This is a genomic window from Aureisphaera galaxeae, from assembly GCF_028561275.1.
Classification (GTDB): Bacteria; Bacteroidota; Bacteroidia; order Flavobacteriales; family Flavobacteriaceae; genus Aureisphaera; species Aureisphaera galaxeae.
In genome coordinates, this window is sequence record NZ_JAQQTF010000010.1 from 1 (window position 1) to 230686 (window position 230686).

Below are 230686 nucleotides of genomic sequence, written 5' to 3' on the forward strand. Positions count from 1 at the left end.
AAACCGTCCTGCGTGCCGTCCTCGTCGCACAATCGCAAAGGCTCCGAAGGAACCGTCGCAACAGGACTGTCGCGAACCTCTAAAAATAGCTCTACCACCTGATAGCAACTTGTGGTCATACTTTCAACCCTTGCCCATACGCTATCGTTATAGGCTGTATCGTTTGTATATGGGTCTGGCAAGGGCAGTTGGTTCAAATCCGCATCGATCATTGTACCATGGTAAGAAACAATAAGATCAGGATCTCCGCCCGTAATATCTAAATCGGCGTCCGTCAATGTAAAATCCGTGAATCCATCATTATCGGGATCACACTTCACTAATGGCTGTGTTGGGCCAGGAAATGTTGGTGGATCTGCCACAAAAACAGTTACCGTATCTGAAATGGTAGTCGTGGTACCATTCGGCAATTCGAAAGTAAATTCAACCAAATAGGTCGTATCTACCGTAGGAGAAACTGTAGCCGGAATGGCCGTAGCCACTACCAACCCTGTATTTTGATCGGTAACGGTAAAGGTTGAATTTGTATTGGAAAGACCATCTGGAATGAAGTACCAAGTTTCTGCGGTATCTACACTCCATACCCCTGTGTTTCTTCCGGGAGGAACCGCGAATTCCGTAACGTCATTTCCTTGGATCCCTAGGGTCGCTAAACCTCCATTCCAAGTATCGCATACAGGCTTATTGAAAATATTCACCTGGATCATGTTCGTAGATTCGTACAGGATAATTTGCTGGTTCGTGATAAGATCGTTACAGCTAAACTGCGGGATCATATTGTAATTTACAACTAGGGCCCTTTCTGGTGCTGTTCCTGAAATGAAAAAGTTGATATCTCCTCCAACACCGGGGTCAATATCATGATAGGCTCCAAAAATGGTATTGGCTGGAAATCCTGTTCCATCAATTATGGGAAGCAACTCCCCTGCCGCTATGGTCCAATCATCCGGACCATTAGCTAAACTAGTATCAAATGAAATTTTACCATTGGCCCCAACCACAAACTGAGTATAATTCACACCAAAAAAACTGAATTCGAACAATAAGTTTTGCACATCCGAATACATATCATCCGCAGACAAATCGATCGGCGTACCCGTTAATGGAGGTAGCGGGCATGGTGGTACCGCAATTCTATAACTATCGGTTCCCGTTTGCGGAATAATCAATTCTGGGATTCCGTTAATGAGAATATCCAGTGTCACCGGATCTGGTGGACTGGAACAAATAAACTTATCGTCACCTGCCTCAAGCAAAGGACATTGCCCATAAGAAGTAGTAAATACAGACAATAGGAATAGCAGGCTAAGTAGCGATTTAGGGTATAACTTTTTCATATTCAATTAGGGTATAATTCGCGAAAATTAAGAAATTTTTATGAAAACAGGCGGTCTTGAAAGCTTCAAAAAGCATTTGTTAGTTTTTTATGAGTTATTGCAATCATGTATCTTTGCACTCTGTATTAAAAATACGTCCTAAAAAAATCGCATGGATTTAGAAAAACAGCTAAAGGAAATTGAAGCACTTGGAAATGATCATGTAGGCACTTCTTCGGACACCCCGTTACGTCCGGATGCCTTCGAAATGAGCGATATAGAGAAAATTGCTGCCATTAAGAAAGATGTGGAGAATATCCTCAATACTTTAGGTATGGACCTTTCCGATGACAGCCTCAAAGGAACGCCCAGCAGGGTCGCCAAAATGTTCGTTCAGGAACTTTTTGGAGGGTTACACCCAGACCGCAAACCGAAAGCTTCAACTTTTGAGAATAAATACAAGTATGGGGAAATGTTGGTAGAAAAAAATATCACCCTTTATTCTACCTGCGAACATCACCTTCTCCCTATCGTAGGAAAGGCTCATATTGCCTATATCTCCAATGGAACGGTGGTTGGCTTGTCTAAAATGAATCGTATTGTTGACTATTACGCAAAACGCCCACAGGTTCAGGAGCGACTTACCATGCAAATCGTAAAGGAACTTCAAGAAATACTGAACACTGAAGATGTGGCCTGCGTTATCGACGCCAAACACTTATGTGTGAATTCTAGAGGAATTCGGGACATAGATAGCAGTACCGTAACCAGTGAATTTGGTGGGGTTTTCAAAAATCCGGATACCAAACGTGAATTTTTGGATTACATCAAGCTGGAAACCGAATTTTAAAATACCTTTACATTTCGTTTAAAACATCACTAATCTTAAGCTCGAAGTGTCATCCATGAAACTATTCGAACAACAGGAATTGTCGCTATACAATTCCCTTAGCAAGAAGAAAGAAAAGTTCCAACCCATCCATGAAGGAGCTGTAGGAATGTATGTCTGTGGACCTACCGTATACAGCAACGTTCACTTGGGGAATTGTCGTACTTTCTTATCGTTCGATTTGGTTTTCAGATATCTAAAACACCTAGGGTACAAAGTACGCTATGTTCGAAACATTACCGATGCGGGACACTTGGAAAACGATGGTGAAAGTGGTGACGATCCTATCCTTAAAAAGGCAAGGATTGAGCAATTGGAGCCTATGGAAGTGGTTCAGAAATACTCTGTGGACTTTCATAACGTCATGGCCCAATTCAATGCATTACCACCCAGCATTGAACCTACGGCGACGGGTCATATTATTGAGCAGATCAAGATTGTTGAAGATATTATTGAAAAAAGCTATGCTTACGAAAAGAACGGTTCGGTCTATTTCGATGTGGTAAAATTCAACGAAGATCACGAATATGGAAAGTTGAGTGGACGACAGTTGGAAGATATGATCGCCAACACCCGTGAACTCGCAGCACAATCTGAGAAGAAAAACCCACAGGACTTTGCCCTATGGAAAAAGGCAGAACCACAACACATCATGCGTTGGCCTTCTCCTTGGAGTGATGGATTCCCAGGCTGGCATTTGGAGTGTACTGCAATGAGTACCAAATATTTGGGAAATCACTTCGATATTCACGGTGGTGGAATGGATCTCAAATTTCCGCACCACGAATGTGAAATTGCTCAAGCAGAGGCTTGCAATAATGAATCACCGGTAAATTATTGGATGCATGCCAATATGCTTACCCTGAACGGTAAGAAAATGGCGAAGTCTACAGGAAACAATATTCTTCCGCATGAATTGTTCAGTGGTGAGAATGATATCCTTAGCAAAGCTTTTGCTCCTACAGTAGCTAAGTTTTTCATGTATCAAGCACACTACCGAAGTATTTTAGACTTCTCTAAAGACGCATTGGAAGCCAGTGAAAAAGGATATTTCCGACTTATGGATGCCTATCGTGTTTTGGGAGATATAGAAGGTGGTTCTGATAGCAGTTTTAATGTAGCCGAATGGCGACAGTCCTGCTACGATGCCATGAATGATGACTTTAACAGTCCCATTTTAATCGCTCAGCTTTTCGAAGCCGCCAAGTTCATAAATGGCCTTAAGGAAGGGAACGCCTCTATTACCGAAGAGGATTTGAACTTGCTTAAGAAAACTATGCACGATTTCCTATTCGATGTGTTGGGATTGATCGATGCGGCTGCCGAAGGAAATGCAGACTCCAATAAATTATCTGGAGTTATCGATTTATTGATTTCGTTGCGAAATGAAGCACGTGCCAATAGGGATTTTGCTACAAGTGATAAAATTCGGGATCAATTACTGGAAATGGGCATACAACTTAAGGACGGGAAGGACGGAACGACCTATTCCTTAAGCTAAGCCGTTAACGTAACGTCATGAAGAAGATCCTTATTTTCCCTTTTATAGTGCTCATAAGGTTCTACCAAAAGGTCATCTCCCCTATTTTCCCATCTACCTGTAGGTATCAACCTACCTGCTCCCATTATGCTGTAGAAGCCTTAGAAACACATGGGTTATGGAAAGGAATGCGGCTGGCAACCAAACGCATTTTCAGTTGCCATCCTTGGGGAGGATCGGGTTACGATCCAGTTCCGCCCAAAGGCGAAAAAGAAGGGAATAATTGATCAATTATCTTTAGTCCTTTCCTATCTTTACATGAGAAAAAACACCCAATGATGCACTTCTTAAGTTTTACGTGGAATCCTTCAACAGGACTCGATCTTGGATTTTATACCATTCAATACTACAGCCTCATGTTCGTCATTTCCTTTATTGTGGGCTGGTTCCTTATGAAGCGCATTTACAAAAAGGAAGGGGAAGCTTTAGAAAAACTGGACAGCCTTTTCATTTATATGGTGTTAGCCATTTTAATTGGAGCGCGACTAGGGCATGTTATTTTCTATCAACCCGAACTATTCGAACAGGATTTCTGGTCGGTTTTCCTTCCCTTCGAAACCAAACCCGAATTCAGGTTTACCGGTTTTAGGGGATTGGCCAGTCATGGAGCAGGGATAGGAGTGGTTATAGCGCTGTTCATGTATAACAGAAAGGTATTGAAGAAACCTATTCTTTGGATTTTTGACCGCATCGTGATACCCGTATCCTTTGGGGCCATATTGGTTCGCTTAGGAAATTTTATCAACTCAGAGATTATTGGAAAAGAAACCAACGAGTCTTTTCCGTTTGCTGTACGATTCATTAGAAATTATTATAACGAAGGTAAGGCCATGAGCATCACAAACACCAAAAGTCCCGATGCTGCCTACAACGCTATTGAAAACAATCCGCAATTCGCGCAATATTTACAGGAAGTCCCCTGGACGCACCCCGCCCAATTGTATGAGGCATTTGGGTACATTTTTGTCTTTCTGATCCTTTGGTATATTTATGAAAAAACCGAGAAGAAAAAGCACTTGGGGTTTCTGTTCGGGCTATTCCTTATTCTACTTTGGACCGTTCGTTTTATTGCCGAAATCTTCAAAAAGAGCCAAGATGGGTTTGCCGATGGCGCCAACGCGCTCCTATCTACAGGACAATGGCTAAGTATCCCATTCATCATAGCAGGAATTTATTTGATGTTAAGATCTAAAAAGAAAACAGAAACCACATGAAACGAAGATGGATTGCCGCAATACTAGTGGGCATGTTACTTCAGTCTTACAGCTGTAAAGACAATAAGGAGAAGAAAGTACTCACACGGGAAGTGACCTTCAAAAAAGAGGGTGCACTAACCTTAATGAAAAAGGAGACGGATTCTGTATTGGCCCAATTGGATATTGAAATTGCCGAATCGGATTACGAAACGCAAATAGGGCTTATGTACCGTAAAAGTATGCAAGACGACCGCGGTATGCTTTTTATCTTCAAAAAAGAGGAACCCAAGTACTTCTACATGAAGAATACCGAATTCTCTATAGATATCATCTATTTGAACAGTAAGAAGGAAGTGGTAAGCATTGCCAAGAACGCAAAACCTTTCGACAACACTTCTTTGCCTTCAGAAGGACCCGCACAATATGTATTGGAAGTGAACGCAGGCCTTAGCGATCGATGGGGCTTGGAGGCTGGAGACAAATTTGACTATACCCGAGATCCCAACTAAAAGCAAAAAATTAATCACTTCATAAAAAAAGCCCTGTTCGTTGAACAGGGCTTTTTTCAGTATCTATCAGAGAAATATTAGGCAGCAGCAGCTTCCTCTTCTTCCTCATCTTTCTTATCGCTTAAATCGATTCCTCGCTTCTTAACAGTATCGTAGAATACTGGAGTTGCGATGAACAACGATGAATAGGTACCTACCAACACCCCAATGATCAAGGCGAAAATCAATCCTCGGATGGATTCTGCCCCTAGGGTAAAGATGGTAAGAAGTACGATCAACGTGGTCATGGACGTATTCAACGTACGGCTCAATGTACTGTTCAAAGCAGAGTTGATGATTCGGTTCATCTTCCAACTTTGATGCTCATTGAAGAACTCACGAATACGGTCGAACACAACCACCGTATCGTTCAGCGAGTATCCAATTACCGTTAGGATTGCCGCAATGAACGATTGGTCGATCTCCATGTTAAATGGCATGATCCTATAGGTAAGGGAGAAGATCCCCAATACGATCAATACATCGTGGAATACCGCAGCAACAGCACCTAAACTGAACTGCCATCTTCTAAATCGTAAAAGGATGTATAAGAACACCACTACCAACGATCCCAGTACAGCCCAGAACGATGATTTCTTGATATCATCTGCAATGGTCGGACTTACTTTATAATATTCCATACGACCGGCAACTTTATTATCATCATCTGCCACGAATTGATCATACGTCATTCCAGCAGGCAAATATGAAGTAAGTGAGTTGAATAAGGTAGTTTCGATTTCCTTGTCTACTTCCGTTCCTGTTTCGTCTACTTTAAATTTCGTAGTAATCTTTAACTGGTTGTCCCCTCCATAGGTTTTTGCTTCCGCACTTCCGAAAGCAGCGACCAAATCATCCTGCACATCAATCGCATTTACATCCTTATCGAAACGAACGGTATAGGTGCGCCCTCCTACGAAGTCGATCCCTTGGTTAAGCCCTACAGTGAATAGAGAACCTAGACTCACCAAAATCAAAATACCAGAAATCACGTAGGCAATCTTTCTCTTTCCAAGGAAGTCTACATTTACGTTCTTCAAGAAATTCTTGGTCATTGGTGTAGAACAGGTCAACGACTTTCCGTTCTTCGTATAACCGTCGATAAACAAACGCGTGATGAAGATCGCAGTAAACAATGAAGTCGCAATACCAATTAACAAGGTAGTGGCGAAACCTTTAATAGGTCCTGTACCAAATACCAAAAGGATTAGACCCGTAAGTCCTGTTGTAATGTTCGCATCCAAAATGGAAGACAATGCATTGCTGAAACCATCGTTAATGGAATCCCTTTGCGATTTCCCCTTGGCTAGCTCTTCACGAATACGTTCGAATATAAGTACGTTCGCATCTACCGAGATACCAATCGTTAATACAATACCCGCAATACCAGGTAAGGTAAGTACCGCCCCAGGAATACCTGCCAGCATACCGAAGATGAACAGGATGTTTACCAACAAAGCAACGTCGGCAAAAGCTCCCGCTTTTCCATAGTAGAAAATCATCCAAAGCAATACAATAACCAAGGCAATAATGAAGGAAATAAGACCACTACTAATGGCTTCCTGTCCTAACGTAGGACCTACTACTTCTGCCTGAATAATGTCTGCAGACGCAGGAAGTTTACCTGCACGTAATACGTTTGCCAAGTCTTGCCCTTCGTTGATGGTGAAATCTCCTGTGATCTCACTTCTACCACCAGAAATTTTACCACTGCTTACACCTGGCGCAGAGTATACTACATCATCAAGAACCACCGCGATTTGGGTTCCATCTGTATAAGCAGTCTCTGTCATACTCTCCCATATCTTAGCTCCAGCACCGTTCATCTGCATGTTTACAGATACATTACCCGCAGGGGTATACGATTGCTGTGCATCGGTAATTACACCTCCACTTAGAGGAGCTGTATCATTTCTATCGGCTTTAATGGCATATAGACTTACTAAGTCCTCACCCAGATCCTCATCGTATTCTGGTTTGCTCCAGAAGAATTTTGTGAATTTAAGGTCGTTGCTTAAAAGTGCACGAACCTCAGGCATATTTAGATATTCGTTAATTACACCTGTATCGGATTTTTTGAAGGTATAAATTCCAGGGTTTCCAATTCTAACGGGAACAATTCTGGAAAGGATAGGATTGGTTACCGCTTCGTCTGCAGTGGCATCCTCTACCTCTTCTCCACCCAATAGGTCTTCAATAGATTCTTCCTCGGCAGTTTGTGTAGTATCTGTGGAAGCTTCAGCCTCTTCCTTCTCTTCCTTAGGCTTAATGATTTGAGCCACTTTAGTATCGGCTTGCTCTAGGAAAGGAATGATTTGCTGGGCATTGATCACTTCCCAAAACTCAAGCTGCGCTTTTCTAGATACCAATTCGGTAACACGCTCTACGTCTTTAGCTCCAGGTAATTCTACTAAAATCCTTCCTGAGTTTCCTAAACGCTGAAGGTTAGGTTGGGTTACTCCAAACTGGTCGGTACGCTTACGCAATACTTCGAAAGCGGAAGCAATCCCCTCTTCTACCTTACGCTCGATAACAGGCTTCACATCATCATTGCTCCATTCGCTACTCTTAATATCGTCTTGAAGATCTCTATTGAAGAATATTTCTGGGGATGCCAATCTGTTTTCTCCCGGAAGTGCATCGAACGCACGGAAGAAAGATTCTACATACGTTTCCTGGGCATCTTTCTGAAGCTCATCAGCATCGGTCAAAGCTTGCAAGAAAGCTCCGTTCTTACTGTTGTTGGCAAGGTCAATTAAAATGTCCTTTACCGAAATTTGAAGGATTACGTTTACCCCTCCTTTAAGATCGAGCCCCTTCTTAAGTTGCTTTTCGTTGGCTGTCTTATAATCGATTCCCAACATTTGGGTCTCCGTTGAAACGGAATCCAAATAATTGGCTTCCGCAGCGCTACGCTCATCGGGTTGATCCGCACCAAATAGGCTTTGGGCGTATTCTTTTGCATTGTTTTCCGTATTGCTTGCAATGAAGGTATAGGAAAGCTGGTACAAACTCACCAATCCAAACACAATAGCAAATACAGTAACTAGTCCTTTATTTTGCATTTTTCTGTTTTTTATGTCAGACTTTTTAAAATGGGCATACTTAAATTACCCACGAATCCGACAATGATAATTATAGATTAATAATGATTATGGCCTTGGTATCCCTACCAAAAACCTGGGTTGTATAATGTTGATTTAAGAATGGGAAGGATATTTTGGCAAGGTATTCTCGTTCTGAAAACGCCTCATTCATACGTTCCAAATGTATCCATAAAAATGGTCCCTTACGCTATAGGGCCTGCTCTCACTTCGGGAATATTGTGAGAAGAATTATCTATGAGGAGTGCATTATTGCTATGCACCTCATAAGCAGTTTTGTATACCCGATTTTTAGATCGGAAGTCTATCTCTTCCTTCGAGAAATAGATATCTATATGATAGTATCGGGTCTTACTGGATTTGAACTCTACCAAATACCCTTCATAATCCGAATCGAAATTCGAGCTTTTCTGAATCTCGCTTACATTGAGCTGATAGCTTTGTATATCATATCCGAAAGGCACATTAGAATCGCTCTCGTGATCGGAATACGAAACATAGCCTAGTTCGAGATTATTATCGGAAGAAAGTATATTCTGAATACTGGCAACATCGACTTCACTGTAGTAGGTAATTTTTAATTTACCGTTTGCCGATGTACTTACTTGAATATTCTCGACCCCAATGTTCTGCAATTGGGCCTTTACAACAGCGATTGCCTTCTGGGCTTCGTCGAAAGTAACTTCGTCGCTATTAAACTGAACCAGAATTTCCTGATTAGGGGAAGTCGTCCTATCCAGACTTATCCCTAATACCGTAAGGATTATAAATAAAGTACTTAAGTACCATTTCGAGTTCATCCGCCAAAGATAAAAAATTAAGACTGTTTTTCAACAGTCTTAACAAATACATATTTTATCATTTCAAATTTCTAAAACACACATAATGAAAGCACAAAACTTCCATCGATCATACTCCCCAACTGACCTTCGGCTATGACGGTACCTCGAAGCTCTCCTGCTGTTGCATCATAAGAGGTAATTTCCAGCACACCACATTCTGCCAATTCAACACTTGTTGTGCCATCGGCAATACGATTAAAATTCAAGGTATCCGACCCTGCCAACTCAGACAATATTAGCGTTTGAGGCTCAAGCGCATCGATTGAAAAAAGGATGGTATCTTGGGTACCTTCAAAGGTTGGGAACACACAATCGGTATTGGTAGGAGACTTCACATAGATGGTACAAATGAATCCCGTGCCACTACCAGGCGCTTCAATATATTTCCCACCAGTAGCAACAAAAGCAGTCTCCCTAAAATTACCCTGCGCGGTCTGGCTCGAAGCTTCCGCGCAAGTCGCTGCCTCTTCTCCTCCACCGCCATCGCCGTCATCGGATTTACAGGAAATTAAGGATACACTAACGATGAATGCAAGGGCTATGTACTTAGTTATTTTCATAGTTTTTTATTAATTGATAGACTTCATTTTTCAATATAGGGCGTAAATATATACCTATTATTCCTAGCAAACTACCCAAAATCACGGTTCCACTCTGCTTTCGTGAAAATGGGTACAAAAAAGTCCCGCACAAAGCGGGACCAATCTTATACTTTTTCAAATTGTCTGGATTATAGTTCCAGCAATCCGTTAGTTTTGCTTACACCAGCAGCACTTTCTTCCATGTGCTGTTTTTCGGCATCGCTAAGTTCTAACTCAACGATTTCCTCGATTCCGTTTCTTCCCAATACAACAGGTACTCCTATACAAAGATCGTTTAGTCCGTACTGTCCGTCTAAATATGTAGAACAAGGGAATATCTTTTTCTGATCACAGGCAATGGCTTGCACCAATCCGGATACCGCTGCTCCAGGAGCATACCAAGCAGAAGTACCTAACAATTTGGTAAGAGTAGCTCCTCCCACTTTGGTATCTTCTTTTACCTGATTTAGGCGCTCTTCAGAAATAAAGGCAGATACAGGTACACTGTTACGGGTTGCCAAACGGGTTAGTGGGACCATTCCTTTATCACTATGACCTCCAATTACCATTCCGTCTACATCGCTAATAGGAGCTCCCAAAGCTTCCGCCAATCGGTACTTGAAACGTGCACTATCCAATGCTCCTCCCATTCCGATGATACGGTTTTTAGGAAGGTCTGTAGTCTTATGTACCAAGTAGGTCATGGTGTCCATAGGGTTACTTACAACGATCATAATAGTGTTAGGTGAGTGCTCGATCAAACTTGAAGATACGGATTTTACGATGCCCGCATTGATTCCGATAAGTTCTTCCCTAGTCATTCCTGGCTTTCTAGGAATTCCTGAAGTAATTACACAAATATCACTTCCAGCAGTTTTTGTGTAGTCGTTGGTCGTACCGGTTATTTTGGTATCGAAACCATTCAGGGAAGCAGTTTGCATAAGGTCCATGGCCTTACCTTCGGCATACCCTTCTTTAATGTCCAACAACACAACTTCGCTAGCGAAATTTTTAATGGCAATGTACTCGGCACAACTGGCTCCTACGGCTCCTGCACCTACTACTGTTACTTTCATATGATCAATTTTGTAAGGATTATTTTAAAGCGGTACAAAAGTACCATTTTCTAAAGTATTTTTAGCATGGATGTTAGAAAAAGAAAAGCCCGATTCGTTAGGAATCGGGCTTTCTTACTATAACGATAAATGATTACGCATCGATATTGGCGTAAACGGCATTTTTTTCGATAAACTCTCTACGCGGAGGCACCTCATCTCCCATCAACATAGAGAAGATTCGGTCTGCTTCGGTGCCATTGTCTATGGTCACTTGACGAAGGGTACGGAACTCAGGGTTCATGGTAGTTTCCCACAATTGTTCTGCGTTCATTTCCCCAAGACCCTTATAACGCTGGATGCCGGCAGATCCTCCAAATTTCTGGTTGATCATATCACGCTGGTCATCGTCCCAAGCGTATTCTTTCTTAGCTCCTTTCTTCACCAAGTATAATGGCGGAGTTGCAATATACACGTGACCTGCTTCAATGAGATCTTTCATATAACGGAAAAAGAAAGTTAGGATCAAGGTTGAGATGTGACTACCATCTACATCCGCATCACACATGATCACAATTTTATGGTAACGCAGCTTTTCCAAGTTGAGTGCTTTACTATCTTCCTCGGTACCAATAGTCACTCCCAATGCGGTAAAGATGTTTCTAATCTCTTCGTTTTCGAATACCTTATGCTGCATGGCTTTCTCTACATTCAAAATCTTACCACGCAATGGAAGGATGGCTTGGAAATTACGGTCACGCCCTTGTTTGGCGGTTCCCCCTGCCGAATCTCCCTCCACAAGGAATACTTCACATTTTTCGGGATCTTGTTCGGAACAATCACTCAATTTTCCGGGCAGCCCTCCTCCGCTCATCACGGTTTTACGCTGCACCATTTCACGGGCTTTACGCGCCGCATGACGCGCCTGTGCTGCCAAAATCACCTTCTGAACAATGGTCTTTGCATCGTTAGGGTGCTCTTCCAAGTAGTTTTCCAACATTTCCGATACAGCTTGACTCACCGCAGACGTAACATCTCGGTTCCCCAATTTGGTCTTGGTTTGACCTTCGAACTGAGGCTCGGCCACTTTCACCGACACAATTGCCGTAAGTCCTTCACGGAAGTCATCCCCGGAAATATCGAACTTCAATTTGTCCAACATTCCAGAAGCATCCGCATATTTCTTCAAGGTAGTGGTTAACCCTCTTCTAAATCCACTTAGGTGGGTTCCTCCTTCGTGCGTATTAATGTTGTTAACGTAGCTATGAAGGTTTTCGTTGAAGGAAGTATTGTACACCATAGCAACTTCTACCGGAGTACCGTTCTTCTCCCCTTCCATAGAAATAACATCCGCGATAAGGGGTTCGCGATTGCCGTCCAAGAAGCGGATAAATTCCTTCAACCCTTCTTCACTGTGGAAGGTTTCGTTTACGTACTCTCCTTCTTCCTTGTGCCTTTTATCGGTAAGCGTAATGGTAATTCCTTTATTAAGGTAAGCCAATTCGCGTAAACGACTTGCTAATGTATCGTAGTTGTACTCTAGGGTAATTTTGAAGATTTCATGATCTGGTTTAAAGGTCACGATGGTTCCTCTGTAATCGGTAGTTCCAGTAGATTTTACTGGATATAGGGTTTTTCCACGTTCGTACTCCTGCTCCCAAACTTTACCATCGCGATGAACGGTGGCCTTTAGGTGTTCGGAAAGGGCGTTTACACAACTTACCCCTACCCCGTGGAGTCCTCCAGATACCTTGTATGAATCTTTATCGAATTTACCCCCGGCACCGATTTTGGTCATTACCACTTCCAGTGCGGAAACACCTTCTTTTTTATGAATATCGACCGGGATTCCCCGCCCGTTATCTTTTACTGAAATGGAATTGTCTTCGTTGATGATTACATCGATGGTATCACAATGTCCAGCGAGGGCTTCATCGATGGAATTATCCACAACTTCGTATACCAAATGGTGCAATCCGCGTACCCCAACATCACCGATATACATGGAAGGTCGCATGCGCACATGCTCCATTCCTTCTAACGCCTGAATATTATCGGCACCATAATTGGTCTTCTTCTGTTCTTCACTCATATAAATAAGGTTGTTTATATCGAATTTTCAATAACAAACAAATATAACGATATCCCCAATAAAATCAGTAGTTTTGGCCATTTTCCACTCTTAAGTTATTAACAATTTTTGTGAAAAAATACTTTCACAAAAAATGTAAGTATCCATCCCCCAAAACGTACCAATAATGGCCACAAAAAAACAGGCCAATTTTTTCATTTATGCAACAAAAATTTCACATAACATTATCATTTAGCCATAAGGAAAACAACTACTTTTAATCCATAAACAAAATCTCATGAAAAAATCAACAATCATCACTACTCTTTTACTTGCGCTTATGTTCGTTTTTAGCAACGATGCACAGGCTCAAAAATTCAGCAAATTGGATGTAAGTCCTATGGATGCCGCTGCGTATCCCAGTGACTATAGAAACTCCGATAAGCTTATTAAAATTGTGTACAGCCGTCCGCAATTGAAAGGACGTTCCCTGGACAAATTGGCTCCCAATGGAAAAGTATGGCGTACCGGAGCTAATGAAGCTGCCGAAATTACCCTGTACACCGACATGAAATTAGGAGGCACTACTGTGAAGGCTGGAACCTATACGTTCTATACTATTCCTGGAGACAACGAATGGACTGCCATTATTAGCAAAGACCTCAACACTTGGGGATCTTATTTCTACGATGAGTCCAAGGATGTGGCACGATTAAGCGTACCTACCACCAACGCAGACGATTCTGTAGAGGCATTTTCTATTGCTTTTAGCGAAGGTGATAACGGAGTAGACATGCACTTGGCATGGGGGAACTGTCGTGTAACGGTTCCTTTTACAAAATAATCGGTTTTTAGTTAAACACGGCCCAAGTTTTATTGAACAATAAGAGTTGGGTATTGCGCCGGACCTGCGACACATTTCCTTATGGAAGTCGATCCAAGGTCCGGCGTGATTTATTTGTGAACTAAGGGCTTTATTAAACCACAGGAATGCAAAAGTCTACAATGCATTTCTTCTCCGGATGCTCTTCAAAATTATTATGGTAGATCTCAAATGGGTTACGATCCGCTTTTTCATACCCATTTTCATTCATCCAAACGAATAAACCACTCCACGACTTTTCAAACTCGCACAAACCTATCTCAAAACGCCCTACGATACACTTTCCCGCCTTTACGGTAGTTATCCCTACCTCACCCTCGGCTTGCACATTTTCGTTCAATATAAGACCCGCACTCATGCGAACCTTGTTCGGCGCGGTTACCTTAAAGCTATCGTGATAGACCGTGATCATTTGGGCATCCTTCAACAATCCCAAAGGTTCTGCCCATTGCATGAGCCTTCCGTAAGCACTGGTTATATTCTGCACCCCAATACTGGTAACATAGGCCAGTTGCATCTTGGGCATTTCCTTAATTTCAATAGTTCCATTCATAACAATCCAATGTTTTAATTCGGTGAGGCTACAAATGTAATTTTCGAATTTGGGAAACACTTGACCATTCTTGCTATCTTTTTGAATGATCTTACCTATTTTCTGTGCATTGCTTTTTCGGAATTCTGAGGGGCTTAACCCGTATTCTTTTTTGAAAGCCCTTGCAAACGAAGTATTACTAGCAAAACCCACTTCCCATGCTATTTCCCCAATTCGGAAATCCAGTTTATGCATAAGCAATGAAGCCGCCTTTTCTACCCGACGGCGAACAATATACGCATTGAGGGCTTCTCCGGTAATGGTTTTAAAAACCCTATGAAAATGGAAGGGTGAAAAATGTCCTACTTCAGAAATTTCCTCCAGCGACAAGGGAGCCTTAAGATGATCATCTATGTACTGAAATACCTTGTTTACCCGTTTTACATAGTCCGTTTTCGTTGGGGAATCCTGCATTAAGGAATGTTCAGGTATTTATGGGTTTGTAAAGATACCACCCATTTGGGGTTCTCCATGACGTAGTCTACAATCTGGGGAACCATCTTGTCCCGCTTACTCCATTCTGGCTGTAAATACAGCTTGCATTCCGAGGATACCTTTGCAGCTTGTTCTTCGGCAAAACGGAAATCATCTTTATTATAAACAATCACTTTTAGTTCATCTGCTGCCTGATATACTTCTGGGGTAGGTAATTTCAATTTCTTGGGCGATAGGCAAATCCAATCCCAAGTTCCAGTCAACGGATAAGCCCCTGAGGTTTCTATATGGGTATCCAACCCCTTCTCCTTTAAAAGTTGTGTAAGCGGACCCATATCCCACGTTAAGGGTTCTCCTCCTGTGACCACAATGGTTTTGGAATATCTTGCGGCATTTTCTGCAATGGATTCGATTTCCGTAGGTGGGTGCACATTGGGATTCCAGCTCTCCTTCACATCGCACCAATGACAACCTACATCGCATCCACCCACACGAATGAAGTAGGCAGCGGTACCTTTGTGATATCCCTCTCCCTGTATGGTATAAAACTCCTCCATTAGAGGCAAAAGTTGCCCCTTATCGACCAATGTCTGAATTTCTCCTTGCATAGGCTGCAAAGGTAGAAATATATTGTTTAGCCCGCTAAAAACAGATGCTTTAAACCCATGCCCATTGCGGCAAAACCACAATTGCTCGTTAATAGGCCTAAAATACCTTCCATTAACCGAAAACACATATTTCAGGGTTTTCTTTTCGTAGGGCGCGAGGTATCTTCAACAAAAAGTTCGCAAGATGATGAAGCTAGTATTATTCTTTTTATTTATCTCCCTAACCAGTTTCGCCCAGGTAGGAATTGGCACCACGAGCCCGGATCCTTCCTCAATTTTAGATATCACAGCTACGGACAAAGGAGTGCTTATCCCAAGAATGACCACCGCCCAGAGGGACGCCATTACCAATCCTGTGAATGGACTAATGGTCTACAATACGGATTCTGATGAAATTCAATTGAATTCCAACAGCCCATCAACCCCAATTTGGAGAGCATTGAGCCTAACTTCTACGGGAACCGCACCGGGAGCTTCCGTGAAATATTCGAATACCGATACGACCACGGACGTAAATGTGACCCCAGCCATTTCTTTACCCGTTTTTGGAACCCAAGAATGGAACGACAATGCCACGCTATACAATGTGTCTGGAAACCAAGTAACCATCACAGAAACTGGCCGCTACGAAGTAATTGTGAATGTTTCCCTTATCAATGTAGGCGGAAACGACAGGAACGCACCAGAAATTAGGATTGCACTAGACGGCACAGAAATAGGCTCCTATGGTTCCACAGGATACATAAGAAGTAACAATGGGCACGAAGAATCCTCCCTACATATTCGGGAAGTGGTTGAAGTCGCAGCCAATCAAGTTTTAACCGTGAACATTGTGCGATCGGCCAATAGCAATACCGTGAATTTACGATCTGCAGGATCCTCGAATATCTATATTGAAAAAATCATGTGATGAAAAAGATACTCGCCTTATTATTGGTAGTGACTCCTATTTTGGCGTTCGCACAGGTCGGGATGGGCACCTTGGTAGTTGATGAAAGTGCCCAACTGGAAATCTTTTCGGAAGATCAAGGAATACTTTTACCACGACTCACCAATGCGGATCGAAATGCCCTCGTAAATCCTGCTTATGGATTACTCATTTACAACAGTGACACCAACACCTGGGAACATAACAGGGGTACAGCTGCAGCACCTGTTTGGAATACCATAAACACGGAAAGTGCTTCTACCTCCTATGTTTCGCAGTCGGCCAAATTTTCGAATACCGATACAAGCACCAACGTAAATAATGCTACTGCCATCGATCTTCCCGTCTTTGGAACGGAAGAATGGAACGACAATTCGTCCCTATTTGTAGTTTCCAGCAATTCCTTACAGGTAACCGAAGCAGGAAGATTCAAAATCAACATCAATGTTTCTTTGCTTAGCAATTCGAGCAGTTCGAGAAAGGCTCCGGAAATCTACATAACGGTGAACGATGTGCAAGTGGGTAGCTACGCTTCTTCTTCCTACATAAGAAGAAACAGCGGTCATGAAGAAGGTTCCCTTCACTTAAATGAGGTGTTGAATTTGAATGCCAATGATATGGTTAAAGTACAAATTGTACGGGCTGCGAATGGCAATACAGCTGTACTACGATCTGCCGGTTCCACCAACCTCTACATAGAAAAGGTGAACTAGGTTATTCTGAACGTTGTTTATACGCTACCACCTCTATTTCGATCTTAGCTCCTGCCGCTAAAGCTTCTGCCGCATAAGTTGTACGTGCCGGCTTCTGCGGAAAATACTGTGTATAGATTTTATTGAAGGCTCCAAAGTCTGAAATATCGTCCAACACCACCATCGCCTTGACCACATCTTTCATTTCCAGATCGTGTTGTGCCAAAACAGCTTTGATATTTTCCAGAGTCTGACGGGTTTCTGCTTCGATACCTCCTTCAACCAATGTACGAACGGAATGATCCATCCCAATTTGTCCGGCCAAATAATACGTATCCCCTACCTGAACCACATCGCTAAAAGGGGCATTTTGCTTTTTGGGTTCATGGGAAGCATGAAAAATAGGGGTGATTTTTTCAGGGGTTGTTTGTGCTGGTGCGGGTTCTTCTTTGGCTCTATCGGAACAGCCCAAAAGCACTGCAAATAGGGCGCTGAGCAACAGGTATCTGGATTTCATATTTTAGTTTTATGGAAAAGTAAATTACGGAATATTTCAGTAGCAACGGCACAATTGCTATTTTTATCAAAATTTTTTAGGATGTCCGACCAAAATGTTTTTTTCGATTACATCAATGAAGGTTACAAGACCAAAGGCGATGCCTTAACCATGGGTGCTGCCATGTTAGATGGTACCACCGTAACCAATGCCCTAGTAAGGGTACCTCTTAAAACCATGAACCGTCATGGGCTTATCGCGGGTGCTACGGGAACCGGAAAAACGAAGACACTTCAAGTATTGGCCGAGAATCTATCAGATGCAGGAGTCCCTGTACTTCTTATGGATATGAAAGGGGATTTGAGTGGAATTGCACAACCCAGTCCGGGCCACCCTAAAATCGATGAACGCCACGAGGCTATCGGAATACCCTTCGAACCCAAGAAATTTCCAGTAGAAATCCTTTCCCTTTCGGAACAGGATGGGGTACGGCTACGAGCCACCGTAAGTGAATTCGGCCCTGTTTTAATTTCGCGAATCTTAGGAGTTTCTGAAACTCAGGCGGGTATTATTTCCATCCTTTTTAAATATTGCGACGATAATAAATTACCACTATTGGATCTTAAGGATTTCAAGAAGATCCTTCAATATGCCATGGAAGAAGGTAAAGCGGAAATTGCTAAAGAATACGGACGTATTTCGCCAGCATCGGCAGGAGCCATTCTTCGAAAAATAGTGGAATTGGAACAGCAAGGAGGAGACCTTTTCTTTGGTGAAAAATCCTTCGACACAGACGATTTACTTCGCGTGGATGAGAATGGACGTGGATATATTAATATTGTTCGTCTTACCGACATACAGGATAAACCAAAACTATTCTCAACCTTCATGCTTTGCTTGTTAGCAGAAATATATTCCACCTTCCCAGAACAAGGAGATAGTGGCCGCCCAGAACTGATTATATTTATAGACGAGGCCCACTTAATTTTTAAAGAAGCCAGTGATGCGCTGTTGGATCAGATTGAGGCTATTGTAAAGCTCATTCGTTCCAAAGGTGTTGGACTCTATTTTGTAACCCAAAACCCAACCGATGTACCGGATGCGGTTTTGAGTCAATTGGGACTTAAAGTACAACACGCCCTTCGTGCATTTACGGCCAAAGACAGAAAGGCTATTAAATTGACCGCAGAAAACTATCCGCTTTCCGATTATTACAAAACCGACGAAGTACTTACATCGCTCGGAATTGGAGAGGCTTTGATTTCTGCCCTGAACGAAAAGGGGATTCCTACTCCGTTGGCGGCAACATTGCTAAGAGCTCCTATGAGCCGAATGGATGTTTTGGAAGATCATGAATTGGAAGACCTCATCGGTGCCTCCAAACTCATTAAAAAATACAATAAAGAGGTAGACAGAGAGAGTGCCTACGAATTGTTGAATGAAAAAATAGAAAAGGCTAATGCAGAAGAGGCCAAGGAGAAGGCCCGAAAGGAGCGAGAGGAAACAAAGCGTTCTTCTTCACGGAGAAGATCCTCGTCCCGCAGTAGAAGATCGAGTCGAAGTCCTATAGAAAAAGTATTGACCAGCCCTACTGTAATACGCAGTGTATTGGGCATCCTTACCAAACTCATAAAATAACCTATATTATACTACTGAACGAAAACGAATGAAAAAGACTTTGTTATTAAGCGCCTTAGCGGCCCTGTTATTTATACAATGTGGACAAGAAAAGGATCCTTATCTCATTAAGAAAGGTGAGGTGGGCCATTTAACTACTACCGTTACCATGAAGCAAGTGGATTCTATATTCGCCCAAGACTCATTGGTATGGCTTAACCCTGTACAGGATGCTTTGGGAACCCAAGGCGAAGTGGAAATCTATGAAAAAGGCGGGAAGAAACTTTTGATGCTTTCCCCACATTCTGAAACAGATCCCGATTCTAACATTGGTAATGTACAGGTGTTCGACGAGCGTTTCATTACCGAAACTGGCTTGAACATAAACAGCACCTTTGGAGATCTTAAGGCAAACTACGAAATTGAAAGTGTAGAAACCACTTTGAATGCCGTAGTAATATTTATTAAGGATAGTGATATTTTCATCACCATAGATAAGCGGGAACTACCGGAGAACGTTCGGTATACCCTGGACAAGAAAGTAGAGCTGACCCAAATCCCAGACAGCGCCAAGTTTAAGTACTTTATGATTGGCTGGGACGAAGAAGTCGAAAAAGAAGAGACAGAAACAGAAACCGAAGAATAAACAAAGGCCTCCCACTGGGAGGCTTTTTTCTTTATAAAAAATTGTGACCGTTATGAGCATTTCCAATTCTAAAAAGATCATTTTAATCATTATTTCACTTTTAATTGTTGCGATCACTTTCGAAACTTTCCAACAATTATATTTCATTAGACGTTACGACATTGTTCCGAACATCACCTTTCTCGATGTGCTGCAAGGCCAATCCTTTGAATGGATTATATGGATGCTGTCCGCGATTGTACTTTTCTGGTTTTCGAAAAGGAATTTTTCCGAAACACCCTTACAACTCTCCTATTTGGCCCGTTTCACTTTTTGGATTTTATCGCTAACATTTGTCACTATTGTTACCATTTCTATTGTCTCACTTCTTCGGAATGACATGACCATTTCCTTCACTCCGCTTGTTGAAGAATTCATGCCATTTTACACCTATCGAAAAGGACCCATTTTCGTCTTGGGGTATAGTGCATTGGCCATAATCTTCCATTTGTTCTTTTTGAATGAACAACTTCAGATACAGGTACAGGAACTTTCGGAATTGAAAGAGGTAAATCTTCAATTATACAATTCGTTGAAAAATGAAATTAATGACCAAACCACCATTTTGAATATAAAAATTGGAAATAAAAGAAAAATCATTCCTATTGAAGACATCCTATGGATTGAAGCCGATGACTACTGTGTAAAAGTGCATTTACAAGATGGTTCCAATTATACGATGCGAAGTAGTTTGAAAACTTTGGAAACCAAATTGCCCACCAACTATTTGCGGGTACATAGAAAGGCAATCGTAAATATGAAAATGGCCAAAGAACTAAATACTGCCGCTGCAGCCAAACTCATCTTGAACAACCAAGCCGAGGTCCCGGTTTCCAAAAGCAACCTGAAAACAGTGATGGATTTCATTTCCTAATTCCCTTTTTCCCGTTTACTGCAAAAATTTGACCGTTTACTGCAGCCTACACTGCTGCCGATCGGTATTTATCTTTCCTACTGCAAAAGAATTCTGGCTCTCTGCAATACTTTCGGAATTCATTTAGGCAATGCCGTGCTTTATGTTGTTAATCATTAAAAAATTGACTTATGAGAACAACTAAAACACTTCTAGCATTCTGTTTCATTCTTCTATCGGTACACCTGTACGCACAAGACGTTAGATACTTTGCTCCTAACAGAGTATTTAACGCCATAAACGAGTATCAGGAAGACGGCACCTATATAGAAGAATTCATTGCAGCAGATTCTGGCGGGTTGAGCAATCCGCAAGACATGGTCCTCCACCCGAATGGATTTCTATTGGTAACAGGCACCAATAACCCCCAAATTAAAAGTTACGACGCACTTACTGGGGATTATATTGGGGATTGGAGTGACAGTACTTTCGACCTAAGTGTCCCTTCCAAAATGGAATGGGGCCCCGACGGCAATCTGTACGTAACCCAATGGGGAACTACGCAGGAAACCTCCAAAATCGTAAGCTTTGCGCCCGATGGGACTTTTTTAGGCCCCTTTACGCCCTCAGCACCACAAGGATTAGGATTAACTTGGGATGAGAACGATTTCCTCTATATTTCCTTATTCGGTATTACCCCCGGGTCTGGTACCGTAAGAAGATACGATACCGACGGTAACTTTGCGGGGATTTTTGTTGATAGCGTCATTTTAGAAAGCCCTGCTTCCATTTGGTTCGATAGCAATGGCGATTTCTTCGTTCAGGATTTTTCCTTAGGAAAGGTAATGCGCTTTGATAGCAATGGCGATTACATCGACGACTTCATTATCGATCTTATGAATCCAGAAGGGCATGCCTTTCTACCCAATGGCAATATCTTGATTTGTGAACGTGGAGCCAATAAAATCACTGAATTCAATCCCGATGGAAGCGTTATTGGTCGTTGGGACGATGGCGGTCTTTTAGGAGCCCCCAGTTTTGTTAGAGCCATCGATTTTTCTACAGCTAGTGTGAACGATCATACTACTAGCGCTGTGTTGGTAACCCCAACCCTAGGAACAAAATTCAATTTAAACCCTATCTTGTTATCACAATACAGTACTATCGAGGTATTTGACACTTTAGGACGATTGGTCGCTTCCTTGCAAATGGACGAAACCACAGTCTTGGATTTAAGCGCTCATGCAACCGGAACTTATTACATCCAGGCCCGAGGAAATGATGGGCAAAAGGCTACTCAAAAAATAATGATCGAGAAATAAATATACACCACAATCCTGTTCAAGTGGCTTTGGGCAGGATTTTATTTTTATTATTATGAAATCAACTTTTTTAACCACCCTACTCTTATTCATTGCCCTTGCCATAAGCGCACAGGATGAATACAATGCGTCTGCAAAATATCCTTACGGGCGACTGAATCCGGAAGCGTCGAAACAAACGGGCGACTATGCGCATTTAATCGGCACGAACACTTGTAAATCGACCCAACGCAACCCAGATGGTTCTTGGCAAAAAACGCAGGACATGAAATGGATCTTTAAATATATCCTAAACGGTTATGCGGTGCAGGACGAAGCCATTAAGGCCGATGGAAATATTGGGGGCAGCATTAGACAGTTCATTGCCGATAGCAGCAAGTGGTATGTACACTATTACAACAATCAGTTCCCAACACCCACCTTACCTGCTTGGGCAGGAGAAAAGAAAGGGGACAGCATGGTATTGTACAATAAGCAGAAGGCCCCGAATGGCATGGATGGCTATTATCGCATTACTTTCGGAAAAATATCCAAAGAAGGATTTGAATGGAAAGGCGAATGGGTAGACCTCACCGAAAAGATTGTGTATCCTACATGGAATATCTCCTGTACCCGGGAAGAATCTGATGAATAATATCGGACAAACGACTTCGAAATAAATAGTATCTTAGGGGGAAACATACAAACTATGCTTTCCCCCTTTCATTTGGCCATTCCCGTAGATGATATTCCTGCTAACCGCACCTTCTACCGAGAGGTGTTAGGTTGTGAAGAAGGAAGAAGTAGCGACCACTGGGTCGACTTTAATTTTTATGGGCACCAATTGGTTATTCACTACAAAGAACCTGCCACTGAAAAGGCCCACCATAATCCTGTGGATGGAAAGGAAGTTCCCGTACCTCATTTTGGAGTCGTACTGCCCATGGACACCTTTTGGGAATTGGCCAAAAAATTGGAAGAACGTAACATTTCCTTCATTATAGAGCCTTATATACGGTTCGAGGGTCAAACAGGAGAGCAAGCCACTATGTTTTTTAGAGATCCTTCGGGCAATGCCTTGGAATTTAAGGCTTTCAAAAACATAGATCAACTATTCGCCAAATAATATGAAAACCATCCCACAGAACATTATCCGCCAAATTTTTATCCTCATCATTATGCTCATTATGGGAGGACTCATCTTTAGGGAGCTTCTACCCTACTTCTCCGGGGTTTTGGGAGCCATTACCATATATGTGTTGATGCGTGGATGGATGATCCGTCTGGTGAGAAAGGGATGGAATCCTAATCTAGCCGCAACCTTGCTCTGCGTACTATCCTTTGTAGGGATACTCCTCCCCGTTTCGGGGGTAATCCTAATGTTGGGGAACAAGATTGGGAATGCCGTTCAGAATTCGGAAAAGGTAATAACCGCCTTGAAAACACAACTCGGCGAATGGGAAGCAGAATTGGGTTACGACCTTGCCTCAGAAATTGACGTAGGTGCTATTTCGACCTGGCTATCTAATAATCTACAAAGCTTTGCGGGAAGTACCTTTAATGTCTTCATTGCCGTCGGACTCATGTATTTCATATTGTTCTACATGTTCACGGATCGAAGAATGATTACTGATTCCGTAGGGGACTATGTTCCTGTTCGCAGAGAAAATCTAAAGGTAATTGGCAAGGAAATCCTGGCTATGGTACGCTCTAATGCACTCGGTATTCCATTGGTAGCTATTGTACAGGGTATTGTGGCCCTTATCGGTTTCCTCATTTTTGGAGTACAGGATCCTTTCTTTTGGTTTGTTATCGTCGCTGTAGGTTCTATGATTCCGTTCGTTGGAACTTTGATTGGAATTGTCCCTGTATTCATCTTGGAACTCTCTACGGGAAATACCTTTCAGGCATGGGGAATCCTTATCTATGGGTTGGTCGTTGTAGGTTCGGCAGATAATATTATTCGACTCTATGTTCTGAAGAAACTGGACAACGTGCATCCATTAATCACTTTGGTGGGTGTTATCGTTGGGGTGCCTCTCTTCGGATTTATAGGCTTGATCTTCGGACCGCTCCTTATTAGTCTGTTTTTGGTGCTGCTAAGCATTTATCGAAAGGAATACCAAAGCCCACAGGGGTAGCTACCCTAGTTACAACCCTTTCAATTTCTCCATGACTTCTTCCCTGTAGCTTCTACTAATGGGCACAGCCACTCGGTTTATGGTAATTACTTCGGGAGTGTAACTATCTATTTTGGACAAGGAAACCACATAAGAGCGATGTACCCGAATAAAGGAATGATTGGGTAATTTCTGAAGCACATGACTCATGGTTTCGCGGGTGACCAAGGTTTCTTCTGGCATGTGCAATTTCACGTAATCGCCATAACTTTCAATATGGGTAATATCGTTGAAGGCAACCTTCTTCATTTGTCGGTCGCACCGAAAGAAGGTAAAATCGTTTTGTGGTGTTTCGACCGTGTTAGATTTTGAATCGATAAACTTCTGAACCCCTTTCATTAATCGCTCTAAAGAAATAGGCTTCAACAGATAGTCTACAGCACTTAGGTTAAAGCCTTCTACCGCATACTCACGATAGGCAGTGGTAAAAATGACATCCATCTTGCCTTGTATGGCATTGGCAAACATAAGACCATCGATTTCGGGCATATTAATATCTAAGAAAATCAAATCGATCGATTCCTGATTAATCGCCGAAAACGCCTCTGCCGCACTTTTACAACTGGCTACCATCTCAATCTGATCCAATTTGGAAAGATGGGTTTCCAGTATTTCCCGGGCTACAGGTTCATCGTCTACGATAATTGCCTTATACGTCTCCTTCATAGTTTTCAAAATTTATCGATAATGTCACTTGGTGCCATTGGGTGTCTTTTTCAATCTCCAACGTATATCCATCTGGATAGAGGGCTTCCAATCGTTCTTTGCTATTCTTTATCCCCAAGCCATGTCCTTTTTCTGAAATACGCTCGGCAGAAATGGTATTATTTATCTGAAAGGTTAAGCGTTCTTCATTGGCCTTAACGGAAAGCATTACCGTTAACATCCCATCAACTGCCATACCATGTTTGAAAGCATTTTCTACAAAGGGCATTAATAGCATGGGCGGAATCTCGGCTTGCCCCTTTATGTCTTTTTCAAAAATCACATTCAAGGTATCCTGAAACCGTACTTCTTCCAATCCTAAGTACGATTCTATATGCTTCACCTCCTCTTCGATCGGCACTAAGGGTTTGTCTATCTGATTTAAAATATAATCCAACAAATTGGACAGTTTCAGGATAATATCGGGAGTTTCCTTAGAACCTTTTAGAGCGAATCCATAGACCGTATTCAGGGTATTGAAAAGGAAATGTGGATGAATTTGTTGTTTCAGATATAAGAGTTCTTTTTGTTTCAACATCAACTTTCCTTCCAATAATTTTGTGGCCAGTTCACTGTTTAATTGAGCCGTTCTATTACTATGACGGATCAATGTCCATAGGGAGACGAAAGTGACGACCAAATAGATCAAGATGAAAATGAAGGACACATTTCGTGTGGGTATGGGCATTTTATTAATATCGAAGTCGAAAAGGAATACGAAATTGATGAACGTTAACAACAATACCGCGAACACTGAGCATATCACCACATAGATTGCATACAGGGTAAATGTCCCGTATCTTCTTGGAAAGAGATACCTCGGGATTAAATAATAGGCAAACACATAGGAAACCACCGCAGTAATGGGAAGCATGGTGGTAGCAAAGCGAAATACAAATTCCCAGTTCTCGGTTCCATAACTGAAGAAATAAACGAAAAACAGCCACACCAAAAACCAAAAAAGTAAATGAAGCGGAAGTGCTTTCAGAAAATCGAGCATCATTTTTCGCATAGCACAAAAGTGCATAATTTTTGACTGTTCTACCCAGTTTTGAGATGGATAACCTCTTTTTAAAGACGAATTACTTTTCTCTCGCACTTTTTGTCATACACCTATCCCATTTTGCTATAGTGGGTGAAATTTGGGTCGTTAGTCTCATTCTTTAATTTTGAATGGTCGCCAAGGTTAGTTTTGACCTCAATAATTATTAATTTTAAACACTATGTCACAACTATTTGATCGTATTTCTGAAGGAGGACCGGTTTTTATGATTCCCTTGGTTCTTATTATCCTATTCATTGTTGGATTGCTTATTTACACCCTAGTTCTTAAGCGAAACAAAGAAAAAGTCTCCCGACTCATTGGACATATAAGTCTATTCGGTATGATGTGGGGATTTTTGGGTTCTTCCATAGGACTCATCTCGGCCTTCGATGCCATTGATGCTTCGGGGACTGTTTCCCAACCCATGATGGCTGGAGGTCTTAAGGTTGCCCTATTGGCCACAGTCTTTGGCCTAGTCACCTTTTTGATCGGAAGGTTATCCATGATCGTGCTTCATATTACTTCGGAATAAAGCCCATAAAAAATCCCTTTCTTCATTCGAGGAAAGGGACTTTTCTTTTATAATATCTTTTCTTAGTTCGCTTGGCGCTGTTCTCTTGCCAACAAGGTATTTTTAAGTAGCATCGCGATAGTCATAGGTCCTACTCCACCGGGAACCGGAGTAATGAAAGAGGCTTTCTTACTTACATTCTCAAAATCTACATCTCCCTTAATTACATATCCCTTAGGATGGGACTCGTCCGGCACACGTGTAATCCCAACATCGATCACTACAACACCTTCCTTTACCATATCTGCTTTCAAAAATTCTGGAACTCCCAATGCCGAAATAATAATATCTGCTTCGCGCGTAATTTCCTCAATATTTTTGGTTCGACTATGCGTAAGCGTCACCGTACTGTTTCCCGGATTTCCTTTGCGACTCATTAAAATACTCATAGGACGCCCAACAATATGGCTTCTGCCAATAACCACAGTATGTTTTCCTTGGGTTTCCACTTGGTAACGATCCAGTAGCTCCATAATTCCGTAAGGTGTAGCGGGAATGAATGCAGGCATATCCAAGGCCATTTTCCCGAAGTTTTCCGGATGGAAGCCATCCACATCTTTTAGGGAATCGACCGCCAATAATACTTTTTGCTCATCGATGTGCTTTGGCAATGGCAATTGAACAATATAACCATCGATATCGTCATTTTCATTCAGTTCCTTTACTTTGGCCAATAATTCCTCTTCTGTAGTGCTTTCTGGCATTTTGACCAGTGTAGAATCGAAACCAATACGTTCGCAAGCTCTCACTTTACTACCCACATAGGTTAGACTGGCACCATCTTCCCCGACAAGAACCGCAGCCAAATGCGGAACTTTTTCTCCGCGTTCTTTCATTGCGCTTACTTCTACAGCAATTTCGTCTTTAATGTCGTTTGAGGTTTTTTTGCCGTCTAATAATGTCATAGTGTGTGGTTTTCAGTTTACAGTTTCAGTACGCAGTCTCAGTTTGCAGTTGACAGTCTCAACGCACATTGCTTACTCCGAACTTGTACGGATTATTAATCATGTAATTAATTAACTTTCCTACTTCTCGACTCTCTTCTGATAATCGTTCTTCCTCTTCTTTCGAAATATAATCGCAAGCTCTTGCAAAACTTAACCAAGTTTGTGTTTCCGCATTTTCTGCATCACTATCCGTTAACTTGCTTATAAAATGTTTTTCATACCTCCTTTTGCGATAGGCTTCGGAAATATTTGCACAAACCGAACGTGAACTCCTTCTTATTTGATCTGTTAGCGAATACCTTTCTTCCTTAGGAAAAGATTTTGATATCTCGAAAACTCGCATGGCCAAACCAAACGACTTCTGATAAGCCAACAATTCCTTAAACCCCATACTGCTAACTGCTACTGCCTACCGCCAACTAAAAAAGGTATTTTATCTCATTTTGCCCATCATCTGCATCATCTGTCTTCCACGGCCACCTTGCATCATCTTCATCATCTTGCTCATTTGGTCAAATTGTTTCAGCAATTGGTTTACTTGCTGTACCGAAGTTCCGCTTCCCTTGGCTATGCGCTTCTTTCTGCTTGCATTGATTATAGCTGGTTTGCTTCGCTCCCCAGGAGTCATGGAGTGTATAATGGCTTCAATATGTTTAAAGGCATCATCGTCAATATCCATTCCTTTCAAGGCCTTTCCAGCACCGGGAATCATTCCAATGAGATCTTTCATGCTTCCCATTTTCTTTACCTGCTGAATCTGTTTTAGGAAATCGTCGAAACCAAACTGGTTTTTCGCAATCTTTTTCTGAAGTTTTCTTGCCTCCTCTTCATCGAACTGCTCTTGGGCCCTCTCTACAAGGGAAACCACATCTCCCATCCCCAAAATACGATCGGCCATACGGGAAGGGTGGAATACATCAATGGCATCCATCTTTTCACCCGTACCGATGAATTTAATAGGCTTGTTTACGACACTTTTAATGGAAATGGCGGCACCCCCTCGGGTATCACCATCCAACTTGGTCAAAACAACCCCTTCGAAATTAAGTCGGTCGTTGAAAGCTTTGGCCGTGTTCACCGCATCCTGACCCGTCATGGAATCTACCACAAACAGGGTTTCTTGAGGAGAGATCGCTTTGTGGATATTGGCAATCTCGGTCATCATCTCCTCGTCTACAGCTAGACGACCTGCTGTATCGACGATCACTACATTATGTCCGTTTTGCTTGGCATGGGCAATCGCATTCTTGGCGATCGCTACCGGATCCATATTGCCTTCTTCGCTATATACGTCTACTTTGATCTGCTCTCCGACTACATGCAACTGATTAATCGCAGCAGGGCGGTACACATCACAAGCTACCAATAAAGGTTTCTTGGTTTTTTTGGTTTTGAGGAAGTTCGCAAGCTTACCGGAGAAAGTAGTTTTACCACTACCCTGTAAACCTGACATAAGGATAATTGTTGGCGTGCCACTTAAATTGATGCCCTCGGTCTCTCCACCCATGAGTTCGGTAAGTTCGTCCTTTACGATCTTCACCATTAACTGCCCCGGTTGAAGGGTAGTCAATACATTCTCCCCAATGGCCTTCTCCTTCACACGATTGGTGAATTCTTTGGCAATTTTAAAGTTAACATCCGCATCTAAAAGGGCACGACGTACCTCTTTAAGGGTCTCGGCTACGTTAACTTCGGTAATACTTCCATGTCCTTTGAGGACGTGGAGGGCTTTATCCAGCTTATCGCTTAAATTATCGAACATATGCTTACTTCCATTTTTAAGAACCGCAAAGATACAAATTGAGCAGGGAGTGGCAAAGGGTAACAATTTATTAGTTTCTTAGACCCATAATTTACTATGAGCTCTTTCGGATCTATAAATCATATGATAATTACCCTGCGCAATAATGCCAAATTATTGTACAAAAAGAACGTCTTTAAGAAAGGTGCCGACTTTTTCAAACCAAATAGCGCTGATTATCGATCTAGTGAGACGGGAATTGCTTCAGAGCCTATTTCGAAAGCAAAACTTCAGGAAATTCGTGAGAAAATACAGGAACAAAACCGCAGGCGAAGAAAGCGCTTGGCGCTATTCCTCTTGATTGCCTTTCCCATTTCGGTGGCATTGATCTATTACACTTTCAAAGATTTTGAATTTGGTTTCGCAGGAATCTCGAATACAAAGATGGAAAGTGCCAACCTAGAAAAGCTGAAAGAGGACAAATTTCTTTTTTATCTGAAAGACGGCGATGCATGGTTGAAGAAAGGTAGTTATCACAACGCCATTTTTCAGTATACCCGAGCTACAGAATTATTCCCATCGGAATACAGTGGGCATTATCGCTTGGTGCTGGCCTATAGCTATCAATGCCAATATGAATTTGAAGGTTGTGAAGAAGGGAAAAGACTTCTCGAAAAGTTAGAAAAACAGTATCCAAATGACGAGGGATTGCAAAAAACAAAAGCTGTATTCGATCATTGGGGTACTCCATAAAAAAACCGCCTCGGTTCCCAAGGGTTCCAAGGCGGCCTAACAACTAACTAAACAACCAAACTATCTATAGCCAGTTTGCTATAAAGTAGGTAAAATCACTTTGTGGATGGCGTGTATTACTCCATTGATCGATTGTACGTCTGTAACAATTATATTGCTTACGCGCCCATTTGTATCTGTAATGGTAGCGTTTGTGGCATCTATGGTAATCTCACCTCCCAAGGTCGTCACGGGACCATCGGTAAGATCGGCGGCTCGTACATTATTTTCGGCAATAACATGCGTATTTAATGTGGCCGTTAAGGTAGCCGTGTCTATATCATCTAGACTACCTACACCCAATTCGGTTAATAGGTCTCCAAAAGCATCATTGGTGGGTGCAAATACTGTGAATGGTGCTGGAGAAGTTCCGTCTGGCGTACTTAATACACTTACAAAATCCGGCTGATCCGAACGGGTAAGTGCAGCTACCAAAGTAGAGAAGGTAGGATCGGCCGTAGCGAAGGTCACTACATTCGGCAATCCAATTACCGCATCTACTGCATGGATAACACCATTATCTACTTCTACGTCTGCAGTGGCCACGGAAGCCTCTCCGTTTAGGGTAACCCCAGAAGAGGTATCCACATACATACTAAGATTAAATCCGTTTATGGCAACTCCTAGTGTATTTATATAGCCAGTATTTAGCTGTGTAGAAAGTACGGAACCGCTTACAACGTGATTTAACAACACATTGGTGAGTACATCGGTAGGAACATCGTCTAAGGATGTAAAATTATTAGCCGTTAAGAAAGCATCGAAAGCGGCATTGTTTGGGGCGAAAACTGTAAATTCTATGGTTCCATCTAAGGTAGTTACCAATCCTGCTCTATCCAGGGCAGCCAAAAGGGTCGAGTAATCCGCATTATCCGATACAAAATCGGCAATGGTTTGACTACCAGGATCCATTACATTACCGTTGTCGTCATCATCGCTACATGATACTATGGACAACGCTAAAAAAAGTGTCAAAGTTAATTTTAAGAGGTTTTTCATTTCAATTTTTTGTTTAAGATTTGTTTGTATAGATAAAACAATTTCATTTTGAAAATTACTACCCCTTTGTAGTGTTTTTATTACTTTTTTAACGTTTTCAGAAAAGGCAGAAAAGCAAAAAACCCGCTATAGAAGCGGGCCTTATATATTATTGGTAAGCAGCTAAAATACTGACTATTGAGGAAGCAAAACGATATCTATGAAATGAAGAACCCCATTGGAAGCTTGAATATTCACCTCTTGAATATTGCTTGTTCTTCCATTGCCATCAGTAAGGGTTGCATTGTCGGCATCGACGGTAATTTCATCCCCTAAAGTGGCGAGCGGTCCACTTACCAAATCCTCTGCTCTTAGATTGGATTGAGCTACTACATGCGTATTCAAAGTGGCAGTTAACGTTGCTCCATCAATTTCGGAAAGATCTCCTAGTCCTAATTCCAAAAGCAATGCATCGAATGCGGCATTGTTTGGTGCCCATAACGTAAAAGGAGTATCTCCAGATCCCATTTCGGTGCTTAATGTACTTACGTAATCGGGTTGATCGTCCCGCGTCAATGCTGCTGTCAATGTGGATAAATTCGGATCGGCCGTAACAAAAGTGACCAAAGTGGGATGTGTAATAACAGCATCTACTACATGGATCACTCCATTGGCTAGGCTTACATCTGCTTGGGATACTGTAGACATCCCATTAAACTGTACCCCATTGGTTGTATCCACATACATGCTTAGCAAATCGGAACCTCCATTAAACGTAGCCTGGGTATTCACATATCCATTAGATAAGTCTCCGGACATCACACCACCGGCAATAACATGATTCAGTAATAGAGAAGTGAGTTCATCTACGGGCAAATCATCCACATCTTCCCCTTGCAAAAAGCTTGAAAAAGCTGCGTTGTTCGGTGCCAAAAGCGTATATTCAGAATTCCTATCATCCAGCACGGCATCAAGTCCAGTTACCTGCAGTGCAGTTTCCAAAATGGAAAAATCCGGGTCTACCTGAACCCATCTTGTAATGGTTGGGTCTAGGGTTTCTAATGTAGACTGCGACCACAATACTCTGTCTATCTTATGCATCACACCATTAAGAGTCTGTACATCGGCCGTAACAACTCCAGCAGGGTTCCCTGTGGCGTCTACAAAACCAATGGATTCCCCAATAGTTACCACAAGGTCTTCGCCAGTATTCGTTGTGATTGCCTGATTTTGCTCTAAACCATCGCTGCGTAAATTCTCACCTACTATAATATGATGATCTAGGATATCGCGAAGTACTTTGGCAGGGATTTCATCGAACCCAGACACTCCCATTAAAGAGAACAGGTCCTGAAATGCTTGATTGGATGGCACCATTACGGTGTAGGTAATCTTTTCGAAAGATAACAATTCAATATAATCGGTTCCGTTTTGGGAAGCTGCATTCAGCAACTCCTCGAATCGACTGAATTCTGAACTTGCCTGGGCCATTCCACTGGTAGTTAGAACGTCTATTAACGCATTCACTTCATGAATTACCCCATTACTTCGAGTGATATCCGCATTTACTACAGTGGCATTTCCATTGACAGTAATTCCATTATTATTGGAAGCGAACAAGGATAAAGGATAATCCAATGCCTCTGAAAATGTATTTCGGAATCCTTGAAGGTTCGACGCCTGAAGGTTCCCAGCCAACAAATGGTTCAATAGAACTTGTTGCAGCGTCTCGATAGGAATTTCAGAAACGCTTTCATATTCATTAGCTGTCAGAAAGTTCTCGAAAGCTGCATTATTGGGAGCGAACAGGGTATAATCATCGGTGCCGTCCAACGAAGTGTCCAGACCTACACGAAGTATAGCTTCGTTTAAAAGTGACAATTCTGCAGTGTTGGCAATATAATCGGCAATGGTTTCCGGATTATCGGGGGTTTGTCCATTAGAGGTGTCATCCTCGCTACAACCAGCGATAAAGAACAATGAAACGATACTAAGGACAAGGAGTAGGTTATTATTTCTCATAACGTATTTCAAAGTAGCGCAATTTAAAAAAATGAAATCACTACGCTAGGACAAATCCGAAATAAGTTTGAGAGAATGAAACAACCTTAGTCGCAAATGGAAATGTAGGCTAGAATATGGAACTTCAACTCTTCATTGGAAGTTATCTGAACCTCTCCTCCATTTTCCAGTCGGATGATAATAGGGTAACTGATATTGGCAATCCAATCTTCATTCAACAATTCAATGCCCGTAAACGTATCCCTATCGTGGTTAAATGTGCGGGTTTCAAAATTTGTGGTTACCGGATCGTAAATTGAAAGTTGTACGGGATATTGTAGGTCAACGCAGGTAATACGCTCATCGAAAATGTCGCCATTGGCACACTGAGCGATTAAGTTCTTGAAAGCAGCATAGGTAGGCACTTCCAACTCTAAGTAATTCGCAAAGGTAACGGTTACCGGAAAGGTGGGGACTAATTTGTCATACATATCGAAGGGCTCTAAATCCTCTGCCTTGGTCACCACATATTCTTTACCGTTGGCGGTACATTCGTAAGGGAAATTTATACTAAAACATGATGACTCGTCAACGACGTCATCGAAGGTTCCGTCATGGGTAGCTACCGTTTTCACCAAATTGAGCAATTCATCGTCTTGGGACAACTGTTGCTCCTCATCCTGACTCTCCACTACTTGAAACTCTTCTTGTTGGCATGCAACCAATAATAAAAGCGCCAATACCCAGTAATAATTTTTCATATCAACATTTTTCAACTGTTAATATAACAACTTAACCATAAAAATTCCTACTTTCGAAACCATAATATTATATACCTCCAATTTCTATGGCCAAACCGCTCTTCCAAAATGTATGCAACGAGCAGGTCTTTTCGCAATTATACAAAAAATGGTCGAAGGACCTGTATAATTTTATCTATTATCGTTATGGTGAGAAGATTGGACCGGAGGATAAAGTACAAGAAGCCTTTGTAAAATTATGGAAGCATTGTAAGGAGACTCCACCGGAAAAGGCCAAGAGTTTTTTGTTTACAATTGCGAATAATTTGAGCCTTAACGACCTGAAGCATCAAAAAGTAGTATTGAAGTACCAGGAGCGAAAACCCAGGGAGCATACCAACGAAAGTCCACATTTTCTTTTGGAGGAAAAGGAATACATGCAAAAATTTGAGAAAGCACTGGCCAATTTATCCGATGGACAACGCGAAGCTTTCCTTTTAAACCGTGTTGAAGGGAAGCGACATAAAGAAATTGCAGAACTTTTAGGTATTAGCAGAAAGGCCGTTGAGAAGCGTATTTACGCGGCTTTAGACAATTTGAGAAAAGAAATTGAAGGAATTTAGTAAAATCTAGGTAGGAATTTTTTCAGTTCGATTGTTATATAAGTGAATTGACATGAAAAAGGAAGATTTAATTATTAAGTGGTTGGATAACAACCTCAATGAAGAAGAGCTAAGGGCGTTCAAGAAATTGGACGCCTCTAGTGCTTTTATGAAAATAGACGAGGCTGCCCATCGTTTTGGAGCTCCTTCCTTTGATGAAGCGCGAGTTTTTGAGCAAATTCAACAAGAAAAAGGAAAGGCCGAAACCAAGACTCCATGGACGCGTTATGTAAGTGGAATCGCCGCGGCCATTGTTGTTTCTTTAGGACTTTATTTCGCATTTTTTAATACTACAGATGTAACGTACATCGCAGAAAATGCAACCCGTACCGAATTTACCTTACCCGATCAATCTGAAGTAATTTTGAATGCAGGATCCAGAATCGTCGTCGATGAGGATGATTGGTCATCGCAACGGGAATTACAATTAAACGGAGAGGCCTATTTTAAAGTGGCTACTGGAACTACATTCAATGTAATCACAGATCACGGAATCGTTTCTGTTCTCGGCACAGAGTTTACGGTGAATGCGCGTGACAACTATTTTGAAGTGACCTGTTTTGAAGGGGTTGTACAAGTACGAACCGATGACACTACAGTACGCTTGCCCGCCGGTAAAAACTTTAAAATATTTAATGGCCAGGTGTTCGATGGGTCTGTAACCATAAGCCAACCCTCTTGGGTCAATGCTAAAACTACTTTTAAAAGTGTGCCTTATTACGAGGCCATTAGCGAATTAGAAAGGCAATATGATATTGAGATCACCTTCGATCCCGTTTTAAATAATACTCTCTACACGGGAAGTTTTACTCATGAAAATTTGGAGACAGCTTTGGAAGCTATCACAATTCCCCTTAACTTGTCATACGATATGAAAGGAAAGAATGTGGTGCTAAAATCCAACTAGCTGTGACCCAACCCAAAAGGTTAACCTTACTTTTTACCCTTTTTATTTCTTGTTTTGCTATGGCGCAAAACACTGTGGGGCTTCGAGACTATCTAGAAAATCTAGAAAGCAGCTACCCCTATACCTTTTCTTTTAAGGACGAAGATATTTCCAGTCATTATGTTACCAATCCCAATGCCAGTTCTTTTGAAAATGCATTGGATTTTTTAGGTAAAAACACCTTATTTCAATACAGAGTTTTACCCGACAATACCATTACCATTAGCCGGAAGGAAAACCTAGTTAGCATCTGCGGAAAGGTATTTAATGATGTTGATGGACTTCCCTTTACCAGTGTAGCGGTGATGTCTCCCTACCAGCAAGTACTTACCGATGCCGAAGGGTTATTCTCTATGGACATACTCAATCTTGGCGATGCCATTAACTTCCAGTATACCGGATATGAAAAAGTGACGCGTTCGGCTTCCGATTTTACGGGCCCAAGCTGTGGTCAAATCACATTGTCACCACGGATTGAAGTACTTAATCCTGTAAACTTGACCAATTATTTTGCCAAGGGTATTTCTAAAAACAATGACGGGACCCTCACGGTAAATTATGACGAGTTCGATATTCTACCAGGGCTCATTGAACCCGACGTATTGCTCACCATACAGGCACTTCCGGGGATACAAAGTGTAAATGAGTCGGTTTCCTTCCTCAATATCCGTGGAGGAACCAATGACCAAAACCTTATTCTATGGGATGGCATTAAAATGTACCAAAACGGTCATTTCTTCGGTCTGATCTCGGCCTTCAATCCTTTCCTGACCGAAAACGTAACCGTTACCAAAAACGGAACCTCAGCTTTGTTTGGCGATGGTGTTTCTGGTGTAATTTCGATGGAAGGTGATGACGAAATTACTTCAAAAGTGAAAGGAAGCCTAGGGCTTAATCTTATTAGTGCAGATGCCTTTGTAGACGTTCCTTTGGGTAAAATAGGCTCGGTACAGGTTTCGGGACGTAAGAGCATTAACAATATTGTAGAAACACCAACCTATACGTCCTATTTTGAAAGGGCTTTTCAGAATACAGAGGTAACCTCTATGGGGGGTGACGTATTACCCAATAGTGATGATGATTTCAGTTTTCTCGATACAAGCTTTAGGGTGTTACTGAAACCTACCGAAAAAGATTTGTTCCGTTTCAATTTTATGGTACTGGCCAATGAATTGGAATTTTTGGAAAATGCCCGTATCGATGGCGAATTTCAATCCTTACGAAGCGATTTGTTGCAGAACAATGTTTCTGGTGGATTCTACTACCAAAGACAATGGAACGATCGGTGGAATACCGACTTCCAATTTTACGGAACCGCTTATGAATTACAGGCTTCCAACCAGGATGTGGTGAACAATCAGCGATTGTTTCAGGAAAATGATGTGCTGGAATCTGGTGCGCGATTGACCACCGATCATCGATTTTCGGATAAAATCATGGGACGGTTGGGATATCAGTTCAATGAAACAGGGATCACCAATTTCGAGCAAATTAATAATCCGTTCTTCGAACGCACCGATAAGCAAGTAATAAGAACCCATAGTTTCTTTGCAGAATCGAACATACAAGCACTTAAGAATACCGCTATTAATGCTGGGCTACGACTGAATCATGTAGGGAAATTCAATGAGCTCCTATGGGAACCGCGATTGAGCTTAACCCATAGATTCCTCAATTATTTCACTTTTGAATTATTGGGAGAATTGAAAAGCCAAACCACTTCCCAAATTATTGACTTTCAGAATGATTTCCTAGGGGTCGAAAATCGCCGTTGGGTATTGTCGCGACCCAATGATATTCCTATTATTAAAAGCCAACAAGTGTCGGCCGGTCTTACCTTCAGCAGAAAAGGTTGGCTCGTTAATGTAGAACCTTATCTGAAAAAAGTGGAGGGTATTACCTCCCAAAGCCAAGGATTTCAGAACCAATTTGTGAACGAGCGATCGCACGGGAGTTATATTGCCAAGGGAATTGATGTCCTTCTGAATAAAAATTTCAAAAGCATTACCACTTGGTTGAGCTATTCCTATGCCAAGAATGACTATGAATTCGAGGATTTTATCCCCTCTGAATTCCCCAACAACCTAGACATTAGACATACCCTTTCCTACGGTATCAATTATTCTTTTAAAAACTTCAATCTTTCTGGCGGTTTCAACTGGCATACAGGAAAACCCACTACCCTTTTGGCCCGTGGCGAAGAGATTGTAGACGGGGCACTAAATTTTGCACGGCCCAATGGAGAAAATATCAAGGATTATTTCCGAGTCGATATTTCGGGTACCTACGAATTCAAATTGAGCAATAGCTTCGATGCCTTCGTGGGTGCTTCTATTTGGAATCTACTGGATACGGATAATGTGGTGAATCATTTCTTTAGACTTAGTGACGATATGGAAGTGGAAGAAATTGACGAATTTGCCCTGGGCTTTACGCCCAACTTCTCTTTTAGGATTATTTTCTGATTCTTCCATCCTAAAAAAGGTATCTTTAGTCATGTCAATCATAAACTAATAAAACAATGAAATTAAGATTACTCTTTCTTTTAGCATGTATGCTATGCTCATTTTCTAGCTTTTCCCAATCGGAAAAGGAAAAGGTCATAGAGACCGTGAACAAAAGTGAAATAGAAGGCCATATCTACTTCTTGGCCGATGATTTATTAAAAGGAAGGGAAACTGGCACCCCCGAAAACAAAATTGCGGCCTCTTATTTGGCCAATATGTTTCGCACCTACGGTGTAAAACCCAATCCAAAAACTGGGGATTATTATCAGAAGGTTCCATTAGAAAAGACTTCGCCGCCTTCTACATTAGAGTTGGAGATAGATGGTAATGAAATAAAGAACAAGGTGGCGCTCAATGCACAAGCCATGGAATCGAATGCTGATGCCATTTATTTGGGATATGGGTTGGAAGAAGACTACAAAGGCAAGGATGTTCACGGAAAAGTAATCCTTATTAAAGCGGGAAGTTCGGAAACCAATGATGCAAGAGGGGCTTTCGGATTGAGAGGAACAAAAATGGAGTTGGCTCAAAAGGCTGGAGTAAAGGCTATCGTAGAATTTTTACAAGCCAAAAACAATATGTGGGGATTCATAGAACACAATTTTAATGAACCCAGCTTACGATTGGCCTCAGGCGAAGGTGATGAAAAAAGTGGACCTGCTTATATTTGGGTTCAGGATGCCAATGGAAGCCTTAGCGATAAAATAGCCACTGGAAAGCATGGAGTTTCCTTAAGCATGAGCGCACAGAAGAAAGAAAAGGTAATAAGTCAGAATGTAGTAGGTGTTATAGAAGGAACCGATCCGAAATTGAAAAACGAATATATTATTTACTCTGCTCATTACGATCACGTAGGTGTTGGTAAACCTGATGAAACGGGCGATACTATTTACAATGGTGCTCGAGACAATGCCGTTGGGGTAACGACGGTATTGAGCATGGCAGAAAATCTGGCCAAATACCCTACCAAACGATCGGCCCTTTTTATTCTATTTACTGCAGAAGAGAAAGGACTATTGGGTAGCCAGTACTATGTTGAAAACCCTGTATTGCCTTTAAATCAGATGGTATACTGCTTTAACAGCGATAATGGAGGATACAATGATACTTCTTTGGCCACCATTATCGGTTTGCCTAGAACCACCGCCGAACAGCATATTAAAGATGCGGCCAAAACCTTTGGTCTTACTGCTATAGATGACCCGGCTCCAGAGCAAGGTCTTTTCGATAGAAGTGACAATGTTCATTTTGCGGCCAAGGGAATTCCTGCACCTACTTTTTCCATGGGATTCACTTCCTTTAGTGGTGACGTAACAAAATACTACCACCAACCCAGAGATCATGCCGATAGTATCGACTATGATTATATGGAAAAGTTCTTCAAGGCTTATGTAATGGCAGGAAGGAATATTGCCAACGATCCCCTTACTCCCTTTTGGACAGCTGGCGATAAATACGAAGCAGCAGGTAAAGCACTATATAAACGGACCGACATTAAGGACTAATCATAACGCCTCGGGAAACCGGGGCTTTTTTTTGGAAATTATGGAGTGATTTTAAAGTCATGCCAACCCCTTTTTCACCTCCCTCTATGAATTCATAGATTTTTTCTCGCTACAGGAATTCTTTGATAGCAATTCACTGGTTTACAGGTACTTTTGACCTGTAACCAAATTTAATTCTTGCATTATGAGAAAATCAATTCTTGTCATTCTAGTGGCACTATTCGCTTTCGGATTCCAAGCCGAAGCACAAAACTGTAATCAGGGGGAAAAACTAGCTCAGGACACTTGGGCAGAATGGGGTCCCTGGAAACCAAGTATTTCCTTAATTCCTTGGAAAAACAAAGTACAACGTATTAAAAACGTATGGAACGCTATTGCTTCCAATGGTAGTGCTACCATCGGTCCACGATTTTTAGAATTGGACGGAGGTAACGAAACCGGAACTATTTTGGGCAAGACCAAGCGAACCTTTGTTACACCGCCTTCATTCGATAACCGTGTAGAAGTTACCATCAACAAATACGATGGAAAAGCCAAAACAGGGGTCGTTATCTGTACCATGGGTCGCAATGGAGTACTTCAACAAAAAGCAACTTATGAATTCCCAAATGACAGGAATGGAAAGGTAAAGAAGTTTACACTCAACAACGTGAAAGGGAAGATCATCATCATCGCAATGAGAAATAAGTCGGTAGGAAATAAATTCAAGTACCGCATCAACGCAAAGAAGAAGTAAGTTAATTTTCAATCGTACCAGATACCCGTCCCAAGTATCTGGTCTTTATCTCAATTTTAGTTATGAAAACACTACTTTACGTCATTGTCTTTTTGCCACTAATCGCAATCGCACAACCCAAAGTATACTCTGTAGAACCTGTCCCCAATAAAGAAGTGCTCTACGAAGGAAATCTCATTGAAGGAACCTTTTTACAAGACCTATCTTGGGCATGGAACAGCAGCAATGCCTGTTTTCCCGAAACCCAAAAAACAAAATTCACAGGGAAGCATTTGTTCTTTACCGGAATCATTCCTAGATATAGCGAAATGACGGTTACAGTCATCCCTAAAGATCCAAGTAAAAACTTCAGCATCTATGCTTATGAAATGGGTACAGGTAGTGATTACTTGGTTCCCAACTTACCCAGATGCATACGCTGTGAGGCCGATCATAAAAGAGACCGTGCTTTTGCTGGGAAAGCGCCGCAGGATCATACACGAACGGTAGAAAACTTGGTTGCCATAAACAATCCTTACAGAGTAGTTATAGGTGTTACAGGGGCCGACGGATTGGAAGAAGGTGAATTTATATTAAAAATCAGCATGAAAACTAAGTGATTAATTCTTCGAGAAGGACTGGTTTTGGGAATAAATAACTAACTTGAAGACATATAACCTCGCAAGTTATATGAACACTATCCTCCAAAAAACAACGTAATGGTTTTTCTAAAATCGAAAAAAGCCTATTTATTTTTAATCTTAATTTTTATACCTCTGGGAACATTAAATTCCCAATCCAAAGGTTCGCCACCTTCTTTGGATGCTGATTCTATTATCGCTATTACGGACACCCTCAAAACTGGACTGCAGAAGATAAAAATACTTACCTCCAATGCGGGTGCGAATAGATATGTTCCGGAAACTCGTAGGCTCATAAACAAAGCGTTGGAAATCTCCATTCGGGAAGAGAATCCGGAATTGCTCGCGAATGCGTATTATTCTTTGGGCAATTATTACTATTACAACGCTAAAACGGACTCCTGCCTATCCTCATTGAACAAGGCTCTTACATACCTTGAAGAGTATGACGACCCCTTATTGAATGCCTCTGTGCTCTCCTCTCAAGGAGGCGCCTATTCCAAATTGGGGGCTGTTATTCTGGCCATTTCTACTAATATAGAAGCTAAGAAAATATTGGATGGTATCGACAGCCTTACGTTGGATGAAGAACAAATTCACAAACTAAAAGGGCGCACCTTAGTATTGAACAACAGTCTCGCCAACCTATATAGCCAAACAGAAGATTATGAAGCAGCCCTAAGCTACTATGAACAGGCTTATGAAGCCGCATTGATTCTGGGATCTAAGCCTAATGCTGCTATCATTCTTAGTAACAAAGGAGACCTGCTCTTAAAAATGGACCGTTTGGAAGAAGGGTTGAAAGTATTGGAAGAATCTAAAGCAAAGAAAATGGCAGCTGGGCTTCCAAGTCGTTTTATTGCCGGTTCGGACCTCAATATAGGTATCGCTCATTTCAAAATGGGTAATTTCGAACTGTCCTTACAAAGTTACAATAGCGCCCTGGAAAATAACCGGGCCAAAGGGAATACTACACAGCTAATGCAAGCGATTACCGAACGGGGTATTCTGTACAATGCACTAGGTCGCTACGCGGAAGCGAAAGCAGATTGTGAAGAAGGAAAGGGCATCGCCAAGGAGATCAATAATTCAGAATACATCATCAAATCCTGTGAGTGCCTGCACAAATCATATCTGGAGCTTGGCGATTTTGAAAGGTCCTTAGACAATCATATACGCTACACGAAAACGAAAGATTCTGTTTTTAATGAGAAAAACATACGTAAAATTACCCAAGTTGGGATGCAATATGAATTTGATAAGAAAGAGGCCGAACAGCAGTTGCTACTCGCGAAAAAAAACCGTCAAAAAAATCAAATTCTCGCTGGGCTCATTACGCTTGGGATCTTTGCTCTTATGTTATTCATTTTTTTCAGAAAACGATTGAAATACCAAAGAACAATTGCCTCCCAAAAAGATAGTATTCAACAACAAAAAATTGTTGAATTACAACAACATAATAAACTCACCGCCATGAGCAGCATGATCGAAGGGCAAGAAGCGGAACGTCTGCGTATTGCCAAAGACCTTCACGATAGCTTAGGAGGGTTACTGAGCACGGTAAAGGCGCATTTCACAAGTATTCAAAAGGAAATTACGCAATTGGCAAAGCTCAATATTACCGAAAAAACGAATGAACTCATAGATGAGGCCTGTATAGAAGTACGACGTATTTCCCACAATATGATGCCGCATGCCCTGAGTATCTCCGGACTCCCAGGAGCCGTAGAAGACATGGTAGAAAACCTCAAGGATCAAGGCTATGAAGTTACCCTAGAAATAAATAATATGCCCGAAGAAATGGACAATACCCGAAAGGTAATGCTGTACCGACTGTTACAGGAAATCATTTCCAATGTGCGCAAGCATGCAGAAGCTAAGTCCATTTTAATTCAATTGCTGGGATATAAGAACGAAATCCATCTCATTGTAGAAGACGATGGGAAAGGTTTCGATCTGGATCAAGCCACAGGAAATGGCGGCTTAGGATTAAAGAGCATTAACAGCAGGGTAGAATTCTTGGACGGGAAGATACATTGGGATACCCAACCCGGACAAGGGACCACCCTTTCTATAAATATACCCTCAGGTTCATGATACGTGTTTTCATTGTAGACGACCATAAAATGGTTATTGAAGGACTGGAACTACTGCTTCAAAACGAAGCGGAAATTGAAGTAGTAGGAACCGCTTTGAATGGTGAAGATGCCATACAACGCATTCCTGAAACACAGGCAGATGTTGTCTTGCTAGATATCAATATGCCCGGGCTGAATGGCATTGATACCTGCAAAAAATTACTGAAACAGCATCCTGAACTCAAGGTAATTGCTATTTCCATGCACAAAGAAAGCAGCCTTATAAAATTGATGCTGAGTAATGGGGCCAAAGGATATGTCTTAAAGAATGCTGGACAAGAAGACGTTGTTAAAGCCATTACTAAGGTTTATGAAGGGAAAAGTTATTTGGATGCCGATGTGAACGAAATAGTCATGAACAGCATCCTTCAACAACCCAGCAAGCAAAACTCTAACAACTTCCCGACCCTTTCCCGCAGGGAGAAGGAAGTGTTGATCTGTATTTTGGATGAATTCACTACTCAGGAAATCGCTGATAAGCTGAATATCAGTTTCGGAACGGTAGAAACCCACCGAAGAAATATGCTTATTAAAACAGGGGCTAGAAATACTGCTGGTTTGGTACGTATTGCTCTAGAATACGAGCTCCACAAATAATTACATACGCTCTGGCACCTGAATCCCAAGTAAAGCAAAAGCGGATTGAATGACCTTACCTGTGGCCTTGGAAAGCTGCACCCTAAAGCTTTTCTGTTGCTCTGTATCTGCTCCTAAAATACTCACGTTCTGATAAAATGAATTAAAGTTCTTTACCAGATCGTAGGTATAATTTGCAATGATCGCTGGACTGTACTGACTCGCCGCCAATTGCAGGGTTTCTGGGAACATCTGAATTTGCTTAAGGACTTCTTTTTCCTTGGCGTGCAATTCCATGCCTGCAAAATCACTTACTTCTGCCAACCCTTCGGATTGACGTAAGATTGCTTGAATCCTAGCATAGGTATATTGAATGAAAGGTCCCGTATTGCCCTGGAAATCTACACTCTCTTCTGGGTCGAAAAGAATTCTTTTTTTAGGATCCACCTTCAAAATATAATATTTCAACGCTCCTAATCCAATGGTCTGGTATAGTTGATCCTTTTCTTCTTCCGAAAAATCATCGATCTTTCCTAAGTCTTCAGAAATATCCCTTGCGGTATTGGCCATCTCAACAATAAGGTCGTCGGCATCTACTACCGTACCTTCCCTACTCTTCATTTTTCCTGTTGGTAGGTCGACCATACCATAACTTAAATGGTGCAGATTCTCGGCCCATTGATTGCCCAATTTCTTCAGAATAAGGAACAGCACTTTAAAGTGATAATCCTGCTCATTCCCCACGGTATAGATCATCCCGTTAATATCCGGTTTATCTTTTACACGTTGTATGGCTGTCCCAATGTCCTGGGTCATATATACAGCTGTACCATCACTCCTAAGGACCAATTTCTCGTCCAATCCTTCATCGGAAAGGTCGCACCACACCGAGCCGTCTTCTTTCTTAAAGAATACCCCACTCTCAAGGCCTTCCATAATATTATCCTTTCCTAACAAATAGGTATTGCTTTCATAGTAGTAACTGTCGAAATCGACTCCAATATCCTTATAGGTCACTTCAAAACCATCGTACACCCAGCCGTTCATCATCTTCCATAAAGCCACCGTTTCTTCGTCACCTGCCTCCCACTTTCTCAACATTTCCTGGGCTTGACCTCCTATTTCACTTAACTCTGTGAAGTACTCATTTTTGAAATGCTTTCTAAATTCTGAAAAAAGTTCACTGCTTAAATCTTCATTATTCAATACTTTTTCTTCATACTTCTCTTTGAGCAATTTTTGAGTTTCCGGTTTCTGACCAAATTCTTCACATTTTTGTAAAGCTTCTTTAGATGTACTCAACCATTGGGAGTATTCTTCCTGAAAAACCTGTTCGAACTTCACATAATACTTACCAACTAAATGGTCACCTTTCAACCCCGTACTTTCCGGAGTCTCTCCATTTCCGAAGGTCTTCCAAGCCAGCATGCTTTTACAGATGTGGATTCCCCTGTCGTTAATGATCTGGGTTTTGTAGACCTTCTTACCTGCGGCCTTCAAAATTTCAGCCACGGAATACCCCAACAATACATTTCTAATATGTCCTAAGTGAAGCGGTTTGTTAGTGTTGGGCGAAGCATATTCTACCATCATGGCATCCTCCCCTTGCGCTACTTTTCCATAGTTGGAAAAATCGGAAACGGAAGTGAAGAAATTCAAAAAGAAAGCATCGCTCAAGACCAAATTTAAAAATCCTTTTACCACATTAAACCTGGAAACCTCCTCCACATGCTCCACCAAATAATTACCAATGCTTTCCCCAATCTGAACGGGATTTCCCTTCACAACTTTCAACATAGGAAAGACCACTACTGTAATATCGCCTTCGAACTCCTTGCGTGTGGCCTGAAATTCCACGCGCTCCAAAGATGCGCCGTAAAGGGATTGCACCGCTGCTTTGATTTTTTCTGAAAGGATATCTTGTAATGCCATGATAACTATTGAAATGGTATTATAAATTAAAAAAGAACACCTACGCTACTTTCTTCACCAAAGTAGCTTCTGCTACAAAGACTTAAAAGCTTCGATGTTCAGGGGGCAAAGATAAAGTTTTTATTTCATTACTTTTGAGCAGAAACCAACAACAATTACAACCTATCACATGAAGAAAATCGTATTATTCTTGTCTTTCATTACCGTTATTGCCTGTAAGAACAAAGAATCCCAACACGAAGAAACGGTGGCTCCAGAGGCGCATCTAGAAGAATTGTATGCTTTGATGCAAGGCTCCTTCAATTCTGAAAAACAATCGGTTGCCGACTCTAGCTTTTACAATATTTCTTTGCATATGTATCCCATTTGGTCAGACAAAGGGCACTATTTATATGTAGAACAGGCGTTGAATAGCATGCAGGATAAACCGTACCGTCAACGCGTGTACCAACTTACCCAATTGAATGATTCGATATATAGTTCTGCCGTTTATACGCTGCCCAATGATTCGCTTTGGATTGGAAAATGGAAAAATCCGACGGCCTTCGACAGTATTTCACCTACTGAATTGATTACCCGCGAAGGATGTGCTGTTTTGTTGAAGCGTTTGGGAGAAAACCACTATAAAGGTGCCACCGATACCGATAAATGCAAAAGCTCGTTACGCGGAGCCAGTTATGCCACCTCCAAAGTTGAAATCACTCCTACAAAAATTGAATCTTGGGATCAAGGGTTCAATGCCGAGGGTGAGCAAGTTTGGGGTGCAGAGAAAGCTGGATATGTGTTCGATAAATTGGAATGATAGGTGCTAAAAATCGGCATCTAAATAAATGCAATGGTCAACTCAAAAATACACAAAGCCCTTTCGCATTTGCATCCCGATTTGGTTTCGGAAATCGAGGCTAAAGCACTGGTAAAGGAAATCCCTAAGAATACCGAGATCCTCCGTGAAGGGCAATATGTAAAGGTAATTCCCATAGTCATAGAGGGCCTTGTAAAGGTATTTACACGCCATGAGGACAGAGAGCTGCTATTGTATTATATCCGGCCCAATGAAAGCTGTATCATGTCTTTTGCGGCAAGTCTAAAGAATGACCCGAGTAAAGTATTTGCCATCACCGAAGAGGACACCAGTGCTTTGTTACTTCCAGTGGATAAGGTTTCCGATTGGATCAAGCAGTTCCCAGACATCAATACCCTATTCTTTCAACAATACAATTTGCGCTACAGTGAATTGCTCGAGACCATTCACCATGTTCTTTTTGACCGAATGGACAAACGCCTGCTCTCTTATTTACAGGAAAAAGTGAGCCTTACACATCAAAATCCGTTGCGCTTATCCCACAAACAAATTGCCCAGGAGCTGGGAACCGCCCGTGAAGTGATAAGCCGAACCATGAAGAAATTGGAACGGGAACAACTTGTAAAGCAACATTCCAATAGTATAGAATTATTGTAATGGTGACCAAAGTCACTGCATAGCTAAAATTCCATCGATACTTTTACGGAAAGAATCATGAAGAACAAAGTCATGAAATTCCTGCTTGTATGTGTAAGCTGCATTGCTTTGATTGTGATGATGGTTCTTTTAATTCAATATTTGTCGAACTAAAAATGTACGATCATGAAAAAGAATATGGGAACCACAGACCGTGTTGTAAGGATCATTATTGCCGCGGTTATTGCACTGCTTTACTTTACCAATGTAATTACAGGAACCTTAGGGATAGTGCTACTTGTACTAGCAGGCGTATTCTTGCTTACTAGTTTTGTTAGCTTCTGCCCACTGTACGCACCCTTTGGACTAAGCACCTGTGCCGTGAAAAAACAGCCATAGCATAACTTTACCTTATCGTTAGGAAAAGGGTTGAGAAAATCGAATATGTATTCGATACGTTAAACTAGGGTATCCAACTGAATGCTCCTTCTTTATTGTCGAAGCGATAATCAATTTCCAAGAATTCAATTTTTTTCTTTTTCATTCTAGTAATCAACTTGGGAGCTGAGACAATTCCCTGAAGTATCGTAAAGCCGTTGAAATCGATCACTTTGTATTCCGATTCCCATCCAGAATCCTCTTTTATGGGTTTTATCTTGGACATTCCGTTCTCTTGGTAGGTGTATTGATATTCCTCTACACCCTCTACCGATACGGTTACCGGGGCTTCCATCAATGCCGTCTTAAATTTTTCGACGTCAACCTTATTGCGTTTGGTAGACAATTTCACATAGGGAAAGACGTACTCATTAAACTGAATGGTGATGGAGTCTTTAGAATGGACTGTAAGTACCTCTTTCTCGCTTATTTTGAATGATTTTTCTTCGATCAGTTCGAGGTTTAGGGTATCACGGTACACAAAAATCTTGGTTTCCCCGGTTTCGTTGTTCAACTTATCCTGGGTCCTAAGTCTATAAATTTGATCTGATTTCGAAGCACATAGAAAACTTTGAATTTTGGCTCGCTCTATGAAGTTTCCAGAAGTATCATAAACTCCTTTTGTTCTCCATAGTGATCCTTTTTCAATTTTCTGTCCGTAAGTAAGTGCAAAAGCGAAGATTGCAAGCAGCAGGCATGTGTTTTTCATAAGTTTGGTGGGGCAATTTAGTTGTTAGATTCATTGTAAATTCGGAATACATTATTGCGAATTCGAGGTTGTTAATTTACTATATTTTATTTTAAATAACGAATCCCGTTCTCCCTTATAGTCTTCCTTCCATCCTTCTCCATTAATTCGATTCAAATGTTTTTCTATCTCAGCATTATAAGCATCGATTAATTCCATTTCTACCGGATTTCCAACGACACAGCCGTAGAAGGAATGTTGAAATCCATACTTCTTGGTAAGGGTATGGGAATCCTCACCCGCTAGTATGGGAAGGCCTACCACAACTAACTTTGGGCTGTTTCTAAGGATGTCGAATTTTGCCGTGTAGTAGTTGTATCGTCCAAAGATTCCAAGGTTTAGAAGCATGAAAACAAGAAATAAAATGGTCCATCCAATTACTTTCACTTTTGTCATAATCACCTTGGTTCTAAAACCAAATATAAAATATTTACAGCAACCTAAATCCCTTAGGCAGATATCTCCAATTGCTTATTCCGTATTAAGAGATTATCGACGAGTGTTTTGTGAAAATCTGATACGTTATAAGGCTTTAGTACGATATCGTTCATGCCTGAATTTAGGATCTGACCGGTCATTTCTTTTAGGTCTACTGCGGTAAGGGCTATGATGGGAATGAACTTGTCGAATTCCCTAATTTCGCGCGTTGCTTGTATACCATCCTTTACCGGCATGTTTACATCCATTAAAACCAAGTCGTAGTAGCGCTTGCTCACTTTTTGTACCGCTTCCTCACCATTTACGGCCTGATCGCAGACCGTGTTTTCCTTTTCTAAGATCTTTTGGGTAACCACGCGATTAATCGCATTGTCATCTACGATAAGAATACTTTTATCCTTTAACACGGAAGTATCGGTAAAGGAGATAGGAGCTTCGAAGGCTTCGGTCACTTTTTGTTGAATTAACACAAAGGGAAGTACAAAACTAAAACTGGAGCCCTTGCCCAATTCACTTTCTACCACCACTTCGGCATTCGATTTTTCCAGTAGTTTTTTCACTATGGAAAGTCCTAAACCTGTACCTTGACTATTGATCTCCGCTTCGGATACCTGAGCAAACTCATCGAATATAAGCGCTAATTTGTCTTTGGCAATCCCGATTCCGGTATCTTCAACCGTGAACTGAACATCTAGGCTATGCGCCATCTTATTCAATGGTTTTACGCGAACGAATATATCTCCATCCTTAGTAAACTTATACGCATTCCCAAGAATATTCATGAGCACTTGCGACAATTGGGCATCATTCCCCGCAACGAGATCTGGAGTATCTTCATGAATCTCCAAATGGACTTTATTCCCATTCTGTATCCTCTTGTATTCAAAAGAAGAGATCATGGTTTCCAGTAATTGCCGAACACAGAAAGTGGTTCTCACATCTTGATCTACGGTATCTATCTTATTAATATTCAGCACATCATTAATGAGCGCCATGAGATAATCGGCCGAAAACTTCAGGGACTTAAGATTTTCCCTCTGATGCGTTAAGGCTTTGTCTTCCATAAGAATGGAACTAATCCCAACAACCCCATAGAGTGGCGTTCGCAATTCGTGACTTACCGTAGACAGGAACTTACTTTTGGCTTTAGACAACAACTCGGCATTCTTCCTAGCTTCTGCGTATTTAACGTTCTTCTCTTTTAGTCGTAATACCAATTGCTTCCGTTTTCGCAATACTTTCAGCAAGTAAATAAATACTCCTACTAAAGCTACAGTCAAAACCATGAGCCACATATTTCGTTGACTTTCGCTTCGGGCTATCTGATTTAAATACTCTTTTTCGCTTTTGGCATCCAAAGCTTCCTTCTTGTATTTCTCTAATTCGAATCGGGCCGCAAGTGCTTTATTCTCCTCCGATCTAAGCAATTCTTCATTTTTCTTGAAATAGACTATGTACTCCTGTTGGGCCTTGTAAGCCTCCCTTAATCTACCTTGTTCGTAGAGACTCTTACTGTAATTGGCATAGGTATCCTCTAATTGCTTCCAAAATTCATTCTTCTTGGAATCCTCTATGACCATAGCATAGCATTTATCTGCCATAGCGTAGTTGCCCTTTCGGGTATAGTAATCGGCCATCTGACTGTGCACACTTATCTGACAGAAGCTATTGTCTTCTATATGCCCCATATAATCACTTATCTTCATGATATGGTGATAGGCTTTGTTGTAGTTTTCGGCTTTCATAGCAGCTACAATGGTGTAGTAGTGGGCCATCGCCAGACTTGTAGAATCCTGCACCTTATCAAAAAGCATAATGGCTTTGTCAAAGTATTTAAAACTGCCATTTAGGTATGCCGAATGTGCGGCATAGAAATTGGCGATATCCAAATAGGTTCTTCCTGTAGCGGTATCGTTTTTGGACAACGCGGCATATTCTTCTGATTTCTTGAAACTCTCTTTTGCCTTAAGGGTATCCCGTTGGGTAAGGTAGTTATATCCCAGAATGCTGTACCCTTTGTGCAAATAATACATATTATTGAATTCCTTGGCTAGTTTGAGCAGGGCAAGGTTGCTCCTTACCGCCCGATCGTAATCACCGTTGAAATTGGCAACAAAAGAAGAATCTGCCAGTTTCTTTAAGGCGCGTTCCTGTTTCGCTTTAACAGGATCATTTTTTTCCTGACCATAACCAAAAAGGAAAAAGGACAGGCAGATAGTGAAGAGTAGGTTTGTTCTCACAGTATGTTTTTTGGGTAGCGGAATATACCCAATTGCCTATACAACCTCACAATTAGCCACTTACTGTTTTCTTAACGTTCCATAAATTTAACAATAGGAAAATATGACGCAAACGCAATGAATTAAGGCAAGGAGACCCATTTAAAGTTTTTTCTTTCGCTTAGCTATTAGCCCCTTTTACAAGGCAATAAACTTGACACTTTCACAACCCTTTCCTAATTCCTGAGTTGTAGTAGTTGTTAATTTTTGAAGTTGCAACTACCTTCTGGACTTTGCCAAAAAAGCCATGACAAATGCAGAAGCTCCCAGTAAAATCTTAGCCAGGGCCTGCGAATTCTCGGGATCATCGTCTACATAATCAACGATACCCCAAGCAACTAGGGCAAGACCTCCTAACATAAGTACGAAACGAAGTATTTTCATAGTTCGAAAATACAAAAGGTTTTAAAAAGTACGCACACCGAAACGACTTTCCCTTTTCGGAAATTTTAAATTGCTCAACAACATAAGAGCCGCAATAGTGTAGACCCACCATGTCTGACTCAAATTCAGATAGTAGGTGGTCATGAGCAGGACAATTCCTAAGGTGTAGATGGTAATATTAATCCAGGACTTGTTCTTATAGTGCTTCCAGAGCAAAACCGCACTTCCCAAAATGAAAATACCAAGAATCACATATTTCCATTCCGAGCGATAGGAAACATTTTCCAATCCCAGAAAACTGAAAAAAGAAGCATAGGCCGCCCAGCAAATGGGACATTTGGGAAACAAAAAGAACAATACCCCTGTTACGATATTCAGGAGGTTTGTCTTTCTCGTCTTCTTGGGCTTCGATTCATTTTCGGAACCGCACCCACAATCGCACGCTATGCCTTTTTTCTGTGTGTTCATACTATTATTTAAAAGGATGTTTAACTCGTCAAACTGAGCATGTCGAAGTTTGTGCTCGACTTTTCTAAACCATCCTTCGACAAGCTCAGGATGACACTCGACAAGCTCAGTTTTACAAATAGTCTAGGTGTTAAACATCCCCTTTTCTTTCATACTTAGTTATTATTCGGAATGGAATCCTGGTTCCATTGTGCTTTCTGAAGCAGCCAACTAAAGTCTCCAGACAACTGTCCCGAAGTCTGTGGCCCTTTATCGTTTACATAGCTATAAATTCCAGCACTGGAGTGACATCCCATACAGCTTTCTGTTCCGTAAATGGTTCTCGGCTCCCCTTTAGCACTCCCATTTTCAATAAGATTACCCGCTGCTTGGTTTCCTTTTTGGAAAAAGGTTTCCATCGTCATATTCGTCATTAAAGGAATATTAGGGTCCCCTCCTGGTTTGTTGGTCACCGATTCTGGCAGGATATAATTGCTGGATAAATTAGGTGCTGGAGGCACGTCCTGATTCAATGGATATTGTGTGTCAATCAATTCATAATACTGCCAAACACTTCCTACCGACTTAAAGTACTCTTGCATGGTCTTGTTTATTTGCTCCACGCGAACAGGAATCGGTAGCATACGCATGGCCTGTGTTTTCATCACATTGCTACTTGCGTAGTACTTTGCATCCGTACTATCGGTTGTATTTGGAATTTGTGTACGTACCAACCAGTAAGGCCCATGCTCATCTTCTTTGTAGTAGTAGCGCGAATTATGAGTTACGTCCACATTGGCAGGGCAAATATCACAGTTGGGATCTCGTAAGGTCGGTGGAATAAGCATCGTCTTTCCGTCTTTTTCAATTACATTTTGGTCCAGATTATCAACGTGTTCGAAAGTAGACCATACCCATTGCTTTCCGGTTGGGGTTTTCTGGCTGATGTGCATCCCAATCATTCCCAAGGTCTTTGGAACCAATGTACTATCTGGCCCAATGATGTATCCTTGATCTGTGAAATAACGCTCTTTGAAATCGGTATCTTCCAAAATCTTCCAAGCGAATTTAATCTCCACTGCTCCTAAAGAATCCTTTTCGTAGTTCCCCTTTGGGAAATTGGCCAAAGAATCGTTCTTTTTCGAATAATTAAGCTGTCCGTTAATGTTGTACAAGGACTTGCCCATGATGTAATCGAATTCTACTTCGTTCATCAAAACCTCATACACGACCACATTTCCATTCTGATCGAATAATTGCCCAGCAAACGCCTGATCTACCTCATCGGCAATATTGAAATTACCCGGGTGTGTAGGCGTGTTAGAAGACAAAATAACTCGTGAATCCGAATCGGAAAGGACATTAGTAGGTAAGTTTAATCCCGAAGCCGTTCTTGGACTTCCCCAAGGCGCGGGTTTCCTTCCATCGGCACGATATACCTGAAAGGCTTCTTTCCATCCCAACCATGTTGGGGTTCCGTCGTCCGTGAAGTTAGGCATAGGATTTCCTTCCCCATTTCTAGGCCATTGTATGGCCACAAAAGCTTCCCAACTGTATTTGTTGAACACTTGATTTAATTGATAGATATCTCCCTGCGACTTCAGTTTCTGCTGAATGGCAGGATCTACATCCACAGGAATGTTATACGTAAAATGAATAGGCTCTGGAACTTTGTCATAGCCTCCATTAGATGCCGTACCCCCTTTGTCTTCGCAAGCCGCAAAGAGAAATACCGCGAGGGCCGTGCATAAAGCAAAGGCTCCTAGTTTTTTCAATAAAGTAATGCCGCTAGATGGCAATAGATGTTTCATGATGGTTTGGTTTATGTAGTTGATTATTTATGGTATCATCTTGCAATACAGAAGCCCTTCTTTGCCAAAAGGGACTTTCTGGAAATCTTGTTTCTTCGTTGTAGTAGGACGTTCGCTTTTCTGAATAGGACGTCCATTGGGAATGCATAAGTCTTTCGTATTTCTGAATACCTCCGGATACACCTTTCAATACATCCATGACCGCATACGCACCAAAAAGACCAGAAGAAAGCCCTTTGAACATCCCAAGAGATGACAAAGGATCATAGCTCATTACGGCATCCCCAACGGCCAACCAATTACGGCTTGCCATAGGTTCTAGATATTGACTGTGTGCTGCGCCCAAAGCCACACTGCCCAAAGGCTTGGCTCCAAAGAGGCGCAGACAGGTATGGCGGGTCACGTTTATATGCTCTTCGAATACGATATCTTCTTTCAAATTGTGATTTCTGGCCATATCTGCATCTGTCATATACGCTACCAAAAACCGCCCTTTAGAAAGATGGGTACTGTACCACCAGCCCTTCTCATCCGATTCAATCAAAATCCCTTGACTGGTTTTTGCATGACCTAACGGGAATTCATAAAAGCGAAAGACACCAACCAGATTATCAACCTTGTGTTTCGTCGCTCCCTGAGCGCTCGCAAAGGCTGCTTTTTTCCCGGTAGCATCAATGATAAATTTTGTTTGAAGGGTCTCTCTATGATCTCCTTTTTGAAGCTGCACTTCCCATCCTTCATCCACTTCCTTAGAACTTTTCAAATACGTCTTGAAGGTTATGTCCACCTCTCGTTCTATGGCCTCACGGATCATAAAGTCATCGAAAGCTGCACGATCCAAATTCCAACCGTATCCAAAAGGAGAGAAAAGGAATTCATTGTGATGCATTTGCGAATTTCCCCAAGCCGCCGAAGTACCGAAGGAATGATCGAAACCTTCTTTTTGGAAGGCGTCCCATACTCCCAATTCCTGAAGGTATCGGAACGAATGGGCCGAAAGGGATTCCCCAATACGAAGCGCATCCTTGCCGCGCTTAACCCTGGGTTTTCGCTCTACAAGCAATACCTTAAGATCTGGCGCATTGTTCTTAAGGGCGATGGCGGCCGAACAGGCTGCAATACCGCCCCCAAGAATCAGGACATCGTATGTGTTATGCTTCAAATTCATTCTGGGCTATCTTGTTTCACTGCGATCCATTGGGCCACCACTCCAGCCGGAGCGGTAGATTTTCCATTGGGTCCCGTAGGGTGGGGTATCGCGCGTACGATACTACCTACTAGGGCGGGACGTTGATCCAATCCATTCATCCATTCGGGCACATAGTACCCCAGATAATTGTAGATCCATTCGGCACCGCCTACCAATCCTTTTCCTTGAAACTGAAGAGTAAATGGATTTCCATACCCAATGGAACCTTTCAATTCCAATTCCCATCCCGGGCCATAGATTTTACCATCTAGGGTTTGCATGGGTGCTTCATTGATTTGAATGTTCCCACGACCGAATTCCAACGAGTCGAAATCAGCATTGACATCGGGATTGCTTAAAAAACTTCTATAGGTCCATGTGCCGGTTAATATAGGAGGCACGCCTGTTTGTATATTTTCCATAATGATTAGTTGTTATTGGTTTCTTGGGTCGACTTTCCAATAGACTGTCCCAATACTCTATCGCCCGGAGTTACAGGATCCCCTAGGGCGTCATTATTACGCTCTTGTTGATAGAAGGCTTTGTGAATTCCTTCGCCTGTAGCCAGTAGAAAGCCTAAATCCTTCCAAGCTTCAACCATCTGCAAGTCTCCCGCATTATTTGCCGGAATTCCAGAGGCCCAATACACTTGAGGAGAATTAGGCCCTTCGCTCACAACAATAGGTCTATGAGCAGGCCACCAAGGAATGTCATAGGCAATATCTTGTTGTGCCGGATCGCCATCGGAATCCAAATAAATGTTGTTCCAACCTCTGTAGGTTACATCCAAATCCTGAGTAGTACACTCATGGAAATCGGCTTGCCATGGAATCCCAATAAACTTGGTCATATCTCCCGGTTCCATTCCTTCGGCCAGATTAGGCGCATTAGATCCGTCAATGTCGGCTATGGGTTTCGGGATGCTTAAGGCACCCGCTAAATAGGTCGCATGCTTTATACGATACGGTTCCGAATATATGGCCGGATTGTTTACGATCCAGGAGATTTCCCCTCCTGGGCAGAATGCTCCACCCAAGATATTGCTCAGAACCCCACGGTCAATTCCAACACCCGTTGTCGGGGGATTCGCCCAAGGGTTTTTACAATTCTTATCACCGTCATTCCATTCCTCACATTCGTTCACAAATTTTCCTTTCATCCATTGTTTCAGGAAAAACAATTGGGTTTCGGTCATGGAAAGGAACTTGTCTGGCGAAACATTGCTCAAAGGATTGTTCCCGCACAACATAGGCATGAGTCGTGGCTTGGCATTGGTAGGCCAGTCGTCATTTGTAACTACATAGTCATTCCTCTCATCGGTTTGACGCATAATCATATAAATGAACTGTCGCATTCTGAAATACGGATCTTCCCCGTTCTTCGGAACTTGAGACAGGGCATTCTCGTCTAAATTCCCTCCCGTACCGCGATTGTGCGGATCGGAACCAGCGAAATAGTCGAAATCATAACTATATCGGTACGAATCGGGTCGGTGCAGCATGGTCCAGATTTCCTTATAGAATTTTGGATAGTAATCTGGGTTATAATCCGCATCATTGCGCCAAGTTTCCCACTCGGCCTCCGTTTGAGGGCTATTGCTTGCTTTATCGTAAGGCGCTACCCCAAATACCTGCGGATCGTAGGCGAACTTCCGTACAAATAGGTCGTACATCTTTTCATCCATGGTAATCATATCTTGCATTTGTGGTGCATACCGTGGATAGCCCACGACCACCCACGCAGGTACTTGCACGTCCATGGAAGAGTTAATCGTAACCATTTTCTCTTTCTTCCCGTCGTACTGCTTTTGCTTAAAACTAAATTGTATGGTCGCCGTTACTGGACCATCAGAAATATCGTCGAACCAACCATTGTTGTTCACGAAATTGGAGATCACCGGAGTTTTTGTAGATCCTGAGTTTCCATTTCCGCCGAGCACAATCAGACGACAGTGCTTGTCTTGCTCATTTACGATGAGGCTTCCCAAGGTATCTATGGGATTCGGTTTTATGTCCGATGGTGGAAAGGTCTGCGGATAGGAAACCTTTTGAAATTTACTAGTATCCCGCTTTTTGGAATCGGTACCGAACTTGGCGAATTCACCGCGACTGTGCTTCAAACTAACGGTAAGCGGGCCTGGATCTATGATCAATTGCCTGCGTAAATCGGGTTGGGTCACCTCCGGATTCCGAAGGGGATGACTGGGCTCGTACCCGTGCATTCCATTGGTTTCCTGAAACTCGTACCAAGAGGCCTTCTTATTGGCCAAATGTACCGTCCAATCGATATCGGTTACTTTCCCTTTTACAATGGTGGGTGCCGTTACCGCGGTTTCATAAATGAAATCATAGGTTCCCCCGATTTTGATCTCTTCACCTACTTCGTCCTCTTTATCAGAGTACGCAAATATCTTAAAGCGTGCTGCTTGTTTCTTTATTTTAGAAAGGTCATTACTGTCCTTAAATTGGGAAACCCGTACCAGATTTCCGTTGGCGTCTACTTTTTCCTGTCCCAATTCGTTACATGCAATGGGTAGCTCACCCAATTGCTCAGGACATAGATAAAAGTCATCCTCGGTATTTCCCAATCGGGCAAATCCGATACCCGGATGTATTTTGAATGTTGTATATGCTTTGCTCATTGTCTTGGTCGTTGAAATGGTTAGTCTAAAAAGTTGAGTGAAACGCCTTCTATGAATACCGCGTTGTCTATTGGTTTCCCGTGTATTCCCACGGTCACCAATTGAACCGTTAAGTCTTTGGCTCCATCGTTCAGTAGTTTCTGAGCCGTTTTCGTGGCATCTATGATGTAGTTACGCGGTTCGTGGTGGTGAATATTTCTGTGATCGTTCAATCGGGTTTTATCCAAAGGCAGATTACAATGCCCAGGGCCTCCATAACAGGATCCGTGGAATAAGGAAACTTCTTCCACAAAGTGCTCGTTGCCTTGCGTAGGCGTATCGATATTGGCATTCGGATCGTTCAAAAATACCCGAATGGACGCATTAGGCAGATTGCCCCGCTGTACACGGTGAATCTTAATTTCCAGTTTTTTGTGATGCTCAAGGGTGCTTTTGGACACCTTGATCTTTTCACTGTTAAATTTCACCAGTCCGAAATCGGTCGATACTTGATGGTGTACATAGTGACGTACGTATTTGTATCCCAATTTTTTGATGCTCATGGCATCCCCTACTGTCATACTCCATGGAGCAAGTACTCCATTCAGTTCTTCTGGCTGTCCGTTGTGCAATTCCTGCCATTTAGCCCATATTCGATCTACGTTAGAATGGTGCGACCAGAACAAAGGATCGAAAGCCGTTACCCGGTTATCGGTCATCCAACCGTACTGCGGATTTTCTTGACTTTGCATATCGGGCGTTAGACCCAAATCGGCATAAATCTTTTCCCATTTCTTATTGTTCGCTGGGTAGTTAGGATTGGTCCCTCCAGAGAAGTTATGCATTCCGTTATGCACTTTTTCCAAAGAACCAAAATGGTGATCGTAGGAAGGTCCTCCCCCGAAGTCACTCCAAGTTTCGAGCGATAACAGGTTTTTAATATCCGCTTTGGTGGGATAGGTCGTTGGGTTCCCCATGGCACCTGGCCATCGATTAGGGAACCACAGGGCATTGTCCTTGCGAAGCACGTTGTAGACCGTACGCACTTTTTCTGCCCATGCAGCCTCCCCATTATTATTTATGATTTCGTAAGGTATGCCAGCAGCTTTCAGGAAACGCAATCCACTGTTATAGATGGTTCCCTTTTTCTGAATGCTCTCCAATTTGGAAATTTGAGAAGCACTGTACAGACTTTTTCCATTGGCTCCTTTCGCTTCTTTTAGCGTGATCAATCCCTCTGCAGTTAAAAAACAGCCTACGGCGTCGGGCAATACCCCTAAATCGTATTGGGTATTGTTGAATGTCGTTTTGTTGGCATCGGCATACTCCGACCATGACCAATACGGTATGGTAATGCTATCGTCATAATCCTGAAGCTTCTGCTCGAAGAAATACAGGTACAGTCTGTGCCAAGGGCCAAACTGTTCCCAACCGTGCTGACAGGAATTCGTGTGAATCCTTGCCCAGAAATCGAAACTGCGTTCGTCTTGCCAAAAGTCGTTGTAGGTGTACATACAACTTAGGGCATCGCGATAGGTTTTCAACTCCTCGGGAGTGAGGTTACTTATCTCTTTCCGAATATGAAGTGCTTTGCTTTTTTTGGTGGTATGATTGGTCTTGGCATCGGATGCTTTATGCAATTTTTCACCATGGGCCAGGGCCAGCATGTCGTTTCTTACTTCGACCAAGCTTTTGGCTCCTGAATGAGCATCGTCCTCTTCGGCTATAGTAAGTGGGCATCCCGCATCGATCCAACCTGCAATCAGTTCTATTTGCTGGGTCGTGGCTTTCTTATCGGTATCCCAAAGAAGGGGTGGAAATATACTTCCATCGAAAGGGTATTGCCCTTTCAATCCGATAATAATGGCCGATGCAGCACTTCGTTGATTAGTGGAACCTCCACCACCGCTTCCGCCACCACTTCCACCGGAAGGCCAGCAATCGCCAATAAAGGTTTCGGTAGGGGGTTGCATAACCGCTGCTACGGCAGGGTTGGTTACTGGGTTTTCATCGTTAGCGGAATCCGCAGCGGGTTTGGCACCGCCTCCACAGCAACTACCGCCGTTGGACGTAGCACCGTGGGAACCGCTTCCAGAACTTTCGTTCGGATCGGGAGCTATGAGTCGCTGTCCGTATAGGGACGCATTTAGAAACACCTCGGGATCCAACCAAAAAGCATGCAATCCCTGATAACTGGGAACGGTACTTCCTTGAATCTCATTAAGGGTGTTTTTTACCTGATCGTAGAGGGAAACTCTCTTTTTTCTGGCAGACATAATTGGTTAGTTTGAATTTGCCTACCAAAGCTACCGACAAACGCTTGCTAACTCAATACGTAGAAATACTTAATATGTGTATGGAAAGACCGTAATGACCTTAAGAAGAGCGTCCTATTTTGGGGTAAAATTAGGTCTCACGGTGTTCGAGTGATTATAGATTTTTGAGTTCCTCAAAATCTAAAATTGTATCGAGAACCCTATCATCAGAGGAATCGAAAAACAGAATTAGTGGTTCGAATTCAAAACCACGGGACCTCGATACAATTTTCGTTTGGTGCCAAACGAAAATCACTCGGCCGCCTACTTCCTTATGCCTTCGGAAGAAACACCTCAGCCATCATGCAACGGGCACTTCCACCACCACAGGTTTCGATGGTTTCGAGGTCGCTGCTCAAGATTTCGCAGTGCTTTTCTATTTGGGCAACTTGTTCTGGGGTAAGACTTTTATGAGCGGCCAAACTCATAACCATGTACTTCTTGCCTTCGGCACCACGGACTTGTAGCATATTCCCTGCAAATTGGTGCATTTGAGCTTCGGTAATGTTTACTACTTCTTTGCCATTCTCCTTTAAATGTTTCAGTACATTTTTCCTTTCGTGTTTGTCATCGATCGTGTCCAAACAGATCACCGCGAAGTTTTCGGCCAAGGCCATCATTACGTTGGTATGATAGATAGGCAAACGTTGTCCTTTCACCGTTTGGTTGGCAGTAAAAACGACAGGATCGCATTCAAAATCTTCGCAAAATTCTATGAATAGGGATTCATGGGCACGTGGGGATAGGGCACAATAGGCCTTTTGGTTCACACGGTCCATTAAAATACTCCCTGTTCCTTCTAGGAAGACATCTTCTTCCTCTGCAGCTGTATAATCAACAATATTCTCGATCTTGAAGCCTTCTGCCTCCAGTCGGTTAATGGTGCTTTCGCGACGCTCACGACGGCGATTTTCAGCAAACATGGGATATAATCCAACAGTTCCATTTCGGTGAAAACTTACCCAGTTATTAGGAAAGATGGAATCGGGGGTATCGTCTTCCAATACATCATTTTCTACGATCACGTTTACGCCTACATCACGAAGTTTTCGTACAAAGACATCGAACTCATTCTGTGCCTGGGTATTGACCTCTCCATTTTTAAGGTCGAGTTCTTCCTGAAAGTAGTTGTTCACAGCGGTTTCTTCGTTCATACGGAAGGCCACCGGACGGATCATAAGGATGGTATTGGTGATTTGTCGCATATATGGGGTATTAAAGCGGTACAAAAGTAATAGAAATGCGGCATAAAAAAATAAAGATGATACTCAATATTATCCTATTCTATGAATCCGTAAAAACACTCAACATCTTGACAATTATTTTACCAATGAAGGCTTTTTGAAAATAATTTTGTCGTTGGGTGAGATTGCGGGAAAACCGCAATGAAACATAGAGAATTTGGTCGTAATTTGTGATAGCAAATATGGATAAGTAAACGAACTTTCTTTAATAGATAAAATGTTTGCTCCAGTTAAAGCATTTAACTTCATACCAATTAAAGAGATTGTTAAACCAAATATATAATTGTTTATTATGTCAAATGAACATTTAGAATTAGATGAAGAATTAGAGAAGCTTGAGGAAATACAAGAAGAAACGGATGATTTCAATGAAGTACCTCCTAACGATATAGTGGCGTTTAATGAATTAAGGTCTTGTGCGGACCTATTAAGGATGTACAATGACAATCAGTTAGATATTCAGCCAGATTTCCAAAGGGAAATTGTATGGTCAAACACAATGCAAACAAGACTAATAGACTCATTAGTAAAACAACTACCAATACCGAGTCTGTGTATCAGTTTAGACTACAAAACACAGGAAAGATTTGTAATAGATGGTTTGCAGAGAATAGCAAGTATTATTAAGTTTCTTGATGTTGAACCAACGAATGAATGGAAGCTATCACGCTTATCCGATATTGACACTCGAATATCGGGTAAAACTAATATAACAATAAAGTCAAAGTATAAAGATCTATTTGATAAAGTGCAAAATACCGTATTACCTATTACAGTTCTTCGATGCGACTATTCAAAGAAAAGTCATATGCACTACCTTTTTACAATATTTCATAGGCTAAATACGGGTGGTAGTAAACTCTCAAATCAGGAAATTCGAAATTGTATTTTCAATGGTACATTTAACACTTTGCTAAAAATGTCCGTTGAATATGAAAACTATATTAAATTGTTCAATGTTAATCCTGAAAAAATTGATCGTTTCTCGAATGAAGAAATGGTATTAAGATTCCTGTCATTTACTTTTAACAAGGAAAATTATTCAGGTCAACTTGCTAGATTTCTTAATGAATTCATGGACAAATTCCAAAATGCAAGTGAAGAAAATTTAGCGAAATTTGATAATATTTTTAAAAGGACTATCGACCTTATTTACAGAAAAATTCTGAATTCTTCACCCCTCCCTAAATTAAGTAAGGCGACTACAGAAGCTTTGTTCGTTGGTGTTGCATACAATATCGATGATTTAGAGAAAAAGGAGCATAATGATTTGCATAGTTACTATACGGCACTTAGAAATCATGAACTATTCTCGGTTGAAAATCTTAAGGAGGGACTTGCTCAAAAGGAAAGGGTTCTTAATCGCTTGGATAAATCAATTGAGATATTTGGATAATTATGATAGCTAAATCATATATCAGGAATACTCTAGAAGAGTTGAATAAGCTATATAATAATTCACAAAGTCAAAAGAAGGCAATTTATTTCTCAAAATTAGCACTTATTGAGTTATGCGGTTGGATAGAAGAAACCGTGGATGATATTGTAATTAAGCACGCAAATCGGAAATTAAATGATTCTTCTAATAAGGATTACTGTAGAAAGAATATTGTCAAACCCAATTATGGCTTTCAATACAATAGAAATATAAGGCCTATGTTAATAAGTACAATTGGCTTAATTGAAGTTGAGAAATTAGAGAGGGAACTGGAAAGAACCGGGAAAATCACACTACTTAAAGGATATCTAGCAAACATAAAGGATAGCAGGAATTCAGCTGCTCACACTCACCTTAAAGGAACTACAAGAACTTATAATGCACCTTCCAGAACAATTGGAGATTTTAATAAAATTGGTCCAATTTTAGAAAAAATCGATCAAAAGCTAAGGAGTTTCTAGTCAGCTTTGAAGAAACTTGACAAAAAAACGGTAATTCTCGTAATCTTATAATTTTCATATTGTGATGAAATCTATCCAAAACAATTTAATTCAAAAGGATATTTCAGTTATACCGAGAACTCAACACTAATTGTTGAAAAACCATTTCAATCAGCTTCAAAAATTAAGCACTAAATCGGTAACTTCGCTTAATTGATCTTATACCCCCAGAACCAAGGTTATTTAAATAAATTATTGATTGACTTAATGGCGACAGAAATTACCCACATTGATTGTTTTTCAGGTCCAGGAGGAATTTGTACAGGATTTAAGGCCGCCGGAATTTCGACCAAAATTGCAATAGAGAAAGTAGAAAGTTGTGTAGATACATATAGTTTTAATCATCCGGAAGTGGAAATTATCCACAAGGACATTCGTCAGGTTACTAAAGAAGATATAAAATCGAAATATGCGGATAAAATTGATGTACTTACCTCAGGAATGCCATGTGAGACCTTTAGTACGGCTGGAGCTACTTCAAGAAGTTCATATGATTTTCGTCAACAACTGTATTCAGAAGCTATTCGGATTGCAAAAATTGTCGATGCTAAAATTATATTATTTGAAAATGTACCTGGGATACTAAGCAAAAAAGTGGAAAAAGGTGGAGATAGGTTAATAATTGAAGATTTATTGGATGAACTCTCTACAAACGGTTATAAATATTACATTCAAACGACGTTAAAAGCTAACGACTTTCTGGTCCCTCAAAAAAGAGAAAGATATTTTATTATAGCTACAAATGAAGAGGGGTTAGAATTATCAATTCCCATTGCTAAACATAATGGCATTACAACTGTTAAGGATGCCTTTCAGGGACTACCTAAAATATTAGCTAATGATAAAGTAGAAAAACATAGGTATAACGGCGGTGAGAATATATATACCAAATTATTAAAGAATAATAATTTCTGGAAATTAGGAGAAGGAACTAACACGAAATTAACCTATCATGTTGCTCCTAAGCACAGAGAACCTACAATTAAAAGGTTTGAATTGTTGGAACCTGGAGAAAACCTAAGAGACCTATTCTTCAAATATCCGGAGGAGTATATTAAGGAACTACAACAAAAGAAAATACTTCCTAAGAAATGGTATATACAAAGAAATAAGAGGCTTAAATTTAATGAAGTGAGCAAAACTGTCACCTCTCATTGTCTAGATGAGTTAGTTCACCCTAAATTGAATAGGGCATTAACCGTTAGGGAGGTTGCTCGTCTTCAAAGTTTCCCTGATAATTATCAATTCGTAGGCGGTCCATTCATATGCCCCCACATGTATGAAACCCAAGATAAATATGAACAAATAGGAGATGCAGTCCCTCCTTTATTAGCCTATCATTGGGGTTTAGTAATTAAAAAATTACTCAATTAATCACCATGCTAAACTTTAAGAAATATTGTGTTAATGAATATAAAAGGATTTTTAATCTAGAGTATGAAAGTTCCGAACTGAAAAAATCTGAGGATAAACGGAAATTTGCACAGAAAAAAGCAATAAAAACAGCTTCAATTAATGCAATGAAATCGTTTCCAAAGGTGGAACCTTCAGATATCTGGAAAACCATTTATCTTTCTCATGTTAATAATTTCTCAGGTATTATTGATCAGGAAATAATTAAGAAGGTAATATCAGCTGATAACAGTTGGAAAAAATCTAGTGGACATGCATTTGAAGAAATGATTAGAGATATTGGGAATTTGCATTTAAGCAACCATGGTATTAAGATTTTACTGCAAAAAGAACTAAGTTATGAGTTACATAACGACAACATTATTAATGAGGTTCGCGATATAAGTTGGTTAAATGAACAAATTAGTACAAGTATTTTTGATCTTTATCTTGCAATAGAAAGAGAAGAAGGATTCCTAATTTTTGGATGCATTCAATCAAAAACTTCTATTAGGGACAGGGTTACAAGGGACAGAGAGCCCTCTATCAATGCAATGAAAGCATTTTTTGTTTCTTTTGCAATTGTCTTGGATGGCGACTTCATGAGATTACCAAAATTTAAAAATATGGTGAATGGTAATAGCCCCGAATTTAAAATAAATGGTTGGCATGGAATGTACATATTGACAAATTCTGATATTGAAAACGATCGCATTAAAGCCATTGATATAAATATGGAATCTTTTGTTAAAGATTGTGTAACTAGTTCAGAATATTGGATTAACCACAGACAATGGTTAGATTACAGCTGGAGACCTTAACTAGATTAGATTTACAAATTTTCTCTTTGTCAAATTAGACTCCGTGGAGCTTTATTAATTTCTTCAATCTAGCACCTACCTCTCCAAATCACCAGGGCCCTTGTAAAGTACTCAGTTAAGCTAAAACTATGTTATGCAAAGTTCTTTAAATAAGAACTGGATTGCTCATCAAAATAATTACCAACTTCAAAAAAATGGCTTTTCTCCTACACAAAACCGAAAACAAAATCGTCTTTTTCCATTAATTCTTGAGTATTGATCGATTTCGTTGAAATAACCATGACCAAAACCGTTTATTAAATTAAGAGGGTAAACGAATATACTACCTACCATCGTTTATAGTAAAAACTCTCATTATGGAAGCGATAATTGGCGAAAGGCAATTATGATGACATTCCCCACTTCTATCGATGTATAGGAAACTATAACCAATAGAACTTATGAAATCAACCTTTTTTATTGCAATCGCTTTTCTATGTACTACCGTGGCCTTTTCGCAAGGGGGCTTCCGTATTGGACTCAATGGGGGATTTCCCGCTGGGGATGAGGGCGAATTTGCTTCCTTCGTGGCCAATCTGGAAGTAGACCATGACTGGGCCGTTACCGATAACATTAATGTAGGAGCCAGTGCCGGTATTACCGTATTCTCGGGTAAGGAAGAATTCAACGACTTTAAGTATGCGCCCCTTGTTGTTTCTGGTGATATTACCGTAGTCGATGCCTTATCACTAGGTGCCGACGTAGGCTATGGTATTTCCTTGGAAGAAAATATAGACGGTGCCCTCATATATCGATTCGTGGGTCGCTACGGAATTACCGATTCTTTAGATGCCTCGGCACGCTTTGCCTCCTTCGATGGGGATTTTGGAACACTTTCCAACTTCACCTTCGGGATAGGTTACCGATTCTAATAATGCTTTTGTTTGATTAAGGCCCGAAATGTGCTCCCTCATTGGATGACCGTTCTTACTAAATCCATAAGGGGGTTTCAGCTTTAGGAATGGTGTATTCTATGTTCATTTCGGGTCTTTTTTATCCATATCTTTAGGTATCAAAAAAAGATGCCTTGTACCAGATTACTTCAGAAATTTCACTTCGGCCAATAACACTTGAGGATCATTCAAAACTGGCAGACCTCATGCAGGAAATCTATCCTCCGGCTTACCACCACCTTTGGGAAGACGACGGGAAATGGTACCTCGACAATCAATATTCAAAAGAAAATCTTCAAAAGGAACTGAAAGAAGCTCATACGCACTACTTTTTTGTGGATTTTAATGACGCTACCTCAGGGATTCTGCGATACATAACCCATTCTTCTTGGCCCGGAGAGGGCGCGGAAGATTCGGTAAAATTACATCGTATCTACCTACATCCGAATACGCATGGTAAAGGCGTGGGAAAAACGGTTTTTATATGGGTAGAAGAACAGGCCAAAACCATACAAGCTGCTTCCATCCGCTTGGAAGTCATGGACACTCAAACCCAAGCCATTCGCTTCTATGAAAAAATGGGATACGAAGTATTTGGCACCCGAAAATTGGTACTCCCCGGACTTCACGAACACCTTCAAGGAATGCTCTATATGGAAAAGGAACTAGTCTCGAATTAACGGTAAGGTAGAACAACGCAACAGCCCTTCTTGCTTGGCAATTTCAGCATAGGGAACTTCTTCTACGGTAAATCCTTGCTCACGTAACCATGTATTTAACCGGGTGAAATTTTGTTCGGAAATCACTACATCTTCAGCAATAGAAAACACATTGCTGTTCATATCGAACATCTCTTCCTTCGAAATGTGAAAACAGTTCTCTTCCCCAAAATAATCGACCAACCACTGGTATTCGTCCTCTTCTAAAAAGCCTTCTTTGTGAATGATGCATTTTCCTTTCCCTAAGGGTTGAAAACAACAATCCAAATGCAAGGCATTGTCATGTGCCACAGTGTTGGATTTACGAAGGTTAAAGGGTTTTACGGTTTTGTTCGGAAAAGCCTCCTTAAGACATTCCACCGCCTTTATATTGGTGCGGGCAGTAATATAATCCGGATAGTCATCTCCGTAGTAGGTCCCCACAAAAATGTATTCGTTCCAAGGCATAACATCTCCGCCTTCCACATGGGCTTCTTCGGGGAATTGAATTACCTTTTCAGGATCCATTTGATCGATCACAAACTGAATCGCATTGATCTCCTCTTCCCTATCGGGTAAAATATTGGCCCGAACGAACTTGTCCTCGATTACAAACCCAATATCGCGTGCAAAAATCTGATTACAATCGTCTATAATTTCTGGGCGGAATACCTTTACGTCGTATTTGGCAAATACAGTAGCGACAGCTTCCATTTCGGAGATCATATCTTTTTCTTGGGGGTACGTCCCTGATTGTATGTGCATTGCACTTTTGGGGTCGTACGCATCTTCTAGTTTGGGGGTTGGACCACTGCTTACAGCCGTACCAAGTACTACGGCACGTAGGCGGGATACCTCATCGTTGACGTTAAGTTGTAGCATGCGCAAATATAAAAAAGAATGTTGGGTAGTTAGCCCTTAAATTGACAACCATTCAGTTCTAAAAAGAGGGAATACCATAATTTGGAAAGAGATCATATTGGGGCCAATCATTAACGTTCATCTTCCCAATCAATTTTTTTAGCTCATTGTGGATGGACCCTATACCTGATTTCGCTCTGTTTAACAGTATAACATACGAAATATCATCGGTTCTTCTATGGTATACCATCGCATTGGTGGTGGAAGAAGAACCATCCTTGCGATAGGCATCATTGTATATTCTAAGACCAGAATTCTTTAGAAATATCTCGACTTCGGTAGCATTGAGCACAGGGTTTATCACATTAGAATGCAAACTCGCCAACACTTTGGCCATATCGGGAGCGGAAAACACCCAACCGCCACTAGATAGAGTGAGATAGTAATTCCTGCCATCATACGCCCGAGATGTTATTCTATCGTCCCAGCTAAAGGCACTTTGCACAATTTCTATATTGCCGGGTTGATATTGTACTTCGCCTTCATGATCGCCCCCTGCTCTTCCAATATCGGGACGAGTGACGCCTAAAGGTTCCAGAATTTTGCTTTTCACAAAATCCTCATAGGGCATTCCGCTTTCCTGTTCTATCAACTGTCCTAATAAAGTGTATCCCAGATTGCTGTAACTACGTTTCGATCCTGGGACATGATTCTTTAACATACGCCGCATACGGCACCATTTTCTTTTTTCGGCCAAGGAAATGGGTAGCTTAACCTTTAGACTCCTTGCGATTTTTTCGCTAATTCCATGATCCCAATGAAACCCTGAAGTTTGATTGATTACGTGGGAGATCTTAATATCGTCATATCCTCTATTCAGATTTTCCGAATTCTCGGTGGGAATATAGTTTTTCAGGAAATCGTCGGTATCCAAACCTTCTTTTTCCATCACCCGCATTGCCATGGCGGTAATGAATTTGGACACGCTTGCAGTTCGGTATTGACTGGTAGGCTGGGTAACGGGATAGTCTTCTGAAGCATTGGTGTACCCCCTACAATGCACCAACCTTCCTTTGTACACTACCGCCAAACTGCCCGCATGTACATTGTTAGCCTCCATGGTTTTCTTCATAGCATCATCCCATTTTTTAAAGGAAGGATACTCAGTTCCCATCATAGTAAACTTTCGGGGTAATTCGTCAAAATGCTTTCGTAGAATCAGAGCGTATTGTACTGTATTTCCATCGTCGTATGCCTGTATTCTGAAAGGATACAATCCTCTACTAGCGGCATCATTAATTTTTGCTTGTAAAGTATCCTTATCAGGGCACATCCAAGTTTCTGAAGGTCCCATAAATGCATTGGTATATACAGCGGAAAATTTATCCCCTATGCTTCTGCAAACAATGGATGGGTACGCCTTGTGAATGTTATGGGCCTCTTGGCGATTTCTGAAATTGTCATAGTTTTCGGTTAAGCCATACTCCCAAAACAAGGATTGGGTATTAGGTGCCATAATATAGGCATATACAGGCGCCTTTTCGGAACCGTACTGACAAATATCTATAGGAATATACTTGTTTTTTCGAGCGGTCTTTATCACTTCCTCGATGGAAGGATACTGACTTTGCACCCCAGGACGTACTGCCACATACTCCGCATAACTGGACGGGGCACCTGGTTTCTTTTTCCGGAAAGTGCCAGAAAAAATGGCATTTTTAGGATCTGAACCTGAGACACTGATGCTAAAAGGTTCGTATCCTTTGCCATCATATGAAGTTGCAGTTTTTATATAGGCATCTACTCCCTTTCTTGTTACAGAAAGGAATTTAATCTTACTATTTTGTACCCATACACCCGCATATCGCAATCGGTTTCCTTCTCCATAGACCGATTTACAAACCATTGCATATCCTTTGGCCTTGAGCTCCTTGTATTTCCCGGATTGATACTGTTTTTCCTTATCGTAATAATAGATGATATGTTGCCCATCTACGGCACCTTCACCATAGTCAATTTCTCTATATGCTGAATCTCCCTTCTTAAAAAAGATGGGTTCCGCCTTAAATTTTCTCCCCATGACGACAGATTTAAAATACTGATATACAATTTACTAAAAACATTTCAATGAAAATAAGGCATAAAAAAGAGGCGGATAAAATCCGCCTCCAGTGTCAGCCTGTCTTTTTGTAAAGAGCTAAAACAGTGGGGATGTTTTAACAGGCCTTACATACTATATGCCTAATTGCATTTCGGTTCAGGAAACATATCAGCATTTTGTATGTACGTTGTCTACCAAATGCTCCTCAATTCCCCACTGTAATCATCGGTATCGTATGCTGTTTTAATACCATCGCTACATCCTACAATACACCCCTAGGATGATTCGACTGGTGTTTTACTTTGGCGCCGATCATCTTTTCCACATGTATCAAAAACAGTTTAGACGATCTAAAAAGAAATGCGGGGGTAACGATTTCATAGATCTATTATTAGATTAGTGATTTGGCTTGATAAAAGTAGGTAGTGAAAATAGGAAATGAGTGCTGAGACTTACAAATTGTAAGAATCAGGACTCATGGTGTTTCTCACATTGCGATCGATATGAACCCGGTGTTTGGCCTGTAAGCTTCTTAAAAGCCGCATAAAATGCCGATTTGGAGTTGAAACCGGCCTCCAAGGCAATGGAAAGCATATCGTACTGTCGAAAAGCTTCCGTTTCCAACATTTCCTTGGCATGGGCCACTCGATAACTATTCAAATAATCATTAAAGTGCATATGCGCATGCGAATTAATTACTTTGGAAAGGTAATTTGGACTTATGGAAATCTCTTCGGCCAGTAGTGGAAGATCCAAATGTGGATTCAAATACTTTTTCTCTACACGCATCAACACCTCAATCTTCTGAAAGTGCTTTAAGGTGCTTGGATCTTCTTTTTCCATAGGAGCAAATTCCGGATCGAAGGTTTTACTCTTACTGAATTGGTTCAAAGCATGGCGCTCTTTTAAAATATCGGTTTGTCGGAATCCCGTGTAGCCTATGTAGATAATCAAAGTTGAAAAACCAAACCAAGTGGGCAGGTAGGCGTAATTTCCCCAATTGTAGATGCTCACTGCATCGAAGAGAAAGGAAATGAGCCAAAGAATGCAAAGACCCAGCCCCATTCCTAATACTCGTTTTATCCATCCCGTATGCGAAACCACCTGATCGTATTTTTTATCTCTGTTTTGCCGTTCGAAACTGCGAACGATCCCATAACACCATAATGCCAAGATGAACGCATACGACAGTGTAATGACTTCCTCTACCTTAAAAACCGAAAAATACTTATGATACGCCACTTTGTAGGGAATCTCATTGATGACCACGTCCAATTTCATCCACAGGTACACCACCATAAAGATCCAAAAGGGTACGAATAGCCAAAACTTTCTTTTTTGAATTTTCCCTTCCCATCCCAAAAAGTGCATCGCAAAAAGCAGGAATAAAGGGCCCGGTAACAATTGATACGGCAAGAAGGTAAGTAGGAGATAAGGATAAAAATAAGTAGGCTTAATAAACACCATCCATAGTTGTAAAATAACCATGCTGACAAAAATCATGTACCAAGCCAAATACCGTATAGAAGTATGCATTTGCTTGGATTGAAGCAAAGCGCGTACACCCCATACGAGTGATACAACTACAAGTAGTAGTAACGTAAGGCTTAAAAATTGGTTAGGCACGCCCAAATATAGCAGAAAAAAGAAAAGAAACGCACAAAAAAACGCCCAACAATGTGGGCGTCTTATTTATTGATATACAGCGTATTATCTAAAATCGATATCCTTGAATGGGCGAAGGTTTTCGCCAATGTAAATTTGTCGAGGACGACCAATGGGTTCTTTGCGCAAACGCATCTCTCTCCATTGGGCAATCCAACCCGGTAAACGGCCCAATGCAAACATGGCAGTAAACATCTCTACCGGAATTCCCATTGCTCGATAGATGATCCCCGAATAGAAATCTACATTTGGGTATAATCTTCTGTCTACGAAGTACTGATCTTCCAAGGCTTCTTTTTCCAATCCCTTAGCAATATCCAATACAGGATCTTCAACCCCTAAATCCTTTAATACGTCATCGGCGGCTACCTTAATGATCTTTGCCCTAGGATCAAAGTTTTTATACACTCTGTGCCCAAAACCCATTAATCGGAATGGATCGCTCTTATCTTTGGCCTTGGCCATATACTTTTTGGTATCTCCCCCATCTTCCTTAATACCTTCCAACATTTCAATTACTGCTTGGTTGGCCCCACCGTGTAATGGCCCCCAAAGTGCATTGATCCCTGCAGAAATAGAAGCAAACAACCCTGCATGCGAAGATCCTACGATACGTACGGTAGAAGTAGAACAGTTTTGCTCATGATCGGCATGAAGAATCAATAATTTGTCCAACGCATCCACCACCACTTTGTTAGGAGAATATTCTCCATCGGGTTTTTTGAACATCATTTTCAAGAAATTATCTACATACCCAAGTGTGTTATCTCCATAGTCCAACGGCAATCCCACTCTTTTTCTATACGCCCATGCAGTTAACACTGGGAATTTACCCATAATTCGCACAATGGCATTGTACATTTCCTCTTCGCTGTCTACATTGACGGAAGAAGGGTTAAAAGCGATTAGAGCACTCGTAAGGGAGGACAATACTCCCATTGGGTGGGCGGCTTTTGGAAAGCCATCCAAAATCTTTTTTACATCCTCGTCTACATGTGATTGCTCACGAATATCCGAATGGAATTTCTGTAACTGCTCTTGGTTGGGCAGTTCACCAAAAATCAAAAGATAGGCCACTTCCAAAAAGTCGGCCTTTTCGGCTAAGTCTTCAATAGCATACCCGCGGTAACGAAGAATTCCTTCTTCCCCATTCAAAAAGGTAATGGCGCTCTCACACGAACCCGTATTCTTATAACCAGGGTCTATGGTCACCACACCTCCCGTGCCCCCCCTAAGGGTTTTGATATCGATGGCCAGTTCATTTTCTGTACCTTCGATGATAGGGAATTCATACTTCTCACCGTTGATTTCAAGGGTCGCGTTCTTCGACATAGTTTAATTTGATTTTTTGTTGAATTTTAAAAGATTAGCACAAACTTGCAGTAGCTCTTTGCGCTTACTGCGAAATTACGAAAAATTGGACGATTTTTTTAACATTTCATTACTCAACTTGGGTTAAAAAAACCTTAATTAATGAATAAAGGAAAATGAACCGCTTCCCTAGATTTTACGGCATGAAAAAATGCCTGCCCCAAAGCTAGGAACAGGCATTTCACTTTCACGTATATTCCCTTATATTTTGAATGCGCTTCTACCCGGATAATAGGCCGTTTCGTGCAATTCTTCTTCAATTCTTAATAACTGATTGTATTTTGCCATACGATCACTTCGAGACGCAGAACCTGTCTTAATCTGTCCTGTGTTCAATGCCACGGCAAGATCGGCAATGGTATTGTCTTCGGTTTCTCCACTTCGGTGGGACATAACGGATGTATACCCTGCATTGTGCGCCATATTTACGGCGGCAATGGTTTCAGACAAGGTTCCAATTTGGTTCACCTTGATTAGAATGGAATTGGCAATTCCCTCATTAATACCACGGGACAAACGCTCTACATTGGTTACAAACAAATCGTCTCCTACTAATTGTACTTTATCCCCTACCTTATCGGTTAGGTATTTCCAGCCTTCCCAGTCGTTTTCGTCCATACCGTCTTCAATAGAGATAATTGGGTATTTTTCAGACAATTCGGCCAAGTAATCGGCTTGCTCTTGGGAGGTACGTACCATTCCCTTGTCGCCTTCGAATTTTGTGTAATCGTATTTCCCGTCTACGTAGAATTCGGCAGCAGCACAATCCAACGCGATCATTACTTCATCTCCCAACTTATAACCCGCTTTTTCGGTAGCCAAGGCAATAGTATCCAATGCATCTTCGGTACCTTCCAATTCGGGAGCGAATCCACCTTCATCTCCTACAGCGGTACTCAAACCGCGATCGTGCAATACTTTCTTCAGGTTGTGGAAAATCTCGGATCCCATTTTCATTGCATGGGTAAAACTTTCCGCTTTAACAGGCATCACCATGAATTCCTGAAAAGCAATGGGTGCATCACTATGCGAGCCTCCATTAATAATGTTCATCATAGGAACGGGTAAGGTCTTAGCACTCACACCACCTACATAACGGAACAAGGAGATTCCCAATTCATTAGCTGCAGCTTTGGCCACTGCCAAAGACACTCCTAAAATGGCATTGGCTCCTAATTTCGATTTGTTGGGGGTACCGTCCAAATCGATCATGATCTTATCGATTCCTTCCTGTTCAAAAACAGAAACGCCCAAAAGGGTTCCGGCAATCTTTCCATTCACGTTTTCTACGGCTTGCAATACACCTTTGCCCATATAATCGTCTCCACCATCGCGTAATTCTACGGCTTCGTGTTCACCCGTAGAGGCTCCTGAAGGAACAGCGGCTCTTCCTACCACTCCGCTTTCGGTAATGACGTCTACTTCTACAGTAGGGTTACCTCGTGAATCGAATATTTGCCTCGCATGGATGTCGATAATAATGCTCATAATTTGTGTTTTATTTGGTTGGGTGAAGATACAAATTGTACTTTTTAAAACGGGTCGAAAACAGGAACAAACGCCCTGTTTTCACACTAAATCGTTTTCGAAAGCTCCATTAAAAAAAGCCCAACTTAATGGGCCTTTTCCAATTTTGCATTTTTTATGTTTTCCAAGAACTGATCGAACAAATAGGTCGCATCGTGTGGTCCTGGACTTGCTTCTGGGTGATATTGCACCGAGAAGACAGGTTTTCCTTTTAATCGGATTCCCGCTACCGTATGGTCATTTAAATGAACATGGGTAATTTCTACGTCGCCATGCGCTTCGGTTTCCTCTCGGTTAATGGCAAATCCGTGGTTCTGGGAAGTGATTTCCCCTTTCCCCGTTAATAAATTCTTGATCGGGTGATTAATCCCACGGTGTCCGTTGTGCATTTTATAGGTAGAAATGCCATTGGCCAAAGCCAATACCTGATGCCCAAGACAAATTCCGAATAGGGGTGCTCCCGTTTGCAAGATGTCCTTTGCTGTTGCAATGGATTGTGTTAACGGTTCTGGATCCCCAGGACCATTGCTCAAGAAATATCCATCAGGATTAAAAGTGGCCATTTCCTCATAGGTAGTATCGTATGGGAATACCTTGATGTAACAATCCCTTTCTGCCAGATGGCGAAGGATATTTTTCTTAATCCCAATATCCAGAGCAGAAATCTTGTAGGTGGCGTTTTCGTCCCCAAAGAAATAAGGTTCTTTGGTAGACACCTTGCTCGCCAACTCCAATCCGTTCATATCGGGCACTTCCGCCAATTGCTTCTTTAAACCGTCTATGTTATCCACATCGGTAGAAATAACAGCGTTCATGGCACCATGATCTCGGATATAACTCACTAGGGCGCGAGTATCCACATCGCTAATGGCCAGTAGATTGTTCTTATCCAAAAAGGATTCTAACGAATCGTCTGCCGAATAGCGCGAATGGTGATAACTGAAGTTTCTACAGATAAGACCAGCGATTTTAACGCTATCGGACTCTACTTCGTCAACATTGGTCCCGTAGTTCCCGATGTGGGCATTGGTGGTGACCATTAACTGACCAAAGTAAGAGGGGTCGGTAAAGATTTCCTGATAACCGGTCATTCCGGTGTTGAAACAAACTTCTCCAAAAGCGGAGCCTTCTTTTCCCCCAACGGCTTTCCCATAGAAGATGGTACCGTCTGCCAAAAGTATGAGGGCTTTTTTACGTGTTTGGTATTTCATATTCAGAACAAAAGTTTTGCAAAAATAGTTCAAAAAAAGGGATAAACTTTAAAAGCTTATCCCTTTGTTATTCACATTAGAAAAATTCAATTTATTCTTCTTCTTTTTTGACTTCCGTTGTCGCTGCTGGAGCGGCCGGTTTAGCACCTCCACGACGGCTACGACGTGTTGATTTCTTTTTAGCCGGCTTACCTGCATTGTACAACTCATTATAGTCTACCAATTCGATCATCGCCATTTCTGCATTATCCCCAAGACGATTCCCTAACTTAATGATTCGGGTGTATCCTCCTGGACGATCTCCTACCTTTACAGCCACATCCCTGAACAATTCGGTTACAGCTTGCTTTTGGCGTAATCTACTGAAAACGATACGACGGTTGTGCGTAGTGTCTTCTTTGGACTTAGTTACTAAAGGCTCAACGAATTTCTTAAGGGCCTTCGCTTTTGCCACAGTGGTATTGATTCTTTTGTGCTCGATCAATGAGCAAGCCATATTGGCTAGCATCGCCTTTCTGTGGGCTGCCTTTCTTCCTAAGTGGTTGAATTTTTTTCCGTGTCTCATGACATTTGTGTTTAATCATCATCTTGCTACGACCCGCTCTGGGGAGCAAAATATGATGTATTACTTAATCTTTATCTAATTTATATTTTGAAAGATCCATACCGAAGTTCAATCCTTTCACGTTTACTAGCTCTTCTAGCTCGGTCAAGGACTTCTTACCGAAGTTTCTGAACTTCATAAGATCATTCTTATTGTAAGATACAAGGTCACCCAAAGTATCTACCTCGGCAGCTTTAAGACAATTCAAGGCACGAACGGAAAGGTCCATGTCTACCAACTTGGTCTTAAGTAGCTGACGCATGTGCAATGACTCCTCATCATACGTTTCGGTCTGAGCGATTTCGTCTGCCTCAAGGGTAATACGCTCGTCACTGAACAACATAAAGTGGTGGATCAAGGTCTTAGCAGCCTCGGTCAACGCATCTTTTGGGTGAATGGAACCATCGGTGATGATTTCGAAAACCAATTTCTCGTAGTCGGTCTTTTGCTCTACACGATAGTTCTCTATGCTATACTTCACATTTTTGATAGGAGTATAGATAGAATCGGTAAAGATGGTTCCTAGAGGGGCATTCGCCTTTTTGTTCTCTTCCGCAGGAACGTATCCACGACCTTTTTCGATAGTGATCTCGAAGTTAAGGTTCACCTTAGAGTCCATATTACAAATAACCAAATCTGGGTTCAATACTTGGAAACCGGAGATGAATTTTTGGAAATCACCAGCGGTAAGTACTTCCTGTCCGGAAACAGAAATGGTTACAGTCTCGTTATCTATTTCATCAATTTGACGCTTAAAACGAACTTGTTTTAGGTTCAAAATGATTTCAGTTACATCTTCCACTACGCCTGCAATCGTAGAAAACTCGTGGTCTACACCTTCGATACGTACCGAAGTGATTGCAAAACCTTCCAAAGAGGAAAGTAAAACACGTCGTAAAGCATTACCAATGGTCAATCCATATCCGGGTTCCAAAGGGCGAAATTCGAATTTCCCTTCGAAATCCGTCGAATTGATCATGATAACCTTATCAGGCTTCTGAAAACTAAATACTGCCATATTGTTTGTTCTTCGTTTTAATTGTTATTTGGTTGCGCAGTTTAAGAGTTTGAAGAGGACTCATAAACCCTTTGGCCAAATACCAATATGATTAACTTATTATTTAGAATATAATTCCACGATTAACTGCTCAGTAATGTTTTCTGGGATCTGAAGACGCTGAGGCACAGAAACGAAAGTTCCTTCTTTAGTCTCAGAGTTCCAAGTGATCCACTCGTATACATGACTGGCATTCGCCAAAGAATTTTGAATAGCTTCTAGGGATTTAGATTTTTCCCTAACACCAATAACATCTCCAGCCTTTAACTGGTATGATGGAATGTTAACTTTTTCACCGTTAACGGTAATATGACGGTGAGACACCAATTGTCTTGCAGCGCTACGCGTAGGAGCAATTCCCATACGGTACACTACGTTGTCCAAACGTGACTCACACAATTGAAGCAATACCTCACCTGTAATTCCAGGTGCTGCAGTTGCTTTTTTAAACATGTTTCGGAACTGACGCTCCAAGATCCCGTACGTGTACTTAGCCTTTTGCTTCTCGGCCAACTGAATAGCGTACTCGGATTTTTTACCTCTCCTACGGTTGTTACCGTGTTGTCCTGGAGGGTAATTTCTTTTTTCGAAAGATTTGTCTTCTCCAAAAATAGCCTCTCCAAACTTACGGGCGATTTTTGTTTTTGGACCAGTATATCTTGCCATTTTAAAATTTGATTTTGAAGGGGAACGCTAAATTAAGGTCATCCTCTAGTTTCCTTGTTCCTTCGGTTTATACTTAAATTAATTATACTCTACGTCTTTTTGGTGGACGACATCCGTTGTGCGGCATTGGAGTTACATCGATGATTTCGGTAACTTCAATTCCTGAATTGTGAATTGTACGGATGGCAGATTCTCTACCATTACCAGGTCCTTTTACGTAAACTTTTACTTTACGAAGACCTGCTTCTTGTGCAACTTTGGCACAATCTTCTGCTGCCAACTGAGCAGCGTAAGGAGTGTTTTTCTTAGATCCTCTAAAGCCCATTTTCCCGGCAGAAGACCAAGAGATTACATCTCCATTTTTATTGGTCAACGAAATGATAATATTGTTGAAGGAAGCAGTGATGTGAGCTTCACCCACGGCCTCGATATTAACCTTACGTTTTTTTGTACTTTTTGAGCTAGACTTTGCCATATCTCTAGGTATTATTTAGTTGCCTTCTTCTTGTTAGCAACTGTTTTACGTTTTCCTTTTCTCGTTCTTGAGTTATTCTTCGTACGCTGTCCTCTTAAAGGAAGACCTGCTCTGTGACGAATACCTCTGTAACAACCGATGTCCATTAAGCGCTTAATGCTCAATTGAACCTCACTACGTAGCTCACCTTCGATTTTGTAAGACCCTACAGCTTCACGAATTTTCCCGATCTCATCATCGTTCCACTCGTTTACTTTTTTGTCTTCGCTAACTCCGGCTTTTTCCAGTATACTTTGGGCACGGCTCTTACCTACCCCAAAGATATACGTTAACGCGATTACACCCCTTTTCTGCTTCGGGATATCTACACCTGCGATTCTTGCCATAACTTATCCTTGTCTTTGTTTGAACCTTGGGTTCTTTTTGTTAATTACATATAATCGGCCTTTTCTGCGTACGATCTTGCAGTCGGCACTTCTTTTCTTAACGGATGCTCTTACTTTCATCTCTTTAGTATCTGTATGTTATACGAGCCTTGGTTAAATCGTAAGGGCTCATCTCTAATTTTACCTTATCTCCGGGTAATAATTTGATATAGTGCATGCGCATCTTACCCGAAATGTGCGCTGTAACAATATGACCGTTTTCCAATTCTACACGGAACATTGCATTAGACAATGCCTCTACGATTGTTCCGTCTTGTTCTATTGCTGGTTGTTTTGCCATTCTTTAGTTTTAAGTTGTTGGTCGTTAGAGTTAGATTGTTGTTTCCTTTTTGTAGTCTTCAACGCCTTCTAACGTCTAACTACTAACTACTATATTCTAATTATGCTACTGCCTTTCTGTTTTTACCACTTTTCATTAAGCCATCGTAATGACGGTTCAATAAGTAGGAGTTAATTTGTTGCATCGTATCGATTGCAACCCCTACCATAATTAAAAGTGATGTACCTCCAAAGAACAATGCCCATCCTTGCTGCACTCCCATCAACTTCACGATGAATGCTGGAAAGATTGCAATCAATGCCAAGAAAATAGATCCTGGTAATGTAATCTGAGACATAATTCTATCTAAGTACTCCGCGGTGTCGGTTCCAGGCTTAATACCAGGAATAAATCCTCCACTACGTTTCAGGTCGTCTGCCATTTTATTGGTCGGTACAGTAATCGCAGTATAGAAATACGTAAAGATGATGATCAATAACGCGAATACTACATTGTACCATAATCCGAAAATATCGCTAAAGGTGGCCAACATACTCTGACCAAACTCTGTATCCCTCAATCTTGGCAAATTGGCCAAGGCTGTTGGTACGAACATCAATGCTTGGGCAAAGATAATAGGCATTACCCCAGAAGCGTTCAGCTTCAAAGGAATGAACTGTCTTGCTCCAAAAATATTCTTCTCGTACCCTCCGCTTGCCGTTCTACGCGCGTATTGTACAGGAATCTTACGAACCGCCAATACCAATAAAACAGAAAGTAGAATAATTACGAACCAGATTACCAATTCGATCAATACCATCATGAAAGGACTAGCAGCCACTTCCTGAACAAATGACTGAGGCAATATTGCGATGATACCTACCATAATAAGGATAGAGATACCATTTCCAATTCCCTTGTCTGTAATCTTCTCACCCAACCACATTGCGAAGATACATCCTGTTACCAAGATGATGATGGAAGAAACGTAGAAGGTAGGCGTAAGCCCAAGTACGAAAGCTTCTGGTGGAACCCCTAAGTATTGGATCCCTGCAATGTAACTAGGTGCTTGTACCAAACAGATACCGATGGTTAACCAACGGGTAATCTGAGTAATCTTCTTTCTACCACTTTCTCCTTCTTTCTGAAGCTTTTGAAGATAAGGGATGGCAATTTGCATTAATTGTACCACAATAGAAGCGGAAATGTAAGGCATGATCCCCAATGCAAATACAGAAGCATTAGAAAATGCTCCTCCAGTAAATGCATTAAGCAATCCTCCGATTCCACCTGCATCGAATTTACCAGCAAATTCAGATAGCTTAGAAGCATCGATTCCTGGCAATACAACTTGCGCACCAAAACGGTACACCAATAGAAGACCCAACGTTACCATGATGCGGCTACGAAGCTCTTCTATTTTGAAAACATTTTTTATGGTATCAATAAATTTCATCCTTTATAAAAATTAAAGTTCTACAGCCTCACCTCCAGCAGCCTCGATAGCCGCCTTTGCAGATGCAGTAAACTTATGAGCAGATACTTTCAATTTTGCTTTTAGCTCGCCTCTTCCCAAGATCTTCACCATCTCGTTCTTACCAGCAAGTCTTAGACTTACCATAGTATCAAAATCTACAGTATCCTTAATTTTCTTGTCGTCCACTAGCGCCTGAAGGGTATCCAAGTTTACACCTTGGTACTCTTTGCGGTTAATGTTCTTGAACCCGAACTTAGGAACACGACGCTGTAATGGCATCTGTCCTCCTTCGAATCCTAGTTTCTTGGAGTAACCAGAACGTGACTTAGCCCCTTTGTGTCCACGGGTAGCCGTACCACCTTTACCGGAACCTTGTCCGCGTCCTACGCGTTTTCCTTGTTTTTTAACCGAACCTTCAGCTGGTTTTAAATTACTTAAATCCATTGTTCAATATCTTATTTAGTCTCAACAGAAACTAGGTGATTAACTTTTTTTATCATACCAAGAATATTTGGCGTATCCTCGTGCTCTACTGTCTGACCGATTTTTCTTAGGCCAAGAGCTTCCAAGGTTCTCTTTTGGTTTTGCGGGCGGTTGATCGCGCTGCGTACCTTTGTTACTTTAATCTTTGCCATTTCTCTTTAGTATTTTATCCTTTATACAATTTCTCTAGTGAAATTCCTCTTTGTCTCGCAACGGTTTGAGCACTTCTCATCTGCAACAAAGCATCGAAAGTAGCTTTTACTACGTTGTGAGGGTTAGAAGATCCCTGAGATTTTGACAATACATCGTGAACTCCAACGGCTTCCAATACAGCACGTACAGCACCACCGGCGATTACCCCGGTACCGGGAGCAGCTGGCAACAAGGTTACTCTAGCTCCACCGTACTTTCCTTTTTGCTCGTGAGGAAGTGTTCCTTTATTAATAGGAATACGTACCAAGTTCTTCTTAGCATCTTCGATAGCCTTAGCGATAGCACTAGCAACGTCTTTAGACTTTCCAAGTCCTTGACCTACTACGCCATTTTCATCACCTACTACTACGATTGCTGAAAATCCGAAAGCTCTACCCCCTTTGGTTACCTTGGTTACACGTTGTACCCCAACCAAACGGTCTTTCAATTCTAGACCTCCGGGCTTAACTGTTTCTACGTTTTTATAATTTTGATACATATTCTTAGAATTTTAGTCCGCCCTCGCGAGCTCCTTCAGCCAATGATTTAACTCTTCCGTGGTATAGGTAACCTCCTCTGTCGAAAGTAACGCTCTCTACTCCAGCTTTCACAGCTTTCTCAGCGATTGCTTTACCTACCATTTTCGCAGCTTCCGTTTTGTTAACTTTGGAAGCGTCGATGTCCTTATCTCTTGAAGATGCAGCAGTAATGGTTTTTCCATTTACATCGTCAATAAGTTGCGCATAAATTTCTTTATTGCTTCTGAAAACCGCCAAACGTGGACGCTGCTCGGTACCAGAAACCGTTTTTCTAATTCTGAAACGGATGCGATCTCTTCTTTCGCTCTTAGATAATGCCATAACTTAATTTCTTATGCAGATTTACCTGCTTTTCTTCTAATGATCTCACCAACAAACTTGATACCTTTTCCTTTATAAGGTTCTGGCTTACGGAAAGAACGGATCTTGGCCGCTACCTGTCCTACCAATTGCTTGTCGTGTGATGTTAATTTTACAATAGGGTTTTTTCCTTTCTCACTTACCGTCTCCACTTTTACTTCGGGAGCGATGTCCATAACAATGTTGTGAGAAAAACCAATGGCCAAATCCAATTTGTTCCCTTGGTTGCTGGCACGGTAACCTACCCCTACCAACTCTAGTTCTTTGGTCCATCCAGTGGATACACCTTGCACCATGTTATTGATAAGCGCACGGTACAATCCGTGTTTTGCTCTGTGATCTTTCGCATCGGAAGGACGCTCCAAAACCACGTTCCCTTCTTCTACTTTTACGCTAACGTCGGATACCTCCTGAGTTAACTCGCCTAACTTCCCTTTTACGGTAACTACATTGTCATTCACCTCTACGGTCACACCGTCTGGGATTGCTACTGGGCTTTTACCTATTCTTGACATTTCTAGTCTTTATTAAATTAGTATACGTAACAAAGTACTTCACCTCCTACATTCTGGTTGGCAGCTTGCTTTCCTGTCATCACTCCAGCAGAAGTGGAAACAATAGCAATACCCAAACCATTCAATACACGGGGCATTTCTGAAGAACCTGAATACTTACGTAGACCTGGTTTACTAACTCTTTGAATCTTCTTGATTACCGGATCTTTGGTAAGCTTGTCGTACTTAAGGGCAATCTTAATGGTTCCTTGTGGCCCCTTGTCCTCAAATTTGTAGCTTAAGATATATCCTTGATCAAATAAGATCTTGGTAATCTCCTTTTTTAAATTAGAAGCAGGGACTTCCACTACTCGGTGTCCTGCTTTTACTGCGTTTCTAACCCTTGTTAGAAAATCTGCGATTGGATCTGTTGTCATTTATCCTTGTTTACGGTAATGGTTTTCGGCTTATGCCAAACCTTCTACCTGTTTATATTACTTATTACCAGCTAGCCTTTCTAACTCCAGGGATTAAACCTTGGTTAGCCATTTCACGGAAAGTTACACGTGAAATACCAAACTGACGCATGTACCCTTTAGGTCTACCCGTTAGTTTGCAACGATTGTGCATACGGATAGGAGATGCATTTTTTGGTAATTTTTGAAGTGCTTCGTAGTCTCCAGCTTCCTTCAAAGCTTTACGCTTCTCAGCATACTTCGCTACCGTTTTTGCTCTTTTCACCTCGCGGGCTTTCATTGATTCTTTAGCCATCTTAGTTCTTTTTAAAAGGTAATCCTAGTTCAGACAATAATGATTTTGCTTCTTTATCGGTTTCGGCAGAAGTAACGAAGGTGATGTTCATCCCCTCGATCTTCTTTACCTTGTCGATATCGATCTCTGGAAAGATGATCTGCTCGGTAACTCCCAAAGAGTAGTTTCCTCTACCATCGAATCCAGTAGCCTTGATACCACCAAAGTCACGTACACGTGGCAATGCAGAGGTGATCAAACGATCCAAGAACTCATACATACGCTCTCCGCGTAGTGTTACTTTTGCACCAATGGGCATTCCTTTACGAAGTTTGAAAGTAGCCACATCCTTTTTAGAAATGGTTGGAACTGCTTTCTGACCCGTAATCATGGTCAACTCGTCTACGGAATACTCGATCAATTTTTTGTCGGCCACAGCATTACCAACCCCACGAGACACAACGATGCTCTGAAGTTTTGGCACTTGCATAACGTTTGCATAGCCGAACTCATCCATAAGAGCAGTAACAATCTTGCTCTTGTATTCTTCCTTAAGTCTAGGTGTATATCCCATAACTATAATACTTGATTCGATTTTTTAGAAAATCGTACTTTTTTACCATCTTCCATTCTATAACCTACACGTGTAGCCTCTCCAGACTTCGGATCGATCAACGACAGGTTAGAAATATGAATAGGAGCTTCTTTTTCTGTAATTCCACCTTGAGGATTTGCAGCACTTGGCTTCTCATGTTTCTTTACAAGGTTTACTCCCTCTACAATTGCTTTGTTCTTTTCACGGAAAATACGCAATACCTTTCCTTCGGATCCTTTGTGGTCCCCGGCAGTAACTACTACGTTATCCCCTGATTTTATCTTAAGCTTTGCCATCTTACTTTCGCATTAAAGCACCTCAGGTGCCAATGATACTATTTTCATGAATTGTTTGTCACGAAGCTCTCTAGCTACCGGTCCGAAAACACGTGTACCTCTCATTTCCCCTTGAGGACCTAATAATACACAGGCGTTGTCATCGAAACGGATGTAAGAACCATCGGGTCTTCTAACTTCTTTCACGGTACGAACCACCACAGCGGTAGAAACTGTACCTTTTTTAATGTTTCCGTTAGGAGTAGCTTCTTTTACAGTAACTACAATTTTGTCACCAATAGAAGCGTAACGTTTCTTTGTACCTCCCAACACACGGATGGTAAGTACTTCCTTAGCCCCGGTGTTATCTGCAACTTTTAGTCTTGATTCTTGTTGTACCATGATTACTTCGCTCTTTCAATGATTTCTACTAATCTCCAACACTTGGTTTTACTCATAGGTCTTGTTTCCATGATCTTTACAGTATCCCCTTCGTTGCAGTCGTTTTTCTCGTCGTGTGCTACGTATTTTTTCGTTTTCAAAACGAACTTTCCATACATAGGGTGTTTTACTTTCTTAACCTCTGCCACAACAATGGATTTCTCCATTTTGCTAGAAGTTACTACACCAATACGCTCTTTTCTTAAATTTCTTTTTTCCATCTTTCAGCTTCGTACAATTATTGCACCTCTCTTTTAGTTAGTTCTGTCGCAATTCTAGCAATGGCTCTTCTCTGCCCTCTCAATTGAATTGGATTTTCCAACGGTGATATAGCGTGTGCTATTTTTAGATCCGTTGTGGCCTTTTTAAGTTCAGCCAAACGCTCTTGTAGCTCCGCTGTTGATGCTTCTTTTATTTCTGATTGTTTCATAATGACAATTCTAAAAATTAAGCTTGATAGTCTCTTGAAATGATAAACTTCGTTTTTACTGGAAGTTTCTGAGCTGCCAATCGTAATGCTTCTTTAGCAACATCCAATGGAACTCCAGATACTTCAAACAAAACTCTTCCAGGCTTAACAACAGCAGCCCAATATTCTACAGCACCCTTTCCTTTACCCATACGTACCTCAAGAGGTTTCTTGGTAATTGGCTTATCTGGAAAGATCATGATCCATAGGGATCCTTCCCTTTTCATATAACGGGTAGCTGCAATACGAGCCGCCTCAATTTGACGCGCTGTCAAGAAATTCGATTCTAAAGACTTAATACCAAAAGTTCCGTATGACAACTGATTACCACGACCAGCATTTCCTTTCATACGTCCTTTTTGCTGTTTACGGAATTTTGTTCTTTTAGGTTGTAACATCTTCTTTTCTCTTTAAAAAATTACTTTCTGTTACGACGTGATTTGTTGTTACCACCTCGACCAGAACCACCTTTTCCACCTTTCTTGGACAATCCAACTAGCGGAGAAAGCTCTCTTTTTCCATATACTTCGCCTTTCATGATCCATACTTTTACACCCAATCTACCATAGGTAGTGTGAGCTTCTACTAAAGCATAGTCAATGTCGGCTCTAAAAGTCGATAAAGGAATACGACCATCTTTGTACGCCTCGCTACGTGCCATTTCAGCACCGTTAAGACGTCCAGAGATCTGAATTTTGATACCCTCTGCGTTCATACGCATAGCAGCAGCAATAGCCATTTTAATTGCACGACGGTATGAAATACGATTTTCAATTTGTCGAGCAACACTCGCAGCTACTAAGTAAGCATCTAATTCAGGTCTTTTGATCTCGTGGATGTTGATCTGTACTTCCTTACCAGTAATCTTCTTAAGCTCTTCCTTCAACTTGTCTACCTCTTGACCTCCTTTACCGATAATGATACCGGGACGGGCCGTAGTGATAGTAACGGTTACAAGCTTTAGGGTCCTTTCGATGATTACCCTAGACACACTAGCTTTACTTAAACGAGCGTGAACATATTTTCTAATCTTATCGTCCTCGGCCAATTTATCGCCGTAGTCGTTACCTCCGTACCAGTTGGATTCCCATCCTCTAATGATACCTAAGCGGTTTCCGATTGGATTTGTCTTCTGTCCCATTTAAATTTAGCTTTGTGTGTTATCGTTAGCTCCAAGCACCAATGTTACGTGGTTGGAACGTTTTCTAATTCTGTGCGCACGTCCTTGTGGAGCAGTACGAAGTCTTTTCAACATGGTACCTCCGTCCACACGGATCTCCTTAATAAAAAGATCGGCATCTTCGATAGAAGCATCTTCGTTCTTTGCTTGCCAGTTTGCAATGGCAGAAAGCAACAACTTCTCCAAACGACGTGAAGCCTCTTTTTGACTGAATCTTAAAATATTAAGCGCTTTATCTACTTTCTCACCTCTTACCAAATCCGCAACCAAGCGCATTTTTCTAGGTGATGTAGGGCAATTGTTCAACTTAGCGAAGTATTGAGTCTTCTTCGCCTCCTTGATTTGCTCTGCTCTTTCTCTTTTACGAACTCCCATGGCCTATTATTTTTTTCCTTTGTTTTTTGCACCAGCGTGACCACGGAATGATCTTGTAGGTGAAAATTCTCCTAGTTTATGTCCTACCATGTTTTCAGTAACATATACAGGAACGAACTGGCGCCCGTTATGTACTGCGATAGTCTGTCCAACAAAATCTGGAGTGATCATAGAAGCACGTGACCAAGTCTTGATTACAGTCTTCTTATTAGCCTCCACATTTGCCAATACTTTTCTCTCTAACTTATAGTGAACGTATGGTCCTTTTTTTAATGATCTTGCCATAGCTTATTTCTTTCTACGTTCGATAATGTATTTATTACTCGCTTTAGTCTTAGAACGGGTTCTATATCCTTTTGCAGGGATACCGTTTCTAGAACGTGGGTGTCCTCCAGAAGACTTACCTTCACCACCACCCATTGGGTGATCAACCGGGTTCATTACTACTGGTCTTGTACGAGGTCTTCTACCCAACCATCTAGATCTACCCGCTTTACCAGACACCAACAATTGGTGGTCACTGTTAGAAACAGCACCGATGGTTGCCATACAAGTAACTAAGATCATTCGGGTTTCACCAGAAGGTAATTTCACTGTTGCATATTTACCATCTCTTGCCATAAGCTGAGCAAATGCTCCAGCACTACGTGCCATAACAGCACCTTGACCAGGACGTAATTCTAAACAGGAAATAATAGTACCTAATGGGATGTTTGCTAAGGTCATGGCATTTCCAATTTCTGGAGCCACTTTTTCACCGGAAACGATGTTTTGACCTACTTGAAGTCCGTTTTGCGCAATTACATATCGCTTCTCACCATCTTGGTAATTCAACAAAGCGATAAACGCTGTACGGTTTGGATCGTATTCGATAGAAGCAACAGTAGCAGGGATTCCGTGCTTGTTGCGTTTAAAGTCGATAATTCTGTATCGTCTTTTATGACCACCACCTTTGTAGCGCATGGTCATTTTTCCTTGACTGTTTCTACCTCCAGAACGTTTTTTCGGAGCCAATAAACTCTTCTCCGGCTTATCAGTCGTAATGGCGTCAAATCCATTTACAACTCTAAAACGCTGTCCTGGGGTGATTGGTTTTAACTTTCTTACTGACATTGTTGTCGTTTTAAATCTAAATCAGATTAGATGTTTGCGTAAAAATCTATTGTATCACCTTCCGCCACCTGTACAATTGCCTTTTTATAAGCATTTGTTTTACCAGTTTGGATACCCGTTTTCGTATAACGAACACGTCTATCTGGGCGGACATTCATTGTGCGAACTGCAGTAACAGAAACTCCATAAGCAGCCTCAACCGCTTTTTTGATTTCTATCTTATTCGCCTTCGAGTGTACTACAAAAGTGAAACGGTTATTATCTTCCGCATCCCTTGTAGCTTTTTCTGTAATAATAGGTTTAATTAAGATATCCATCTTGTCTCTATTTACTTAAGTTTTCTTCAATTCCTTCCAAAGAACCTTCAAACAACACTAAGCTGTTTGCATTCATAATTTTGTAAGTGCTTAATTCTGAGTTAGTTACAACTTCAGTGCCTTTCAAATTACGAGACGACAAATATACATTATTATTCGACTCTCCCAACACAAACAAAGACTTTTTGTTTTCCAGTCCTAAATTCTTCAATACAGCAGTGAACTCTTTTGTCTTTGGACCATCCAATGTAAAGTCCTCAAGAACAACGATCGACTTGTCATTAGCCTTCATACTCAAGGCAGATTTACGAGCCAAACGCTTTACGTTTTTGTTCAATTTGAAAGAGTAGTTTCTTGGTCTTGGACCGAACATTCTCCCTCCTCCTTTAAACACTCCAGACTTGATACTTCCCGCACGGGCCGTACCGGTTCCTTTTTGCTTCTTGATCTTACGGGTACTTCCCGTAATCTCTCCACGCTCTTTAGATTTGTGGGTTCCTTGACGTTGATTGGCCAAGTACTGCTTTACATCGAGGTATACAGCATGATTATTAGGCTCAATCCCGAACACGTCCTTAGAAAGGTCTGCCTTTCTACCCGTGTCTTTTCCGTTTTTATCTAATACAGCTACCTTCATTATTTCTGAATCGTTACATAAGCGTTCTTGTGACCAGGAACACATCCTTTCACAACAAGTAGGTTCTTTTCAGGAACTACTTTCAACACTCTAAGGTTTTGTACTTTCACTTTTTCGTTCCCCATTTGTCCAGCCATACGCATCCCTTTGAATACTCGTGCAGGATACGATGCCGCACCAATGGAACCAGGTGCTCTTAAACGGTTGTGCTGACCGTGAGTCGCTTGACCCACCCCGGCAAATCCGTGACGTTTTACCACCCCTTGGAAACCTTTACCCTTGCTAGTTCCTGCAACATCCACGAACTCGCCTTCTGCAAAGTGCTCTACAGTGATGGTATCACCTAGTTTATACTCCTCTTCGAATCCTTGGAATTCAACAACTTTGCGTTTTGCAACGGTTCCCGCTTTTTTGGCGTGCCCTTCGGCAGCTTTATTAGCAGTCTTCTTGTCATCGAAACCAAGCTGAAGAGCTTCATACCCGTCAACCTCTTTGGTTCTGACTTGGGTAACAACACAGGGCCCTGCTTCAATCACGGTACACGGAATGTTCTTTCCGTTCTCGTCAAAGATGCTGGTCATCCCTATCTTTCTTCCTATTAACCCAGACATATTTAATTATTTATAGTTTACTAATTATTTACTTTTTTTCACCTGCACACCGTTTCGGTGAACAGAGGGGAAACAAACCTTCAAAAAAATGGGGTCAAAATAAATTCGACCCCGAATGTTATTTTGTTTCCGTCTTTCCCTCGCCCGCAGCTCAGGACATGTCTTCCGAATTACTTCGGCCTTATACTTATACCTTGATCTCTACTTCTACACCACTTGGAAGCTCCAATTTCATAAGAGCGTCGATGGTTTTTGAAGAAGAGCTGTAGATATCCAACAAGCGCTTATAAGAACTTAATTGGAACTGCTCTCTACTCTTCTTGTTTACGTGCGGCGAACGCAACACGGTAAAGATCTTTTTGTGTGTTGGCAATGGAATTGGACCCGTTACCACAGCACCGGTACTTTTTACGGTCTTTACGATTTTCTCAGCAGATTTGTCCACTAAATTATGATCGTAAGATTTTAATTTGATTCTAATTTTTTGACTCATTGCTGATAATTTAAACGTTAGCGGTTCCTCTCGCTGCAGCGATTACTTCTTCCGAAATATTGGAAGGAGTCTCTGCATAGTGTGAAAATTCCATAGTAGAAGTTGCACGACCTGAAGACAACGTTCTTAATGTGGTTACATAACCGAACATTTCAGAAAGTGGCACCTCTGCCTTAACAACTTTAGATCCTGCACGGTCGCTCATGTCATTTACCTGACCACGACGACGGTTCAAGTCACCTACGATATCACCCATGTTCTCTTCTGGAGTCAATACCTCCAACTTCATGATAGGCTCCATGATCACAGCTCCAGCCGACTTTGCTACGTTCTTGAAACCAAGCTTAGCAGCCAATTCGAAAGAAAGCTGATCGGAATCTACAGGGTGGAAAGAACCATCCTTAAGTGTAACCTTCATACTATCTACTTCGAATCCAGCCAAAGGACCGTTTTTCATCGCTGCCTTAAATCCTTTTTCAACAGAAGGGATAAATTCCTTAGGAATGTTACCACCTTTAATATTGTTAATGAATTCAAGACCTACTTTTCCTTCTTCGGCAGGCCCTAGCGTAAATACGATATCCGCAAATTTACCACGACCCCCTGTTTGTTTCTTATATACTTCTCTGTGATCTGCATCACGAGTAATAGCTTCTTTGTACTCTACCTGAGGCTTACCTTGGTTAACCTCTACTTTAAACTCACGCTTCAAACGATCCACGATAATATCTAAGTGAAGCTCTCCCATACCAGAAATAACGGTTTGTCCAGAAGCTTCGTCGGTACGCACTTGGAACGTTGGATCTTCTTCAGCCAATTTAGCCAAAGCCATTCCCAACTTATCCACATCGGCCTTTGTCTTAGGCTCCACTGCAATACCAATTACCGGATCTGGGAAATCCATAGATTCCAACACGATAGGAGCTTTCTCTGCAGAAAGGGTATCTCCTGTCTTAATATCTTTAAATCCTACAGCTGCTCCAATATCTCCTGCTTCAATAAAATCAATTGCATTTTGCTTGTTGGAGTGCATCTGATAGATACGTGAAATACGTTCTTTCTTACCAGAACGGTTGTTCAACACATAAGAACCTGCGTCCAAACGACCAGAATACGTACGGAAGAATGCCAAACGACCTACGAAAGGATCGGTAGCAATCTTAAATGCCAAAGCAGCGAATGGATCGTCTACACTTGGCTTACGGCTTATCTCTTCTTCGGTATCTGGATCCGTACCTACAATTGCATCCCTATCTACAGGAGAAGGCAGGTAACGACACACAGCGTCCAAAAGGAACTGAACTCCTTTATTCTTAAATGCAGATCCACAGATCATAGGAATAATGGACATATCCATTACAGCGGCACGCAAAGCAGCGTGAATTTCTTCTTCTGTAATAGAGTCTTCGTCCTCCATGAATTTTTCAAGAAGATCCTCGTCATAAGCAGCTACCTCTTCGATCAATTTACCTCTCAACTCAGCAGCTTCTGCTTGTAGTTCTTCAGGAATATCGATTACATCGAATGTAGCCCCTTGGGTTTCATCGTGCCAAACAATTGCACGGTTCTTAACAAGATCAACAATACCTTTGAAATCCGCTTCATCACCAATGTTCATTACAATTGGCACTGCATTAGATCCCAACATATCTTTTACCTGCTGACACACACCCATAAAGTTAGATCCCTGACGGTCCATTTTGTTCACGAACCCAATACGAGGAACTTTATAGTTATCTGCCAATCTCCAGTTAGTCTCAGACTGAGGCTCTACACCGTCTACCGCACTAAACAAGAATACCAACCCGTCCAATACACGTAAAGAACGGTTTACTTCTACTGTAAAGTCTACGTGACCAGGAGTATCGATAATGTTAAAGTGATATCCTTTGGTTTCATCGGTTGGCTGACCATTTTCTATAGGGAAGTTCCAGGTACAAGTCGTAGCAGCAGAAGTAATAGTAATACCTCTTTCCTGCTCTTGCTCCATCCAGTCCATAGTGGCAGCACCATCGTGAACCTCTCCAATCTTATGGCTTACCCCTGTATAGTAAAGGATACGCTCTGTAGTGGTAGTCTTACCGGCATCGATATGCGCGGCAATCCCAATATTTCTAGTAAGTTTTAAATTTCTTGCCATTTTTATATTAGAATCTAAAGTGTGAGAATGCTTTGTTTGCTTCAGCCATCTTGTGCGTATCAACACGTTTTTTAACTGCAGCACCTTCTTCTTTAGCAGCTGCTAAAATCTCAGCAGCCAATTTTTGCGCCATCGACTTCTCGTTACGCTTTCTAGCATAACCAATTAACCACTTCATAGCGGTTGAAATCTTACGGTCTGGGCGTATTTGCATAGGGATTTGGAAAGTAGCCCCTCCTACTCTTCGGCTACGTACTTCTACGTGAGGCATAACATTGGAAAGTGCGTCCTTCCATAGTTCCAAAGCCGTTTTTTCTTCGTCTTGTTTTTTCTCGTCTACGATATCGATTGCATCGTAGAAAATTTTGAAAGCCACCGACTTCTTACCATCCCACATTAAGTTGTTCACAAAACGCGTTACCAACTGGTCATTAAATCTTGGATCTGGTAAAAGCGGTCTTTTCTTGGCTGCTCTTTTTCTCATTTCTTCGTTTTAAAGCTGTTTAAAATTACTTCTTAGGGCGTTTTGCACCGTATTTAGATCTACGTTGTGTTCTACCTTCAACACCAGCGGTGTCCAAAGCTCCACGAACGATATGATATCTAACTCCCGGCAAATCCTTTACCCTTCCACCTCTAACCAATACTATCGAGTGCTCTTGAAGATTGTGTCCTTCACCGCCGATGTATGCGTTTACCTCTTTTCCATTGGTCAAACGAACACGCGCTACTTTACGCATCGCAGAGTTCGGTTTCTTAGGAGTAGTGGTATATACACGTGTACACACACCGCGACGTTGCGGGCACGAATCCAAAGCAGCCGATTTACTCTTCTTGGTTATTTTGGCTCTTCCTTTTCGTACTAATTGTGAAATAGTTGGCATATAAAATCCTTATTATACTTAATTAAATGACATAATTTCCCCTATAAAAGGGCGTGCAAAGGTAGAAATAAAATTGAATTATTCCAATATGCCCAAAATTATTTTTGATTGAGTAACAATTATTTAAAATTGAAATATGAAAAGCGCACCAATAGCGTTAGTTTTACAGACCCTAAAGGAGGTATTTTGAAGCGTGTCTTATATCTTATTTTATACCTTAATATATATATACAAATTTCTGAAGTTGCTCATGCTCAGAATTTAACCCTAGAAATTAAGGCCGAAAAAGCATTTACGGAAGGATTGCTGGATTCCCTCGAAACCAAAACAAACCACCCCGATTACAAATCGCTCTCATCCGAATTGGACTCCCTCCTTCCCAAACTTCAGAAACGGGGTTTTCTAGAAAGTCGGCTCATTGCCTTAGAACGAAAGAACGATTCCTTGTTTGGCGCAGACCTCTATTTGGGCAATCGCTGGAGCCGCATCAAAATCCATTACAATCCCGAACAGCTTGACAGTGATTTGCTAAAGATCATTTCAAACGAAGTAGAAGAAAACCACTTCACCATTCTCATTGCAAATGCCGAAACGGTGCTTTCCTATCTGAACAAACAGCTGAGCCAGGACGGAAATCCCTTTGCACGCGTTGCCTTGTCCAATATTCAGAAGAAAGACCAGAAAACATTAGAAGCCCAACTGAATATTCAACTAGGGCCACAGCGCACCTTAGACAAGATCGTCATAAAGGGATATGAGAAATTCCCCCAATCCTTTTTGAAGTATTACGCCGGAATCAGAACCGGAAAGACCTTGGACCGAGATAAAGTCACCCGGCAAAACGAATTGCTGAACAATTTGGGATTCGTCTCAACAATTAAGCCTCCCGAAGCACTTTTCAGAAAAGATTCAACCACCATATACTTCTACTTGGAAAAAAGAAACAATAACCTGTTCGATGGGATCCTAGGATTTGCCACCAACCCCGAAACACAAAAAATAGAATTCAACGGATTCCTTAACCTCGAACTGAACAACAATCTCAACTTTGGAGAACAACTGCTCTTAAACTATAAAGCAGACGGTAGGGAACAACAAAACTTCAAGGCCAAGGCAGTACTACCCTACCTTTTTAAATCACCCTTTGGTGTGAGCGGAGAACTAACCATTTTTAAAAGGGACAGTACCTTTTCTACGACAGATCAACAGGCACGACTCCATTATCAAGCCGGTCCCAACCTATCCTTATCGGCCGGATATCGAACCTATGAATCCAGCAACCTTCTGGACGAAGTCATCGCAGGATCGGCAGTAGAAGACTACAACTCCAGATATGCGCTTTTGGGTGTAGCCTACAGAAGACCCCAGATACAAGGTTTTTTTCCCGTAAAAACACGTATCGAGCTCAATGGAGAAATAGGAAATCGTGAAAACGATGCCGGCAAACAAGATCAGTTTAGAATCACCGGAAGGTTAAGTCATATCTTTAGTCTTAATTTAAGAAACTCGATATACTTAAATAGCGAAAGCAGCGTCCTTTCCAGTGACGATTATCTCACCAACGAACTGTTCCGATTTGGGGGTATAAACAGCATACGGGGTTTTAGCGAAAACAGCATAGACGCTTCTCTATTCACGGTGCTCAATACAGAGTACCGATACCTCTTCAACGCCACTACCTACGTACATAGTATTGTCGATGTGGCTTATTTCGAAAACAACGTATTAGACCTAAAAGAGGAGTTATTTAGTTTCGGATTGGGTCTTGGACTCAACACGGAAGCTGGCGTATTTAGATTCAATATTGCCAACGGAATTTCACAGGATCAGGAGTTCAAATTTTCGAATACAAAAATCCATATTAGCCTCTCATCCCGCTTCTAGTAAAGGTTTATCGTCCCTTACTTTTCCATTTTTCCATATTTATAAAACGCGATAGCGGTTTCTTTTTCCTTTAACATTTTCTTAAAACTTTTGTATGGAATTAAAAATGCAAAACTATGGAGAAAAGAAAATGGAGGATGGCAATTGTGCTGCTTCTTATGGTGGCACAATGGTCATTTTCACAAGAAAAGGAAATCACCGGAACGGTGGTCGACGATCAAGGGTTACCCCTTCTCGGAGCGAATATTCTAGTGAAGGAAACCTCGCAAGGAACCCAAACAGATTTCAATGGAGCCTATTCCCTTACAGTGAATGTAGGGAGCACCTTAGTTTTTAGCTATGTGGGGTTTCAAAATCAGGAAATTGTAGTAAGTGACACAAACACTATTAATGTGGAATTGCTTCCCGACAATCTATTGGAGCCAGTTCTACTATTAACATATTCAAAGAGAAAACAGATTACCCAAAGTTCTGCCATTGTTTCCATAGGGGCCAGCGAAATTACGGAGCTGAGCCCAACCACAAGTATCGATAACCTATTGCAAGGTAAGGCAGCAGGGGTGCAAGTAACTTCGGCCAACGGTAAACCAGGGCAAGGAGCTTTTGTTAGGATTCGAGGGATCGGCTCCTTAACTGCAAGCGCCTCCTCCCCTTTATACGTTGTGGATGGTGCTATTATTAGGGAACAGGAATTGGGAAATATACCCAATGAAGATATTGAAAACATTACCATCTTAAAGGATGCCGCAACAACTGCCCGTTACGGCTCCCGAGGCTCTAGTGGTGTTGTTCTCATTACCACTAAATCGGGGCAACGGAATAAGGACGGTGTTATTCGTTTCAGTTCCCGCTACGGAGTGACCTCCAGGATCAATCCGAATTTCGATGTGATGGATGCTGAACAGAAAATGCAGTTCGAATCCGAATTGTTTGCCCTTGGTGTTACTGCTGCCGGGAACCTCCCGGGGGTAACGACCTTGCCCGGGAGCTCAGAACGGCAATTCTTGTTGGACAATGAGACCGACTGGCAAGATCTTATCCTAAAAGAGGGTATCATACAGAATAACAGTGTGTCCTTTTCTGGAGGGTCGGAAAAGATGGATTACTTCTTCTCTGTTGGGCATGACCGAAATACGGGCATTATAGATCAGTTGGACGGTTTTGAAAGAATCAACAGTAGGGTAAATCTAAACTTCGATCCAAAGGAATGGCTTTCACTAGGCGTCAATGTGGGATATTCTAGATCTACCAGCGATGAACCCCGTGATCGCAACAATGTACAAAACCCCTTTAGGGCTATGTATGATTACAACCCCTATGAAACAGAATTTGAATTGGATGAAAACGGGGAAATCATCTTGGACGAAAATGGCGATCCCGAATACACCCCAACGCACACCACATTTAATGTGAGAGGGGCATTGCTTACAGAACCTGCAGTAGACATTGAGAATAATTTGTTGACCAGCGTTAATTCGGAAGTTCGATTCACAGACTTTTTAAGCTACTCCTTTACAACCGCCATAAGCAGCTTGAATCGACGAGCAGAACGGTTTTCCAAACCCGGTGGAATCTTGGACGAAATAATTGGCGATCCGGATAATCCCGGAAATAAATTGGACACCGGCACATATCGGTTCGACATGACCATTAGCAATCGACTGAATTACAATCTTGAAACCGAAAACCATCACTTGGATGTGCTTGGCCTTTTCGAATACAACTACAACGAAAACAATGGATATCGCGTTCGAAGCATAGGATTCCCCTCTGCCGAACTTTCCACCCAGTCCAATGCGGCGCAGGTTACCCAAGGCTCTACCACTCGGGACAAACTAACCCTAGTGTCCTACGGAATGTTTGCCGACTACGATTTCAAAGAAAAGTACTTGGCATCGGCCTCCGTTCGATATGACGGTTCTTCCAACTTTGGAGCCGATAACAGATTTGGTCTTTTTTACAGTGGAAGTTTAGGTTGGAATGTAGCCAAAGAAGATTTCTTCAAGGTTGGCTTTGTGGACGACCTGAAACTACGCGGATCCTACGGAACAACAGGAAACAGGGACGGAATTACGAGGTACGCGGCACAGGACAATGTGCAGTTTGGCTCCTATCCTGGAGGCTCTGCCACCATTCCTTCCAATATTGGAAATCCGGAATTGAAATGGGAAACGACTACTACCACCAATGTAGGGATGGAGTTCAATCTATTCAACAATAGGATTCGAGGGGTAACGGATTACTTTGTTCGTAAAACTGAAGACCTTCTATTCGCTATCCCCAAGTCCAGCGAATCCGGCGTAGGCACGGTAACTGGAAACTTAGGTACGATTGAAAACAAAGGACTGGAGATTTCCCTGCAGGCAGATGTATTCAGAAACCCAGACTTCAAGTGGACCTTGGGAGGCAACATTGTATTCTTGGATACAGAAATCCTAGAATTACCCGAAGGTGAGGATGTGACTCCGGCCAACGCTTTCAATATACTTTTCCGGGAGGGGGCAAAAGTGAACGAGCACTATTTGGTTCGTTATGCAGGCGTTGACCCAAGCAATGGAGCACCCCTCTACTTCGGGGCCGATGGAAATACCTATAGAGCCGATGACCTTCCCGAAGATGAAAACAACAATCGAGTACTTCAGGGCAAATCGACCATTGCAGATAAGGAAGGAGGATTCTTCTCTAACATTCGCTACAAAGGTTTTGGATTGAGAACTGATTTTGTTTTCAAAGCAGGTAACTGGATCAACAATTTTGTACGGTCCAACCTAACCTCCGATGGGTTCAATATCGAGGACAATCAGGCACTTGACGCCTTCAATTACTGGAGACAACCCGGAGACACAAATGTACACCCGAGCCCCTTGTTCCAAAACGAGGCCAACTCGGTGAACTCCGATCGTTTTTTGGAAAAAGGAGATTATATCCGTATGCGAAATATCACATTGTCTTATACCGCCGGGGAAAAGATTTTGGAAAAAATCCCTGTGAGTTCCTTGCGGCTTTACGTACAGGGACAAAACCTTCTGACCTTCACCAAATTCTTTGGGGATCCTGAAGTGGGAATCGCCTCGGGCGAAACAATCAACTTTGCCAATACGGTGGCACCGGGCGAAGCTACCTTATACAGTTATCCAAACACAAAATCCATTCAAGTAGGATTGGATGTGAGTTTCTAAAATTATAGTTATGAAAAGATTTAAAATAAATATATCCGTCATTTTGACCATGGCAATGCTCTTCACTTCATGCGAAGCCGACTTAGAGCAATTGCCCTTTGATGAGTTTGCGACCGAAAATGCCTTTACCACGGCACAGGATTTTGAAAATGCTATACGAGGTGCGTATTCCGCACTTACCCGAGGTGGTTTTTATGGTAGCAGTGATCAAGGTTCCATGCTAAGCGCACCCGATGTTCTAGCAGACAATGTAACGCTGGCTCAAGCGGGACGCTTCACCAAGCGTAATTTGCACGATTACCTTTACAATCCTAATAGCACTTTGCTTACGCTCTATAATGATGTGTACACAACGGTTTTCCGAACCAATCAGATTCTGTTTTTTGCTGAAAGTTTTGAAGGGGAAAGTCGAGACAACATTATTGCCGAAGCGAAGGCATTAAGAGCACTGGCACATTTCAATCTGGTAACATTATTTGGCAAGATCCCAACGCAATCTGGTGATGCTGGAAGCTCACTAGGAGTAGCCTATGTAATGCAGGCCGATCCCAACATAGAACCAGAACGATTGAGTGTTGCCGAAACGTACCGTCTTATCGTAGATGACTTGGAAGATGCCAAATCGAAAATAAACGACACAAATCCTGCGGGTAGGATGGGCAAGGATGCTGTACGCATCTTATTATCCCGGGCGTACCTATATATGGGACAATGGCAAAATGCGGTAAACACAGCCAATGAAGTATCGGCTCCTTTAGCTTCTAGGGAAGACGTAGTAGGTGTCTGGGAAGACTCCAGTCGTTCGGGGCTGGTATTCTACATTCCCAATGTAGACCCTATTTTGGGGAATAGCATTGGAATAGCTTGGAGTCAAGGGAGCATGAACAGTCTAATTCCTGAGTATGTGGCTTCCTTCGAACTTTACAATCTTTATGCAGATGATGATATTAGAAAAGAGGCCTACACTTTTGAAGGGGCTAGCAGTGGTACCCAGTACAATGGTATTAAAAAACTGTTCGGGCGGGCAGGTCAATCCAATGGGGAGGTAGACTACAAAATCCTTCGTGCCGCCGAAGCCGAATTGAACAAAGCAGAGGCCTATTTTAATATTGGAAACGAGTCGGCCGCGAGGCAGGCATTGGACCAAGTGAGGAGCCGAAGATATACCAATCCACCCAGTGGAGAAACTGGAACTGCACTGAGGGATGCCATTCGATTAGAGCGAAGACTGGAATTTGCTTTCGAATACCAGCGCTTCTTCGATCTTAAAAGATGGGGACTGGCTGTGAACCGAGGCAATACCGGCGACCAAGCCGATGGTTCTGGAACACCCTCGAATATTCTCAACCTACCTGCTAACAGCAACCGATTCCAACTGCCTATTGCACAAGAATCCCTAGATGCAAATCCTAACTTAAGACAAAACCCAGGTTACTAAATCGAATAACAATGAAAAAAGCACATATCATCTTATTATCACTCTTCGTTGCCATTACTATTTCTTGCAACGAAACATACGACGACTTTGACGGCAACCGGAATACCACAGCTGGATTTACCCTAGGGGCTACTTTGGAAATACCTGTTTCGGCCGACAATCCTTTAATCGATTTTCCCATCTCATTTTTTGTGAGCGATGTAGCTCCCATGGACAGGGAGCTTCGGATTATTGTTGTGACCGAAGAAACGGAGGTAGCACCCGAGAATTATTCATTTGATTCTTCGGTGATCATTCCGGCCAATGAAAGAAGGGGGAGTTTGTTGTTTTCGGCTATGAATGTATCTCTTACCGAAGAGTTTGCAGCTTTGGTCTTGGCATTCGAAGAAAGCAGTGAGGTCACCTCTGGGAAAAAGGCCAATATCGCATTGCGATCGAACGATTAATTATACCTTAATATATATATACATGTTTTCACATATCATTTAATCCCAAGTATAGATACCCGATGAAGTCCCTAACGATGCGTTAACATTCCCATAAAAAAAACTAAACTTTAAGTATAAAAAGTTGTGTAATTAACTTTTTATTGTGATTTTTGGCATTGGCTAATTCAAATAAATTATAAAATGAGAACAAAGTTTAGTGGAATTTTAACGCTATTACTGGCGTTTGTAGTGCAACTTACGTTCGCACAAGAAAAGACGGTCTCAGGTACGGTGACAGATGAAACCAATCTGCCATTACCTGGGGTTAATGTTATTGTAAAAGGCACATCTAATGGTACTCAGACCGATTTTGATGGAAACTACTCCATCAATGTGGCTGCAGGACAAACATTAGTGTACAGTTACCTAAGTTACAAGACCGAAGAGAAAGCTGTGACGGCTGCTACGTCCAACATCTCTTTCGCAATGCAGCCGGATGCCTCGATCTTAAACGAGGTGGTAGTAACTGGGTTTGCCGTTAAAAAAGAGAAAAAAGCTCTTGGGTACTCGGTATCATCCATCCAGCAAGAGTCCATTAAGGAAAGTCCACAGACTGACCTTACTCGTGTATTGACCGGTAAAGCTGCTGGTGTTAATATCACGACTCAAAATGGTTTGTCTGGATCTGCCAACAAGGTAATTATTCGAGGTACCAATTCCTTCTCTGGTGACAACAACGCACTTTACGTAATTGACGGGGTGCCGATTAGTAATGACACCAACGAGGCCGGAAACTTTGTTGACGGTAATATGGGATCTAGCCGTTCTTTCGATATTGACCCTAACAACATTGAGCGTGTGGACATTCTTAAAGGTTTGGCTGCAACTACGCTATATGGATCTGAGGGTCGTAATGGGGTAATCCTTATTACAACTAAAACAGGAAGTTCTAGAGCTCAGAACACTAAGCAAGAAATCGAGATTTCTTCTTCTGTGTTCGTAAATGAGGTTTCTATTCTTCCAGACTACCAAGATCGTTTTGGTGGTGGATTCGACCAAGCTTTTGGATGGTTCTACAGTAACTGGGGGCCAGGATTCTACCGTGACGGTTTAGGTGGATGGGCAAATGACCCAGCGTTCGACGAGAACGGAACACTTCCTCACCCTTATGCTACTTCTAACTGGCTTGCTACTAACGATCCAGGATACCAAGAGTTATTCCAGGACGCAAACGGAGAGCCTTTCAGATATGATTGGAAGCCAAGAAACAGTGTTGAGGAGTTCTTCCGTAAAGGTCTTGCTCTTAACCTTTCTGTTAGCGCAAGAGGAAGAAGTGAAGATGGAAAATATGGATACGGAGTTGTTTTCTCTCACCTAGATGAAGATGGATTTACTCCAGGAAACAACGTTAAGCGTAACAACTTGACCATCTCTGGAGACGCTAAACTTAACAACAAAGTAAATATTAGAGGGTCTATGACTTACACCAAGACAGACCTTAAAACTCCTCCAGTAGCTACTAGTTTTGGTAGTAGTGTTGGTGGATCTGGTTCTTCTATCTTTGGTGACCTCTTCTATACTCCAAGAAGTATCGACTTCTTCGAGCTACCTTTCGAACTTCCTAGTGGTGGAAGTATCTACTACCGAGATGACAACGCGATTCAGCACCCACTTTGGACTGCTAAGCACGCTCGTTTCTCTCAGTTAGTTAACCGTATTAACGGATTCGCCGCTATCGATTATGATATTTCAGACAACTTCAACCTTTTCTACCAAGCGAGTGTTGATACATACTCAGAAGATTCTGTAAACAGACAGAACCGTGGTGGTGTAACAGGTGATATTAATGTGGATAGAGGATTCTACGAAACCGTAAATACTTCTAACACTATCTACGATCACAGGATTGTGTTCTCTGGAAACAACTTTAGCTTCTTCAACGAGAAGGTGAACATGAACTTCTCTTTGGGGGCAACTTCTAAGAGTACAGACTTTAACCGTTTAGGACTACGTAGTTTCAATCAGCAGGTATTTAACTTCTTCGACCACTCTGGTTTCGTAGAAAGAGTACAGATTGAGAACCACGTAAGAAGAAACATCGTTGGGGTATTTGGACAGATATTGTTAGACTATGATAACTACTTCTTCTTGAACCTTTCTGGAAGAAATGACTGGGTATCTAACTCTAACGACAACTCATTGTTCTACCCATCTGTAAGTGCATCTTTCGTACCTACAAGTGCTTTCAAAGGAATTACATCTGACAACGGTCTTAACTACTTGAAGTTGAGAGCTGGTTACGGAACTTCCGCAAACTTTGTTACTGGATATCCAACTGTAACCCTTGTAAACCTTAACACGCAAGCATTCCAAGATAGTGACGGAAATGACGTTACAACAAACACTACCGATAGTAGTATCGGTAACCCAGATATTAAGCCCGAGCTTTTCGAAGAGATCGAATTTGGAGCGGAAGGTAAATTATTCAACCGTTTAAGTTTTGACGTTTCTTACTTTACAAGAGAGACTACAGACTTGATCGTTGAGGACCAGCCTATTCCTGCTTCTACGGGTGCACGTTTCACCGATAACAACATTGGTAAGATTGAATCTAATGGTATCGAGGCTGACTTAGGTCTTAACATCTTTAAGTCTGATACAGGTGGATTCGACTGGAAAGTAAATGTAAACTACACCACTTTCGAAAGTGAAGTAGTAGACTTAGGACAAGACACTGATCAGGTAGTATATGCTGGTTTCACCAACTTAGGAAACTTTGCTACCGTAGGAGATCCTCTTGGAGCGATCTACGGATCTAGAGTAGCTAGAAACGAAAATGGACAGCCGTTGATTGATGCCGCTGGTAACTACGTTGCTGAAAACGTAACTTCAGACGGATTGGTTCCAAAGATTGGTGATGCTAACCCAGATTTCGTAATGAACTACATTAGCACCATGTCTTGGAAAGGACTTACGTTAAACGTTGCTGTAAACCACGTTTCTGGAGGTGATATCTTTACAACTTACGTATCTACCCTATTGGGTCGTGGTCTTACCACAGATACCGAAGATCGTTTAGGTACTTACATCCTTCAAGGGGTTAACCAAGATACTGGACAGCCTAACAACATCCAGATCAACAACTCTGACTTCTACTTTACCAATGGATTCGCAAGTGCGGCTAGTGACCTATCCGTTTACGATGCTTCTGTAATTCGTTTACAAGAGGTTTCTTTAGGATACTCTCTACCAAGCAAATTACTTGAGAAGACTCCATTCGGAAGCTTTAGAGTTAAAGTAAGTGGTTTCAACCTTTGGTATGATGCCTACAACACTCCTGATGGAATTAACTTCGATCCTAACACTACTGGTCTTGGTGCTGGTAACGGAGCAGGATTCGAGTTCTTAACTGGTCCAAGTAGCAAGAGATATGGATTTAGTATTAATGCTACTTTCTAATTTTAAAAAAAGAATAAGACATGAAAAAATTAAATAAAATATCAGCAATTGTTTTTCTACTTCTTGGACTTGCTTTTACCTCTTGCGAAACCACAGATTTAGATTTACTTGAAGATCCGAATGAGATCACGACGGATAACGCGAGTTTAGATCGTTTCTTAACGCGTATCCAAATAGACTTTGCAAGCTTCATACGCCAACAAGGTCGTAACGGAGCACAATTAACTAGAATGGAGTACATGTTCGGTAGAACTTATGTAAACAACTACCAACCTGTTGCTTTGGATGGTGAGTGGACATTGGCATACCAAAACATGTTTTCCGATATGGCAGCTGCCGAGCCTATTGCAGTAGCTAACGAGAATTTCCTACACTTAGGAGTTATGAGAATCCTAAAAGGATATACACTAATCACTTTGGTTGATAACTTCGGTGATGTACCTTTTAGTCAAGCTACAAATCCTACCGAGTTCCCAGCTCCTGTTGCGGATCCTGGACAGGATGTATACACTGGAGCTATTGCTCTAATCGACGAAGGAATCGATTTCTTGAATCAAGGAGGAACTCCTCTTGAAAATGATTTCTACTATGGAAATAATGCTGACCAGTGGAGAAAGCTAGGAAACTCTGTTAAGATGCAAGCTTACCTTGCTAACGGAAACACAGCAGCTTTCAATGCAATTGCAAATAGCCCAGGAATGTATATTTCTTCTTCTGCTGACGATTTCGAGTGGCAGTATGGAACTAACGAGGCTAACCCAGATACAAGACACCCAGGATATAACGCAGATTACAACACTTCTGGTGCTGGGCGTTATAGAGCTAACTGGATTATGCATACTATGTTAGAGCTTGGAGACCCAAGAATGAGATATTACTTCTACCGTCAGAATGACTGTACTCCAGGTGCTTCTTGTGATCCTGATGGAAACCAAGTAACACTAAACTGTTCTGTGGCTCCTAGACCTGTACACTTCCCTAACGACATGATCTATTGTAGTGTTGAGGATGGATACTGGGGTCGTGACCACGGGGACAACAACGGTATTCCACCTGATTCTTTCTTAAGAACTGCTGGAGGAGTTTATCCTTATGGAGGACGATTTGATGATGACACCTTTGGTTCTGCAACTGTAGGATCTGGTGGTGGAGGTGCAGGAATTGTACCAATCATGTTGGCTTCCTACACTGACTTGATGGTAGCTGAAGCTGCTCTTGCTGCTGGAAACAATGGAGCCGCTCAAACTGCCCTTCAAGGTGCTTTAACTAAGTCTATTGCCAAGGTGCAAGGATTTGGTAACCTTGACTCCGATGCAGATGATAGCTTCGAGCCAACAAGTGCAGAAGTAAATGCTTATATCAATACCGTTACTGGTGACTTCGCAAGTGCCAATAACGTTGGTAAGTGGGAAATCTTGGGTAACCAGAATTTTATCACTCACTACGGAAACGGTTTGAACCCATACAACTTCTATAGAAGAACAGGTTATCCTAACGATGGATTACAGTTTGTTATCGATCCTAGCCCAGGAGGTTTTGTACGTTCTTTCTTTTACCCAGCTAACGAAGCTAACGTAAATGCGAACATTACTCAAAAACCAAACGTGGGTGTACAGGTATTCTGGGACAACAACCCTCCATCACCTGGATTCCCTCCTGCTAACTAATATTTAAAAAGACACGTATTATGAAAAACATTTTCAAATTTTTAATGATAGCGATGGTCGTTCTAGCAGGAGCTTCTTGCGAGGATTCAGATTTGATCATCGACGAAGTACTAGACTCTGTTGATACCGAATCTGGTGCAGTTGTAAGAACTGTTGGTGACCTACCAGACTTGGTAACACTTAGCAATCCTGACAACAACTTTATCGAAATGACACTTGAAGTACAACAAGGTAATGGAAGCTTTGTACCAGACTTCAATGAGATTAGAGTATTTGTTCAAATGTGGGAAGATCAAGACCTAACCACTCCTACGAGTGACGGTAATGGTAATCCTCTTTCAGAGCAATTCATCACTTCCTTTGCTGAAAGTGAGTTTAGTATAGATGCCAATGCGTTGCCAAGAGGTACATTTACCATCCCTACGCAAACCATCTTAGATGCTTTTCCTGCGGATGCTAACATTACAGTTCCTACTTTCTTAGCTATAAGATTGGAATTGGAAATGGCCGACGGAACAGTGTTCACTAACACAAGTGTTGGAGGACAGGTATCTGGTGGTATTTACTTTAACGCTCCTTTCTTCTACAGAGTTATCTTTATCAACTCTTAAGGAAGTTAAGAATCATAAATCGAAAAGGGCAAAGTTTTAAAACTTTGCCCTTTTTTTTGTTCATATACCCTTGATACTGTGAGAAAATGGACAAATATTCAACATTTAGCGGCTTTTTTAACAAAAAAAGCAATACATGAAAATTGGTTTTACCAAAAAATTTGTACATTTGAGATCATATTAAACTTTAAATTTATCTATTATGAGAAAAAATTATTTATTGCTTTTACTTATAGCATGCTTTTCATTTAGTGCAAATGCTCAGATCGACGCTTTCTTTGACGATCTTGAGGGTGAAACTGATGGAGCTGGTGTATGTAGCACCCCAGGACCAAACGAGTGGTGGATTGACTGGTTCTCTGACTGTTCTACAGAGGGAACAGCAAGTAGCGCACAAGCGTTCAGTGGAAGTTTATCTTTCTATGTTCGTCCATCCGATCCAGGAGCAGGAGACGTTATCGATCCTGTACTAGACTTGGGTAACAAAATCTTTGGAACTTGGTACCTAAGCTTTTGGTACTATGTACCTAGTAACATGGAAGCCTATTTCAACATCCAAGGTGTGACTCCAATTGCTGGAGGAGAGTGGGTTGTAGGAAACATTCCTTTCAACGGAGACTTGCTTACACCTGGTGAAGGACAAATTGACAACTCTGCTTTAGGAGCTGTTACTTTCACCTTCCCACACGACCAGTGGTTTAGAATCTACATGGGATGGGATATCTCTGGTGGAATCTCTACTGCTACTTGGTTCATGTATGTTGACGGTAACGAAGTAATTCCTCCAGGAACTGCTTTCACTGATTCAGGAGGAACTGTTCCAACTGGATTGGGAGGACTTAACTTCTTCTCTGTAGGACCAAACAACGAGTACTGGATCGATGATGTAACTTACTCTGAGACTCCACTTTCTGTTGATACTTTTGAAGCTTTGAATATTTCTGTATACCCGAACCCAGTTCAGGACAGATTGAACGTTCAAGCTCAAGAAGCTATCTCTAACGTTGCTATCTACAACGTATTGGGTCAGCAAGTATACTCTGCTTCTAACATTGATGCATTGTCTACTTCTATCGACATGTCTCAAATGACAAGCGGAGCTTACATCGTACAAGTAGAAGTAAACAACCAAGTTGCTACTACTAGAATTGTAAAGTAATCTCTTACTCTATAATATTAAGAAGGGCTGTCATACGACGGCCCTTTTTTTATTCCATATAATCTTATATTCGCACAAAATATACTTTCATGAGTAAGGAACACATCATCTTTGGTATTTATCCCGTTCTAGAAGCGGTGAAGTCTAATGTAACGATCGACAAATTATTTGTTCAGAAAGGAATTAAAAACACGACCATAGATGAGATTGTTACTACACTAGAAGAAAGCAATACCTCCATTAGCTTTGTGCCCGGAGAAAAACTGGACAAGCTTACCCGGTCCAACCACCAGGGCATTGCAGCATTCTCATCCCCTATCGCTTTTCAATCTATAGAAGATGTTGTAGAGAAAGCTCTTTCCAATGAAAGCAAAGCTCCCTTGTTTCTAATACTGGATCAGATTAGTGACGTCCGTAACTTTGGTGCTATCATCCGTACGGCTGAATGTACTCACGTAGATGCCATTATCATTCAAAAGAAAGGTGGGGCCCCTGTAAGTGGAGATACCGTAAAAACTTCGGCTGGCGCCATTTTCAAGACCCCCTTATGCAAAGTAGACCATATTAAGGACGCTATTTTTTATCTACAAGGTTCTGGAATAAAAGTGGTCGCTGCCACCGAAAAAACGGAACAGTCCATTTACGATTGCGATCTAACCATACCCACGGCCCTTGTTATGGGATCTGAAGGTAAAGGAATATCCAAATCGGTATTGGGCCTTGTAGACGAACGAGCTTCCCTCCCATTGTTAGGCGAAATCAATTCTTTGAATGTTTCGGTGGCTTGTGGAGCCTTTCTGTATGAAACAGTACGTCAAAGAAGGAATGTATAGCCCTATTCTTCTTCCTTATTGGCTTCCTTATAAAAATACTTTATTCTAATGATCCGTTTTGGCCGGGCCTTTGCTTCGGCTTCCTCCTTCATTAGCTCTAATCGATTTTCTATGAAGTTCCCATCCTCATCAAAGTGTTGCAAAAAGACATCGTCCTCTTCATTGTAGTCTTCTTTCTCCCATTCGTATTTCTTATTCTCCACGGGATGGTGTCCTTTAAAAAACAATGCCAAAGCTATTCCTACCAAAAATCCGGAAAGGTGGCCCTCCCATGAAATTTTTGGATCCACAGGGAATAAATACCAAACCATACTTCCGTACAAAAAGACCACGATTAATGACAGGGCGATCAATGGAAGACGTCTAGAGGCAATCCCCTTAAAAAACAAGAAAGCCGCCAACATATACACGATACCACTTGCCCCAATATGCAGTGCGGGTCTCGCAATGATCCATGTAAGCAAACCTGTTGCAACAAAACCTACGAGCAAAACCTTCCAACGAATACCCCGATAGAAATAGAATAACCCCATGCTCAAAACAAAGAGGGGAATGGAATTATTGAATATATGGGAAAGCCCACTATGTATGAAAGGAGCGAAAAGCACCCCTCTTAATCCTTTAAGTGTTTGTGGATATACGCCCCACCGATTAAAACTAACATCAAAACGCACCTCTATCCAATACACCATCCAAATTGAAAAAATGAAGAGTAAGGGATACAGTACTACATCCGTCGAAAATCTGAGGGCTGTCTTTTCTTTCATTGATTTATGCTTGTCAAAAAACAATCCAAGTTCTAATTTATGATAAATTGTCAGTAATCCCCTTTGGAATAAATGGTAACTTTGTTTTATGAGTACGCCTCTTGCCGAAAGAATCCGTCCAACTTCCTTAAAAGATTACTTGAGCCAACAACATTTAATTGGCCCAAAGGGAGCCTTGTCATCCCAATTATCGACCGGTATGATTTCTTCCATGATTTTCTGGGGACCGCCAGGAACGGGAAAAACGACCTTGGCCAATATCATTGCAAGCGAATCGAAACGTCCATTTTATACCCTTAGTGCCGTGGATAGTGGAGTAGCCGCAGTGCGGGAGGTGATTCAAAAAGCAAAGAAAAGCGATGACTTATTCTCGACCAAGAATCCCATCTTATTCATAGATGAGATTCACCGTTTTAGTAAATCGCAACAGGATTCCCTTTTGGGAGCTGTAGAGAAAGGATGGGTTACATTGATTGGAGCGACTACAGAAAATCCCAGTTTTGAGGTAATTCCCGCTTTATTATCCAGATGTCAGGTATATATCCTGAAAGCCTTTTCCAAGGAAGATCTGGAAACACTTATAAGAAGAGCGATAAAAGAGGATAAAATCTTATCCCAGAAAAAAATTGAACTTAAAGAAACAGAAGCCCTGATTCGTCTTTCTGGTGGCGATGCCCGAAAGCTTTTAAATATTCTAGAACTGGTGGTGCTTTCTGAAGAATCGGACAAAGTGGCCATTACCAACGAAATGGTGACCCAGAAAGTGCAAAAGAACACCGTGCTCTACGATAAAACGGGAGAACAACACTACGACATTATTTCAGCTTTTATAAAATCCATTCGGGGAAGCGATCCAAATGCAGCAGTGTATTGGCTGGCCCGTATGATCGAAGGTGGAGAAGAAGTGAAGTTCATTGCAAGGCGTTTGGTGATTCTTGCCTCAGAAGATATCGGCATGGCCAATCCGACAGCTTTGGTGCTCGCCAACGCTACTTTTCAAGCAGTGAATACCATTGGATATCCCGAAGCAAGGATTATTTTGAGTCAATGCGCAGTGTATTTGGCGACCTCTGCCAAAAGTAATGCTTCTTACAAGGCCATTAAGCAGGCTCAGCAGCTCGTAAAACAAACGGGAGACCTATCTGTGCCATTATCCATTAGAAACGCTCCTACGAAGCTTATGAAGGAGTTGGGATATGGAGACAATTATCAATATGCCCATGACTTTGAAGGAAACTTCGTTCCACACGAGTTTTTACCTGAAGAAATAATAGGAACCCAATTGTACAATCCCGGGAATAATCAACGGGAAGCTGCGCTTCGGAATTATCTTTCGAAATTATGGGGAGATAAATATAGCTACTAGCGCTGGTACCTAAACACCATTTCTTGAAAAGAAGTAGCAATGACCAGATTTCTTTCATCGTCGAAAGAACAATTGAAGGTATTGCCCGATGTATCGGTAAAGGTCATGCCCTCCTCTACTTTTTCAATCTGCCCCTTTAGGGTCAATTGATCATCCAACAATTCATAGAGCTTAAACCCTTCCTCCTTCTCTTTAAGAATGAATACCTTTCCATTGTTTTCGTAGAAAGAATCGTTGGAACGAATCGCTGTCTTTTCCAACGTTTCTTTTGGCAATTCTTTTTTCACCTCAACCACGGCTGTTTCTTCCTTTTTTTCTTCCGTTACTTCTTCAACATCCTGCTTTGGTGGATCCTTGGTAAAATCGAATTCCCTAATCTCCTTCTGATTTACCCCAAGAGCAATAATACTTTGAAAAGCCTCTCTAATTCCTTCTTGGTAGGCCTTCCCATACTCTTTCAGCTTACTCTTCCCCTCATCACTGGTATAAATAACCTCGCCATTACAATCCCTGAGCACAACGTTTACCTTGGTCCAAATAAATCCAGACTGGCGGGTAACATCGGCCCAAAGACCATCGCAACGTTCCACATTGGGGAGTTCCTTGTTGAAATAAGCGTGAAAACCGTATTTATTGAAAAGGAATTTCGTTAGGGAATTGAGCTTGTATTGATCGTTCTCGAATTGAAATTCATATTTATCGGGGACCACAACAAAACTATAACTGCTGAGATCTAACTGCGAGTATCCCTTGGATAAGGAAAAAATAATGAAAAAAACAGCAACTACATATTTATTCATTCTTCATCAAATTTTATATTAAAACCGAGCTGCAAAGATACACTTTTTGCCTTTGCAATATTTCCATAACGGAGGATGTTATCGGCTGCAACATAAAAATTGAATTTTCCAATATTGGTGGCTACTCCCAAGCCCACATTTGTGAAGGTATAAGAGTCTACTGTATAGGTAGCCTTTGCAGATAAGAAATCGAATAAACGCCTGTAATAAAAGAGGGTTCCTGCCATCTGGGGACCCTTAGGTCTAAAGATGCTGTAATACTGCAATCCAACTGCCTGCATACGCTCTATTCCACCTTTGTTCAAACAATCGCATTCCTGTCCGCCCACAAAACCACCAAAACTGTATTTTACACCGGCATTTACCTTCATGGGGCGCATTTGGGTATATCCACTGGTAATGGTATCTATGGGTATTTCGCGCTCCAGTTCATCTTCTAAATTATCGTAGTAAGGGATACCCGCTTCTCCCGTGCTTAATGGCGGAAAAATAAGTTCGATCCCATCCAGGGTATAGGTCCCGGTTGCTTGATAACTCTCCACATTTTTGGTATGGAAGATAGCTCCCACATCCAACACACTGGCACTGGCCGTTATTTGATCGGTCACCTCATAGGTAGCCCCCAAATCGACCCCCACTCCTAGGTTTCCTCCCAGAAACGCCCTTCCCACCAATTGGCTGGCTGTAAGATTATCGGTAAAACCAGAAGTGTTTACGGTCATGTCGACATTATTCACGGTATGCTCATAGATGTTTTCACTATTCTCATCACCTATATTGGTAACAAAGGTTCCTTGGTTATTTGTACTTCGGGCACTTAGAAGACTGGAGTAGATTTTAGCTCTTGCTCCCACCGTCAACCTTTTGTTTATTTCTTTATTGGCGCCAAAATGATAGACCATCAAAGCATCTGCAGTGGCACTTACTTGACCTAGATCGAACTCATAACCAATATAATTTGCATTCCCTTCCCATGCCAATATGGCCAAATCCCTTGGAAAGTAAGAGATGAAATCGAATTCTTGGTAGACTCCTCCAGAATAATAAATATCCTTAGGGGATCGCCATCCAAACGACAGTATTTCCAACTGCTGTGTCGCCGTAAAAAAGTCCTTTTCGGTCATTTCGAAAATCTTTTGTTCGATACGGTCATTGATATCTACAGACGACCTCCCGAAAATATCGTAGACACTTACGCCCGAAGACCCACCATTAACATGTACCTGCGACAAAAGGGGGATTCCTATGTGCATTTTCTGGCTAGGGCTAATTTTCCCTCCAGGGTTTACCAATAATGCCTGAGGCACTTCTTCAAATCCGTATAAGATCTGTTTATTTTGAGCCATAGCCCCTACCGTTAGCCCTAAGGCTAGTATAAAAAGAGATAATACTTTCATAGGGTTAGTTTCGCTCTTTAATCTCTAAATAATAGGTCGTTTTCGACTGAAGGTTCAGATTACCCACAAGATCAGCATCTGCCGAAGGAATGGTCACATTTGCCACCACCTTATTGGCTTGTGTAAGCAATGCGATATCGTCTCCTTCTACCACCTGAATAAAATCGGGTGGTGTGGCTGGAATCTGTTCGGTACCTGCTGGGACGGTAGTAGAGGTAGCGTAGGTAATTTCATTTTGTTCGCTCAAGAACTGAAAGTCTACCACAAATGTTCGCGGTATGCTATTCCTAAAACGAAATAGGAAATCGGCTCGTAAAAGACTTTCCTGAATCTCCGTATCATCCAAAAAACGAATCTCGGTAGTATCCGTTAAGATTAACCTTGGAGTATTGGTGATGGTATCATAAAACTCATTGGCACCCACATTGAAGTGAATGAGATTTAGTTCCACCACGGGAGTGGCCGCAACATTTTCGGCTTCGTCAAAATCCGTGTCCTTGACGCAGGAGAAAAACAGTAAGCCTCCAAAGACACAAAGCGCAGGGATTAGTAGGTTCTTTTTCATTGGGGTTGGGCTTTAACATAAGTAACGCAAATATAAGCCCAATTAGTATAGCTACAAATGATTTTTAATATCGGTAATTCGATTTATAACACGATATTGGGCAGGCGGATTCTCCTTTCTATAGTTAAAAAACAAGGTGTGCATCCCCACTTCTTCGGCCCCCAAAATGTCGGCTTCGAAGGTATCTCCAACCATGATACTTTCCAAGGGTTGGGCACTGGCTTTCTCCAAAGCTCTGTAGAACACCAACGGATTTGGTTTTTTAACCCCAACCTCTTCACTGGTCGTCACGGTCCGGAAAAAGTGATCTATGGAGCTGTTTCGCAGTTTCAGGTGTTGCACTTCCTCGAAACCATTGGTAATAATGTGCATTTCGTACCCTTTGTAGAGGAGGTAATCCAGCATTTCCGTGACCCCGTCGAACAAATAGTTGTCTTTTGGTAGTTCATCAATATAGGATGTGGCAAGGGTATCGATCTCTTCCATGGAGAATGTAACCCCAAAAGGTTTAAAGGAATCCAAAAATCGTCCCCTTCGCAAACCTTGCTTATCGATTCGCTCTTCCCGATACATTTTCCAATATTCGAAATTTATGGGTTCGTATACCTTTATAAAATCCTCCAAAGGCACCGGAATGCTGTAAGCTTCGAACATGCGCCGAAATGCAAGCATTGAGTTTCGATCAAAGTCCCATAGGGTATGATCTAAATCGAAGAAAATGTGTTTTATTCCTAGTTTATTCATTTGTTTCGCTTCTCGAAAATAGTTCTTTCCACCATTTATTATGCTTCACAGCCGTAAAATCTTTGTTTGAAAATACCAAGGAAAAGGTCCCATTCACTTGTTTTACTTCCTTTATTAGCTCATTCGTGGTTGTTTCCTGCTCTGCCGCTTTTTTATTGTACAGCGCTCCTGTAACACCGCAAACCGGATGAATAATCAAAGGGGTTTTTATTTCGTAATCCAGATCGTAGAACAGAAAGGGTGTACAGGTTCCTGCCCTGAATCCTACTTCGGAATCATAAAGCATCGAAAAGTCCCTTTTTATCTCCAATTCCAACAAATTTCTATAGGTACTTGGCAAACCGACTTTAAACCGGTCGTTCATAGTATTGCCCAAAGATCGGTGAATAAGCTCTTCCCATTCCTTCTTTTCCATCTTTAAACGCAGCATATCCATAAGCGAATGAAAGGAGAAAACGAGGCCTACATAGGTGTAATCTGCCACTTGTTTTACCAATAGCTTTACTTTTTTTCGCTTGGCATTGATATCCTCCCGAAAGGTAAAGCCTTCCCCAAGCAGAAAAAACACCGAAAGCTTCGCTCCATTCTTCTTAGAAGCATTTATGATCCATGTAAAGGTATCGTAGGGATCCTTCCTTAGATAAAGCAATACGCGACTGCGCAGTAGTATTTTCTTGAAACGGAGACCTATTAAGTCGCGCCCATACCCCATTACATTCCTTAAAAACCCACGCTGGGAAAACTCAAAAGGTCGACTCGCTTGCACTACGTGATGGATCATATAACTTCTGGAGTGAGTTTCTACAGTTGGGAAATACTCCAGCAGTACTTTTTGAAAACGAAATGCCCACTTATCCACTACGGGCTGCTTCAAGAAATCTTCCTTATACGCTAAGCTCTCTTCTGCAGGGAAACGGCCCAATTCATCCTTTACATGCGGCATGTACTCTTCATAGCGGCTTAAGAGATAAAATGTCGCCGCAAAGATATCGAACGGTAACGCACTCTTTTCTCCCGTCCCAAAGAAACCTATAGTATCTTCCCAGGGCGATACATTTACTTCAACATCTTCAAACCCCTGTTGAAATAGCAATCCATGTGCCTGTATGAACAGCTCATTGCCCATGGGTTGCTTTCCATAGGACAGTTTAGGCCCCTGGTGCGCTATAAACTCTTCAATAACCGAAGTAAACGAAACGGGATACCCCAAAATTCGGGTGCAAATATGCTTAAAGGAATAATCTAGTCGTGGAGTTTGTTTTTGAGTGTAGACTAAAAGCATTACAGCAATTGTTCATCGGCAAAGCTAAAGTACGTCTTTTCGGTGATAATAAGATGGTCGAGGATTTTAATGTCCAAACTGTTTCCTGCAAAGACAAATTTCTGGGTCAATTGCTTATCTGCTTCGCTGGGCCTTAAAGTACCACTGGGATGATTGTGCGCCAGAATAATACCTATAGCGCCCAATTGCAGTGCGGTTTTCATGGTAAGCCTAATATCGACTACGGTTCCTGTAATCCCTCCTTTACTGAGTTGGTGCGTTTGTAAAACTTTATTGGAATTATTTAAGTACACCGCCCAAAATTCTTCATGGGGAAGATCGGATAACATGGGACGTAAAAATTCGAAGGCTGCTTGGCTCGAAGTGATCCTTCTCCGTTCCAAAACATTTTCTGCCTGCCGTCTTCGGCCCAATTCCATGGCCGCCAAAATGGTGATGGCCTTGGCCTCTCCTATTCCATGAAACCCTAAAAGATCGGGTATGGATTTCTTTCCCAGTTCTTTAAGACTGTTCCCTGCTTGAGCCAAAATACGCTTGCTTAAACCCACTGCGCTTTCGTTTCTATTTCCGGAACCTATAAGAATGGCAATTAACTCGGCATCGCTAAGGGCAGATGGCCCTTTCACCAATAGCTTTTCCCTGGGACGGTCGTCTTCGTTCCAGGTTTTAATCGAAAAAGATGTACTGTTTTCCCCCAAACAATTCGCTTTACAATAAAGATAATAATGTATCTTTAAAATTAGATACAGTTCTATAAAATTTTTGAAGAAAATGAAATCATTATTTGATGCAGATGCCTATTCTGAAATAAGGTCGCGAATGGACAATTTAAATGAAAACTCCGAAAGACTTTGGGGAAAGATGTCCGTAGGACAAATGATGCGCCATTGCCAAGGACCGTTTAATATTATGCTAGGAAAGAACGACTACGGCATGAAACCCAATTGGTTGGCTAAGGTATTTTTCAAAAAGTCTTTGTACAATGATAAAATTTGGCGAAAAAACCTTCCCACGGCGAAGTTCCTGAAGGAAACAGAGCCTAGGGATTTTAACCAAGAAAAGGCGGTACTTGAAGAATTACTGGTAGAGTTTGAGTCTAGAAAAGGACAAGAAGAATGGAATCCCCATCCAGGATTCGGATACTTTACCAAAGAACAGTGGGGTAAAATGCAGTACAAACATCTAGACCACCATTTACGCCAATTTGGCGCATAGCCTATGAACCAAAAATATCCCCCTCCACATCACCAAATTGAGGATATCGAAAAAATGATATCCCTTGTTAAGCATTATCCTTTGGGAATGCTCGTTTCCGCAAAAAACGGCACACCTTATGTAACTCACATTCCCATCATTTATAATGAGGAATCCAAACGTCTGGTAGCTCATATAGACAAATACAATCCGCAAGTGGAAACCTTGGTAGATGGGGCAGAAGTAACGGTAGTCTTTAAGGGGCCTGACACTTACATCTCTCCCAGTGTCTACTCCACTACTCAATTACCTACTTGGAATTACCTCATCGTTCATGTAACTGGAATCATTACCCGTATTAATGATCCTGAAGCGGCCAAGGATACCATGATCGCCATGACCGAATTCTTGGAAGGAAAAGACCAAAAGTTTGTTCTGGAAAAAGACAACCCTAGAATGGAAGCCGCGGTGCCTTATATTCAGGCGTTCGATATTACCATTACACATTGGGAAGGAAAATTTAAACTTTCGCAGGATAAGAACAAGCGGGATCAGGCATTGGCCAAACAGGCTCTAATAGAAAAATCCAGAGACCAAGCCCTGGATTTTATAGAAGATATGTATTCCTAATTAGTCCCCATCTACCAAGGAATACGATTTAAGTGTCATCCTGTATAAGGGTATCTCATTACTTATTAAACTCACGGTTCTTCGAATCCTTCCAATGTTTTCTGCGATTAAATGTGAATCCCGACTGGGTGTGGTTTCCCCACTCGAAAAGACCCCGTATATTTCATTTTTAGTGGTTTCAAAATCCCCTGCCGGTGTACTTATCTCCACATTCTCCCCTACATATTTCCCATAAATACCTCCCCATGATGTTGGACTAATCAAGTAATCTTCGGTCGGGGTATTCGAAAACAAAATATCGCCATGGTCGTTAATTAAGTACCCGAGCGAATCCCTCACGATCTCATCCCTAAAACAATTTTCACAAGGGCTACATTCATAAGTTCCTTCACTGGTTGTCTTAAAAACGAAATAGGTTTCCCCATTAATGATACTATCTCCTATTATGGTATTGGTGACGGTAAGATCTTGAATTTGGTATTCTTCCTCTACAAAACTGTAGGTGGCAACTTCGTACTCCCAACTGTTGCCTATTTTAAGGGCATAAAAATTTGCAGGTTCATTTTCGGGAGGATTGCTATTGCTATCGTCGCTGTTGCAGGATACGACCAAAAACAATGCGGTTAGTGCTAATAATGCAAGTCTATACATAATACAATGGTTTAAGGTGAATAAAAAGTATTTGTATAGAATATGCTGACTGGTTAGGCTCTTTGAACGGCAGCTAATTAGAGTTTATTGTTTTTCAATGAAATGTATAGGTCGGATTTCATGAATAATGGCCTCTTAATCGGCAGGTATACGGCTGGTATCGAAGTTATGAAGCAAGGAATAAGGATACATCTCTTTAGCTTCCCTCTGTTCCTCCTCATATTTATAACGCGTATCTCCATATCTTGCATTTTCCCAATCTATGGTGGTTACTTCGTCCCGTAGTTCTGACAAGGCCTGTTTGTAGATCCCTAATACAGATATGTAGTTTTGATAGGAGGTACTGGGTTCAAATTTTAGATTGAAATAGGTTTTGTTATTTATGTGGTCTTTAAAAAAGCGTAATAGTTCATTCCTATCTACATATTTCTTTTCCTGTATCGTGATAGCATCATCTAGGTTTATCACAATCTCCTCCTTATCAGCAAAGAGCTCTTTCATCAAAACATCTGGAACCGGCGGGGGTAATGGAATTCCGCCTTCCAAATAATCACTATCATCAAGATCATCCGGACTTATAGAATAAGCCAATCCATCAAGATCGTACCTACTTGTAAACTGCCCTTCTGGTCTACGTGTAACGTACATTATTTTGCGCGCTTCGGCTAAAAACAATTGCTTTTCTATCTTCTTAATTTCTGAAATCGGCAGATCATGCGAAGCTAATAGGCATACATGACTTCTTCCAGGCATCCCCCAGCGAAATCGAGATCGACGCTCAACTACTTTAATATAAATATCTTCAAACTGTATGGGTTCTTTATTCAAGTTATACTTCACCGTGCCATCATCCATATAGACTTTCAAATGATCCCAACCCCATTCCTCATTAGTACTTTCAAAAGAACTAATGGGCACATCGATCTTTGGATTTCCAGCTAATAAAGCCGCATCCATTTTCTTATAATTGAATATGGATGTTTGGGAAAGGACCAACGAGACTGCACCAAGCACTAGCGCATTGATCAGCAGCACCTTAAAAGCACTTTTTCTGAAGGTTCTCGTAATGTGCTTCCAGCTTTCCAAGAACATCACAACTGCTATTAGAACAAACATATAGTTGTGATCAATTAGATAACGGAGATCAAAACACATGGAAGCAAAAATCCCAAACAGTATATACACTTTGAAGAAGACATAAATAAAATTGGCCCCGAAGAATAGTTGATCGTTGAGTATAGCCAGACGTCTATTTCTCCTCAGGGTTCCTTTAACTGGACGTGTAAAAAGGGTTCCCAAAAAAACCGAATTACCAAAAGCTACTGAAATCAAGGCAAAACTTAGGTTTTGACGGCTCCTTGTTGTTTCATCAAAAATCAAAGGCCCATTTGTGTAACCAAATTCCATGGCGCGAAAAACCTCCCTAAAACCACAAAAAAGGATATAAATGCACAATGTGGCACCCATTCCTAATAGAATGGCCCTTACGAAACGCTTGGTTGAAATGTGAATGTTTTCCCGGTCTCGGAGAAACCTTTTTTGAAGCATACTTCTAAGATACGATATTCTGTATCTCTTCAAAATCCAAACCGCCGTAATTGCCGCTGCTCATCAACAATAACGAGGTATTTTCAAGTTTCTTGACAAATAAGTACTCTTTAAAAGCTTTGGGATCGGTATAAATGATAAGATCGTCCCTTTGAAAGGCCTCTCCTATCTGATAGGCAGATATAGGATCCAGCTTCTTAATTTCGACCGCATGTGGGGAATAAAAAACTACTGCCGTATCGGCAGCATCCAATGCCCCTTTATATTCGGAAAGGAATTCTGGATTTAAACTACTATAGGTGTGCAATTCCAAACAGGCCAATAAATGCCGGTCTGCGTATTGATCTTTTACGGCTTGGGTAGTCGCCTTCACCTTACTGGGAGAATGGGCAAAGTCTTTATAAGCGACACTTGATGCTCCTTCGGCAATCTTTTCCAATCGCTTGCTCGCGCCCTTAAAGGTGCCGATCGCTTCATAAAAATCATCTTGGTCCACACCCATGAGTTGACAAATCCACCGAGCCCCCTCCAAATTGTTTAAGTTGTGCTTCCCAAAGACTTCGATAGGCATGGGGCCTTCTGGGGTTTCCAATAGGGTTTCCCTATGCTCTACCTCATATTGTGGTGTGGCATAGGGGTATTTTTTAATCAACTGATTGGAACTTTCCACCACCTTCTTTACTTCTTCATCCTCTTCATTGTAAATAATGGCCCCTCCAGGGGTGATCTGCTCCAGAAAAATGGAAAACTGTTCTACATATTCAGAAAAGGTAGGAAAGACATTAATGTGGTCCCAAGCAATTCCGCTCAACAAGGCGATATTGGGCTTGTATAAGTGAAACTTAGGTCGGCGATCTATGGGAGAGGAAAGGTATTCGTCCCCTTCCAAAACGATAAAATCATTATGATCAGTAAGGCGTACCATGGTATCAAAACCTTCCAATTGGGCGCCCACCATATAGTCCACATCCTTATCATGGTACTGCAGTACATGAAGAATCATGGACGTGATGGTTGTTTTACCATGCGACCCCCCTATTACTACCCGTGTTTTTTCTTTGGATTGCTCATAGAGAAATTCGGGATAGCTATAAATGGTAAGGCCCAGTTCCTGTGCCTTCAATAATTCTGGGTTATCGGGCTTAGCATGCATACCAAGGATTATGGCATCCAAGGCATCCGATATCTTTTCGGGAAACCATCCGTAGGTCTCGGGCAATAGCCCTTTGGCTTCCAGCCTCGACTTGGAGGGATCGAAAATTACATCGTCACTTCCCGTTACTTGATACCCTTTTTCGTGCAATGCCAAGGCCAAATTGTGCATGGCTGCGCCACCAATAGCTATAAAATGTACTCTCATAAAATTCCTGAAAAGAACCTGTTGTTGGAATAACTCGTTTAACGAAGTAAAGATACTGCAAATACCTTGATGGCACCCGCTGCGTTGTTAATTTGAATTGAATACTGAAATTAAAGCCCTAAGATAACTTGTCTTTCCTCTTTGGCTTCCTTAAAATCGGGGCGATCACGAAGTGCTTTATCAATCCATTGCAAGGCCGTTTCCTTCTCCCCTATGTTTTTATAGATCTGCGCCAATCTAAAGTAAGCCCAATCCTTAGGAACACCATCGCTTACCGAGTGATTTTCTATGTATTTCTGAAGACAATTAATCCCCAATTCGGCATCCAAATTGTACTGTGCAGCTATTTTACCAATCTGATAACGCAATGCGTTTCTATCATGCACCTTGAGACAGGTCTCAATAGTACGAATCGCTTTATCTGGCTGATCGGTGGTCTCGTATAAATTCGACAATTTTTCATACGTATGAACCGATCCTCCCACGGTAATGGCATCCTTATAGTGTTTTTCTGCATCTTCTGGACGTTTACTGTATTCGGCAATGTAGCCTTGAGCCAAATGACCATCTACTGGGGATATTTTGGCCAACTGATTGGCAAAACGAATTGCCTTTTTCTCACTACCTCCAATAATACCCGGCAACTGAATGTAAAACTCCACCAATGCCCAACGTGCTTCTATGTGATTGGGATCCAATTTTGCAGCCTTCTCCAATTCCCTTTTAATGTCCCCGATATAGGACAGTGCACGGATCCGTGAAATCTCTAGGGCTTTCATCCCCATGGACCCACCATATTTGAAATGATAGTCCGCATTGGTATCGTCTTCCTCTACCAATCCTTCGTAATAGTCAATAGCCGTATCCCAATCTTTAGCGTAACTCGCTATATCCCCTAAATATTCCCTTGTTTTCGCATGATCAGGATGATTTTCAAGGTAAGTTTCGAATAATGCCTTGGCTTTCTGGTATTCTTCGGCAATGAAATGGGCTTCCGCAGCCAAGAATTTGTTCTGAGCCGTTAGTGATACGGAAATAAATAGTAGGAATAGTAATATGGGTCTATTCATAGCTCTGTTTTGGGACTTCAAATATAAATAACTTATTTATTCTTGCTTGAGAATGAAACGTTAACGCAACTGCTTTATTTTTAATTCAGTACCTTTAAAAGGTAACAAATTAAATTTTTCCGTTATGAACTCTAAAGTTTTTATGGTCATAAGAATCCTCCTCGGACTCTTCGTTCTGTTCTTTGGCCTAAACAAATTCATCCCCATGCTGGATATGGGAGAACCCACCGGAGATGTGGCCACGTATTTTGGAGCACTTAGCAGCACCAAAACACTAACATTGGTCGCTATTGTTGAAATTTTGGCAGGTGTTGCCCTAATTTTTAACAAATTCGGAGCCTTAATGGCCATTATCCTAATGAGTGTTTCTGTAAACGCTCTCATGTTCCATGTAACTTTGGATCCTGCAAATAGTGCAGGGGCCATTGCCCTCTTAGTGCTTAACATAATAGTGCTCATAGGCTACAAGGACAAATACAACGAATTACTGAGTTAAGATAGGAAAAGGCCCAAACGGGCCTTTTTTACTTTTTAGGGGGAAACTTCTTCAATGCCTTCATAATGACATTCACATAATGGGCATCTTTCTGTTCGGGAGTAGCCCTTTCCTTTAGTTTACAGTCCACCACAGCTTGCCAGATAAGTTGATCTTTTTCTGAATCTATAAAATCGATGGTAATTTGTTGTTCAATAACAGGCCCGCCAATGGGGATTCCCACGCTTCCTCCAACACCTACATTACCTCCACCACCGCCAAGACCCAAACCAATGGTATTTCTGGAATTGGATAAGGCTTCTTCAGCATAGAAATTTATCAAGAATTGAGGATTGGCGCTCTTTGTATAGCGGGTGAAGCCAAATGCGCTGTCTACCGCCATTATAATGCGCTTATTGTCCAATTCGCTAAGACCTGAATCGATATTGGGATAAAACTGGTATTGGGTATAGGGACTCCAATCGGTCTGCTCTTCATAATCCACCGCAACAGTGGCGCCACAAGAAGCCAACAATAAACTCAGGGCAAGGATTGTCAATAATTTCATAACAGTTATCTTTTTGAATAAAGATAACGAAAATGACTTTGTTAGATTGCAGGCCTATTCTTTAACGACCTTTTCGGTAATAACACCATTACTTGTGTGCACTTTCACCAAATACACCCCTTGAGGGAAATAAGAAAAGTCTACAGTACTCGTAGTCGTTTCGCGCACCTTTTGTCCAGCTACTGAAAAAACGGCTACGCTTTCAACACGTATGTTTTCACTTGAAGAAATCGTAAGGGTATGGGTCACCGGATTAGGAGATAATGAGATAGCTTCGGACAAAGAGAAATCCTCATCACTCAGTAAACAGGCCTCTTGAATTTCCGGTAAAGAACTACATCCTTCAGCATTGCTAACAATTGTTTTTGATACAGCAGAATTATTGATCGCAATACAGGTGAATGCATTCGCGCAAGCGGCTAAATTTGCATTGCCAGAAATAACCAACTCGTCTACCTGTGTGGGTGAAACCCCACTAAGGGCAGAAATGTCAACCAGATTAGGATTACTCACCATTAAAAGGCGACCATTCACTATCTGTAAATTTTCTAACCCTGCTAACGATTGTAGATTGTCGTTATCATAAATATCCAAATGCTCGGCAAAGGTCAAGTTGTTTAAAAATGACAGATCGGTAATCAAGGTATTATACCCTATGCGAACCCTTCCGTTTACAGTCGAGATATTTTCCAATCCAACAAGATTTGTCAAGTCGTAATTCTTCAAAATAAACAAATCCATCAAAGTTTCAATATTGCTCAACCCCGCAATACTAGTAAGGTCTTCAAGGCTGGAAAGATAAATGGAACCAACGGATTCTAAATTGGATAACTCATCCACATTTGTAATGAATTCTGAAGATATGGCAATATCCCCCGCTACCGATTGTACGTTTTCCAACCCGCTTAAACTGCTAAATAAATTACTCCCTATCGTAATGAAATCGAATTCCGTAACGGCGCTTAATTGGGAGATATCCTGTAGATTATCATTTTCGAACAAGTGAAGCGTATTCATGGATTGAACATTGTCCAACCCATTAAAACCAATCATATTATTATTGCCAAAAAAGTCGATTCCGTCCATGGTTTGTACGGCGCCGAGCCCAGTTAAATCCACCACTCCTTGATTCAGCCAAAAGGTTAACCTTCCCATGGAAGTGATATTATGGAGTCCTTGAAGGTCCGTTACATCCGTACTAAAAATGACAAGATCTTGGGCTTCGGTTAAAGCCGATAGTCCCAGAAGGTTCGTAATGCTATTTACAGTCCCTTCTATCTTAAGTTCGTGGGTTAATGCGGTACAACCAGGATAGTTCGTGGCGAAATTATCAATTTCGGCCTGCGAAGTAAGGATAATATCGCCAGTTGGGCATTGTGCCATCCCCAACATGCAACTCAATAAAAATAAGCTGGTAAGTAGTTGTTTTCTCATAGCGGAGTCAGAATTAATCCATCTCCTAAGATAACCAATTAGGCTGTAATAGAGAATTTTACTTCTCCCGATTTATAAATTTGAAGAAATGCGAATCGAAAAGGGGTTACTGGTTAAGCATGCCCCAAAGCTTGTCCTTTAATTCCATCAATCCTTGTTGGGCCACAGACGAGAAGAAAAGGTACGGAATGCCTTCGAAATCTTTGTCGAGTTCGGCCTTCATTTCAGCCTTTAGCTCGTCATCCAGCATGTCACTTTTGGAAATAGCTACCAATCGTTCTTTATCCAATAATTCTGGATTGTAACGACGCAATTCATCCACCAAAATATCGTATTGTTTACGGATGTCATCCGCATCGGCAGGAATTAAGAAAAGTAAGGTAGAATTACGTTCAATATGGCGTAGGAAATAGTGCCCCAATCCTTTTCCTTCGGCAGCGCCTTCTATGATTCCAGGGATATCGGCCATAACAAACGAACGGTAATCCCTATAATCCACAATCCCCAAATTGGGTTTTAGGGTGGTAAACTCATAGTTGGCGATCTTGGGTTTGGCAGCTGTAATTACCGAAAGCAAGGTCGATTTACCCGCATTGGGGAACCCTACCAAGCCTACATCGGCCAAGACTTTCATTTCTAAGGTGATATTGGCCTCTTCTCCAGGTAATCCCGGTTGTGCGTATCGTGGTGTCTGTCGGGTAGCACTTTTAAAATGATCATTTCCACGACCTCCTTTTCCTCCCTTGGCAATGACCAACTCCTCACCATCTTCTAAAATCTCTTTGAGCACTTCGTTGGTATCGGAGTTCTTCACCACGGTTCCTAGCGGAACTTCTATATATATATCTTCCCCATTGGCCCCCGTACTGGTTTGCTTTCCTCCGGCGCCACCATGACCTGCTTTAAAGTGGCGTTTGAACTTTAAGTGGTACAGTGTCCACATATTCTTGTTGGCCCTCAAGATAACATGCCCTCCGCGGCCACCATCGCCCCCGTCGGGACCACCTTTGGCCACAAACTTCTCCCTTCTCAGGTGGGCACTTCCTTGCCCTCCTTTTCCAGAAGTTACATGAATCTTTATATAGTCAACAAAATTCCCTTCGGTCATGATTCCTTATAAAAACAGCCCGATTAACGAGCTGTATGTTATCTTATAATGTGTCGATCACAGCACTCAATCGTTCAGTGATCTCTTCTATAGTTCCAACCCCGTCTACTCCGTGGTATTTATCCTGAGCTTGGTAAAAATCCTTTAGTATGGCAGTCTCATCGTAATATACTTTAATCCTATTTCGGATGACTCCTTCGTCGGCATCATCGGAACGGCCAGAGGTTTCCCCTCTTTTCAGGAGGCGCTCTACCAAAATTTCATCATCTACTTCCAAGGCCACCATAGCATTGATCTGGCTGTCCTTGCTATCCATTAATTCGGCCAAGGATGCTGCCTGCGCTTCCGTACGTGGAAATCCATCGAATATAAACCCATTGGCACCAGCATTCTTTTCAACCTCTGCATTCAACATTTTAATAGTCACCTCATCGGGAACCAAATGTCCCTTGTCCATATAGCTTTTCGCCAATACGCCCAATTCGGTAGCATTTTTAATGTTGTAGCGGAACATATCTCCTGTAGATAAGTGTACCAATTGATATTTTTCCTTTAAAACCTCGGCTTGGGTTCCTTTTCCAGCCCCAGGAGGGCCAAATAATACGATGTTTTTCATCCGGTTTTTATTACTTCTAAATAATGATTTAAAAAAATTCCACATAACGAAGGTGCAAAGATACCCATTTCGGAGAAGATTGTACCTTTGCGCAATGGCAAATTATTTTTCTTCGGAGTTCGTCCTAGGTATTTTGGGAGGCGGCCAATTGGGCAAGATGATGTTGTATGAAACACGTAAGTACGATATAGCCACCCATGTGCTAGATCCAAGCGCGGAAGCGCCCTGCCGAATTGCCTGCGATGTCTTTCAACAAGGAGACTTAATGGACTTTGAAACCGTATACGAATTCGGGAAAAAAGTGGATGTGCTCACTTTCGAAATTGAAGGTGTTAATGTAGATGCCCTAGAGAAATTGGAAGCCGAAGGAAAAAAAGTATATCCTTCTGCCCATACCCTTCGGAATATTCAGGATAAAGGAGTTCAGAAACAATTTTACAAAGAACATCGCATTCCTACTTCCCCTTTCATCGTTTTTGAAAACAAGAACAAATTGAACGAAGCCATAGTCCGCAAAGAACTGAACTATCCCTTTGTTTGGAAAAGCTGTACAGGCGGATACGATGGAAAAGGTGTGAGTATTATTCGGGATGCCGGGGATATCATTCCACTTTCCAGTGGGCCCTGCATTGCCGAAAAGTTGATTCCTTTTAAAAATGAATTGGCTGTAATCGTGTCTCGCAATCCTTCTGGAGAGGTAAAAACCTATCCGGTGGTTGAAATGGAATTCCATCCTGAAGCCAATCAGGTAGAATACGTGATTTGCCCAGCAAGGATTGATGAATCGGTTGCTGAAAAAGCCAGAGCTGTGGCAGCACAGGTTTCGGAAGCCTTTCAACATGTGGGATTGTTGGCGGTAGAAATGTTCCAAACCAACGATGATGAAATCTTGGTGAACGAAGTAGCACCCCGCCCCCATAATAGCGGACATTATAGCATAGAAGCCAGCTATACCAATCAATTTGAACAGCACATTCGGGCCATTTTGGACCTTCCTTTGGGCAATACCGATAGTAAAGTAGGCGGTATTATGGTAAATTTGGTGGGTGCGGAAGGCCATACAGGTGAAGTGGTGTATGAAAACATCGCCGAGATCATGGCTATGGAAGGTGTTACACCACACATTTATGGGAAGAAGCAAACACGTCCTTTCCGAAAAATGGGGCACGTTACCATTGTAAATGAAAACATTAATGAAGCCCGAAAAGTGGCTGAAGAAGTAAAAAAGACCATAAAAGTAATAAGCAAATAAGATGAGTAAAGTAGGTATCATCATGGGAAGCACCAGCGACCTTCCCGTTATGCAAGACGCTATAGACATCCTAAAAGGATTCGACATAGAAGTGGAAGTAGACATTGTTTCTGCCCACCGTACCCCGGATAAGTTATTCGATTATGGCAAGAATGCCCACACCCGGGGTATTTCTGTAATCATTGCCGGTGCTGGCGGTGCTGCCCACCTCCCTGGAATGGTAGCCTCCCTATCTCCCCTTCCCGTTATCGGAGTGCCCGTAAAATCGAGTAATTCTATCGACGGCTGGGATAGCGTGCTATCCATCTTACAAATGCCCGGAGGTGTTCCGGTGGCCACTGTGGCCCTAAACGGTGCAAAGAATGCTGGAATTCTGGCAGCGCAAATCATAGGAAGTGCTGACAAGTGCGTTTTGGATAAAGTACTTGCCTACAAGGAAGGACTAAAGATAAAAGTAGAAGAAGGCGCAAAAAAGGTTAGGGAAGAACAATAATGAAACACGCCGTGCTGTCCATACTTGTTGCCGTCCTGGGAATTATTTGGATAGTTTTTTTCAATTTTCAATTTTCAGAGATACTCACGGATAATTATAACCAAACTGCTGTGAGTGGTGAAGTAATTGTTTGCATTGATCCAAGATTTCCTCGAGTTTATAAAATGTCTGGCCTAATCATTGGATTGATCGGTATTTTCTTCGGAATTAAAGGATACTCCAAGGTGAGATACCTAAGCATATTTGGAATCATTCTTTCCATTATTTTAATACTAATGGCCTTTATGCCTATTTACTCCTATTTTTTGACGGAGGCTGTCTACGATGTTTTCATAAATTAATACGATTTGAGTACTCAATTCGTATCTTCGTTATCTGAGTTTTAAACTTAAAATATCGACTCCTCGATACAATCCTTCGGATCACTCGGAGTCCAACTTAAAACTTATTAGTTCATTCAATCATTTACTCATTAAATCATTCAATCATTAACTCATTCAATCATTGATTACATGAATCCATTATTGCAAAAATTCGATACGGCTCCTTTTTCCCAAATAAAAGAAGAACACTATGTTCCGGCAATTAAAGAACTGATTGATTTCACCAAAAAGGAAATCGATGCCATTGCAGATTCCAGTGAGGCTCCTACCTTCGAGAATACGGTAGAGGCCTTGGAGAATACAGGCATGCAATTGGATCGAGCTACGAGTGTCTTTTTTAATTTGAACAGCGCGGAGACCAATGCCGAAATTCAGAAGATTGCCCAGGAGGTTTCACCCTTGCTTACCAATTTCAAAAATGATCTGTTATTGAATGAAACCCTGTTTAAAAGGGTAAAGACCGTCTATGAACAGCGCAACGATTTGCCCTTGAATGGGGAGCAACAGATGTTACTAGAAAAGCAATACAAGGGTTTTGCTCGTAATGGAGCTGACCTTTCTGAAGAGAAAAAGGACAAGTTACGTGCTTTGGATACAGAGTTGGCGAAGCTGAAACTTACGTTTGGGGAAAATGTCTTGGCCGAAACCAATGCCTTCGAAATGCACCTTACCCATGAGGGTGATTTAGCAGGACTTCCTTCCGGGGCTAAAGAAGCTGCCGCACAGGTTGCCAAGGAAAAAGGAAAAGAAGGTTGGATCATTACTCTCGACTACCCCAGCTATATTCCTTTTATGAAATACGCCGAGAACAGGGAGCTAAGAAAGAAGTTGTCCTTGGCTTTTGGATCCAAAGCATTTCAGGACAATGACAGGAACAACGAAAAAAATGTGCTCCGAATCGCCAACCTAAGGCATGAAAGAGCTCAATTACTTGGATATGAAACACACGCGCACTTTATTTTGGAAGAGCGTATGGCCGAAACCCCTGGAAATGTAGAAGCATTCTTGAATGAACTTTTGGAAAAAGCGCGTCCAGCAGCCAAGAAGGAATTCGATGAGTTGGAAGCCTATGCGCAAAAATTAGATGGGATCGATGAGCTGCAGAAATGGGACAGTGCCTATTATGCTGAAAAGTTAAAACAGGAGCGTTTCAATTTGGATGATGAAAAGCTAAAGCCTTATTTCAAGCTGGAAAATGTAATTGATGGTGTCTTCACCGTTTCTGAAAAGTTATTCGGACTTCAATTCGAGCAAGACGATACGATCGATGCCTATCACGAAGATGTTATGACCTATAAGGTGAAGGATTCTGAAGGGGTGCTGGTTAGCATTTTCTATGCCGATTTCCACCCGAGACCCGGTAAAAGAGGGGGCGCTTGGATGACCAGCTACAAACCCCAGCAGATAAAAAATGGGGTGAACGATCGCCCGCATGTTTCCATTGTATGTAATTTTACCAAACCTACCGAAAGCAAGCCTTCGTTGCTTACTTTTAATGAAGTAACGACCTTGTTCCATGAATTTGGCCATGCCTTGCACGGAATGTTGGCCAATACTACCTATAAGGGATTGAGTGGCACCAATGTATATTGGGACTTTGTAGAATTACCAAGTCAGGTATTGGAAAACTGGTGCTATGAAAAAGAAACTTTGGAATTGTTCGCCAAGCATTACGAAACTGGAGAACTCATTCCTATGGAATATGTTCAGAAAATCAAGGAATCGGCCACCTTTCATGAAGGAATGCAAACGCTGCGACAGTTGAGTTTTGGGATGTTGGACATGGCTTGGCACGGAGCGGATCCTTCGACCATAGAAAATGTGAAAGCATTTGAGGAAAAGGCCTTCGCAAAAACCAAATTATATCCCGACACGCCCCGAACCTGCATGAGCACAGCCTTCTCACATATTTTTCAAGGAGGGTATAGTGCTGGATACTATAGTTATAAATGGGCCGAAGTATTGGATGCCGATGCTTTCGACTACTTTAAGCAAGAAGGAATCTTCAACAAGAAATTGGCGACCAAATTCAAGGAAACGGTGCTTTCTAAGGGAGGAACCATAGATCCTATGGAACTGTACGTGCAATTCCGTGGTAAAAAGCCAAATCCAGATGCACTCTTGAAAAGAGCAGGACTTATTTAACCGTTCCGTATTCAACCGAGAAACATTCAAAAATTAAATAAACTTTCAATTTTTTTTGAAAGTTTAAAATTATTTGTATATTTGACCTATGAATTACAAAGAAGCCAAAGAGAAGTTTATAAGTACATGGGGAGCCTTGGGAACCCTTTGGGGCATTAACAAGGCCATGGCTCAAATCCATGCGCTGCTCTTTGTGTCACCAGATCCTTTGTCTATGGAAGATATCATGGAAGAATTAGGGATTTCACGCGGTAATGCCAGTATGAACCTTAGAGGATTGATGGATTGGGGCATCGTGTACAAAGTAAATGTCCCAGGAGAGCGCAAAGAGTTCTTTGCCAGTGAAAAGGATGTAGCGGAATTAGCGCGAACTATAGCAAAAGAGCGTAGTCGCAGGGAAATTAGACCTACAGTACGTGTTTTGAAAGAAGTATCGAGTATTGAAGATGACGGCTCGAAAAAAACGCAGGAACTCATTAAGAAAACGAAAGAAATGCATGAGTTGGTAGAAACTGCCGATGCGATGCTCAACAGAATGGTAAATCAAGAACAGAACTGGATTACCAAGACCTTGGTCAAGTTTTTGAAATAACAACAAAACCACGGAACGAACCGAGGGAGTTTTTCTCCCTTTTCTTTGAATAATATATTTCAATAATTATTGAAAGTTTAGAACAAATGAAAAAGTATAAACACACACAGCAAATTGGAATCCTCAGTTTTATCCTGAGTCATATCACAATGATCTTGAGCTTGGTTTTACCAGGATACCATCCCTTTCTATTTTTTGTCGGTTGGATTTTGGGAGTTGGGAGCTACATCTCTAACGTTAGCTTAAGCATTGGTTTGAAGATGCCTAAACTACTATCATTTGTATTGATTGTAACGGGCTTCTTTTGGATGGTTCCCCCTATTGCCCTGATGACATATTTCGGAATTCCTTTTTCAATAACCTTCCTTCTTCTAGTGCCCATAGTACATATTAAGTATCACAACCAATGGGAACACTATCGGTTGGAAAATAAAATCTAGAAATTATGAAAGATATGTTTCGTTTAAATCTCATTGCCATCATTACCACTCTGTTGTTCTATGTCACAATTTGGGGCGGTATTCTAGCCCATATTCTTCTAGGTGTTCTTCAGCTCATTCACTTTCTTGTGATATGCCTGTACTTTCAAAAATTGACAAAGTTTCAAAAAACACATGTGCTTCTTTATGGTCTTCTTACACTTATAGTCATACTATTTACATGTGTTAAACCGGATACGTTTTTAACAGTGTTTTGGCCATTCTCAGGAGTATTAGCATTCTACTTTCTCTTTATCACCTATCAACTTGAAAAACTACCGTCATGAAATTTGAAATTCCTAATTGGCTCATTATTCTCGGAGGTGCTGGACAAATATTCACAGCCCTCATATACCCTTACATAAGACACAAAGTATTCGATTGGTACAATGATGTAAAGCAATTAAAACCATTGAATCAAGAAATCGCGAAAACCTACGGTAGGTACATTCAAGGGCTTAATTTTTCATTCGGTTTGATCGCCATCTTGATACCGTCCGACCTGAAAAACGGAACTTCACTTGCTATTGCGATCACAGGACTCATAAGTGCTTATTGGGTAGGAAAAGTGGCTACTCAAATTGCCTACTATCCCATGTATGACATTCCCAAAAAACACCTATTCAAGTGGGGCAGTTATGGTATGAATGCCCTATTCGTCTTATTCGCCACGGTATATACACTATTATTTATACAAAACATTGTCTAAAAACAATACCAATGAGAAAACTAATCATAGCAGGAGGTTCAGGTTTCTTAGGAAGCATACTTATAAATCATTTTAAAAATAAGGTCCATAGCATCATTGTGCTTTCAAGAACAAAAACCAAAACAACCGGAAATATAACCTACGTAAAGTGGGACGGCCAAACCCTTGGAGACTGGGTGAAGCATTTAGAACATGCCGATGTGCTCATTAACCTCACCGGAAAGTCCGTAGACTGCAGATACCACGAAAAGAACAAGGAACGAATCCTGTTTTCTAGGGTAGACTCAACCAGGGTGCTTGGTCAAGGAATAGAACTATCTGAAAATCCTCCCAAAATTTGGATTAATTCCTCTACCGCTACCATCTATGAAGACTCACGAGACAAAGAAATGGATGAAGAGAACGGTATCATCGGCACAGGCTTTTCAGTAAACGTTGCTACCTCCTGGGAAAAAGAGTTCTTCCAATTCCAAAATCCCCAGCTGAGACAAATAGCTTTAAGAACATCCATAGTATTTGGGCGAAAGGGCGGTGCTTTTGTTCCCTTAAAAAACTTATCGAAAGTAGGATTTGGAGGCAAACAAGGAGACGGGCAACAGAAGGTAAGTTGGATTCATGAAGAAGATTTCGCAAGAAGTGTAGAATACATCATCCGAAACGAAGACATTAAAGGAGTGATTAACATCGTTTCTCCCAGCCCTACCACAAATATGGACCTCATGAAAATGATACGAAAGGGATTAAAAATGCCTTTCGGAATTCCCATGAGCAAATTACTCCTAGAAATGGGTGCTAGGGTCATAAAAACAGAAACCGAACTCATTTTGAAAAGTAGAAACGTCATACCAAAAAGATTGATGGAACACGGTTTCACCTTCAAATATCCTTCATTGGAGAAAACCATTCTTCATCTTTTAAAATCATAGCATTATGAAAACAACCACCCTTCCCTTTCAGAAAAAACAAAAGATCAATACCGCTTCACAGCGTGACATCATTCATTTCTATGACGAAGCTACCGAGGACTACGAGTTCTGGAGCAAAGACCTCAACATGCACTTCGGGTATTTCATTTGGGGTAAAACCAACCCTTTTAAGCGGGATAGCATGCTCAACGAAATGAACGATCAGATATACAAACGTCTAATGCTAGATGGAGATCATAGGATCGTGGCCGATCTGGGGTGTGGTATGGGAGGGACCATGCGTCATTTTCTAAAAAAGGATCGGCTACTTTCCATGATCGGAGTGACCCTCTCCCCTTTTCAGGTAAAAGAAGGCAACCAATTGCTGAAACAAGAAAACGGCATCATCTTGGAAGAGGATTATAGCCAAACTTCCATTCCAACGGACAGTATGGATGGAGTAGTAGGGATTGAAAGCCTTTGTCATTCGGGACACAATCTGGAATGCCTTCGGGAAGGCTACCGTATCCTAAAAAAAGGCAGCAAGATGGTCATTGGAGATGCTTTCCTGAAAAAGCCACCCTCACAACTCTGCTTAGGAAGCCGTTACAGCTACAACGGACTTTGCAAAGGTTGGAGCCTGAGTGGCCTAGGAGTTATTCACGAAGTGGAGGATCGCCTCAAACAGATTGGGTTTAGCTATGTAAAAGTCGAAGAAGTTTCTTTCCGTGTAGCTCCTTCGGTATTACACGTACCCTTTGCTATCGTAGGATTCCTAATGAAGAACCTTTGGAAGGGCAAACCCATAAAACCGCAAAGCTGGAACAACTTAAAGGCTTCGTTCTACTCTTTGGTTTCAGGATTACACATGAAAGACTTTGGATACTACATCATAACTGCTACCAAATAATGACAACCATAACATTACATACCAAAATAAGGGCACCGATTGATACGGTATTCGATCTCTCAAGGAGTATCGATCTCCACGTAAAATCGGTGCCCAAAACGAAGGAAAGAGCAATTTCGGGAAAAACCAAAGGCCTTCTTGGGCCCGATGAAACGGTAACCTGGCAAGGAAAACATTTTGGACTTTCCCTTAAGCATACCAGCAAAATGGTTTCTTTCGAAAAGCCTTTTCAGTTTACAGATCTCATGGTAAAAGGGCACTTTACTTATTTTGTACACCAACATCTTTTCAAAAAGACGGACGAAGGTATTCTCATGACAGATATTTTAAAGTATCGCGTCCCTTTTGGTTGGATTGGAAGGTGGTTCGACAGGTTATTTCTGAAAAAACACATGCTTCAGTTCTTAACCCAAAGGAATCGTACCATCAAAAGAGAAGCAGAGCGGAGTTCTCTTTCCGAAGAAATTCAATATTTGGAATCCATCACGTATTAGCAAGCTTTTAAGGGACATCGTTAATGATTTCCCAAACTTTGTTATTTTTGAAAAAAACTACGACAAAGCCTCCATGCCAATCAACGAGATAAATCCAAGTCAATGGATAGACAAGTATTCCGATTACTTGTACAACTATACCATTGTTCGCGTAAATGATCATGAGATCGCACAAGATCTGATTTCGGAAACTTTTTTGGCAGGATTAAAATCGAAAGACAACTTCAAGGGTGAGTCTACGGAACGCACTTGGCTCATTTCGATCCTGAAAAGAAAGATTATCGATTATTATCGAAAGATCAACTCGAGCAAAGGGAAGGCAGAAGTCCGAATAAATTACCGGGAAGGCGAAGACGATGGCGACTGGCTGGAAGAGCGCGTAGGTGATCCATTCGATAAGACTGCCGAAGATACAATGGAAAACGAAGAATTGGGGCTGGCGATATTCGGTTGCATAGATAAATTGCCGGAAAAGCAGGCTTCGATCTTTAGAATGAAAACAGTAGATGGGTTCGATACCGAAACAATCTGTAATGAATTCGACATCACGCCGTCTAACCTATGGGTAATTATCCATCGAGCCCGTAAAGCGATGGCCGATTGCCTAGAAGAAAATTGGTTTTAAGAAGTTATGAAGATAAAATTAGAATGCCACGAGGCGAATCACATTTGTGATAAAAATCAGTATAAGGAAGCTACTTTTTGGGAGAAAGTAAAGCTGAACATTCACCTTATTTACTGTAGGGCATGTAGAAAATATACAGCCCGAAATACGAAATTGACTAAAGCTTACAGAAACCCCAAAGTACAAACAGCCGATAAAAACGCCTTAAAGGAACGACTGCAGCAGGAGCTATCCAAGTAGTCGCTCTAGGGTATAATCCAATATAACCCAAACAATCGGGATACTTTCTACCAGAAATGATGCAAAGTATTTCGATTGTTTTTTTTGTGAAATCCCAAGCAACAGTGCGCTTAGGAAAGCAACAAAAAATAATCCCAACAAGCGAGAAGTGGTAATTTCATGTTTAAACACTTCGGCTACCAGCACCAAAGCAAGGAACAACATACCCAGTAATTTGGTGTTTCTCACCCCTAATTTTTGAGGCAAGGTTCCCAAAGAAGGCGCATCGTATTCAATATCCCGTATTTCGAAAGGCAACGTCCATACGATCACTAAAAGAAATATTTGCAAGAAGGATAGCCATGCGTCCATTTCGTTCAACCAAGGGGTTTCCCAAAGCGGAAAAAGCACTGTTACGCCGGCCCAAACCCATCCTACCACGAATATCTTGATCCCATGCAGCGTTCTAAGGCTTTTTCTTCTAAGAAAGGGAACGGCGTACAGGAATGTAAACACCCCTAACAAAAGCAAAGGAATCCATTGCTCTTTGGGCAATTGAATAAGGAAATACAATAAAACACTGGCGCACAGAAAAGAAAATACCTGTATGGTCTTTAAGGAAGTCGCTAAGCTTCGATGGTGCAATCCAGCTATTCGGGCATATTTAATGAAATTATATCCAGAAATAGTACCAAAGAAGACGATGCTAACAAGTACGGTTGAATAGGGTATTTCATACTCACGGAGCGTTAGGAAAAACAGCGAAGTGACCGCCAACGCCACATGAATACTAGCATTTATGTAAAAGTCGAACAAAAGCCGTAACCCACGCATCGAACAAAAATACCCAAAGTGTTAGTAACTCCCCCTTTTGGTTGAAAAATTCTTAGTCAAGTCGCGTTAAAAGGAGAAATCTTTAAGGTTTATGTCGTAATTTTGCGAAAATTTAATCAAAATATTAATGAACACTTCTTCTTTTGCCCTTAGACACATAGGCCCTCGGCCAAGTGATCTCCCCCAAATGCTTCAAACGATTGGGGTTGAAAGTATGGAACAACTCATTTTTGAAACCATCCCAGATGACATCCGATTGAAAAAGGATATAGAACTGGATCCTGCCTTTAGCGAACAGGAATATCTAGAACACATCAGTGAGTTGGCCTCTAAGAACAAAGTGTTCAAAAGTTATATAGGTCTTGGGTACCACGCAGCGAATATTCCTGCTGTGATTCAACGCAATATTCTAGAAAATCCAGGTTGGTATACGGCCTATACGCCTTATCAGGCAGAAATTGCCCAAGGTAGATTGGAAGCCTTGTTGAATTTCCAAACCGTGGTGACCGATCTTACGGGCATGGAGATTGCCAATGCCTCCCTTTTGGACGAGGCGACCGCAGCGGCAGAAGCCATGAGCTTATTGTTTGCCGTTCGAGAAAGAGCCCAAAAGAAGGAAAATGTGGTAAAGTTCTTCGTTTCTGAAGAAGTCCTTCCCCAAACCCTTTCCTTGCTGGAAACACGTTCCAATCCACTAGGAATTGAATTGGTGGTAGGAAATCATGAAAGTTTCGATTTCTCAAAAGAATTCTTCGGTGCCATATTACAATATCCCGGCAAAAGCGGAAAAATATATGACTATGCCTCTTTCATTGCAAAAGCGAAAGAAGCTGATATAAAAGTGGCTGTGGCCGCAGACATTCTTAGTTTGGTAAAACTGGAAGCTCCTGGGCACTTAGGTGCCGATGTAGTCGTGGGAACCACACAACGTTTTGGGATTCCTTTAGGCTACGGTGGCCCTCACGCTGCGTACTTTGCAACCAAGGAAGCTTATAAAAGAAATATTCCTGGACGTATTATTGGAGTAACCCGTGATACCGATGGAAACCGTGCCCTTCGTATGGCGTTGCAAACGAGAGAGCAGCACATTAAAAGGGACAAGGCTACTTCCAATATTTGTACAGCCCAAGTACTTCTTGCCGTGATGGCAGGAATGTACTGCGTATATCATGGACCGGAAGGCCTTAAGGATATTGCGAACAAGGTACATCACAAAGCAACTGCACTTACGGATACTTTGGAAAAACTTGGATTGTTCCAAGCCAACGATTCCTTCTTCGATACGATTGCAATAAAGACGAATGCAGATACAGTTCGACCTATTGCCGAAGCTCATGGAATCAATTTCTACTATCCAGATAACGACACGGTTTCTATTGCATTGAACGAAGCAACGACCCTAAAAGATCTTAATGCCATTGTGAGGGTATTTGCCGAAGCCACAGGGAAAGAAGCCACGGTTCTTTCTGAAATTGGCCAAGACAGTGCCATTCCAGAAAGTGTAGCGAGAACTTCCGAGTTCATGACCAATGAGGTGTTTAACAGCTATCACAGCGAAACCGAATTGATGCGTTATATCAAGAAATTGGAACGTCGCGATTTGGCGCTGAACCACTCTATGATCTCCTTAGGATCCTGTACCATGAAATTGAATGCCGCTGCCGAGATGCTACCGTTGAGCGATGCCCGTTGGGGAAGTATTCACCCTTTTGTTCCCGTAGAGCAAGCGGAAGGATACCAGATTATGCTGAAGAAATTGGAAGATCAACTTACCGAAATCACAGGGTTTGCAGGTACTTCCTTGCAACCCAATTCTGGGGCCCAAGGTGAATATGCTGGCCTTATGGTAATCCGTGCTTATCACGAATCCCGAGGAGATAATCACAGAAATATCTGTCTTATTCCATCCTCCGCTCATGGAACCAACCCAGCGAGTGCAGTGATGGCAGGAATGAAGGTTGTGGTAACCAAAGCCACCGAGGAAGGAAACATCGACGTTGATGATCTTCGCGCCAAAGCTGAAGAGCACAAAGAAAACCTTGCTGCACTAATGGTGACCTATCCCTCTACACATGGTGTTTACGAAAGTGCCATTAGAGAAGTTACCAGCATTATTCATGAGAATGGAGGACAGGTATATATGGATGGAGCAAATATGAACGCTCAAGTCGCATTAACACATCCTGGAGCGATTGGCGCAGATGTTTGTCACCTTAACTTACACAAGACCTTTGCCATTCCACATGGCGGCGGTGGACCTGGAGTAGGCCCCATCTGTGTGGCAGAACAATTGGTTCCGTTCTTGCCAACCAACCCCGTAATTGAAACAGGCGGGGATCATGCCATTAGTGCTATTTCTGCTGCTCCTTGGGGAAGTGCCTTGGCCTGTCTCATTAGTTATGCCTACATCAGTATGTTGGGCGAAAGTGGATTGAAAAAGTCGACCCAATATGCTATTCTTAATGCCAATTACATAAAAGAACGTTTAGACGGTCACTACAGTACTTTGTATACCGGTGAGAGAGGACGCGCGGCACACGAAATGATTATCGATTGCCGTCCTTTTAAAGAACACGGAATCGAGGTGACCGATATCGCTAAGCGCCTCATGGATTATGGATTCCACGCACCAACGGTTTCCTTTCCTGTAGCGGGAACCATTATGGTAGAACCTACCGAAAGTGAAAGCAAGGAAGAATTGGACCGTTTCTGTGATGCCATGATTTCTATCCGACAGGAGATCGAAGCCGCCAGCAAAGAAGACCCAAACAACGTATTGAAAAATGCACCCCATACTCAGGGAATGTTGACTAGCGATACTTGGGAATTACCTTATTCAAGAAAAGAAGCTGCTTTCCCATTGGATTATGTGGCCGAAAATAAGTTCTGGCCCACGGTTCGTCGTGTAGACGACGCCTATGGAGATAGAAACCTTATCTGCACCTGTGCTCCCATAGAAGCGTATATGGAAGCCTAAAAGAGTCAAAAAATTAAAGAAAACCATAGCACTTTCAAGAATTTGGAGGTGCTTTCTTTTTTTTACCCCAACTTTTTTGAAAAAACTAAGTATAATTGCGGTTGATTTTTTGAGGAACACTTTTTATGCGACTTTTTTTCGCCCTTACCTTATTCTTGGTGCCGCTATGTCATAGCAATGCACAATCTGAAACCCTTTCACCCAAATTAAAAGACTCCATTTTCAATTATTTGGATCAAAGTATAGGTTCCAAAATTGCCAGTTATCAGGGTGAAAACAAACGTAAGGTATCCGAGTTCTGGGAAGAAAGAAAAGAAAAGATAAAGGATGATATAGAAAACAATGCCTTCATCTTTGACGATGCCTTGAACTCGGAATTAAATAAAATCATCTCCCAAGTGTATGCCGCCAATCCGGAGGTCGATCCATCAGCGTTCTACTTTTTTGTGAACCGCTCTCCGGTTCCCAATGCGGCTTCCTATGGTAATGGTAGCTTTAGCCTTAATACTGGACTTTTTTCCTTGGCAGAAAACGATGATGAACTTGCTTTTATCATTTGTCATGAGATCGCACATTATCTTTTAAGTCATAGTGATACTGCCATCGACTCGCATATAGAAAGTTACGAATCTAAAGAGACGCGAAAGAAGGTGAATAAAATCTCCAATCGCGACGTAGGGAAGTTTTCCAAGGCCATGGAACTTCTCAAGGATATTAATTACAAACTTTACAAAAAATCGAGAAGTGCAGAAATAGAAGCAGATTCTTTAGGGATGGAACTTTTCAAAAAAACGGGATACAATCCAGCATCGGCCACATCGATTTTAGCAAAACTGGATTTTGAGAAAAAAGCCATCCTCAATAAGTACGCACCTATCAAAAAACACCTACATACGAATGGATACCCTTTTAAGGATAACTGGTTAAAAAAGGAGAACAATTCCCTATTCGATTTAGAAGAATCTTCCAACGACTATTCATTCGACAAGGATTCTACCAAAACGCATCCAGCCATTCCCAAGCGTATCGAATTATTACGTACCAAGATCGCTTCGGAAGACGAAAATTCTGGAGTGCCACAGGTCATTCACATGCTTAAAGAGATTTCCCTTGCCAAGACGATCGAAGGTGCCATTGAGAACAACCAATTAGACATTGCTTTGTTCTATCTCCTTACCACGCATGAATCGGCAGACGACGAGAAGTCGCGGTTTTATGATCAAATGGCTCTAGTGCTGAAGAAAATGTACGAACTGAAAAAAGAGCACAGCATTGGTAAGTACGTCGCTCCCATTAGTCCTTTTTCGGAAGAGGAAGAACTCAATAAAATAAAGCAATTCATTAGCAACCTAGAACCCAAGAACATCAGAAAATTAGGATACTGGTTTTGCCAAGAAAATAAGGACTTGTTTGCTAATGCAGACATTCAAAAAGAAACACACGCATATTTCAAAAAGTTAAATCCAAACATCGACTAAAATGAGAAAATTAATTACACTACTAATAGTGTTATGCATTACTGCTACGGGGTTTGCGCAATCCAAAAAACTGGAAAGCATTACCGAATTCAAACTTCAAAACTCTGGGGCCATATTAAATAAGGATAAGGACGTAGATGGTTACTACTTCTTTTATTTGGTAGACAAATTAAAGAAAGGTGCCCGCGAATATGGTATCCAAGTTTTGGACAACAACCTCAACGAGGTGGCTTTCAAAAAGTATGTTGCTCAAAAAGGGACCATCCTAGTAGACAGTCAGTTCAACAACGACGGTCTTATGTTCGCCTTCCTAAACAAAAAAGAGCGTCATATTAAAGTGGTGTTGTTCGACAGAAATGCGGAACAAAAAGAAACTTCTACCGTAGAATTGTCCAAAAAAGAGATCACTTGGCTAATGGCCATGAACCAGAGTGAAGATTTTAATATTCTTACCTCTGTCCCCAACAAAGGATTCCTTTTAACAGTGATTAAGGATAACAAAAAAATAGGATACAAAACCTTCTTCTATCCTACCGACGATTCTCGTGGATGGCGTTATGGTTCCCCAGAAGGTTCCAAGGAAATCGTTACAGGTGCTCCTATGGCTACCAATGAAAAATTCATTGTTATCAACGAAATGAGCAAGCCTGGGATGCTTTCAAAAAAGTTGAAGATTACCACCAAGATCCTGAATACCGAAACTGGAAAACTGGTTACTACTATTAAAAGCGACCCTAAGAAGCCCAAGTTGATTACCAATGGTTTACTTAACGAGAACAATCAATTGATTCTAATGGGTGAGTATTTCAAAGGGGGCGACAACATCATGAAGGATAAAAGTCAAGGTCTGTTCGTAGAAGTAATAGACGAGACTGGAGCTACACTTACCGAAAATACAGCTAGCTGGAGCAAGGATATCAATCCTATTCTTAAGGCGAAAGACGACAAGAAAAACTCTTACATCTACTTCCACGATATTGTACCAACCGCAGACGGAAGTTTCTACGCCATTGGTGAAAAGTTCAGAAAAACAGCCAGTGCTGCAGGAATTGCTGCCGCTGTACTTAGCCGCGGTGGTAACAGTGTTACTCAGTTAACCATTACCGATGCCTTAGTGTTCGAATTTGATAAGGACTTTGCCCTTAAGGGAATTCAAACTTTTGAAAAAGGAAAATCTAGAGCTCCCAGTATATCTGATTTTGGAAGTCCACAACTAAATGCTCATGTATTGAAGAATTACGGAGCTTTCGATCACATCTATACACAAATTGATAAAGAAAACGATCGTTTCTATGCCTGTTTTATCGATTACGAAAGACTGAAGGGCGAGAAGAACAAAAATGCCTTTAAGACCATTATCTATGATGAAGGGGAGTTTTCTCAGGATAAGATCTATTTGGAGGCCGGTAAAGGAAAAATTACCAGAGTACTTCCTGCCAAAACCGGTAATGTTGTTATTCTAGAATACGACAAAAAAGCAAAAACAATGGACCTGCATATGGAGAAGTTGAACATCGACTAAACTTCATTCCATTTTATACTCACAAAGGAAGGCACTGTACTAACACAATGGCACAGTGCCTCTCTTCGTTTATAGGTTGAACATCGGACATTTACAGGGGGTGAATATGGATACCAATCCCTTTTTACCTACCTTTAGCAAATAATTTTCTTTTATGGGCATACAGATAACGGGGATTGGAAGCTTTATTCCCAGTAAAATAGCTTCCAATAAGGGATTTGAAAATCATGACTTTTACGATCAAGATGGCTCTCCTTTTGGACATGAAAACGAGGTAATCATCAAAAAATTCAAGGCCATTACTGGCATTGAAGAACGACGCTATATTAAGGACAAATTAGTAACCTCAGAAATTGCGCACTTTGCTGCGGAAAAAGCTATAGATGATGCTGATATTGACAAGGAAACCCTAGATTACATTATCGTTGCTCACAACTATGGAGATGTAAAGCACGGAACGCGACAAAGCGATACCGTTCCCAGTTTGGCCTCAAGGGTAAAACACTTACTCCGTATTAAAAACCCTTCCTGCGTGGCATATGATGTCCTTTTTGGATGTCCGGGATGGGTTGAAGGAATGATACAAGCGCAGGCATTCATGAAAGCCGGAATGGCTAAAAAATGCTTGGTCGTTGGTGCCGAAGCTCTTTCCCGTGTCATAGATCAACATGATAGGGATTCTATGATCTATAGTGATGGAGCCGGAGCTGTGGTATTGGAAATCAATGAATCCAGTGAAAGTGACATTCTAGGTCATTGCAGTGCTACATACACTTATGATGAAGCCCATTTTATATATTTTGGAGAGTCTAATAATCATCGACTCAACGGCGCCAATCGATACATTAAAATGTACGGCCGGAAAATATATGAATTCGCCTTGAGCAATGTACCCAAAGCTATGAAGGATTGTTTGGATCAGAGCGGTGTGGGCATCGAAGAGGTGAAGAAAGTATTCATTCATCAGGCAAATGAAAAGATGGATGAGGCGATCATAGCAAGATTCTACAAACTATATGGCATAGAACCGCCTGAAAATGTAATGCCTATGACCATAGACAAATTGGGCAATTCCAGTGTTGCTACGGTACCTACTGTATATGATTTGGTAGTCAAGGGAAAATTGACGGGGCATGAAGTAAGCAAGGGAGATATCGTTATCTTTGCAAGTGTTGGTGCAGGAATGAACATCAATGCCATTGTTTACAGAATCTAACTATGTACGAAGGAAAATATCCTAAGAAACGTTACAAACATACCTTACGATTCCTGAAGAACTACGTTTCTACAGATGAATCCATTTTAGATTTGGGGGTTACTAATCCATTTTCAGAAATTCTGATCAAAGAGGGCTTCAATGTTACCAACACCAAGGGAGAAGATCTCGATTTGGATACCGAGGCAGTACAAACAGATACGTATGATGTGGTGACAGCCTTCGAAATTTTCGAACATTTGGTGTCTCCTTTCAATGTTATTAATGATATCAAAGCCAAAAAATTAGTGGCTTCTGTTCCTTTAAAGTTATGGTTTGCCTCTGCCTATCGGAGCAAAACAGATGAACGGGATCGTCATTACCACGAGTTCGAAGATTGGCAATTTGATTGGTTATTGGAAAAAGCCGGTTGGCGCATTAAAAAGAGCGAAAAATTCACCAATCCTGTGCGTAAAGTAGGGATTCGTCCTATTCTTAGGCGTTTTACACCCCGCTATTACCTCGTCTATGCCGAAAGGATAAAGTAATTTATTCTTTGATGATTTTGAAACGAGCCATTTCCCCTTGCTCATTCATAACTTCCACCAAATAATGTCCTACAGATAAGTAGGAAACATCGAAATAATTTCCCGTTTGTGCAGGCTGGTAGGCAACCAATTGCTTTCCACTCATATCGTAAACCGCTATTTTTTCAATCCCGTCTATGTTCGAAAGACGAAAAGCATTACGTGTTGGATTGGGCGCTAAAGCAAGTCCCAGATTATTTTCTACCTCAGTTATCTCCAATATGCCTCCCAATTTCAAGGTCCAAACACTGCCTTCTTCAGGGCTTCCTACCTCATCCGCAAACGCACCGGAAATAATGGAATGTGTATCGGCTGTAGCATCATACATATGAGAAACCGAAAAGCCAAAAGAATCCTGAGGGTTGATATCCCCATCGAAGTTGTGAAGGCCTTCGGTATACATGACATAGTCATGTACGGTACCATCATTGTTCAAATTTATTATGAAAAAAGCTCCAAAGTTTCCAGCATTTTCTCCCCAGAAACCCCTTGCTCCCACTACAATATCCACTCGCTCATCATTATTTATATCGCCCGCATAATCAATTGACTTTCCAAAGAACATATTCCCATTAAAACCTGCATCGAAATTACCTTCAGTATCACTTATTTTCTGATGGCTTGCCACAGTTCCGTCTTCATTCATAAACAGAATATACACAGCTCCCCTATTGGATCCTCCATCATCATCCCGATAGGCTCCCACGGCCAAATCGATTACACCATCTCCATCTAGGTCACCTATATTTGCCACAGAACCCCCAAAATAATCTTGCAAATCCAGTGTCACGTCAAAACCTCCGGTACCACTGCTTATTTCTTGATACGAATCCACTGTAAAATCGTCATTCAAAAACAAAATATAAACGGCTCCCCTACTTTGATCCCTTCTCGCTGAAACAGCGATATCCTGATTTCCATCGCCATTAAAATCCCCTAACAATTCAATGTCGGTCCCAAATACATCACGGTCTTCCAACGGGGCTAAAAAGTTTCCTTCGGTATCACTTATCTTGGTATAGGCAGCCACTGTTCCGTCAGAATTGAGGGATAGTATCCAAACGGCACCTCTCCATATTCCGCCATCTCCATCATATTCTGCCCCTACGCCAATTTCTACAAGACCATCGCCATTCATATCGCCCAAATAGGAAATGGAAGTTCCGAAGATATCCCATTCATCCAATTGTCCAAGAAAACCACCTTCGGTGTCACTTATTTTTTGGTGCGTTATAACCGCTCCATTGGCATCCAAGAAAAGGATGTATACAGCTCCATGATTGAATCCTCCATCATCATCCTTTATTGTGCCTACGGCTATATCCTGAAATCCATCTTGGTTTAGATCGCCAATGGCCTCCACTGCGTAGCCAAACCAGTCTTCGGTATCGAGAAACACCTTGAATCCCCCTTGCACTTCGGCAATGTATTCGTAATCCAAAACGCCATATACCTGACCGGAGATCAGTGATGAAATCATAAGGCATGTAGAAAGTAGTAGTGTTTTCATACATTATTTTTTCTAAAGATACCAATATTGTCCTACTTTTAAAGCGTGAGAATAGCCATTGTCATCCCAATTCATAATGAGGAAGCTCATCTTCCCACCATGCTGGACTCCCTTCTTAGTCAAAGTTTTCTACCGGAAACAGTGGTTTTGGTGAATGATCACTCTACGGATGGCTCTCAAAAAATCATCGACGAATACGCTTCACAACATTCATGTATCCAGACCATTTCCTTGGAATCTTCGGCACAACACGAACCTGGATCCAAAGTAATCAATGCTTTTTACAAAGGCTATGCATTGCTTAAGGGTGACTTCGATCTCATCGGGAAATTCGATGCCGACCTTATACTACCCTCGAATTACTTTGAAAATATGGCAGCACTTTTTCAATCTTCCCCAAAAATTGGTCTAGCCGGTGGAAATCTATACATTGAAAAAGAAGGGGTGTGGGTGTATGAAAACATATCGGAGAAAACCAAAGTTCGAGGCCCCATTAAATTGTACCGAAAGGCCTGTTTTGAAGCCATTGGCGGACTAAAAAAGTCTATTGGCTGGGACACGGTAGATGGTTTGTTGGCAAGTTATCACGGTTGGCAAAGCGCAACGGATACCACGCTCCATGTAAAGCATTTAAAACCCACGGGGCAGCAATATGCCTCGAAGGACGCCAAAAAGCAAGGAGAGGCCTTCAGAAAAATGCGCTATGGTTTCTGGCTTACTTTCATAGCCGCTGGAAAATTGGCTCTTAAAAAAGGAAGAATTAGCTATTTCTTCGGTTGTATTAATAGCTTCCTTAAGACACCCAAGGACTATATAGTTACGCAGCAGGAAGGTGCTTTTATACGAAGTCTCCGATGGAAAGGAATTCGGAAAAAAGTCTTCTAAATTACCAACGCAATCTTAACATTCCGAATCGAACATTATCTGTATTTTTGAAGCTACAAATTTGTTGTATGAAAAAATTACTGCTACTCGTTATCGCCCTAGGCTTGTTCTCCTGTAATTCGGGAGAAAAAGAAGTTACACCCCAAGAGACCGAAACCCCAAAAGGCCCCAAGAATATCATTTTATTGGTCGGGGATGGAATGGGCTTAAGTGAAGTTTCTGCAAGTCTATTCTTTAAGGAAAGTGCGTCCAACTTTGAACGTTTCCCGACTGTTGGACTTATAAAGACCTCGGCTGCAGACAAACTCATTACCGACTCGGCTGCAGGAGCTACTGCCTTTGCCAGCGGTATAAAAACCTATAACGGCGCTGTCGGAGTAGATACGGACTCTATGGATGTAAAAACCATTGTGGAGCACGTATCGGAAAGGGACATTGCTACCGGCGTAATCTCCACTTCTGCTATTACCCATGCAACACCCGCAGCATTTTATGCGCATAGCAAGAGTCGCCGAGATGAAGAAACCATTGCCAGTTATTTACCTAAATCTGGAATTGATTTCTTTGCCGGAGGGGGATTGAAGTTCTTCAATAAAAGAAAGGACAGCATCGATATGATTGCCGAATTAGAGACCAAAGGTTTTGCCATGGACACCGTTGCGCTAAGCAAGAAAACCGATGGTAAACAGGGATTCCTTTTAGCACAAGGAGGAATGCCCACGATGGAAACCCGCGGGGATTTCTTACCACAAGCGGCACAACTAGCTATAGAACACCTTTCAGAAAACGACAATGGCTTTTTCCTAATGATCGAAGGATCACAGATAGATTGGGGAGGTCATGACAACGATGCCGATTACCTCATTGGTGAGTTATTGGACTTCGACACCACGATTGGCAAGGTGCTCGACTTTGCGGAAGCAAATGGAGAAACCCTTGTTATTGTTACGGCAGATCATGAAACAGGTGGTTTTACCTTATCCCCAAAAGAGGGAAATTATAACGAAATTGCCCCTAGCTTCTCTACCACTGGTCATTCGGCTACTATGGTACCTGTATTTGCCATGGGACCAGGATCAGAAAACTTCGGTGGGATTTATGAAAACACTGAGATCTACCATAAAATGATGGCCGTTTTCGGCAAGTAGTCCACTGGACTCCTTTCAAAGAAAACACTCGTCTAATTTTGTTACTTTAGCAACAGATCGCCACTTATGAAGTACCTACACGATATTGGCTCCTATTTCTTAATGCTGAAAGACGTATTTAGCCGACCTACCAAAGGTTCGGTTTTGCGCGAATTGGTATTGAAGGAAGTAGATGAGCTTATTATCAATTCTTTGGGAATCGTAGCTTTTATCTCCTTCTTCGTAGGTGGGGTTGTAGCCATACAAACGGCACTCAACATTGATAATCCCTTAATCCCCGAATACTTGGTAGGGTTTGCCACACGACAGTCGATCATTTTGGAGTTCGCACCTACATTCATTTCCATTATCATGGCTGGTAAAATGGGATCGTTCATTACTTCTAGTATCGGTTCCATGCGAGTTACAGAGCAAATAGACGCTTTGGAAGTGATGGGAATCAATTCCCTCAATTATCTCGTATTCCCGAAAGTAATAGCACTATTATTCTATCCTTTTGTCATTGCCATTTCCATGTTCTTGGGAATTCTTGGCGGATGGGTAGCTGGTGTGTACGGTGGTTTTAGTACCTCGGAAGCTTTTATTCAAGGGTTACAGGAAGACTTCATTACCTTCCACGTAATTTATGCCTTTATTAAAACCTTCGTCTTCGCCTTTATTCTGGCAACTGTTCCCTCCTGGCAAGGCTACTTTATGAAGGGAGGTGCTTTGGAGGTAGGAAAGGCCAGCACCAATTCCTTTGTTTGGACCAGTGTGCTTATTATTTTGACGAACTATATTGTAACCTCTTTACTCCTAAGCTAATGATTACTGTTGAAAATCTACATAAGAGCTTTGGTAGCGAGCATATCCTAAAGGGGTTGAGCACCACTTTCGACAAGGGTAAAACCAACCTCATTATTGGGCAAAGTGGTAGTGGTAAAACTGTTTTCTTGAAATGTCTATTAGGTCTTTTCGAGCCCGAAGATGGGCGAATTATTTTCGAAGATCGAGCCATTCAAGATATGGACGAAGAGGAAAAAAGACGCTTACGTGAAAATATGGGCATGGTATTTCAAGGAAGTGCCCTATTCGATTCCATGAATATCGAGGAAAACGTGATGTTTCCACTCCGTATGTTTTCCAAAAAGAAGAAATCGGAAATGCTGGATCGGGTAAATGAAGTGCTGGCACGTGTTAACCTTGAGAATGTGAATAAAAAATATCCTTCCGAAATCTCTGGGGGAATGCAAAAACGGGTGGCTATTGCCCGCGCTATAGTGAACAATCCGAAGTATTTGTTCTGCGATGAGCCCAATTCTGGTTTGGACCCAAGAACGGCGATCCTTATCGATAATCTTATTCAAGAAATTACTAGGGAATACAATATCACCACGGTCATCAATACCCACGATATGAACTCCGTGATGGAGATTGGTGAGAAGATCGTATTTCTTCAAAAAGGGAATCTGGCCTGGCAAGGGGACAATACCCAAATCTTCAAAACAGACAACAAGGATGTGACAGACTTTGTGTACTCTTCGGACCTTTTCAAAAAGATTCGGGATGTACAGATCAAGGAAGGGTAATCCTATTTCAGCACCAAGGTATCCTTAGCCAATTTAAACTTCAACCAAGTATACAATCTTGTTCTATCCTTATTAATGGTAGCTGCATCTATGGAATCGGACCATCTTGCAGTGAATGTCGCCATGGTGTCGATCTTTTCAAGATTGGAAATCAACGTTTTGGAATAACTCAAGCTTCGAAGGTTTTCATAATTGATCTTCGCTTCATCGCATAGGTTTTTAAAGGGAATCTGATCCTTTTCCAACTTGCTCAACTCTGCCACTTTCTCTTCCAAAAAGATAATCTTTTGGTTTTTTGATAGCAGATCCAATGAATCTCGGGATCGAAGTTCTTCCATATAACGCACTTCATCTTCAAAACTATTGTCTGTAGAACTCTGGTTTAAATTGAGCTTAGCATCCTTTAAGGCACTATACGTAAGCATCCGAGCGCGAAGTACATCCAAGGTTTCTCCCGAAATCTGATCGGTACCAAAAGAGGTTAAATCAATACTCGAGATATCATTTCTACTGAAGGTATACGTGGCATATTTCTTTATGTATGGAGCATTGGGTAGTGCTTCCAATTCTGTTTCAATAAAGCGTTTTGCAGAATTCTTGAAGGTACTTTCCTTTAGTACATTGTAGAAGGTAATCCCAGCTGGGATCATCACCAAAAGGGCCACAAAAGAGGCGAATCGCGCAATGTTCTTTCTTCGAACGGAATTCGCATATTTAATCATTGGGAAACGCAGTAGCTTTAATACCAAGAAGGTTGCCAAAGCGATAAAAATGGTGTTGATAATGAACAGGTACATCGCGCCTCCCGCAAACCCCAATCCTTTGCCATTGCCAATAAAGGCTTCTGCCAAACCATACCCCACGGTACAGAGTGGTGGCATCAGGGCTGTTGCAATTGCCACCCCAAAGATTACACTGGCAATGGTTCCTTTTTTGGTTCGGGCTATGATCAATGCCAAACCACCAAAGAAGGCAATGAGTACATCACGAATATCCGGTTTTGTTCTTCCAAGCAATTCGGAGGTTTCTTCACGAAGGGGGAATATCCAAAAGAAAAGGAAAGCAGTCACAACACTGAGGACAACCATCACCCCAAAATTGATAAGGGATTTTCTAAGGGTGAAGATATCGTTAATGGCAATGGACATCCCTATTCCCAAAATAGGGCCCATCAATGGAGAAATTAACATCGCTCCAATTACCACTGCCGTCGAGTTGGCATTGAGCCCTACCGAAGCGACAAAGATGGAACAAATGAGAATCCAAGCCGTTGCACCTTTAAAGGGAATGTCATTTTTAATGGCATCTATGGTACTTTCGCGATCCGTATCTGCCCTAAAGTCGAGCAATTCTAACACAAAGGTTTTTATACTTTGCCAAAGCCCTTTAACATCCTGACGCACGGCTTCTTTTTGCTGTGCAATCTCTTTCTCTTTTGCAATTTCCTTCTCCTTATCTGCTTCCTCCATAAGGTATTATTTTAGGTGTATTCTTCGCCGAAATTTTCTTTTACTTCGTTGAGTAGTTGTTTTATATCCTGTTCCTTTTCCTTCGGAAAGATCATTAAAACATTTTCTTTATCCACAACGATATAATCGTTTAATCCATCTACCACCACCAATTTATCGGTAGCCGTATAGATCATATTCCCCGCTGCATTCTTAAGGTGTGGAGTGGCCCGAACGACTGCATTTTCATTAGCAGTTTCGGTAATTTTATCGTGAAGGGCTCCCCAAGTCCCAAGATCATTCCAATCGAAGGTAGCCTTTTTTACCAAAACATTGTTGGCTTTTTCCATAATGGCGAAGTCTATGGAAATGTTTTCGACATTGGGATAATTTTTATCGACAAATCCTTTTTCTTCTGTTGTGTTCAGAACCGTATACCCTTCATTTAAGGCAGCATACATCTCTGGCATAAGTTCTTTAAAGGCGGCTACAATACTCTTTACACTCCACATAAAGATCCCAGCATTCCAAAAGAAATTTCCTTCGGCAATGAACTGCTTGGCCGTTTCATAATCCGGCTTTTCCCGAAACTGCAACACCTTTTTAAGAGTAGAATCATCTTCTTTATCACTTTCAATATAACCATAACCGGTATTGGGAAAGGTAGGATGTATTCCAAGGGTAACTAAAATATCATTCGAAGCACAGGCCTCAAAGCAGGTTTTCACGTCCTTCCGAAAGGCATCTTCGTCTTCAATCCAATGATCACTAGGCGCCACAATCATCACTCCATCGGGATTCTCCTTATGAATTTTGAGTGCAGACAACAAAATACAGGGTGCCGTATTCCGCATGGCTGGCTCCAAGACCACCTGCGAAGCATCTATATCGGGCAATTGTTCCAGGCAAAGATCCAGATAGCGCTCATTGGTCAAAATTTGAACATTCCCAGATGGAATATCATGGGTTAATCGAGAGAAGGTTTGTTGCAACAGGGTCTTCCCCGTTCCTAACATATCGTGAAATTGCTTAGGAAACTCTGAGGTACTCACAGGCCAAAAACGGGATCCTATGCCCCCAGCCATGATCACAGCGTAATAATTGGTATTCAATACTATCTATTTTATTTCAAGAACTCTACTTCTGCATTGGGATTAAAAAGATACACGCGCCCTGTGGCTACTTCTACACATTCGTAACGTTTTACTCTTTTGTTACCCCTTTTAAACACTTTTCCATTGTATAAACGAAAGGTGCCTCCGTACGGAATTTCAAAGATATAGTTTTTATCGTTGGGCGGATCATATTGCTTTAATGCTAACGATAATTTAGCATCGGTATCGCTACTGGCCTTCGGATTCCTGAAATGATTTGCTAATAAAGGCAAGAGGGAATTTGGAAAAACCTCTGGCCTAATGAAAGGCAGCATTAATTGTTGAAAAGTGAGTTTCCATTCCTTTCCATGCGGTTTAATCGCCCTCCCGTATTGTGTAAAAGCTACCAAATGTGCTATTTCATGAATAAGGGTGATGGTAAAGCGATACGGGTTTAGATTGGAGTTCACCGTGATTTGATGTTGCCCATTGGGCATTTTGCGATAATCCCCATGACGTGTTACACGTTCATTTACGATCTTAAGATGAACCTTATGGTTTTTGAGCAATTCCAATGCCCCAGGAACTGCGGCAGAAGGAATGTATTTGGAAAGGATATTATCCATTATTAAGGCGTGCTATTGGATACCTGAAGGATTTTCCCATTGTAAAACTGATTTCCAGTTAAGGCGAAATCCATAATGTATTGGGCCATTTCCTTTGCGGTAACAGGTGCTTTGAATCCCGGGAAAGCTTCCTCTAACATTTCTGTTTGAACGGCACCTAACGCCAATGCATTGAATGCAGGGCCGCTCTCCTTGTACTCTTCGGCCAATACTTCTGTAAGGGTGATAAGCGCTCCCTTGCTACTACTGTAAGCTGCCAAACCGGGAAATTTTAGACTTCCCTGTATGCCTCCCATACTGCTAATATTGACGACATGTCCATCCTTCTCCATAAAAGGCAATACAGCCTGTGTTAACGCGGCTGCACCAAAAACATTTACATCATAGGAATATTGGAAATCCTCTTTTTTCAATTTGGAAAAAGGCTTGTTCACCAAATAGCCCGAATTATTGATAAGAATATCGACCTTGCCCCATTTTTCCTTAATAAAGGCGGGCACTTTCTTTATATCCTTAGGATCGGTGATATCGCAAGGAAAACAATGGCAATTGGTGACTCCCATGCCCGAAATCGGAACTTCATTTCTGGAAAGGGCCAAGACTTCATGTTTTGTATCTGCCAATAATCCTACCAATTCATAGCCTATTCCCCTACTGGTTCCAGTGATAATGATGTTTTTCTTCATAAGTGAAAGATACTATTCTTTATTGAAAAAGCCTTGCAACGAAACGTTACAAGGCTCTATAAAATTTGGTTCCCGATGCATTTAAACAAACATGGTCACAGGATTTTCTATATAGTTTCGTAATGTCTGTAGGAAGGCTGCTCCTGTCGCTCCATCTACCGTTCTATGATCGCACGCTAGGGTAACCGTCATGGTATTTCCAATAGCAATGGCTCCATTCTTTACCACAGGTTTCTGAATGATGGCCCCTACTGATAGGATGGCGGAGTTTGGCTGATTGATAATAGAAGTAAACTCCTTAATACCGAACATTCCCAAATTGGAAACGGTAAAGGTACTTCCTTGCATTTCATCTGGCGTCAATTTCTTATTACGGGCCTTTCCTGCCAATTCTTTCACCGAAGCTCCTATTTGTGAGAAGGTCATCTGGTCGGCGAATTTCAATACAGGAACCACTAAGCCATCTTCAACCGCCACAGCAACACCAATATGGATATGCTTCGCAATTTTGGTAGTCTTATCCGCCCACGTAGAATTCACTCTTGGGTGCTTTCTCAGTGCCATAGCACATGCTTTAACGATCATATCGTTAAAGGATATCTTCACATCGGGATCGGAATTAATAGCCTTTCTAGAGGCGATAGCCGTATCCATATCGAACTCAACCGTAAGGTAATAATGCGGAGCGGTGAATTTAGATTCGCCCAATCGTTTCGCAATGGTCTTACGCATTTGCGAATTGTTCACCTCATCCCAGCTTTCTTCCCCAACAGGAATATAAGCAGGAACGCCTGCTGTCGCAGCACTTGGTTGATAGTTCTCTATATCTCTTTTTATGATACGCCCATTTTCCCCAGAACCTTGTACGCGAGAAAGATCGATTCCCTTTTCCTCTGCCAATTTCTTAGCCAAAGGAGAAGCAAATATTCTTCCTCCCGAAGTTTGGGTTGTTACCTTAGGAGCTTCCGCTTTCGGTGCCTCTTTAGGTGCTTCAGGTGCAGGAGTCGGCGCTTTTTTCTCTTCTTTAGGCGCTGGCGCTGTTGGTTTTGCACTTATAGAAACGCCAGAAACATCGGTTCCAGCAGGTCCAATAATGGCCAACAAGGCATCTACCTTTGCGGTTTCACCTTCTTGAATACCTATTTTAAGCAGGGTCCCGCTGTAGAAAGATTCAAACTCCATCGTGGCCTTGTCCGTTTCGATCTCGGCAAGGATATCCCCTTCTTCAACCGCGTCGCCTTCCTTCTTTAACCAGGTGGCTACGGTTCCTTCTTCCATGGTATCACTTAAGCGTGGCATGGTAATGATTTCCACCCCTTCAGGAAGATCTCCTCCGGTTGAAGCTTCCTCGGCTGGTGCTTCACTTGAAGTTTCGGCAACAGTATCTTCCGCTTCTTTGGCTGACACATCACCAGAAAGAAGTCCAGAAATATCTTCTCCCTCTTCCCCAATAATGGCCAAAAGGGCGTCCACGTTTGCCGTTTCACCTTCACCAACACCAATGTGCAGTAAGGTTCCTTCGTAAAAGGACTCAAATTCCATTGTGGCCTTGTCCGTTTCAATCTCGGCAAGTATATCTCCTTCTTCCACTTTGTCCCCCACTTTTTTAAGCCAAGTGGCAACGGTACCTTCTTCCATGGTATCGCTCAAACGGGGCATGGTAATTACTTCTGCCATAGTTTATAATTTATGAGGTAAAAATGGATAATCTTCTTGTTCGTAAACCACATCGTACATCACGTTTTTCTCTGGATATGGAGACTCATCTGCGAACTTCTCGCATTCGGTTACCAGATCCTTCACGCGCTTGTCGATAACTGCGATTTCTTCTTCGGTTGCGTATTTCTTTTTGTAGATAATATCAAGTACGTAGCTAATAGGATCTTCATCACGCATCTTCTCTACTTCTTCTTTGGTACGATAATGTTGCGCATCACTCATAGAGTGTCCTCTATAACGATAGGTACGAATCTCCAAGAATGTTGGACCTCCTCCGGTTCTTGCTCGGGTAATGGCTTCATCCAATTCTTTCGCCACTACTTCAGGTTTCATACCATCCACGGGACGACAAGGCATTTCGTATCCCAATCCTAATTTCCAAATGTCGGTATGGTTGGCGGTACGTTCTACCGAAGTTCCCATGGCATAACCATTGTTTTCTACACAGAATACAACAGGTAGGTTCCAAAGCATGGCCAAGTTAAAGGTTTCATGCAACGAACCTTGTCGTGTAGCACCGTCTCCCATAAAAGTAAGCGTAACACCATCGCGGCCCGCATACTTGTCTCCAAATGCAAGGCCAGCTCCTAAAGGAATCTGTCCCCCTACAATACCGTGACCACCATAAAATCCATGTTCTTTGGAAAAAATGTGCATAGATCCTCCCAATCCTTGAGAAGTTCCTGTAGCTTTTCCGTAAAGCTCTGCCATCACTTTTTTGGGATCCACTCCCATACCGATGGGTTGCACGTGATTTCTATAAGCCGTGATCATTTTGTCTTTGCTAAGGTCCATTGCATGCAATGCTCCCGCTAAAACAGCTTCTTGACCATTGTATAGGTGAAGAAAACCTCGAACTTTTTGTTTGATATATACTTGTGCTAGTTTGTCCTCGAACTTGCGCCAGAAAAGCATATCCTCATACCACTGAAGATAAGTTTGTTTGGTTATTTTTTTCATTGAGTAAACGCTAAATATTCGCCTGAAAAATTTTTTCAGAATAACAAAAATACTACATTCTTAGGTACTACAAAACCTCATTTTCTGAAAAAACGAGCGAAAACGTTGTCGAAAATAAAATTGCCATAAAAGGCCTATAAATAAGAGTGATCGAAAATAAGGGGAAGCAGGTCTTTTACCGACTGTGCCTTGACCACTTTCCCTGAAGCTCCCATAAAATAGATAGGAATGGGCGCCTCCTGTTTTACCTCGTATTCGGCTAGGGATTGTCTACAGGCTCCGCAGGGAGGTATGGGGACTTTGGTTTCCTGTTTTAAGGAACCTGCCGTAAGCGCCATTGCTGTAAATTTAGCATTGGGATAGGTGGCCCCGGCATGGAATGCCGCTACGCGTTCGGCACAGAGTCCGGAAGGAAAGGCCGCGTTTTCCTGATTGTTTCCAGTAACGACTTCTCCCGAATCTAGAAGTATCGCCGCCCCTACCTGAAAATGCGAATAAGGCGCATAAGCATTTTTTCGTGCTTCGTGCGCCTTATCCATTAATTGTTGAATGTCTTCTGAAAGTTCAGAAACAGATTCGAAAACGTCTAGTTCTGTTTCAATTTTCAGTTTTTTCATTTCTAGTATTCTGTATACTCGTCTCCAAAGTTGAAGGTAAGTCCGAAACGAAGTGTTCCTTCTAATGGACTTCTTACTCTCGAAGTAGAGAACAAGTATGAAATATCAATATTAATCGCAGTATAACGGAATCCAGCTCCTAGTGACAAGAACTTTCTAGATCCCTTTTCTTCACTTTCGTTGAAATATCCTGTTCTGAAAGCAAATACATCTTGGTACCAGTATTCAGCTCCCAACGCCCAAGTGAATTCTTTCAACTCTTCTCCGAATCCATCAGGTGCATCCCCGAAAGAAGAGAACATTCCACTTACAAAGCTTTCATTGTAGAAGTCATCATCTCTGGTAATCGCTCCATCTCCGTTAGAATCGCTTGGAGTAGGTACTAGAAGCTTGTTCACTTCAGCATTTACACCAATTTTGTTGTACTCGTCCAAGATGAAGTCGAATCCACCTCCCAATCCAAGATTGATTGGCAAGCTGTTTTCCTGACCCGTTTCATCATATTTCAATTTTGGTCCCATGTTAGAGATGTTGAAACCAGCTCTCCAACGACCGTCAAAATCATTATAAGCAATTTCCTCACTCTGATAGTATCCAGCCACATCTACCGCAAAAGAACCCGCTGCAGAAGCATCTTCGTTAGCCGTCTGCAATTTCAGGTCCGAACGAATGTAACGACCTGCTACCGCCATAGCAAAGCGATCACTTAATCGCAGGGCATAGGACACATCGAAGGTTAATTCGTTGGGTTTTACCACAAGCGGCTCCTGATCGAAGGTCTCACGCAATTCGATTTCTCCATTACTGAAGTATCTAAAACTGGCAGCAACTGCACTTCGCTCGTTGATACGGTTATAATAAGATAAGTTTCCAAGGAAGATGTCATTTACTAGATTACTTAAGTAAGGGGTATAGGTAACACCTACTCCTTGCTTGGATATTGCGAAAGCATACTTAGCTGGGTTCCACTGCTGTGAAAAAGCATCAGCTGAAGTCGCTACTCCCATGTCCGCCATACCACCAGATCTTGCATCGGCAGCAATCAATAGAAAGGGTACTCCTGTTGTAATTACCCTATCATCTATATTACTTTCCTGGGCATTCGCTTTAAACACTAGTAATCCTAGTAAAATTGGAATAAAAAGTTTCTTCATGAGGTGAAAATTTTGAGCAAATATAATTGTAATTTTTAAAGGATGACCAGTTTTTCAAATTTTTCGACTTGCTGATCAATTAACGGGGATTTTACAGTAAGCTTGTATACATAGACGCCTTTTCCGATTTTATCACCGAAGTCATCGAGCCCATCCCAAACAATTTCACGGGACAGTCCTCCATCGGACATCACGCTCTGATTTATGGTCCGGACTACCTTTCCAGTCACCGTAAAAATCTGCACTTGTACATCGAGCATTTCCGATGGACGGTTGTGTTCGAACCAGAATTCAGTATAGTCTACAAAAGGATTCGGATAATTAAGCACACGTCGTACTTCGAGTTGATTATTTCCGAAAACAATAAATTGAATTTCGGCGGTTGAGGAATTATTGTATACATCCCATGCTTTTAAGGTAAGGGTATGCAACCCTTCTTCGAGATTTCTTAATTTATAATTGGCCGTTCCTTGTGTAAAGTCGTCTACTTCGGCCTGATAATATTCATTCAATACAAAGGGATTGGTCTCATCACCATCAAGAATGGCAACAATATCATGACCTATTCCACTGGCTGTATTAATTCCATTCTCATCAGAAATTTTGGCGATAAGATTGGGAGAATCATTGGTGATTCCTCCAGAAATGAAGGACTCATCATTCATGAACAACTGAATCTCCGGGCCTTGGTTATCGGTAGGTGCATTTTCATTAAGTCCTCCCACACGTATATCCAGATTGAAGCCTGTTTGGTCTTCCAGCACACTATTTCGTTTCGCATAAAGACTCACTTTTCCTTGTCCTACGGGAATTTGAATATCCCTAGGCACCACAAATTCGAATTCGAATTCCCCATTCAATACAGTAGCTTTTCCATTGAATAGTACTTCCCCTAGTGTCTTAAAATCTAAAATGAGTAGGTTCCCTTGACTATCGGTTTCCCCATCATTCCCCAGGGTTTGGCGCTGTACATCCTTATCGAATACCTTAGCTTCCAAAACCCCGTTGTAATTGGTCAGCACATTTCCAGACTCATCCAACACCTGTCCACCCAATTTCACTTTACTCAGGGCCTCCAAAACCACAGTTGAAGAGCTAATAGGCTCATCATTCAGTTCTGTAATACGGATACTTTGCTTCGGGAATGCCAAACGAATGGCTGGGTCTCCTACATAGAACACTACCCTCTTATCTGGATTGGTGATACGGTTTTTGGTCAAACGGAGCGCTTCAGAAGGCGGCACGGGGATATCGAGCCCGAATCCGAACAAATCTTCTGCTAAAGCTTCATTCACTGCCACTCCCGTACTAATAAGAATGGCTCTTGTAGTCGTAATCAAAGCTACGGCACCCCCATCGGGGTTCCAATAGGTAAGTTCTCCTGCTGTAATTCTCAAGGGATTATCGAATTTGGTGAACTCACAGGTCACTGTTACTATACAAGGATAGCGGTTTTCGTTCTTAAGGTTGTTCGCAATGTCTTTGGTATAAATAAACTCACTGGCCAGACCATCTTCTCCTCCATGCCCAAAATAATTCAAGATGAGAGCACCCAATTCAATGTCATTGATAATTTGTTCGTTTACCTTGGGATAGCGATCCCCTCCTGCCGATGTTTCTTGTTGAAACGCATCGGAGTGAATCTTCTTTACATTAATATAGGGTTTCTCATCTGTGATCCTATCTCCAATTCCATCAAGTGTTACTTCCAAGCTCTGAAATTCTCCAGCTTTGTCCACATCGTCCGATACTAAAACCAAGTTATTTCTCCAGTTTCCATAGGCAGGAGCCAAGGAATATGCAATAGCTTTGTCTACCATTGTATTTGCCAAGGAAACATTATCGGCCAGAATACGACCTACTGCTATATCTAAAATATCGTTTGTGCTCATTCCACCATCGTCCTCTCCCATCATTCCGAAGAAATCATCGGACATAAAAGAAAGTAGGGAATCATTACTGCTTACTGTATGGAACGTAGGAACAATATTATTGTTTCCCGAAAGTCGATCCTTCATGTCCACCGAGGTGTCCCCAAACATACATAGGTATTTAATCCTTCGATCTGGAGAAGAGGCATTTTCATAAATGTATCGAACCAAATTCCTAATGGCCGATATGTCTTGCATTCCAGAACTGAATTCTGTGTATACCTGTTCTGTGGTCACCACCTTTACATTCAATCCGTTTACATTTTTATGGTGATTTGCCAATCGTAGTGCAGGCTGAATTAAAAACGACGGTGTTACTATTAGATAGTCGATATCCTGAAAATTACCGGAACCGTCATTCAATATGGTTCCTTTCAGGTTCTGATTCGGAACTCTACTATCGTTCGTTCGCGAGGGAGAGAAATAATCGTTAGGATTAACGGCCACATATTCTCTTAACTCTCCAAGATTTACATTAAAACTGAAGGGACTCGCATTATTTTCATTGGCAACAGATCTAATATTTTGAGGATCCGTTACATCCCAAACCTGATTAAATTGAGAGGCATTGGTTATTTGGTATGCCCCAATACCCGTTTGGTTGGCTACATCGTTATTTCGAAACAACAGCTGTCCATTTACGCCTTCCAAACGACGAAGGGCTTCAATATTTATGTAATCCAGATATCCGACACTGGCAGGGTTCCCTCCATTCAAATATTCCAATTCTACTGTCACCGTACCCTGACCCCCCGGAGCAGGGAATTCTCCATTAAAGAAATTCTCACTCAGCAAGGTCGTACTTCCTAGTAATGGGACGAATGTTAAAGGATTGAGCGCCGTATTATTTATGGAGAGCGACATACTTGTTGACACTTCTGAGGCAGAAGCGGCATTCACGTTCACTCTCATGGGCACTTGACCTATCATATTGGGAAAGGTAAATTCGAAAGTCTGCATATTTTCGATATCGAATCGGTTCCCATACCATTTCCTACCCACTAAAGCTGGACTAAAGTCATCTATCTCATGGAACTGATAGTCATGGAATGTATCAATAATTGTAGGAGCATTTCCAGAAGGCTGCACCATTGGCTGTACCCGCAATCCTTGCGCCCCTCCTACTGTAACATAATAATACGCTTCATCACTATAGGGGTTGAGATTACTTCCATTTTCCGCGAAACTTTTATCCGAACGGCCATCCACGCTAATCCCATAGAAAAGTACAAAATCACCACTATCGAAGCTACCATCCTCTTCCCCCACTACCTGAATGGCATTTTCGGGAAGATCCATAAAGAGATTATCACCATTTATTAAAGGCAGAGGCTTTCCTCCATGACCATATATTTTAATCGTTCTTGGATCGATCCCGTTGGTATTCACGCCCAAATCGTTAAGGAAAGAGCGCGTAATTCGGTGCACTCCTGTTTTTTCCACCCTAAACTTGAACCACTGTCCCGAAGCCAGTACAGAATTCTGGATGGGGGTTCTATTTACCCGCGCACTGGGGGAGCCGTAGGAATAATTCACGGAAAAGGACCGGATTTTCCTAAGCTGTCCATTTACATTTACAATCGGGGAAATTTCAATAGTGGTATATACGATGTCCCGCCCATACGAACTTTGTAATTCGAATGTGGGTGTAGATGGGACGAGTGCTCTATTTACTTTTTTAAGGTCATTAGGAGTAAGGTTCCCATAAACAATATTGGAAATTTGAGCCGATCGGGTGTTTGCCAACCCTTTGTCTTTCCATCGATACCTAAAGCTATGCTCATTTTCCCTCATTACCAGATTCAAAGGGGAATATTCCTCTTTGTCTTCAGATCTTTGGGAAATGTCCGTCTTTTCAAGGTCTTCTTCCCACTGAATGGTTATATCTTGTTTTTGGGCATACGTTGTGGTTACGCCTAAACCTATAAAAAATAGAAGGAGTATTTTTCTCATCATAACAAATAACGCATTAAATATACACTTAGTATAGGTGTTTTTTAAACTTTATTCGACAATTTTTCCTACGGAATAATAATTTAAAAACAGAAACGTTACATCTTTGGTCGAATTACGGATGACGGTCATTACAGCGCATAAATATTAAAATATTATTGCTCTTTTATCGTTAATTACTATATTGCGAACCCAATTTTTTCATATTTGAAACTATGAACTTAAGAAAGAACCTATTTACCAAGCTATTTTTGGCGGCGGCTGTAATGTCCCTTATGGTCAGCTGTAGTAAATCTAGAGATTACACCAATAGCTCAAGAGCCACAGGATGGCAGATGAACTCCAAGGAAGGTGGTTTCCAGTACAATCCTAAAGCGAAAGAACAGGAAACAGGCCCCGGACTTGTATTTATTGAAGGTGGTACCTTTACTATGGGTAGGGTTCAAGATGACCCTATGCACGACTGGAACAACAGTCCCAACCAACAACACGTTCAATCCTTCTACATGGATGAAACCGAGGTGACCAACCTAATGTACTTAGAGTACTTAGACTGGATCAAAAGTGTTTTCCCTCCAAGTGACGAACAATACCGTCGTATTTATGATGGTGCCGTACCAGATACCTTGGTATGGAGAAACCGTTTGGGTTACAATGAGGTAATGACCAACAACTACCTACGTCACCCTGCCTATGCTAACTATCCTGTTGTAGGGGTAAGTTGGGTACAGGCGGTTGAGTTCAGTAACTGGCGAAGTGACCGTGTAAACGAATTGATTTTAGAGCAGGAAGGATTCACTGCTAGAGGTGCACGTTTCGACGTTGAGCCGGGTGAAACTTTCAGCACACAAACGTATTTAAGCTCTCCTACCGTGACTTACGGAGGTAATGATTCCATTACTAGAGGAGGAAAGCGTTCGGAGTCTTTAATGAAGCGAAACGAAGACAGTACCAACTTATATGTACAGCGCAAGGACGGATTATTACTTCCTGCCTACCGACTTCCTACCGAAGCGGAATGGGAATATGCTGCCTTGGGTCTAGTAGGATTAAGAAACTACAACGTATATAGAGGTAGAAAGAAATACCCATGGGACGGACAGTACACCCGTTCTGGAAAAAGAAGATCCCGTGGAGATCAATTGGCTAACTTTAAGCAAGGTGATGGAGATTACGGTGGAATTGCCGGATGGAGTGATGACGGTGCCGATATCACAGCTGAAATCAAATCTTACGAACCAAACGACTTTGGATTGTACGATATGGCTGGTAACGTTGCCGAGTGGGTAGCCGATGTATACCGTCCTATTGTAGACGACGAATTCAATGACTTTAACTACTATCGTGGTAATATCTACACCAAAAATGCGATAGATGAAGATGGAAAAGTAAAAGTAGTTACAGCCGACTCTATCGTATATGACACCTTGAGTAACGGAAAGATTGTAGCCCGTAACCTTCCAGGTGAAATCTACCAAGTACCTATCGACGAGAATGAGACATACTTAAGAACGAACTTCTCTACTGCCGATAACCGCGATTACCGAGATGGAGATAAGCGCTCTACGCGTTACTACCAGTCTTTCGGTAGCGAGGATGACGAAGAGGATCTAGATGACAGTAAGCGTATGTATAACTCTCCACAGCACAGAGTAACTGCTGGAGACAGCGCCGCAACTGGAGATTTGAACCGTCAGTACGACAAGTCTTCTACAAGAACCACATTGGTAAATAACCAAGTACGTGTGTACAAAGGAGGTTCTTGGAGAGATCGTGATTACTGGTTAGATCCAGCGCAAAGACGTTATTTCCCGCAGGATATGGCGACAGACTATATCGGTTTCCGATGTGCTATGTCCCGTGTAGGATCGAAGTCGCAAAAAGCAAAACGACCAAGACACTAATCATAGTTTCAACATACCGAAAACCCTCTGAGCGATCTTCAGAGGGTTTTTTTGTACCTTTAAATTTTACAAAAAAACCCGAATCCCTTTGAAAATAGAGCAACTGCACCAGCACTTTTTGGAAAGTAGCGGAATTTGCACCGATACACGGAAAATAACTCCTAATTGCCTTTTTTTTGCCCTTAAGGGCGATAATTTCGACGGAAACACCTTCGCTCAGGAAGCACTGGACAAAGGCGCACTAAAGGTCGTTATCGACGATATGAGGCACCATAAGAATACGGGAGAGACTATTTTATGTGGCAATGTGTTGCACACCCTTCAGAAATTGGCCAGCTTTCATCGCAACCAATTAGGCATTCCCATTGTAGCACTTACCGGAAGTAACGGTAAAACAACGACCAAGGAATTGATCAATGCGGTGCTTTCAAAGAAATTCAGAACCACAGCCACCCTAGGAAACCTCAACAATCATATTGGCGTGCCCCTTACCTTACTTTCCATGAACAAAGAAACGGAAATGGGTATCGTAGAAATGGGCGCCAATCATTTAAAGGAAATCGAAACCTTAAGCAAGATCGCCCAGCCCAATTACGGGTACATCACCAACTTTGGGAAAGCCCACCTAGAGGGCTTTGGCAGTTTGGAAGGAGTGGTCCGGGGAAAATCCGAACTCTACAAGAATATTTCCGAAAGGGACAAAATGGTGTTTGTAAATGGTAACGATCCAAAACAAATGGAACTTACGGCCAGCATGAATCGGAATACCTTTGGCAAGGATGGCACGGATTGTCCTGTCCAGCTACTGGAAAGCTCGGGAACGCTTGTGATCGGCTATAAAGGGCTTCAAATAAAAAGCAACCTCATCGGCATCTATAACTTCCATAACATTGCTGCGGCTATCGCAATGGGCTCCTATTTTGAAGTAACTCCCGAAGCCATAAAAGAAGCTATTGAAGGGTACATCCCCACGATGAACCGTTCCCAACTCATGGAAAAGAACGGACACCACATAATTTTGGATGCATACAATGCGAACCCAACGAGTATGATGGCAGCTTTGGAAAACTTCGAACAAAGTGAAGGATCTTCCAAATTGATGATTTTGGGAGATATGTTCGAATTGGGAGATGTGGCCCATGAGGAACATCAAAAAATAGCTAACTTTGTAGCTGACCATTCCTTCGGAACCGCCTATTTGGTAGGTGAAAATTTCTTTGGAATCCGGTCCAATTCTGACAACATAACCGCATTTAAAAATTTCGAAGACTTTAAGAGCTCCGAAGTATTGAAAAATCTCCCTGCCAGCTCCATTCTTATTAAAGGTTCTAGGGGTATGGCGTTGGAACGTGTATTAGAATTGCTATAACAAATGAAAAAGAAGAAACCCGATCAAGTTGTTTTTAATGAAGAAGAACAGTCCTACGACGCTTCTTTAAAGCCTTATGCCACGGGCGTAGGGGCACCTAAAATTACTACCCCAGATACGATTGCTTGGAAGAATAGTAATATCGATAAAGTAAACAAACAGGTTAAGGCCCGATATGATGAGTTGAAGGTACAATTCGATGCCCTTATCGAACAATTTGAATACAACAACCTGGTATACCAGGCCAAATTCAATTTCGAGCCCATCGTAGGTCAAACCTACCATTTGTACAAAGATTCCAAGGAACAGTCTTTTCTCTCTTTAATAGACCCGTTAGAATGCAGTTTCAACCATTTGGGAAGCTTTCGGTTGAATGCAGACAAAATGTGGGAAAAAATATAGTTTATGAAAAATGCATATGTACTTCTTGCCCTTTTGATATCCTTCACAACCTTCGGACAAAAGAAGGACTTTTCTAATATAGACACCCTCATGACCACTTTGTACGAGGTAATTTCTGGTCCTGGAGAGCAGGAACGCGACTGGGAAACATTTTATGATTTGTTTCATGAACAAGCACTCATGGGACCTACCCGAAAAAATAAGGAAGGAATTACAAAATTCAACGCCATAACGCCCTATCGTTACGTGGAGCTTAGTGCCCCACAAATGCGCAACAATGGTTTCTTTGAAGAAGAATTGGCGCGTAAAACGGAGATTTTTGGTGGGGTTGCCCAGGTAATGTCAGCCTATCAATTTCGCTTCAAACCCGATGGTCCAGTAATTCAAAGAGGTGTAAATAGCATTCAATTGGTTTTCCGTAATGGTAGATGGTTCATTACTCAGATATTTTGGCAGGACGAAACGGAAGAACATCCATTGCCAGATTGGGCGGACAAAAAGAATTGAATCAAACTTAACTCCTGAAAGCTATATTCTGAAAGCTTAAAAACTGCATTACACGTTCGGCCATTCCCTTTTCAATTCTTGTAATTAATTCTTTGGAGTTAATGGTAACATGAAGTGCCTTTTCGGTAACCCGAATATCCTCTATGACGTCCCAAGCATAGTCCTTTTCAAACATCCCTATTTGATTGATCCCATTCTCGGTCATAAGGTAGCCATCGTAATCATTGTAGAAAAAAACTCCCTGTGAGGCGATATATCCAGGTACAAGGATCCCAAAGACACTATCCATTTCACCTTTTTCCGTAAAAATGAAAAACACCGCAACTGCCAGGAACAAAATCAGGAACACCCATTGAAAGCCCAATATATCTAACCTTCTCCTGTGTTTTATAAACAAAATGGTTCCTTTGGTTTCTTTTTGCTTCAAAGAGCGGTAGAAAAAGTATCTCACACTCATGTCCAAGGCAATGGCCACGAAAATAGATAACCCAAACTTATAACCCGACAGATAATAAAATAACATCCATAGGCCAAGTATGAGTGCGGAAATTAGCGGATAGAGGTACTTGAGTTTTTTAGGGTAAGACATGTGCTAAGCAATTATAATTGTTATTCCCAAGGCCCGTGTTGCGTCACAGGTGTAAAAGCCTTTCCAGAGGAAAGATCCACCGATTTGTCATAACGAAAGAGACCTTTCCATCCACCCATCCAAAATCTTCCTTTAGAATCCTCATAAATGGAGAGTATCCCTCCCGATATGAGCCCTTCTTTTTCGTAGAAGTTTTGGAAGGAAGTTCCATCGTAGCGATACACACCTTCATGTTCCGCCGAAAACCAGATGTTACCCTGCTTGTCTTCATACAAACCAGCAGCTTCAACACCTTTAATGGCACCCTCTTTTGTGAAGTTGGCAAAGGTTTTCCCATCGTATCGTCCTATGCCACCAAACATAGTTCCTATCCAAACATTACCTTCGCTATCTTTGAATAATTGAGCCACATTGTTATCAGCCAACCCCTCCTTGGTGGTAATATGGGAAAAGGTTTCACCTTGGTCTTCGCTATCTGGATGATAGATTGTGATTCCATGCCCATCTGTCCCGAACCAAATGTTACCAAGATTATCCTCAGCAATTGCTGAAACGCGCCTAGGAGATAAAATGGGATTGAGATCTTCAACTTCGGCCAAAGGGATTGGGAAATGTGTAAATTCCTTACCGTCATAACGAACGACTCCTTCGCTTGTACTAATCCAAAAATCCCCGTCCGTTCCAACAACAAGTGCCCAAAGATCATTATCTACAGGACCCACTTTTACGGGATAATTGGTGAATGAATTTCCATCGAATTTGCTAAGTCCGCCGTAAGTGCTAATCCAAACATTCCCTTCTTTATCCTCCACTATATCATTGATCCTTCCTCCGCCTAAACCATCTTCATCTGTAAAATATTCTAGGCCTTCCCCATCATAACGCATCAGCCCATAATGGTTGGTTCCAAACCAAAGGTTTCCTTTGGAGTCTTCAAAAATAGTGCGCACCCAATGGCATAATTGACCTTTATAGGACAATGGCAATCCTGTCGGATCGGTCAAAGGATTGATACTAATGGAAGATTCTGGGGTTAAAAAGGTATTGGAAGCTGTAGTTCCATTGGTAGTTGTCTCCCTCTTTTCCTCTTTGGTATTTTCTTCCGCCACTTTCTTTTTGCTCTGCCCATTGCATGCAGCCAATGTAAAACAGAACAGTAGTGCGTAGAGATAAACTTTACTTCGATACTCCATAGCGTTGTTTTTATAGGTATGAATATAAGCCTTTTTTCAGCCAAAAAGAGGATATATCCATCTCATACCAAGGTACATTTCATTCTGAAGCTTCTTTTGGAAGTAATCTTTATGCTTCTGAAATGAAAAATCCCGATACCACTTCGCCAAGGCTACGAGGCATCAGGATTCTGTGTGATGTGGGTATGCCCACTGAAGCGAACTACAGTGAGCGTAAGTGGGTCATACTGGATTCGAACCAGTGACTTCCACCCTGTCAAGGTGACACTCTGAACCAACTGAGTTAATGACCCGAAAAAAGACAAGCTAAAATACAAATTAACCAAGTGAATCGACTTATACCAACAATGGATTTTTTTGCTGTGGTGTCTCATGAGCGAAGAGCTGCGAGTAGTCCATCACATTTTCTACACCATCCATGTTACACAGGAGTTCTATGGCAGCACATAAACCGTTAAAAAGTACCTCTCGATCCTTCGGATTTTCAGGCTTTCGTGAAGAATGGCGAAACGGAAGCTCGTATCCACACCCTTTCAAAAAAGCAGCCTCTATCTGAAGCAACTCCAAAGGCGTGTAACCCGAAAACTTCCTTCCAAATTCCTGATGCACCAAGCCTACGTAATTAAGACGCAACGAACCATGGTCATCGGAAAAATGTTTCCAGGATTCGGTATTATTCATAATATTTCCCACCGCACATTGTTTGCAGCATTCCGGGTTCAGCGTTTGTGAATAAAAAGCTGTATATAATTTCTGAATAGCGTCTTCAAATCGTTGGGGTGCTTTCATAACGAAAAGTCTTTGTATAAAAATACAAAATTTGAAAGCCTCTTTCTTTGTAAGGAATGTTAAATTGGAAAAAGACGAGGCAACCATTTGTCAGGAATATATGTCTATCAAAAAAAGGGTTTGAAATCAATAATCAACTTCGTGAATGGTCAAAATTCAATACTTCATATCGCTTCTAATTTTAATTCTAAGTTTTAATACTTATTCCCAATCCATTAAGAGAATAGATGATACTGCAATATCTCTTGAAGTTTTGGATAGTGAAATTGAGCGTCTAAAAGATGCTGCAAATGTTCACGGCCTTACCATTTCCATAGTTACTGGTGACAGCATCTTATTCCAGAAAGCATACGGATTTAGGAATATAAAAGAAAAACAACCACTAAGCACCTCTCATAATTTTTATGCCGCTTCGCTTAGCAAACCACTTTTTGGTTTTATTGTAATGAAGCTCGTGGAAACGGGAATGATTAATCTGGATAAACCTTTGATAGAATATCTTGATAGGCCCTTGTACACCTACGAATTCCCAAATGACTATGAAAACTTCAAAGATTTGGAAACCGATAAAAGGTATGAGAAAATAACGGCAAGAATGTGTTTATCGCACACAACTGGATTTCCAAACTGGAGATATATTGGAAAATCTGGCATTGATATGGAAAGACCACTGAATATAGAATTTGAACCTGGATCCTTTTATAGTTATTCTGGCGAAGGCATTCAATTACTTCAGTTTGTTGTAGAACAAGTAACCAAAAAGAGCCTAGAAGAACTTGCTCAAGATTATGTTTTCAAACCATTGGAAATGAATATGACGAGTTTTATATGGCAAGAAAAATTTGACACGAATTATGCTATCGGTCATTTCAAAAAGAGAAAAACCATAAAGCGAAGAAAGCGAAATAGAGAATACGCGGCTGGCAGCATGGATACAACACCAGAAGATTACGCCAAGTTCATTCAGGCAATATTGGCCAAAAGAAATTTGAACACAACATGGTATCACGAATTTCTTAAGCCGCAAATACGTATTGAATCCAAGCAACAATTCGGTAAAAACCGATCGATAAAAACCACAGAAAATGACGATATCGAATTAAGCTATGCTTTAGGATTTGGAACTTACAAAACACCTTTTGGAACTGCCATTTTCAAAGAAGGTCACATGAAGGGTTGGGAGCATTACGCCATATTTTATCCGAATAAGAATTTAGGAATGGTAATTATGTCCAACAGCTCAAACGCTGAAAGTATTTTTAAAGAATTACTGGAAATTTCAATGGCAGATAAATGGATGCCCTGGTATTGGGAGAATTACATCCCTTATAATCATTAACAACAACCCATAGATTTAACCCAAGTACAGAAAAAACAAACTCCGAAATACTTCATGATCCCAGCCACGACAGCAAATAGAATCTCCTCATACCTCGTAGCGTAGCGAAGAGGTACATGCGCTTACAAAAGCAAGCCTGGGATTACTGCGTGATCCCTTTTTGCCCACTACTGCAAATAGAATCCATCCCGATGTCGCTGCGCGACAACGTTATTTTTCATTTCCTTCACTTACGAAAACAAGTTTTCGACGTTTTGGAAATGAAAAATCCCGATACATTTCTGTATCGGGATTCTGCTTGATGTGGGCGCGAAGGGATTCGAACCCCTGACCCCTTGGGTGTAAACCAAGTGCTCTGAACCAACTGAGCTACGCGCCCTAACTGTGTTAGCGGGTGCAAATATAAGGCAGTTTTTATTTCTCGCAAACAATTCAATCAAAAAAAATCACAAAACTTCGGCTACAACAAAGGTGCTTCCGCCCACATAAATCACATCTTCCTTATTTGCCTGTTTTTTTGCCTTTCCAAACGCCTCTTTTACCGAAGCATACGCCTTCCCATGAAGTCCATATTTCAATGCCGCTTCATGCAATATAGTTACATCCATTGCCCTGCCTATCTCAGGCTGACAAAAATAATATTCGGCCGATTTCGGAAACAATGGCAATAAAGTATTCAAGTCTTTATCGCTCACCACACCCAAAACAATATGCAACGAACCATAAGATTCTTTTTTTAACTGATCCATGGTTAAAGACAAGCCTTCTTTATTATGTGCGGTATCGCAAATGACCTTTGGGTGCTCCTGTAAAACTTGCCAACGACCCAACAAACCTGTGTTGTTCACAACATTCAACAATCCTTCGCCAATATCCTCCGAAGATATCTTCCACCCCTTATCCCAAAGCTTACCCACTACCGATACAGCGGTTTTCTGGTTTTTCAACTGATACGCCCCCTTCAAATCACATGGAAAAGGCATTAAGTTCTCTTCTTCAGCAAAGTAAATAGGCGCGTGCACAGCTTTCGCCACTTCTTCAAAGACAGGACGTGTTTCCCCGTGAATTTCGCCAATCACCACTGGAACTCCATTTTTGATGATTCCAGCTTTTTCCCCAGCAATCTTAGGCAGTGTATTTCCCAAAAATTGAGTGTGATCCATCCCTATATTCGTAATGACCGAAACTTCAGGAGTCACAACATTGGTGCTATCTAATCGGCCACCTAGGCCCACTTCGATTACAGCAATGTCCACTTCCTCCTTTCGGAAATAATCGAAGGCCATGCCAACGGTCATTTCAAAAAAACTAAGTTGATGCTCCTCAAAAAAAGGTTTATGCTTGCTTACAAAAAAGGAAACCGAACGCTTGGGAATCATCTCTCCATTAATCTTAATGCGCTCCCGGAAGTCCTTCAAATGGGGAGAAGTATACAATCCCGTCTTATAACCTGCAGATTGTAAAACGGAAGCCACCATATGACTCGTGGAGCCTTTTCCGTTAGTCCCAGCGACATGAATGCACTTCAATTCCCGCTCCGGATTTTTGAGGTACTCCGCTAGCTTCCACGTATTGGATAAATCAGCCTTATAGGCTGCCTTCCCCACACGCTGGTACATGGGAAGTTGCGAATATAACCAAGTAAGGGTTTCAGGATAGGTTATGGTCTTCGTATTTGATTATTTTACGATCAGTCGCTTTACAGCTCGTTTGCCTTGCTGATTGATCTTCACATAGTATACACCAGAAGATAAGCTAGCGACATTCAAAACTCCATTTGCCAAGCGTTGTGCAGGAAGCGCAATTCTACCTAAAGCATCGTAAACCGCCACTTCGGTTGTTTCTTCTTGCCCTTTTAACACAATGTTCACCAACTCTGATGCTGGATTGGGATACATGGCAATAGCCGCTTCAAAATTGGAGTCGCTCGTACTTAAAATATCATTGGCAATATCCATTTTATAGGCCGAACGTCCATAGGTAGCTGCATATAGATATTCATCCCCTTCGTGAATGTGCATATCTGTAACCACCACTGGTGGCATATTATCCCCAAAAGGCGCCCAATTGGCCCCATTATCTGCACTGGCAAAGACTCCTGCATCGGTAGCCAAGAAAAGGTTGCCATAGCTATCCTTTACAATATCGTTGATCGGAATGTCTGGTAAGCTAGTACCTAGATCGATCCAAGTGGCACCCGCATCGGTAGTTCTATATACATGGCCGGAATCCTCTCCGTAGCGGTAGCCTGAAAAAGTAACATAAAAGGAATTTACATCTTCCCTATCGGCCAACACTTTGGTTACCCAACGGTCTGGCAAAGCAGAAGACACATTATTCCAATTGGTGCCTCCATCTTGTGTAATCCATACGTTTCCATCATCAGTTCCTGAAATAATCGTATTGCTATCAAAAGGGGAAATATCTATGGAAATAAGGGTTCCAAACGTAAGGTTTCCTCCTCCAGGGCCATTGGTTAGATCTGGACTAATGGAAGTCCAAGTATTTCCGCCATTGGTACTTCTATTTACTCTTTCAGTACCGTAGAATACAATTTCAGGATTAGCAGGATCTAATAAATGTGGGGTATTCCAATTCTTTCTTCCTGCAGGTGTACTAAGGGTTGAGAAACTGGCACCATCATTTATGGATTTTACAAAGTTTCCATTCTGCCACATGGTGTAAATGATACTGGTATTGGTTGGATCTACTTCTGTATGGAAACCATCGGCAAATACCAAAATACTCCAATCGTCCAATCCAGCGGTGGTAGTGCGCATTACCCCATTATCTTGAGAACCGGCATACACCTTATCACTGTTTTGGGCATCCACATGAATTCTATAAAACTGGGTAATAGGCAAGGTCAAATCCTTGGTAGAGGAAGCTCCATCGTCAGAACTTTTATAAAACCCTCCATCATTCCCCAGCAATACTTCCCCGCCCGTACTGGCATTAAACGCAAGGGCGTGTTGATCTACGTGTACATTGGGAAATGCAGTAGACCAAGAGTTTCCGCCATCGGTAGATTTCTCAACCACAAAATCAACATTGTAAATGGTATTTTCATCACTAGGATCTACAAAGATTCCTCGAAACCACCAGTGGAAACCAACATTCGTAAGTTGACTAGAGTTAACCTCAACCCAAGTATCTCCACCATCGGCCGTTCTATAAACTCCTTGAATGCTCCCTGTAGCGTCGGAATAGCGCGCATACAACACATCGGGATTCGACTGTGATATATCGATACTAATTCTTCCTTTATCGTTAGGGTTGGTAGGCAATCCATTGGTCATTTCGGCCCAAGTAGCGCCTCCATCGGTAGATCGGTGTAGTCCAGATCCTGGACCTCCATAATCCCTAAATTCCGGACGACGCTGACGCTCCCAAGTAGCAGCATACACTATGTTTCCATCCGTTGGGTGAATAGCCATGTCTATAGCCCCCGTAATATTGTCAACAAAAAGCACTTGATTCCAGGTGGATCCTCCATCAGTAGTTCTATAAACTCCTCTATTATTGTCATCCCTGAACAAAGGTCCCATAGCAGCAACCATGACGATGTCTTCGTCATTGGGATTGATCACCACTTTCCCTATACTTCCTACATCGGGTAAGCCTTTGCTTTCCCACGTAAGCCCTCCATCTTCACTCTTATATACTCCGTCACCATCATAAGCCAAGGATCCTCCTCCTGCATTTACTTCTCCCGTACCTACCCATAGAACATCCGTATCCGTCTTAGAGATTTCAATATCCCCTATGGAAGGTGCTCCTTCACTATCGAAAATAGGATTCCAAGTAGCTCCGGCATCGGTAGTTTTAAAAATTCCTCCCGAGGCTGCTCCCACATAATAAGTTTGCGCCTCGTCTACGGGAATTTCGATATCCGTGATACGGCCACCAATATTGACGGGCCCAGCAAACTCCCAAACAGCAGATTGCGAACGATTCTGATTTTGCTCGCGCCATTCCATGGCTTCGGCATGCGCCGTCGTTTTTATTTCCCCAGTGGGATACGCGCGTTGCATGAACATGAAATCGTGCGGGGTCTTTTCTTTCTTGATTTCAGAAACTTCTGATGGTTGGTTTTGGTTACAACCTACTAAAATAAGACCCGTTACGGCTAAGAGGATAAGTTTTTTCATAACAATTGATTTTTGGCTAAAGATACTAAAAATGCCACCTCACATTTTCAAAACAAGTCCCATATTTTGTCTTATGTGTCCTATATTCTCTATAGATGTCCCATATTCTATTCTGTAAGTCCCGTATTCTGCCATGGGAATTGCATATCTTTGTATGTATCTATTTTCATCGGAATTGTTAAGAGGAATCCTTTACATCTTAATTGCCACATTCGCTTTCGCATGGATGAACCTCTTGGCAAAATACCTTTCCGAAATGCATCCACTTCAAGTTGTATTTTTTAGGGCCTTCGGAACTTTTGCTTTCATATTTCCGTACATGCTTTACAAAAAGATCCCAGTAGTTGGAAAAGAGGTGTTTTGGCTCAGCGTACGCGGGGTCATCGGGTTTATTTCCCTAGCAGCCTTTTTCATGGTCATTCAACGAATTCCTTTAGGACCGGCCATTTCCATTCGATATATAGGCCCAGCCTTTAGTGTGGTCCTAGCAGTACTGTTTTTAAGGGAAAAGGTAAAAACACTTCAATGGTTTTGTTTATTAATTGCAATTGCAGGTGTCTTCATTTTGAAAGGCGCAGACTTTAGGATCGATGAAATTAGCTTTCTTCTGGCCTTACTTTCCGCAGTATTGGTGGGTGCAGTATTCACCTTGGTACGCTATCTAGGGCCTAAGGAACATGCACTTACCATTATCAATTATTTTATGATTGCCTCTATCCTAGGTAGTTTATTCTTTATAGGCCATTGGCGCATGCCCTTGGGAATGGAATGGACCTGGGTAATTCTCATTGGAATTTTCGGATTGATAGGGCAGGTATTTATGACCCGTGCTTTTCAATTAGCGGATACCAATACCATTGCTCCTTTTAAGTATATGGAATTGGTATATGCCTTAGGATTGGGACTCATCTTTTTAGACGAAGAGCATAGCTATATGGCTTTATTCGGGATGCTATTGATCATTGTAGGAATGGTGCTAAATGTCTACGCCAAAAACGGGATGCAAAAACCGAAAGAAGAGAATTAATTGGAAAGGGTAAAGTTGTAGATAATCTTTCCTATTTGCTTTGCAGGTGCATTGGAGTCCGCATTGAACTTAGTAGCCAACGCAGCTCTTTTGGCAGGTTCCAGCAAACATCTTGAGTTATTGGTGGTTCCACGAACTCCGGGAGTTGCACTAATCACCTTTCCGGTTCTATCCACTTCGATACTCACCACCACTTTCCCGGCCTCGTTGCAATCTTGGGTCTTTTTAGCTTTATTCAAGGCTTTTCTTCCACCCAAAAGGTAGTTTCCATCACCATCTAGCCCCATACCGGTTCCGTAATAGCTTTTGGCATTGGGATCTCCATTGGGGTCGCCCTTATCGCCATCTTTATTATCGTTTCCTTCGCCACTTTGTGATTTTCCGTCTTTCTTGGGACCGTTAATCAAACTGGAAAGGGCATCTGTCGTTGACTTATCCGGTTTGGGCTCTACTTTTTTAGGAGGCACTTTCTTTGGTTCTTCCTTAGGTGTTTTCTTCACCTCTTCTTTTTTCTTCTTCTCCTTTTTTATTACGGGAGCATCTTCACTATCCTGAGTCACCACCTCCTCTTTAATTTCAGTTTTGGTCTCTGGTACCGGTTCTGGTGTCGTTTGTTTGGGAGCGGTTTTTATTGGTTCCGTAGGCTGCACATTCCCTTTTCCATAATTCGTGGTTCCGAAGTTTACGGCTATTCCATTTTCAGGGGGAGGATCGAGATACTTAAATCCAAAAAAGATAAGCAATAGAAGGATGAGCACGTGTAAGATTACCGTGATCGTCATGCTCTTTCTCTTATGTTTTGTATCTACTAAACCCATTCTTTTCAGCTTGCAGTTTGTGGTGGTAGTGTTAGTATGTGATGGATAGTGTCGGTACGTAGTCAATAACGGCGATTACCGACCGTATATTATATAATTTATCGTCAATTATAACAGTCCATTAGTTAGGCCGAACCGCCAAAACCACTTTAAAATTATTCTTATTGGCAATATCCATTACGAACACAGCATCTTCTATAGGCACTCCTTCTTCGGCCCTAAGAATAATGGTAGGCTCTTCCTGCCCGGCTAGTACGGATCGTAGTTCTTTCTCGACACTATACTCGCTTACGCGTTCTTTATTCACGTAGTAAGCTCCGTCTTTGGTGATACTCACCGAGGCTTTCTGTCTATTGGTAGATTTCCCTTTGGCCTTTGGTAAAATAAGATCCAAGGCATCCGGAGTGATGGCTGGCGATGTCAACAAAAAGAACACCAATAGCAGGAATACTATATCGGTCATGGAACTCATACTGAATTCCGGACTCACTTTATTTCTTCCGCGCAAGTTCATTAGGCAGGCTCATTTAAAAGATCCAAGAAGTCGACCGCGGTGGCTTCCATTTGGTGCACCACCTTATCGGTTTTCACTACCAAGTGGTTATAGCCCATATAGGCAATAATACCTACAATAAGACCTGCCACGGTAGTGGTCATCGCTGTATAGATACCTTCTGCCAGACTTCCCATTTCGGCTTGTCCGCTACTGGTAGCCAATTGATGGAATGCCAGTACCATTCCGATTACCGTTCCTAAGAAACCAATCATAGGAGCCGCACCGGCTATGGTTGCCAGAATACTTACGTTCTTCTCCAATTTATAGACCTCCAATCGTCCCGCATTTTCAATCGCGGTATTGATATCCTCCAACGGACTTCCTATTCGGGAAATCCCTTTTTCGGTAAGTCGAGAAACGGGACTGTTTTGCTGCATACAAAGTACTTTCGCACCTTGAATATTTCCAGAAGCCACATTGTCTTTGATCTGGCTCATGAAATTGGTGTCCATTTTGGAAGCTGCTTTCACAGCAAAGAGACGCTCGAAGTAGATATACACTGCTACGAACAGCAATACAAACAATACAATGATAATTACCTGCCCTGCTACTCCCCCGTTCATGAGGAGTTCCATTAGGGATAGGGTTTTTTCTACAGGTTCTTCGTCAAGATTTTCCAAAGCTTGTTCGGCTCCATCTTGGAAAAGTGAATTAAGCATAAATAAGGCAATTTAATGGATAACGAGTTAAGTTTTAAGAAATTGTTGGGGCTCTTAAAAAACAAAGGCTTTAAAAAGCAGGAATACACCTGCTCCCGCTAAGAAACCAATGAAGGCCAGCCACGCTACTTTTCTCAAATACCAGATAAAGTCGATTTTCTCCATTCCCATGGCAGCTACACCAGCAGCAGACCCGATAATAAGCATACTTCCACCGGTTCCTGCGGAATAAGCAATGAAATGCCAAAGGGCGGAATCCGTGGGGGATGTATACATTCCCATAGAAGCTGCTACCAATGGAACGTTATCGATAATCGCGGAGAATACTCCGAGCAACATGACTACAATATCTTGATTCGGGATGGCACTTTGGAGTACCTCAGCCAAGTAACGAAGGGTTCCTACGGGATCTCCGTTCTCTGCCACTCCGTATACCAAACTTTCCAATCCTGCAACGGCCATAAGAATTCCCAAGAAGAAAAGAATACTGGAAATCTCAATACGGGATAGTGCTTTATGCGCAGAATACAAATGTCTTCTTTCTTTGCTGAAATCTTCTTCCGGATGAATGTATTCTGAAACCAACCACACCACTCCCAGTGCTAGCATCATTCCTACATAAGGTGGCAAATGCGTAATTACTTTGAATACAGGTACAGAAACAATCATTCCCAAACCAAGGAACAACATGGTACGGCTACTCAATAATTTTTCCGCTTCGAAATCCTCTGTCGTATCTACTTCGATCTCTCCTCGGAAAGGCTTGAGGAAGCTTGCTACCCAGAAAGGCAATAGGAAACAGGCAATAGAAGGGATCACTACCCACTTTATAAGCCCCGCCGCGGTTACTTTATTAGCGATCCACAGCATGGTGGTTGTAACGTCACCAATGGGCGACCAGGCACCTCCCGCGTTAGCAGCAATCACTACCATAGCCGCAAACCATAAACGCTCGTTCTTGTTCTGAATGAGCTTTCTAAGCAAGGTTACCAATACAATGGTAGCTGTAAGGTTATCTATAATAGCAGATAGGATGAAAGCCAAAATACCTATGATCCACAAAAGCCTTTTCTTACTTCTGGTTCGTACGGCACTCTTCAAGACTTCAAAACCGCGATGGAGATCAATAATTTCAACAATGGTCATGGCCCCAATCAGGAAGATGAGAATCTCTGCCGTTTTCCCTAAATGGTGCAACAGTGTATTCTCAAAGCCATGTTCGGCTGCTTCCCCGCCCGTTAAAAAACTAAAGACATGATCATGCGTATCGATAACGTCGAACCATCCCTTCTGGAATCCCACCGCCAATAGCGCCCAAATTAAAGCCGCCATAATTAAGGCGGGCACTGTTTTGTCTAGTCGTAAGGGATGTTCTAGCGTGATGGATAAATAACCTATGGCAAAAACGAGGATAATGATTGATTCCATATACAGGATGTTTGGTAAGTCAATTTATGTTTCTAAAAATAGGTAAATAGATTTAATAACCATAATAAAAATCCCGCTCTTTGAACGGGATTTTTATGTAGTAGATCGAATTATCGTAACAACACCTTTAAAGCAACTGATTTAAAGCTATTTCGAAGGCTGTTCTACTTATATTTTTTGTAGTACTATTATGATCGAATGTGTTCTTTATCGCGTTCTTTATGGTCATAGATGTATCATTGAAAATAGCATCATCCGTCATCTGCACCCTACGCTCCATAAAATAGGCGAATACCCGAGCCATTCCACAGTTGGATATAAAATCGGGAATAAGACTTACGCGCTCATCGGTGTACTCCATAATTGGTCCAAAGAAAATCTCTTTGTCAGCAAATGGAACATTCGCACCACAGCTAATCACTTCCAATCCAGAATCGATCATTTGACTAATCTGTTCCTTTGTAATAAGGCGTGATGCCGCACAAGGCGCAAAAATCTCTGTAGGAATGGACCAAATCTTCGCATTGATTTCATCGAAAGGGATCATATCCTTGGCCACCAAGGTATTGCCGTCCTTTTCAAGATATAATTCTTTGATTTCTTCGAAAGTGAAGCCTTCTTCATTAATGACACCACCTACACGGTCTATGATTCCCACAATCTTAGCCCCCATTTGTGCCAAATAGTAAGCCGCAGCGGCCCCAACATTGCCAAATCCTTGAACGACTGCTCTTTTCCCTTTCACTTCACCACCATAAATCTCGTAGTAATGGCGTGCGGCTTCGGCTACTCCATACCCGGTAATCATATCTGCTACCGTATACTTTTGCGAAATATCTGGAGTATACTTGGTGTTTTCCAACACTTTGATCACTCCGTGACGTAACTGACCAATACGATTGATCTTATCGGCTTCGGTTGGGGTAAAATGACCGTTGAACACTCCTTCCTGTGGATGCCAAACACCGCTTTCTTCGGTGATAGGAATTACTTCGTGAATTTCATCCACATTTAGGTCTCCCCCAGTACCATAATAAGCCTTTAACAAAGGGGAAACTGCCTTATACCAACGCTCTAAAACCCCTTTCTTTCTGGGATCGCGCGGATCGAAATTAATACCGGACTTAGCACCGCCAATCGCAGGACCTGAAACAGTAAATTTCACCTCCATGGTCTTGGCTAGGGAAAGCACCTCGTTCATATCCAATCCTGGACGCATTCGCGTTCCCCCTCCAGCGGCACCACCTCGTAAAGAGTTAATAACGGTCCAGCCTTCGGCTTCGGTTTCGGGATCGGTCCAATGAAAAACGATTTCTGGATGCTTTTCTTCGTATTTTTTGAGTAGTTCTTTCATCAGGTAGTTGTAAAGTGTGGCAAAGATAGCAAAGTGCGTCATTTTATTTTGATAAAAAGTAACTACCTTAGGAAAGAAATCCTATGAACCAAAGTTACCTCCATAGTGCCAAAAAACAATTCCAATATTATAAAGTCCTAGGCGAAAAGACCTTTCAGCAATTATCGGACGAAGAATTGCTCTGGCAATACAACCCAGAGAGCAATTCCATTGCCATAACGGTGAATCATCTTTGGGGAAATATGCTGTCGCGCTGGACCGACTTCCTCATTTCCGATGGAGAAAAAGAATGGAGAAACCGTGATTTGGAATTTGAATCCGTGATTCAATCCCGAGAAGAACTGAAACAGAAGTGGAATGAAGGATGGAAATGCCTTTTCGAAGCTTTGGAAAGCATTACTCCAGAATACTACGATGCCAAAGTATACATACGGAACCAAGAACACAGTATTGAGGAAGCCCTAAATAGGCAAATGATGCACTACGCCTATCATGTAGGCCAAATTGTATATGTGGGAAGAATGTTAAAAGGATCGGCGTGGAAAAGTCTATCCATTCCTAAAGGTGAATCGAAAACCTTCAATCGCGAAAAATTCTCAAAGGGGAAGCATGGAGGGCACTTTACGGACGATATAAAGTAGATAGCACCTATTCAAAAGCTTTAAAGAGCTCTAATTCCTCATTCACCAAAGTTGCCCACTCTTCATTTTCTTTAAGGTTTCGACCATGGTTAGTTTCCGAATCGTATTGTTTCTGAAGTGAGCGACACTCCTTCCAAATAGCATTGTATTCCTTATAATAAACAGAAAACCTAGCTTCTTTTTCGGCTTTCAATTCGGCAAAACGTTTTCTGACTTTTCGAGCAAACAGTTCCGCTATATCGAAATGCAAACGCTCATGCACCAATACCTGATAATTCTGTGTCGCTGTCCATGAGGTGGTTTTATAGAAATGGGCCTTTGCTGTCATTTTTTCGTAGCCTTGAATCCTATCATCTTCATCGACCAATACAGTCTCCGGTACAATAACAATCTTGTAGCTGGTGGATGCCCTTCCAAAATCATACTTTCCTACCTCGCCTTGAAAGTCGGTCCACATTAATTTCTTCGTAGGATTCCAAACCACCACACTATCCGGAACCTTTTCTTGTGCGTAGGCAAAGGCCACCAGAAATAGCATGGGAAACAAACTTATCTTTTTCATATTCTTCAGAAAGAAAGCTCAAAAATAGAAACTTAAAAGCACATTATAACTCATAACTCTAAACCCATCCATCTAAGCCATAATTTTTATATCTTCATCCAAAACCAACTACTATGAAATTAGGCGCATTCTCCATTAGCTTAACCGTAAAAAACCTTCAGGCTTCCAAAGAATTCTATGAAAATTTAGGGTTTGAAGCTACTGGCGGTTCTATGGAACAGAATTATCTCATCATGAAAAACGAAAGCACTTTAATTGGTCTTTTTCACGGTATGTTCGACAAGAACATCCTTACCTTCAATCCAGGGTGGGACGTAAATGCTGGGAAATTGGAGCAGTACGATGACGTTCGGGATATTCAGAAAAGCCTGAAAGCGAATGGGGTCATTTTTGCTTCAGAAGCCGATGAAACCAGTAATGGTCCCGGAAGTTTTGTAATTGTTGATCCGGATGGAAATCCTATTCTGGTGGATCAGCACGTCTAGTGTTCATTCAAAAATCATCCCGCTACAATGATCCCGTGAAGCCCCAGTAACACTGGCCAAGCAATTCACTTCGCTTCGCAGTCTACATACACCCAATAGGGCGAAGATCAATGCTTCCTTATATTCTACCAAGGCAGCTTCTGGTACTACCAAGTTCACATGGGTATAATGTCTTACTCGCTCTAGCAAATAGGTATTGTACGCACCTCCTCCGGTTACTAGTACTCGGGCACCTTCAGAAAAAGCATTCGATAACTGAAACGCGATATGCTCCGTCACGGTATGCAGCTGATCTTGAATCGAAGCTTTGGATATCTTCAGTAACGGAAAGACCTCTTTTTGCACCCATTCCAGGCCTAAGGATTTTGGTGGCGACTGATTGTAAAAAGCAAGCCCGTTCAATGCCTGAAATAAAGATGCATCCAAACTTCCTGAAGCCGCTAGCTTCCCTCCTTTGTCGAAAGGATAGCCCATTTGCTCCGCCAAGGGATTCAAAACAATATTTACCGGGCAAATATCATACGCAATCCGAACACCATTTACTTCAGAAGAAACATTGGCGAAACCGCCCAGATTGAGGCAATAGTCATATTCCTGAAATAACAAACGATCGCCTATTGGAACCAAAGGGGCTCCTTGCCCACCCAAAGCCACATCCTGTACCCGAAAATCGCAGATTAATTTGGCTTCGGCATATTTAGAAATTTCTGGAAGGTTTCCAATTTGAAGTGTAATTCCCTTTTCCGGTTGGTGCAAAATAGTATGCCCATGACTACAAACCGCATCCACATCTTCGATTTCGTTTTCGGTCATGAAATCTTTAATCAGTCGCCCGAGATATTGGGTATATTCCTTATTAAGGGACTGCAATCGCCCTTTCGAAAAATGAATCCCTTCCTGCAGTCTCATTTTCCATGATTCCGGATAAGGAATGGTGGTCGCCTTACCCATCGTAAAGGACCAATTTCCTGAATTGGATATTTCAAAAAAACACTCGGCAAGATCAACACCATCCAACGATGTTCCACTCATTACCCCGACGACTTTGTACTGCTTTTTATTCATCAAAGTAAATGTACAAACTTTAACAATAGAGAATTCACATTATCTGCGCTTAAAATTGACAATTTGTTAATAAAACGGTATCTTTGCGGCACTTTTTTGAACATCATTTAATTTTCCGACAATTATGGATTTTAGCTTATCTGAAGAACACCTAATGATACGCGATGCGGCTCGCGATTTTGCAAAGACTGAATTGCTTCCCGGAGTTATTGAAAGAGATAACAAACAAGAGTTCCCTGCTGAGCAAGTGAAGAAAATGGGAGAGCTTGGTTTCTTGGGAATGATGGTAGATCCTCAGTACGGTGGAGGTGGAATGGACACCATTTCTTATGTGTTGGCGATGGAAGAATTGAGTAAGATAGACGCATCTTCTTCAGTAATCGTTTCTGTAAACAATTCCTTGGTTTGTTATGGGATCCAAGCGTACGGAACCGAAGAGCAAAAACAAAAATATTTAACCAAGCTGGCCACGGGTGAATCTATCGGGGCTTTCTGTTTGAGTGAACCCGAAGCAGGTAGTGATGCTACTTCCCAACGTACGACTGCGATCGACATGGGAGATCACTATTTATTGAACGGTACCAAAAACTGGATTACCAATGGAGGTACGGCAGATTACTACTTGGTAATCGCCCAAACTGATAAGGAAAAGAAACACAGAGGAATCAATGCCTTTATCGTTGAAAAAACTTGGGAAGGTTTCGAAGTAGGACCTAAAGAAGATAAGTTGGGAATTCGTGGTAGTGATACCCACACCCTTAACTTTAACGACGTAAAAGTGCCTAAGGAAAACCGTATCGGGGAAGATGGATTTGGATTTAAATTCGCGATGAAGACTCTTTCTGGGGGACGCATCGGAATCGCCGCACAAGCCTTGGGAATTGCTTCCGGAGCTTACGAAATGGCGCGGGACTACTCGAAAATCCGTAAGGCTTTCGGAACGGAAATCTGCAACCACCAAGCCATCGCTTTTAAGCTGGCGGACATGCACACCAAGATCGAGGCAGCGCGTCATTTGATCATGAAAGCTGCTTGGGATAAAGACCAAGGTAACAACTACGACATGAGCAGTGCGCTTGCTAAACTATATGCGAGTCAGGTGGCCATGGAAGTAACTGTAGAAGCCGTTCAGATTCACGGTGGAAATGGCTTCGTTAAGGAATACCATGTAGAACGATTGATGCGCGATGCGAAAATTACCCAGATTTATGAGGGTACTTCAGAAGTACAAAAAATAGTAATCTCCAGAGGTTTGTTGAGAGACTAAATAATTGCAATCGCTAACTTTTAAGAGCCATAACGACCCATCGTTGTGGCTTTTTTCTTGCCCTAATTTTACGTATTTCTACGTATAAACAGCTGATACTTCAGGGGTTATCTTTGCGAAAACAACCTAAAGAAGATTTCCCATGAAAAACCTGATTATCAGATCATTACCCCTTTTTGTTCTTTTATTCTTCATTTCTTGCAACACCCCAAAGGAAAAGAAAACTCCCTTAGCTACAGATGTAGAAACGGCTTCACAAAAGAAAACGGTGATCCTCGCTATAGATGGAGGTGGGATAAAGGGAATCCTTCCGGCCTATTTCCTAACGCAGATCGAGGCCAAATTATCGGGCGAAAAAAGCTATCGCTTATTCGACGTCATTGGTGGTACTTCTACCGGAGGTATCATCAGTATTGGATTAACAGCGCCTTATCACAGCGATAATAGCCCAAGAACGGCACAAGAGGTTCTTGATTTCTATATGAACGACTGCAATAAGATATTCTATCCCAACGATCAGCCAACGGGACCTTTGTATTATGCCCACGAATATGGTTTGGAGCCTTTCTTACAGTCCATGCTCGGTTCGACTACACCACTATCGGTAGCTGCAAGAACATTACCTAAAAAGAAAGTGAAGCAAGTCTTTACCACTACCTATACAATTAATAGTACCGGGGGAATCATTAAAGACCCGAAAATGGGAAAAGACTACGGGCCTTATCTGTTCAATTGGTACGATGCCTTGCAGGATTCGTCCCACGATTATTATTTATGGGAAGCAGCCAGAGCAACTAGCGCAGCCCCTACTTACTTTCCAGTGGCCCATGTGGGTGGAGGTTCGGGCACGCGATCAAGTGCTGATGAGAGATGGTCGGTAGATGGTGGTGTAATGACCAACGACCCTTCTGTTTGGGCCATTACCGAAGCTTTGAGAAGTGGTGCAGCTAGCAGTATAGATGATATTGTGGTTGTCTCCCTGGGATGTGGCATTTATCCTCAGGGTGCAGGACTCGAACTTTTCAATGATGCAGTGAACCATCAGCCCTATGGCCAGAAGTACGGTTTTTGGGGAGATGATGACTGGGGATTGGATCTAAAAAACCTTGCAGGCGATGATACAGCCAATTCCATCATCACCGAAACGACACTCAATGCCAACCAATTTGTGGCAGCCACGCAATTGGAACAATTTGCAAATACCACTGGATTGGAGTATTACCGAGTACAAATGACACTTCCTTCCAATCTTACGGCTATGGACAATTGCAAAATTACCAATGCCTTGCTCACGCACGCTAAAAATTATGTGAGTTCTGCAGCCGGGCAGAAACAATTAAACGACATTGTTACTACTATAAACAATAATCTGTAAGCGAGATAGATACCTTTATTTTAAGGCATTCCCCGCAAGTTACATTCGCGGCACCTTCGGGGTGCGGGATGTAACTTTTTTGTGTTTTGGCGACTCATAAAATGCATTGTTGATGCAAACCATCAATATTTCAAGAATTCGGGTTTTCCAACTCGTTTTTTTTACCGAAATTGAAACTCCGAAAAAATCATAGCCTGCATTGTTGTGGGCTTGGATACAGTTAATAACCATTAAATAGCCATTCCTATGTCTGATGATTTTGATTTATTAGAAACCGACTCCTCCTCCCAAAAGCAAGAAAAAGTTGAAGTGAATTGGGGTAAAGCTGTGGACCAAATGAAGTCCAAACTTGCCCAAGAGGACGATCCAGAGATGCGTCAAAAAATACTGAACGCGACCTTAGATGATGTAGTGCACATGGCCGAAAAGGACCGTACTTCCCTTTTGGATGCGATTAAAGACTTAACGGACTACCAGGACGAAGTAGGAATTATCTTCGAAAAATTCTCTACCCTTAATGCCGAAGAGCAAAAGGTCATCGATGATGCCCAAAAAGCTTTGGAGCGTGCTCGATTGGCTTTGGAAGATGCTGAAAATGTAAAGGACAATTGGTGGAACAACCTCTGGGGACGTAAATCCCGAATTAAAAAACGCCAAGAAGAACTCGCTGCTGCACAGAAAGTTCGAGAAGGTGCAGACCTGAAAGCCAAGCAAATGTTCCAACAACGTATAGAGAACGCCGATATACAAACCCTGCTCAGTGAACTTTCCTATAAGAGTCAGGCTGCGGTAACCCGTCTTAAGAACCGTGAGGTAGAAATTAAGGAGGTGGAAGATAAGCTTCAGGATGCTATTGTAGAAGCCAGTAAGAACCATACCAAAGCTCTTGAGAAAAAGAAAGAGACCGAGGAAAAACTGGAAGAGCAATATGCTTTGTTAAAGCAAGCAAGAGCTGCTTTAGAAGAAATTGCGGACAAGCAGTCTACCGAATACAGCGAAGCCATTGGAAAGATTACCGAATTGGAGCAAAAAGTAGAGGAATTGGAAGGGCTTAAAAATGCCTACACCACCCTTGCAGCTTCCAAGGACAGCTTCGTTCATAAACACAACCTTACTATCAAGGTATTGACTTCTTTGAGAAGCAATCTCCAGACCCATCGTGCAAAACTGAAAAGTGACACCGATGAGCGTTTAAAGTACTACGATGGTTATGTTGTGGCTTTAAAAGCGAGAACAGATCAAGAGTTCGCCGCCATTTTGGAGCATTTAGGTGTAAAAACCGACGAGCACATAGGACAGACCCTTGCTTCCATGCATTCGGCTAGTGCTAGAGCCCGTCAGGAAATGATGGACAATATTCCAGTACACGAAAAAGTGATGCAGGGTGTGTATAGTAGCTATGCAGAAGCCCTTCAGGAAATTCGTGAGAAGGATCAAGCCATTCAGAAGGACTTTGCCGACCGATATGGTATCGACATGAAGGAGATATTCGAAGAGTACTATGCTAGCGATGGCAATGCTCCTTCGGGCGATGAGCCTTCAGAAACCCCTGACAATCCCGCTCCTTCTGGAGATGACGATTTGTTAGGATAATCCAAAAACGTTTCAAATGTTAATATAGTAGGTCACGCCAGTACTCCTTCGCTAAAGCTTCGGAGTACTGCGCTCGACCCGACATAGTCCATATAAAAAGACTAGACACATATCACTCAATTTTAAATAAAGAATAGTCAATAGCAAATATCTCAATGTCGCCCATTAACCAAATAGTAACTCCCTTAGACAGTGCTGTTCTTGAAAACAAGGAACAGTACTCCGTCTATTTCAAGATTGTGCAACACGCCTTTCGTGAAATGGTGAATGGTATGGTAACGCACGAACTTTGTAATCCATTCGAGATTTCCTTCTTCAAACAATATGCAGAGTTACTGTTATATTCGTTGGAAGCCTTTCGGGTAAAATACCTTTATGACGAAGAGGAGAAAATGAAGATCGATCTTACAGAGTCTGGCTTTCCGAACTATCTGGAGTTTAGGTACCTCATCAATGATCTGGCATTAAAGCAGGAACATATTGCCAAACTTCCCGATCCCGATGATTTAAAAGCGGAGTTTTTAGAAAGTTTGCTGAAATACAAGGAACCTGTTTCCAAAAGAAAACTGGAGCAGGCGGCATCCATAGTGTATTACACTTCAGTTGAAAAAAACTATATCTTCCGAAGGTTTGTACAGGGTAAGATTGTTAAGATCGAAAACAACGGCGATGCGCCATACCTAACAAGCTGGGCTTTTTATGATGTTACACACAACCGCCCTTTTATTTGTTTCATGTATTTCGATTTGGAAAAGACTTCCCTAGACGAATACACCGAGAAGATATATGAGACTTTGGAAAAAACGGCAGACCGTAACATGAGCTTGGATATGATGGCCTACGCTATCGATAAGAAGTTGCCCAAACTGCTCCCAAAGCAATTCCGGAAACTCGATGTAGGGCCATTGCACAATGTTTTTGCAAAGGATGAATTGGAGATCACCCACATTATTCTGGAAGGTATCGTGAAAAAGAACCTGAAACTTTCGGCCCATGCCATGAGTTTATCCATCGATGAAATTGTTTCCACGGGGAACTTTACCGAAGGTAATTTCTTCAACAAGCAAAAGTTCCAAATGTGGGAAACCCAAAAACCGGAAAAATATGTGTTTGCGCCTCACAGGGTGATGCAAACACTTTATGATAAGATCCCAGAAAGCATCAATCAATTAACCAAAGAACCTATAGAAACCAGTGAATTAACACTATAATATGGAGCACAACACGACTTTCCCCATAAAGCATTCCGAACTCGCCACCCTGCGTGATGAGGCTACTTCCTACCTAAAAGGGGTCCAATGGGACCAAGGGATGAAAGCCAAGAACCGGGATAAAAACGGCAAGGACGAATCCATTCTATTGTATCTGTCCAAAGCTACGGGAAACGGAACCTCCACGGTTACTTCGGTATCTAAGAGTGTCTTGGCCTTGAAGAAACGCCTTTTGCCCGATTCGGTGGCGATCCCATTGTATCTTAATGAGGCACTTTTTGGACTTCAAGAAGGGCTTACACTAGGAATATGGCTTAAGGATAGCTATTCGGATGCTTCGGGACTTACCAACTTAAGTGAACGCAAGTCTTCCTTGGACAACACCCAACGGAGGGAATTCGACTCCAAGCAACACACCGCTACAGCTTTTATGCTTTTCGGGATTGCTTGTCGGGTTTTGTTTCTATTAAAACCCAAAGCCTCGGACGACCTTAGCGTTTTAAAGAACAAATTTGCTGGTATTCCAGAGCTGTCTTTCATGTCTCCATTAAAAGGGATTTCCTGTATGTTGTTCTATTACGACAAATACTTGAATCATCCCGAAATTATTACCAAGGATAAGGACGCTATCGATTTTACCGTTGTGTATTTTGAAGCGATCATCTCTGAAATTCAGTTGCGATTGGGCTCTTTGGAATACACCGAAACCATTACCGATCGCACCTATAAATTGGAGAATAGCGAGTTTGCTGTTTCTGGTTGGGAAAACGTGTTTGAAGGAACTGCGGTAAGTGTTGAATTCAATAAAGTTCAGTTCGAACAAATCGTGGGGAATCGCGATGCCAAGCACTTCGCCAGAAGATTGACGGAACGGTTGATGAGCTACGACTTTACAGCGAAGAAAAACCCATTTCAGGAGTTGGGCGGATTTATGCCCGTCTTTATGGGCTACGGAATTCCAGGAACGGGGAAAAGTATGTTGATTGCTGCCATTGCCACACGACTGAAAGAGCATTGCGATAATTTGGACATCCCATTTTTGTTCCATCCCATGCCCGATACCTTGATATCCACGTTTCAGGGAGGTTCGGCCGAAAAGATGGTGCAATGGATGAAACCTTTGCAAGATCCTACGCGACTTATCTTCGCGCCTATCGATGATGCCGAAAACAACTTACAGGAACGTACCGCTCAAGGAGTTTCTGCCGGAGTTAAGGAAGTAATCGGAGTATTCCTTCGTTACACCGAAGGAGCTTATGCGGTGAATTATGGAAACAGCTCTATTGGACTCTTCACCAACTTACCTGAAATGTTGGATAAAGCGGTGATTTCACGTGTACAGGGTCGATTTAAGATAGACGGAGCCCAAACCATTCCCGATTTTGTAGATCAGGATTATCTATGGTGGCGTACGCTGAATGATACCATGCCCGGTTTTGTAAATATGAAAGACCCAAAAGAATATCCTTATTTAAGTGAACAGGGCTTGGCTAAGAACTTGGGGGAAATACTGCAACAGGCAGAAAAACCCACCGAAGAAAGGGTTCTGGAGATTTATGACGAGGTGGAAGCGAAATACAAAACAGAAGAACATCTGTTTTATGCCGAATTGTACAAGAACATTCAAAAGGCTTTTCCGTTTTTCTCCTCCAGGGATATTCGGAACATTCAAAGCGCGGTATCATTACGCCTCACTGACTTCGATTTACCAAAGGATTGGTTCGACAATCCAGAGGAGTATTTCAAGAAGGATTACAACACCAAATTCGGTATGCTGCAAGAACTGATGAAAAGCAATATGAAAGGTTTGAGCTTTTCAGACATACGAAGACAAGAAGTGGTTCGCTATCTGGACAATGTCGCCACGATTGCCGATACCGACTTTAAACGTAAGGTAGACCAACGGGTAAATGACATGAACATTCAGTTGGAAGCTAGAAAACAATTTGAGGAAGGACAGTAATAAAGATGGTTAGTTTACTTATTCTTTCTGTTATAGGACTAGGAATAGTAATCTATCTAATGGACAAAAAAATCGAGTTTATAAAAGAACGCAAAAAGTCCAAAAGGATTAAGGCCAGATTTGTAAGATACCATAAAGGGAAAATAGAAAGAGGACTTTATAAGGATCTGGATTTTGAATTTCCTTATGTCAGAATCGGGAATGATGATGAATCGGCCCTCTGTAAACTGAATTTTGGTAGTCAAATAGCGAAAATTTTTAAAACTGGGGAAGAAATAGATGCGTTTTGGAGCGGCAACGACCTCATGTATTGGAACACCTATGATAGGGGACTTTATAAATACCTTCCAGAAAAATGGAATTTTTGGCAAAAGGACTTATTGTAAATTAATATGGAAAAACTAAAACAAGCAGGATTGTACGGAGATGCCTTGGTAAAGGTGTCCGGATCGTTGGCCCAACGCTATAATGGCTGTTTGGACATGCTAGGTGTGCCCCGTACACAGTTGGAAAGTTTTTCTGTGGATGGTATGGGTTGGAGTCCCGAAATTGCTGAAGAGAAAAAGGATCATTACTATCTGAACATTGGTGAAGCCAATAGCAATGCCATTATCATTTCTCCCTTACAAAAGGATAAGCCTGTACACATGCCCTTCCATAGTTTCGATAGGGACATCATGACGGCCATTTTCGCGGCCTATGAAAAGGAAATACGGGACATCACAAAAGACTCGGCCATCTGCGTTCACTTAGATCAAGAGATTGACGCCTATTATGAACCCTTCGATCTGCTGCGCTATAAAAAACTGTCGGTAAGCTTCCGTTTGTTGAACCGCCTTCAGGAGAAGCAAAAGGAACAATTGGAACTGGTGGCTCAATTTGAAGAAGGGAATAATTTCATAGATCGATCCCTTCACAATAAGATATTGGAATCGGCCAAGAAGTATGGTGACCTCAGACATAGAAATTTACAATTGGAGCCCATTACACTCGATATCGGGTCTTTCTACACTAAGGCCTTTGGGGGTATTTTTGTGTTACGGGATTTTGTAAACGACATCATCATCTTCGAGGAAATGGAGGTATTCGAAAGAGCCATAAAAAATACCGTGCATGAAGTTTCCCTGTTTCATACTTCACACAATGAACTTACCTCTACATTGGTGAATTATAGAATTACGGAATTCGACATCAAAAGAGCGGCCAAGACAGCGCGCTACGAGCGCATTAAAAAACACAGATTCGTGGCCCATCTGGAGCAAGTGGCGCATCCGTTGCATGAGGTACTGGACAGTCCTTTTCTCTTCAAAAAATACCTGAACGACATAGAAGTAGAGGTCCGCAAGAGACTGATGAGTGTAGAATTATACAATCAGCGGAAAATCGTAGAGCGCGACCTTAAAATTGATCAGGTGGTCGATTTGGAATATACCAAAGCCTTATTGGAGCCGCATTCGTCACTAGAAGAAGAGGAAGAAGAGCTTATCTGGAAATTACTTACCAAAATCATCCCATTGGACCCACTTCATCTCTATTGGTATGACAAGGAAACCTTTTACAACACCTATCCTACGTGGAAAGACTCATACAAAGACTGGGTGATACAATGCATCCTAGAAGAAAACAAAAAATATAACCTATGACCATAGAGATAATCGTATTTATTGCCGCCATCCTTTTTGGGATTGTGTGGTATGTCCGTGAGTCGAAAAGCAATAAACTGTATCGGTTTTTCAATAAACTGATGCATGCCAAAGACCTTCAGATGAAGGCTGACAACAAAAAAGGATTCGTACACGAACAACCTTTCCTTATGCGACTAGTTTGGGTAACCGTGCTGTTTGTACTCGCCGCTGTCATTGTGACTTTCGTCACTCCCATAAACGGATTTTACATACAGTATTTTGCCTCGGCCATTGTAGGAACCCTTATCGGAACCTATGTGGCATCCATGTTCTTTGTCGCTTCGGAAGAATTGACCAAGGAAAACATTATGAAGAAGGCCGAAGAGGCCTACCAAAAAGGCAAGGACTTCGTAGAAGATCTAAAGGGTGAAGAAGAACCTGTTGAAGAAACAGAAGAAGCACCCAAAACGGAAACGACAGAAACCGATGAGCCCGAAACCAAGAAGAGCGCCCGTGACCGATTGAAGGATAAGGGAATGATAAAATGATAAAAAGAATTACTTCATTATTGACATTAAAAGACACTTTCATTTTTAATGGATCGATAGAAGGTATTCACGAAAAAATGAGAAATCACAAAAGTGCAAAACTTGAAATAGAATGGATTCATTCTATGGGGTTTAAGTTTATGGAAAGAAGTTTTTTATCATCATTGCGGATAGCCAACCCAAGTTCAAATAGTGAAATTTGTGGATATGCATCATTGACGCGATTGGAGGAATACAAAACTGAAATTACCGTAGAAACCAAACCACGATACAGGGTAATCATACCTTGGGGAATTGTAATTATTCTTCTAATAGTTGGGATTGTTACCCAAAAATGGGCTTTTCATAGTTTTTTAACCTTCATGATGTCTATACTATTTACTTGGAGCTTATTTGGTACAAGAATAAAAGAGAAACAATTATTGAATAGTCTACGGAAACACCTACAATCATAAAACTACCACCATGCTAAAAAGATACTGGCAAAAAGGAAGAAAACAGAAAATTATCACCGTACTAGGAGGATTGTTATTGCTTATCCTGTTGTTTGTGCTACGGGATGATTATCAACCGGTTTTACTCTTCCTTAGAAGGTTTATTTTCCTCATTTTGGTAGGGCTCGTTTTTCTGGTGTTCACCATTTCAAAATTTAGGAAGGCACCCAGTGCGGGCCGTCGTGTCCTTATCTTTTTAGGCATCGTAGCTTTCTTCGTCACGGGTTGGTTTTTTGGCTCCAAGCTACAGCTCTATCAATTCATGCAGAGCTACAATATCTACACTGACCTGAACAAGGTAGAAATCCACGAACTACCCCTTACCCAAAATGAGCGCATCCAGCCACTCAACAATATCCTAACCATGGCCTACGAAAGTGTAGGAGAAACCCAGGAAGTGACGGTTCCCCATTTAATACGGGTAGATACTTCCAACCAATGGACCATGGCCGTGCAGCCTTCTAAGGACTATACTTGGCAACGCATGAACGATAATACCGAGGAACTGTTTGCCGTAGAAAGCACCTCTCCTTTTCCCCGTTTCTCGGGCGATAATCGCATTCCGGTGACCTTTGCTATTGGAGAATCGCTAGCATTTAGCAGAAACACTTACAACGCTGTAGTGCAGCGGTTCAATATCTTTCAGTTGTTTACCCATCAGCCGAGCGATGTCTTCTATATGAAAAACGACTCGGGAAAATGGGTGCAGGTAGTGAGTTTGGTGAAATACAAAGGCTTTTTCTTTCCTTATCCTACCTACGGCGGCGTGATGGTTATAGAACAGGGAGAGCATGACTTTTCCGATTATATGGAACGTATCACCATCGGAAAGGGAACGTACATTCCCCCTTCAGAAATACAAAACTACCCCTTCCTTACAAGGCAAAACATCCTTTCGGAAAAAGTATCACGCCTTCAAGCACAGTCACTACAATTCCTAGGAGGATTTACCGATCCGCTTCCGTGGAACAAGCAAACGGCTGTGAAGATTCCGGATTTGAAAGATGATGAAAATCAACAACCCTTTGTAACCGATTTTAATTGGGATACCATGGAATACGATGCCTACAGTGGCTTGTATCACTGGTTCGGTTTGGAACCTATTGGAGAAGAACGCACCAGTCTTTCCTTTAGTGTCATGATTCCTTCCGATGGTACCGACAAACTTTTCTACTACAACCATTCCGCCAAAAAGGAAGGAATGGCTGGAGTAAGTGCCATGCCCTTAAAAGTGATCGAATCGAAAAAAGAGTATGACTGGAATGTAAACAAGCCTGTGGAGTTTCGTCCGTACATCAAGGAAATAGCAGGTAAAAAGCGTCTATTCGTACTTAGCACCATTGCTGCTAAAATGGACGACAGCAAGAAGTTCGATGGAGCGGCTACACCGGATCTCGCCCTTATCGATTGCGAATATCGCGACGTCGTATGGATCGATGCCAAGCACCCTTCACAATGGGAGACCAGTATTTTGAATCAGTTAGGGGAAACCTGGAAAGCCAGCGAAGGCCTAAGCGATGAAGATATTTGGCCTACCCGATTGGAAATGGACTTTGGACAAGAACGTGATAGCTTGTTATTGGATACGGTACAGCAGCTTAATTTTGAAGTAATCCCAGATACTATTCAGTAATCTTATATTCTAAAAGCACAACTTTATTTCCCCAGCAATTAGGACTTACCATGGGATCGTAGGGCGCCACAAAATGTTCTACCACCTTAAACCCAAAGGTTTTGTAATAGTTTACCAAATTGGGATTGTCGTCCCATGTATCCATTCTCAAGTATGGACGTTTTTTGCTCTTGGCTAAATCAACAGCCCATTTCATAATATGCCCGAATAATCTCTTGCCCTTGTATTCCTGAGCAGTAATAACACGATGTAGAAATATAGCATCGTCCGCATCTTTGTCCCGCCAAATGGGTTTGTCGTTATATACGATGTTAAACACACAAGCCAGATTTCCATCTACCAACAACTTGTAATGCAATTGCTCGGCTATTGCTTGCTTCACACCTTTCCTATCATTGCTACGATATTGGGGATAGCCTTTTCGCTTCTGATACGCAATAGCATCATCGAAGATTTGGCAAGCAGCGTCCAAATCTTCTAGCTGGGTATTTGTAATCTCGATGGACATGGTTACAGGAAGAAATTCCACACAAACCCAAAACGTATCACTGCATCGCGATACGGATAGCCTGGTGCCGAAAAATGATCGTTCGTGCTATTAAAGAGCTGATTCACGAATTCATATTTCACATAAATCCGTGTTTGCCGAACCTTAGCATTGAAGAACACATCGAATATGGGATAGCCACCAATTTCTTGGTTGTTCTGAACATAAAATTCTGCCAATACGGGATCGTAACCATTGGCATTATAGGCCGTGAAATACTTGAAGTTGATCCCAGTTTGCATGAACATGGCCTTTTTGAACCACTCATCTTCGTAATACAAAGACTGTCGGGTGACAATTTCGGGAATATTGAAGACTTCTTCCCCGCTCAATGCCTGCTGGAACATGACGGTATTGTTTAAAGCGAACTTCCCTAATCGGAACTCCCTTCCTACTTTCACCTTTAAATAATCTACCCGGTCTGCAAATTGTTGGGGCGTTGGGGTACTGTCATTGGCTTTGATCGTGAAATAGGTATAATCCTCAATACCCGTGTAACTCACCTCAGCATCCAACAACTTTTTGGAAGCAATCTCCAGTTTCAGTTCCTGCGTCTTTACATTATTGAAATTGTTCTGCCAATTGTAGTTCACATAATCGCTTTGGTACAATAGAAAGTTGAAATTGGGCGCCACGCTATGAATCTTGATCTGGGCCTTCACCGAATTGTCTTCGTCAAACTGATAAGAAGCTCCTCCCAAAAGATAATTCGCATCGAAATCGCCCGAAATATTTATGGCTCCTTTCCCGAAAAGATCGAACCCTTTGTAATGTTTTCGGTAACTGGCACCAGCACGAATCAAATTCCCTTTCAATCTATTGGTAATTCTGCCATCGTCCAACTCCAGAACGGAATCATAACCATAGTTATAATCCGTATATCCTATGAAGGCAGACAGTTCTCCCAATATGGAATTCTTGAAAGTAGCACTCCCCTCCGCCTGAAAATTTTCTAGTTTGGTTTGGGTCAATAAATTGGAGTTCAAATACGCTTCCCCTAATAAGTCACTGGCCGCCGTTTGCCCATACTTAAAGTCCTTTTCTTCAAAACTGAGGGTAGTTCCCAAGGTGAGCATGGTATAATCCAGACTATCCTTTTTAGAAATAAGATCGTATTCTTGGGCACCCCAAAAGCGAAGTCCTTCTAATTTGTTTTCGGCATCTTCAAAATTCACATCCAGTCGACCACGATCATCAAACTCGGGATCACCTGCTTCAAAAAGATCGATGGATGTTTGGGTCAACCCGCCGTTTTCCTGGTTCAAAATATCCTGTGCCGCCACATGGGCTCTAAGTCGATAGCGATCGTTCTTGGTTTTATAATTTGTGGTAAATCGGAAATTCCCTGTACTGGTTAAAATGTTCTGATACTTTCCAAGCGACCGCAATCCCCTATAAGCAATGGAAAAATTAAAACGTTCGTTGGTATTTACTGTAAAAAATGCGTCCAACTGTTGCCCTTGCGCGAACGCCGTTTTAAAATACAGTTCAGTAAGTGGCGTGGGAACATTAAAGTAACGCATGTCCTTCGCATCCATATAATTGAAATGGTGCGATTGGGCCACGAATTTGGGCATAAGATTGAAATCATCAAAAGTGTATCCCAACGAGTTATAGGTCTGCCCCACATTAGAAAAGGGTAATAATTCGAAATTATCGCGGCGTAAATAGTTGTAATTGTATTCTTTCTGAATAGTGAGCGTGGTATCCAAATAGGTAGTATCCCTATCGGCCGAAATGATTTTATACAATTCTATGGGTGGCTTTTCAGGTTTTCCTTGACCTGCTTTGCCTTGAAACTGGCTAGGAATATTTTGTGAAAACACTGTTGCCGAAGCACATAAAAAGAAAAGTAGCAAAAGTGTCCTGATCATTGAAAAAGCTCTTAGGGAACAAAGGTAAATGTTTAAACGGAATTGCGTATTTTTAATTTTGAGTGTTGAAGTTAAAAATTCATAAAGATTTACTCGAATGCGGAACCGACGAAGCCGGCCGCGGTTGTCTGGCGGGTCCCGTTACTGCCGCAGCGGTGATTTTACCCGATGATTTTTCGCACCCTTGGCTCACCGATTCCAAACAACTTACCGAAAAGAAGCGTATGGAATTGAAACCCATTATTGAGGAAAGTGCGCTTTCCTTCGGGGTGACCCATGTCATGATGGAAGAAATCGATCAGATCAATATTCTGAACGCTTCCATTTTGGGAATGCACCGATCTATAGATCAACTCAAGCCGCTTCCACAATTTATCGCCATCGACGGAAATAAGTTTAAACCCTATGCTAAAATACCCTACGAATGCGTGGTAAAAGGAGATGGTAAATACTTGCATATAGCCGCAGCTTCTATCTTGGCAAAGACCTATCGCGATCTTTATATGGAACAGCTCCATGAGGAATTTCCCATGTACAACTGGAAAAAGAACAAAGGATATCCTACCCAAGAACATAGGGAAGCAATAAAGAAATACGGCCCCAGTCCCTATCACAGAAAAAGTTTCCGCTTACTTCCCGAACAATTGAAATTGGACTTTTAAGATTTGGGTGTTGAAAACCCGTAGATAAACTGTTTCTACCGTATACGAAATACCCCTAAAAGGGTGTTATTTTTGTGTATGCGATTTCGATTCACACCCCTATTTCTAGTGTTATTGGCCCTAAGTTTTTCGGCTTGCGAAAAAAGGATCGAACGATCCGAAAATTTGGTCGATTATTTACCTTCAAATCCAGGGGTAGTGATAAAAATTGCCAATCTAGAAACGGCAAAGAAAGATTTCGAAAACAGCAGTTTATACAATGAACTCTCCCATCCGTTGCTTTATGAGTTCATAAAATTGTACCCAGAATTCGTTGCCTCCCTAAAGCCTCAGTACCCTAGTGCCATTTCCTTTAAAAAGTCTTCGGACACGACGCACTACACGATTATTACCAAATACCACCCCGAGGTATTTCAATTCGATTCGGTAGCCCCACCCACAAATAAAAAGTATAAAAAGCAAACCATAGACATCATAAAGAGGGATGAGAGACCCCACTATAGTACGGTATTGGATAGTGTTTTTGTGATTTCCTCTTCAGAAAAACTCATTGAAAACATTGTAGATGGTACGCTCCCCGAAAGTGATCCATTGCGGAAGGCATTTCAATTGAACCAAACTGCCGAGTTATCCTCCATATTTACGCTGGAACCGCTACAAATAGATTCCACCCAAATACAACTGGGCACCCAAGCAGCAATGGCCTTAGACATTCTTCCCAAGGGAGCCATGGCCACTGGAGTATTGATCGATAGGGATAGTCTCCCTAGCCTCCTTTCCATTTTTGAAGGATTGGTGCCACAACGAAATCAAATTGCCCAAGTACTTCCCGTTTCGGCAAAACAAGCAAGGGTTGTGACCTTTCAAGATGCTCAATTGCTATCCAACAACCTTCAAACCTTTCACAAGGATAGTATAGCACTACCTTCCTTCTTCGACGCGGTGGTTGAAATAGGAAGTATTGAAACATCTTCTGGAAGTAGTATGGTGGTTCGCAGCGTAGATCCCGACATTACCCAAGAAGAGCTGAATACGGGACTTAATGAATTATCGGAGTTCAGGGAAATAAAACTTTTTCGATTCACCGAAGGAGCATCCTTGTTCGAAAGATTCTATCCGATTTTAGAAAACCCTTCACCGAACATTCTCTTTGTCTGGGAAGACTTTTTCATCTTTTCGGAAAGTCAAGAAAGTGCAAAAGATATCATTACGGCGATAAAAAACGGAAGCGTTTTAGAAAAGTCGACCGTGTATGAAGAGGCCTTGCCCGAATTGAGTCAGGCTTCCTCCTTTTTGGTGTACAATATGCAAGGGCAGATCGATGCATGGATGGCTCCCTTTTTATCTACCGAGGAAGGAACCGTATCCAAACATCCCTTCGTTTCACTGCAACTAAGCAGTGATCGTGACTTTGCCCATGTGAATTTGGTTTGCAAGGAGTTGAACGGTTCCAAAAAACAGGTGTCGGGTGTAGTTACCCAATTGTTTTCTGAATCCTTGGACGCACCTATTCTTATGGAACCACAATTCTTTACCAATCATAGAACCAAAGGAAAGGATATGGTGGTTCAGGACATTGAAAATCGCTTGTATCTAATTTCAAGCAGTGGAAAAGTCCTTTGGAAAAAACGATTGGACGGTCCTATACTGGGTGATATTCAAGAGGTAGATATCTTGCGTAACGGCAAAAAGCAATTGGCTTTTGCCACCCCAAAATCCTTTCAGGTTATAGATCGCAATGGCAATACGGTGAATCCGTTCCCTAAGAAATTCAGGGATCCCATTACACAACCCCTCGCTGTGTTCGATTATGATAATAAGCGGAAGTACCGTTTTGTAGTGACCCAAGGAAAAGAGGTTCATATGTACGATAGCAAGGGTAAAACGGTCACTGGATTTACCTTTAAAAAGGCACAATCCAATATAGTCTTACCGCCCCAACACATTCGTATGCGTACCAAGGATTATTTACTTATTGCTGAAGAGAATGGTAAGCTGAACATTTTAAGCCGAGTTGGAAAAGTGAGGGTTCGCACGGGCAAAACATTCAATTTTTCGGACATGCCCATTGCCAAAGAAGGCGATAATTTCGCATTAATCACCAAAGAGAAAACCAAAGTAAGTATTTCGCAAACGGGAAAGGTAACTTCGCAATCCCTAGACGTTTCGGACAACTATCAATTTAAGATTCTTGGAAATACCAAAGTAACCTTGGATGATAATCTACTTCGAATTAATGGTAAATTGGTAGAGCTTCCTTACGGTATTTACACCGAACCTATCATCTTGAATTCCAACAGAGGTACTTTTATCGCCATAACCGAAACCCAAGAAAACAAACTCTATGTCATTGACAAGTCGGGAACTATTCTTGATGGTTTCCCTGTTTATGGAACATCTGTAGCCGATATTGCCATCGTGAAAGGCAAAATATGGGTGACGGCAGCCGTTGGAGAATCGGAAATAGCGGCTTATTCCTTATAAAAAACAAGAAAAACCCTGTTGACAATCACATAGTTAAGGGGTTATTTTTGTGGCCAACGCTAAAAACCGTTTCATGAAATCCTCACTCAAAACTCCCCTGGTGCTTGTGTTGTTATTATTTGTAGCAAGTGCCATACAAGCACAGACCAAACGAATTAAACGCCCAAAAAGCAGTGTCGGCATTTACAGTGTAGATACTTTCGTTCGAAATTCCTTCGACATCTACGACAAAGTATATCGCTACGATGGTTACGCCAAGGCTGGAAAATCCTTAGATGATGATGACATCGACATCCTAGAAGACGCCCTTACCGATGCAGAATTGCTTATGACCAGTGCACCCAATATCCTTTCGGATCTCGACGGAGCCGGCGCCCTAAAACAAGCCAAGGCAACCCTGCAAATTAACAAGGCCAAAAAGGCCTTAAAGTACAGCATTAAAACAGCCACCGAACTTCTGGCGGGAAGACGCTCGGGGAATGAAGACAGCGAAGACACTTCTGAAGGAGACACCAAAGACGATGATTCCAATTCTGAAGAAGCCTCTTCCGAATCTGGGACTGGAACCAGCAGCCCAGGGGGATCCAGCGATGGGCCTTCAAGCACCTTTAAAATAAACAGCAAATTCGATTTTGTACCAGGAGATGAATTGTTGTTTTTCGATGATTATTCCAATGATTTTATTGGTGACTTCCCTAGCAAGTGGAATACCAACGGAAGTGGAGAGGTTGTTACCTTTAATGACAACAACGAACGCTGGTTAGAAATCCTTTCCGGTTACGGTATTTATTACATGCCACTGGATGTAGACCTTCCCGAAGAATATACTATAGAGTTTGACCTATTTGGTTACGGATTGGACAGTAAAACCTCCTCCACTGCCAAATTACAAATCCTATTGTCCGATAATACCAAATTCAAACAAGGAGAATATTGGGCGGCCGCATGGATTCCCTTTGGTCAATATGGGGCCTTTGGCATACAGGTAAAGAGTTACGCCTACGGCGAAGGGCATACGATAAACAATACCATAACAGCAGACATTAGAAAGGCCACTCTAAACAGACCACATATTTCCATAGCAGTAAACAAAGAACGATTCCGTCTTTGGGTGAATGAGAAAAAATACATCGACATTCCGAAAATGCTGACCCAAAAAGACCAAATTAAAGCCCTAAAGTTTCACGCCGAAGGGTTTAAGGATGGCAAGGAAAAAATATTCATTAGAAATGTGAAAATCGCCAAGGGAGGATTGGATCTTCGTCGCACCCTATTATCTGAAGGAAAAGTGTCCACCAACGGCATTCTTTTCGATTCTGGTTCGGCCACCATTCAACCACAATCCTATGGTATTCTTCGACAGATCTCTCAAGTGCTACAGCAAGATAGCTCCATGAAATTACTTATTGTAGGCCATACCGATAGCGATGGTAGCGACAGCAATAATTTGGCACTATCCAAATCCAGGGCTGCTTCCGTGAAACAGGCTTTAATTACAACCTATGGGGTTGATGGTAGTCGCTTAAGCACCGATGGTAAGGGAGAAGGTGAACCTGTAGCAGACAATAGCTCGGTCGATGGAAAAGCCAAAAACAGAAGGGTAGTTTTCATTAGGAAGTAAGCCTTTCCCATGTTACATTTTTGCGGAAAATCGAGTATCTTTAGGAGTACAAACACCTATACATTCGATGATGAAACTAAACACCTATTTAACCTTTAACGGAAATTGTGAAGAGGCCATGAACTTCTATAAGGAAATTCTCAATGGCGAATTCACCACATTTATGAGATTTGGGGAGGCACCTCCCAATGCGTTCCCGGTTGCCGATGAGCATAAAGACCTTGTCATGCACTGTACGCTGGAATTTGGCGAAGCGACTTTAATGGCTTCAGACACCAATCAGCCAGAACATTTGGTCACGGGAAGCAATTACCATTTAAGTATTGGCACCGATGTAACCAAAGGGGAAGCTGCTTTTAATGCCTTAAGCGAAGGCGGACAAATACTAATGCCCTATGCAGACGTTTTCTGGGGTGGCAAGTTCGGGATGCTGGTAGACAAATATGGAATTCAGTGGATGGTTTCTTCCGACCACAAACCAGAAGACTAAACCGTCTTCTTTTCTAATAGTTGTGCCTCGAAGAGTTCGGAGAAATGCCTTGTCAGTTTTTCTTTTACCTCTTCGAGGGGCACTTCCGTTTTTCCTAGTTCTACATTAAGAGAAGTAACGGCCTTGTCTTTTATGCCACAAGGAATCATATAATCGAAGTACCCTAGATCGGCATTAATATTAAAAGCAAATCCATGCATGGTGACCCATCGGCTGGCTCGCACTCCCATAGCACAGATCTTTCGGGCAAAAGGGGTTCCTACATCCAACCACACACCTGTCTCCCCTGGCGAACGTTCCGCTTTAATACCATATTCGGCCAAGGTACGAATGATCATTTCTTCCAACAATCGAAGGTACTTGTGGATATCGGTAAAGAAGTTTTCTAAATCCAAGATGGGATATCCCACAATTTGACCCGGACCGTGATAGGTAATATCTCCTCCTCTGTTAATCTTGTAGAAGGAAGCATTCACTTCTTTTAGGCGTTCTTCGGAAATAAGCAGATTATCGAAATCCCCACTTTTTCCCAATGTGAATACATGGGGATGTTCTACGAAGAGAAAATAATTGGGCGTAGGAAGATTTGTGTCTTCCCTCCGATTTTTGATCTTACGATCTAAAATCTCCTTGAAAAGCACTTCTTGATAATCCCAAGTTTCCTTGTAATCCTTAAAACCTAAGTCCTGTATTTGGATGTCTTTGTTCAAAAAGTAAGAGAAATAGTATGTGACTGCAAAAATACGCCTTAAAATTGGGACAACTATAAAATCTAACCAAAACCTCACAATCTATTAGTTTGGTAGGGTTATTTAATATATTTGAACTTTCACCTTAATAAAATACGCTATGAGATTTAAAGTTATGAAGTGGTCTTTTTTGCTGCTCGTAATGCTTCTTACACCTTCCATTTTGGCCCAAAATGGAAATTTTTGGAATTCCGTTAACGAAACCCGAGTGCAAGCCTTGGATAAGGAATTCAGAAAATTTGTGCCTTCCCAATACGAATTGTTCGAATTGGATAAAGAAGCATTTTCGCAGTTGGCAGCTACGGCCCCAAGTAGAAAAAGCAACATTGAGTCGAACATCTTACTGGACATTCCGGCTTTGGATGGAAAACCCATCACCTATCGTGTGTTGGAAGCTTCCGTTTTTAGTGATGGATTAAAGGCCCAGTACCCAAACATTCGATCGTATGTCGCACAAGGAGTGGACGATCCTTCTTCGGTAGCACGTTTTAGTGTCTCGCCTATTGGAGTGCACGTTATGATCAGTTCCCCTAAGCACAAAACCATTTATATTGATCCTTATACCAAGGACAAGAGGTATTACATCCATTATTCTAGGGATGCAGTTTCAGAAAATCCGGATGCTTTCGAATGTCATGTAGAGAATACGGTCTCTAACTATGTTGAGGGAGCGGAAAGCAACAACCGCAATGCAGACGATGGTATGCTAAGAACCTTTAGATTAGCCTTGGCATGTACGGGAGAATATTCCATTTGGCACTTAAACAACCAAGGGGTTGACCCAAGTGAACCGGATTCGGTTAAAAAAGCAGCGGTACTTTCTGCCATGAATGTTTCCATGACACGTGTAAATGGTGTTTTTGAAAGGGATGTAGCCCTAACCATGGAACTGGTTCCTAATAATACCGATATCATCTTTCTAGATCCTGCTACCGATGGGTATACCAACAATAACCCCGGGGCGCTACTGGGAGAGAATCAGGCAAAATGTGATGCGGTTATCGGAGATGCCAATTACGATATTGGTCACGTATTCAGCACACAGGGTGGTGGTGTTGCGCAATTGAATTCCCCTTGTGTTACCGGATCTAAAGCCTATGGGGTTACCGGAATCAACACACCTATAGGTGATTTTTTCGATATTGACTATGTATCCCACGAAATGGGGCATCAATACGGTGCGAATCACCCTCAGAACAATAACTGTCAGCGCTCTTCTGTGTCCATTGAACCCGGAAGTGCCTCCACCATTATGGGATACGCCGGAATTTGCGCCCCTAACGTACAGAGTAATAGTGACGACTATTTTAACGGGGTAAGCATCATAGAAATGTGGAACAATATTTCTTCCGGAAATTCTACTTGTGCGCAGCAAACAGCTACCAATAATGAACCTCCAGTCATTACCATTGAAAGTGGGTTCTTCATTCCGCCTTCCACGCCTTTTGTACTTAGAGGAGCCGCTACCGATCCAGATGCTGGGGATGTGTTGACCTATTGCTGGGAGCAAACAAATGCTACACCTGCTCCGATGCCACCGGTTTCCACTTCTACAGTAGGGCCTTTGTTCCGTTCTTTGGATCCTACCGAATCCCCAGACCGTTACATGCCTAAATTGGAAACGGTGATAGGAGGATCTACGAGCACTACTTGGGAAGTTGTGCCCTCTGTACAGCGAAGCATGTCTTTTCGCCTTACGGTACGAGACAATGTATTGAATGGTGGAGCCAGCGCCAGTGCTGTAACTGGAGTAACCACAATTGGCGGTACAGGTCCATTTGTAGTGACCTCACAAACCACAGCCGAAAATTGGGCCATTGGAAGCACACAAACGGTAACCTGGGACGTCGCAGGCACAGATACCTCGCCTATCGATGCTACCGCGATGGACATTTTACTTTCTATTGACGGGGGAGAGAATTTCGATTATATCCTTGCCGAAGATGTACCCAACAATGGTAGTTATACCTTGACCGTACCGAACGTGCCCAATACCAATGAAGCTCGTCTCATGGTCGCGGCCAGTGATAATGTATTCTACAATGTAAATACTACTGATTTCGTAACTTCTGGAATCGCTTCTACAGAGGATTTCTCATTGGAAAATTTGGCCATTTGGCCCAATCCTTCGCAAGGAAACCTTTCGGTAAGCTTTACAACGATTAGTGAAAACGTAGCGATCGATCTATACGACATCCATGGTAGAAAAGTAGCTGCAAATACATTTACAGTAGGTTCGGGTGCCATTTTTAATGAAACCCTGAATTACAACAACCTTCGAACGGGAATGTATTTCGTAAAAATCACCAACGGCAATGTAAGCGCCACCCAGAAGGTGATTATTGAATAATAGAAATTGTATGAAATAAAAAAGGGGAATCTTTCCGATTCCCCTTTTTCTTTATCCTTTCACGATTCTGCGTATAGTTTGATTTACGACATCGGCCGTGAATTGCAGATCGAAATTGAGTTCTCCATTTGCGTTCGTGTACAGTTTAAGTGCTCCTTGGGTCACCTTATAATAACCCGCCTGTCCTTTACAGAAACATTCTTTGTAGTACAATAAAGTCACCTCTTGCAAGGTCTCTCCAGTATACGACTTTCCCTTCCCTATGGAAGCCGGAATGTTGAATTGAATTACCTCAGCATAATCACCATCGGCCGTTCCTTCGGGTCCTTTTTCCTGATAGCGGAACTCGGCTACAGAGCCTTCACTATCTTCATAGGTAGGGTATATGGCTCCGGTTCCATCTTTGGCTACCGAAAATTGGGTTCCTTCCTTAATCTGAAAGGAACATGTACCCTGCTCTGGACACGTACCATCATTCACGATGAGCTTGGATGGTGTCTCCACTTCATTGGTTTCCGCTACCGTTTTTTTGGTACTATCACAGGAAACAAAAATTAGGGTCAGCGCAATAAATAGATACGTTTTCATAGTAGGTTTAGTCTTCCAATTCTACTTCAAAATCAAGCACATCGGGGTCTTTGAAATAATCTAAAAAGGGTTTTTCAAATTCTACCGTTTTTCCGTCCAAAGAGAACCTGGCATCCTCTACCGAAATGGATTTGATTCGCCTTGGGAAGGTATACTTAATTTTGTATTTCATACTGCTCATAAAGCCCTCAGCAGTCTTTATACTATCCATTTGCATCTTGTGCTTTTCTTCATCTACAATGAAGGCATCGCGTACAAACTTCCCATTTTTATAAGAGAAATTTACCGCCATAATGCCTCCTGAAGCTGGATCGCTATTAACATCTGTGCCAGGCCCCATACTAGGTATAAAGTCCCCACTGGATTCGAAAGCATTCATCAAGTCATTGGCTTCCTTTATATCTTTGAAGTCTGTATAAAGGTCGAAAAACATCTCTTTGGTTTCGGTATCCATAAAGGTTCGGAAACTGTAATTCTCTAATTTCTTCAGGCGTTCCTGATCCTTCTTGGGTAATTTTGAAATACTATCTTTCTTTTCTTCCAATATATCTTTCATGGACATGATGGAATCCATTTTTTCAGGCTTCAAGCTATCTCCCAAATCCCCGCCAAACGCCATCATCTCGGACATATCCATAGAAATGGAAATTCGCCCACTCCCATCTTCATTTAGGGTAAGGGTTTCGGTTACTTGGCATCCAACAAGGGTAAGGACGAGACACCAAATAACAAGTAATTTTCTATTCTTCATTATGGTTTAATGTTGGTATTAGTTGATATAAAAGTAATTCAATATATATAGATTGAACAAGAAAAATGCCAATTTCCATGAAAACATGGAAATCGGCATTGGTGTGAAGGAAATTCAACCAAACTCCAAAGGCCCATTCATGAAGACTAACACAGGACCTCTTTTTCCTTCACAAAGAACCTATCCTACTAGGCTGCTATTTTAAGTTGAGGAGATTCGATAACTTCGAAGGACATATAGTCTTCACTTGGAGTTTCAATTAGTTGAAAATTTGAGAGCACGCTATAAACTAACCAAATAGACAGTAAACGAAAAGGTATTCTTATTGAATCGCGTAAGCCAAGACGTGAATCTTCTACATGCACCCATCTCATAAGTGGCTGTTCGCAAATCCTACTCATAACATTCTTGCTTCCCAAATACTTTCGTAGTCTAAGAAATATCTCTACATCGAAAAGCCAACGACTTACAAAGGCATTTCCATAAACAACTGGAATGATACTTTTTGTGAAAACTTTGGCTCCGCATTGAGTGTCGCGAATAGGCATTTTAATCAATCTACAAATACATAGTTTAATAATGTTAGATAATAACAACCTAAAGCCATCTCTCTTTATCCCTTTACCTCCTATATTTCTAGAACCAAAGACAACAGATAGTTTATCATCGGAATCCAAAGTCCTTACCAAATCCTTAAAATCTCGAAAATCAGTGGAGAGGTCTGCATCCATAAATCCAATGTTGCTAATATCTTTCATATGATAAAGAAACCTTACTCCTGCTCGCACAGCGGCAGCTTTCCCAACATTCTTTTTAATATCTACTACACTAATACGCGATGGAATAGTACTTTTCATTTGATATAATACCTTAAGTGTTTCATCCCTACTTCCATCGTTTACAAAGCACAAATGGTAATCATCATGGTTCACTATAAAATTGATGAATGCATTCTTATCCAATCGTGACTCCTCATTGTAGCATGGTATAATAATTCCCGTTTTCATATTTGCCGTTTTTTATTCGATTCAACGGGACAAACATATAGGCCAAAGGTTCTTTTTGGCGGCTGTTTTCGATGGATGTCGTTTTTCTGTCGACGGATGCCATTCGTCTATAGATGGGGCAATTAACGAATGCTGTATATTTGATTCATTGAGAATTAACCCCCAGATCTTAGTCCTTTCATGATTGAAAAATCCAACAAATATCTAGTTGTCGCCCTACTGCTTGGACTGTTGTTTCACGGTGGATCTATAGCATTTACATTAGAAGAAACATATGATGCCCTTATCCATTTGTTTTTTGCAGAACATTATTCCACACAATGGTTCGATCCATGGAATGAAAGCTGGTATACGGGTTTCACCGTAATGGCTTATCCTCCCCTTGTACATCAATCTATGGCATTATTGTCTGAAATTGGAGGCCTAAAATTTTCACTATACGCCATGGCCCTTACAAGTGTTCTCTTGTTCATAACTGGGGTATACCGGTTTTCATTATTGCTTAGCGGAGATCGAAAAGTTGCTGGTTATGCATCTTTGTTGGCTGTTTTTTCATCTTCATTCTTGGAAACGCTTCACCTATTTGGGCAATTGCCAAGTATTGTTGGTATATCCGTTCTTATGCACGCATTGCCCGAAATCTATGCTTGGTTAAAAAATGGAAGAAAGAAGCATCTTGTTTTTGCATGGTCACTCCTCGCAGTAACGGTATGTTCACACCATGTTACTCCTATCTTTGGAATGGTGTTCTTCATTTTTCCCCTTATTGGGTTAGTAGTTATGGACATAGCAGCCCAGAAAGCGGGAAGTTATAAAGACTTACGATTCGGCACTTTTTGGAAAGTGTTCGCTCAAAAATTCAAAACGATTATTACTTTTGGCATGGGGTCCTTGCTTCTTATTTTGGTATGCATACTTCCATATTGGGTGAACACGAAGCAAAACCCAATTACACAAGTTCCTATTCCACATGGTTCCCGTGACAACTTTCTTGATGCCTTTTCTTCAGGACTGGTCTTTTTCGTGATCCCTTGGGGTGTTTTACTTCTTTTTCTGCCTTATTTTTTCTACAGATACTTTAGCAAGCGTTATATTTTCTTTGGGCTATCTCTGGGTTTACTGGCACTCTTAGGAACTGGAAGTACAACACCTGCCTCAAAATTAATACTTGGAGAAAATGCATTTAATATCCTAACCTTGGACAGGTTTACTTTATGGGCTACCATTATGGTCTTACCCATTTTTGGCGAATTCACTTATCGCTTTGCCGAAGGGGATTTAAAACAATATATTCAAAATGCTTGGGGAGCTCGGATACATCGCTTTATGGGCGGAGTATTGGCTTTGTCCCTAATTTGCGTTTCCATATTTACCCTTAATCTTAGCAATTTTCGACCTACCCAACCAGAAAAAATCGATATGCTCCCTATTGTCAATTTTTTAAATCAAGACCAGCATGATAGATGGAGGTATCTCACCTTGGGATTTGGGGACCAGATGGCTTGGTTATCAGCGCAGACGGACGCTGCGTCTGTAGATGGCAATTATCATTCGGCACGTCGATTACCTGAGTTGACATCTAGAGCCGTAGAACGATTGGAAAATTCAAAATTTCGAGGCATTGAAGGCTTAGGTTCACTACAACAATTTCTTGCTGTACCAGAAAAATATCATTTGAAATATGTTTTCTCCAATGACAAATTCTACGATCCACTTCTCTATTTCACAGGATGGCAACGACTACCCATGCTAGAAAATGGAATTTCAGTTTGGGAACGTTCCGGGGTGCCCCCTATTCCAAAGATTAACAAAAAAGAAAGAACCCCGTCATACCTTAGATTAATGTGGGGTATTATCCCTATTACTACACTAATTATTGCATGTATTATTGGAGTTTTGAGAATAGTCCTGAAGAATCCTAAAGACGTCGCAGCAAATCAATGCCAGAAAATTTTGGGAGACAAAAAACCAAGAAAGCGTACCTTTCACATCCTAAAAGTTTGCGGAATATGGGTACTATTAATCTTGGGTTTTGTGAGTTATGGGTTCTATCAATTCCATTCTCAAAATGCACCACAAATAGCTCCTCAAAATGTTGTCAAAGCCTATTTTAATGCCATAGATTTTAAAGAATTTGAACAGGCGCATATCTATATTTCTCCGCTCAGCAATAAGTCCTTGGACCAATTTATGCTCGAAATATCGGTCTCCGATGGCCTTTTAGGCAGTTATGGAAAACTTGATGCTATAAAAATGGTATCGGAAGAAGCCACGGAAACCACTAACAAACTCCGCGTTACATCCTCATGGATCACCCCACTAAAGAAAGTCGAAAAGGAGGAAATTATCAATACCGTTTTCCATAATGGCAAATGGTATGTCGTTCCTCCGCATTCGGAATTGGATATTCCTCCTGACTTGATAATTAGTTCGAATCACACCACATATTACAACCACGGACGGCGCAGGATTAGCTCGGAACAAACCTATCATGAAGATATTGTGAGACAACCCGTGGTGGAAGTAATAGATTCCCGTCTTATAGTATCCGAAGGAAAATACAAGGTGGTGGGCTTGATACAAAACGTAGATAGAATTCCCGCCGATATCGCCATTTCATGTACTTTATATGGAGTAAACAATGAAGTTTTAGGGAGTTACAACGCAAAGGACATCATAAAGCACAAATTACTACCCATGGAAACAACACCTTTTGTGGTTGATTTCGAAGAAATTGCATGGGTTTCAAATACGGACGTTATTCCTAAAACTTTTAACCCTGAGGAGTTTACACAAAAACAATTCGATATGCAACCAACGCATTATGGGATAGAAGTAAGTGCCAATTTGGCAACTTCCGATCTCTACAACGAAGTCGTCGTTCAGAAAACAAAAATGATAAATGGAACTTTCTATGGAGAACTTTTCAATAAAGGTTCCCAGAATTCGACCGTGCCTCAGTTATTATTATCTTATTACGACGAAAACAAGAACTTGATCACAGTGCAAAGTCATTACCTTGAAGAAAGTATACGCCCACAACGTAGTATCTCATTTAAAATACCACTTCCATTAAACATCGACTACGAGATATTACACTCCAACCCTGAACAGGTGTATATTAATGGTATCCCTAATGCCAATGCGGCCCGTAAAATGCTCTCGGTTAGAATACCTCCAAACCCTGATTACTTAATTGAGACGTATTCCGAATCTTTCCCCTATGTTGGTATTACGATTAACAATTATATTGGAAACCCCAGGCCTTGATTAAATTTTACCCACATATCGCCCTATTGCTTTCTCTAATTATTTCAGGCTGCCATGAAGTTTCGAAAGAACCTTCTCAGCCCACTGATTTTGAGGTAGAAGTCACTTTTCTCAATGTCTCCACTTCCTTCATGGCAGGGGACAAAATCTCTTTACAGTTTGATAATTCAAGTAGTGCTTATCCAGAATTTAGTGGCTTCCTTCATATATCACATTCTTCAGGCTTTACCAGTATTTCACCTAAAACCATAAATGGTATTCTATATTTTGAACTTCCAGAGGTGCTGACTAAAAAATCGGGAAGCTTATCGTGTACACTGACTCATGGAAACAGAACGATTTGGAGCAAGAAACTTAGTATTGAACCAAACACTATTGAAAACCAACAACTAGAAGTTTACTATGGCCCTCCCAGTATCAATGCTGGAAAATCGGATCATTCTATGATTGTCGCTCTTCCCACAGATAGGTTCGACAATCTATTACCCGACAGCACGGCTCTTAATTACTCCCAGCATCATGATGAAAATTTACAGCTGGAACAGTGGTATACAAATGGAGGATATTCTTGGAAAAAGGTGTATAGCCCAACCAATTCTGGCAGATATCATATGGGAATTACTATGAATACGGCTACTTCCAAGGAAATTATTATCGATGTATTGCCTAATACAGCGCAAGAAATAAGTGTAACATTAGACAGGGTCCACGCTTATGCCGATGGCAATGAAATTATACATCTAACCACAAATGTTATTAAAGATGCATACGGAAATACTATTAGTGACGGAACGTTGGTAGATTTCCATATTATCGACAACAGAGCGCAAAAATCGAGAACCCAGGGTAGTACAATTAATGGCATAGCCCAAGCTCAATTGCAACATCCAGATTATCCTACGCAATGGACAGTTACACCAGAAATACCCGGTGTGACCATGGGCGATCCAATTACTGCGAAATTCGAAATTGCAGTAAAAGAAGTCGCTATATTTTATAAAAAGGAAGAAGGATTATTGGAAATAGGCCCCATTAGAAACCAATTGAATCAATCGATACCCGACGGAACGGAAATTGAAATTGATTTTTCTCATAGCACAGCACCCATCATTTTGGAAAGTAAAAATGGAATGGCACATACCATCTTACCGAAAGAAGGTACGCGAATAAATGAAATAATCGTCACTGTCCTGGGCTACAAGACAACAAAAGATTTTGAAGATTGAAAACAAGGAGGTTTACATATAGACGAGCTTTAATTCTAGGCGGTTTCCTCATTGTCAATGGGATTCTAATCTATGGTATTTCCCAAATGTTGGCATATCTGAATACCGGAGCAGACCGCTCATCTTTGTTCCAAAGAGATACTCCAATAGAGGATTATTATGCGCCCGAAATAGATTGGGTTAAGATCGAAAACCCTGGAAGAACCATGGACGTCAATATTCAAAAAGCCATAGAAAGGGATTATTTGGATGCTTGGTACATTAAACATTTGGCTTTTTTCGAAAACAACACATTCATCCTTGAGGATTTTTATACCCAATCTGCACGGCATACCTTGAGCGAGCTCATTGCATTAAACATTACCGAATCCGTTCATATCGAATCCACTTCCCTTACCCATTCCCTTGAATTGGAGCTATTAAGCAGTGATGGCAAACTGGCCATTCTAACAGATCATAATGTGCATATCCATTCTCGGTTCTTTAAGGAAAACGAACTGGTTGGCACGCAGCAGGAAAAAGCAAGTTTCAAGGTAGTACTTCTTTTGGAGGATGGATTCTGGCGAATTCGCCATTTGGAAAAACTGGACGTGAAACCTTCGTTCAAGCAGTCTTCTCCCGACACATTGAGATCAGTGACGAAAAAAATTGAAGGCCTTAATTACTACCCAAAAAACCATCCCTGGAACACTTTTACCGAAGACCTCAGCCCTTCAGAAATTGAAGTAGATTTCGGTATGCTAAAGGATCTAGGGTTAAATTCTATTCGCATTTTTATCGGATATGAGGATTTTGGAAAAGCATCCGTGACACCCGAAAAATTAGATCGATTAAAAGATATATTAGACTTGGCCCAGACTTTTGATCTACAGGTAATCGTGACCCTTTTCGATTTTTATGGCGATTATACGCTACAAGACTGGAGTCTTACGAATTCTCATGCCAGAGCCATTATAAATCATATTAAAGGACACCCGGCCCTGCTTGCTTGGGACATAAAGAATGAACCAGATTTGGATTTCGAGTCCAGGGGTGAAGCACTTGTAGAAGCATGGTTACAACAGACCCTTTCGTACGTTCAACAATTGGATGCCGTTCATCCCATTACCATTGGTTGGTCCCATCCCGATAACGCATTATTGCTAGAAAAGGAAGTCGATCTCATTTCATTTCATTACTATGAGGAAATCGAATATTTAACACCCTATATAGAATCTATTAAAAAAGACACAGACAAGCCAGTATATATTCAGGAAATTGGAATGTCGACATACTCTGGCCTGTGGGATCCTTTTGGATTTTCAGAAAAAGATCAAGAAGAATATTACACCGAATTTTATAAAGCTACCTCCAATGAGGATATTCATTATCTGTTTTGGACGCTGCACGATTTTAATAAAATTCCCGACCAAGTGGCCGGGAAATATCCATGGAGAAAAAGAAAACAACGCAGTTTTGGAATTATTGACGTCAACGACGTTCCGAAACCGGCTTATCAAGTCATAAAAAATAGGTAAGTATTGACTTTATAAAACTTCCTTCTTTAGACGGCCCTAAGCTCTCGAACTCCTCAATGTACTTTGAAGCCACCCGGATCATTGGCCAGGAGGATGCTGCCTTGTAATTGGCTTTTGCCAATTCTTTCCTATAGGTATCGTTTAGGATTAACTTTTCTATGGCATCTGCCATACTTTGCGTATTGGAAGGTTCAAAAAACTCCCCTCTGTAGCCTTCATCCTGTACAAGACTAGCAAGATCTCCAAGGTTAGGCATTACAGCAGCCTTTCCATAACTACCTGCTTGGTGCAACACTCCCGAGCTTCCAGTTGTAGCAGTATAAGGAAAAACAACGATATCACTCTCAACAAAAAGTCTGGGGACTTCTTCTTCTTCCACGTAACCGGTAAAATGAACATCTGGAACATGCTCATATTGTTTTTTAACGGCCTCCAAATACCCTTTACAATTTGGGTTATCGGTACCTGCAATGACCAACTCGACAGATTCACCTGTTCGTTCACGGATAATCATCATTGCTTCAATAAGAGCTTCTACTTTCTTGTACGTACCAAATTTACCAAAGGTCATAATCCTAGTTACCTCGTTCACCTTATCGTACGTAGGGATTTCGGGAATTTCGAAAGTGCCATGAGGAATAAGAATCACATTATTTACCAAATATTTGGATTCCAGTTCGCCAACATATTTTTGAATCGTTACCGCAACCTTATTGGCCTTTAATACAATCTTGGTTAAAAATGTTCCAATTCCATTATAAATCCGAGAAGCGAGTCTGTTTTTTGCAAAACCGACCTCACCAAGATCTACAGTCTCCATTATGTTGTGCAATAAGACTATGGTAGGGATGTTCAATCTTTTAGAAATCCACGGAAGGAATAAGCCCAAAGCCGCCGGAACTTTACTGCTTCCAAACTTCATGAATTGTAAGTTGAACAATACCATATCCGGTTTGGTCCTTATCAAGGCTTTCGTAACCGTGGCAATATTGGCATACGAATTGAATTTCCAACAGGAAACTACCCTAATAGGGCACCCCATTTCGGTAAAGGATATATCTGCTACCCCGTCCTCGATATCTGTATACAGAATTATCTCTGAAACTTCTTCCAATTGCCTAAAATGTTTTACTAAATGATAGGCATATTCATTGAGAGTCACTTTGCTGGGCGGATATGCCGTAACGATTCCTAATTTCATGATTTCTAAATATTTGATTTCTAATTATGTCTATACAAATATGCTATTATAACCATCGACAAGGGCCTGATTATCGACTAATGGAAGTTTAGTTTAGACGAAGGGTCGACTTGCTTAGATGAAGCTTGCTATATATGCTAAGATTTCCACCTATAGTAAGTCGCTTGTAAGGATAGGAGTATTGCCATAAGTGCTATCTGCACCCAAATTACTTCGGCAAAGGAATTATGAAAACCCATGATTCCAACAATTTGCAGGATACCAAAGAGAGCAGATAAAATGATGGGGAAAAAGCGATCCAGCGACATAAAGTAGTACACGAACAAATTTGAGAATGCAAAAAGTGATGTCGCAATGGCATAAAGTCCCAGATATGGCGCAATGGGCATATATTCTTCTCCGAAAAGAAGTAATACCATAGTTTCAGGAATAACAAATGACGCAGTTAACAATACCAATATCAATAAGGTAATAATAGTTAGGTAGTTATTGAAAAGTCGTTTTGTACACTTCCCTTCCCTTCGTGACTTGATCACTTTAGGAAGCAATAGCATGATAAGCATCCAGCTAGAAAAATAGATAACCCTTCCAATAAGTGCCAAGGAGGCATAAAGGCCTGCTTCTTCCGTGCCGAAGTAATGCTTAACCAGTAGAATATCGCTGTTATTGCAAATAATTTGGGTGCCTTCATATAGTGCCGTATACCATAAAAAGACTTTTATTTGGCCCTTAATTGAAGGGGACAGGCGTTCTTTTGCTGTATTGTATAATTTTCTAAAAGGATAAAGGCCCAGTACAAACGAAAATCCTATCCCAGTCACTACGGCCAATAAAGGTTCACTTCTCCATAATAATACTAGCGATAGTGTAAGGAGGAGTCGTGCCCACATCTCCATCTGATAGGATCCAGAAAGATTTAGAAAATCCTGACGTCCTTGTAGATATCCACGTCGTATACTCATCGCAAAGTAAATGGGAACAAACAAACCGAATATGAGGAATGCATTTCCAGATTCTGTTTTAAAAATTTCCTGCAATGCATCTGAAAAGAAGATGAATGCAGCACCAATACAAAGACCCAATGCTAGAGCTCTTTTCCAAATCCATCTTACAATAGAAGACGAATTTACCACGTCTGTGGCAACAAATTTGGTTACCCCTAATTGAAATGTCATCGCTATGAATGATAGCACAAGCAATAACGTTACGAATAGTGCTGCATCCGAAAATTGGGTGGGCCCCAACATTCGCCCCAGTATTATATTATAAAGGTAATTTCCTCCATTTACCAATACACTACTAAGGACAAATATTTGTTCTGGGGAAAAGCTTCGGGGTAGGGCTTTACTAAACATTGTGCTGGTTTTATGCTAGGCGGCCAACAAATATTCAGTATATAATTGCCTGAATGGACCTAAGATTTTTTGGTTATTTTTCGCCAACACTTTAAAGGTTTTATATCCTTTTTGTGCCCTTTCGTAAAGATCGGACATCAACATGGCTCCCGAGAGGTCAATATCATCTAAATCGGAAATATCGATGGTTACTATCTCGCTCTCCTTTATTTTATGGATGAAAAAGGGACGAATCTCTTTTACGATTGTACTGTTTAATCTACCGGACAATTGATATGTGTTTCCTGTGTTCTGAATTTTTAGTGCCATATTTCTATTATTTTAATTTATCTAAACATTTATTTTGGTTTCCATCGTATACTACTCGCAAATGGTTATGTAAAGTCCCTTCACTGGACTTGTAAACTATTTTCATTACTGTAGAAGGATATAAAGTAATAACTCGCATAGGCTTATATCTTTAAGGTTACGAGGCAAATATCACTTTCCATTTTGAAAGCAATATCCCATAATCGATGGTTTGACGATAAGTGTAGACGAATGGTAAGATAATGTCCATAAAGCTCCTTCAAAGTTCCTGCCTATTAAAAGCTCACACTTTCGCCAAGGTATTTCGCACCGTGAGATATCCAAGTTTTGATAAAACAGCAATGGGCGTTTGTTGAAGTTCCATGAAATACGGTTTTCCTTCGGCCAAAGGGCCTTTCCCTTAGATTAAAAAAATGAACTCGCGCATTAACTTGGCATTATAAATAAACACCACATGAAAACGGTTTTTTACATTTTAATTGCCCTTGTATTTAGCCCATTGCACGGTCAGAATATGAATGAAGGATTTTCTTTGCTAGAAGAAATGAAATATTCGGAAGCGGCTACATATTTTAACAACTTACTGGAGGAACATCCCGAAAACATCACCGCCAAAATCTGCAAAGCACGCGCACTAGGTTTGGATGGAAAAACACAGTTGGCCAAAAGGCAATTCTCGGATTTATTGAAAAAATATCCTGAGAATTTCGAAATCCAGCTGAATTATTCTGAATCCCTTTTATGGAATAAAGATTTTCTTGAGGCAGAGAAATATTATCTATCACTTTATGAAAAACATCCCTCCCACTTCACGGTTCTTCTAGGGCTAGCCAACAGTCTTTCCAATCTAAAAAATTACGATGACGCACTAACCTATATAAACAAAGCCTTACACCAAAAACCTAAAAACCATAATGCGGAGTTATCACGTAAATACATGCTTCTGGGAAAGGCAGAACAGGAACTTAAACAGGATAATTTTGATCTGGCTCATGCGCTATGGGAAAAAATCTTGGACGACTTTCCAATGGATTTAGATGCATTATGGTCTCAAGGACATGGATATCTCATACAACAAAACTGGATTGCTGCAGAACGAACTTTTGGCCAAATAGAAGACCCTGTCCATTCCCAAATGGGGCTTGGACTGGTGTTTTACAAACAAGGTATTATGAAAAAGGCCCTAAGTCATTCCTTGCATGCCAAAAACAAAGTTAACAAGGAAGATGCAAACTTATACTTGAAAGCAACTGTGCAATACCTAAATGCCTTGTTATGGAATTCGAAGTTCAAACTGGCCAGAAACGGAATTCAAGCATTGGAAAATGATTTTCCAAATACGATCGAGGCTCATAATATGTGGGCTCAATATGGTATGTATACGGGTAATTTTAAACTAAGCATTGCCAAATTCCGTACGATTTTGGAATCCAAACCCAATTCTTTTGATGGTCTATTAGGTATGGCGAATGCGCAAAGAGCCTTGGGAAACCAGAAAAAGGCCCGCGAGTTTGCCAAACGTACCCTACACGTGTACCCGAACCAAAAAGACGCTTTGAGATTACTCGACAAAATGGATAAGGAAGCCAGACCAAAAACCATTACAAAGGCATTATACAGTTGGGATAATGGGAATAACATAGCCCAAACATTTGGTGCAACGACCACGTGGTCGCCATCTGCCAAATGGAATGTTTTCTTTAATTACGAAAATAGGAATGCTACCAACCAAAATTTAGGAGAGAAAGCTACCATGCATAAACAAGAATTAGGTGGAAGTTACCAAATTAGAAATAAAACTTGGGTCAAGGGATCCCTAGGGTTTATCAATAACAAGGGGGACGTAACAACCTATAATGAAGTCGTGGCAAGTGCCTCTTTCGAGGCTGAGCCTACGCCAAGACAATATGTTAAGATTGGTTTTCAACGTGACCTAGAGACTTTCAATGCCACCTTACTCAATGAAAGAATTCATATGGCTCATTGGTTCGTTCAACATAATATTGTTTCGAGAAACGGAATGGGATGGTATACAAGTTATAGGCATACCAATCTGTCCGACGGTAATGTTCGCAATCTCCTGTTTTCATCTGTTTATAAAAGCTTATTTAAAAAACCTTCTATTAAAACAGGCGTCAACTATCAATTTATGACTTATAACGAATCGAGGACAACCCTTTATTTTAGTCCGTTAACGTATCACACCACCGAAGTATTCTTAGACGGAACTATAAAAAATGACAAATGGCAGGGACTATTAACTATAGCCTCAGGGTATCAATGGATAGAAACCGATAGCCCTACGGTTACCTTAAGATGTCAGGGTAGCATTACCTATAATTTGGGAAAAGAATTTTCATTCAAGGCAAGTGGTAAATACAGCTCAATTGCCGCATCCAATGCCGGAGGGTTTAACTACAAAGAATTGGGTCTTCATCTCATTTGGGTACCTTACCCCAAAACTTCGAAACAGATTAAAGTAGATTAAGGCGTCTCATAAGTTCAGGTCTATTAGATCTGCTTATGGGGACCACATCTTTTTCGATTAGAACACTATTATCCTCTATATCAATAATTCTAGTGAAATTAATAATATAGGATCTGTGTATCTTAAGGAACAAATGATCTGGCAACTTTTCCTCGATTTTTTTTAGCGTGGAATGCACCGTATAATTCTTTTCACTTGTTTTTATAAGGATATAGTCTCCCTTGGCCTCAATTAGGAATATCTTCTCGAAATCAATCTTAATCAATCTTCGATCAATATTTACATAAAGCTCCTTTTTTTCGTCTTTCTTTTCTTTGGTATCTGGAGTGTTAACCTTTGGTACACTCTCAGTTTTTACAGCTCTTTGTATCGCCCTTTCAAATCTTGGAAGTTCTAAAGGCTTTACCAAATAATCCACGATACAGTCGTATTCGAAGGCTTCGATTGCCAAATCCCTGTCGGATGTCGTAAGGATAATTTTTGGAGGAGATTTCAAAGTATCAATGAAATCAAAGCCGGTAAAGTCCGGCATATGAATATCGAGAAAAATTAAATCTACCTTATTTTTGTTTAGGTATTTGAAGGCTTCCATCGCATTGGGGAATTCTGCGATCAATTCCAAATAATCAATTTGGGAACATAGATGGGAAATAATAGCCCGTGAAGCCGATTCATCATCAACTACAATACATTTCATAAGCAGGAAAGGTTAAAGTTCTTCCACAAAATCTGTCATAACTTGGAGAATGGCTTCGAACTCCCCTCGACCTTTATAGCTTCCGCTTTTAAGGTTTTCTTCGAACCTCTCTGCCATATGATAATTTTCCTCCATCCCCAAAATACTAATTTTATGTTTAAGTTTATGAACACAGGCAGCAATATTAGGGAGATTATTGCTTAACACACTTTCCCGATACTTCTGTATTTCATCGGGTAACTCCTCTTTCACTATTTGAAGCAAGCGAGCCTTGAAAGCTTTGTCTCCAGAACACAAATTGTCTATATACAAGAAGTTGGGTTTTTCCATTACATTTTTTTGAGGGAGAAATAAAAAGTAGTCCCCTCTCCTACCGTGCTTTCCAATTTAATATCCCCACCATGAAGTTCCACGATTTTCTTGACCAGGGCCAAACCAATTCCTGTGGACTCTTTATGTTTATTCAAAGATTGAAATATTTTGAAAATCTTCTTGTGGTATTTTTTTTCAATCCCTATACCATTGTCTTTAACAAAGAAGGCGTAATGATCCTCTTCCTCTTTCACTCCAACATCGATTATTCCCTTTTCCTTATCGCTGTAACGTAGCGCATTTCCGAGTAGGTTTTGAAACAATTGGATTAGACGTGTACGATCACCACTTATTATTGGTAAGTTTGGTTCAATATTTACACTAATATGATCTGGGACATATAGTAGATGCATTACATCTTTCAACAATTCATTGAGTTCTATCCTTTCTTTATTCAAAGAATCGGAATTAATGCTGCTGTAATTCAATATCCCCGTAATAAGGCTTTCCATTCGTTCTAATGTGCCTTCAATAAGTTGAATGTTTTCCTTGGATTGTTCATTCAGCACCTCATCATTATCCTCCTTAATCCAGTTAACCAAGGCATAAATACTTCGAAGCGGTGATTTAAGATCGTGCGATACAATATGGGCATACTCCTCCAATTCCTCATTACTTTTTTCCAATTGCTCCAAAAGGATGGTATTTTTCTGCTGGACGATTTCACGTTCTTTCAACACGATCGCATTCTTGAGTTGCAGTGATACAAGCCGTGCTATGTTTCGAAGGGTTCTGAGGTGATCCTTGGTAAAATAATCTTTACTGGGATGTTCAGAATCGATAACGGCAATGACCTCCCCATCAAATAGAATGGGAACTGTAATCTCGGATAACCTAGAATCGTCATCCATAATATATCGTGGATCTTTGGAGGTATCCCCTATACGTTCTGCTTTTCCCGATTGGGCTACCGAACCAACGATTCCCTGTCCCATTGGGATCGAAATTTTATCTTTTATTTCACCATCCGAAGCCAATTTTTGTCCATAAGCAGCAATTTGCTCGAGGATATTTTCATTCGGGTGAACCAAGTATATAACGCAATCTTCAGTTCCTAAATAATCTGCAATTTTATTCGTTATTTCCCATGCAATATTGTGGATGTCTACCTTTCCCAAAACAGAATGGGCTACTTGATTGATCACCTCTAACATCAAAGCCTTCTCACGTTCTAATGTTACATCTTCAATTAACGCAACCTGGTATTTTATTTTACCATGTTCATCTCTAATAGCACTTACATTCGTCTTCGCCCAAAGCAGCGCCCCATCTTTCTTTATATAGCGCTTGTCGATTACGAAATTGTCAATCTTTCCAGCATCCATTTGTTCTAGTTTATCCTTGCTCAATGGGAAATCTTCCTTTAAAGAGATGTCTTTAATGGAAAGATTAGATATATCTTCCTCGGAATATCCCAACAGATTTCTGAAGGTTTGGTTAGATTTAAGAAAGTTGCCGTTTTCGGTAAGAACAATTCCCACTGAGGAGTTGTCCAGGATAATATCCAGTTGACTTTTCTGCTCTTGAATGAGTTCGTTGGTCTCTTTTATATGCGTAATATCACGAACAATGCCTTGAGCGGCCACCGGATTACTATCTTTATCGTAGACCAAACTCGCATTAATTTGCACCCAACGAACCCTTTTATCCTTGGTGAAAATTCGTGCCTGATAATTGGTAAAATGCCCTTTTTCACTTAGTTCCTTAAAGGAATCCATTGCGTACAAATAATCGTCCTTATAAATAAGACTGATCACATTAAGTGGACCATCATCCAAAGTATGCGAAAATAAATCGGAAGCCGTCTCATTCATTTTAAGAACATTTCCGGCAAGATCCATCACTACGTATGCATCTGCTATATTCTCGAATATTCCCTGCAACTGAGATGTTTTCTCAGTAACTAAGGTTTCTAATTTTGCTTTCGATTTTTGGAGTTCCTGATTTAATGAAAATAACTCGGCAGACTTTTCCTCCAATATTCGTTCTGCCGCCTTGCGGGCTTCTTTCTCACGAGCTAATGCTCGCTTAATTATGTCAATGGACTCTTTACTCATTTTGAGTTATACTGAATTTTACTTCAGTTCCATCCGGGCGAATTTTTTCCAGTAGTATGGTGGCGGAGGCATTAAAATGTTCGAAGGTCTTATTCATAAGGCCAAGTCCAAAATTATATAACGCTCTGCTAGAACTGTAAACCATAATTAAGCTTTTCGGAGTCTTATCCAAGACCTTAAAGGTAGGCAATTCTGCATCGGGATAGATCTTTCTAACTTCCACATGAATATGATTCTCTATAGAGGAGAGAAGATCAATGGGTGTATTATATATATCGAGTAAAAAACTATAATTAGTCACTAAGACGTTGAAAAAATGTTCACCGTAAACCAGAAGCAAATCATCTGGATCTATCTCGGTATGTTCACTTAAACGTGTCAACAATTGCAACATCTCCGAAAATTCATACGTCCCAACCGCTGTATAAATTCCATTGGATTTAAGATCCGATTCCTCTATAATTCGGTCTACCATTTCTAATCCGAATTTGGTCTCAACCAATTCTAGAAATTCTGTAAATACGATCCCTTTCATCTACGGTTTTATTAGCTCGTTGTTCGTCCAGTAAGTTAATAAACATCTTATTCTTTCCATATATTCATTATACTTAAGGGGCTTTAGTATATATCCAGCTATCCCAATTTCATAGCAACTTAATAGATCATTTCGGTTTATTGAAGTTGTCAAAATAATGGTGGGAAGATATTTAAACCTACTATCTTGTTTTAAGATAGACAGAAATTCGAGACCAGACATTTTAGGCATATTTAGATCTAACAAAATGATATCTGGAAGACCGCTTAGCTCCTCCAAATACCGCAATGCCTCTTCTCCATTTTCGGAAATTGCAATTTCATGATCTGCCTCTAGGGAATCAATGGTTCTTTTAAACTTTAAAACTTCTATCTGATCGTCCTCAATTAATAAGATGTTCAATTTCACAGCAATATTTAACTAAAGGTTAGGCTTTTAAAACCTAAAAATCGCTCAGTTGTCGGACTTATTGCATTTGTTACGGTCTAATGACCATAAAGTGTCGACGGATGGCAGTTAAGTGTCGACGAATGGTTTTCAATGCAGATGCCTAATTCCTTTCTTTCAACCAAGAAACCAAAAAAGACAAATACTCATGACTCATCCATTGCGTTTCTAGATGGAAAAGGGTATGGCTAGCGTCCTTTATTATCTTTATTTCCAAGGGTAGATCGGGGTTTTCACTCTGTAGCGCTTCTACATAGCGAATGCTCTTTTTGGTGTTTACATTTTTGTCATTCTCAGCCGATATCTTAAGTACTGGGACCGTGCTCCCGGCCATTAGCGGAATCGGGTCGAAGTCTCCATTCTTCTCCCACCATATAGGGCGTTTTTTTCTAACACGGTGCGTCACAAAGGGAGCTATGACCGCAGAGAAAAATCCAAGCCCGATATCATTCTTAACCTCGTAAGAAAGCTGCTTTCTCGGAGTTTGCACCGAACCCACCACATCGACCACAAAATCGATTTTATCCGTTTTACTGGCTACCAAATGACTTACCCAAGCTCCTTGGCTTATTCCCATAAGTCCAATTTTGTCTATGTTTAGCATGCGATCGGCTTTCATAAACTCCACGCCAGCAAGGGCATCACCTGCGAAATCGGAAAAGGAAGCATCGTGCCAAGTCCCCATCGATCTTCCGCATCCTCTTTTATCTGGTAATAGTACATGAAAACCTTCCGAAGCCAAATAATGCGCTTGGTATTGATACCAGAAACTATCCCGATCGCTATCCCCAGAACCATGAATCATTACAATGCCTACCCTTTCATTTGTATCTTCCGGAATGAGCAGTGAACCCGTCAATTTCACTTCTCCATTATAATAGGCCACCTCTTTGGTCGTATAAGGCCCCATTGCAATCTTAGTAAGTTCAAGACGCGTTTCGCTCTTGGGGAGATTCAAGACTAACTTTAATAGATCCCCTTCCCTTAGAATATTTAGTTCAGAAGTGAGGGAATCCTTATCCATATCAAAATTATTCACATCGATTTGGCGGAACAGATACGATTTATTGTTAGCGCGTATCGAGTCATAATGGTTCAGCATAATATCCGAATTGGCACTCCAGGTAAGTTCGTACATCTTGTTTTCGGAAGATTGGTACCAACCTATCAAATCATCGAATTGTCGATTTTCATTAGGTAAAGGATATTGGTAAATAATGGATTCTTCTTCTACAGGTAAGGCATAGTAGATAAAAGGACTCATGAGCATAAGCCCTATGGTAATAAGTATTTTCTTTGAACGTGATGAACGTAGGATTCTTTTCGCATACAGACTCTTAGAAACTGGAATGTGATGGGATTTGACTATCATACCATTTGATTTATTAAGGGTTACAACTACACCTCACAAAGCAAGACAACATTCCAAAGTCATCGGGATAATAAAAAGTAAACAATGGTTAAGGAAGAAGTTAAATTGGTTATCCAAAAGTTAACGGCGCCTGAAAACTGCAGCTACTTACTATATTTGGTAAAAGTGAAACTCAATACCAGACAAATACAGATCCTATTTTTTGCTATAACCTTTTGTTTGGTTGGACTCATTGTATTGCAGGTTAATTGGCTTAATAAGTCCATTAATTCTAACGAGCGCCTTTTCCTTCAGACCATGGATTTCGCCACCTATCGAGCTGCCGAAATCTATAGGGAGCAATCCGACTTGCCCGAATATATCCATCGTAAGATTATAAACCCATCTACGGACACCCTAGGCATCGATGGAAAACTCAAACAGATAATCAATACCGCTTTTCAGGAACGGAACTTACCCTTATCCTATACCTACGGGATATACAAGCAAGATGGGGTACATTCGAATCTCGTCTTTGGAGATACGGAGGTTTTCATTCTGGAGAATGCAAGCTGCACGCAAAAGCCCCAAGGTAAATTTTCATGGGCACCGCTCACATGCAATATGGGATATGGAGACGGTAATGACTATCAGTTAGCCGTGCATCCCAATAAAGGTACTTTCATAGCCATTCAGGTACGGTATACCCTATTCCTGTCTATATTGTTTATCGCGCTTGTATTGTTTGGGTTTTACTATTTAACGAAAATTATCAAACGACAGAGAAAGGTTTCGGAAATGAAAAACGATTTCATCAACAACCTTACCCATGAGTTTAAAACCCCTATTTTCTCCATAAGTCTGGCTTCCAAGTCACTTCGAAAATCATTTGATTCGAAAATCTCGGATACGGAAGCAACTTTTCTGGATGTTATCGATACCGAAGGAGAAAGATTGAAACAACAAGTGAACCGGATTTTACAACTTTCCCTTCTGGAAAACAAAAAGATAGAGTTGGCTATTTCCAAAGTCAATTTACACGATTTAATTAAAGGAGTTACGGATGACTTTTCCTTAATACTTGAAAAAGCGAAGGGGAAAATTCAATGGAAACTTAATGCCCCCAATGCGATAATCGAAGGAGATGAATTACATTTAAGTAACTGTATTAAAAATATTGTGGACAATGCCATAAAATATTCTGAAGCTAGCCCCATGATTACCATCAGCACGCATCAAGGGCAAAATAGCCACATTAGGATTGTTTTTGAAGATAATGGGATTGGAATGGACAAGGAGAAACAGAAAAGAATATTCGATAAATTTTATAGAGTCGGCACGGGCGACCTTCACGATGTAAAAGGTTTCGGTGTGGGATTGAGTTATGTGAAAGAAATCATTATCCTTCATAAGGGATCCATCGTAGTAAAAAGCCAGAAAGGAAAGGGCAGTACTTTTACCATAGAATTACCAATGTATGAGCAAAAGGTATAACATACTATTAGCTGAAGACGACGAGAATCTGGGCTATATACTTTCGGAATACCTAAAGTTAAATGGCTTCGAAATTCGCTTGGTGAAAAATGGTGCAGATGCCCTCAAGGCCTTTCAGCAAGAGCCCTTCGGCCTAGGTATTTTTGATGTTATGATGCCCATCATGGATGGATTCACACTAGCGAAACATATAAGGGAAGCGTCTTCTTCTTTCCCTATCATTTTTTTAACGGCAAAAGGCCTTAAAGTGGATGTCCTTAAAGGATTTAAGTTGGGTGCGGACGATTATATTAAGAAACCCGTGAATGAAGAAGAACTGGTAGCTCGCGTGCATGCGGTTTTACGAAGGACAACTTCTATGACCGAGGCAGAAGTACAAGAGGCATCTGTTTTTGAAATCGGACAATACCAATTCGATTATAAGAATCAGACGTTACAAATAGCCGACGAAACCGTTTCCCTTACACAAAGGGAATCCAATATTTTGAAACTTCTGTGCCAATACGAGGGAAAAATTCTAGATCGTAAAATGGCACTGCGAAAACTTTGGGGCAATAGCGATTACTTTAACCGAAAGAGCATGGATGTATTTATCTACAAATTGCGGAAGTATCTCGCAAAAGATCCCAAAGTATCCATCAAGAACATTCATGGGAAAGGGTTTATTCTTGAGGTGAAAGAAACGCCGTATGGAGATTCTTAAATGGCCAAAGCCAAACTAACGATCCGGATTATTCAGAATAATTAGGGCGGCAATAACGCCAGGCACCCAACCACAAAGGGTTAATAAGATTACGATGATGATAGATCCACAGCCTTTATCGATGACTGCTAGGGGTGGAAATAAAATTGACAGGAGGACTCTCCAAAAACTCATGGGCTTAATGTACTAAGGTGATTCATCTATATGTGGCAGTAAAACTACTTTTGTTACAAAAGTGTTTCTCGTATATTAGCTCAACGAACATGAGAACGAAAATAGTATGCATCCTGTGTCTTCTTATGAGCCCATTTCTTTGGGCTCAATATCAGTTTTCTGGTAAAGTGAATGAGGAACACTTGGACGGAAGAATCTATCTCTCTGTAGTAGAGGATTATAGAAAAATTTCTGGAGTGTATCCTGAGCAAATTCTGGCAGAGACACAAGCCGACTCTACGGGTCACTTTCGTTTTTCGGGCAACAACCTTCCAGATGAAAATCGAATTTATCGCATCCATATCGACAATTGCGATGAGGAAGAAGAACGGTTGAATCATTTTACGGGACATTGCCCCAACAGTAAGGAGATCGTTTTTGTAGCCAATAATGCAACTACTTTGCTACTACCCTTCTCTTTCGAAAATGAAATGTTCTGCGAAGTGGTTTCCAAAAATGAACAGTCGAAGGCCTTACTGAAAATCGATTCCCTAAAGAGCGATATGCGTTTTGCCTTTGGTACGTATCGCAGCGAAGCCAACCGAAAGCTTAACTCCAAAAAGTGGTTCAGTATCTTACAACAGTATGGCGAGCAACTTCAGGAACCCTTGGCAGAATTGTACAGTTATGCCTTCCTTAGTGACCGAAGCAACGAATTGTATGGTTACTATCTTGAGGATTTAAAGAAGAACACCTATTACGATAATCTATTGGTGCGTCTTCAGGAAAAGTATCCTGAAAGCCCATATACCGAACAATATGCGGCCGAGCTGCAATCCGATCGGTATCTCATCGCCCAACATGCCAAGAGTAGCCTACCCTGGTGGTTCTGGTTACTTGGAGGTGTATTATCGGTTTCCTTACTGGGGAATTATTACTTCTTCAGAAAAAATAGAAAGCTGCAACAAAAAGAAGTTGGCAAGTCCCATTTAACACAGCAAGAAAATAAGGTGCTGGAGCTTATCCTTCAAGATAAAAGCAATAAGGAAATAGCCTCCCAGCTTTTTGTAAGCGTTAGTACCGTGAAAACGCACATTAATAACGTATATAAAAAACTAAATGTGTCCTCCCGAGACGAAGTAAAGAAGAAACTGGCTTAGAGTCGGTTACCGAAATTCCACCGGGGGTCTAGCCCCTATTTCCAACGTCCATTCCTTTCCTTTTTTCGCGATCGAATTCATCTTCGTACCATCAACTCAAAAACCGAACAAAGATGAATTTGAAATTAATCCCTACCCTGTGTTTCCTTTTGCTTTCTACAATCGCTGCAGCGCAACCCTTCAACCAAGAAATTACCCCTGAAGGGAAATCGCCCTACTTATTGGGAAAAATAAATAAAGAAGGATTCGCTGCCGAAAACTATCCTTGGTTTGCCGAAAATTACGATGCCTATCAACCCAACGAAATAGCTGTAGATACCTTGCAAAGGCATTTGGACAAATACACCATCACCGCTTTTATGGGAACCTGGTGCGGGGACAGCAAACGGGAAGTCCCACGATTCTACAAAGTGCTCGAAGCAACCAACTTCCCTATGGAACGACTTACGATGGTAGCGGTAAGCCGGGATCGCGACACCTATAAACAAAGTCCTGGAGGGGAACATGAATCTTTAAACATTCATAGGGTGCCTACTTTTGTTGTTTACAAAAACGGAAGGGAAGTAAATCGTATCGTAGAATCTCCGGTCGTATCCTTGGAAGAGGACTTGGCCAAAATCATCGATAAGGACTACACCCCAAATTATGCCGGAGTGACTTTGGTACATGAGATGCTTATGGAAATGGACCTTCAGAAATTCGAAAGGAAGCAAAAGAAATTAATATCCAAACTAAAAGAGACGTTAAAAAGCCCTTTCGAACTCAACACCTACTCCACGGTTTTGTTTTATGCCCACCGAAAGGAAGAGGCCCTTGCTGTAGGGAAACTGAATGTTCAGTTATTCCCCGATGAACCGAGAATTTATGCAAGTCTTGGGGCCAAATATGGTCAGATGGGTGATTATGAAAACGCCACCAAGAATTACGAAAAAGCGATTTCCATGGATCCGGAAAATGAACGTTTTCAAAATGCGTTGAAGGAACTGCAAAGCTCATTGGATGGCATGTAATTGGGCCGAACCGACAAAAAGAAATCCCTATTGAAAAACACATAGTTTGTCTGTATCTTTGCCTCTTATTTTTATAGATAGCTATGCAACTTTCAGAACAAGAGCTCGTACGACGCGAGAAGCTAGCGCAACTGCGCCAGATGGGAATAGATCCCTATCCACCCGAATTATATCCTGTAGACCATACCACGTCTCAAATAAAACAGGAATATAAAGAGGGTAAAAAGGTGACTATTGCTGGACGCCTTATGTCCCGTCGTATTCAAGGAAAGGCATCCTTTGCCGAGCTTCAGGATAGCGAAGGACGTATACAGGTCTACTTTAACCGCGACGAAATTTGTCCGGGAGAAGATAAGACCCAGTACAACGATGTCTATAAAAGACTCTTGGACATTGGTGATTTTATCGGAATCGTAGGAGAGCTTTTCACTACTCAAGTAGGTGAAAAGACCGTAATGGTAAAAGAATTCGTCTTGCTTTCCAAGGCATTGAAGCCATTACCCCTTCCAAGAGAGAAAGACGGAGTGGTTTTTGATGCATTTACCGATCCAGAACAACGTTACCGTCAGCGCTATGCCGATTTGGTGGTAAACCCTAAGGTAAAAGACACCTTTGTAAAGCGTACCAAAATAAATAATGTCATTCGTGATTTTTATAACGAAATGGGCTTTTTGGAAGTAGAAACTCCCATCTTACAACCCATTCCGGGGGGGGCAGCCGCACGTCCTTTTGTGACGCATCACAATGCGCTCAATATTCCATTATACCTGCGTATTGCCAATGAATTGTATCTGAAAAGATTGATCGTAGGTGGTTTCGATGGTGTCTACGAATTTGCCAAGGATTTCCGTAACGAAGGAATGGACCGTACCCACAATCCGGAATTCACCGTAATGGAGATGTATGCGGCTTATAAGGACTACCACTGGATGATGGACACTACCGAGAAACTCCTCGAAAAAATTGCTTTGGAACTCCACGGAACTACCAAAGTTCAGTTTGGGGAAAATATCATTGACTACAAGGCACCGTACCAGCGCATCGGGATTTTAGATGCCATTAAGGAACATACAGGTTATGATCTATTCCAAAAGAGTGAAGAAGAAATTCGAGAAGTATGTAAAGCGTTGGATCTTGAAGTGGACGAAACCTTTGGAGTAGGAAAAATGATCGATGAAATTTTCGGTGAGAAGTGCGAGCACAATTACATTCAGCCGACCTTTATCATGGACCATCCTGTGGAAATGAGTCCGTTGACCAAGAAACACCGAAGCAAAGAAGGTCTTACCGAACGTTTCGAGTTAATGGTAAATGGAAAAGAGTTGGCCAACGCCTATACGGAGTTGAACGATCCCATCGATCAGCGGGAACGTTTTGAAGATCAATTGAAGCTATCCGAAAAAGGAGATGACGAAGCCATGTTCATTGATCAGGATTTCTTACGTGCCTTGGAATATGGAATGCCGCCAACTTCAGGAATTGGAATAGGGATAGATCGCTTGACTATGTTCATGACCAATAACGAATCCATACAGGAAGTACTTTTCTTCCCACAGATGAAGCCCGAAGTGAAGCAGGTAGCGATGACAGATGAGGAAAAAGCGGTATTCGCCATTCTGAAGGACAATGCTCCTATGGACCTCAATGATCTAAAAGCGCAATCAGGGCTGAGCAACAAAAAGTGGGACAAAACCATTAAGGGATTAACCAAAAATGGCTTGGCCAAAGTAAACAAAACCGATGAGGGCTTGCTTGTAGAACTTGCGTAACCTATTTAAGATATTATTCAACTAAAGGAAATCGTCTTATGCGATTTCCTTTTCTTTTTAAAAGTTTTCGAAAAAAGAAAGGTTAAAGTTGGTTAATAAGAGGTTAATTACCAGGTGGTTAACAGCGTTTTAAGAAGAAACAGAATTACCTTTCTGTATTCATTCATCTTAAAACAACCGTTATGCAAACAATCAGATCCATTTTCCTAATTAGTGTGTTCATCGTATCGATCGCTTCGGTAGAAGCCCATACTGCCCTCGCAGCAGAAGACAATCCCACATTAAAAGAAGAGATTACAAAATTACTTCAGAACCCAGACTTTTCCGTTTCCAAGGACACCACGGTCAAAGTTCACCTCATGGTAAACAACAATAACGAATTGGTAATACTGTCTGTAGATACAGAAAAGGAACCTATAGAGTATTTCATTAAAGGAAGATTAAACTATCGCAAAATGAAAAATGTTCTTAAAAAAGGAGAACTCTATATCCTACCTGTGACGATTACTTCAGAATAAAACCATAAGAACCCATTGGTTAATGAAAGGAGCTGTACTATAGCTCCTTTTTTTTGGACCCCATTAAAAAAGATGTGTCTCGATGGGTATTAATGAATCACGAGGAACTTTATTAGCTTGCTTATTTGTAATTACTATTTTAGTCACTTCAATGTAAAGCCGATTCAATGATTATCGAAAAAAAAGAAGCGGACTACAATATGTTCGAGTGGTGGCATAAGGTTGTTTTTAAGAACTATGCGACTTTTAGCGGACGTGCCCGACGGAAAGAATTCTGGTACTTTTTTCTTTTGAACACCCTCATTCTATTTTCTCTTTCCTTCTTTATGGGGATGGTAATGGGAGCGGTAGTATCGAGTGATGGGAACGCAGCGGATACAGTCTCCATCATAATGCTCATTCTTTTTTTTGGTTTTTACTTGGTAATGCTCATACCCTTCTTAGCAGTTTCTGCTAGGAGATTGCATGACACGGGAAAATCGGGATGGTGGACCATTATTTGCATCATCCCATACGTAAGTCTTATTGGCTGGATTATTCTCATTGTATTTTGGGCCTCTGCAGGCGAAAAAGGACCCAACCAGTATGGCTTGGACCCTAAAGGAAATAACGATTTGGAAATCGATAAAATAGGAACTGAATAGAAAATGCGATCTCGGAAAAAAGAAGTAGACTACACTATATTCGATTGGTGGTTTAGGGCCTTTTACGACAACTACGATTTGTTTAAAGGGAGAGCCAGAAGGAAGGAATTTTGGAGTTTTTTCCTTATCAATTCTGCCTCAATTATTCTCTTATTAGCCATCACAGGCCTTCTTACCTATTTAGAAAACGATGCGACATATATCGTAGGTGTTTTCCTAATCCTTCTTATGGGATTTAGTGCCATTGTTTTGCTCTTACCTTTTATCACTGTCTCGGTTCGGAGGCTGCACGATACTGGCAAATCGGGCTGGTGGACTGTCTTGTTCTTTATTCCCTATGTGAATTTTGCAGGCTTGATTCTCCTGCTCTTCTTTTGGGCGAACGAAGGAGAAAAAGGACCCAATCAATATGGTGTGGATCCTAAAGATATATCTGATTCGGAAATAGACCAGATCGGAACCGAATAAATGAGCTTGCACCCTTTCGGCTTCTACGTTAACAAAGGCAGAAAAGCATCTTCGAAAGGATCGGTTCCTACCACGGTATAATAAAAGATGGCTCCCAACCACCCATGAAACAGCCCAAGTACATATACATTTCGCTCTTTCAGATACACAAATCCATAAAACAATGCCAGTATAAAAGTCCCGAGCA

222 protein-coding genes, 2 tRNA genes and 1 pseudogene (1 of these 225 cut by a window edge) are annotated in these 230686 nt (G+C 41.5%); 101 read left to right on the forward strand and 124 right to left on the reverse strand.

Annotated features, from left to right (window positions below; all coding sequences use genetic code 11):
• Positions 1-1337 (reverse strand): annotated as a pseudogene (locus POV27_RS15605) (hypothetical protein); the annotation flags it as partial.
• A 151-nt stretch (positions 1338-1488) separates the two neighbouring features.
• On the opposite strand from POV27_RS15605, the gene folE reads away from it, so the two are divergent.
• The 5 genes from folE to POV27_RS15630 are packed head-to-tail and all read left to right on the forward strand — an operon-like array spanning position 1489 to position 5450.
• Positions 1489-2166 carry a GTP cyclohydrolase I FolE gene (gene folE, locus POV27_RS15610; protein ID WP_272863724.1) on the forward strand — a complete coding sequence of 226 codons (678 nt, stop codon included), beginning with the start codon at positions 1489-1491 and terminating at the stop codon, positions 2164-2166.
• Positions 2167-2221: 55 nt separating this feature from the next.
• A complete protein-coding gene (gene cysS, locus POV27_RS15615; RefSeq protein WP_272863725.1) occupies positions 2222-3706 on the forward strand; it encodes a cysteine--tRNA ligase in 1485 nt (494 codons plus the stop codon).
• 17 nt (positions 3707-3723) lie between these two features.
• Positions 3724-3972, forward strand: a complete 249-nt coding sequence (gene yidD, locus POV27_RS15620) for a membrane protein insertion efficiency factor YidD (RefSeq protein ID WP_272863726.1) — start codon at positions 3724-3726, stop codon at positions 3970-3972.
• Between the two features lie 48 nt (positions 3973-4020).
• Positions 4021-4959, forward strand: a complete 939-nt coding sequence (lgt, locus tag POV27_RS15625; protein WP_272863727.1) for a prolipoprotein diacylglyceryl transferase — start codon at positions 4021-4023, stop codon at positions 4957-4959.
• Positions 4956-5450 carry a DUF192 domain-containing protein gene (locus tag POV27_RS15630; protein ID WP_272863728.1) on the forward strand — a complete coding sequence of 165 codons (495 nt, stop codon included), beginning with the start codon at positions 4956-4958 and terminating at the stop codon, positions 5448-5450. Before lgt ends, POV27_RS15630 begins: the two co-directional genes overlap by 4 nt.
• 77 nt (positions 5451-5527) lie before the next feature.
• Here the strand turns inward: POV27_RS15630 and secDF are convergent, their stop codons facing one another.
• From secDF to gyrB, 5 genes are all read right to left on the reverse strand, one after another.
• Positions 5528-8554: a protein translocase subunit SecDF gene (gene secDF / locus POV27_RS15635; protein WP_272863729.1), complete on the reverse strand. Its 3027-nt coding sequence runs from the start codon at positions 8552-8554 to the stop codon at positions 5528-5530.
• A 224-nt stretch (positions 8555-8778) separates the two neighbouring features.
• Positions 8779-9393: a hypothetical protein gene (locus tag POV27_RS15640; protein ID WP_272863730.1), complete on the reverse strand. Its 615-nt coding sequence runs from the start codon at positions 9391-9393 to the stop codon at positions 8779-8781.
• Between the two features lie 71 nt (positions 9394-9464).
• Positions 9465-9995, reverse strand: coding sequence for a hypothetical protein (locus POV27_RS15645; protein ID WP_272863731.1), 531 nt, complete (start codon positions 9993-9995; stop codon positions 9465-9467).
• Positions 9996-10165: 170 nt separating this feature from the next.
• A complete protein-coding gene (gene mdh / locus POV27_RS15650) occupies positions 10166-11092 on the reverse strand; it encodes a malate dehydrogenase (RefSeq protein WP_272863732.1) in 927 nt (308 codons plus the stop codon).
• 133 nt (positions 11093-11225) lie between these two features.
• Complete coding sequence (gene gyrB, locus POV27_RS15655; protein WP_272863733.1) at positions 11226-13163, reverse strand: DNA topoisomerase (ATP-hydrolyzing) subunit B; 1938 nt, start codon at positions 13161-13163, stop codon at positions 11226-11228.
• 277 nt (positions 13164-13440) lie between these two features.
• On the opposite strand from gyrB, the gene POV27_RS15660 reads away from it, so the two are divergent.
• Positions 13441-13986 carry a DUF2911 domain-containing protein gene (locus tag POV27_RS15660; RefSeq protein ID WP_272863734.1) on the forward strand — a complete coding sequence of 182 codons (546 nt, stop codon included), beginning with the start codon at positions 13441-13443 and terminating at the stop codon, positions 13984-13986.
• A gap of 133 nt (positions 13987-14119) precedes the next feature.
• On the opposite strand, the gene POV27_RS15665 is transcribed toward POV27_RS15660, so the two are convergent.
• Entirely contained in the window at positions 14120-15031 is a 912-nt protein-coding gene (locus POV27_RS15665; protein ID WP_272863735.1) for an AraC family transcriptional regulator, read from the reverse strand.
• A complete protein-coding gene (locus POV27_RS15670; protein WP_272863736.1) occupies positions 15031-15660 on the reverse strand; it encodes a 7-carboxy-7-deazaguanine synthase QueE in 630 nt (209 codons plus the stop codon). Before POV27_RS15670 ends, POV27_RS15665 begins: the two co-directional genes overlap by 1 nt.
• A 184-nt stretch (positions 15661-15844) precedes the next feature.
• Here POV27_RS15670 and POV27_RS15675 point away from each other — a divergent pair, with 184 nt between their 5' ends.
• Both POV27_RS15675 and POV27_RS15680 read left to right on the forward strand, forming a co-directional pair.
• Entirely contained in the window at positions 15845-16570 is a 726-nt protein-coding gene (locus POV27_RS15675; protein WP_272863737.1) for a hypothetical protein, read from the forward strand.
• Positions 16570-17301, forward strand: coding sequence for a hypothetical protein (locus POV27_RS15680; protein ID WP_272863738.1), 732 nt, complete (start codon positions 16570-16572; stop codon positions 17299-17301). The genes POV27_RS15675 and POV27_RS15680 overlap by 1 nt, the downstream gene beginning before the upstream one ends.
• A gap of 1 nt (position 17302) precedes the next feature.
• On the opposite strand, the gene POV27_RS15685 is transcribed toward POV27_RS15680, so the two are convergent.
• Entirely contained in the window at positions 17303-17797 is a 495-nt protein-coding gene (locus POV27_RS15685; protein WP_272863739.1) for a RidA family protein, read from the reverse strand.
• An 81-nt stretch (positions 17798-17878) separates the two neighbouring features.
• On the opposite strand from POV27_RS15685, the gene POV27_RS15690 reads away from it, so the two are divergent.
• The 7 genes from POV27_RS15690 (at position 17879) to POV27_RS15720 (ending at position 24373) form a co-directional block, all read left to right on the forward strand.
• A complete protein-coding gene (locus tag POV27_RS15690; RefSeq protein ID WP_272863740.1) occupies positions 17879-19414 on the forward strand; it encodes a helicase HerA-like domain-containing protein in 1536 nt (511 codons plus the stop codon).
• Between the two features lie 28 nt (positions 19415-19442).
• The gene (locus tag POV27_RS15695; RefSeq protein WP_272863741.1) at positions 19443-20039 is read left to right on the forward strand and encodes a hypothetical protein; all 597 of its coding nucleotides are present in this window, start codon (positions 19443-19445) and stop codon (positions 20037-20039) included.
• Between the two features lie 52 nt (positions 20040-20091).
• On the forward strand, positions 20092-20952 hold the full coding sequence (locus tag POV27_RS15700; protein WP_272863742.1) for a LytR/AlgR family response regulator transcription factor: 861 nt from the start codon (positions 20092-20094) through the stop codon (positions 20950-20952).
• Positions 20953-21122: 170 nt separating this feature from the next.
• Positions 21123-22253, forward strand: a complete 1131-nt coding sequence (locus tag POV27_RS15705) for a T9SS type A sorting domain-containing protein (RefSeq protein WP_272863743.1) — start codon at positions 21123-21125, stop codon at positions 22251-22253.
• A 55-nt stretch (positions 22254-22308) separates the two neighbouring features.
• The gene (locus POV27_RS15710; protein WP_272863744.1) at positions 22309-22887 is read left to right on the forward strand and encodes a hypothetical protein; all 579 of its coding nucleotides are present in this window, start codon (positions 22309-22311) and stop codon (positions 22885-22887) included.
• A gap of 54 nt (positions 22888-22941) precedes the next feature.
• Positions 22942-23358, forward strand: coding sequence for a VOC family protein (locus POV27_RS15715; protein WP_272863745.1), 417 nt, complete (start codon positions 22942-22944; stop codon positions 23356-23358).
• A gap of 1 nt (position 23359) precedes the next feature.
• Entirely contained in the window at positions 23360-24373 is a 1014-nt protein-coding gene (locus POV27_RS15720) for an AI-2E family transporter (protein ID WP_272863746.1), read from the forward strand.
• A 9-nt stretch (positions 24374-24382) separates the two neighbouring features.
• On the opposite strand, the gene POV27_RS15725 is transcribed toward POV27_RS15720, so the two are convergent.
• Positions 24383-25078, reverse strand: a complete 696-nt coding sequence (locus tag POV27_RS15725) for a LytR/AlgR family response regulator transcription factor (RefSeq protein WP_272863747.1) — start codon at positions 25076-25078, stop codon at positions 24383-24385.
• The gene (locus tag POV27_RS15730; protein ID WP_272863748.1) at positions 25062-26120 is read right to left on the reverse strand and encodes a sensor histidine kinase; all 1059 of its coding nucleotides are present in this window, start codon (positions 26118-26120) and stop codon (positions 25062-25064) included. Before POV27_RS15730 ends, POV27_RS15725 begins: the two co-directional genes overlap by 17 nt.
• 220 nt (positions 26121-26340) lie before the next feature.
• Between POV27_RS15730 and POV27_RS15735 the strand changes: the two genes are divergently transcribed.
• Positions 26341-26694 (forward strand): MotA/TolQ/ExbB proton channel family protein, encoded by a 354-nt coding sequence (locus POV27_RS15735; protein ID WP_272863749.1) that lies wholly within the window; start codon positions 26341-26343, stop codon positions 26692-26694.
• Positions 26695-26756: 62 nt separating this feature from the next.
• Here the strand turns inward: POV27_RS15735 and POV27_RS15740 are convergent, their stop codons facing one another.
• The 3 genes from POV27_RS15740 to ffh are packed head-to-tail and all read right to left on the reverse strand — an operon-like array spanning position 26757 to position 29442.
• A complete protein-coding gene (locus tag POV27_RS15740) occupies positions 26757-27638 on the reverse strand; it encodes a bifunctional 5,10-methylenetetrahydrofolate dehydrogenase/5,10-methenyltetrahydrofolate cyclohydrolase (protein WP_272863750.1) in 882 nt (293 codons plus the stop codon).
• A 58-nt stretch (positions 27639-27696) separates the two neighbouring features.
• A complete protein-coding gene (locus POV27_RS15745) occupies positions 27697-28071 on the reverse strand; it encodes a four helix bundle protein (protein WP_272863751.1) in 375 nt (124 codons plus the stop codon).
• 42 nt (positions 28072-28113) lie between these two features.
• Positions 28114-29442 carry a signal recognition particle protein gene (ffh, locus tag POV27_RS15750; RefSeq protein WP_272863752.1) on the reverse strand — a complete coding sequence of 443 codons (1329 nt, stop codon included), beginning with the start codon at positions 29440-29442 and terminating at the stop codon, positions 28114-28116.
• Positions 29443-29565: 123 nt separating this feature from the next.
• On the opposite strand from ffh, the gene POV27_RS15755 reads away from it, so the two are divergent.
• A complete protein-coding gene (locus POV27_RS15755; protein ID WP_272863753.1) occupies positions 29566-30174 on the forward strand; it encodes a tetratricopeptide repeat protein in 609 nt (202 codons plus the stop codon).
• Positions 30175-30252: 78 nt separating this feature from the next.
• On the opposite strand, the gene POV27_RS15760 is transcribed toward POV27_RS15755, so the two are convergent.
• The 3 genes from POV27_RS15760 to POV27_RS15770 form a co-directional block, all read right to left on the reverse strand.
• Positions 30253-31212, reverse strand: coding sequence for a fasciclin domain-containing protein (locus POV27_RS15760; protein WP_272863754.1), 960 nt, complete (start codon positions 31210-31212; stop codon positions 30253-30255).
• 174 nt (positions 31213-31386) lie between these two features.
• Complete coding sequence (locus tag POV27_RS15765) at positions 31387-33213, reverse strand: fasciclin domain-containing protein (RefSeq protein ID WP_272863755.1); 1827 nt, start codon at positions 33211-33213, stop codon at positions 31387-31389.
• Between the two features lie 86 nt (positions 33214-33299).
• Positions 33300-33953 carry a hypothetical protein gene (locus tag POV27_RS15770; protein WP_272863756.1) on the reverse strand — a complete coding sequence of 218 codons (654 nt, stop codon included), beginning with the start codon at positions 33951-33953 and terminating at the stop codon, positions 33300-33302.
• A gap of 86 nt (positions 33954-34039) precedes the next feature.
• Here POV27_RS15770 and POV27_RS15775 point away from each other — a divergent pair, with 86 nt between their 5' ends.
• The 8 genes from POV27_RS15775 to POV27_RS15810 all read left to right on the forward strand — a co-directional run bounded on the left by POV27_RS15775 (position 34040) and on the right by POV27_RS15810 (position 43643).
• Complete coding sequence (locus POV27_RS15775) at positions 34040-34555, forward strand: RNA polymerase sigma factor (RefSeq protein ID WP_272863757.1); 516 nt, start codon at positions 34040-34042, stop codon at positions 34553-34555.
• Positions 34556-34607: 52 nt separating this feature from the next.
• Positions 34608-35501 (forward strand): FecR family protein, encoded by an 894-nt coding sequence (locus POV27_RS15780; RefSeq protein WP_272863758.1) that lies wholly within the window; start codon positions 34608-34610, stop codon positions 35499-35501.
• 59 nt (positions 35502-35560) lie between these two features.
• Positions 35561-38005, forward strand: a complete 2445-nt coding sequence (locus tag POV27_RS15785) for a TonB-dependent receptor plug domain-containing protein (RefSeq protein ID WP_272863759.1) — start codon at positions 35561-35563, stop codon at positions 38003-38005.
• A 56-nt stretch (positions 38006-38061) separates the two neighbouring features.
• Positions 38062-39552 carry a M28 family peptidase gene (locus tag POV27_RS15790; protein WP_272863760.1) on the forward strand — a complete coding sequence of 497 codons (1491 nt, stop codon included), beginning with the start codon at positions 38062-38064 and terminating at the stop codon, positions 39550-39552.
• A gap of 184 nt (positions 39553-39736) precedes the next feature.
• Positions 39737-40288 carry a hypothetical protein gene (locus POV27_RS15795; protein ID WP_272863761.1) on the forward strand — a complete coding sequence of 184 codons (552 nt, stop codon included), beginning with the start codon at positions 39737-39739 and terminating at the stop codon, positions 40286-40288.
• Positions 40289-40350: 62 nt separating this feature from the next.
• The gene (locus tag POV27_RS15800) at positions 40351-40887 is read left to right on the forward strand and encodes a hypothetical protein (protein WP_272863762.1); all 537 of its coding nucleotides are present in this window, start codon (positions 40351-40353) and stop codon (positions 40885-40887) included.
• 99 nt (positions 40888-40986) lie between these two features.
• On the forward strand, positions 40987-43005 hold the full coding sequence (locus POV27_RS15805) for a tetratricopeptide repeat-containing sensor histidine kinase (protein WP_272863763.1): 2019 nt from the start codon (positions 40987-40989) through the stop codon (positions 43003-43005).
• The gene (locus POV27_RS15810; protein ID WP_272863764.1) at positions 43002-43643 is read left to right on the forward strand and encodes a response regulator; all 642 of its coding nucleotides are present in this window, start codon (positions 43002-43004) and stop codon (positions 43641-43643) included. Before POV27_RS15805 ends, POV27_RS15810 begins: the two co-directional genes overlap by 4 nt.
• Here POV27_RS15810 and argS read toward each other — a convergent pair whose 3' ends face one another.
• Positions 43644-45554: an arginine--tRNA ligase gene (gene argS / locus POV27_RS15815; protein WP_272863765.1), complete on the reverse strand. Its 1911-nt coding sequence runs from the start codon at positions 45552-45554 to the stop codon at positions 43644-43646.
• Between the two features lie 169 nt (positions 45555-45723).
• Here argS and POV27_RS15820 point away from each other — a divergent pair, with 169 nt between their 5' ends.
• The 3 genes from POV27_RS15820 to POV27_RS15830 all read left to right on the forward strand — a co-directional run bounded on the left by POV27_RS15820 (position 45724) and on the right by POV27_RS15830 (position 47391).
• Positions 45724-46356 carry a chromophore lyase CpcT/CpeT gene (locus POV27_RS15820; protein WP_272863766.1) on the forward strand — a complete coding sequence of 211 codons (633 nt, stop codon included), beginning with the start codon at positions 45724-45726 and terminating at the stop codon, positions 46354-46356.
• A 33-nt stretch (positions 46357-46389) separates the two neighbouring features.
• Positions 46390-47013, forward strand: coding sequence for a Crp/Fnr family transcriptional regulator (locus tag POV27_RS15825; protein ID WP_272863767.1), 624 nt, complete (start codon positions 46390-46392; stop codon positions 47011-47013).
• Between the two features lie 165 nt (positions 47014-47178).
• Complete coding sequence (locus POV27_RS15830; protein ID WP_272863768.1) at positions 47179-47391, forward strand: YgaP family membrane protein; 213 nt, start codon at positions 47179-47181, stop codon at positions 47389-47391.
• Between the two features lie 64 nt (positions 47392-47455).
• Here the strand turns inward: POV27_RS15830 and POV27_RS15835 are convergent, their stop codons facing one another.
• The 11 genes from POV27_RS15835 to ctlX all read right to left on the reverse strand — a co-directional run bounded on the left by POV27_RS15835 (position 47456) and on the right by ctlX (position 60866).
• Positions 47456-48139 carry a hypothetical protein gene (locus POV27_RS15835; protein WP_272863769.1) on the reverse strand — a complete coding sequence of 228 codons (684 nt, stop codon included), beginning with the start codon at positions 48137-48139 and terminating at the stop codon, positions 47456-47458.
• A 51-nt stretch (positions 48140-48190) separates the two neighbouring features.
• Entirely contained in the window at positions 48191-48574 is a 384-nt protein-coding gene (locus POV27_RS15840; protein WP_272863770.1) for an FEKKY domain-containing protein, read from the reverse strand.
• Between the two features lie 53 nt (positions 48575-48627).
• A complete protein-coding gene (locus POV27_RS15845) occupies positions 48628-50856 on the reverse strand; it encodes a tetratricopeptide repeat-containing hybrid sensor histidine kinase/response regulator (protein WP_272863771.1) in 2229 nt (742 codons plus the stop codon).
• 258 nt (positions 50857-51114) lie between these two features.
• Positions 51115-51279, reverse strand: coding sequence for a hypothetical protein (locus POV27_RS15850; RefSeq protein WP_272863772.1), 165 nt, complete (start codon positions 51277-51279; stop codon positions 51115-51117).
• 21 nt (positions 51280-51300) lie between these two features.
• Entirely contained in the window at positions 51301-51747 is a 447-nt protein-coding gene (locus POV27_RS15855; RefSeq protein ID WP_272863773.1) for a hypothetical protein, read from the reverse strand.
• Between the two features lie 155 nt (positions 51748-51902).
• Positions 51903-53537, reverse strand: a complete 1635-nt coding sequence (locus tag POV27_RS15860) for a hypothetical protein (RefSeq protein WP_272863774.1) — start codon at positions 53535-53537, stop codon at positions 51903-51905.
• Positions 53515-54705, reverse strand: coding sequence for an NAD(P)/FAD-dependent oxidoreductase (locus tag POV27_RS15865; RefSeq protein ID WP_272863775.1), 1191 nt, complete (start codon positions 54703-54705; stop codon positions 53515-53517). Before POV27_RS15865 ends, POV27_RS15860 begins: the two co-directional genes overlap by 23 nt.
• Complete coding sequence (locus POV27_RS15870) at positions 54702-55148, reverse strand: hypothetical protein (protein WP_272863776.1); 447 nt, start codon at positions 55146-55148, stop codon at positions 54702-54704. Before POV27_RS15870 ends, POV27_RS15865 begins: the two co-directional genes overlap by 4 nt.
• A 5-nt stretch (positions 55149-55153) precedes the next feature.
• Positions 55154-57367 (reverse strand): LodA/GoxA family CTQ-dependent oxidase, encoded by a 2214-nt coding sequence (locus POV27_RS15875; protein ID WP_272863777.1) that lies wholly within the window; start codon positions 57365-57367, stop codon positions 55154-55156.
• A 20-nt stretch (positions 57368-57387) separates the two neighbouring features.
• Positions 57388-59622, reverse strand: a complete 2235-nt coding sequence (locus POV27_RS15880) for a tyrosinase family protein (RefSeq protein WP_272863778.1) — start codon at positions 59620-59622, stop codon at positions 57388-57390.
• 311 nt (positions 59623-59933) lie between these two features.
• Positions 59934-60866, reverse strand: a complete 933-nt coding sequence (gene ctlX / locus POV27_RS15885; RefSeq protein WP_272863779.1) for a citrulline utilization hydrolase CtlX — start codon at positions 60864-60866, stop codon at positions 59934-59936.
• A gap of 331 nt (positions 60867-61197) precedes the next feature.
• On the opposite strand from ctlX, the gene POV27_RS15890 reads away from it, so the two are divergent.
• From POV27_RS15890 to POV27_RS15915, 6 genes are all read left to right on the forward strand, one after another.
• Positions 61198-62301: a DUF262 domain-containing protein gene (locus tag POV27_RS15890; RefSeq protein ID WP_272863780.1), complete on the forward strand. Its 1104-nt coding sequence runs from the start codon at positions 61198-61200 to the stop codon at positions 62299-62301.
• Positions 62302-62303: 2 nt separating this feature from the next.
• Complete coding sequence (locus POV27_RS15895) at positions 62304-62804, forward strand: HEPN domain-containing protein (RefSeq protein WP_272863781.1); 501 nt, start codon at positions 62304-62306, stop codon at positions 62802-62804.
• Between the two features lie 246 nt (positions 62805-63050).
• Entirely contained in the window at positions 63051-64217 is a 1167-nt protein-coding gene (locus POV27_RS15900) for a DNA cytosine methyltransferase (RefSeq protein ID WP_272863782.1), read from the forward strand.
• A gap of 5 nt (positions 64218-64222) precedes the next feature.
• Positions 64223-65056, forward strand: coding sequence for a BsaWI family type II restriction enzyme (locus POV27_RS15905; RefSeq protein WP_272863783.1), 834 nt, complete (start codon positions 64223-64225; stop codon positions 65054-65056).
• Between the two features lie 440 nt (positions 65057-65496).
• Complete coding sequence (locus POV27_RS15910; RefSeq protein WP_272863784.1) at positions 65497-65967, forward strand: hypothetical protein; 471 nt, start codon at positions 65497-65499, stop codon at positions 65965-65967.
• A 155-nt stretch (positions 65968-66122) separates the two neighbouring features.
• Positions 66123-66668: a GNAT family N-acetyltransferase gene (locus tag POV27_RS15915; protein ID WP_272863785.1), complete on the forward strand. Its 546-nt coding sequence runs from the start codon at positions 66123-66125 to the stop codon at positions 66666-66668.
• Here POV27_RS15915 and POV27_RS15920 read toward each other — a convergent pair.
• The 38 genes from POV27_RS15920 to rpsL all read right to left on the reverse strand — a co-directional run bounded on the left by POV27_RS15920 (position 66654) and on the right by rpsL (position 92754).
• On the reverse strand, positions 66654-67568 hold the full coding sequence (locus tag POV27_RS15920; protein ID WP_272863786.1) for a dimethylarginine dimethylaminohydrolase family protein: 915 nt from the start codon (positions 67566-67568) through the stop codon (positions 66654-66656). The two genes, POV27_RS15915 and POV27_RS15920, sit on opposite strands and share 15 nt — an antisense overlap.
• A 58-nt stretch (positions 67569-67626) precedes the next feature.
• Positions 67627-69627: a serine hydrolase gene (locus POV27_RS15925; protein ID WP_272863787.1), complete on the reverse strand. Its 2001-nt coding sequence runs from the start codon at positions 69625-69627 to the stop codon at positions 67627-67629.
• A 489-nt stretch (positions 69628-70116) separates the two neighbouring features.
• Positions 70117-71136: a helix-turn-helix domain-containing protein gene (locus tag POV27_RS15930; RefSeq protein WP_272863788.1), complete on the reverse strand. Its 1020-nt coding sequence runs from the start codon at positions 71134-71136 to the stop codon at positions 70117-70119.
• Positions 71137-71358: 222 nt separating this feature from the next.
• Positions 71359-72645: a citrate synthase gene (locus POV27_RS15935; protein WP_272863789.1), complete on the reverse strand. Its 1287-nt coding sequence runs from the start codon at positions 72643-72645 to the stop codon at positions 71359-71361.
• Between the two features lie 240 nt (positions 72646-72885).
• On the reverse strand, positions 72886-74172 hold the full coding sequence (gene eno / locus POV27_RS15940; RefSeq protein ID WP_272863790.1) for a phosphopyruvate hydratase: 1287 nt from the start codon (positions 74170-74172) through the stop codon (positions 72886-72888).
• Positions 74173-74297: 125 nt separating this feature from the next.
• Entirely contained in the window at positions 74298-75422 is a 1125-nt protein-coding gene (gene carA / locus POV27_RS15945; protein WP_272863791.1) for a glutamine-hydrolyzing carbamoyl-phosphate synthase small subunit, read from the reverse strand.
• Positions 75423-75513: 91 nt separating this feature from the next.
• Positions 75514-75987 (reverse strand): 50S ribosomal protein L17, encoded by a 474-nt coding sequence (gene rplQ / locus POV27_RS15950; protein WP_272863792.1) that lies wholly within the window; start codon positions 75985-75987, stop codon positions 75514-75516.
• 64 nt (positions 75988-76051) lie between these two features.
• Positions 76052-77044: a DNA-directed RNA polymerase subunit alpha gene (locus POV27_RS15955; protein WP_272863793.1), complete on the reverse strand. Its 993-nt coding sequence runs from the start codon at positions 77042-77044 to the stop codon at positions 76052-76054.
• Positions 77045-77143: 99 nt separating this feature from the next.
• On the reverse strand, positions 77144-77749 hold the full coding sequence (gene rpsD / locus POV27_RS15960; RefSeq protein ID WP_272863794.1) for a 30S ribosomal protein S4: 606 nt from the start codon (positions 77747-77749) through the stop codon (positions 77144-77146).
• 82 nt (positions 77750-77831) lie between these two features.
• Positions 77832-78224, reverse strand: a complete 393-nt coding sequence (gene rpsK, locus POV27_RS15965; RefSeq protein WP_272863795.1) for a 30S ribosomal protein S11 — start codon at positions 78222-78224, stop codon at positions 77832-77834.
• A gap of 11 nt (positions 78225-78235) precedes the next feature.
• Positions 78236-78610 (reverse strand): 30S ribosomal protein S13, encoded by a 375-nt coding sequence (gene rpsM / locus POV27_RS15970; RefSeq protein ID WP_272863796.1) that lies wholly within the window; start codon positions 78608-78610, stop codon positions 78236-78238.
• 3 nt (positions 78611-78613) lie between these two features.
• A complete protein-coding gene (gene ykgO, locus POV27_RS15975) occupies positions 78614-78730 on the reverse strand; it encodes a type B 50S ribosomal protein L36 (RefSeq protein WP_013305171.1) in 117 nt (38 codons plus the stop codon).
• A 4-nt stretch (positions 78731-78734) separates the two neighbouring features.
• Positions 78735-78950 (reverse strand): translation initiation factor IF-1, encoded by a 216-nt coding sequence (gene infA, locus POV27_RS15980; RefSeq protein WP_034259287.1) that lies wholly within the window; start codon positions 78948-78950, stop codon positions 78735-78737.
• 100 nt (positions 78951-79050) lie between these two features.
• The gene (gene secY, locus POV27_RS15985; RefSeq protein WP_272863797.1) at positions 79051-80385 is read right to left on the reverse strand and encodes a preprotein translocase subunit SecY; all 1335 of its coding nucleotides are present in this window, start codon (positions 80383-80385) and stop codon (positions 79051-79053) included.
• 12 nt (positions 80386-80397) lie between these two features.
• A complete protein-coding gene (gene rplO / locus POV27_RS15990) occupies positions 80398-80850 on the reverse strand; it encodes a 50S ribosomal protein L15 (RefSeq protein ID WP_272863798.1) in 453 nt (150 codons plus the stop codon).
• 11 nt (positions 80851-80861) lie between these two features.
• The gene (gene rpmD, locus POV27_RS15995) at positions 80862-81041 is read right to left on the reverse strand and encodes a 50S ribosomal protein L30 (protein WP_272863799.1); all 180 of its coding nucleotides are present in this window, start codon (positions 81039-81041) and stop codon (positions 80862-80864) included.
• 14 nt (positions 81042-81055) lie between these two features.
• Entirely contained in the window at positions 81056-81580 is a 525-nt protein-coding gene (gene rpsE / locus POV27_RS16000) for a 30S ribosomal protein S5 (RefSeq protein ID WP_272863800.1), read from the reverse strand.
• A 4-nt stretch (positions 81581-81584) separates the two neighbouring features.
• Positions 81585-81941: a 50S ribosomal protein L18 gene (rplR, locus tag POV27_RS16005; RefSeq protein WP_272863801.1), complete on the reverse strand. Its 357-nt coding sequence runs from the start codon at positions 81939-81941 to the stop codon at positions 81585-81587.
• A gap of 11 nt (positions 81942-81952) precedes the next feature.
• Positions 81953-82495 (reverse strand): 50S ribosomal protein L6, encoded by a 543-nt coding sequence (gene rplF, locus POV27_RS16010; RefSeq protein ID WP_272863802.1) that lies wholly within the window; start codon positions 82493-82495, stop codon positions 81953-81955.
• A 17-nt stretch (positions 82496-82512) separates the two neighbouring features.
• Entirely contained in the window at positions 82513-82911 is a 399-nt protein-coding gene (gene rpsH, locus POV27_RS16015; RefSeq protein ID WP_272863803.1) for a 30S ribosomal protein S8, read from the reverse strand.
• A 64-nt stretch (positions 82912-82975) separates the two neighbouring features.
• Complete coding sequence (rpsN, locus tag POV27_RS16020; protein ID WP_272863804.1) at positions 82976-83245, reverse strand: 30S ribosomal protein S14; 270 nt, start codon at positions 83243-83245, stop codon at positions 82976-82978.
• 1 nt (position 83246) lies between these two features.
• On the reverse strand, positions 83247-83798 hold the full coding sequence (gene rplE, locus POV27_RS16025) for a 50S ribosomal protein L5 (RefSeq protein ID WP_272863805.1): 552 nt from the start codon (positions 83796-83798) through the stop codon (positions 83247-83249).
• A 2-nt stretch (positions 83799-83800) separates the two neighbouring features.
• Positions 83801-84115 (reverse strand): 50S ribosomal protein L24, encoded by a 315-nt coding sequence (gene rplX / locus POV27_RS16030; RefSeq protein ID WP_272863806.1) that lies wholly within the window; start codon positions 84113-84115, stop codon positions 83801-83803.
• 12 nt (positions 84116-84127) lie between these two features.
• Entirely contained in the window at positions 84128-84496 is a 369-nt protein-coding gene (rplN, locus tag POV27_RS16035; RefSeq protein ID WP_272863807.1) for a 50S ribosomal protein L14, read from the reverse strand.
• 2 nt (positions 84497-84498) lie between these two features.
• Positions 84499-84756: a 30S ribosomal protein S17 gene (gene rpsQ / locus POV27_RS16040; protein WP_272863808.1), complete on the reverse strand. Its 258-nt coding sequence runs from the start codon at positions 84754-84756 to the stop codon at positions 84499-84501.
• 17 nt (positions 84757-84773) lie between these two features.
• Positions 84774-84965 (reverse strand): 50S ribosomal protein L29, encoded by a 192-nt coding sequence (rpmC, locus tag POV27_RS16045; RefSeq protein ID WP_272863809.1) that lies wholly within the window; start codon positions 84963-84965, stop codon positions 84774-84776.
• 17 nt (positions 84966-84982) lie between these two features.
• Positions 84983-85402, reverse strand: a complete 420-nt coding sequence (gene rplP, locus POV27_RS16050) for a 50S ribosomal protein L16 (RefSeq protein WP_272863810.1) — start codon at positions 85400-85402, stop codon at positions 84983-84985.
• 20 nt (positions 85403-85422) lie between these two features.
• Positions 85423-86145 (reverse strand): 30S ribosomal protein S3, encoded by a 723-nt coding sequence (rpsC, locus tag POV27_RS16055; protein WP_272863811.1) that lies wholly within the window; start codon positions 86143-86145, stop codon positions 85423-85425.
• Positions 86146-86151: 6 nt separating this feature from the next.
• A complete protein-coding gene (gene rplV / locus POV27_RS16060) occupies positions 86152-86559 on the reverse strand; it encodes a 50S ribosomal protein L22 (protein WP_272863812.1) in 408 nt (135 codons plus the stop codon).
• A 6-nt stretch (positions 86560-86565) separates the two neighbouring features.
• On the reverse strand, positions 86566-86844 hold the full coding sequence (gene rpsS, locus POV27_RS16065; RefSeq protein WP_272863813.1) for a 30S ribosomal protein S19: 279 nt from the start codon (positions 86842-86844) through the stop codon (positions 86566-86568).
• Positions 86845-86847: 3 nt separating this feature from the next.
• Positions 86848-87672, reverse strand: coding sequence for a 50S ribosomal protein L2 (rplB, locus tag POV27_RS16070; RefSeq protein WP_272863814.1), 825 nt, complete (start codon positions 87670-87672; stop codon positions 86848-86850).
• Positions 87673-87698: 26 nt separating this feature from the next.
• Positions 87699-87989 (reverse strand): 50S ribosomal protein L23, encoded by a 291-nt coding sequence (gene rplW / locus POV27_RS16075; protein ID WP_272863815.1) that lies wholly within the window; start codon positions 87987-87989, stop codon positions 87699-87701.
• A 7-nt stretch (positions 87990-87996) separates the two neighbouring features.
• Complete coding sequence (gene rplD, locus POV27_RS16080) at positions 87997-88626, reverse strand: 50S ribosomal protein L4 (protein WP_272863816.1); 630 nt, start codon at positions 88624-88626, stop codon at positions 87997-87999.
• Complete coding sequence (gene rplC / locus POV27_RS16085; protein WP_272863817.1) at positions 88626-89237, reverse strand: 50S ribosomal protein L3; 612 nt, start codon at positions 89235-89237, stop codon at positions 88626-88628. The genes rplD and rplC overlap by 1 nt, the downstream gene beginning before the upstream one ends.
• Positions 89238-89424: 187 nt before the next feature.
• A complete protein-coding gene (gene rpsJ / locus POV27_RS16090; RefSeq protein WP_010181931.1) occupies positions 89425-89730 on the reverse strand; it encodes a 30S ribosomal protein S10 in 306 nt (101 codons plus the stop codon).
• 10 nt (positions 89731-89740) lie between these two features.
• The gene (fusA, locus tag POV27_RS16095; protein WP_272863818.1) at positions 89741-91870 is read right to left on the reverse strand and encodes an elongation factor G; all 2130 of its coding nucleotides are present in this window, start codon (positions 91868-91870) and stop codon (positions 89741-89743) included.
• 7 nt (positions 91871-91877) lie between these two features.
• On the reverse strand, positions 91878-92354 hold the full coding sequence (gene rpsG / locus POV27_RS16100) for a 30S ribosomal protein S7 (RefSeq protein ID WP_272863819.1): 477 nt from the start codon (positions 92352-92354) through the stop codon (positions 91878-91880).
• A 25-nt stretch (positions 92355-92379) separates the two neighbouring features.
• Entirely contained in the window at positions 92380-92754 is a 375-nt protein-coding gene (gene rpsL / locus POV27_RS16105; RefSeq protein WP_024770883.1) for a 30S ribosomal protein S12, read from the reverse strand.
• 108 nt (positions 92755-92862) lie between these two features.
• Here rpsL and POV27_RS16110 point away from each other — a divergent pair, with 108 nt between their 5' ends.
• The 9 genes from POV27_RS16110 to rlmB all read left to right on the forward strand — a co-directional run bounded on the left by POV27_RS16110 (position 92863) and on the right by rlmB (position 107412).
• The gene (locus POV27_RS16110; protein WP_272863820.1) at positions 92863-94638 is read left to right on the forward strand and encodes a POTRA domain-containing protein; all 1776 of its coding nucleotides are present in this window, start codon (positions 92863-92865) and stop codon (positions 94636-94638) included.
• A 116-nt stretch (positions 94639-94754) separates the two neighbouring features.
• Positions 94755-97817, forward strand: a complete 3063-nt coding sequence (locus POV27_RS16115; protein ID WP_272863821.1) for a SusC/RagA family TonB-linked outer membrane protein — start codon at positions 94755-94757, stop codon at positions 97815-97817.
• 10 nt (positions 97818-97827) lie between these two features.
• On the forward strand, positions 97828-99255 hold the full coding sequence (locus POV27_RS16120; protein ID WP_272863822.1) for a RagB/SusD family nutrient uptake outer membrane protein: 1428 nt from the start codon (positions 97828-97830) through the stop codon (positions 99253-99255).
• A gap of 11 nt (positions 99256-99266) precedes the next feature.
• The gene (locus POV27_RS16125) at positions 99267-99701 is read left to right on the forward strand and encodes a hypothetical protein (protein WP_272863823.1); all 435 of its coding nucleotides are present in this window, start codon (positions 99267-99269) and stop codon (positions 99699-99701) included.
• Positions 99702-99884: 183 nt separating this feature from the next.
• Positions 99885-103142, forward strand: coding sequence for a SusC/RagA family TonB-linked outer membrane protein (locus POV27_RS16130; RefSeq protein ID WP_272863824.1), 3258 nt, complete (start codon positions 99885-99887; stop codon positions 103140-103142).
• Between the two features lie 20 nt (positions 103143-103162).
• Positions 103163-104809, forward strand: coding sequence for a SusD/RagB family nutrient-binding outer membrane lipoprotein (locus tag POV27_RS16135; RefSeq protein WP_272863825.1), 1647 nt, complete (start codon positions 103163-103165; stop codon positions 104807-104809).
• Between the two features lie 20 nt (positions 104810-104829).
• Entirely contained in the window at positions 104830-105420 is a 591-nt protein-coding gene (locus tag POV27_RS16140; RefSeq protein ID WP_272863826.1) for a hypothetical protein, read from the forward strand.
• Between the two features lie 202 nt (positions 105421-105622).
• Positions 105623-106579 (forward strand): T9SS type A sorting domain-containing protein, encoded by a 957-nt coding sequence (locus POV27_RS16145; protein ID WP_272863827.1) that lies wholly within the window; start codon positions 105623-105625, stop codon positions 106577-106579.
• 89 nt (positions 106580-106668) lie between these two features.
• Positions 106669-107412: a 23S rRNA (guanosine(2251)-2'-O)-methyltransferase RlmB gene (rlmB, locus tag POV27_RS16150; protein WP_272863828.1), complete on the forward strand. Its 744-nt coding sequence runs from the start codon at positions 106669-106671 to the stop codon at positions 107410-107412.
• A gap of 2 nt (positions 107413-107414) precedes the next feature.
• On the opposite strand, the gene POV27_RS16155 is transcribed toward rlmB, so the two are convergent.
• A complete protein-coding gene (locus tag POV27_RS16155; RefSeq protein WP_272863829.1) occupies positions 107415-108179 on the reverse strand; it encodes a rhomboid family intramembrane serine protease in 765 nt (254 codons plus the stop codon).
• Between the two features lie 88 nt (positions 108180-108267).
• Between POV27_RS16155 and POV27_RS16160 the strand changes: the two genes are divergently transcribed.
• A complete protein-coding gene (locus tag POV27_RS16160; RefSeq protein WP_272863830.1) occupies positions 108268-109545 on the forward strand; it encodes a replication-associated recombination protein A in 1278 nt (425 codons plus the stop codon).
• On the opposite strand, the gene POV27_RS16165 is transcribed toward POV27_RS16160, so the two are convergent.
• Genes POV27_RS16165 through radC form a run of 6 tightly spaced genes read right to left on the reverse strand, consistent with a single transcriptional unit; the run spans position 109542 to position 115031 of the window.
• Positions 109542-110345 (reverse strand): hypothetical protein, encoded by an 804-nt coding sequence (locus POV27_RS16165; RefSeq protein ID WP_272863831.1) that lies wholly within the window; start codon positions 110343-110345, stop codon positions 109542-109544. The two genes, POV27_RS16160 and POV27_RS16165, sit on opposite strands and share 4 nt — an antisense overlap.
• Complete coding sequence (locus POV27_RS16170) at positions 110342-111742, reverse strand: DUF5723 family protein (protein WP_272863832.1); 1401 nt, start codon at positions 111740-111742, stop codon at positions 110342-110344. Before POV27_RS16170 ends, POV27_RS16165 begins: the two co-directional genes overlap by 4 nt.
• 4 nt (positions 111743-111746) lie before the next feature.
• Positions 111747-112307, reverse strand: a complete 561-nt coding sequence (locus tag POV27_RS16175) for a hypothetical protein (RefSeq protein ID WP_272863833.1) — start codon at positions 112305-112307, stop codon at positions 111747-111749.
• A 51-nt stretch (positions 112308-112358) separates the two neighbouring features.
• Positions 112359-113051, reverse strand: a complete 693-nt coding sequence (locus tag POV27_RS16180; RefSeq protein WP_272863834.1) for a YjjG family noncanonical pyrimidine nucleotidase — start codon at positions 113049-113051, stop codon at positions 112359-112361.
• Positions 113044-114333 (reverse strand): DUF7033 domain-containing protein, encoded by a 1290-nt coding sequence (locus POV27_RS16185; protein WP_272863835.1) that lies wholly within the window; start codon positions 114331-114333, stop codon positions 113044-113046. The genes POV27_RS16180 and POV27_RS16185 overlap by 8 nt, the downstream gene beginning before the upstream one ends.
• Positions 114333-115031 carry a RadC family protein gene (radC, locus tag POV27_RS16190; RefSeq protein WP_272863836.1) on the reverse strand — a complete coding sequence of 233 codons (699 nt, stop codon included), beginning with the start codon at positions 115029-115031 and terminating at the stop codon, positions 114333-114335. The genes POV27_RS16185 and radC overlap by 1 nt, the downstream gene beginning before the upstream one ends.
• Positions 115032-115104: 73 nt before the next feature.
• Here radC and POV27_RS16195 point away from each other — a divergent pair, with 73 nt between their 5' ends.
• Positions 115105-115548 (forward strand): DUF1569 domain-containing protein, encoded by a 444-nt coding sequence (locus tag POV27_RS16195; protein WP_272863837.1) that lies wholly within the window; start codon positions 115105-115107, stop codon positions 115546-115548.
• 3 nt (positions 115549-115551) lie between these two features.
• The gene (locus tag POV27_RS16200; protein WP_272863838.1) at positions 115552-116157 is read left to right on the forward strand and encodes an FMN-binding negative transcriptional regulator; all 606 of its coding nucleotides are present in this window, start codon (positions 115552-115554) and stop codon (positions 116155-116157) included.
• On the opposite strand, the gene POV27_RS16205 is transcribed toward POV27_RS16200, so the two are convergent.
• The 4 genes from POV27_RS16205 to POV27_RS16220 form a co-directional block, all read right to left on the reverse strand.
• Positions 116158-116808: a hypothetical protein gene (locus POV27_RS16205; protein WP_272863839.1), complete on the reverse strand. Its 651-nt coding sequence runs from the start codon at positions 116806-116808 to the stop codon at positions 116158-116160. It abuts the gene before it with no gap.
• A 135-nt stretch (positions 116809-116943) separates the two neighbouring features.
• Positions 116944-118140 carry a hypothetical protein gene (locus POV27_RS16210; protein WP_272863840.1) on the reverse strand — a complete coding sequence of 399 codons (1197 nt, stop codon included), beginning with the start codon at positions 118138-118140 and terminating at the stop codon, positions 116944-116946.
• Between the two features lie 220 nt (positions 118141-118360).
• Positions 118361-119716, reverse strand: coding sequence for a UDP-N-acetylmuramate--L-alanine ligase (locus tag POV27_RS16215; protein ID WP_272863841.1), 1356 nt, complete (start codon positions 119714-119716; stop codon positions 118361-118363).
• Between the two features lie 110 nt (positions 119717-119826).
• On the reverse strand, positions 119827-120786 hold the full coding sequence (locus POV27_RS16220; RefSeq protein WP_272863842.1) for a tetratricopeptide repeat protein: 960 nt from the start codon (positions 120784-120786) through the stop codon (positions 119827-119829).
• Between the two features lie 124 nt (positions 120787-120910).
• Here POV27_RS16220 and POV27_RS16225 point away from each other — a divergent pair, with 124 nt between their 5' ends.
• Positions 120911-121282 (forward strand): DoxX family membrane protein, encoded by a 372-nt coding sequence (locus tag POV27_RS16225; protein WP_272863843.1) that lies wholly within the window; start codon positions 120911-120913, stop codon positions 121280-121282.
• 28 nt (positions 121283-121310) lie between these two features.
• On the opposite strand, the gene POV27_RS16230 is transcribed toward POV27_RS16225, so the two are convergent.
• The 4 genes from POV27_RS16230 to POV27_RS16245 form a co-directional block, all read right to left on the reverse strand.
• Complete coding sequence (locus tag POV27_RS16230; RefSeq protein ID WP_272863844.1) at positions 121311-121829, reverse strand: DUF4136 domain-containing protein; 519 nt, start codon at positions 121827-121829, stop codon at positions 121311-121313.
• Between the two features lie 54 nt (positions 121830-121883).
• Positions 121884-123263, reverse strand: a complete 1380-nt coding sequence (locus POV27_RS16235; protein WP_272863845.1) for a T9SS type A sorting domain-containing protein — start codon at positions 123261-123263, stop codon at positions 121884-121886.
• 106 nt (positions 123264-123369) lie between these two features.
• Positions 123370-124371 carry a GTPase ObgE gene (gene obgE, locus POV27_RS16240; RefSeq protein ID WP_272863846.1) on the reverse strand — a complete coding sequence of 334 codons (1002 nt, stop codon included), beginning with the start codon at positions 124369-124371 and terminating at the stop codon, positions 123370-123372.
• A gap of 43 nt (positions 124372-124414) precedes the next feature.
• Entirely contained in the window at positions 124415-124987 is a 573-nt protein-coding gene (locus tag POV27_RS16245; protein ID WP_272863847.1) for an adenylate kinase, read from the reverse strand.
• A gap of 94 nt (positions 124988-125081) precedes the next feature.
• On the opposite strand from POV27_RS16245, the gene POV27_RS16250 reads away from it, so the two are divergent.
• From POV27_RS16250 to POV27_RS16295, 10 genes are all read left to right on the forward strand, one after another.
• Entirely contained in the window at positions 125082-126239 is a 1158-nt protein-coding gene (locus POV27_RS16250; protein ID WP_272863848.1) for a 5-(carboxyamino)imidazole ribonucleotide synthase, read from the forward strand.
• Between the two features lies 1 nt (position 126240).
• Positions 126241-126732: a 5-(carboxyamino)imidazole ribonucleotide mutase gene (purE, locus tag POV27_RS16255; protein ID WP_272863849.1), complete on the forward strand. Its 492-nt coding sequence runs from the start codon at positions 126241-126243 to the stop codon at positions 126730-126732.
• A gap of 512 nt (positions 126733-127244) precedes the next feature.
• Complete coding sequence (locus POV27_RS16260) at positions 127245-129260, forward strand: M3 family metallopeptidase (protein WP_272863850.1); 2016 nt, start codon at positions 127245-127247, stop codon at positions 129258-129260.
• An 88-nt stretch (positions 129261-129348) separates the two neighbouring features.
• Positions 129349-129852: a GbsR/MarR family transcriptional regulator gene (locus POV27_RS16265; protein ID WP_272863851.1), complete on the forward strand. Its 504-nt coding sequence runs from the start codon at positions 129349-129351 to the stop codon at positions 129850-129852.
• Positions 129853-130614: 762 nt separating this feature from the next.
• Positions 130615-131040 (forward strand): hypothetical protein, encoded by a 426-nt coding sequence (locus POV27_RS16270; protein WP_272863852.1) that lies wholly within the window; start codon positions 130615-130617, stop codon positions 131038-131040.
• Positions 131041-131051: 11 nt separating this feature from the next.
• Positions 131052-131966: a TIGR01777 family oxidoreductase gene (locus POV27_RS16275; protein WP_272863853.1), complete on the forward strand. Its 915-nt coding sequence runs from the start codon at positions 131052-131054 to the stop codon at positions 131964-131966.
• A gap of 4 nt (positions 131967-131970) precedes the next feature.
• A complete protein-coding gene (locus POV27_RS16280) occupies positions 131971-132855 on the forward strand; it encodes an SAM-dependent methyltransferase (protein WP_272863854.1) in 885 nt (294 codons plus the stop codon).
• Entirely contained in the window at positions 132855-133349 is a 495-nt protein-coding gene (locus POV27_RS16285) for an SRPBCC family protein (RefSeq protein ID WP_272863855.1), read from the forward strand. The genes POV27_RS16280 and POV27_RS16285 overlap by 1 nt, the downstream gene beginning before the upstream one ends.
• Before the next feature lie 73 nt (positions 133350-133422).
• Positions 133423-133974 (forward strand): sigma-70 family RNA polymerase sigma factor, encoded by a 552-nt coding sequence (locus POV27_RS16290; RefSeq protein ID WP_272863856.1) that lies wholly within the window; start codon positions 133423-133425, stop codon positions 133972-133974.
• A gap of 6 nt (positions 133975-133980) precedes the next feature.
• Positions 133981-134214, forward strand: coding sequence for a hypothetical protein (locus tag POV27_RS16295; protein ID WP_272863857.1), 234 nt, complete (start codon positions 133981-133983; stop codon positions 134212-134214).
• Here POV27_RS16295 and POV27_RS16300 read toward each other — a convergent pair.
• Positions 134203-135027, reverse strand: coding sequence for a UbiA prenyltransferase family protein (locus POV27_RS16300; RefSeq protein WP_272863858.1), 825 nt, complete (start codon positions 135025-135027; stop codon positions 134203-134205). The genes POV27_RS16295 and POV27_RS16300 overlap by 12 nt on opposite strands.
• Before the next feature lie 127 nt (positions 135028-135154).
• Between POV27_RS16300 and gcvP the strand changes: the two genes are divergently transcribed.
• The 5 genes from gcvP (at position 135155) to POV27_RS16325 (ending at position 142747) form a co-directional block, all read left to right on the forward strand.
• A complete protein-coding gene (gcvP, locus tag POV27_RS16305; protein ID WP_272863859.1) occupies positions 135155-138004 on the forward strand; it encodes an aminomethyl-transferring glycine dehydrogenase in 2850 nt (949 codons plus the stop codon).
• 125 nt (positions 138005-138129) lie between these two features.
• Positions 138130-139482 carry a M48 family metallopeptidase gene (locus POV27_RS16310; protein WP_272863860.1) on the forward strand — a complete coding sequence of 451 codons (1353 nt, stop codon included), beginning with the start codon at positions 138130-138132 and terminating at the stop codon, positions 139480-139482.
• 1 nt (position 139483) lies between these two features.
• Positions 139484-141004, forward strand: coding sequence for a DUF6770 family protein (locus tag POV27_RS16315; RefSeq protein WP_272863861.1), 1521 nt, complete (start codon positions 139484-139486; stop codon positions 141002-141004).
• 154 nt (positions 141005-141158) lie between these two features.
• Positions 141159-142220, forward strand: coding sequence for a 3-oxoacyl-ACP synthase III family protein (locus POV27_RS16320; RefSeq protein ID WP_272863862.1), 1062 nt, complete (start codon positions 141159-141161; stop codon positions 142218-142220).
• Positions 142221-142222: 2 nt separating this feature from the next.
• Entirely contained in the window at positions 142223-142747 is a 525-nt protein-coding gene (locus POV27_RS16325) for a class I SAM-dependent methyltransferase (RefSeq protein ID WP_272863863.1), read from the forward strand.
• 1 nt (position 142748) lies between these two features.
• Here the strand turns inward: POV27_RS16325 and POV27_RS16330 are convergent, their stop codons facing one another.
• Complete coding sequence (locus tag POV27_RS16330; RefSeq protein ID WP_272863864.1) at positions 142749-144296, reverse strand: T9SS type A sorting domain-containing protein; 1548 nt, start codon at positions 144294-144296, stop codon at positions 142749-142751.
• Between the two features lie 45 nt (positions 144297-144341).
• Here POV27_RS16330 and POV27_RS16335 point away from each other — a divergent pair, with 45 nt between their 5' ends.
• The 4 genes from POV27_RS16335 to POV27_RS16350 all read left to right on the forward strand — a co-directional run bounded on the left by POV27_RS16335 (position 144342) and on the right by POV27_RS16350 (position 147897).
• On the forward strand, positions 144342-145181 hold the full coding sequence (locus POV27_RS16335) for a glycosyltransferase family 2 protein (protein WP_272863865.1): 840 nt from the start codon (positions 144342-144344) through the stop codon (positions 145179-145181).
• Between the two features lie 68 nt (positions 145182-145249).
• Positions 145250-146329, forward strand: coding sequence for an alkaline phosphatase (locus POV27_RS16340; RefSeq protein WP_272863866.1), 1080 nt, complete (start codon positions 145250-145252; stop codon positions 146327-146329).
• Positions 146330-146395: 66 nt separating this feature from the next.
• Positions 146396-147133: an MlaE family ABC transporter permease gene (locus POV27_RS16345; RefSeq protein WP_272863867.1), complete on the forward strand. Its 738-nt coding sequence runs from the start codon at positions 146396-146398 to the stop codon at positions 147131-147133.
• Entirely contained in the window at positions 147133-147897 is a 765-nt protein-coding gene (locus tag POV27_RS16350) for an ABC transporter ATP-binding protein (protein ID WP_272863868.1), read from the forward strand. Before POV27_RS16345 ends, POV27_RS16350 begins: the two co-directional genes overlap by 1 nt.
• A 2-nt stretch (positions 147898-147899) precedes the next feature.
• On the opposite strand, the gene POV27_RS16355 is transcribed toward POV27_RS16350, so the two are convergent.
• From POV27_RS16355 to porU, 9 genes are all read right to left on the reverse strand, one after another.
• A complete protein-coding gene (locus POV27_RS16355) occupies positions 147900-149366 on the reverse strand; it encodes a DUF389 domain-containing protein (RefSeq protein WP_272863869.1) in 1467 nt (488 codons plus the stop codon).
• Positions 149367-149377: 11 nt separating this feature from the next.
• The gene (locus POV27_RS16360; protein ID WP_272863870.1) at positions 149378-150457 is read right to left on the reverse strand and encodes a mannose-1-phosphate guanylyltransferase; all 1080 of its coding nucleotides are present in this window, start codon (positions 150455-150457) and stop codon (positions 149378-149380) included.
• An 11-nt stretch (positions 150458-150468) separates the two neighbouring features.
• Positions 150469-151065: a SprT-like domain-containing protein gene (locus POV27_RS16365; RefSeq protein WP_272863871.1), complete on the reverse strand. Its 597-nt coding sequence runs from the start codon at positions 151063-151065 to the stop codon at positions 150469-150471.
• Positions 151066-151067: 2 nt separating this feature from the next.
• Positions 151068-151751 carry an SDR family NAD(P)-dependent oxidoreductase gene (locus POV27_RS16370; protein ID WP_272863872.1) on the reverse strand — a complete coding sequence of 228 codons (684 nt, stop codon included), beginning with the start codon at positions 151749-151751 and terminating at the stop codon, positions 151068-151070.
• A gap of 81 nt (positions 151752-151832) precedes the next feature.
• Positions 151833-153428, reverse strand: coding sequence for a pyruvate dehydrogenase complex dihydrolipoamide acetyltransferase (locus POV27_RS16375; protein WP_272863873.1), 1596 nt, complete (start codon positions 153426-153428; stop codon positions 151833-151835).
• A gap of 3 nt (positions 153429-153431) precedes the next feature.
• Entirely contained in the window at positions 153432-154430 is a 999-nt protein-coding gene (gene pdhA, locus POV27_RS16380) for a pyruvate dehydrogenase (acetyl-transferring) E1 component subunit alpha (RefSeq protein WP_272863874.1), read from the reverse strand.
• A 134-nt stretch (positions 154431-154564) separates the two neighbouring features.
• The gene (cdd, locus tag POV27_RS16385; RefSeq protein ID WP_272863875.1) at positions 154565-155047 is read right to left on the reverse strand and encodes a cytidine deaminase; all 483 of its coding nucleotides are present in this window, start codon (positions 155045-155047) and stop codon (positions 154565-154567) included.
• A 2-nt stretch (positions 155048-155049) separates the two neighbouring features.
• Positions 155050-156201: a type IX secretion system outer membrane channel protein PorV gene (porV, locus tag POV27_RS16390; RefSeq protein ID WP_272863876.1), complete on the reverse strand. Its 1152-nt coding sequence runs from the start codon at positions 156199-156201 to the stop codon at positions 155050-155052.
• A gap of 35 nt (positions 156202-156236) precedes the next feature.
• A complete protein-coding gene (gene porU, locus POV27_RS16395; RefSeq protein WP_272863877.1) occupies positions 156237-160088 on the reverse strand; it encodes a type IX secretion system sortase PorU in 3852 nt (1283 codons plus the stop codon).
• 212 nt (positions 160089-160300) lie between these two features.
• Between porU and gldJ the strand changes: the two genes are divergently transcribed.
• The 4 genes from gldJ to POV27_RS16415 all read left to right on the forward strand — a co-directional run bounded on the left by gldJ (position 160301) and on the right by POV27_RS16415 (position 164267).
• Positions 160301-161989: a gliding motility lipoprotein GldJ gene (gene gldJ, locus POV27_RS16400; protein WP_272863878.1), complete on the forward strand. Its 1689-nt coding sequence runs from the start codon at positions 160301-160303 to the stop codon at positions 161987-161989.
• A gap of 88 nt (positions 161990-162077) precedes the next feature.
• Positions 162078-163358 carry a UDP-N-acetylmuramoyl-tripeptide--D-alanyl-D-alanine ligase gene (locus POV27_RS16405; RefSeq protein ID WP_272863879.1) on the forward strand — a complete coding sequence of 427 codons (1281 nt, stop codon included), beginning with the start codon at positions 162078-162080 and terminating at the stop codon, positions 163356-163358.
• A 3-nt stretch (positions 163359-163361) separates the two neighbouring features.
• Complete coding sequence (locus tag POV27_RS16410) at positions 163362-163760, forward strand: DUF2452 domain-containing protein (RefSeq protein WP_272863880.1); 399 nt, start codon at positions 163362-163364, stop codon at positions 163758-163760.
• Between the two features lie 3 nt (positions 163761-163763).
• Complete coding sequence (locus POV27_RS16415) at positions 163764-164267, forward strand: hypothetical protein (RefSeq protein WP_272863881.1); 504 nt, start codon at positions 163764-163766, stop codon at positions 164265-164267.
• Between the two features lie 7 nt (positions 164268-164274).
• Here the strand turns inward: POV27_RS16415 and POV27_RS16420 are convergent, their stop codons facing one another.
• The 4 genes from POV27_RS16420 to POV27_RS16435 all read right to left on the reverse strand — a co-directional run bounded on the left by POV27_RS16420 (position 164275) and on the right by POV27_RS16435 (position 166838).
• Positions 164275-164856, reverse strand: coding sequence for a hypothetical protein (locus POV27_RS16420; protein ID WP_272863882.1), 582 nt, complete (start codon positions 164854-164856; stop codon positions 164275-164277).
• Positions 164857-164876: 20 nt separating this feature from the next.
• Positions 164877-166049, reverse strand: coding sequence for a ligand-binding sensor domain-containing protein (locus tag POV27_RS16425; RefSeq protein WP_272863883.1), 1173 nt, complete (start codon positions 166047-166049; stop codon positions 164877-164879).
• A 218-nt stretch (positions 166050-166267) separates the two neighbouring features.
• Positions 166268-166342, reverse strand: a tRNA-Val gene (locus POV27_RS16430).
• A gap of 43 nt (positions 166343-166385) precedes the next feature.
• Positions 166386-166838, reverse strand: a complete 453-nt coding sequence (locus POV27_RS16435) for a Na(+)-translocating NADH-quinone reductase subunit F (RefSeq protein WP_272863884.1) — start codon at positions 166836-166838, stop codon at positions 166386-166388.
• A 145-nt stretch (positions 166839-166983) separates the two neighbouring features.
• On the opposite strand from POV27_RS16435, the gene POV27_RS16440 reads away from it, so the two are divergent.
• Positions 166984-168177, forward strand: coding sequence for a serine hydrolase domain-containing protein (locus tag POV27_RS16440; RefSeq protein ID WP_272863885.1), 1194 nt, complete (start codon positions 166984-166986; stop codon positions 168175-168177).
• Positions 168178-168481: 304 nt separating this feature from the next.
• Here POV27_RS16440 and POV27_RS16445 read toward each other — a convergent pair.
• The 3 genes from POV27_RS16445 to POV27_RS16455 form a co-directional block, all read right to left on the reverse strand.
• A tRNA-Val gene (locus POV27_RS16445) sits at positions 168482-168556 on the reverse strand.
• 67 nt (positions 168557-168623) lie between these two features.
• Entirely contained in the window at positions 168624-169841 is a 1218-nt protein-coding gene (locus POV27_RS16450; protein WP_272863954.1) for a bifunctional folylpolyglutamate synthase/dihydrofolate synthase, read from the reverse strand.
• 15 nt (positions 169842-169856) lie between these two features.
• Entirely contained in the window at positions 169857-172328 is a 2472-nt protein-coding gene (locus tag POV27_RS16455) for a VPS10 domain-containing protein (RefSeq protein ID WP_272863886.1), read from the reverse strand.
• Between the two features lie 154 nt (positions 172329-172482).
• Between POV27_RS16455 and POV27_RS16460 the strand changes: the two genes are divergently transcribed.
• The gene (locus POV27_RS16460; protein ID WP_272863887.1) at positions 172483-173355 is read left to right on the forward strand and encodes a DMT family transporter; all 873 of its coding nucleotides are present in this window, start codon (positions 172483-172485) and stop codon (positions 173353-173355) included.
• Here the strand turns inward: POV27_RS16460 and POV27_RS16465 are convergent.
• From POV27_RS16465 to POV27_RS16485, 5 genes are all read right to left on the reverse strand, one after another.
• Positions 173352-174173, reverse strand: coding sequence for an energy transducer TonB (locus POV27_RS16465; protein WP_272863888.1), 822 nt, complete (start codon positions 174171-174173; stop codon positions 173352-173354). The two genes, POV27_RS16460 and POV27_RS16465, sit on opposite strands and share 4 nt — an antisense overlap.
• Before the next feature lie 121 nt (positions 174174-174294).
• Positions 174295-174687: an ExbD/TolR family protein gene (locus tag POV27_RS16470; protein WP_272863889.1), complete on the reverse strand. Its 393-nt coding sequence runs from the start codon at positions 174685-174687 to the stop codon at positions 174295-174297.
• Positions 174687-175388, reverse strand: a complete 702-nt coding sequence (locus POV27_RS16475; protein WP_272863890.1) for a MotA/TolQ/ExbB proton channel family protein — start codon at positions 175386-175388, stop codon at positions 174687-174689. The genes POV27_RS16470 and POV27_RS16475 overlap by 1 nt, the downstream gene beginning before the upstream one ends.
• Before the next feature lie 54 nt (positions 175389-175442).
• Positions 175443-176816 (reverse strand): sodium:proton antiporter NhaD, encoded by a 1374-nt coding sequence (nhaD, locus tag POV27_RS16480; RefSeq protein ID WP_272863891.1) that lies wholly within the window; start codon positions 176814-176816, stop codon positions 175443-175445.
• A 127-nt stretch (positions 176817-176943) separates the two neighbouring features.
• Positions 176944-178170, reverse strand: a complete 1227-nt coding sequence (locus POV27_RS16485) for a Glu/Leu/Phe/Val dehydrogenase dimerization domain-containing protein (protein WP_272863955.1) — start codon at positions 178168-178170, stop codon at positions 176944-176946.
• A gap of 83 nt (positions 178171-178253) precedes the next feature.
• Here POV27_RS16485 and POV27_RS16490 point away from each other — a divergent pair, with 83 nt between their 5' ends.
• The gene (locus tag POV27_RS16490; protein ID WP_272863892.1) at positions 178254-178811 is read left to right on the forward strand and encodes a DUF1572 family protein; all 558 of its coding nucleotides are present in this window, start codon (positions 178254-178256) and stop codon (positions 178809-178811) included.
• 7 nt (positions 178812-178818) lie between these two features.
• On the opposite strand, the gene POV27_RS16495 is transcribed toward POV27_RS16490, so the two are convergent.
• Positions 178819-179373, reverse strand: a complete 555-nt coding sequence (locus tag POV27_RS16495; RefSeq protein WP_272863893.1) for a DUF922 domain-containing protein — start codon at positions 179371-179373, stop codon at positions 178819-178821.
• Positions 179374-179486: 113 nt separating this feature from the next.
• On the opposite strand from POV27_RS16495, the gene POV27_RS16500 reads away from it, so the two are divergent.
• Complete coding sequence (locus POV27_RS16500) at positions 179487-179858, forward strand: VOC family protein (protein ID WP_272863894.1); 372 nt, start codon at positions 179487-179489, stop codon at positions 179856-179858.
• Between the two features lie 3 nt (positions 179859-179861).
• Here the strand turns inward: POV27_RS16500 and POV27_RS16505 are convergent, their stop codons facing one another.
• On the reverse strand, positions 179862-180923 hold the full coding sequence (locus POV27_RS16505) for an anhydro-N-acetylmuramic acid kinase (RefSeq protein WP_272863895.1): 1062 nt from the start codon (positions 180921-180923) through the stop codon (positions 179862-179864).
• Positions 180924-181047: 124 nt separating this feature from the next.
• Here POV27_RS16505 and POV27_RS16510 point away from each other — a divergent pair, with 124 nt between their 5' ends.
• The 10 genes from POV27_RS16510 (at position 181048) to POV27_RS16555 (ending at position 192632) form a co-directional block, all read left to right on the forward strand.
• Entirely contained in the window at positions 181048-182190 is a 1143-nt protein-coding gene (locus POV27_RS16510) for an acyl-CoA dehydrogenase (RefSeq protein ID WP_272863896.1), read from the forward strand.
• A gap of 142 nt (positions 182191-182332) precedes the next feature.
• Positions 182333-183565 carry a patatin-like phospholipase family protein gene (locus POV27_RS16515; protein ID WP_272863897.1) on the forward strand — a complete coding sequence of 411 codons (1233 nt, stop codon included), beginning with the start codon at positions 182333-182335 and terminating at the stop codon, positions 183563-183565.
• Positions 183566-183811: 246 nt separating this feature from the next.
• On the forward strand, positions 183812-185158 hold the full coding sequence (locus POV27_RS16520) for a coiled-coil domain-containing protein (RefSeq protein ID WP_272863898.1): 1347 nt from the start codon (positions 183812-183814) through the stop codon (positions 185156-185158).
• 155 nt (positions 185159-185313) lie between these two features.
• A complete protein-coding gene (locus POV27_RS16525; RefSeq protein WP_272863899.1) occupies positions 185314-186369 on the forward strand; it encodes a hypothetical protein in 1056 nt (351 codons plus the stop codon).
• Position 186370: 1 nt separating this feature from the next.
• The gene (locus tag POV27_RS16530) at positions 186371-188332 is read left to right on the forward strand and encodes an AAA family ATPase (protein ID WP_272863900.1); all 1962 of its coding nucleotides are present in this window, start codon (positions 186371-186373) and stop codon (positions 188330-188332) included.
• 59 nt (positions 188333-188391) lie between these two features.
• Positions 188392-188718, forward strand: a complete 327-nt coding sequence (locus POV27_RS16535) for a hypothetical protein (protein WP_272863901.1) — start codon at positions 188392-188394, stop codon at positions 188716-188718.
• A 6-nt stretch (positions 188719-188724) separates the two neighbouring features.
• Positions 188725-189975: a DUF6638 family protein gene (locus tag POV27_RS16540; RefSeq protein WP_272863902.1), complete on the forward strand. Its 1251-nt coding sequence runs from the start codon at positions 188725-188727 to the stop codon at positions 189973-189975.
• Positions 189972-190505 carry a hypothetical protein gene (locus POV27_RS16545; RefSeq protein WP_272863903.1) on the forward strand — a complete coding sequence of 178 codons (534 nt, stop codon included), beginning with the start codon at positions 189972-189974 and terminating at the stop codon, positions 190503-190505. The genes POV27_RS16540 and POV27_RS16545 overlap by 4 nt, the downstream gene beginning before the upstream one ends.
• On the forward strand, positions 190502-190960 hold the full coding sequence (locus tag POV27_RS16550; protein WP_272863904.1) for a hypothetical protein: 459 nt from the start codon (positions 190502-190504) through the stop codon (positions 190958-190960). The genes POV27_RS16545 and POV27_RS16550 overlap by 4 nt, the downstream gene beginning before the upstream one ends.
• A 10-nt stretch (positions 190961-190970) precedes the next feature.
• Positions 190971-192632 (forward strand): hypothetical protein, encoded by a 1662-nt coding sequence (locus POV27_RS16555; RefSeq protein WP_272863905.1) that lies wholly within the window; start codon positions 190971-190973, stop codon positions 192630-192632.
• Here the strand turns inward: POV27_RS16555 and POV27_RS16560 are convergent.
• Together POV27_RS16560 and POV27_RS16565 are read right to left on the reverse strand one after the other, a co-directional pair.
• On the reverse strand, positions 192622-193140 hold the full coding sequence (locus POV27_RS16560) for a GNAT family N-acetyltransferase (RefSeq protein ID WP_272863906.1): 519 nt from the start codon (positions 193138-193140) through the stop codon (positions 192622-192624). The genes POV27_RS16555 and POV27_RS16560 overlap by 11 nt on opposite strands.
• 2 nt (positions 193141-193142) lie before the next feature.
• The gene (locus tag POV27_RS16565; RefSeq protein WP_272863907.1) at positions 193143-195053 is read right to left on the reverse strand and encodes a putative porin; all 1911 of its coding nucleotides are present in this window, start codon (positions 195051-195053) and stop codon (positions 193143-193145) included.
• A gap of 62 nt (positions 195054-195115) precedes the next feature.
• On the opposite strand from POV27_RS16565, the gene POV27_RS16570 reads away from it, so the two are divergent.
• From POV27_RS16570 to POV27_RS16585, 4 genes are all read left to right on the forward strand, one after another.
• Positions 195116-195715 (forward strand): ribonuclease HII, encoded by a 600-nt coding sequence (locus POV27_RS16570; protein ID WP_272863908.1) that lies wholly within the window; start codon positions 195116-195118, stop codon positions 195713-195715.
• 78 nt (positions 195716-195793) lie between these two features.
• Positions 195794-198199, forward strand: a complete 2406-nt coding sequence (locus POV27_RS16575; RefSeq protein ID WP_272863909.1) for a hypothetical protein — start codon at positions 195794-195796, stop codon at positions 198197-198199.
• Between the two features lie 73 nt (positions 198200-198272).
• Complete coding sequence (locus tag POV27_RS16580; RefSeq protein ID WP_272863910.1) at positions 198273-199820, forward strand: OmpA family protein; 1548 nt, start codon at positions 198273-198275, stop codon at positions 199818-199820.
• Positions 199821-199887: 67 nt separating this feature from the next.
• The gene (locus tag POV27_RS16585; RefSeq protein WP_272863911.1) at positions 199888-200310 is read left to right on the forward strand and encodes a VOC family protein; all 423 of its coding nucleotides are present in this window, start codon (positions 199888-199890) and stop codon (positions 200308-200310) included.
• Here the strand turns inward: POV27_RS16585 and lipB are convergent.
• Positions 200307-201020: a lipoyl(octanoyl) transferase LipB gene (gene lipB / locus POV27_RS16590; protein WP_272863912.1), complete on the reverse strand. Its 714-nt coding sequence runs from the start codon at positions 201018-201020 to the stop codon at positions 200307-200309. The two genes, POV27_RS16585 and lipB, sit on opposite strands and share 4 nt — an antisense overlap.
• Positions 201021-201159: 139 nt before the next feature.
• On the opposite strand from lipB, the gene POV27_RS16595 reads away from it, so the two are divergent.
• Positions 201160-203409, forward strand: coding sequence for a zinc-dependent metalloprotease (locus tag POV27_RS16595; protein WP_272863913.1), 2250 nt, complete (start codon positions 201160-201162; stop codon positions 203407-203409).
• 51 nt (positions 203410-203460) lie between these two features.
• On the opposite strand, the gene POV27_RS16600 is transcribed toward POV27_RS16595, so the two are convergent.
• The 3 genes from POV27_RS16600 to POV27_RS16610 all read right to left on the reverse strand — a co-directional run bounded on the left by POV27_RS16600 (position 203461) and on the right by POV27_RS16610 (position 205755).
• Positions 203461-203997 carry a hypothetical protein gene (locus POV27_RS16600; protein WP_272863914.1) on the reverse strand — a complete coding sequence of 179 codons (537 nt, stop codon included), beginning with the start codon at positions 203995-203997 and terminating at the stop codon, positions 203461-203463.
• A 7-nt stretch (positions 203998-204004) separates the two neighbouring features.
• On the reverse strand, positions 204005-204748 hold the full coding sequence (locus tag POV27_RS16605; protein WP_272863915.1) for a hypothetical protein: 744 nt from the start codon (positions 204746-204748) through the stop codon (positions 204005-204007).
• Between the two features lie 188 nt (positions 204749-204936).
• Positions 204937-205755 carry a glycosyltransferase gene (locus POV27_RS16610; protein ID WP_272863916.1) on the reverse strand — a complete coding sequence of 273 codons (819 nt, stop codon included), beginning with the start codon at positions 205753-205755 and terminating at the stop codon, positions 204937-204939.
• Positions 205756-205935: 180 nt separating this feature from the next.
• Between POV27_RS16610 and POV27_RS16615 the strand changes: the two genes are divergently transcribed.
• The 3 genes from POV27_RS16615 to POV27_RS16625 are packed head-to-tail and all read left to right on the forward strand — an operon-like array spanning position 205936 to position 211768.
• Complete coding sequence (locus tag POV27_RS16615) at positions 205936-209025, forward strand: hypothetical protein (RefSeq protein ID WP_272863917.1); 3090 nt, start codon at positions 205936-205938, stop codon at positions 209023-209025.
• Positions 209022-210251: a hypothetical protein gene (locus POV27_RS16620; protein ID WP_272863918.1), complete on the forward strand. Its 1230-nt coding sequence runs from the start codon at positions 209022-209024 to the stop codon at positions 210249-210251. Before POV27_RS16615 ends, POV27_RS16620 begins: the two co-directional genes overlap by 4 nt.
• Positions 210248-211768, forward strand: a complete 1521-nt coding sequence (locus tag POV27_RS16625) for a cellulase family glycosylhydrolase (protein WP_272863919.1) — start codon at positions 210248-210250, stop codon at positions 211766-211768. The genes POV27_RS16620 and POV27_RS16625 overlap by 4 nt, the downstream gene beginning before the upstream one ends.
• Here the strand turns inward: POV27_RS16625 and POV27_RS16630 are convergent.
• The 3 genes from POV27_RS16630 to POV27_RS16640 all read right to left on the reverse strand — a co-directional run bounded on the left by POV27_RS16630 (position 211752) and on the right by POV27_RS16640 (position 214633).
• Positions 211752-212969 carry a glycosyltransferase gene (locus POV27_RS16630; protein ID WP_272863920.1) on the reverse strand — a complete coding sequence of 406 codons (1218 nt, stop codon included), beginning with the start codon at positions 212967-212969 and terminating at the stop codon, positions 211752-211754. The genes POV27_RS16625 and POV27_RS16630 overlap by 17 nt on opposite strands.
• 137 nt (positions 212970-213106) lie before the next feature.
• Entirely contained in the window at positions 213107-214324 is a 1218-nt protein-coding gene (locus POV27_RS16635; protein ID WP_272863921.1) for an oligosaccharide flippase family protein, read from the reverse strand.
• 15 nt (positions 214325-214339) lie between these two features.
• A complete protein-coding gene (locus POV27_RS16640) occupies positions 214340-214633 on the reverse strand; it encodes an STAS domain-containing protein (protein WP_272863922.1) in 294 nt (97 codons plus the stop codon).
• A gap of 454 nt (positions 214634-215087) precedes the next feature.
• Here POV27_RS16640 and POV27_RS16645 point away from each other — a divergent pair, with 454 nt between their 5' ends.
• A complete protein-coding gene (locus POV27_RS16645) occupies positions 215088-217121 on the forward strand; it encodes a tetratricopeptide repeat protein (RefSeq protein ID WP_272863923.1) in 2034 nt (677 codons plus the stop codon).
• On the opposite strand, the gene POV27_RS16650 is transcribed toward POV27_RS16645, so the two are convergent.
• The 6 genes from POV27_RS16650 to POV27_RS16675 all read right to left on the reverse strand — a co-directional run bounded on the left by POV27_RS16650 (position 217108) and on the right by POV27_RS16675 (position 222601).
• Positions 217108-217818, reverse strand: coding sequence for a LytR/AlgR family response regulator transcription factor (locus tag POV27_RS16650; protein WP_272863924.1), 711 nt, complete (start codon positions 217816-217818; stop codon positions 217108-217110). The genes POV27_RS16645 and POV27_RS16650 overlap by 14 nt on opposite strands.
• A 12-nt stretch (positions 217819-217830) precedes the next feature.
• Positions 217831-218148 (reverse strand): Hpt domain-containing protein, encoded by a 318-nt coding sequence (locus POV27_RS16655; RefSeq protein ID WP_272863925.1) that lies wholly within the window; start codon positions 218146-218148, stop codon positions 217831-217833.
• Positions 218148-220247, reverse strand: coding sequence for a PAS domain S-box protein (locus POV27_RS16660; RefSeq protein ID WP_272863926.1), 2100 nt, complete (start codon positions 220245-220247; stop codon positions 218148-218150). Before POV27_RS16660 ends, POV27_RS16655 begins: the two co-directional genes overlap by 1 nt.
• Entirely contained in the window at positions 220240-220782 is a 543-nt protein-coding gene (locus POV27_RS16665; RefSeq protein ID WP_272863927.1) for a heme NO-binding domain-containing protein, read from the reverse strand. Before POV27_RS16665 ends, POV27_RS16660 begins: the two co-directional genes overlap by 8 nt.
• A complete protein-coding gene (locus POV27_RS16670; RefSeq protein WP_419179953.1) occupies positions 220783-221184 on the reverse strand; it encodes a response regulator in 402 nt (133 codons plus the stop codon).
• Between the two features lie 148 nt (positions 221185-221332).
• The gene (locus tag POV27_RS16675) at positions 221333-222601 is read right to left on the reverse strand and encodes an alpha/beta hydrolase family protein (RefSeq protein WP_272863928.1); all 1269 of its coding nucleotides are present in this window, start codon (positions 222599-222601) and stop codon (positions 221333-221335) included.
• Between the two features lie 84 nt (positions 222602-222685).
• Here POV27_RS16675 and POV27_RS16680 point away from each other — a divergent pair, with 84 nt between their 5' ends.
• Both POV27_RS16680 and POV27_RS16685 read left to right on the forward strand, forming a co-directional pair.
• Positions 222686-224074, forward strand: coding sequence for a sensor histidine kinase (locus POV27_RS16680; RefSeq protein WP_272863929.1), 1389 nt, complete (start codon positions 222686-222688; stop codon positions 224072-224074).
• Complete coding sequence (locus tag POV27_RS16685) at positions 224058-224777, forward strand: response regulator transcription factor (RefSeq protein ID WP_272863930.1); 720 nt, start codon at positions 224058-224060, stop codon at positions 224775-224777. Before POV27_RS16680 ends, POV27_RS16685 begins: the two co-directional genes overlap by 17 nt.
• Positions 224778-224792: 15 nt before the next feature.
• On the opposite strand, the gene POV27_RS16690 is transcribed toward POV27_RS16685, so the two are convergent.
• A complete protein-coding gene (locus tag POV27_RS16690) occupies positions 224793-224951 on the reverse strand; it encodes a YqaE/Pmp3 family membrane protein (protein WP_272863931.1) in 159 nt (52 codons plus the stop codon).
• An 89-nt stretch (positions 224952-225040) separates the two neighbouring features.
• Between POV27_RS16690 and POV27_RS16695 the strand changes: the two genes are divergently transcribed.
• The 6 genes from POV27_RS16695 to POV27_RS16720 all read left to right on the forward strand — a co-directional run bounded on the left by POV27_RS16695 (position 225041) and on the right by POV27_RS16720 (position 230499).
• Positions 225041-226090, forward strand: coding sequence for a helix-turn-helix domain-containing protein (locus POV27_RS16695; RefSeq protein ID WP_272863932.1), 1050 nt, complete (start codon positions 225041-225043; stop codon positions 226088-226090).
• A gap of 113 nt (positions 226091-226203) precedes the next feature.
• Complete coding sequence (locus tag POV27_RS16700; protein WP_272863933.1) at positions 226204-227100, forward strand: thioredoxin domain-containing protein; 897 nt, start codon at positions 226204-226206, stop codon at positions 227098-227100.
• 83 nt (positions 227101-227183) lie between these two features.
• Entirely contained in the window at positions 227184-228869 is a 1686-nt protein-coding gene (gene lysS / locus POV27_RS16705; RefSeq protein WP_272863934.1) for a lysine--tRNA ligase, read from the forward strand.
• Positions 228870-229051: 182 nt separating this feature from the next.
• Positions 229052-229387, forward strand: coding sequence for a hypothetical protein (locus POV27_RS16710; protein WP_272863935.1), 336 nt, complete (start codon positions 229052-229054; stop codon positions 229385-229387).
• 167 nt (positions 229388-229554) lie between these two features.
• Positions 229555-230031 (forward strand): DUF805 domain-containing protein, encoded by a 477-nt coding sequence (locus tag POV27_RS16715; RefSeq protein ID WP_272863936.1) that lies wholly within the window; start codon positions 229555-229557, stop codon positions 230029-230031.
• Positions 230032-230034: 3 nt separating this feature from the next.
• Positions 230035-230499 carry a DUF805 domain-containing protein gene (locus POV27_RS16720; RefSeq protein WP_272863937.1) on the forward strand — a complete coding sequence of 155 codons (465 nt, stop codon included), beginning with the start codon at positions 230035-230037 and terminating at the stop codon, positions 230497-230499.
• Between the two features lie 23 nt (positions 230500-230522).
• On the opposite strand, the gene POV27_RS16725 is transcribed toward POV27_RS16720, so the two are convergent.
• Positions 230523-230686 carry the final stretch of a CPBP family intramembrane glutamic endopeptidase gene (locus tag POV27_RS16725; protein ID WP_272863938.1) on the reverse strand. The gene runs 481 nt beyond the window's last position, so the window shows 164 of its 645 coding nt (coding positions 482-645); the start codon falls outside the window, past its right edge — the gene reads right to left on this strand; it ends in the stop codon at positions 230523-230525.

Coding starts and splice junctions, on each gene's coding strand:
- folE (WP_272863724.1), top strand. CDS start 1,489: ATGGATTTAGAAAAACAGCTAAAGGAAATTGAAGCACTTGGAAATGAT.
- cysS (WP_272863725.1), top strand. CDS start 2,222: ATGAAACTATTCGAACAACAGGAATTGTCGCTATACAATTCCCTTAGC.
- yidD (WP_272863726.1), top strand. CDS start 3,724: ATGAAGAAGATCCTTATTTTCCCTTTTATAGTGCTCATAAGGTTCTAC.
- lgt (WP_272863727.1), top strand. CDS start 4,021: ATGATGCACTTCTTAAGTTTTACGTGGAATCCTTCAACAGGACTCGAT.
- POV27_RS15630 (WP_272863728.1), top strand. CDS start 4,956: ATGAAACGAAGATGGATTGCCGCAATACTAGTGGGCATGTTACTTCAG.
- secDF (WP_272863729.1), bottom strand. CDS start 8,554: ATGCAAAATAAAGGACTAGTTACTGTATTTGCTATTGTGTTTGGATTG.
- POV27_RS15640 (WP_272863730.1), bottom strand. CDS start 9,393: ATGAACTCGAAATGGTACTTAAGTACTTTATTTATAATCCTTACGGTA.
- POV27_RS15645 (WP_272863731.1), bottom strand. CDS start 9,995: ATGAAAATAACTAAGTACATAGCCCTTGCATTCATCGTTAGTGTATCC.
- mdh (WP_272863732.1), bottom strand. CDS start 11,092: ATGAAAGTAACAGTAGTAGGTGCAGGAGCCGTAGGAGCCAGTTGTGCC.
- gyrB (WP_272863733.1), bottom strand. CDS start 13,163: ATGAGTGAAGAACAGAAGAAGACCAATTATGGTGCCGATAATATTCAG.
- POV27_RS15660 (WP_272863734.1), top strand. CDS start 13,441: ATGAAAAAATCAACAATCATCACTACTCTTTTACTTGCGCTTATGTTC.
- POV27_RS15665 (WP_272863735.1), bottom strand. CDS start 15,031: ATGCAGGATTCCCCAACGAAAACGGACTATGTAAAACGGGTAAACAAG.
- POV27_RS15670 (WP_272863736.1), bottom strand. CDS start 15,660: ATGCAAGGAGAAATTCAGACATTGGTCGATAAGGGGCAACTTTTGCCT.
- POV27_RS15675 (WP_272863737.1), top strand. CDS start 15,845: ATGATGAAGCTAGTATTATTCTTTTTATTTATCTCCCTAACCAGTTTC.
- POV27_RS15680 (WP_272863738.1), top strand. CDS start 16,570: ATGAAAAAGATACTCGCCTTATTATTGGTAGTGACTCCTATTTTGGCG.
- POV27_RS15685 (WP_272863739.1), bottom strand. CDS start 17,797: ATGAAATCCAGATACCTGTTGCTCAGCGCCCTATTTGCAGTGCTTTTG.
- POV27_RS15690 (WP_272863740.1), top strand. CDS start 17,879: ATGTCCGACCAAAATGTTTTTTTCGATTACATCAATGAAGGTTACAAG.
- POV27_RS15695 (WP_272863741.1), top strand. CDS start 19,443: ATGAAAAAGACTTTGTTATTAAGCGCCTTAGCGGCCCTGTTATTTATA.
- POV27_RS15700 (WP_272863742.1), top strand. CDS start 20,092: ATGAGCATTTCCAATTCTAAAAAGATCATTTTAATCATTATTTCACTT.
- POV27_RS15705 (WP_272863743.1), top strand. CDS start 21,123: ATGAGAACAACTAAAACACTTCTAGCATTCTGTTTCATTCTTCTATCG.
- POV27_RS15710 (WP_272863744.1), top strand. CDS start 22,309: ATGAAATCAACTTTTTTAACCACCCTACTCTTATTCATTGCCCTTGCC.
- POV27_RS15715 (WP_272863745.1), top strand. CDS start 22,942: ATGCTTTCCCCCTTTCATTTGGCCATTCCCGTAGATGATATTCCTGCT.
- POV27_RS15720 (WP_272863746.1), top strand. CDS start 23,360: ATGAAAACCATCCCACAGAACATTATCCGCCAAATTTTTATCCTCATC.
- POV27_RS15725 (WP_272863747.1), bottom strand. CDS start 25,078: ATGAAGGAGACGTATAAGGCAATTATCGTAGACGATGAACCTGTAGCC.
- POV27_RS15730 (WP_272863748.1), bottom strand. CDS start 26,120: ATGATGCTCGATTTTCTGAAAGCACTTCCGCTTCATTTACTTTTTTGG.
- POV27_RS15735 (WP_272863749.1), top strand. CDS start 26,341: ATGTCACAACTATTTGATCGTATTTCTGAAGGAGGACCGGTTTTTATG.
- POV27_RS15740 (WP_272863750.1), bottom strand. CDS start 27,638: ATGACATTATTAGACGGCAAAAAAACCTCAAACGACATTAAAGACGAA.
- POV27_RS15745 (WP_272863751.1), bottom strand. CDS start 28,071: ATGGGGTTTAAGGAATTGTTGGCTTATCAGAAGTCGTTTGGTTTGGCC.
- ffh (WP_272863752.1), bottom strand. CDS start 29,442: ATGTTCGATAATTTAAGCGATAAGCTGGATAAAGCCCTCCACGTCCTC.
- POV27_RS15755 (WP_272863753.1), top strand. CDS start 29,566: ATGATAATTACCCTGCGCAATAATGCCAAATTATTGTACAAAAAGAAC.
- POV27_RS15760 (WP_272863754.1), bottom strand. CDS start 31,212: ATGAAAAACCTCTTAAAATTAACTTTGACACTTTTTTTAGCGTTGTCC.
- POV27_RS15765 (WP_272863755.1), bottom strand. CDS start 33,213: ATGAGAAATAATAACCTACTCCTTGTCCTTAGTATCGTTTCATTGTTC.
- POV27_RS15770 (WP_272863756.1), bottom strand. CDS start 33,953: ATGAAAAATTATTACTGGGTATTGGCGCTTTTATTATTGGTTGCATGC.
- POV27_RS15775 (WP_272863757.1), top strand. CDS start 34,040: ATGGCCAAACCGCTCTTCCAAAATGTATGCAACGAGCAGGTCTTTTCG.
- POV27_RS15780 (WP_272863758.1), top strand. CDS start 34,608: ATGAAAAAGGAAGATTTAATTATTAAGTGGTTGGATAACAACCTCAAT.
- POV27_RS15785 (WP_272863759.1), top strand. CDS start 35,561: ATGGCGCAAAACACTGTGGGGCTTCGAGACTATCTAGAAAATCTAGAA.
- POV27_RS15790 (WP_272863760.1), top strand. CDS start 38,062: ATGAAATTAAGATTACTCTTTCTTTTAGCATGTATGCTATGCTCATTT.
- POV27_RS15795 (WP_272863761.1), top strand. CDS start 39,737: ATGAGAAAATCAATTCTTGTCATTCTAGTGGCACTATTCGCTTTCGGA.
- POV27_RS15800 (WP_272863762.1), top strand. CDS start 40,351: ATGAAAACACTACTTTACGTCATTGTCTTTTTGCCACTAATCGCAATC.
- POV27_RS15805 (WP_272863763.1), top strand. CDS start 40,987: ATGGTTTTTCTAAAATCGAAAAAAGCCTATTTATTTTTAATCTTAATT.
- POV27_RS15810 (WP_272863764.1), top strand. CDS start 43,002: ATGATACGTGTTTTCATTGTAGACGACCATAAAATGGTTATTGAAGGA.
- argS (WP_272863765.1), bottom strand. CDS start 45,554: ATGGCATTACAAGATATCCTTTCAGAAAAAATCAAAGCAGCGGTGCAA.
- POV27_RS15820 (WP_272863766.1), top strand. CDS start 45,724: ATGAAGAAAATCGTATTATTCTTGTCTTTCATTACCGTTATTGCCTGT.
- POV27_RS15825 (WP_272863767.1), top strand. CDS start 46,390: ATGGTCAACTCAAAAATACACAAAGCCCTTTCGCATTTGCATCCCGAT.
- POV27_RS15830 (WP_272863768.1), top strand. CDS start 47,179: ATGAAAAAGAATATGGGAACCACAGACCGTGTTGTAAGGATCATTATT.
- POV27_RS15835 (WP_272863769.1), bottom strand. CDS start 48,139: ATGAAAAACACATGCCTGCTGCTTGCAATCTTCGCTTTTGCACTTACT.
- POV27_RS15840 (WP_272863770.1), bottom strand. CDS start 48,574: ATGACAAAAGTGAAAGTAATTGGATGGACCATTTTATTTCTTGTTTTC.
- POV27_RS15850 (WP_272863772.1), bottom strand. CDS start 51,279: ATGAAAATACTTCGTTTCGTACTTATGTTAGGAGGTCTTGCCCTAGTT.
- POV27_RS15855 (WP_272863773.1), bottom strand. CDS start 51,747: ATGAACACACAGAAAAAAGGCATAGCGTGCGATTGTGGGTGCGGTTCC.
- POV27_RS15860 (WP_272863774.1), bottom strand. CDS start 53,537: ATGAAACATCTATTGCCATCTAGCGGCATTACTTTATTGAAAAAACTA.
- POV27_RS15865 (WP_272863775.1), bottom strand. CDS start 54,705: ATGAATTTGAAGCATAACACATACGATGTCCTGATTCTTGGGGGCGGT.
- POV27_RS15870 (WP_272863776.1), bottom strand. CDS start 55,148: ATGGAAAATATACAAACAGGCGTGCCTCCTATATTAACCGGCACATGG.
- POV27_RS15875 (WP_272863777.1), bottom strand. CDS start 57,367: ATGAGCAAAGCATATACAACATTCAAAATACATCCGGGTATCGGATTT.
- POV27_RS15880 (WP_272863778.1), bottom strand. CDS start 59,622: ATGTCTGCCAGAAAAAAGAGAGTTTCCCTCTACGATCAGGTAAAAAAC.
- ctlX (WP_272863779.1), bottom strand. CDS start 60,866: ATGCGACAAATCACCAATACCATCCTTATGATCCGTCCGGTGGCCTTC.
- POV27_RS15890 (WP_272863780.1), top strand. CDS start 61,198: ATGTCAAATGAACATTTAGAATTAGATGAAGAATTAGAGAAGCTTGAG.
- POV27_RS15895 (WP_272863781.1), top strand. CDS start 62,304: ATGATAGCTAAATCATATATCAGGAATACTCTAGAAGAGTTGAATAAG.
- POV27_RS15900 (WP_272863782.1), top strand. CDS start 63,051: ATGGCGACAGAAATTACCCACATTGATTGTTTTTCAGGTCCAGGAGGA.
- POV27_RS15905 (WP_272863783.1), top strand. CDS start 64,223: ATGCTAAACTTTAAGAAATATTGTGTTAATGAATATAAAAGGATTTTT.
- POV27_RS15910 (WP_272863784.1), top strand. CDS start 65,497: ATGAAATCAACCTTTTTTATTGCAATCGCTTTTCTATGTACTACCGTG.
- POV27_RS15920 (WP_272863786.1), bottom strand. CDS start 67,568: ATGCTACAACTTAACGTCAACGATGAGGTATCCCGCCTACGTGCCGTA.
- POV27_RS15925 (WP_272863787.1), bottom strand. CDS start 69,627: ATGGGGAGAAAATTTAAGGCGGAACCCATCTTTTTTAAGAAGGGAGAT.
- POV27_RS15930 (WP_272863788.1), bottom strand. CDS start 71,136: ATGGTTATTTTACAACTATGGATGGTGTTTATTAAGCCTACTTATTTT.
- POV27_RS15935 (WP_272863789.1), bottom strand. CDS start 72,645: ATGTCGAAGAACGCGACCCTTGAAATCAACGGTGAGAAGTATGAATTC.
- eno (WP_272863790.1), bottom strand. CDS start 74,172: ATGAGCATTATTATCGACATCCATGCGAGGCAAATATTCGATTCACGA.
- carA (WP_272863791.1), bottom strand. CDS start 75,422: ATGAAATACCAAACACGTAAAAAAGCCCTCATACTTTTGGCAGACGGT.
- rplQ (WP_272863792.1), bottom strand. CDS start 75,987: ATGAGACACGGAAAAAAATTCAACCACTTAGGAAGAAAGGCAGCCCAC.
- POV27_RS15955 (WP_272863793.1), bottom strand. CDS start 77,044: ATGGCAGTATTTAGTTTTCAGAAGCCTGATAAGGTTATCATGATCAAT.
- rpsD (WP_272863794.1), bottom strand. CDS start 77,749: ATGGCAAGATATACTGGTCCAAAAACAAAAATCGCCCGTAAGTTTGGA.
- rpsK (WP_272863795.1), bottom strand. CDS start 78,224: ATGGCAAAGTCTAGCTCAAAAAGTACAAAAAAACGTAAGGTTAATATC.
- rpsM (WP_272863796.1), bottom strand. CDS start 78,610: ATGGCAAGAATCGCAGGTGTAGATATCCCGAAGCAGAAAAGGGGTGTA.
- ykgO (WP_013305171.1), bottom strand. CDS start 78,730: ATGAAAGTAAGAGCATCCGTTAAGAAAAGAAGTGCCGACTGCAAGATC.
- infA (WP_034259287.1), bottom strand. CDS start 78,950: ATGGCAAAACAACCAGCAATAGAACAAGACGGAACAATCGTAGAGGCA.
- secY (WP_272863797.1), bottom strand. CDS start 80,385: ATGAAATTTATTGATACCATAAAAAATGTTTTCAAAATAGAAGAGCTT.
- rplO (WP_272863798.1), bottom strand. CDS start 80,850: ATGGATTTAAGTAATTTAAAACCAGCTGAAGGTTCGGTTAAAAAACAA.
- rpmD (WP_272863799.1), bottom strand. CDS start 81,041: ATGGCAAAGATTAAAGTAACAAAGGTACGCAGCGCGATCAACCGCCCG.
- rpsE (WP_272863800.1), bottom strand. CDS start 81,580: ATGTATCAAAATTATAAAAACGTAGAAACAGTTAAGCCCGGAGGTCTA.
- rplR (WP_272863801.1), bottom strand. CDS start 81,941: ATGGCATTATCTAAGAGCGAAAGAAGAGATCGCATCCGTTTCAGAATT.
- rplF (WP_272863802.1), bottom strand. CDS start 82,495: ATGTCAAGAATAGGTAAAAGCCCAGTAGCAATCCCAGACGGTGTGACC.
- rpsH (WP_272863803.1), bottom strand. CDS start 82,911: ATGACAACAGATCCAATCGCAGATTTTCTAACAAGGGTTAGAAACGCA.
- rpsN (WP_272863804.1), bottom strand. CDS start 83,245: ATGGCTAAAGAATCAATGAAAGCCCGCGAGGTGAAAAGAGCAAAAACG.
- rplE (WP_272863805.1), bottom strand. CDS start 83,798: ATGGGATATACACCTAGACTTAAGGAAGAATACAAGAGCAAGATTGTT.
- rplX (WP_272863806.1), bottom strand. CDS start 84,115: ATGGCAAAGCTTAAGATAAAATCAGGGGATAACGTAGTAGTTACTGCC.
- rplN (WP_272863807.1), bottom strand. CDS start 84,496: ATGGTACAACAAGAATCAAGACTAAAAGTTGCAGATAACACCGGGGCT.
- rpsQ (WP_272863808.1), bottom strand. CDS start 84,756: ATGGAAAAAAGAAATTTAAGAAAAGAGCGTATTGGTGTAGTAACTTCT.
- rpmC (WP_272863809.1), bottom strand. CDS start 84,965: ATGAAACAATCAGAAATAAAAGAAGCATCAACAGCGGAGCTACAAGAG.
- rplP (WP_272863810.1), bottom strand. CDS start 85,402: ATGTTACAACCTAAAAGAACAAAATTCCGTAAACAGCAAAAAGGACGT.
- rpsC (WP_272863811.1), bottom strand. CDS start 86,145: ATGGGACAGAAGACAAATCCAATCGGAAACCGCTTAGGTATCATTAGA.
- rplV (WP_272863812.1), bottom strand. CDS start 86,559: ATGGGAGTTCGTAAAAGAGAAAGAGCAGAGCAAATCAAGGAGGCGAAG.
- rpsS (WP_272863813.1), bottom strand. CDS start 86,844: ATGGCAAGATCATTAAAAAAAGGACCATACGTTCACTATAAGTTAGAG.
- rplB (WP_272863814.1), bottom strand. CDS start 87,672: ATGTCAGTAAGAAAGTTAAAACCAATCACCCCAGGACAGCGTTTTAGA.
- rplW (WP_272863815.1), bottom strand. CDS start 87,989: ATGGATATCTTAATTAAACCTATTATTACAGAAAAAGCTACAAGGGAT.
- rplD (WP_272863816.1), bottom strand. CDS start 88,626: ATGAAGGTAGCTGTATTAGATAAAAACGGAAAAGACACGGGTAGAAAG.
- rplC (WP_272863817.1), bottom strand. CDS start 89,237: ATGTCTGGGTTAATAGGAAGAAAGATAGGGATGACCAGCATCTTTGAC.
- rpsJ (WP_010181931.1), bottom strand. CDS start 89,730: ATGAGTCAAAAAATTAGAATCAAATTAAAATCTTACGATCATAATTTA.
- fusA (WP_272863818.1), bottom strand. CDS start 91,870: ATGGCAAGAAATTTAAAACTTACTAGAAATATTGGGATTGCCGCGCAT.
- rpsG (WP_272863819.1), bottom strand. CDS start 92,354: ATGAGAAAAAGAGCAGCCAAGAAAAGACCGCTTTTACCAGATCCAAGA.
- rpsL (WP_024770883.1), bottom strand. CDS start 92,754: ATGCCAACTATTTCACAATTAGTACGAAAAGGAAGAGCCAAAATAACC.
- POV27_RS16115 (WP_272863821.1), top strand. CDS start 94,755: ATGGAGAAAAGAAAATGGAGGATGGCAATTGTGCTGCTTCTTATGGTG.
- POV27_RS16120 (WP_272863822.1), top strand. CDS start 97,828: ATGAAAAGATTTAAAATAAATATATCCGTCATTTTGACCATGGCAATG.
- POV27_RS16125 (WP_272863823.1), top strand. CDS start 99,267: ATGAAAAAAGCACATATCATCTTATTATCACTCTTCGTTGCCATTACT.
- POV27_RS16130 (WP_272863824.1), top strand. CDS start 99,885: ATGAGAACAAAGTTTAGTGGAATTTTAACGCTATTACTGGCGTTTGTA.
- POV27_RS16135 (WP_272863825.1), top strand. CDS start 103,163: ATGAAAAAATTAAATAAAATATCAGCAATTGTTTTTCTACTTCTTGGA.
- POV27_RS16140 (WP_272863826.1), top strand. CDS start 104,830: ATGAAAAACATTTTCAAATTTTTAATGATAGCGATGGTCGTTCTAGCA.
- POV27_RS16145 (WP_272863827.1), top strand. CDS start 105,623: ATGAGAAAAAATTATTTATTGCTTTTACTTATAGCATGCTTTTCATTT.
- rlmB (WP_272863828.1), top strand. CDS start 106,669: ATGAGTAAGGAACACATCATCTTTGGTATTTATCCCGTTCTAGAAGCG.
- POV27_RS16155 (WP_272863829.1), bottom strand. CDS start 108,179: ATGAAAGAAAAGACAGCCCTCAGATTTTCGACGGATGTAGTACTGTAT.
- POV27_RS16160 (WP_272863830.1), top strand. CDS start 108,268: ATGAGTACGCCTCTTGCCGAAAGAATCCGTCCAACTTCCTTAAAAGAT.
- POV27_RS16165 (WP_272863831.1), bottom strand. CDS start 110,345: ATGAATAAATATGTAGTTGCTGTTTTTTTCATTATTTTTTCCTTATCC.
- POV27_RS16170 (WP_272863832.1), bottom strand. CDS start 111,742: ATGAAAGTATTATCTCTTTTTATACTAGCCTTAGGGCTAACGGTAGGG.
- POV27_RS16175 (WP_272863833.1), bottom strand. CDS start 112,307: ATGAAAAAGAACCTACTAATCCCTGCGCTTTGTGTCTTTGGAGGCTTA.
- POV27_RS16180 (WP_272863834.1), bottom strand. CDS start 113,051: ATGAATAAACTAGGAATAAAACACATTTTCTTCGATTTAGATCATACC.
- POV27_RS16185 (WP_272863835.1), bottom strand. CDS start 114,333: ATGCTTTTAGTCTACACTCAAAAACAAACTCCACGACTAGATTATTCC.
- POV27_RS16195 (WP_272863837.1), top strand. CDS start 115,105: ATGAAATCATTATTTGATGCAGATGCCTATTCTGAAATAAGGTCGCGA.
- POV27_RS16200 (WP_272863838.1), top strand. CDS start 115,552: ATGAACCAAAAATATCCCCCTCCACATCACCAAATTGAGGATATCGAA.
- POV27_RS16205 (WP_272863839.1), bottom strand. CDS start 116,808: ATGTATAGACTTGCATTATTAGCACTAACCGCATTGTTTTTGGTCGTA.
- POV27_RS16215 (WP_272863841.1), bottom strand. CDS start 119,716: ATGAGAGTACATTTTATAGCTATTGGTGGCGCAGCCATGCACAATTTG.
- POV27_RS16220 (WP_272863842.1), bottom strand. CDS start 120,786: ATGAATAGACCCATATTACTATTCCTACTATTTATTTCCGTATCACTA.
- POV27_RS16225 (WP_272863843.1), top strand. CDS start 120,911: ATGAACTCTAAAGTTTTTATGGTCATAAGAATCCTCCTCGGACTCTTC.
- POV27_RS16230 (WP_272863844.1), bottom strand. CDS start 121,829: ATGAAATTATTGACAATCCTTGCCCTGAGTTTATTGTTGGCTTCTTGT.
- POV27_RS16235 (WP_272863845.1), bottom strand. CDS start 123,263: ATGAGAAAACAACTACTTACCAGCTTATTTTTATTGAGTTGCATGTTG.
- obgE (WP_272863846.1), bottom strand. CDS start 124,371: ATGACCGAAGGGAATTTTGTTGACTATATAAAGATTCATGTAACTTCT.
- POV27_RS16245 (WP_272863847.1), bottom strand. CDS start 124,987: ATGAAAAACATCGTATTATTTGGCCCTCCTGGGGCTGGAAAAGGAACC.
- POV27_RS16250 (WP_272863848.1), top strand. CDS start 125,082: ATGGCAAATTATTTTTCTTCGGAGTTCGTCCTAGGTATTTTGGGAGGC.
- purE (WP_272863849.1), top strand. CDS start 126,241: ATGAGTAAAGTAGGTATCATCATGGGAAGCACCAGCGACCTTCCCGTT.
- POV27_RS16260 (WP_272863850.1), top strand. CDS start 127,245: ATGAATCCATTATTGCAAAAATTCGATACGGCTCCTTTTTCCCAAATA.
- POV27_RS16265 (WP_272863851.1), top strand. CDS start 129,349: ATGAATTACAAAGAAGCCAAAGAGAAGTTTATAAGTACATGGGGAGCC.
- POV27_RS16270 (WP_272863852.1), top strand. CDS start 130,615: ATGAAATTTGAAATTCCTAATTGGCTCATTATTCTCGGAGGTGCTGGA.
- POV27_RS16275 (WP_272863853.1), top strand. CDS start 131,052: ATGAGAAAACTAATCATAGCAGGAGGTTCAGGTTTCTTAGGAAGCATA.
- POV27_RS16280 (WP_272863854.1), top strand. CDS start 131,971: ATGAAAACAACCACCCTTCCCTTTCAGAAAAAACAAAAGATCAATACC.
- POV27_RS16285 (WP_272863855.1), top strand. CDS start 132,855: ATGACAACCATAACATTACATACCAAAATAAGGGCACCGATTGATACG.
- POV27_RS16290 (WP_272863856.1), top strand. CDS start 133,423: ATGCCAATCAACGAGATAAATCCAAGTCAATGGATAGACAAGTATTCC.
- POV27_RS16295 (WP_272863857.1), top strand. CDS start 133,981: ATGAAGATAAAATTAGAATGCCACGAGGCGAATCACATTTGTGATAAA.
- POV27_RS16300 (WP_272863858.1), bottom strand. CDS start 135,027: ATGCGTGGGTTACGGCTTTTGTTCGACTTTTACATAAATGCTAGTATT.
- gcvP (WP_272863859.1), top strand. CDS start 135,155: ATGAACACTTCTTCTTTTGCCCTTAGACACATAGGCCCTCGGCCAAGT.
- POV27_RS16310 (WP_272863860.1), top strand. CDS start 138,130: ATGCGACTTTTTTTCGCCCTTACCTTATTCTTGGTGCCGCTATGTCAT.
- POV27_RS16315 (WP_272863861.1), top strand. CDS start 139,484: ATGAGAAAATTAATTACACTACTAATAGTGTTATGCATTACTGCTACG.
- POV27_RS16320 (WP_272863862.1), top strand. CDS start 141,159: ATGGGCATACAGATAACGGGGATTGGAAGCTTTATTCCCAGTAAAATA.
- POV27_RS16325 (WP_272863863.1), top strand. CDS start 142,223: ATGTACGAAGGAAAATATCCTAAGAAACGTTACAAACATACCTTACGA.
- POV27_RS16330 (WP_272863864.1), bottom strand. CDS start 144,296: ATGAAAACACTACTACTTTCTACATGCCTTATGATTTCATCACTGATC.
- POV27_RS16340 (WP_272863866.1), top strand. CDS start 145,250: ATGAAAAAATTACTGCTACTCGTTATCGCCCTAGGCTTGTTCTCCTGT.
- POV27_RS16345 (WP_272863867.1), top strand. CDS start 146,396: ATGAAGTACCTACACGATATTGGCTCCTATTTCTTAATGCTGAAAGAC.
- POV27_RS16350 (WP_272863868.1), top strand. CDS start 147,133: ATGATTACTGTTGAAAATCTACATAAGAGCTTTGGTAGCGAGCATATC.
- POV27_RS16355 (WP_272863869.1), bottom strand. CDS start 149,366: ATGGAGGAAGCAGATAAGGAGAAGGAAATTGCAAAAGAGAAAGAGATT.
- POV27_RS16365 (WP_272863871.1), bottom strand. CDS start 151,065: ATGGATAATATCCTTTCCAAATACATTCCTTCTGCCGCAGTTCCTGGG.
- POV27_RS16370 (WP_272863872.1), bottom strand. CDS start 151,751: ATGAAGAAAAACATCATTATCACTGGAACCAGTAGGGGAATAGGCTAT.
- POV27_RS16375 (WP_272863873.1), bottom strand. CDS start 153,428: ATGGCAGAAGTAATTACCATGCCCCGTTTGAGCGATACCATGGAAGAA.
- pdhA (WP_272863874.1), bottom strand. CDS start 154,430: ATGAAAAAAATAACCAAACAAACTTATCTTCAGTGGTATGAGGATATG.
- cdd (WP_272863875.1), bottom strand. CDS start 155,047: ATGAAAAAACTGAAAATTGAAACAGAACTAGACGTTTTCGAATCTGTT.
- porV (WP_272863876.1), bottom strand. CDS start 156,201: ATGAAGAAACTTTTTATTCCAATTTTACTAGGATTACTAGTGTTTAAA.
- porU (WP_272863877.1), bottom strand. CDS start 160,088: ATGATGAGAAAAATACTCCTTCTATTTTTTATAGGTTTAGGCGTAACC.
- gldJ (WP_272863878.1), top strand. CDS start 160,301: ATGAACTTAAGAAAGAACCTATTTACCAAGCTATTTTTGGCGGCGGCT.
- POV27_RS16410 (WP_272863880.1), top strand. CDS start 163,362: ATGAAAAAGAAGAAACCCGATCAAGTTGTTTTTAATGAAGAAGAACAG.
- POV27_RS16415 (WP_272863881.1), top strand. CDS start 163,764: ATGAAAAATGCATATGTACTTCTTGCCCTTTTGATATCCTTCACAACC.
- POV27_RS16420 (WP_272863882.1), bottom strand. CDS start 164,856: ATGTCTTACCCTAAAAAACTCAAGTACCTCTATCCGCTAATTTCCGCA.
- POV27_RS16425 (WP_272863883.1), bottom strand. CDS start 166,049: ATGGAGTATCGAAGTAAAGTTTATCTCTACGCACTACTGTTCTGTTTT.
- POV27_RS16435 (WP_272863884.1), bottom strand. CDS start 166,838: ATGAAAGCACCCCAACGATTTGAAGACGCTATTCAGAAATTATATACA.
- POV27_RS16440 (WP_272863885.1), top strand. CDS start 166,984: ATGGTCAAAATTCAATACTTCATATCGCTTCTAATTTTAATTCTAAGT.
- POV27_RS16455 (WP_272863886.1), bottom strand. CDS start 172,328: ATGAAAAAACTTATCCTCTTAGCCGTAACGGGTCTTATTTTAGTAGGT.
- POV27_RS16460 (WP_272863887.1), top strand. CDS start 172,483: ATGTATCTATTTTCATCGGAATTGTTAAGAGGAATCCTTTACATCTTA.
- POV27_RS16465 (WP_272863888.1), bottom strand. CDS start 174,173: ATGGGTTTAGTAGATACAAAACATAAGAGAAAGAGCATGACGATCACG.
- POV27_RS16470 (WP_272863889.1), bottom strand. CDS start 174,687: ATGAACTTGCGCGGAAGAAATAAAGTGAGTCCGGAATTCAGTATGAGT.
- POV27_RS16475 (WP_272863890.1), bottom strand. CDS start 175,388: ATGCTTAATTCACTTTTCCAAGATGGAGCCGAACAAGCTTTGGAAAAT.
- nhaD (WP_272863891.1), bottom strand. CDS start 176,816: ATGGAATCAATCATTATCCTCGTTTTTGCCATAGGTTATTTATCCATC.
- POV27_RS16485 (WP_272863955.1), bottom strand. CDS start 178,170: ATGAAAGAACTACTCAAAAAATACGAAGAAAAGCATCCAGAAATCGTT.
- POV27_RS16490 (WP_272863892.1), top strand. CDS start 178,254: ATGAACCAAAGTTACCTCCATAGTGCCAAAAAACAATTCCAATATTAT.
- POV27_RS16495 (WP_272863893.1), bottom strand. CDS start 179,373: ATGAAAAAGATAAGTTTGTTTCCCATGCTATTTCTGGTGGCCTTTGCC.
- POV27_RS16500 (WP_272863894.1), top strand. CDS start 179,487: ATGAAATTAGGCGCATTCTCCATTAGCTTAACCGTAAAAAACCTTCAG.
- POV27_RS16505 (WP_272863895.1), bottom strand. CDS start 180,923: ATGAATAAAAAGCAGTACAAAGTCGTCGGGGTAATGAGTGGAACATCG.
- POV27_RS16510 (WP_272863896.1), top strand. CDS start 181,048: ATGGATTTTAGCTTATCTGAAGAACACCTAATGATACGCGATGCGGCT.
- POV27_RS16515 (WP_272863897.1), top strand. CDS start 182,333: ATGAAAAACCTGATTATCAGATCATTACCCCTTTTTGTTCTTTTATTC.
- POV27_RS16520 (WP_272863898.1), top strand. CDS start 183,812: ATGTCTGATGATTTTGATTTATTAGAAACCGACTCCTCCTCCCAAAAG.
- POV27_RS16525 (WP_272863899.1), top strand. CDS start 185,314: ATGTCGCCCATTAACCAAATAGTAACTCCCTTAGACAGTGCTGTTCTT.
- POV27_RS16530 (WP_272863900.1), top strand. CDS start 186,371: ATGGAGCACAACACGACTTTCCCCATAAAGCATTCCGAACTCGCCACC.
- POV27_RS16535 (WP_272863901.1), top strand. CDS start 188,392: ATGGACAAAAAAATCGAGTTTATAAAAGAACGCAAAAAGTCCAAAAGG.
- POV27_RS16540 (WP_272863902.1), top strand. CDS start 188,725: ATGGAAAAACTAAAACAAGCAGGATTGTACGGAGATGCCTTGGTAAAG.
- POV27_RS16545 (WP_272863903.1), top strand. CDS start 189,972: ATGACCATAGAGATAATCGTATTTATTGCCGCCATCCTTTTTGGGATT.
- POV27_RS16550 (WP_272863904.1), top strand. CDS start 190,502: ATGATAAAAAGAATTACTTCATTATTGACATTAAAAGACACTTTCATT.
- POV27_RS16555 (WP_272863905.1), top strand. CDS start 190,971: ATGCTAAAAAGATACTGGCAAAAAGGAAGAAAACAGAAAATTATCACC.
- POV27_RS16560 (WP_272863906.1), bottom strand. CDS start 193,140: ATGTCCATCGAGATTACAAATACCCAGCTAGAAGATTTGGACGCTGCT.
- POV27_RS16565 (WP_272863907.1), bottom strand. CDS start 195,053: ATGATCAGGACACTTTTGCTACTTTTCTTTTTATGTGCTTCGGCAACA.
- POV27_RS16575 (WP_272863909.1), top strand. CDS start 195,794: ATGCGATTTCGATTCACACCCCTATTTCTAGTGTTATTGGCCCTAAGT.
- POV27_RS16580 (WP_272863910.1), top strand. CDS start 198,273: ATGAAATCCTCACTCAAAACTCCCCTGGTGCTTGTGTTGTTATTATTT.
- POV27_RS16585 (WP_272863911.1), top strand. CDS start 199,888: ATGATGAAACTAAACACCTATTTAACCTTTAACGGAAATTGTGAAGAG.
- POV27_RS16595 (WP_272863913.1), top strand. CDS start 201,160: ATGAGATTTAAAGTTATGAAGTGGTCTTTTTTGCTGCTCGTAATGCTT.
- POV27_RS16600 (WP_272863914.1), bottom strand. CDS start 203,997: ATGAAAACGTATCTATTTATTGCGCTGACCCTAATTTTTGTTTCCTGT.
- POV27_RS16605 (WP_272863915.1), bottom strand. CDS start 204,748: ATGAAGAATAGAAAATTACTTGTTATTTGGTGTCTCGTCCTTACCCTT.
- POV27_RS16610 (WP_272863916.1), bottom strand. CDS start 205,755: ATGAAAACGGGAATTATTATACCATGCTACAATGAGGAGTCACGATTG.
- POV27_RS16615 (WP_272863917.1), top strand. CDS start 205,936: ATGATTGAAAAATCCAACAAATATCTAGTTGTCGCCCTACTGCTTGGA.
- POV27_RS16630 (WP_272863920.1), bottom strand. CDS start 212,969: ATGAAATTAGGAATCGTTACGGCATATCCGCCCAGCAAAGTGACTCTC.
- POV27_RS16635 (WP_272863921.1), bottom strand. CDS start 214,324: ATGTTTAGTAAAGCCCTACCCCGAAGCTTTTCCCCAGAACAAATATTT.
- POV27_RS16640 (WP_272863922.1), bottom strand. CDS start 214,633: ATGGCACTAAAAATTCAGAACACAGGAAACACATATCAATTGTCCGGT.
- POV27_RS16645 (WP_272863923.1), top strand. CDS start 215,088: ATGAAAACGGTTTTTTACATTTTAATTGCCCTTGTATTTAGCCCATTG.
- POV27_RS16650 (WP_272863924.1), bottom strand. CDS start 217,818: ATGAAATGTATTGTAGTTGATGATGAATCGGCTTCACGGGCTATTATT.
- POV27_RS16655 (WP_272863925.1), bottom strand. CDS start 218,148: ATGGAAAAACCCAACTTCTTGTATATAGACAATTTGTGTTCTGGAGAC.
- POV27_RS16660 (WP_272863926.1), bottom strand. CDS start 220,247: ATGAGTAAAGAGTCCATTGACATAATTAAGCGAGCATTAGCTCGTGAG.
- POV27_RS16665 (WP_272863927.1), bottom strand. CDS start 220,782: ATGAAAGGGATCGTATTTACAGAATTTCTAGAATTGGTTGAGACCAAA.
- POV27_RS16675 (WP_272863928.1), bottom strand. CDS start 222,601: ATGATAGTCAAATCCCATCACATTCCAGTTTCTAAGAGTCTGTATGCG.
- POV27_RS16680 (WP_272863929.1), top strand. CDS start 222,686: ATGGTTAAGGAAGAAGTTAAATTGGTTATCCAAAAGTTAACGGCGCCT.
- POV27_RS16685 (WP_272863930.1), top strand. CDS start 224,058: ATGAGCAAAAGGTATAACATACTATTAGCTGAAGACGACGAGAATCTG.
- POV27_RS16690 (WP_272863931.1), bottom strand. CDS start 224,951: ATGAGTTTTTGGAGAGTCCTCCTGTCAATTTTATTTCCACCCCTAGCA.
- POV27_RS16695 (WP_272863932.1), top strand. CDS start 225,041: ATGAGAACGAAAATAGTATGCATCCTGTGTCTTCTTATGAGCCCATTT.
- POV27_RS16700 (WP_272863933.1), top strand. CDS start 226,204: ATGAATTTGAAATTAATCCCTACCCTGTGTTTCCTTTTGCTTTCTACA.
- lysS (WP_272863934.1), top strand. CDS start 227,184: ATGCAACTTTCAGAACAAGAGCTCGTACGACGCGAGAAGCTAGCGCAA.
- POV27_RS16710 (WP_272863935.1), top strand. CDS start 229,052: ATGCAAACAATCAGATCCATTTTCCTAATTAGTGTGTTCATCGTATCG.
- POV27_RS16715 (WP_272863936.1), top strand. CDS start 229,555: ATGATTATCGAAAAAAAAGAAGCGGACTACAATATGTTCGAGTGGTGG.
- POV27_RS16720 (WP_272863937.1), top strand. CDS start 230,035: ATGCGATCTCGGAAAAAAGAAGTAGACTACACTATATTCGATTGGTGG.